Raw genomic sequence first — 225,837 nt, 5'->3', positions numbered from 1 at the left:
CCGTGATGCTCGACATCGTATTTGAGCTGCGGTGTGCGCGGCTCGACAAGCCGTGGCGACGCGGATGCGTCGGCGCGGTCGAGCAGCCAGATTTCGGATGTTTCGTGGTCGCTCGCTTCGATGAGCACGAAGGCGTCGGATTGCGTGACGCCGAGCTTCACGAAGAAGCCGGGATCCTGCTCCTCGTAGATCACTTGGTCCCGGTCGGTGCTCGAGCCGAGGAGATGGCGCTTGACCCGAACGGGACGGTGATTCTCGTCGAGCTCGACATAATAGAAGCCGGAGGAATCGTTGAGCCACACCGCGCCGCCGGATGTCTGCCGGACCTCGTCCGGCAGGTCGGTGCCGTTCTCGAGGTTTCGAACGCGGATCGTGAAGTATTCCGAGCCTTTGATATCGGCGCCCCAGGCTATCAGGCGATGGTCGGGGGAATGATCCGCTCCGCCGAGATCGAAGAAGGGTTGGCCTTCGGCCTCTTTGTCGCCGTCGAGCATGATGGTCTCAGGTCCGCCGTCCCGAGGCTGCCGGCAAACAAGCGGGTGCTGGCCGCCCTCACGGTAGCGGGTAAAATAGGCGAAGGGCCCGTCGGGCTCGGGAACGGTGGAATCGTCTTCCTTGATGCGCCCGCGCATCTCCGCGACGAGGCGGGCCTGAAACTCTTCCGTTCCGGAGAAGGCTGCTTTCGCATAGGCATTCTCCTCCTCAAGGCAGGTGCGGATCTCGGAATCGAGAACCGTCGGATCCTTGAGAACCTCCCTCCAGTTCTCCGCCTTCAGCCATGCGTAATCATCCTGGATCCTGACGCCATGAATATCGAAGACATGGGGTTTGGCGGGAGTCGTGGGGGCAGCAGGCAGCAGATGAAACGGCGGTCGCTCAAGATTCATGAAAGGGTCCGGTTGGATCGTCGGGGAGGGGCGATTATGCACAGTTAACTCTGATTTCCCATCGCCGGTTCACCCGGGCGGATCGATCGCCCGAGGTCAGGGCGAGATCCGGGGCGAGGTCCAGAGTAAGTGCCTTTCTAGTTACTTCTTTAGGTCTCTCTATGATGAAGATCAGGTGATGAAAGCCTTAACCTGTCCCCTGAGCCATTAACTTTTAAATGCAGGTTTATTGCACAGTGGAAGTTGATGCGAAGTTTTCCAAAGTTTTCCTTTTGCACATCTTGCAATGGGGCACGATTTGACATACTTGGACAAACGAGCACGATTTCTGTGCAAGTACGGTGCGGTTCAAGGAAGAGGCAAGCATTGCTTCAGACAAGAATGCTCAAACCTAGGTTGAAATGCATTTTTGAGCCATTCTAAAGAACCGGAAAGGAAGAAAATCAAAATGAGCGACAATATCGCTGCGTCGAACTACATCGAGCTGGCTGCCGACATCGTTTCTGCCTATGTCAGCAATAATTCTGTTCCTACGGGCGACCTTGCGACCCTGATCAGCGATGTGCATTCGGCTCTTCTGCGTGTCGGGGGCGGCACTGTGGAGATCCCCGTGGAGGCGCCCAAGCCGGCGATTCCCGTGAAGAAGTCCGTGACGCCGGATTACATCGTGTGCCTCGAGGATGGCAAGAAGTTCAAGTCGCTGAAGCGCCATCTGCGCACGCAGTACAACATGACGCCCGAGCAGTATCGCGAGAAGTGGGGCCTGCCTGTCGATTACCCGATGGTGGCTCCCAACTACGCGAAGGCCCGCTCCGAGCTCGCCAAGGAAATGGGCCTCGGCCAGCAGCGCCGGAAGCGCCGCTCCTCGCGCAGCAGCAGCTAAGCGTCGTCAGCGTGACCAAGAATCAGCCGCCCCACGGGGGCGGTTTTTTGTTTTTTCGGGCCCAGAGTCGTTTCCGCTGACGTCGAATCGGCTCGCTTTCGAGTTGCCGCATTTTCTGGCCGCGAAGCGGATCCGCGTCGCCGAACAATGCTCTAGCTCGGGCTCGGGGCGCGTCTCTCTTCCTGGGAAAACCGGGTGCGATAGGCTGTGGGGCTCGTGCCGAGCCGCGCCCGGAAATGGTGGCGCAGGGTCGCCGCGGAGCCGAAGCCGGTGGCACCGGCAATGCTCTCGATAGAATGGCGCGTGGTTTCCAGCAATTCGCGGGCGCGGATCAGGCGCTCCGCGAGAAGCCATTCGCCCGGCGGCAGCCCCGTCGCAGCCTTGAACCGGCGCAGGAACGTGCGCACGCTCATGCCTGCCTCGGCGGCGAGTTCGGCGATGGGCTGGTCGTGTGCGAGCCGCTCGCGCATCCGGTCGAAGAGGGGAGCGAATCTCACGGCTTCGCGAGCAGGCGGCACGGGCCGCTCGATGAACTGCGCCTGCCCGCCCTCGCGATGCGGCGGCACGACGAGACGGCGGGCGAGCCTGTTTGCGATCTCGGGCCCGAAATCGGCGCGCACCACATGCAGGCAGAGATCGATTCCCGCAGCGCTGCCCGCCGAGGTCAGCACGCGGCCCTCGTCCACATAGAGCACGTCCGGCTCGACCCTGATGTCGGGGTAGGCGCCCGCCAGCTTCTCGACATGGTGCCAATGCGTCGTCGCGCGACGGCCCGACAGGAGCCCCGTTGCGGCAAGCGCAAAGACGCCGGAGCAGATGGACATCAGCCGTGCGCCGCGGGCATGGGCCTTCCTCAGGGCCTCGATGAGCGCCGTTGGAACCGGTTCGCTGCCGGCCCCGCGCCAGCCCGGGATCACGATCGTGTCCGCCTGATCCAGCAGTTCGAGGCCGCCATCAGCGACGATCTGGAAGCCGCCGATGGCGCGCAGGGGGCCCGGCTCGATGGCGCAGACGGCAAAGCGGTACCAGTCGGGTCCCATCTCGGGACGAGGCAGGCCGAAGATCTCGACCGCGATGCCGAATTCGAATGTGCTCAGACGGTCGTAGGCGAGGGCGACGACGAGACGGTTTGGCATGATGTTTACGAACGTTGGCAGGAGCGCCACTTTTCACCATGCCGCCTTTTCGGAAATCTGGCGACGTCTTTTGCACAAGGAGTTTTCCATGCCAGCCAGTTCCGTCGCCGCCATTGCGGCCGCTCCCTCCGACGCCGCCGCGGCGCATTTCGCGGCCCGCCTCTCATTTGAGACCGATTGCGCCGACGTGCATGAGGCTCTCTCCGGCGGTCCGGTCGACTTCGTGCTCATCGATGCGCGCGACCCCAAGGCCTACGCGAAAAGCCACGTGCCGGGCGCGCTCAACATTCCGCATCGGGAGATGACGGCAGACCGTCTAGCCGGGTGGCCTGACGACAGGCTGTTCGTGGTCTATTGCGCTGGCCCGCATTGCAACGGCGCCGACCGCGGGGCGCTGAAGCTCGCCGAGCTCGGACGTCCGGTCAAATTGATGCTTGGTGGCACGACCGGATGGGCGGACGAGAGCTTTCCCTTCGTCACCGGCTCCGAACCGGGTTCGCTGAAGGTCGCATCCGCTGCGTGAATCGACGATGGTTCCTCGCTCTAAAAGGCGAGGGACCATTGCGGCCTTTGTGCGGAGCGGGCGGCACCGCTCCGACTTATCCTCGCTCTTATCAACAGATTTGAATCCGCGTTGACAACTAGGAATATGGCCCCACTATCGAAGGTGGAAAGGGGTACCTCTTTCTTGTTTTATTTATAGGAACAAAACATGAACATTAAGGACGGCGACGCGGGCCGTGAAAGTATTGCCGCAGCACCGATTTCGTCCGCGAAAGGAGGGTCTTCCAAGCGACGCGCAAAACGGGGAAGTCGTGCGAAAGGGAGAGGCGCGGGACAACCTGTCGGCGATTCCCTCACGAGGGATGCCGGCCGGCTGCTCGCGACGCTAGGGCAGGCGGAAACCTCGGCCTTCGTCGATCCCACAGATCCTGAAAGCGTGCTTATCCACAGGCGCCGGTCGGGGATCTCCGTGGGCGCGGGACGCTTCGCCTTCGCCGCCGCGGAGGCGCTCGTGCGCGGGGATCTCGCATGCTGGAGCGCTGCCGCATCCGGCCGGAGGGATCTGCAGCTGACCGATGCGGGTGAGGCCCACCTGCGCCGGGGGCTCGTACCCGAGGCCGCGATGTCGTTCTTCCACCAGCATCGGGCAACGGAGATGGCCACGATCGAGACCGATGCCGGACCCACGCGGGTGCGCGTCGACGCGGAGGAGAGCCCGCTCGACTGGCTTCGCCGCCGCAAGGACCGTAAGGGCGAGCCGATGATCGACGAGGCGTCCTATCAGGCCGGGGAGCGTCTGAGAACGGACATCATGCTGGCCGGCCTGCTGCCGGGCGTCACCGCACGCTGGGACGGGATGCCGAGCGGCGGCGGCCCCGCATCGCCGGGCGAGGCCACCGACCGCATGGTCGCAGCCCGCCAGCGGCTGCGCCACGCCTTCGATGCCATCGGCGGCGATTTCAGCGACCTGCTCCTCGATCTCTGCGGCTTCCTGAAAGGGCTGGAGCAGATCGAGCGGGAGAGGCAATGGCCGCCGCGCTCTGCCAAGGTCGTCGTGCGCCTCGCCCTGGCGCGGCTCGCTGAGCATTACGGCATCGAGCCCGCTGCCCGCGGTCCAGCCGCCGCGCGCGGCATCCGCGCCTGGCAGGCGGTGGTGATCGAAGGCGGGAGGAGTTAGGAGGACGCCCGCGCTATCTGCGCATCGCGGCGGATGCGCTCGACCATGGATCTGACGCCGTTGGAGCGCTGCGGCGTCAGATGTTCGGACAGGCCGAGTTCCTTGAATAGGCCGAGGGCATCCGTGGACAGCGCCTCCGCTGCGGTCTTGCCGCTGTAGAGGGAGATCAGGAGGGCCACGAGGCCGCGCACGATATGGGCATCGCTGTCGCCGCGAAGATGCAGAACGGGCTCGCCGTTCGCGGAATCGAGGCCGGTCTGGAGCCAGACCTGGCTGGCGCAGCCCTGGACCTTGTTGACGTCGTTATAGGCCGCGTCCGGCAGCGGCTCCATGAGCCGGCCGAGCTCGATGAGGTAGCGATAGCGCTCCTCCCACTCGTCGAGCAGGTCGAAATTGGAAACGATTTCGTCGATCTTCGGCAGCATGGAAAACCTATATGACCTGTCGATCATATAGCCATCGCCTGGCCTTTTGGCGACCGCAGGAGCGGAATTTACGTGCGCGGCTTGGGCGCGGCAGGGTCCCGGTCCTCCGGCCGCAAGGTGTCGGAGGGCTTGGCGGCATTGGCGACGGGAAGCCCGGAGCTCGTGAGGATCTTGTCGACCACCGCCTGCTTGGCGCTGTCGGGGAGAGCCTTCCAGACCGTTTCCAGATGTCCCGGCTCGCCGGTCGCGGGGGCAGGGCGGGATGAGGCCTGCTCGCTCTTCTTGGGCAGGAAGAACGCCTCGATGGCTGCTGCACCGTCGCCCTGCTGGCGGACCGGCGAGTAATAGAAGATCGCGCCGACGATGAGGATGAAACGCAGGATCGAGAACATGGGCCTGAAGCGGAGTGCTTGGACGGGACGACGGTGCAGCACCATAACGTAGACGGACCGTACGGCGTAGGATGAAGCGGAGGAATCTGGAAACAGGATGAACAAATCCTTGCTGCCGGAGGTCTCCGGCAAGGCTTTGTAAAATAAGCATAATTTCATGCGCATGCTGCGTCCGGGCGGCCCGTTCTTCCCGCGATCCGCCTCGTTCCTGTGCGCGGGGCGCGGCAATTAGGCTTCGCTTAAACCCGCTCTGTCACGCTTTGCCTGGAAAATGACAGGAAACCGTGATCGTGCCGCCTTGTCTTGCAGGCTTGGCGGCCCACAACGAGATCATTCTTCGAAGACGGAAACGACCCCCTTGCGTGACGCTCTTGTCGACCAGCCCGATGACGATTTCGACCTGCCGTCCGTGGTGCGGCGGAAGGCTCCGGCGCGGCCGACGCAGCGACGTGCCGCCAAGCCGCCGCGCAAGCCCGGCGCCGGAGAGCGGCTGGTGTCGTTCATCGCCGGTCATCCGCGCCAGATCCTGGCTGCCCTGTTCCTGACCGGATGCGGCGGTGCGATTGCCTGGAACGCCCTCGCGCTGCAGATGAGCCGCCATCCGGCGCCGCTGTTCAACGCCCGGGAGATCGTCTTCGCGCCGGAGCCGGCACCGGGACGAGATGTCGAGACCGCGCAGCCGCTGCCGCCCCTGCGCCCCGGCGCGCAGCCGCACGACGATCTTGCAGGATCGGCTGCTTCGGTCGAAGCCGCCGCTCATGCCGAGACCGTACCGGCCGGATACGCCACCCCTAAGCCGCCCGCCCGCAACCCGATCGGCGAGATGATCCGCAGTGGCGGCCAGCCGGTTGCCGCTGCCCCTCCCGCGCGAGCCCCGCAGGCGGCCGCTGCGCCCGCGGTCCCTCCCGTTGCTCGCACCGCCGCCCGCGATCCGATTGCCGACATGATCCGCATGGGCGGTCCCGTACCTGTGCCGCCCGCCAATGTGGGCCGCGATCCCGGCGATGCCGTGCTCGCCGGCCAGCGCGCGCTCGCGCGCCTGGGCTACGGCGTGAAGGTCGACGGGATGATGGGGGCCGGCACACGGCAGGCCATTGAGCGCTTCGAGCAGGACCGGCGCCTGCCCGTGACGGGAGAGCTCAACGCGCGCACGATCCGTGAACTCTCCGCCGCATCCGGAATCGCGGTCCAGTAGTGTCGCGCCTGCGCTCCGACTTCTGGGTGTCCGCCTATCTGCGCCGCTGCTCGATCGAGGGCGTGGAAGCCGCTCTGCGCAAGCGCGGCGCTGCGGAGGCCGGTGCGATCTTCGTGAAGCTCGATCGTCTCGACGGCACCGCGAGCCTCTACGGTCCTGCGCCGCAGCTTTTTCTCGACGATAGCGGCGAGCGCCTGTTCTCGCCGATTCTCGACGGCGTCATGCCCCTCGACGTGGAAGAGCGTATGGCGCGCGAATCGCGCTTCGATCCCGATCTCTGGCTCGTCGAGGTAGACGACAGGGCAGGGCGGCACTTCCTCGAGCTCGCACGCGAGGATCAAGGCTGATCCCACCGAAATGAGATCAGCCTGATTACGCGTTACGCGACAGGCCGGGCGGGCCGGTCGAGCAGATCGAACTTGCCGCCGGCGCTGCGCTGCCGAGTCCCTTCATCGTCGATCATCGAATAGGGGAAGACCGGCGGCAGGGCGCTGACCGCGTCGAGCCGTGCGATGTGATCGGTGGAGAGTTTGAGTTTCGCTGCGGCGAGGTTGCTTGCGAGCTGTGCGCCGGTGCGCGGTCCGATGATCGGCAGCGAGCCCTTCGATGCGACCCAGGCGATGGCGACCTCGCCCGGCGTCACGCCGAGCTCTTCGGCGATCGCGAGCACCGCATCGAGCACGGCGCTGCGCTGGGCCGAGTTCTCGGCCTGGAACACCTTGCCGCCGAGGCCTTGCGCGCGGCCGGCTTCGCCCTGCCGGTATTTGCCGGTGAGCATGCCGCCGCCCAGCGGCGACCAGGCGACGATGCCGAGGCCGAGCGCTTGGCCGGCGGGGATGAGCTCCTGCTCGGTGGTGCGTTCGACGAGGCTGTGCTCGACCTGCAGGCCGGCGATGGGAACCGCACCGCGCAGCTCGGCGATGGTGGCCGCGCGTGCCACACGCCAGGCGGGGAAATCGGACAGGCCCGCATAGAGAATCTTGCCGGCGCGCGCGAGATCGTCGAAGCCGCGCACGATCTCCTCGACCGGCGTGACGCCGTCGGAGTAATGCACCCAGTAGAGATCGATGTGATCGGTCTTCAGGCGCTTGAGGCTTGCCTCTACCGAGGCCGTCATCGCCTTGCGGCTGTTGCCGGTGACGAGAATGCCGTCCTTCGGATTGGCGCGCTGCGTGAACTTCGTTGCGACGACGAAATCGTCGCGCCGGCCCTGAAGCAGCTCGCCGAGAATCTCCTCGGACTGGCCGAACTGATAGCTGTCGGCCGTGTCGATGAAATTGCCGCCGGCCTCGGCATAAGTCTCGAAGATGCGGCGGGCTTCGTCGGGCTCGGTGCCGTGGCCCCAGCGCGTGCCGAAATTGCCGGTGCCGAGAACGAGTTCCGAGACGCGAAGACCGGTATGTGTGCCGAAAAGCTTGTAGCGCATGACTTATGCCTTTCCATGATGGGTGTCGGCGCGGTGCCGAAGGAAGACGACGAGAGCCAGGATCGAGCCGCCGGTGAGGATGAGGCTCAAGGACAGAACCGGCGGCAATGGGAGAGCCGTCGTGAGCGCGGTCCCGAGCGCCGCGCAGGCCATCTGCAGGAAGCCGAGAAGCGCTGAGGCCAGGCCCGCCTGCCGTCCGAATGGATGCAGCGTGATGGCGGTACCGAGCGGGTTCACGAGGCCCATGCCGAGAAGGAAGATTGCGAGCGCGACCGCAAAGGCGGGGAAGGTCGTGGCATTGCTCATGGCCAGCAGGAGCACGCCGCCGAGCAGGGCCAGGACGATGCCGAGGATGGCGATGGAGCGTGCTCCCCATTTGTGCGCGAGGCGCGGCGCGAGCAAGCCGCTAGCGAAGACAACGAACACCGTTGTCGCGAAGAACAGGCCGAGCTGCAGCGAGGACAGTCCGAGATTCACGATCAGGATCGCTGGCGCTGCCGCAAAGAACGCATAGAGCCCGCCGATAACCAGGCTGACGGCAAGCGCCGGCCGGATGAAGCGCGGGTCGACGAGAAGCCCGCGATAAGCGCCCATGACGGCGCGCAGGGACGTGGCCGAACGGCGGTCCGCAGGATGGGTTTCTCCGGCGCCGAGTGCGTAATAGGCCGCAAGGATCGTACCGAGTGCCGCGACGACGACGAAGGCCGAGCGCCAGCCGAATTGCGTATCGAGCGCACTGCCGAGAAGCGGCGAGAAACCGGGCGCTGCGGCCATCGCCACCATGGTCAGCGAAAGCGCCTTCGCGAGTTCTTCACCATCGAAGAGATCGCGCGCGATGGCGCGGGAGAGAACGGAAGCCGCGCAGACGCCGAGCGCCTGGATGATGCGCCCTGCGATCAGCATCGGGAAGCTTTCCGCCGCACCGCAGACGGCGCTGCCGATGACGAAGACCGCCAGGCCGCCGAGCACGAAATGTCGCCGGCCATAGCGATCCGACAGGGGACCGACGAAGAGCTGCCCGATGGCGAATGCGACGAAGAAGCTGCTCAGCGTCAGGCCGAGATCGCGCGTCGGTACGCCAAGGGCCGAAGCGATCGAGGGAAAGGAGGGAAGGATGATGTTGGTGGAGAGCGCGCCGATGGCGGCGAGCCCTGCCAGCAGAAGCAGAAGGCCGGCCGAGAGCCTGCGCTCGGCGGTCTGGACGATCCGGCCGTTCGGTATGTTTTCGATGATGGACAAGAGCTTTCTCCTGAATGTCCGAAGGCGCTGACGGTGGCGCGGGTTACGAGGTCCTGCCTGCGCCGGCCTCTTGAGATCGGGCCGCGACATCGTCGCGTGCGGCCGAGAGGATTTCGCGTGAGAGGTCGTCGTTCCCGACAGCGCGTGCGAGAACGAGCGCGCCCACCATCGTCGCCAGGGCTGCGATGGATTTGCCGCGCTGCTCCTCGGTCGAGGTGTCGGGCATCGCGCTGCCGATGAGGGCGAGGTAGTCTTCGATGCCGTCCTTGAAGGCCGCCTGCAGCTCGGCGCTGTAGCGGGGGGCGTCGCCGCTCAAGGCCGCCAGCGTGCATCCGTCGCCCCGCCGGCCGATATGGGACTCGGACAGATAAAAGTTTGCCAGTGCGGCCAGCTTTTCCTCCGCCGCATCGGCGACGACTTTCGAGATCTTGTCCTTATTCATGGAAAAGGCGCGCCGGCTCGCCTCGACTTTCAAGTCCTCCTTCGACTTGAACTGACCGTAGAAGCCGCCACGGGTCAGGCCGGCCTCCTTCATCAGGTCGTCGACGCCGATGCCATCGAAGCCGCGCTCGCGGAAGAGGCGGCTGGAGACCTCGACCACATGCTCGCGGTTTCGCTGAGCCTGTTCCCGGCTGACGCGCATCTGAACCTCCTGGGATACTTGCTGCGGTCGGATATATGTCAATAAACATTTAAGAGCAAAATAAATGTCGATCAACATTTATCTGATGTGCGCTTTCGCACCTGAGGCATGCCGTCGCTGGAGATGAAGATTTTCGCTGTGGCGCCACCTCCGGTGCAGGGCTCCGAGAGGCCTAGACTGACGTTCTACCTCTTTGGAGTAGTTGCAAGTTCAGATCCCGCAGTCGAACCTCTTCGGTTCCGCAGCAATGCGGGTCATTAATTCTTCAGAATATTTTCCAAGCAGGGTGGTTCATGTCGGCAATTACTTCCTACAGCATGACAGGAAATGCCTATATCGATGGAGTGCTCGGTAATTTCAAATGGGCGAGTAATAATATAAGCTACAGCTTTCCGGCGAACGGGTCCTATTACGGAACGAACTACGCCAATGCGGAAAATGTCACGAATTTCGGCACCCTCAGTGGCGTGCAGCAGACGATGGCCCGCGAGGCCCTGCGGATCTATTCCACGGTCGCGAATCTCACCTTTACCCAGCTCGACGAGACGATGAGCCAGCACGCAGATCTGCGTTACGGCCAATCCGACAGAACCCCCTCCGCCTGGGCCTATGAACCGAGCACCAGAGGGGAGGGAGGCGACGTCTGGTTCAACCGCTCCATCGGCTATTTTGTCGATCCGGTGAAGGGGGGATATGCCTACCAGGTCTTCCTGCATGAGACCGGCCACGCGCTCGGTCTCGACCACCCGCATCAAGGCAACGTCATGCCGATCGACCGGGACTCGCTGGAATACTCGATCATGAGCTATCGCTCTTACAAGGGTGGCTCCGAGACTTCCGGCTTCACCAACGAGGCCTGGGGCTATGACCAGTCGCTGATGATGTACGACATCGCAGCCGTGCAGCAGATGTACGGCGCGAACTACGCGACGAACAGCGGCAACACGAGCTATAGCTGGAGCCCGACGACCGGCGAGATGTTCGTCAACGGCGCCGGGCAGGGTCGGCCCGGCGACAACAAGATCTTCCTGACGGTCTGGGACGGCGGCGGCACGGACACCTATGACTTCTCGAACTATGCGGGCGGTCTCAAGATCGATCTGCGCCCCGGCGAATGGACCACGACATCGGCGGGCCAGCTCGCGCGGCTGAAATCGGACGGCTCGCAGACCGCGGTCGGCAACATCGCCAATGCGCTGCTTCATCAGGGTGATACACGCGCGCTCATCGAGAACGCAATCGGCGGTTCCGGCAACAATACGATGACCGGCAACGACGGGATCAACCTGCTCAAGGGTGGGGCGGGATCGGACAAGCTCTACGGACTCGCGGGAAACGACATCCTCGACGGCGGCCTGGGAGCGGACACGTTTTACGGAGGAGCAGGGGCGGATATCTTCGATTACAACTCCACGAAGGATTCGCTTTCGTCATCGCGCGACACGATTCAGGACTTCCTGCGCGGCACGGACCGGATCGATCTGCGCAGTATCGATGCCAGCACCAAATCGAGTGGAAATCAGGCCTTCTCCTTTATCGGCTCTAAGTCCTTCGCGGGTCACGCGGGGGAGCTGAACTTCGTCAGCGGCGTTCTGTCGGGCGATGTGAACGGAGACAGGACCGCCGATTTCCGCATCAAGATCGCGGTATCGTCGCTTGCGACAGGGGATTTCTATCTCTGAAGCAGTTGCTGTGATGGAGGTTCGATGAGCGAGTGGATCGATTTCGAACGCTGGCCCGATTGCGTCCGGATGGAGCGGCCGGGATATGTGTTCGAGGTCAGGAACGGTGAGGGGCGAATCCTTCAGACGCCCTGCACCGTTCCGCTCCAACTCCCCTTCGACTGGACGTCGCCGCCCGTGCGGTTCCGGCTGGTCGAGGAGCAGAGTCCACGTCACTCGACGCCCGTTCCGCGACCGCAGAGATGATGCGTGTCACGAAAGGGCGCGGCCGACGGTCATGGCCGAGCGGAAGCTTTCATCGCTATCGATGAAGGCGGGTTCGGTGCCGGCGCCGACCGCGTCGAAGAAGCGGCTGACGAAGCAGCGGAAGGCAGCGCAGAGGGCGATGTCGCAGATCTGCCGGTCGGAGAAGCCAGCGGCGCGTAAGGCATCGATATCGGTCTGGGAAATGCCGGAGGCATCCTGCGCGACCTTCTCGGCATAGGAGAGCATCGCGACATCCTTGTCCGGCAAACCGGCCTTGCGGAAATCGCTCTGGACGGCGAGCACGGCCTCCTTCGATCCGAGATCGTCGATGAGCTGCTTGCCGTAGACATGGGAGCAATAGGTGGAGGGGATCTGCTTGGCGGCAATGAGCGTGATCAGGCGCCATTCACGCAAGCCCAGCGAAAACCCGGCGCGGATCCTGTCGGAGAAGTCGGTGTAGATCGGCAGCAGGTCGGGACGGGCGGTGAAGCATTTCGCGGCTTCCATGACGAAGCCGAGTTGCGCCTTCTGCTTCTCGTAGATCTCCGCGACCCTGCCCGTGGCCTCGTCTTCCTCGATCGTCTGCAGGAACATCCGATCCTCCCTCACATCGATCCGATCGGGAAGTGTAGCAGAAAGCCCTGTCTCCTGCAGGCCGCGCTCAGGCGAGCGCTTCGCCCGAGAGCGTTTTCGCGCCGAGAATGGACTCGACGAGGACGAGGGCCACGGGAGGAGGCACGTCGCGCATTTCCCGCAGAAGCCCCCTAATCGCCGAGAGCGGATAGGAGAGGGCGGGGTGGAGGGTGAGGAAGATCCTGATTGCGTCCTTCCGAGTCATGCCCAGAGCGGTCAGGGCGAGCGCGAGAAGTCGATGACGCCCGATCTCGAGCACCCGCCATTCGGTCGCAGCGGGAAAGCCGAAAAGCGCGGTCAGCCGGCTTTCCAGTTGGCCGGGATCGCCCGTGAGACCTGCCGCCACGAGCCCGCCGATATCCGGTTCGCTCAGCGTGAATGACAGGTTGACGCGCCGATGAGCGAGAAGGGTGCCGAGGCGCTCGCGGATCGAGCGACGGCGCTCGGCATTTGCCATCAGATAGAGCGCGGCTTCGTCCGTGACGGCGAGGTCAGTGCGGTCGAGAAGGATGCGGCCGAGGCCAGGGCGATGATGCGCCCTGCGCAGCAGCTTTCCGAAGGCGGGATGGGTCGAAGGAAAGGCCGGATTGGCGGCAAGTGCATCCTCGGCTGCATCCTCTCCCAGCACCAGCAGATCCTGCAGGATGTCCGGATCGAGATCCGACTGCGATGCGAGATGCAGCCGCCCCGCGGAGGTCGCGAGCAGCCGGCGTCCCGGTGCGGGCGAAGGCTGCTTCGCGTGCTGGCGCGTCGCATCGCGCGCGTCGTGCGAATGCCGGGCGATGTAGTCGAGAATGGAGGCCGGCGTGTCCGGGCAGGGCGCGAGAATCCGCGCGAGCTCGCGACGCGTGCCGACATCGGTCCTCGGCAGGAAGCCAAGGACGAGAGCCTCGAAGGTCTCGATGCTCTCGCGGTCGCGCGCGGGAGCGGCGACGAACATCTGTGCATTCACTTTCAGGAGAGCGGCGCGTGCATCGGCATTGCCGCTGTCCGAGGATGCGAGATTCGACAGGTCCGACCAGGGATCGGGATTCGCGGAGGACGCCATACGAAAACTCGCTTCAACGCAACTCACCGGACGCTAAGCGCTGTTCGTTAGAGTCTCTTTAACGAGTTCGAACCGAACCGCTTTTTGATGCGTCCCGGCGCGGAACATAAGCGTGGCAGCGATTGTTGTTTTCATGTCAGACCAGGGCTTTTTCTGCAGCGCGCCGCCCGACGGAAACGAACTGTTAACCATACCTCTCTTTTTGTGAGTCAGTCATCGAGGCGAGCGGCGGCACGACAGAGGAGGGCACGATGCAAGACTTATGGACCAGATCACCGGCTGTGGTGATCGCCTTTCCGGACAGCGCGGAGCGGCCGCAGCGCCCGCTCCCGTCCGCCGGCGAGCCAAGAGGTGAGATTCTTCTCTTCACCGGCGTGCGGTATGAGAGGCCTTCGCCCAATCCCGGCCCTTCCCGCCCTATGGCCTCGAACGGTCCCGGACGTCGCCGCTCTTAGGCCCTTATCGATTTCAGTGACGACGGGGCGCCGTTAGGCGCCGGCGACCGGCTGTACCATCAGCACCGCATCCGGTCCGTAACTCGAGAGCTTCGCCTCCAGGCCGGGAACGGCCGCAGCGCGAAATCCGACCTTCTCCCAGAACGCCTGCGACCCGTTGACGGCGACGAGCGACAGATTGTCGAAGCCTGCCGCGCGTGCATGCGCGATCAGCATCGCTGCCGCCTGCGCGGCATAACCCTTTCCCCGAGTCGCCGGCAGCAGGGCGACGTCATGGATGTAATAGGTCGTGGCCCGCTCGGGGAGGTTGCCCAGAGGCTCGTTCAGAGGCGGAGGTTCGCCGAAGCGCCAGGGATGCGTGAGCGCGTAGCCGATCGCAGCCCCGTCCTCGACCAGCATGAGGCATCCCTGCGGATAGAGGCGCTGGCGCTCGGCCAGCACCTCGAAATCCTCCGGATGGTCGACATGGATCCGGTCCGCGAGAGCCTGCACCTGCGGCAGGTCCTCGGGCGTCATCGTGCGCCAAGGCATGAATCTATTGGTCCTGCTCGGCGGTGCAGGAGACCGCCGTCGCCGCTTCTTCCGCCTGCGGCCGCAGGCTCGGCATGGGCGCGGCCACGCGCACGATCACAAAGCCCTGCTGCTCGGGCGAAACGATCCGCACATCGCGGGACGGATCGTTCTCGTCTTCCGCCGCGCGCGCCTCGTCGAGCTGGCGCGCGGTCATGGCGACGATCTCGAGCTCTCCGCGCACCGCAGCGCGATCCGTGACGGCGAAGAACACGCCGCCCGATTCCTTATGGAAGGAGAAGGACACGGGCAGCGTTCCGGTGCGTGTGGCGATGCGCATGGGGCCGTTGCGCAGATCGAAGGCGCAGGCGGCCACCGCGACGGCCGGATCGGGCCTGGGCAGCCATGTGTTCTCACCGCCCGGTGCGCTGACGATCTGCGCCTTATCCGCAGTCAGCGTCGGCTGCATCTTGGCGAAGGCATCCTGCTCGGCGAGGTAGGGGCTCGCCAGGATGGCTGCGATATGGACTCCGACGGCGATCACGAGACCACAGAGGGTGGCGATCAGGAAGCGACCGAATCCTCTCATGCGCCGCATCCCAGGCGCTGGATGGCAGGAAAGTCGCTTTCCTCGAGATTGGTGGCGGCTGCTCCCGGCGGATCGTAGAGGCGTAGGGAGATCGTGAACGGGCCATTGGCCGGCAGCTGCAGCCAGTTGCCGGGCTGCAGGCTGCGGGAGAGCGCAATGGTGAAGCGGTCCTGGCTGTCCCGGAGCACTTCGGCCGAGGTGAAGCTCCGGCGTCCAAGCTCCGTCGCAGGCAGGCGGCCTTCCCCGTCATAGAGGGTGACGGTCCAGAGGCGGGCGACGGGTGCGGTCGTGCCGATGGTGTAGGTGCAGGCAGAATCGAGCGGCCTGCCGTCGCTGTCCTGTCCCGCGAGGAAGCCCAACCCTTCGCCGGTGGCGAGCGGGACGTCGCCCCGGTGGGCGAGGATGGCGCGCATATAGGGGTCGGCCTCCGGCGAGCCGAGCTTCGGCCATGACTGCCAGGGGCCGAGGCGCAGGCTGCCGAAGGGCGGGTTGCCGTTGATGGCCCGATAGGCCGTGCCCAGGCCGAGCGCCAGCGCCAGCAATAAGGCATAGACCACGAGAATGGCGGTCGGGACGCGGCGAACGGAAACGGTCGATAGCATGGTCATGGGCGCGCGCATGGGAGCGGCCGCAGGGGCGTTCGTCAAGGGGGCCTCGGTCTGCATTCGGCTAAGGCATCGCGACCTGGCGGCGAACGTCGGCCGCGGCCGAGCCGCCCGGCGTCCCCGGCACTTTGCCCGTGGTGACCGAGCGGTCAACGGACTGGAACAGGGTGCCGATGGTACCCAGCACCTCATAGGACCGGCGGGAGAGCGTGCCGGCGAGATAGCCCTGGGCCGGCGCCTGAGCCGGATCCGCATTCTGACGTCCCGCCGAGGCGACACGGTTGGCATTGGCCGGGCTCGCTCCCGGGATCGGGCGAATCTCGAGGTTCTGGTGGGCGAGGTTCATCACCTCGTGCCAGGTCATCGCGGGAAGCGTGCCGCCGGTCATGTCGTTCATCGGCGTGGAATCGTCGTTGCCGTACCACACGCTGGCGACCAGGTTGCCGGTATAGCCGACGAACCAGGCGTCCTTGTAGCCGTTGGTCGTGCCGGTCTTGCCCGCAACCGGAATGCCTTCGAGCGCCGCGCGCTTGCCGGTGCCTTCCTCGACCACCTTGTTGAGCATGAAGTTCATGTCTTGCACCACACGGGTGTCGAGCACCTGCTTGGGCGGCGTGTCCCTGTCATGGCGATAGATGACGTCGCCGGCGGAGTTGCGGACTTCCCAGGCGGCGTAAGGGTCGGCCCGTTTGCCGCCATTGGCGAAGACAGCATAGGACGCCGCCATGTCGATGGGGGTGACCTCGGCAGCGCCGATGGGGAGCGAGCTCGAATCCGCCAGCGGATGGGTGAGGCCCATGCGCTTCGCCGTATCGACGATCACGGCGCGGCCGGCCTTGGCGTTGCCCTTGCCGATCTCGACGGACATCTGGACGGGGATCGAGTTGATCGAGCGGGCCAGCGCCGAGACCAGCGGCATCGAGCCGGAGAAGGAGCGGCCGTAATTCTGCGGGCACCAGTTGCCGAGGCAGATCGGCCGGTCAACGACGATGGAGTTAGGCCGCAGCTTCGGGTTGGTGGTGAGCGCTGCCGCGTAGACGAAGGGCTTGAACGAGGAGCCCGGCTGGCGCAGGCCGCCCGTGGCACGGTTGAACTGGCTCTGGCCGTAATCGCGCCCGCCGACGATGGTGCGCACGGCGCCGTCCACGTCCATGACGACGATGGCGCCCTGACCGGCTTTATACTGGCGTCCATGCTGGCGCAGCATGTTTTCCAGCGTCTCTTCGGTGTGACGCTGAAGGGCGGTGTCGAGGGGCGTCTTCACGATCAGCACCCGCTCGTTGCCGAACTTCTTCTGCGTGGCGAGACCCTTCACCTGCTCGAAGGCCCAGTCGAGATAAAAGTCCGGAGTCGTCTCGCGTTCGCGGTTGACCGGGGTCGCGGGATTGCGGCGGGCGGTCTGGATCTGGCCGTCGGTGAGGAAACCCGCCTCCACCATGTTGCGCAGAACCTCATTCGCCCGGGCACGGGCGGCCGGCAGGTTCACGTGCGGGGCATATTTGGTCGGCGCCTTGAACAGGCCTGCCAGCATCGCCGATTCCGCGAGCGTCAGATCCTTGGCCGGCTTGCTGAAATAGTAATCCGCCGCCGCCACGACGCCGTGGGCGCCGCCGCCCATGTAGGCGCGGTCGAGATAGAGCTTGAGGATCTCGTCCTTGGTCAGGTGGAATTCGAGCCAGATCGCCAGGAAGGCTTCCTTGATCTTGCGCTCGAGGGAACGCTCGTTGGTCAGGAACAGATTCTTGGCGAGCTGCTGAGTGATCGAGGAGCCGCCCTGGACCACGCCGCCGCCCTGGGCATTGACGAGGAGGGCGCGGAAGGTGCCGATGGGGTCGATGCCCCAATGCTCGTAGAACCGCCGGTCTTCCGTCGCCAGCGCCGCCTTGATCATGTAGTTGGGGAAATCCTCAAGCTTGTAGGAATCGTCGAGATGCAGGCCGCGGCGCCCGACTTCCTGGCCATAGCGGTCGAGGAAGGTGATCGCGAGGTCCTGGGTCTTGAGCCAGTCGTCTTCGGTCTCGCGGAAGGCGGGGAGTGCGAGCGCCAGCATCGCGACCGCGCCGACCGTGCCGAGGGTGGCCGCCTCGCTGGTCAGATCCAGGAGAACGCGGACAGGGCCGCGAAAGCGCAGGCATTTCAGCTTGTCCGAATACCATCCCCATGCCCCCGCCAGGCCGCGACGGCCCTGGAAGAGCGCGGAATTGAGCCACGCGTCAAATCCCAGCGCCGCGCGCTTGATCCGCGTCATAAAAGGGATGGGAGGCTGGTGGCTCACGGCGGTCCTTCGGGGCAGGTCAGGGGCCTGACTACCCTGTTATGATCGTTGAATTCCCTGGCGGCAACGGCTACGCGTGACGAGGTTGATATAATAACTCAGAACCCTGTTTGTAGGTTCACGGAGATTTACCTCTTCCGAGGTATGGGCTGCTCCGATGTGCCGTTTAGCACCTTCCATTAAACCGCCTCAAAGACAGTTCAAAGCGCCCACATGCCAAATGCCGCACTTGCCGATAAGTCCGAGCCGGAAGACCAACCCTTCTGGCGCGTGAAGACCCTCGACGCCATGAGTCTCGCCGAATGGGAGAGCCTGTGCGACGGCTGCGGGCGCTGCTGCCTCGTCAAGCTCGAGGACGAGGATACCGGCGAGGTGATGTACACCGATGTCGGCTGCACCCTCCTCAACGACCAAAGCTGCCGCTGCCGAGACTACCCGAACCGCCAGGCCAAGGTGGCCGATTGCGTACGCCTGACGCCCGATGCCGCGCGCAGCCTCTCCTGGCTGCCTCATACCTGCGCCTATCGCCTGCTGGGCGAGGGGCACGACCTCTACTGGTGGCATCCCCTCGTCTCCGGCGATCCCGAGACGGTCCATGGGGCAGGCATCTCCGTCCGCGACCGGGTTGCCGGACCGGAAGAGGACTTCACGGTAGCGGAACTCCTGAATCGCATCACCGACTGGCCGATGGAGGACCCCGGCGCCTGAGGCTGCCGGTGGAAAGCGCGGGAAAGGCCAGAGCGGCCTCTCCCGCTGCCGGTCAGCGCGACGCCTTGTAGAGCTTGGTGGCGATCTCGAACATTTCCTCCGGGGCATAATCCGGCGTGAAAGCCGAGGGTACGCCGGTGAGCTGCTGGATCTTGCCGCCTTCGGGCATGCCATCAACCACCATCAGCTCGCCCGGAGGATCGTCAGGCAGGGCCACCTCGCCGTTGCCCCAGATGCCGGCCATCTCCTTGTAGTCATCCGGGCTGAACGTGTAGAGGCGCCTGTGGGAGCCTTCATCCAGATACTTCTGGCATTCGGGGATGTTGCCGAGGGGGATATTGGGCGTGGGCAGCATCTTCTCGATCTCGACGCCTGTGATCTTCTTCAGCGCCAGGGCATAGGCGTGGGCATGAACCGAGCCGCGCACGAGAAGATAGCCGCAGACCTCGCGCCCGGTTGGATCGGTCAGGGTCTCATAGACCCGCAGCTTGTGCAGCCTCGCGCCGCATTCGAGATGGAAATTGTGCAGGAGATCGAGCACGACGTTGCCGGTCGTGGTGATGAAGTCGTTGTTCCACGACTGACCGTTGCTGTTCACCGGCATCGCACCGCCACCGCCCGACAGAAAGGCCGCGGCGAGGCGGATGTCCTTCATATCCTCGAAGGGTGCATCGGAAATGTCGCCGCCGTCCTCCTCGTCGCCGTCGTTGTCCGGTCCGTTGTTCAGCATCGCGACCCCGTTGCTGACCAGCTCCACGTGGCCAATCTCCTCGGCCGTGATGGCGGCAACGAGGCTGTAGAAGGGCCGGAGCTTGCTCTTGCTACGGAAATTGAAGCTCTGGAACATGTAGTTCCCGAGCGTGGACATCTCGCCGTACTTGCCACCCAGCAATTCCTGGAGAGCTGCGGCAGCATTCGGATCTTGGCGCTTCGGCGCCGGCAGGTCGATCTGCAGCTTATCGACACGTAGGAACATGAAGTCTCCTCCCTGGGGTCAAGTCCTCCCAACAAGTGGGGAGCCGGCATGTTCCATCGCCCATCGCACCAATCTGATCGTCGTCCGCCTCGTAGCAGGCGAACTTGCTTTCGCCCCAATCAGCAAGCATTCAGCTTGCCTATGCGACGATCGCAATGAGTGACGCGAAGCGATTCGATTTCGTGAACCTGAACCGCATCATCCTTGGCTTTGTGCAGCCTTTCCTCGCGCTCCTGCTGATGACAGGCATAGCGCAGGCGGAGCCATGCCTGTTCGATGACAACGATCGCGCCCGCATCATCGAGCACACGCTCGATACGACCAGCATCCTGACCGACGATGTTGTCCAGGCGGAGAAGATTGCGTCGGATGAGGCCGAGGAAGGCCATGGGTTCGGCTACGCGCTGCTTCCCAGCTGGACCGGGATCGTTCTCGACCAGGCCCGCCTGATCGAGAACGGCCGCGCCTCGTATCCCACCGCACCTCCGTCCCATCGGCCCTGCGCCGCCCCGCCCACCGGTCCTCCACTCGTCTGAAGCGCCTGCTGCGCCCTTCGCGCCGCAGGAATAGGCGCGCGTGTCCACGCGCTTTTGCCCGGGCTTCGCCAAGCGTCGAAGCCTCCCGGCGTCGGAACGATCCGACGCCTCAGCAACAGACGAGAGATCTCCCCATGCCTATCCATGCTCTGCGCGCCGCCGAGCCCAATTCCGGCCACGACGCCCTCTCCGAGGTAGGAAGCATTGAAGCGGCGGGTGCCGCATCCGAGGCCCCCCTCCAGCCGAAAGCCCCTTCGTCCGCGCGGAATTGGCGCGTGCTCCTGCACCGGGCCGCGCCCGCCGGACTCGTGGCGATCATCGCCGCCATGGTTTACCTGCTGGCTAAGTTGCTGGCCGGGCGCGATTTCTCAATGGTAGCTGCGAGCGCGCTCGGCACAAAGCCGCATGTCATCGTGCTGTCGCTGCTCTTCAGCGCCCTCAGCTATTGCGCGCTCACGGGCTACGATGTCTTCGGAGTACGCGCGGCGACAGACAAGTCGGTGCCTTTCAGGACCATCGCCGCCGCGTCCTTCACCAGCTATGCCATCGGGCATACGCTCGGCTTTCCTCTGTTCACGGCCGGCGCCGTGCGGTGGCGCATCTATGGCGCTGCCGGCCTGAACCTGGCCGAGGTGGCCAAACTCACGGCCGTGGCGGCTCTGACCCTGTGGACCGGCATGGCGGCCGTTCTCGGCATCAGCGCCACCCTGGAGCCGCAGGCTCTCGCCGCGCTCGACCGTCTGCCCGTCGGCCTGAACCAGGCTCTGGGCATCGCGCTGTTGCTTGCGCTCGCCGGCTACGTGTTCTGGGGCCGTAGGGGCGAGCGTGCGATCGGCCGTGGCGAGGCGCGGGTTCGACTCCCGGGGGGCAAGGCGGCCGTCGCCCAGATCGTGCTCGGTCTCGTGGACATCTCGGCCGCTGCGGCCGCGCTCTGGGTCTTCCTGCCGCCCGATATCGACATCGGCTTTCCGGCCTTCGCAGCTTTGTTCGCCGGCGGAATCCTGCTCGCCATCGCCAGCCATGTTCCTGCAGGTCTCGGCGCCTTCGAGGCGGCGCTCCTCCTGGCTCTGCCCGATGTGCCCACGGCGGAGCTCGTATCTGCCGTCCTGGTCTGGAGGCTGACCTATACGCTGATCCCGTTCCTGATCGCCGTGACGATCTTCGCTATCCATGAGATGCGCCGCTCGGAGACGCAGTTCTCGCATACAGCGCGCCGCATCCGGAGGTTCATCCTGCCTTTCGTGCCGGCTGCGCTCGCCGCTCTCACGTTCCTCGGCGGCCTCGTCCTGCTCACCTCCGGCGCCTTGCCCAGCGATTATTCGCGCATCCGCGCCCTGCGGCATCTGGTGCCGCTGCCCTTCGCCGAGGTGTCGCATCTCGTCGGCAGCACGGCGGGCGTCGTGCTTCTCATCCTGTCGCGCGGCCTCATGCGCCGTCTGTCGAGCGCCTGGACCCTAGCGGTGCTGGTGATCGGCGCCGGCATGGTTGTGTCGCTCGCCAAGGGCTTCGACTGGGAGGAGGCCCTCGTCCTCGGCGCCGTGCTGGTGCTGCTCCTGACCCACCGCTCTTCCTTCTACCGCAAGGCCGGCATCTTTGCGGAGCCGCTCGAGCCGCGCTGGCTCGTGGCCCTCGGCTTCGTCCTCGGCTGTTCCATCTGGCTCGGTTTCACCGTCTTTCAGGACGTGGATTACAGCCACGATCTCTGGTGGCAGTTCAGCTGGCAGGACGACGCTTCGCGCTTCCTGCGCAGCAGCCTCGTCGCCGTCGTCATCGGCGCGGGCCTGTCGCTCTACGCGATGATCCATCGCTCGCCGGGTCGGCAGCGGGCCGAGCCCTTGCGGCTCGATGCGCTCACGCCTGCGCTCGCCCACGCGGAGCGCGCCGATGCGCATCTCGCGCTGCTCGAAGACAAGCGCTTCCTCTTCCATGAAGCTGGCGATGCGTTCCTGATGTATGCGGTGCGCGGCAAGAGCTGGATCGTCATGGGCGATCCCATCGGCTCACCCGAGCGCGCCGCCGATCTCATGTGGCGCTTCCTCGAGGAGGTCGACCGCCATGCGGGATGGCCAATCTTCTATCAGGTCAGCCCGACGCATCTGCCGCTCTATCTCGACGGTGGCCTGTCACTCGTGAAGCTCGGCGAGGAGGCCCATGTGGATCTCGCCGAGTTCACCACGGAGGGAAAGGCCGGCAAGGATTGGCGCGCGGCGCTCAACCGGGCGAAGCGCGAGAGCTTCGAATTCGCAATCGTTCCCGCTGCCGAGGTGCCTGCGCATCTTGCCGAACTCAAGCGCGTGTCCGATGCGTGGCTGACCGAGCGCGGCGCCGGCGAGAAGGGCTTCTCCATCGGCTTCTGGTCGGCGAGTTATCTCTCGCGCTTCGACGTCGCCATCATCCGCCGCGAGGGACGCATCGTCGCATTCGCCAACATCTGGTACGGCCAGCCCGGCGGCGAGATCACCATCGATCTCATGCGCCACCTGCCCGAGGTTCCCGGCATCATGGACCTCCTGTTCGTCAACCTCATGCAGGAGGGCAAGGCGAGGGGATATCGCTGGTTCAACCTCGGCATGGCGCCGCTCTCCGGCCTCTCCGGCCACCGCCTTGCTCCCAGCTGGCACAAGGTCGCGGCCTTCGTCGCGCGCAACGGCGAACGCTTTTACGGCTTCAAGGGGCTGAGAGCCTACAAGGAGAAGTTCAAACCGGTCTGGGAGCCGCGCTATCTCGCCAGCCCGGGCGGCTGGGCCCTGCCGCAGATCCTGCTCGACGTCACGAACCTGATCTCGGGCAGCCCCGCGAAGACACTCGGCAAGGGAGCAAGGTCATGAGATTCGTTCGACCATTCCGCGCCATGGCGACTCTGCTCGCGCTTATCGCGCTGATGCTGGGGAGCGTCCTTCTGGGGCGTTCGGCCCTCTCGGCTCTCACGCCGCCTGCGATCTCCACGATCTCGATCGATGTAGACGGTTTCGGCCCGGTCGAGGTGGTCCGCTCGGATCGGCCCGCTCGGGGTCTTGTGATCCTGGTGGCTGGCGCGTCCGATACGGATGCGCGCCGGCAAGATGCCCAGGCGCTTGCCGACAACGGCATGATCGCCGTCTCGTTCGACTTCGATGCATTGCGGGCCGACTTCGCCAAGTCGCCTCCGACGGATGAGTGCCACTATGTCTCCGACGACCTGAAGGATCTGGCCCAGGCCGTTCAGCGCAAGCTCGGGCTCGGGCGCTATTTCTTCCCGGTCATCGCCGGGCGCGGCGACGGCGCAGCCTTCGCCTATGCGGCGCTGGCCCAGGCGCCGGTGAACACGCTTGGCGGCGCCATCGGCATCGGCTTCCAGCCGCTCCTGCGCACCGACAGGACCTATTGCTTCGAGCCGGCACTGGAGAGAGCGGGCGACGGGTTCTTCGCCCTGCGCCAGGAACCCAACCTGCCTGCACCCTGGAGGGCGATCGCGCCTGAGGGCGAGCGCCAGCGCATCGAAGCGTTCGAGGGGGACAGCGACGATGTCGATTTCGTGCCCGCGACAGGCGAGGCCGAAACTCGGCAGGCCCTCGTCGACAATGCCCTGGAACTCGGAAAAACGGGCGAGCGCGGTCATTCGGAGCTTCCCGTGTCGATCATCAAGCCCGAGGGAGCGGTGACCAGTCTTGCGATCATCGTCTCGGGCGACGGCGGCTGGCGCGACATCGACAAGTCCATCGGCGAGTGGCTGGCGCAGAAGGGCGTTGCCGTCGTCGGCGTCGACTCGCTGCGCTACTTCTGGTCCAAGAAAAGCCCGCAGGACGTCGCCGCCGATCTCGGCCTGCTGTTCGATCATTACGGCGCCGAATTCGGCACGGATCGCTATGCCATCGTCGGCTTCTCCTTCGGCTCCGACATCATGCCGGATGTCTGGCCTCAGCTGCCGAAAAGCGTCAAGGACCGCGTCAGCCTCGTGTCCCTGCTGGCGCTCGGCACAAACGCGGATTTCGAAGTGACCGTCGAAGGCTTCATCGGCGCCGCATCTCCCGAGAGCCGTCCCCTCGGGCCCCTGCTGCACCAGCTGCCGCTCGAGCGGACGCAATGCATCTACGGCAAGGAAGAGGCGGATGATCACGAGACATTGTGCACGGCCCCGGAACTCGACGCCGCGCAGCGCATCGCGCTCGACGGCGGCCATCATTTCGACGGCGACTATGCGAAGGCGGCCGAGGCGATATGGGAGCGGCTGGAGAGTGCGAAGCCGGTTCCCTGAGTAACTCGATCAGCGTTCTCCGTCGTTGCCGGGTTCTCCCGGCACCTCCGTCCGCTCGCCCAGCGTCTCGCGCACGTAGAGCTTCTTCACCAGCACGTAAGCCACGACGGCGAGTGGGAAGCCGAAGATCAGGCCCAGCGTTCCGAAGAGGACGCTGCCGATCAGGATGGCGAAAAGCGCCAGGGCAGGGGGAATGCTGATGACGCTGCGGGCGACGAGCGGGAAGATGACGTTGCCTTCGAGCTGCTGGATCACGATGACCGCGAGAACGGTCCAGAGCGCGGTCTCGCCGCTGATGCTGAAGGCGATCAGCACGGCCGGGAGTGCGCCGAGGATCGGGCCGAGAAACGGGATGAAATCGGCAAGGCCTGCGATGAGACCGAGCGCGATGGCGGAGGGCAGGCCGATCAGCCAGAAGGCCATGGCCGACAGGACCGCGACGCAGCTCATCGCGATGAGCTGCGACGTCAGCCACAGCCGCAGAGCCTTGCCCGAGGCTTCGAGCGTGCTTTCCACCCTCTCGTGGTGGCGGATGGGAAAGAGCTTGACGAAGCCCTGCTCGTAGAGACGCGGCGCCGCGGCGATGTAGAGGCCCGCGATCACCACGAGGATGAAGTCGGCCAGCCCGTCGAGGATGGCGCCGCCGATGCCGGCAAGGCGCGCCGCCATACCGCCGGCCGGCGCATTGTTCACGATCTCCGACAGGTCGTCGCTGACCGGGCCGATGCCGAGATGTTTTGAGAAGTTGTCGAGGGCGAAGGGAAGCCGTTCGACCACGCTGGAGAACTGCGACCGGACTTGGGTTCCGAACAGCGCCATGATCGCGAGGAACAGCGCAAAGATGACGAGGCTGGCGAGGGTCAGGCTCCAGCGTTCCGGGACGCGAAGAAAGCGGACGAGCGCGTCGGACGCCGCGTGCAGGAGAATGGCGACCAGCACGGCACCGAAGGCGAGGAGGAGGACATCGGCCAGCTTCCAAAGGAGGAGGGCCATAAGCCCGAGACCGAGCACGATCAGGGTCTTGCGCACGAACTCCGCATCCCCCATCAGCCCTCGAAAGGAACGGTCTCGATCGTCCATCGTTTACGCCTCACTCGTTTTGTCCCGACAATCCAATCGAAGCGGGGCGGCGTTGTTCCCTCGATATCGCCCGATGTAGTTATTCAGGTCTTTCAGGCTACATCGTCCTGGCCTGCCCGTAATCTCCCTGATGCGTTTCCAGACGACGGGAACGTATTGTAATGTTCTTTGTTATCGTGCCATGGAGGAAAAGCGTATGACTTCGAATGTCATCTGTTTTGTTCTCGGTGCTGTGTTTCCTCTCGCGATGGTGGGGTGGCTGTTCGTCCACTGATCTATGTTTATACATGGCGCGGCCGAGAGGGGTGTGCCGGAATGATCGTATTGTCGCGTATCGAAAAGCCCGCCTGGGATGTCAGGCGGGCTTTTCGATAAGTGTGGCTCGAAGCTTGACGTTTATTTGTTCGCGGCGGCCGCGCGCTTGCTCAACTCGCGCTGAAGGGCCGATGGCAGCTCGAGGCCGGTTACCCGCCATGTGGTGCCGCTGAGCCGCAATGTAATCCGGAACTGCCTGTCCTTCGGTTCGTCCACAGGAAACGGAATCGTGATCGCGCGGAAGCCCTGCGATTCCGAAAAAATGAAGGTTCGCCACATCCTCCCGAGCGCTTCCGCATCGAGGCCGGTCGGGATAAGCGGACCGCTTCCGGCGGCGCTCTGCTGCAACTCTCCGTCGTCGAGAAGATCGATCAGAGCCTGCGGCGTGACGAGGTTTTCCAGCACGGGATTGAGGGTGGCCGTACCGGCCTGTGTGGCGGCCTGCCGGTCGACCCCGGCGAGATCCTGCGTCTTGAGATATTCGCCGAGGACCTGCCGCGCGAGCGAGACGCGAAGCGCGTTGAAATTCACGCGCTCGGCGATCCGCGCAACATCGCGCGCCTCGACGGCCTTGGAGAGATCGTAGAGCGCGACGAAGGGCGAGACCATGAAGATGGCCCAGGCCAGCAGGATGAGAAAGCTGATACGAAAGGTCCAGCGCATCGTCGGTCGACCGCCTCGCGAAGATCAAGCATCGGACGGCATCATGTGGCCATTGTCCGGCCAATAAAAAAGGGCGATCGGAGGATCGCCCTTTTTCGGATCGGCTTTTCGACCGGCGTCAGCCGCGGGCGCGGGCGCGGATCATGAAGGTGTCGTAGGCGTATTCGGCCACTTGGAACCAGAGGTACTCTTCGTTCCGGAAGCCCTTCACCGCGTCGATGACCTTCTTGAAGTCGGCGTTCTTGGCCGAGACTTCGTCATAGACCTCGTTGGTCGCCTTGTAGGCGGCTTCCAGGATCTCCTGCGAGTACGGACGCAGCTGCGTGCCGGCGCCGAGCAGGCGGCGGAGCGCCGCCGGGTTGCGGGCGTCGTACTTGGCGAGCATGTCGTTGTTCGCGTAGCCCGAAGCGGCGGTCAGGATCGCCTGATACGCCTTCGGCAGCTCTTTCCATTTTCCCTGGTTCACGAACAGATGGATCGCCGGGCCGCCTTCCCAGAAGCCGGGATAGTAGTAGTACGGCGCGACCTTCGAGAAGCCGAGCTTCTCGTCGTCGTAGGGGCCGACCCACTCGGCCGCGTCGATGGTGCCGCGCTCGAGGGCGGGGTAGATGTCGCCGCCCGGGATCTGCTGCGGCACGGCGCCGAGCTTCTGCAGCACCAGGCCGGCGATGCCGGCGATGCGGATCTTGAGGCCCTGCAGGTCCTGAACGGTCTTGATCTCCTTGCGGAACCAGCCGCCCATCTGCACGCCGGTGTTGCCGGCGGGCATGCCGTAGAGGTTGTGCTTGGCGTAGAACTCGTTCAGCAGATCGTTGCCGCCGCCCTGGTAGAGCCAGGCATTCATCTGGCGGGCGTTGAGACCGAAGGGGGCCGCCGTGCCGAGAGAGAAGGTCGGATCCTTGCCGAAATAGTAATAGGAGCAGGTGTGGCCGAGCTCGACAGTGCCGTTGCCGACCGCATCGGCGATCTGGGGCTGGCCGACGATTTCACCGGCGGCGAAGGGCTGGATCTGGAACTTGCCGTCCGTCGCTTCCGAGACGAACTTCGAGATCACTTCGGCGCCGCCATAGATGGTGTCGAGCGATTTCGGGAAGCCGGACTGCAGGCGCCATTTGATCTCGGGCATCGACTGGGCGATGGCCGGAGCGGCAACCGCGGTCGAGGCGGCGCCGATGGCGGTAGCCTGCAAAAACTGGCGACGTTTCATTGTAGATTTCCTCTCTGGATCGTGACTTCTGCCACTTGGGCCCTATTGAACTGAATTGGGTTGCATTCGCAAGAAGCGCGAGGACACTATCGACTAATGATCTATGGCCTTGTGAAAATGGGCCCCGGTCTGCTCAAGAAAGAGGCACGTCGACGGTGCAGACCACCCCGGACGGCTCGTAGATCAGGCGCACCTCGCCGTTGAGCTCCCGCGCCAGCCCTTCCTAGATCAGCCGCGAGCCGAAGCCCTTGCGGGTGGGGGCTACGACGATGGGACCGCCGCGCTCCTCCCAGCGCATGACGAGGCGCAGGCCCGAAGCGGATTTGAGCGTCGACCAGGAGATGTGAACCTCCCCCTCGGCGGCCCCGAGCGCGCCGTATTTGACGGCATTGGTGCACAGCTCGTGCAGGGCCATCGACAGGTTGAGGGCCATCGGCGGCGCGACGCGAATGTCCGGCCCGTCCACCAGAAGCCTGCCGTTCTCGTCGGCAAGGTCGCGATAGGGCGCGAAGGCCTGGGCGACGATTTCGTCGAGGCTGGCGCCTTCCCAGTTCTCGCGGGTGAGGATGTCGTGGCCGCGGGCGAGGGCGAAGAGGCGGGCCTCGAAGCTCGCATAGGCGGAGGGGAGATCCTCCCGATTCCGGTCCTCTTGCCGCGTCCTGATCCCACGGAAGCTCTGTGCGGCGAGCGACTGCACGGTCGCGAGCGTGTTCTTGACCCGGTGATTCAGCTCGTTGAGCAGGAGCCGGAGATGCTCCTCGGAGCGCTTGTGCTCGGTGATGTCGATCTGGATCCCGTCCCAGACCGTGCCGCCGTTCTCGAGCTTTCTGGGGGTCACGATCACGCGATGCCAGCGGGCTTCGCCCGTCTTCGCATGCCACATCTCGAATTCCGTCTCGAATTCCTTGAGCGTGCGATGACCTTCCAGCTCCCGGTCGAGGATCCTCTGCCGGTGCTCCGGCAGGACGAGGTTGTAGAGCAGGCCCGGATTGGCCTGCACATCCTCGGCGGGAATGCCGGTGAGCCGCTCGCAGGTCTTGGAAACGTAGAGCACCCTGCGGTCGTGGAAATCGGAGGAATGGCTCGTCTGGTAGAACATGCAGGTGGGAGCGTTGTTCGCGAGTGCGCTCAGGCGCGCCTCGCTCGCCCGCAGCTCTTCCTCCGCCTGTCGGCGCTCGGTCCAGTCGCGGAAGCTGACGCCGATGCCGCCGTTATACGGAAAGACGTGGAATTCCAGGTAGCGCCCCTGGCGTCCGACCGATTCCGACTCGAAGGACAGCGGCTGGCCGGAGGCGAAGACCTCCTCGTAGCGCCGTCGCAGGGCGGTGCCCGCGGAGGCGGGGAAGACGTCCCAGATCATGCGATGGAGCATGGCCTGGCGCGGAACGCCGAAATAGGTCTCCGCCGCGCGGTTGATGTAGGTGAAGCGCCATTCCGAATCGAGGGAATAGAACGCGTCGCCGATGCCCTCCAGGACCACGGCGAGCTGGGCGCGGACCTTGGCATCGATCGAATGGGCAAGCGCCTGCTGCAGGGCGCCGTCGAGGGTCCCTCTTGGAATGCTGGAGATCGAGGCGACCAGGTCGCCAGTCAGTTGCTCCAAATCGTCAGGCGCGGCCAAGGCGGGGCTGGGCATGCTCATCAGCGATCAGCATACGCACGATTTCGAATGCTAGCAACGTAGTAACATATTTCGTTTTGCCGCTAAACATTAGCATTGACTAATTATTTAGTGAGTACTAATTGATTGATTATGACCGAAGCCACTCCGATCGATGCCGTGATGCGCGCCCTTGCCGATCCGACCCGGCGGGCGGTTTTCGAACGCGTGGCCGGCGCCGCGGAGATCTCGGTGGCCGAGCTGACGCGGGGCAGCGGGGTGACGCAGGGCGCCATCTCGCAGCACCTGAAGGCCTTGAAGCAGGCTGGCCTCGTCGCAGAGCGGCCCGAGGGACGGAAGGTCTATTACCGAGCCAAGCCCGAAGGGCTCGCGCCGCTGGTCGACTGGATGAGCCATTACGGCGTGTTCTGGCGCGAGCGGTTCGCCAGCCTGCGGAGCCTTCTGAAGGAGATCGACCCATGAACGACGTCGCAGTCAAACCGGACACGCAGGAGATCGTCGTCGACGAGGTCTTCCCGCATCGGCCGGAGACGATCTGGAAAACGCTGACGAGCGGCGCCCTGATGGCCCGCTGGATGATGGAGCCGACCGGCTTCGAGCCGGTGGCCGGCAAGGATTTCACCTTCCAGACGAGGCCCGCGGGCGAATGGGACGGCACCATCCGCTGCCGGGTGCTGGAGGCGATCCCGAACGAGCGCCTCGTCTATGCCTGGACGGGCGGCCACGAGGGCAATGACGGATACGGCTCGCGGCTCGACACGGTCGTCACCTGGACCCTGTCCCCGGTCGCCGACGGGACGCGCCTGCGCCTCGTCCATTCCGGCTTCGTCCTGCCGAGGAACGACACGGCTTACCGCAACATGAGCGAGGGCTGGAGGAAGGTCGTGCGAAACCTCGGCGATGCGGTGGAAGGACTGAGCTGACTAAATAGTTTCACCAAATCGTAGTCGTGAGATGCATGCGCATTCCCTCCCCCTTGTGGGGAGGGTTAGGGCGGGGGTGCCGGCGCCAGACCTTCATAGGCTATCGCTCACACCCCCACCTCCAACTCCTCCCCACAAGGGGGAGGAGGGCTTGCCCCGCGCTCTGACGTCTCAACGAGCCAAGCTAATAAAACGCATCGCGCTGGAGCGCATCACGGGAGAAAAGCGATATGAGCAAACCCTATACCGGCGGATGCGCCTGCGGCGCGATCCGCTACGAGATCTCCTGCGAGCCTTTGGTGATGACCGATTGCCAGTGCCGCGACTGCCAGCGCGAAAGCGGCACCGGGCATGGCTCGCACCTGACCTTCCCGCGCTCCGGTGTGACGGTCACGGGCGAGGCGACCCATTGGGACATGGTGGGCGACAGCGGCAAGGCGAAGACGCGGGCCTTCTGCCCGACCTGCGGCTCTCCGGTCTACATGACGGTCGCCATTGCCCCGGATGTCTTCGTCGTGCGCGCGGCGAGCCTTGACGATCCCGGCCGGTACAAGCCGCAGATGGTGTTCTATACCGCGAGCGGTCAGGCCTGGGATCGCATCGATCCGGACCTGCCGACATTCGAGCGCATGCCGCCGATGTGACGCTGGGGGAGAGGACGGCCTTGAGGGGAAAGAACTCGGCGACTCGCTTGCGGTGTACCTCTCCCCGGCGGGGAGAGGTCGAGCGCAGCGAGGGTGAGGGGGTACAGGTTCAACCGGAGAGGGCGTAACCCCTCACCCGCGCCTCCGGCGCGACCTCTCCCTCAAGGAGAGGTGAACCCGAGCCTCGTCTTGAGAAGCGATGTCACTCCCTTACCCGCTTTGATCTCTCGCAGGGATCCCAAAGCGAGCCAACGGCAATTAACGAGCCAGACTCTCAGGACTCGGACTGGGCGTGGTTCTTGTCGATGGACGTGTTCTTGGGAATGCTGAACACTTCCGCCGCGCAGATGAGCGTGAACAGCACGATCACGCCGCCGATTTCGGCAATGTTGACGAGAGTGGAAGAGAAGTCGCCCACATAAGCGAAAGCGCCCATGACGAGCGCGACAACAGTAGCCCAAAAGAACATGGGCTTCCTCCCGGCAAAGCTTTGGATGCGGACGATGAACCTTTTAGGTACCCAAAAGTTCCTAAGGCCAAGCTAAAAGATTCCGGAGACTTGCGTTTCACGCAAGGGGGTGCGGCGCCCTAATTCGCTAAAATCGAGAAATTTTTCTCAGAAAGCCGAACCGCATGCGTGCCATCGTCGACCGGATCGTGCCGCAAATCGAGGGTCCCGACGCTGCCGTGCTGGAGGAGGCGCGCGATAAATCGCGGTTGCCGCAAGGTGACCAGGATCGGTTTCTGCATCGGCTCCCGGCCTTCCACGCCATCGAGTTCATGCCGCCCAACACGCGGCTCCCGTGGCCGGGGCACTTGCGGATCGCGGCGCTGAATGCGGAGCGGCTTACGGACCGCCCGGCGGTGCGCAGGCTCATCGGGCGATCCGGCGCCCATGCGACCCTGCTGAGCGAGGTCGATCTCGGCATGGCGCGCTCCGGCAATGGGCATAACCTGCGCGACCTCGTTGCCGGGTCGGGGGAGGGATATCTCTACGGAGTCGAGTTCGTGGAGCTCGATCTCGGCAGCGAGGACGAGATCCGCCGCCATGCCGGCGCGCGCAATGCGGCGAGCCTCCACGGCAACGCCATCGTGTCGGCGCTTGCCCTCGACGCGCCGCATCTGATTCCGCTCGAAGAGAACGGCCTGTGGTTCCACGGCGTCAAGGGAGCCCAGCACCGGATCGGCGGCCGCATGGCGCTCGCCGCACGCGTTGCCGAGGCGCCGAAGCCGCTCTGGCTCGTGAGCACCCATCTCGAAAGCAAGACCGATCCGGCCGACCGGCAGGCGCAGGTCGCAGCCCTGCTGCGCGCCCTCGACGCCATCGCGCCGAACGACCCTTGCGTCATTGGCGGCGACTTCAACACCAAGGCGCTGCCGCGCGGCGAGAACGAACGCCACCTCTTGCTCGACTCGCCGGAGCGCTACGAGCCCCTCTTCGCCGACCTGCGCGCCGCCGGCTTCGAATGGCAGCATGCGAATCTCGCCCTTCCGACCCAGGCACCGGGCCCGGCGAACAAGCACGAGCCGCCCTTCGGCAAGCTCGATTGGATCGTCGTTCGCGGGCTCGAGGCAAGGACGCCGCAGGTCGTCCCCGCGGTGGACGAGGCGGGCAGGGCAGTCTCGGACCATGAGATGATCGTGGTGGATCTCACCTTCCCGGATGCCCAACCCTAAGCCTCGCAAGGCTTTCCGCCTGGGCCGGGCGCGAAATCGTCGCGTCGGGGAACCAAAGAAAGGTTTCCTGTTTATTGGCCTCCTGTTCTGATTTTGGCCTCTGAAACGCGTCACATTATCCATAATTTCCTGAAGGGAAGAACCTTTGGTGAACAGGTCTGGGCTGCCGATCCGACGACGCGGCATAGCGGTACGGGTGGCGATGAGGGAAATATCGGCTTGACAGCGCGACGCTCTTAGAGTACAAAACGTGAACACTGACGAAGTGTGAATGAAGCCCCCCGCCGCATTTACCCGGTCGGTAACCTCCGCCGCTCAAGCCCCGCTTGGGCGGTTTTTTATTGGCCGGTTGCATGCCTCAGAGAATCGAGATTTCGGACGAGATGAAGCAGAAGGCTTGGGACTGGTACGCCCGCGAGCCCAAGCGCCATCTGCCGGAGATTCGAAAACTTCTCGGGGTCAGTGCGGGCACATTCGTCCGGCTGCGGCAGCGCTGGGGCTGGCCGCCGCGGCAGGCTGCTCTGGCGCAGAATGCGCTGAGCAAGGCCGCGAAGGACAGCGACGGCGTCGCCGGCCTCGCCAAAGCGGCAACGGCCTCTCTGAACGACGCGGCGCGCGCCCTGGCGCAGGCGACGCGGGTGCAGATCGACGCGCTCATGGACGAGCAGCGAACCGGCCGCGCCAAGGATCACGACAAGACAGCCCGGAGGCTCGCCTCCCTTGCCAGGACGCTGGCAGCCGCCCGGGCGCTTCTGGACCGGGAAGGCTCACAGCTCGATGAACACGAGCAATCAAACGACAGACCCCGTCGCAGCATCCACGAACTGCGCGACGAACTTGCTCACTATCTTGACCGGGTTATCGCGGAAGAGGAGGCTCGCGGACGCGACGGTCTCCTGGTCTGAGGACGATTTCGAACGTATCATCCGTCACTGGCCGATCCGCTGCCGGCCCGAACAGCGCCTGCCGGGCCTCGCCCGCGTGCACGAGCCCTGGACCATCTGGCTCATGCTCGGCGGGCGCGGCGCGGGCAAGACCCGCACCGGCGCGGAATGGGTGCGCGGCATCGCGCTCGGCGATCCCGATTTCGCAGGCCTGCCGTCGCGCCGCATTGCCCTCGTCGGCGAGACCTTCGCCGACGCGCGCAACGTGATGATCGAGGGTCCGGCCGGCATTCTGGCCATCCACGACCGCCGCGAGCGCCCGGCCTGGTCGCCGTCACTGCGCAAGCTCGAATGGCCGAACGGCGCGGTGGCGCATGTGTTCTCGGCCGAAGACCCGGATTCCTTACGCGGCCCGCAATTCGAGGCCGCCTGGGCGGACGAACTCGCCAAGTGGAAACATGTGGAGGAGACCTGGGACATGCTGCAATTCGGCCTTCGCCTCGGTTCGCATCCGCGCCAGATGGTGACGACGACGCCGCGGCCGATCCCGCTGCTGAAGCGCTTTCTCGCCGATCCGCAGGTCGCGGTCTCGCGGGTGCGCACCGCCGACAATGCGGTGAACCTGGCGCCGGTCTTCCTCGACACGGTCATGCGCCGCTATGCCGGCACGCGGCTCGGGCGGCAGGAACTCGACGGCGACATCGTCGAGGATCGTCCCGATGCGCTCTGGACGCGCGACATGATCGAGACCAACCGCACCGATGCGGCGCCGCCGCTCATGCGCATCGTCGTCGCCGTCGATCCGCCCGCCTCCTCCTCGAAGCGCGCGGATGCCTGCGGCATCGTAGCAGTTGGCGTGGACGAGGGCGGCATCGCCTATGTGCTGGAGGATGCGAGCGCATCCGGATTGAAGCCGCCCGAATGGGCGCAGAAGGCGGTGGCGCTCTATCGGCGGCTCGAGGCCGATGCGCTTGTCGTCGAGACGAACCAGGGCGGCGAGATGGCGACCGGCGTGATCCGCGAGGTCGATCCCGCCGTGCCGGTGGTGAGCGTGCGCGCGACCCGCGGCAAGTATCTGCGCGCCGAGCCGGTCTCCGTGCTCTATGCGCAAAGCCGCGTTCGGCATGTGGGTGCGTTGCCCGAGCTCGAGGACGAGCTGTGCGATTTCGGCCCGGGCGGCCTGTCCTCCGGCCGCTCGCCCGACCGCATGGACGCGCTCGTCTGGGCGCTCACCGAGCTGATGCTGCGCGAGAAGCGCGAGCCGCGGGTGAGGGTGCTTTAGACGGGCGGTCGACGCTTTGAAGACTTGTCTCACCCTCTGTCCTCATCCTGAGGAGCCGCTGAAAGCGGCGTCTCGAAGGAGGATCCAGTGCTCTCTGGAAACTCCTTCGAGACGCAGACTTACGTCTGCTCCTCAGAATGAGGGGTCATATAGCGGAGGCAGAGTGAAGGTCTGAACATCGCCGAGGCATAAGAACGCCCCAGCCGAAGGATGATGTTCACGCACATCTCCGGCCGGGGCGCCGTGACTCCCGTAGGGGCAAGAAATGGAGTCACGTTCAATGAAGCTATGCCATGGCCGCGGATCCTCAACGCTCCTCATGGGGTGAGCCTTTCGGGCCATCGCGGCGCGAAAGAGGGATGAGGAGGACGGCGCTCGAAGAATGAGGAAGGTGCGGTCTTTTCGCTGCAGGGCTGGGGCGGATGGCAGTCCATCCGTGCCGACCCGCCCCGCCATCTGCCTCATGTCGTCCCCATAGGAAAGGACGACAGAGCCCGAAAAACCGATGGTCGCGCCAGCCGAAGGGGAAACCAGCTCGGCTGGCGCGTGAATGTCGTCGGGTATGCCCCTGCAACATCTAAATATTACCCTAAGGCATGTGACGCCCCAATGACGAAACGGCCGAAACTGCCTCCGTCTTCATCACCCTCTGCGGAAGTTGTCGCCAATCTGAATCGCCGGGAGGCAGCTTTGCCGTTTGCACTTGCAGAACGGGTGTCATTCCGGGACCGCGCAGCGGAGCCCGGAATCCATAGCCGCTGACGATGCAGAAAGAAGCGGAGCGCCACACGCTCTTGCTTGATGCGTCGTGATTATGGATTCCGGGCCCGGCTCTGACGAGCCGCCCCGGAATGACAGTGTTGTGCGCTTCCCACGTCACCACTGGCCTTGTGCCTGAATTTTATCTCCTTAATGCCCCGCCAGGGCAGGAGCCTCCCCATGCTCAACCGATTGACCCGCTGGCTGCAGGCCCCGCCCGAGGCCAAGGCCTCGCGTGCGCAGGGCGCGATCGCGCTCTACGTCGCCGGGCGCGCCGTGTGGACGCCGCGCGATTATGCGGCGCTCTCCCGCGAGGGTTTTCAGAAGAACGCCATCGTGCACCGCGCCGTGCGGCTGGTGAGCGAGGCGGCTGCGGCGCTGCCGCTCGTGCTCAAGGCCGGAGGCCGGGAACTGTCCGAGCACGCGCTTCTTGCCTTGCTCGCCAGGCCCAATGCGCGCGAGGGCGGGCAGCGTTTCCTCGAGAGCCTCTACGGCCATCTCATGGTCTCGGGCAACGCCTATGTGGAGGCGGTGAGCCTCGACGGCGCGCCGCACGAACTCCATGCGCTGCGTCCCGACCGCATGCGCGTGGTGCCCGATGCCGACGGGTGGCCGGCTGCCTATGAATATGCGGTCGGCACGCAGAGCGTGCGCTTCGCGATCCGCGAGGACGACGCGCCGCCGCCGATCCTGCATCTCACCCTGTTCCATCCGGCCGACGATCATTACGGCCTGTCGCCGATGGAAGCGGCGGCGACCGCCCTCGACATCCACAACGCGGCCGGCGCCTGGAACAAGGCGCTGCTCGACAACGCCGCGCGTCCCTCCGGCGCGCTCGTCGTCGGCGGCGCGAGCCTCACCGACGCGCAGTTCGACCGGCTCAAAACCGAGCTCGAAGTGAATTACCAGGGCGCCGGCAATGCCGGCCGTCCGCTGCTGCTCGAAGGCGGCCTCGACTGGAAGCCGCTCTCGCTCTCGCCAAAGGACATGGACTTCGTCGAAGCGAAAGCCGCCGCCGCACGCGAGATCGCGCTCGCCTTCGGCGTGCCGCCGCTGCTGCTCGGCCTTCCCGGCGACAGCACGCATGCGAACTATGCCGAAGCCAACCGCGCCTTCTACCGCCAGACGATCATCCCGCTCGTGAAGCGCACGGCGGAATCGCTGGCCCATTGGCTGGCGCCGGCTTTCGGCGAAACGCTTGCACTCGAGCCGGACCTCGACGCCATCGAGGCGCTCGCCGATGAACGCGAGAGCCTCTGGCGGCGCGTGTCGGCGGCGGCTTTCTTGAGCGACGACGAGAAGCGTGAGGCGGTGGGGTACGGGCGTGCGACGGCTGCGAAGGGGAGGCGGAGATAAAAGCGATAGCTGTCACCGCATCCTCGACGTCATCACCGGCCTCGTGCCGGTGATCTCGATCCAACAAGCGCGTCGCTCCACATGATCGGGATGGCCGGCACGAGGCCGGCCATGACGTGGTGAATGTCATCCCCGGCGAGCGAAGCGCAGATCCGGAATCGCGCGTCGTTCTGCAATGTCATCCCGGGCTCCGCTGCGCGGCCCCGGGATGACATTGCAGAACGACGCGCAACGCCGCTCGCCAGTCCTTGAAACGTTGTGGTTATGGATGCCCGCCTGCGCGGGGATGACAGCGTTGAGCTTCAACGCTTCGTCGGCGGATGATCCCGGAACGGCTCACGCGGTCCGGGATGCCGCCCTGAAACCATGCCGACACGCCGCGTCGGTGCTGCCAAAGCCATTCGCTCCTCACGGATCTCTACCCTCCAACGGAGTTCTTTCGCGAGAACAAATCATGAACATACTCGACCAGATCACCGAGGCCGTCATCCGGCGCGGGGATCTTGCCCATCTTGCCCTGTTCGTCTGGGCAAGCGGAGCGTCCACCTTGCTTGCCATGACCCTGCGCGACTTGTTCGCGGCCAACCGCCGGTTCGATGCGTTCGTGCGCGAGCTTTCGCTCTTCAACCGCCGCCATTCCGGAGATTCCCCATGATCCGTTCCACACCCCGCGTCCCGCGCCGGCCCAGGGCCGCGCGGGAGGGGCAGCACCAGGCGCAGCACCGCGCTGCGCTAAAGCATCGGACCCAAAAGTGCACCGCACTTTTGGGATCTATCCGATGCTCCTTCTCTTTGCCGGCGCATCGTTGGGCGCGGAAAACCGGATCCACTTTTCCGCACGATGCGCTGGTGTTCCGCGATTTCGTGCGCCAGCTCGAAAGGCTGGATGCGGGCGCCAAAAGGCCGTCGCGCGGAGCATTGCGATGAAGCCCGTCCTTGCGACGGTCCGCGAGCGCAAGTTCCTGGCCGAGCCGCCGAGCGCGGTCGATGCCGACGGCGTCTTCGAAGGCTATGCCAGCCTGTTCGGCCTCGCCGATCTCGGCAAGGATGTAGTCATGCCGGGCGCCTTCGCCGACAGCCTGAAAAAGCGCGGCGTGCGCGACGTGCGGCTGCTCTGGCAGCACGATCCGGCACAGCCCATCGGGCGCTGGATCCTCATCCAGGAGGACCGTCGGGGCTTACGCGTACGCGGCAAGCTCAACCTCGCCGTCGAGCGTGCGCGGGAAATCCACGCCCTCATGCGCGACGGCGCCGTCGACGGGCTCTCCATCGGCTTTCGGGTTGAGCGCGCAAGGGCCGAGCGGCCGACCGGGCTGCGGCGCCTCGAGAAGCTCGACCTGTGGGAGATCTCCGTCGTCACCTTCCCGATGCTGCCGGATGCGCGCGTCGAGACCGTGAAAGAGACCCCGCCCCGGCTCGCCGCCAGCATCCGCAAGGCGGCGGTTCGACTATTTTCCTGAACCTAGTCCTTGGGAGCGCGTTACCAGATCGCCCGCAAGAATGCGGAAGGCTGCGGGCCCTGTCCTGAACCGGAAGGTGTCTTGTCTCCGCGCGTCTTGGGAGGTTTTCATGAAGAAGCTTGCTTTCGTTGCGCTCCTTGGTCTTGCGGCGGCTGCCTGCACCACCACGGAGGAGCGGGTCGGCGGCGCTGCGGTCGGCGCAGGCGTCGGAGCTGTGGCGGGACCTGTCGGCGCTGTCGCCGGCGGTGCAGTCGGTGCGGTGACCGGACCGACGGTTGCACGGTCGGCGCGCAACACGGCACGGCGCATGTAAGCGTTCCCCTTAACGGGGAAATAAACGGGCCCGCCCTCCGGCGGGCCTTTTTCGTTGGAGCATCGGACCTGAAAGCAAACCCCGCCGTCAGGGGCCACCCGATGCTTGTTCCAAGCAATATCTTTCAAACCGATTGATTGTGATGATCCCAGTTGTTCAAACCAAATCCGCATCCGACGACGTCGCTTCGGCGTTCGAGGATTTCGCCCGGGCCTTCGAGGCCTTCAAGGACGCCAACGATACGCGTCTGTCCGAGATCTAGACGAGGCTCTCCGGCGACGTGGTGACGGACGAGAAGCTCGCCCGCATCGACACCGCGCTCGACGACGCCAAGCGCCGCCTCGACCGTCTTTCTCTCGACCGCTCGCGTCCGCCGCTCGGACGCGACGCCGACGCCGCGCGCGATCCGGCTAAAGGAGAGCACAAGGCGGCGTTCCATTCCTATATCCGCACCGGCGAGGCCGCCGGCCTGAAGCGGCTCGAGGAGAAGGCGCTCTCCGCCGGCTCCGGCCCTGACGGCGGCTATCTCGTGCCCGGCATTGTCGAGAGCGAGGTCCTGCGCCGTCTCTCCGCCGTCTCCCCGATCCGCGCCATCTCCTCTGTGCGGGTGATTTCCGGAGGCCAGTACAAGCGTGCCTTCTCGACCACGGGTCCGGCGAGCGGCTGGGTCGGCGAGACGGCGGCGCGGCCGCAGACCGCAAGCCCGACCCTGTCCGAGATGAGCTTTCCGGCCATGGAGCTCTATGCCATGCCGGCGGCGACCCAGACCCTGCTCGACGACGCGGTGGTCGATATCGACCGCTGGATCGCCGAGGAGGTCGAGGCCGCCTTCGCCGAGCAGGAAAGCACCGCCTTCGTCAACGGCGACGGCGTCAACAAGCCGAAGGGCTTTCTCGATGTCGACCAGGTCGAGGAGGAGATCTGGGAATGGGGACGGCTCGGCACGGTGAATACCGGCGGGGCGACCTTCCCGGCCGACAATCCGTCCGATGTGCTCGTCGACCTGATCTATACCCTGAAGGCGGGCTATCGCCAGAACGCCTGCTTCGTCATGAACCGCAAGACGCAGAGCGCGATCCGCCGCTTCAAGGACGACAACGGCCAGTATCTCTGGTCGCCGCCCGCGAGCCTCGGCCAGTCAGCGACCCTGATGGGCTTTCCCGTGGTCGAGGCGGAGGACATGCCGGACATCGCGGCGAATGAATGCGCCGTCGCCTTCGGCGATTTCAAGCGCGGGTACCTGATCGTCGACCGCGCCGGCATGCGCGTGCTGCGCGATCCGTATTCCGCCAAGCCCTACGTGCTGTTCTACACCACCAAGCGCGTGGGCGGCGGCGTGCAGGACTACGCGGCGATCAAGCTGTTGAAGTTCGCGGCGTAAGGCTCGGTTGTCATCCCCTGGCCTTAAGGCGGTTGGGAATGACCCCCTCACGCTGTCATTCCGGGGCGCACTTTTAGTGCGAGCCCGGAATCCATAATCGCTAACGATGCAGAAATAGGTGCGACACTGCCCGTCCTTCCTGGGAGGTCGTGTTTATGGATTCCGGGCTCCGCTGCGCGGCCCCGGAATGACAGTGTTGTGCGCTTTCAGGTCTTGGTCAGCGTCGTGCCGGTGATCTCGATGCGAAAGGCGCGGCGTTTTTCCCTATCGGGATGGCCGGCACAAGGCCGGCCATGACGTGGAGATTACGGGACAAAGGTGTTCAATTCCCCGCCCATGACCCGTTGGCCGAGTCGAGACTACGCATGCTCGACGTGATCCAGCGGAGGTGCTCGGCGATCGGGGTGACGGCCGTCAGGCCGCCGCAGGCGCTCGCGCGCTGGCTGCGCAGCGGTCCGCTCGACCAGCTCGTGATGCCGTAGAGCCGGTAGCCCGCGGACGTGGTCGCAAGGATCGGGCCGCCGGAATCGCCGCGGCAGGCACCGGCGCCCGTCGTCTCCGCCAGCCGGCTGCGGTCGACCACGATCAGCACCCGGTTGGCGACCTCGATGGGGCCGAGCGACACCAGGTTGGTCTGGCGCAGCGTGCGGGCCGTGCGCCGTGCGCGCTCGTTCAGCACGCCGAAGCCGGCGATCGTCACGTTGTCGCCGACATCGATCCGGCCCGCCTGGGCCGGATCGAGCGGCATGTATTCCGCTCCGAGCGGCCGATCGAGCTTCAGGATGGCGAGATCGATGCCGGGCTGCGTGCGCGGCGTCGTGCCCGGCACGAAGGTGGGATGGATGGCGAGCGCGGCGACGTTGAAGCGCTGCGGCCGGAATCCCCGGCTGAGGGCGCCGACCCGGTAGGCGGCGCGATCCGTCACGCAATGGGCGGCGGTGAGCACGAGATCCGGCCCGACGATCACGCCCGAGCAGAGCTCGCCGAGGGAATTCTCGATGGAGACGACCGAGCGCCTCAAGCCGTTCGGATCCCTCGAGGCGGAGCCCTGCAGGATCGCCCAGGCCGGCTGCGCGAAAAGGGTGGTGACGGCAAGGGCGAGGACGGGCAGGGCGCGCATGGGGTTCCGATGCCGTGAGGGGGGGACGGGGAACGTAAGGCAAGAACTCGGTCTTCACGATAGTTCCGTTCCCTTATGATTTTCTAACGGCGGCACAAAGGCATGATAGTGACCGGCCTGCTGTCGAAGGAGCTAGTTCCCGGCCCACAAGGCTGCCCGGTTCCAGCCTTTCAGGGTGCGGTCGATCCAATCGCGCTGCGGGCCGACCAGAATGCCCTGCGTCACGCCTCCGCAGCTGCGGCCCCTGGCCGGCGAGGACCAGCTCGTGATCGCCGCGACCGCCGCTCCGGAGGCCATGGGCCCGCCGGAATCGCCCTGGCAGGCGCTCGCCGTGCCGGATCCTTCCGCCCAGAGCAGGATGCGGCTCGGGCCGTAGGGCTCGACCGCGGTCAGGGACGCCGTGCGGAAGGTGCCGGAAGTCTTCGCATCGCCCTCGCGGGACAGCCCGTAGCCGCCGACGACGACGGGCGTATTCTCGGCGACCTTCGCGGCGGTCAGCGTCGCCCGCTCGAAACGGCCGGGCAGGGCCTCCGGGATGCGCACCAGGGCGAGATCGACGGAGCGCTGCCGGGTTTCGATGGCTTTCGCGTTGTAGCCGGGATGCACCGCCTTTGCGGCGGGCACGATCAGCTCCGGTTGGCCGGCCTCATCGCGAAAATGCACCCGGTGCTCGGCGGCGCCCGTGACGCAATGGGCGGCGGTGAGCACCACGTCCTTCGCCAGCACCACGGCGCTGCAGACGCCGCCGTTCGAGCTCAACACCATCACGCTCGCGCGGGCGAGGGGACCGTCGTCCTCTCCGCCGCCGACGATGGCGTTCGCTCCCGGCGCGCCGAGGGCGAAGGCATAGGCAAGCGCAAGACAGAGCGTGACCAGACGTTTCATGACTTCGAAGGATTCCTGTTCAAGATGATTCCCATATTCATCGGAGGCCCCGCCGTCGAGCCCGTAACGCTTGCCGAGATGAAGGCCTATCTACGTGTCGATGAGGACGACGGCACGCAGGACGAGCTGATCGCGGGCCTTGTCAGGGCCGCCCGCCTGACCGTCGAGGCGGCCTCGCGGCGGATCCTGATCGAGCAGCAATGGCGCGTGGTGCTCGAAAGCTGGCCCGCCGGCGGGACGGTTCTGCTGCCGCTCTCGCCGCTGATCGCGGTGGAGCGCATCGCGGTGACGGATGCAGCCGGCACGGCTGTGGACCTGCCGTCCGATGCGTTCGAGGCCGATCTCATGAGCGACCCGCCGCGCATCGTCGTGCTCGATCCGGTGCAGCCGGGCAGAAAGCGCAACGGCATCTCCATCGCCCTGCGCGCGGGCTACGGCGCAACGGCCGAGGCGGTGCCGGCGACGTTGCGGCTCGCGATCCGCATCCTCGTCGCCCATTGGTTCGAGAACCGCGGCGATGTTGCGGGCGAGCAGATCCTCCCGCTCGAAGCGCTAAGCCTTGTCGCGCCGTTTCAACGGGCGCGGTTGTAGTGATTGTTTTTCCGCTGTCATCCCGGGGCCGCGCAGCGGAGCCCGGGATCCATAACCGCTACCATTGCAGAAGGAGGCGCGACGTTGATCGCCCTTTCTTGAGACGTCGCGTTTATGGATTCCGGGCTCTCGCTACGCTCGCCCCGGAATGACAATGGGAATCTGACTTCCATCCCAAAGACATTGCCATGAAAACCAAATCCCTTTCCATCGGCGCGCGGGCGCGCCGGTTCGTGCTCGAATTGCCGCTCGAACAGCCCGACGGGTTCGGCGGCGTGATCCGCACCTATGCGCCGGGCCCGCAGCTCTGGGGCGCTATCGAGATGCGCTCCGGCACGGAGCGCGTGCGCGCCGATCGGCCCGAGCAGAGCCTGACGCATCGCATCACCCTGCGCTATCGCGAGGGCGTGACGGGCGCCATGCGCCTGACTTCGGGCCTGCGCCGCTTCGCCATCCGCGCGGTCGCCGATCCCGACGGATCGAAGCGCGATCTCGTCTGCCTCGTCGAGGAGATGCGGGCATGACGAGCCCGGTCCTGGCCTTGCGCCGCGCGATCCTCGATGCGGCCTCCGCTGACGCGGATCTGCGTGCGCTCATGGGCGGATCCTTACGTCTCTATCACGAACCGCCGCGCGCCGCCGAGCCGGTCTATGCGCTTCTCGGCGACGTGAGCGCGAGCGACTGGTCGACCGATCTCGACCGCGGCCACGAGCAGAGCCTGAGCCTCGTCGTATGGTCCGAGAAGGGCGGGGCGCGGACGGCGCTCGCCGTCGCCGAGCGTTTCGCCGCGCTTCTCGACGATGCGCCGCTTTTCCTCGAGGGCCACCGCCTCGTCAACCTGCGCGTCACCGCGCTTTCCTCCGCCCGCGACAAGGACACGCAACTCACCCGCGTCACCTTGAGCCTGCGGGCAGTGACGGAGGTAGCGTGACGAGATGGTGCCGCTTATTCCCTCCCCCTTGCGGGGAGGGGCAGGGGTGGGGGTGGTATGACTGGGTGAACGAAAGCGAAGCGATGCGCAGGTTCACCTCTCCTTGAGGGACAGGTCGGACCGTAGGTCCGGGTGAGGGGTTACAGCCTTATCCGGAGAGCGCTCTCCGCTCACCCTCGCTGAGCTCGACCTCTCCCCCTGCAAGTCGGGTGTTCCCGACTTGCACGACAAAAACGGATCTCGGAAACATCCGAGATCCGGGGGAGAGGTGGGCTGTAGCTGCGCCGATGCTTGCTGGATCGGATGCAGCTTTCTGACTTTCCAACCCCCACCCTTCGTCCCTCCCCGCAAAGGGGGAGGGAAGAGCACGGCTCAACACACGGACCCTCTTCTTTCCCTCACAACAAAGGACATCCCATGCCTGCTCAGAAGGGCAAGGACCTGCTCATCAAGATCGGTGACGGCGGCACAGGCTTCGTCACCGTGGCGGGCCTGCGCACGCGCCAGATCGTGTTCAATGCCGAGACCGTGGACGTGACCCATGCGGAATCCGCCGGGCGCTGGCGCGAGCTTTTGGCCGGTACCGGCGTGCGCCGCGCGTCGATCGCCGGCTCCGGCGTGTTCAAGGACGAAGCCTCCGACGCGCGCATGCGCCAAGTCTTCTTCGACGGCGATATTCTCACCTATCAGGTCGTCATTCCCGATTTCGGCCGCATCGAAGGCCCGTTCCAGATCACGAGCCTGGAATATCGCGGCGACCATGCGGCCGAGGTGACTTTCGAGATGGCGTTCGAGTCGGCGGGTGCGCTTGCGTTCGTGGCGATGTAGCGGAATGCGTATCGGTGCAGCGGGAATAACACTCCCCACGTCATCACCGGCCTTGTGCCGGTGAGCTCGATCGGAGAAGCGCGGTGCTTTTCAGCATCGGGATGGCCGGGACAGACCCGGCCATGACGATGACAGCTGGGAAAACGAAGGACAATCAATGCCCAACAGACGACGGGGCGAGGTGGCGCTGCAGCTCGGCGACATGCGCTACACCCTCTGCCTCACTTTAGGCGCGCTCGCGGAACTCGAAGATGCGTTCGGCGTGCAGGATCTCATGGCGGTCGCCGAACGCTTCGGTACGGGGCGTCTCAAGACCCGCGACCTGCTCACGCTGCTCGCCATTGCGTTGCGCGGCGGCGGTCATGCAATGAGCGATGCGGAGGTGGCGAACCTGCCGCTGCACGAGGGTATCGAGCCCGTGGCAACGGCGCTTGCCGATCTTCTCGTCACGACCTTCGGCGGAGGCGATGCCGCACCAAACCCTCCGTTATCCCAGGAGGCGAGCGCGAGCCTCACGCCTTCCCCTGGGATGACGCGCTGATCTTGGGCTTGAGCATCCTGCGGTGGAGCCCGGAAACCTTCTGGCGCGCGACGCCGCGCGAATTGCTGGCGGCCTGGGAGGGATGGTGCGGCGGGCGAACGAACGAGCCTGCGTCGAGCGGCGATCTCAGGCGGTTGATGGAGGCTTTTCCGGACTAGTGAAAGCAGCTCCGGGGTGCTTCCTCTCAAGACTCGAAAGCATCACTGATGGAAGACCACGCCTTTCCGCTTGAAGCATGCGACTGCGAGATCCTCCTGCAGATCGTCCCGTTGATGCGAGGCAGGGCGACCGGAAACGTCCGATTTTGCTTCTGCCTTGCAATGCTCGAAAATAGGCTTCCATTTTTCATCGGACATCGTGATGTCGCCAACATACGTGACGCCTTTCAGTTTCAAGCACATGTTGTAAAGCTCGAACTGCCTGTACCCCACGATCGTTTTCGTGCTTGCCGATGCTGTCGCCTTTTTCGCTTCGTAGAGGCATTCGTCGTACATCCGGCTCACTTGAGCGGAGCTAAGGCCGGGTGTCTTGTAGATCGACCTCGTTGGCGGGGCGCTGACACAGGCGCCCTGCGCGCATAGCGCGAGCACGGCTAGGGTCAGCTTAACCTTCGATAAGAAAGATGGAAGTGAGGCCATTATGCCAGATGACCCTTTCAAGCAGAAACTCGACGAGATTCGAGATGACAAGAAGCAGGCTGTACAGCAGCTCAATACGCTCATCGGTCTTTCCGATCGTTTCGGCGAGTCTTTGTCGAATGCATTCGCAAAGAATATCTCGGAGGGCAAGAAATTTGATAACGTTCTAAAAGATGTGCGCAGGACATTCACGGAATTTGCCCTTAAGGCTGCCATGGCTCCACTACAGATGGCGCTCACCCGTGGCATGCAAACACTGATGGCAGGTTTGTTCGGCAATGCATTGCCGATGGGGGCCGATCTGTCCGGGGCGGGGCAAAGTCTGAGCGGTGGTTTGTCGTCTCTTCTCGGCTCCCTGTTCGGCTCCGGCGGCCCTGCTCTGGCCAAGGGCGGCGTGGTCTCGCGCGGCATGCTGATGCCGTTCGCGAAAGGCGGGGTGATCGGCGCGCCGACTTATTTTCCGCTCGAGCGCGGGCTCGGCCTCATGGGCGAGCAGGGCGCGGAGGCGGTGATGCCGCTGGCGCGCGGGCCGGATGGGCGGCTCGGCGTTCGCACGGGCGGAGGCGGGCGGCCGGTCTCGGTGATCGTGAACGTCACCACGCCGGATGCGGACAGCTTCCGCCGCTCCGAGGCGCAGGTCTCCGCCGCCCTGGCCCGGGCCGTGGCGCGGGGCCAGCGCGGGATGTAAGACCTGCGCCTATTACAAACCACAACCTCCTGAGGATGAGGTGCATGGATAATTAACGGCCGTTTCGCTCAGCCGCCCGGGCGGTCGAGCATCGCCATGATCTCGTCCTTGATCTGCAGGCGACGACGCTTGAGCTCCTCCTCGGCCTCGTCGGTCTGGGGCTCCACCCGGGTTTCGACCCGGTGGATGGTCCGGTTCAGCTCGTTGTACTCGTCGTAGAGCCGCGCGAAGCGGTTGTCGCTGGTCTTGAGCTGGTGAATCCGGTCGCGCTTGTCGGGAAAGTCTGCCGCGAGGTCGTTGGGAGCGTTGCTCATCGCCTGCCGTCTCCTTGATGGGGGGCTTTCCGGGGTCAACGCCACCCCCATTCTTTCGTTTCAGGAACATTGACTTATCATGGCCTCCGATTTCCACGAGGTCCGCTTTCCGCTCGATGTCAGCCTCGGCAGCCGAGGCGGGCCGGTGCGGCGGACCGATATCGTCACGCTCGCCTCCGGCCGCGAGCATCGCAACAGCCGCTGGTCCGGCTCGCGCCGCCGCTACGATGCGGGGCTCGGGATCCGCACGCTCGATGCGCTGCACAGCGTCATCGCCTTCTTCGAGGAGCGGCGCGGCCGACTCTACGGTTTCCGCTTCCGCGACCGCACCGACTGGCGCTCCGGCCCGCCTTCGCGCGAGCCGACGCCGCTCGACCAGCGCATCGGCACCGGCGACGGGCAGAGCCGGAGCTTCCCGCTCGTGAAAGCCTACGGCTCGTCCTTCGCGCCCTACAGCAGGGCCATCGTCAAGCCCGTGGGCGGCACGGTGCGGGTCGCCGTCAACGGCATCGAGCAGGCTGTGGGCGCGCAGGTCAACTGCGATCCCGCGACCGGCCTCGTGACCTTCGTCGCCGCACCGCCTGGCGGCGCCGTCATCACCGCGGGCTTCGCCTTCGACGTCCCGGTGCGCTTCGACACGGACGAGCTCGACATCGACCTCTCCACCTTCGACGCCGGCGGCATCCCGCAGATCCCGCTGATCGAGATCGTTCCATGAGCCCTCTCCACGTCATCACCGGCCTCGTGCCGGTGATCTCGATCCGTGAAGCGCCACGCTTTTTCTAGTCGGGATGGCCGGGCCAGTCCCGGCCATGACGTGAGGCTGACACAGGACTGTCATCCCGGGGCCGCGTAAGCGGAGCCCGGGATCCATAAACGCTGACGATGCAGAGCCACACGCGCTCGTATTGTCTTGAGCCGTCGCGGCTATGGATCCCGGCCGGCGCGGGGATGACAGCGCCGGGCTTCCCAGTTCGAAATCCAACCTCTGAAACAAGCGATCATGCGCAATATCCCCCCAAACCTCGCCGCCCATCTGACCGACGGCGCGACGACGCTCTGTCATTGCTGGAGGCTCGTCCGGCGCGACGGCACCGCCTTCGGCTTCACCGATCACGACCGCGATCTCGTCATCGGTGGCACGACCTATGCGGCGCGTTCCGGCCTCGAAGCGGCGGAGGCAAGTGTCGAACTCGGCTTCGCCGTCGGCGGCGGCGAGGTCGCGGGCGCGCTCGTCTCCGCCGGCATCACCGAGGACGACATCGCATCGGGCCTCTACGACGATGCGAGCGTGGAAACCTGGCTCGTGAACTGGAGCAACGTGGAGGAGCGCGTACTGCTCGATATCGGCTCCATCGGCGAGATCAAGCGCACGGATGGCAGCTTCGTCGCGGAGGTGCGCGGGCTCATGCACCGCTTCGACGAGGAGCGCGGGCGGCTCTTTCGCGCCACCTGCTCGGCCGATCTCGGCGACGAGCGCTGCGGCATCAATCTCTCCTCGTCGAGCTATTCCGACACGGGAACGGTCACGGGCACCGACGGCGCCCTGACCATCGCCGCCTCCGGCATCGGCTTTGCGGACGGGTGGTGCAAGGCCGGCAAACTCACCTGGGTCAGTGGCGACAATGCCGGCATCTCCGTCGAGATCAAGGTTCACCGGGCCGCCTCGGGCACGGACGAGTTCGACCTGTGGCAGCGCGCGCCGCAGGCGATCAAGGTCGGCGATACGTTCCGCGTCACGGCGGGCTGCGACAAGGCTCATGCTACGTGCCGGAAGAAGTTCGCGAACGCCGTCAACTTCCGCGGCTTCCCGCACATGCCCGGCAACGACTTCATCATCCGCATGCCGCAGCAGGGCGAGCCAGGATTGGATGGCGGGAGCTTCTTCAGGTGATGACCACGGATAACCCCAACCTCTCCACAGCCTCATCCTGAGGAGGACCGTCAGGTCCGTCTCGAAGGACGAGGCGTCTCCAGTATTCTCTGGATCCTCCTTCGAGACGCCGCTTCGCGGCTCCTCAGGATGAGGGTTGTTTGTTTGCAAGCGACCTTTGAATCATGCCCCAGCCCCATCTCATCGTCGCCGAAGCCCGCTCGTGGATCGGCACGCCCTACCGTCATCAGGCCTCGCTCAAAGGCGTCGGCTGCGATTGCCTCGGACTGCTGCGTGGGATCTGGCGAGAGGTCATGGGCACGAAGCCCGAGCTGCCGCCGCCATACTCGCCCGATTGGGCGGAAGCCGGAGCCGACACGCTCGTCGCGGCGGCGCGAAAGCATCTCGTCGAGATCGAGTGCGCGCAAGTCCAGGCCGGCGACGTGCTGCTCTTCCGCTGGCGCGAGACCATGCCCGCCAAGCACTGCGCCGTCGCAACGTCGCCCGATACCATGATCCACGCCCATGACGGCGCGTCGGTCGCCGAGGTCGCGTTCCGTCCCTGGTGGCGGCGCCACCTTTCCCATGCATTCCGCTTTCCGGATACAGTCTGATGGCCACCATCGTTCTGCAAACAGTCGGTTCCGTCGTCGGCGGCATGATCGGCGGGCCAGTGGGGGCGATGGCCGGGCGGGCGCTCGGCGCGCTCGCGGGCGCGGCCATCGACAACGCGCTTCTCGGCGGCGATGCCACGAGGCATGTGGAGGGGCCGCGCCTGAAGGACATCGACGGGCTCACCTCCACCGAGGGCGCGCCGATCCCGCGGGTCTACGGGCGTGCGCGCATCGGCGGCCAACTCATCTGGGCGACGCGCCTGGAGGAGGCGGTGAACACGGATGTCGACCGCTCCAGCCAGGGCGGCAAGGGCATGGGCGGCGGGCCGAAGACCGTCACCACCACCTATTCCTATTTCGCCAATCTCGCGGTCGGCCTGTGCGAGGGCCGCATCGCCTTCATCCGCCGCGTCTGGGCCGATGGGCGCGAGCTCGATCTCAGCACCATCGCCATGCGCGTGCATGCGGGCAGCGAGACTCAAGATGCCGATCCGCTGATCGTGGCGAAGGAGGGCGTGCAATATGCGCCGGCCTATCGCGGGCTCGCCTACGTGGTGTTCGAGCGCCTGCCGCTCGCCGATTTCGGCAACCGCGTGCCGCAATTCTCCTTCGAGGTGATCCGCCCCGTCGACGGGCTCAACCGCATGGTGCGCGCGGTCTGCCTCATTCCGGGCGCGAGCGAGTTCGGGTATGACGTGAAACCGGTGATGCAGGTGCTCGATCTCGGCAAGACGAGACCCGAGAACCGCCATCAATGGCAGCGCGCGAGCGATGTGACGGCCTCCCTCGATGCGCTGCAGGCCCTGTGCCCCAACCTCAAACGCGTATCGCTCGTGGTGAGCTGGTTCGGCGACGACCTGCGCGCCGGTTCATGCCTCGTCGAGCCGCGGGTGGACGTGAAGACCAAGAATACCGACGGCGCCACCTGGTCCGTGGCCGGGTTGACGCGCGAGGACGCGAAGGCGGTGTCCCTCACCGACGGCTCGCCTGCCTATGGCGGCACGCCCTCCGACGAATCCGTCAAACGCCTGATCAAGGATCTGAAGGAGCGCGATCTCGACGTCGTGCTCTATCCCTTCGTGATGATGGACGTGCCCGCCGGCAACTCCCTGCCGGATCCCCACGGCGGAACCGGCCAGCCGCCCTATCCCTGGCGCGGGCGCATCACCTGCGATCCCGCGCCGGGCAGGGCCGGCACACCCGACGGCACCAGTGCAGCGGCGACGCAGGTCGAACGCTGGTTCACGCGGGCTGCGGGCTTCAACCGCATGGTGCTGCATTATGCGGATCTTGCGGAGGAGGCGGGAGGCGTCCGGGGCTTCATCCTGGGCAGCGAGCTCGTCGGCCTCACGCGCGTGCGCTCGGCCTCCGGCGTCTATCCGGCGGTCGCGCGGCTGCGGGCCTTGGCGGCGGAGGTGCGTGCGATCCTGCGCGCGTCGACGAAGATCGTCTATGCCGCCGACTGGACGGAATACGGCGCGCATGTTCTCGACGGCGGCGGCGAGGTGCGCTTCCCCCTCGATCCGCTTTTCGCCGACGACGACATCGATGCGGTCGGGATCGATTATTATCCGCCGATCTCCGACTGGCGCGATGCGCCGAACCATGCCGATCTGGCATCGGCGCGCAGCGTCAACGACGTCGATTACCTGCGCGGGCGGCTGGGCAGCGGCGAAGCGTTCGACTGGTACTATGCCACTTCATCCGAGCGCAATGCGCAGACGCGCCGGCCGATCACGGACGGAGCCTACGGCAAGCCGTGGGTCTTCCGGCAGAAGGATCTCGTCTCCTGGTGGTCGAACCGGCATACGGAGCGCGTAAACGGCGTCGAGATCGGCGCGACCGCATGGCAGCCGCAATCGAAGCCGATCTGGCTCACCGAGATCGGCATTCCCGCCGTCGACAAGGGGCCGAACGGACCGAACGTCTTTCCCGACCCGAAATCCTCGGAATCGGCCTATCCGCCGTTCTCCCGCGGCGTGCGCGACGATCTCGTGCAGGCGCGCGGGCTGGAGGCGATCCTCTCCCGCTTCGACCCGGCCCAGCGCGGCTTTGCGGCCGAGTACAATCCGGCCTCGACATCCTATAACGGGCGCATGGTGGACCCGGACAACATCTTCGTCTGGGCCTGGGATGCACGGCCGTTTCCCGCCTTCCCCGATTTCGACATCGTGTGGTCGGACGGCGCCAACTGGGAGACCGGCCACTGGATCACGGGCCGGATCGAAGGCGCGACGCTCGACCGGCTGATCGTGCGCATCCTGCGCGATTTCGGCTTTGCCGATCCAGGTCCCATTCCCGTCGACGGTTTCGTCGACGGCTATGTGATCGACAGGCCGATGTCCGTGCGCGGCGCGTTGGAGCCGCTGCTGCGCCTGTTCGGCGTCGATGCGGTGGCGCGTGGCGGCGCCGTCGCGTGGCAGGGCCGCGGCGGTCGCGCGGTCGCGCACCTGACGAAGGATAATCTCGTGCTCGGCGACAAGGAGCCGTCGCTCAAGCTTACCCGCGCGCAGGAGACCGAGCTGCCGCAGCAGGTGGAGGTGGGCTTCACCGAAGGCGATACGGATTACCGTCGCGCCGCGGTGGCCTCGCGCCGCCTGTCCGGCGCGAGCCGGCGGGAGGCGAGGGCGGACAGCGCCGTCGTCACCCGCCGCGCCGAGGCGCAGCGCCTCGCCGATACCTGGCTGCAGGATCAGTGGGCGGGGCGCGAAAGCGCCGAGTTCGAGCTGTCGCCCCGGCGCATCGAGCTCGAGCCGGGCGACGTGATCGCCGTGCCGACCGATGCGGGCGAGAAGCTGCATCGCATCGTGCGCATCGCCGACGGGGCGACGCGCAAGCTCAGCACGCGCGCGGTGGAGCCCGCCGTGTTCGAGCGGCCGGGCTCCTTCATCCCGCGTCCGGTGAAGCGTCCGCCGCCGGTGCCCGGCAAGCCGCTCGCGGTCGTGCTCGATCTGCCGGTGGCGCTGGGCGATCCCGCCGCCCTGCAATATGTGGCGGTCGCGGCGAATCCGTGGCCGGGTGCCATGACGATCTGGCGTTCCGGCAACGGCGCGAGCTATGCGCCCTATCACATCCTGGATCTTCCCGCATTGGTCGGGCGGACGACGACGACGTTCATGCCAGGGCCACTCTGGCGCTGGGATCCGCGGGCGGTGCTCGACGTCACCTTGTCCTCCGGCGCGCTGAGCTCCATCGATGACGAGGCGGCGCTTTCAGGGCGAAATCTGTTCGCGCTGCAGGGCGCCGACGGCCGCTGGGAAATGTTTTCCGCCGCGCGGGCCGAGCTGATCGGCGAGCGCAGCTATCGCCTCTCGCGATGCCTGCGCGGCCTTGCGGGCTCGGAGCCTCAGGCCGCACGCACGGTGCCCGCAGGGGCGTTGCTGGTCAAGCTCGACGAGGCCGTCGCACCTCTGACAACGAACCTGCAGGATCTCGGCCAGACCTGGCGCTACCGGATCGGTCCCTCCGGTCGCGACCACGCGGATGCGTCCGTCACGGAGATCGTCGCGACGGTGCCGCGCGAGGCGCTGCGGCCGTTTGCTCCCGTGCAGGTCGCGGCAAAGCGCGAGGCGGCGGGCATCCGCCTCGCATGGACCCGCCGCACGCGCCTTAACGGCGACGGATGGGACGCCATCGACGTTCCGCTTGCCGAAGATGCGGAAAGCTACGAGATCGACATTCTCAGGGCCGGCGTGGTCGTGCGGACGCTCACGAGCGCGCAAGCCTCGCTTCTCTTTGGCGCTGCCGAGGAGATCGCCGATTTCGGCGCGCCGCAATCCGCGCTCAGCTTTCGCGTCGTGCAGATGAGCGCCGTTGCCGGACGCGGCTTCGAACGGCTCGTCACGTTTCCCGTGCGCTGACATCCGCCACGTCATGGCCGGGCTCGTCCCGGCCATCCCGATCCGAAAAGCGCTGCGCTCTTCCAATCGAGATCACCGGCACGAGGTCGGCGATGACATGGGAGGGTGTTGTCACCACCGATTTTTCCATGCCCTTCTCGGAGCCCATCCCGATGTCATCGACACCCCATCTCGCCCTGCCGCTCATCGCCGCGGCGCAGGCGCAAAAGCATGTCACCCACAACGAGGCGCTCGCCGCTCTCGATGCGCTGGTGCAGCTTGCCGTCAAGGAGCGCGGCCGCAATGCGCCGCCGGCCTCGCCCACGGAAGGCGACCGCTACCTCGTCGGCACCGAGGCCACCGGCGCCTTCGCCGGCCAGGCCGGCCATATCGCGCTGTTCGATCTCGGCGCCTGGCGGTTCTTCACACCGCATTCCGGATGGCTCGTCTACGTGGAGGCGGAGGATTTGCTCGTCCTCTTCGACGGCGCGGATTGGAAGGCTGTGGGTGCCATCCCGGAGGAGATCCACAACCTGCAGCGGCTCGGCCTCGGCACGGTCGCCGACGGCCTGAACCGTCTTTCCGCGAAACTCAATGCGGCTCTGTTCGCGGCTTTGTCGGAGGCGGAGGGCGGCACCGGCGATCTGCGCTTCGTGCTCAACAAGAGCGCCGAGACGGACGTGCTCTCGCAGCTCTACCAGCGCGGCTTCAGCGGCCGTGCGGAAACCGGGTTGATCGGCAGCGACGACTTCCGCATCCGCGTCTCGCCGGATGGAAGCGAATGGCGCGACGCGCTCCTGATCGAGCGCGCGAGCGGCGTCGCATCGTTTCCCTCCGGCGTTGCCGCCGTGCCGCGGCCGAACCTTCTCGTCAATGCCGGGTTTCTCGTGAACCAGCGCCGGTTCGCAGGCGGGTCGCTCGCTGCGGGCAGCTACGGCTTCGACCGCTGGCGGGCAGGGCCTTCGGGCTGCACGCTCAGCCGCGCGGCCGATGGCACGATCACCCTGTCCGGAGCCGTCGAGCAGGTCGTCGATGTCGCCCAGGCCATAGCGGAGATCGGAATAGCGAACTTCGCGGGCGCCGCGCTGACCCTGTCGATGGAAGATCCGTCCGCGCCGCTGCCGGTTCTCATCGGCACGAAGGCCGCGACGATCCCGGCAGGCCCCGGCCGCCGCTCGGCGAGCGTGACGCTCGAAGCGGGGGAAACCGGCAACGTCCTCGTGCGCCTGCAGCCCGCCGGCACCTGCACGTTCAAGCGCATGAAGCTGGAGGTGGGATCCCATGCGACCGCCTGGGCGGGGACCACGCTCGAACTCGAGGAGTTCCGCTGCCGGCGCACCTTCCAGCGGCTGCCGGTCAGCACCGGGACGACGTCGGTCCTCCTGGCGGTCGGACAACGCATAGGGGGTACCATGATCGACCTTCCGGTCGCCCTTCCGGTTTCCCTGAGGGCCGATCCGGTTATCGTGACGAGCGGCTTTGCCTGGTCGAACGGTTCGCCGACCGGCAATCAGGTCTCCTTCTTCAACAACAGTGCCGCGAACTGGGCTTCACTGACCGGAGCGCTGACACTGACGAGCGTGACCTTGCCCAGTGCCTCGGGCATGGTCTTGAGATTTCAGGCCGGAACGTCCTTCAGCGGGGTGGCCGGCGCCGTGGGGCATCTGCATTTCGGCAGCCAGGCCTTCATCGCGCTTCAGGCGGAACCATGAGGATCGCCCGTGACCGGTTTCCCATCGCAATTCGAGAATGCCGTCGGTCTCGTGCTGCAGCATGAAGGCGGCTTCGTGCAGCATCCGAGCGACCCGGGCGGAGCGACCAATTTCGGCATCACGCATGCGACGTTGGCACGGGCGAGGGGGCATCCCGTCTCCGTCGACGACGTTCGCAACCTGACGCGGGAGGGGGCCATCGCGATCTACCGGCGCCTCTATTGGGATGCCGTGCGTGCGGAGGAATTGCCGCCCGGTCTCGATCTCGCCGTCTTCGATCTTGCGGTTCATTCGGGTCCGCTGCGGGCCGTACGGCTGCTGCAGGCCGTCCTCGGCGTCGAAGCCGATGGGATCGTCGGACCGGTGACGCTCGCAGCCGCCCGGCGGGCCGATGTCCCGCAGGCGATCGGCCGCCTGACATCCATGCGCCTTCGCTTTCTTCGCCGCCTCGCCACCTGGCCCGTCTTCGGTCGCGGCTGGCAGAGGCGGGTTCTGGGCACCGAGCGGGAGGCTCTCCGGCTCGCGTCCCCTTCATCCACCGACTGAAAGGATATTCTCCATGCTGGATACCAAGACAATTTTCGCCAGCCGCACCGTCTGGGCGAACCTGATCGGGCTTGCCGCTCTGGTGCTCGGCCTCTTCGGCTTCGACGGCTCGGCGCTGACCATGGGCGCCGTCGAGGAAGCGCTCGTTCAGTTCCTCGCGGCGGGCAGCTTCATCGCCTCGACGGTGTTCAGAATCCTGGCTACGAAACAGATTCTGAATTAGAAGCATTTTCAGGGGGTTGGAGCCGGCTCCCGTCCGGGGCGGCATTCAGAATTTGTTCATTGCGGCAAAGGCATGGTTTTTTCATGCGTCTGGTTTGGCTGGTCATAGGGCTCTGGGGGATCACGGGGGCGGCGCAGGCGCAAAGCGCGTCGGCAGCCCTCGAGAATTGCCTGCCGCCCCGCGAAATGCAGGAAGCTGTGGCCGCCAAAGGCGTCGTCGCACCGGCCTCCGCCGTCATTACGGCGCGGCGCCAGGTTCCCGGCGCCGACGTGGTCAGGGCGAGCCTGTGCCGCAAAAGCGACGCCCTTGTCTATGTGATCATGGTCTTGCAGAAGGACGGTCGCATCGTGCAAGTGATGATCGACGGCTCCTCCGGGCGTGTGAAGTCCGTTCATTAAAGAAAGCTCGAACCGTGCGCCTACTCGTTGTCGAGGATGACAGAACCCTCAATAAGCAGATCGTGACGGCCCTCGAACAGGCGGGCTACGCGGTCGATACCGCCATGGACGGCGAGGAAGGGCAGTTCCTCGGCGAGACGGAGCCCTACGACGCCATCATCCTCGATCTCGGCCTGCCGAAGGTGGACGGCGTCTCGGTCCTGACCGCCTGGCGCCGCGAGGGGCACAAGACCCCCGTCATCATCCTCACCGCCCGCGACCGCTGGAGCGACAAGGTTCAGGGCTTCGATGCGGGCGCCGACGATTACGTAACGAAGCCCTTCCATATGGAGGAGCTTCTCGCCCGCGTGCGCGCCCTGCTGCGCCGCTCCACCGGCCACGCCACGAGCGAGATCGCCTGCGGCCCGGTGAAGCTCGACACCCGGTCCGGCCGCGTCGCGGTGGACGGCAACCCGGTGAAGCTCACCTCGCACGAGTACCGGCTCCTGTCCTATCTCATGCACCATACCGGCCGCATCGTCTCGCGGGGCGAGCTGACCGAGCATCTCTACGATCAGGATTTCGATCGGGATTCGAACACCATCGAAGTCTTCATCGGCAGGCTCCGCAAAAAGCTCGGCGTCGACATCATCCAGACCGTGCGGGGATTGGGCTATCTCCTCGACGCGGGCCAGACCAAGACGTGAGCGGCTTAGCCTCGTTCGCGCGCCGTTTCGCGAGCCGGCCCATTGCGGTCCGCCTCGCGGTCTCTTCCGTCTTCTGGAGCTTCGCGATCCTGCTGATCGCGGGGCTGATCCTGTCGACGCTCTATCGCGACAACACCGAGCGCGCCTTCGATCAGCGGCTCCTGGTCTACGCCAACACGCTCGCCTCCAATCTCGTCGGCCCCGGCGACCCGGACCGGGACCTCGGCCCCATCGGCGATCCCCGGTTCGAGCTGCCGCTGTCGGGCTGGTACTGGCAGGTGGCGCGGCCCAATGCGGCGCTCGGCGAGATCCGCTCCTCCAAGTCTCTCTTCGGCGGACAGCTGCCGAACCTCACCTCCGGCGACAATCGCTTCGGCCAGATCCGCCGCGGCTACGGCAAGGCGCCCGACGACCGCTCCTTACGCATCATCGAGCGCGACATCGACCTCGGCGAGGACGGACGTTACATCATCCGCGTCGCCGGCCCCGCCGACGAGATCGACGCGGCGGTGCGGGACTTCATCTTCGCGCTCACCGTCACCTTCGCGCTTCTCGGCATGGCGCTGGGATTCACGACGCTGCTGCAGATCCGTTTCGGTCTGCGCCCGCTCGCCAATCTGCGCAGCGCATTGGGCGCCATCCGCCGCGGCGAGGCGGAGCGTATCGCCGGCGAATATCCGCGCGACATCTCGCCTCTCGCAAGCGAGTTGAATCTCCTGCTCGACACCAACCGGGAGATCCTGGAGCGCGCCCGCACGCAGGTGGGCAATCTCGCCCACGCGCTCAAGACGCCGCTCAGCATCATCATGAACGAGGCCGAGAATGCGCCCGAGGAGGTCGCCGCCCGGGTTCGCGAGCAGGCGACGACCATGCGCGATCAGGTCAACTACTATCTCGACCGCGCGCGCGCCGCGGCGCTTGCCGGAACGCTCGGAACGCTGACCGAGGCGGAGCCCGTCATCGCCGGGCTCGCGCGTACGTTCGCGAAGATCTATCGCGACAAGGATCTCGCGGTCGAGCTCGCGATTCCGCCGGATCTGCGCTTCCGCGGCGAGAGGCAGGACCTCGAGGAGATGGCCGGCAACCTCATCGACAACGCCGCCAAATGGGCCGCCCGCAAGGTGGTGGTTGCAGCCGAGATCGTGCGTGAGGACGACCGGTCGCGTTTCCTCCTGCTCATCGACGACGACGGCCCGGGCCTGCCGGAAGCGGCGCGGGAAGAAGTCCTCAAGCGCGGCCGCCGCCTCGACGAGACGAAGCCCGGTTCGGGCCTCGGCCTGTCCATCGTCAGCGATCTCGCAGCCCTCTATCGCGGTTCCCTGCGGCTCGACGCCTCACCGATGGGCGGCCTGCGGGCGATCCTCGAACTCCCCGGGGACAGGGGCGCACCCTAGCGCATCGTGCGGACCCAGAGGGCCGCGTCAGCGACCCGAAGGGCCACGCCAGTGAAAAGTGGATCCGGTTTTCACTGGCGTGGCCCGCTGGGTCCGCACGATGCGCCAGCCAAAAAGAGGAGCATCGGACCCAAAAGTGGAATCCACTTTTGGGTCCGATGCTCTAAGGACTTTTACGCGTGACACCGTGCCACCGTCGTGCTTCACGGTGGGACGCGATATTTAGGATTTTATGGTGATCTGGATCATCCTTCTGGCGATGACGGCGGCAGCCGTGATGGCGGTGCTTTGGCCGCTGTCGCGTCATCGTGCCGTGTCGGCACAGGTGGATCCGGACACACAGTTCTACCGCGAGCAGATCGCCGAGATCGAGCGGGACCGGGCGCGCGGCGTGCTGATGCCGAGCGAGGCGGAGGCCGCCAAGGCCGAAGCCGGCAGACGCCTCCTGCGGGCGACGGGCGGCCGCGGCAACGGATTTGCCGCCGTCGGCGAGCCGGCCCTGCGCCGCCGCCGCGCCGCTTCGACCCTCGCCCTGTCGATCATCCCGATCCTCGCGCTCGCCACCTACGAGATCTATGGCTCGCCGCAATTGCCGAGCCCGTCGGCGCCGGCGCAGCGGGCGGACAACGTCGATCTCATGACGGCCGTCGCGCAGATCGAGACGCATCTCGCCAAGAACCCCCAGGACGGGCGCGGCTGGGAGGTCATCGCTCCGGTCTATGTCCGCATGGGTCGGATGGACGATGCCCTGAAGGCCTATGAGGCGGCGATCCGCTATCAGGCGCCGGATGCCGACCGCTTCGCGAATTACGGCGAAGTGCTGGTCATGGCCAAGGATGGGCTCGTTTCGGCGGAGGCTCAGGGAGCGTTCGAGCAGGCCGTCAAGCTCGATGCCGGCTCGCCCAAGGCGCGCTTTTATCTCGCCCGCGCCGCCGCCCAGGACGGGCAGGTCGAGAAGGCAAAGGCTGCCTATACGGAACTCCTGTCGGCATCTCCGGCCGATGCCCCCTGGGTCGATGCGGTGAAGCAGGAACTGGTCGCCCTCGGCGCGCCGCCTGCGGAAGCCGGGCAGGGCGCGACGTCCGGGATCGGGCCGGAGGCGATCGCCGGCATGGTGGCAGGCCTCGCGAGCCGCCTGGAAGCCCAGGGGGGCACGCCCGACGAATGGGCGCGACTGATGCGCTCCTATGCGGTTCTCGGCCAGCGTGATAAAGCGGTCGCCGCAGCCCATCGCGCCAGGGAGGCCCTGGCGCAGGACGCTGCCGGCTTGAAGACCATCGACACGATGGCCGAGGAACTGAAACTGACCGACGCACGGCCATGACGAGAAAGCAACGCCGCCTGAGCCTGATCGGTGTCGCAGGATGTGTCCTCGCGCTTGCGCTCGGGCTCGTGCTCTACGCCATGAACGACACCATCGTGTTCTTCAACTCGCCGGCGGACATCCAGGCCAAGAACGTGCAGCCTGGCACGCGCATCCGTCTCGGCGGGCTCGTCAGGCAAGGCTCCGTGCAGCGCGGCTCCGATCAGCAGATCACCTTCGAGGTGATGGATACGCAGGCGGCGATCCAGGTGAGCTACAAGGGCCTGCTGCCCGACCTGTTCCGGGAAGGGCAGGGGATCGTGGCCGAGGGCGTGCTCGAGAGTTCGCGCGTCTTCCGCGCCGATTCCGTCCTCGCCAAGCACGACGAGAACTACATGCCCCGCGAGGTGGCGGACAGCCTGAAGAAGCAGGGCCACTGGATGGGCGAGGCGAACGCCGCGCCCAAGACGCAATAACGAGACGCAGGTAGCAAGGGAGAGACCTCGTGTTGGTCGAGGCCGGACATTTCGCACTCGCGCTGGCGCTGGGGTTGTCGCTGATCCAGTTCGTCGTGCCGCTCTGGGGCGCGCGCGCCAACGATCCCGTGCTGATGGCCGTGGCGCCTGCAAGCGCGCTCGCCGTGCTCGCCTGCATCGCCTTCTCGTTCCTGGCGCTGACCTCAGCCTATCTGAATTCCGACTTCTCGGTTCTCAACGTCGTCCAGAACTCGCATTCAGCGAAACCGCTGATCTACAAGATCTCCGGCGTCTGGGGGAACCACGAGGGTTCCATGCTGCTCTGGGTGCTGATCCTCGCCTTGTTCGGCGGCGTGGTGGCGCTTTCCCGCAACAGCGTTCCCATGCGGCTCCAGGCGAACACGCTCGCGGTTCAGGCCGCCATCACCATCGCCTTCCTGCTCTTCATCCTCACGACCTCGAACCCCTTCACACGGGTCGTTCCGGCGCCGATGGACGGGCAGGACCTCAATCCGCTGCTGCAGGATCCCGGCCTCGCGATCCATCCGCCGCTTCTCTACATCGGCTATGTCGGTTTCTCGATCTCCTTCGCCTTCGCCTGCGCGGCGCTCATCGACGGACGCATCGACGCGGTCTGGGCGCGGATCGTGCGGCCCTGGACCCTCGGCGCCTGGGCCTTCCTGACGCTGGGCATCGCCATGGGCTCCTACTGGGCCTATTACGAGCTCGGCTGGGGCGGCTGGTGGTTCTGGGATCCGGTGGAGAACGCCTCGCTCATGCCGTGGCTCGCCGGCACCGCGCTCGTGCACTCGACGGTGGTGATGGAGAAACGCGATGCGTTGAAGGTCTGGACGATCCTTCTCGCCATTCTGACCTTCTCGCTCTCGCTGCTCGGCACCTTCCTCGTCCGTTCCGGTGTGCTCACCTCGGTGCATTCCTTCGCGGTCGACCCCGAACGCGGCACCTTCATCCTCGGCATCCTCATCCTCTTCATCGGCGGCTCGCTCGCGCTCTTCGCCTGGCGCGCGCCGATGCTCAAGCAGGGCGGCCTGTTCGCGCCGGTCTCCCGCGAGGGCGCGCTCGTCCTCAACAACCTCTTTCTCGCCACCGCCTGCGCGACGGTGTTCATCGGCACGCTCTATCCGCTGGCCCTCGAGGTTCTGACCGGCGAAAAGATCTCCGTCGGCGCGCCCTTCTTCAACTTCACCTTCCTGCCGCTGATCGTTCCGCTGCTGCTGCTGCTGCCGCTCGGGCAGACGCTCGCCTGGAAGCGCGGCAACTTCCTCGGCACTGCGCAACGCCTCTACGCCGTGTTCGGGGTCGCGCTGCTGGCAACCCTTGCCATGCTCGCGTTCCAGCATGGCGGGCCCGTGGCGGCGCCGCTCGGCATCGGTCTCGGGATCTATATCGTCCTTGGCTCACTCAACGAGATCGTCACGCGCTCCTGGTCCAGAGGCACGCCCCTGTCGGTCGCGTGGCGTAAAGCGCGAGGCCTGCCGCGCTCGGCCTGGGGCACGACGATCGCCCATGCGGGCGTCGGCCTCACGGTCATCGGAATCGCCGCCACCGCCTGGGGCGTGGAGACCATCGGCAGCGTGAGGCCCGGCGAGCGCCTCAAGGCCGGCGATTATGAGGTCCGGCTCGAGCGGGTCATCCCGCGCGTCGAGGCCAATTACCGCGACGATGTGGCCATCCTGACGGTCTTCGGCTCCGGCCGCGAGCTCGGCACCATCGAGACGATCAAGCGGCTCTACGTGACCCGCGGCATGCCGACGACGGAGGCGGGGATCCTGACCACCGGGCTCGGACAGGTCTATGCCAGCATCGGCGAGGTGCAGGCGGATGGATCCATCGGCATGCGGCTCTACCACAAGCCGCTGGTTCTGCTGATCTGGATCGGCTCCCTCGTCATGGCGGCGGGCGGCACGCTGTCCCTGATGGACCGGCGCCTGCGCATCGGTACTCCGGCGCGCGCGAAGGCCGCGCCGCCAAACGCGGTTCCGGCGGAGTAGGGCGATGCGCTTCGTGCTCGCGCTCATCGCGGCGCTGGTCTTCGGCAGCGCTGCCTTCGCCGTTCAGCTGGACGAGGTGCTGAAGGATTCCGCGCTCGAAAAGCGCGCCCGCGAGATCTCTGCGGGCCTGCGCTGCCTTGTGTGCCAGAACCAGTCCATCGACGATTCCGATGCGCAGCTCGCCAAGGACCTGCGGCTCCTGGTGCGCGAGCGTCTGGTGGCCGGCGATACGGACGAGCAGGTGCACGATTTCCTGGTCCAGCGCTACGGCGAGTTCGTGCTGCTCAAGCCCGCCTTCGGCACGCATACCCTGCTGCTCTGGCTGACGCCCGCCCTCGTCCTGATCCTCGGCGGCATCGGCGCCTATGCCGCCCTGCGCCGCCGTCCGCAAAGCGCCACCGCGGCGCTCGATGCGGACGAGGAGAGAAAGCTCGAAGAGCTGCTCAAGCGCGATCAGGTTTGAGCCCAGAATCTTCAGGAAAAAACGGCGGTCGCAGGTTAAAATTCCTCGCGATTAACCGTCACATTTTCTTTGTGGGGATCATACCATTTTGTTGTGGTGCCAAGCTTAAAATGGGCTGATATCGGGCCTTCTGCATCTCCCGAATTCCCCGCGCGAAAGGCACGGTCGTGAAACCTGCGGCCTATGGATTTTGCCTGATTCTCCTGACCCTCCCTGTCGCCGCGCAATCGAGCGAGACTCTCGTCGCGAAGCGCGAGGCCTGTCGCATCGAGGCGAGGAGCCGCATCGTCTCGAAAGGAAAGATCGAGGTCGACGATTACCGGCGCATCGTCGAACGTCGGGCGGCCTATGTGAGCCAATGTCTCGAGCGTTCCGTCGTGGCGCATAACGGTCAGCCGCTGCCGCCGAAGAGGGTGCTTGACGATGCGATGGATGCCGCGCCGGCACAGGCGGCAGTCTCGCCAAGCAAGGAGCGGAGAAAAACGAAGGTTTCGTCGCTCAGGACCGTCAAGGCGAAGACCCTCAAGGGCAAGAAGACCCGGATCTCCTCGCGCAGGAGGGGATGAGGCCACCTCTTTCGAAACCTTACCAACAATTCATCTTCGGGTGAGCGTGCCGTAAGGCGCCACACCCCATCTTGCTCCCATGACGAACCGGGAACGGTTCTTCCAAAGGTTCTTCAGGAGAGACAAGACATGTTGGACAAGGTTTCCACTTCCCCCCGCAAGCGCACCGCCAAATGGCTCGGCGCAGCGGCCGTTGCCGCCCTCATCGCGGGCGGCGCCGTCGAGAGCGGTCTGGTTGCCCCCAGCCCGGCCCATGCCGAGCTGCGCTCCATGTCGCAGCCGGTGCAGAACGTTCCCTCCTTCGCCGATGTGATCGACCAGGTGAAGCCCGCGGTCGTCGCCGTGAAGGTCAAGGTGCAGAACGTTGCCGATCGGGACGATGACGGCGACGGCCAGCAGTTCTCGATGCCCGATCTGCCCCCGGGCCATCCGATGGAGCGCTTCTTCCGCCAGTTCCGCGACCAGATGCCCGGCCGTGGCGACCGCGGCCCGCGCCAGGAGCGTCCGCGCCAGTTCGGCCAATCCCTCGGCTCCGGCTTCTTCATTTCGGCCGACGGCTATGTGGTGACCAACAACCACGTGGTCGACAACGGTTCCGAGGTGCAGATCACCATGGATGACGGCAAGACGCTCGACGCCAAGGTCATCGGAACCGACGAGAAGACCGATCTCGCGCTGCTGAAGGTCGAGGGCAAGGACTTTCCTTACGTCCGCCTCGCCGGCCAGAAGGCCCGGATCGGCGACTGGGTTGTTGCCATCGGCAACCCGTTCGGTCTCGGCGGCACCGTGACGGCCGGCATCGTCTCGGCCCAGCACCGCGACATCGGCGCCGGCCCCTACGACGACTTCATCCAGATCGACGCCTCGGTGAACAAGGGCAATTCGGGCGGCCCGACCTTCAACCTCGCCGGTGAGGTCGTGGGCGTGAACACCGCGATCTTCTCGCCGTCGGGCGGCAATGTGGGTATTGCGTTTGCCATCCCCTCGAGCACGGTCGAGAGCGTGGTCGCTTCCCTGAAGGACAAGGGATCCGTGACCCGCGGCTTCATCGGCGTGCAGATGCAGCCGGTGACCAAGGAGATCGCCGAGGCCATCGGCCTGAAGGAGCCCAAGGGCGCCCTCGTCGCCGAGGCCATCAAGGACAGCCCCGCCGCGAAGGCCGGAATCCGCACCGGCGACACGATCATCGCCGTCGACGGGCAGACGATCAACGAGGCCAAGGACCTTTCCCGCAAGGTGGCCACCGTCGCTCCGGGCAAGTCCCTCTCGCTCACCCTGTGGCGCGAAGGCAAGGAGCGGACCGTGACCCTCGAGGTCGGGAGCCAGCCCAAGGGCGTCTAGTCGGGCGTCTAATCCGACCCGATAACTGCATCGACACCAGGCTTTCCAGTTGATTGCCCCCAAGTCCTGGTGTCTTCTGCCCACGGCAGTCCGGCCTCTCCCCTCCAGGGCCGGACTGCCGGCGGGCTTTTTTCTTGCGTGCGGGCTCATGCGGATTCTCATCATCGAGGACGACCGGGAGGCGGCCTCCTATCTCGTCAAGGCGTTTCGCGAAGCGGGCCACGTGGCGGACCATGCCGCCGATGGCCTCGACGGCTATGCCATGGCCGAGGCAAGCGACTACGACGTGCTCGTGGTCGACCGCATGCTGCCCAAGCTCGATGGCCTGTCCCTGATCCGTTCCCTGCGCGAGCAGAAGGTCGAGACGCCGGTTCTCATCCTCTCCGCCCTCGGCCAGGTCGACGACCGGGTGAAGGGCCTGCGCGCCGGCGGCGACGATTATCTCCCCAAGCCCTATGCCTTCTCCGAGCTTCTGGCCCGCGTGGAAGTTCTCTCGCGCCGCCGTGCCTCCACGCCGAACACCGAGCCTACGCTCTACCGCATCGCCGATCTCGAGCTCGACCGCCTGTCCCACCGGGTCACCCGCTCCGGCCACGAGATCGTGCTGCAGCCGCGTGAGTTCCGCCTGCTCGAATACCTGATGAAGAACGCCAACCAGGTCGTCACCCGCACCATGCTGCTCGAGCATGTGTGGGACTACCATTTCGATCCCCAGACCAACGTGATCGACGTTCACGTCTCGCGCCTGCGCGCCAAGATCGACAAGGGCTTCGACAAGCCGCTCATCCACACCATCCGCGGCGCGGGCTACATGGTGCGCGTCGGGGCGGAAGGGGACGAGGAGTGAAACTGCCGGTGCTCCCCCGCCGTGGCCCAAACCTCTCCTTGAGGGAGAGGTCGACGCGCGCCAGCGCGGCGGGTGAGGGGTTACAGGTCTTTCCGGAGAGCGCTCTCCCCCTCACCCTCGCTGCGCTCGAACTCTCCCTACTGGGGAGAGGTGACGGAAGCGGATCGTGACCGCGCTCGGCAAGCTCTTCCGGACGACAGCCTTCAAGCTGTCCTTCGCCTATCTGCTGATCTTCACCATCTTCGCCTTCGTGGGCTTAGGCTACGTGGCCTGGAACGCCCAGCGCCTTCTGACCGATCAGTTCGTGTCCACCATCGAGACCGAGATCAACAGCCTGTCCGAGCAGTACAGGTTCGGAGGATTGCGGCGCCTCGTGAACATCGTCGAGCGGCGCTCGCGCGCGCCAGGCGCCATGCTCTATCTCGTCACCACCGAAGCGGGGGAGCGGGTTGCGGGCAATATCGGCGCGTTGCCGCCGGGCGTGATCGGCCGGACCGGTCAGTTCGAAACGCTCTACAACCGCACGGATGAAACGGAGGCGAAGCCCGACGTGGCCATCGTGCGCGTCTATCTTCTTCCCGGCGGGTTCAGGCTGCTCGTCGGGCGCGATATCGAGGATCGCCGACGGCTGCAGGAGGTCATCTACAGAGCTTTCGGCTATTCGCTGCTCTTCATCGGCGTTCTCGGCTGCGTCGGCGGCTGGTTCATCACGCGCCGCGTGCTGAAGCGCGTGGACGACATGACAGAGATCACGCGCCACATCATGGCCGGCGATCTCGGCGGCCGGCTGAAGGTGGCCGGAACCGGCGACGAGCTCGATCGTCTCGCCCAGAACCTCAACGACATGCTCGACCGCATCGGCGAATTGATGCGCGGCATGCAGGAGGTGTCCGACAACATCGCCCACGATCTCAAGACGCCCCTGACGCGCCTGCGCAACAAGGCCGACGCGGCCCTGCGCACGGCGAGCACGCCCGACGAGCTCAAATCCGCGCTCGAGGCCACCATCGAGGAAAGCGACAATCTCATCCGCATCTTCAACGCGCTGCTCATGATCGCGCGGCTGGAGGCCGGGAACGCCCGCGAGGGGCTCGCCGATTTCGACGCGGCCGAGGCCGTGCGCGACGTGGCGGAGCTGTACGAGGCGCTCGCCGAGGAGGCCGGCGTGTCTCTGGACATCTCCGTAGAGGACGGCCTGCCCATTCATGGCAGCCGAGAGCTTCTGGGACAGGCGGTGGCGAACCTTCTCGACAACGCCCTGAAATACGGCGCGACGCCGGGGATATCCGAGAAAACGATCAGCGTATCCGCCCATCGTCAGGATGGCGAGGTCAGGATTGCGGTGGCCGATCGCGGCCCCGGCATTCCGGAATCCGAGCGGGGCCATGTGCTGGAGCGCTTCGTACGCCTGGAAACGGCGCGCTCCCGACCCGGCTTCGGCTTAGGATTGAGCCTCGCGGCTGCCGTGGCCCGGCTCCACGGCGGAACACTGCGGCTGGAGGACAACGCGCCGGGACTGCGCGTCGTTCTCTGCCTGCCTCTGACGGCCATGGAACTGCCGCAGCCGCCGCTGCAATCGGCCGCCTGAGGCTGCATGGAAGCATAACGGCATTTTTCGGTTGCCTCCGGCGCCGCACCGTGAACACTCGGGCCTTCGCAGGAAGACGAAGAGACGCCCCGTGCCGGATTCGAAGACCTCCCTCCTCAACCGCCTGACGAAGGCGCCGCTCGTGGCCGACCAGAAGCGCGCGAAGGCGCAGCTGAAGGATTTCATCGGTCGCGTGCGCGACGAGCCGGAGGCGGCTTCCCTCCTGCAGCATCTCGACGAAGGACTCTTTCGCGACCTTCTTCTTGGGATCGCCGATCATTCGCCCTTTCTCTGGCAGCTTGCCGTCAACGACCCGGCCCGTGTCGCGAGGCTTGCGTTCACCGCGCCCGAGGAGACGCACCGCGCCATCGTCAAGAACCAGACCGATCTCTTTCGCGTGCTGCGTTCCGGCGCGATGACGCGCGACCAGGCGGTGCGGGCGTTCCGGCGGAACCGCAACGCTCATGCGCTGCTCGTGGCAGCCGCCGATATCGGCGGCCTCTGGAGCACGGAGCAGGTCACGCAGGCTCTCTCCGACTTCGCCGATGCCTCCGTCGCCGGTGGCGTCAACCTCGTTCTCACCGAGATGGCCGATCTCGGGCGCGTCAATCTGCAGGATCCGGAATCGCCCGGCGAGGGCTCGGGCTTCACCGTGCTCGCGCTCGGTAAGCACGGGGCAGGGGAGCTCAACTACTCGAGCGACATAGACCTCGTGATCTTCTTCGATCCGGAAACGAAGGCGCTGCGCGATCCTTCCGAGGCGGCGACGATCTATACCCGCATCGCGCAGCAGCTCGCCAAGCTTCTGCAGGAGCGTACCGCCGACGGCTATGTGCATCGCGTCGACTACCGCCTGCGCCCCGATCCCGGATCGACGCCGACCGCCGTGTCGCTCGCCTCCGCTTATGTCTATTACGAGACCGTCGGCCAGAACTGGGAGCGTGCGGCGCTCATCAAGGCAAGGCCCGTTGCAGGCGATCTTGCGCTCGGCGAGACCTTTCTGAACGAGCTGCGCCCTTTCATCTGGCGCAAGTATTTCGACTTCGCCTCCATTGCCGACGTGCATGCCATGAAGCGGCAGATCCACGCGGTGCGCGGGCACGACGAGATCGCGGTGGCAGGCCACGACATCAAGCTCGGACGCGGCGGCATCCGCGAGATCGAGTTCTTCGTGCAGACGCAGCAGCTCGTCTTCGGCGGACGTCGCCCGGGCTTGCGCGGCCGGCGCACGCTCGACATGCTGAAAGCGCTCCACGACGAAGGCTGGATCACCGCGAGGGCCCGCGACGAGCTCTCCGAGGCCTACCGTTTCCTGCGCACCATCGAGCACCGGCTGCAGATGGTGGCCGATGAACAGACGCAGCGCCTGCCGTCGGACGAGGAGCAGCTGAAGCGCTTCGCCAAGTTCTGCGGCTATCCGACCGTGAAAGCCTTCTCGAAGGCCCTGACCGATCAGGCGAAGATCGTGCAAGGGCATTACGCGCTTCTCTTCGAGGAGGGGCCGGAACTCGCCACCGATGTGGGCAGCCTCGTCTTCACAGGTTCGGACAACGATCCCGATACGCTCGCGACCTTGCAGCGCCTCGGCTTCCGCGAGCCCGAGCGCGTGGCGGAAACCGTGCGTGGCTGGCATTTCGGCCGCCGTCCCGCGATTCAGAGCGCGCGCGCACGGGAGGTGCTGACCGAGCTCACACCCGCATTGCTTTCCGCGCTCGGCGGCACCGCCGATCCCGACGGCGCGCTCGCAGCGCTCGACCGTGCGTTCGGCCGCATGCCGGCAGCGGTCGAACTCCTCACCATCCTGCAATCGCACGATCGCCTGCGACTTCTCTTCGCCGATCTTCTCGGCACCGCGCCGCGCCTTGCCGACACGGTGGCGCAATCGCCGCATGTGCTCGATGCGCTCATCGATCCCGCCTTCGGCACGCCCACCGCCGACGACGAGGCCATCGAAGCCCAAGTGCGCCAGCTCATCGGCCCGCCGCGCGACTTCGAGGACTTTTTGGACCGCGTCCGCGATGCGGCGCGGCAGATGCGCTTCGTCACCGGTGCGCGGTTGCTCTCGGGCGTTCTCTCGCCGACGCAGACGGGCGAGGCCTATGCCGCCATCGCGCGCGCCGTCATCCGCACGTCGTTCGAGGAAGTGCGCCGCGCGTTTGAGGCCGAGCACGGCGCGGTGCCCGGTGCGAAGATCGCGATCCTCGGGCTCGGGCGTCTTGGCAGCCGCGAGCTGACGGCCGGCTCCGATCTCGACCTCGTGGTTATCTACGATTTCGACGAAGAGCGCCGCGAGAGCAATGGACCGAAGAAGCTCGACGCGGTGGTCTATTACACACGCCTGACGCAGCGCCTCGTCTCCGCGCTCACGGTGCCGACGCGCCGCGGCCTGCTCTACGAGGTCGACCTGCGCCTGCGCCCGCAGGGCGGCAAGGGGCCTGTCGCGTCGCAGTTCAAGGGCTTCGTCAATTACCAGAAGACCGAGGCCGAGCTCTGGGAGCACATGGCGCTCACCCGCGCCCGCGTGCTCGCCGGCGACGAAGTTTTTGGGACGGACGTCACACGTTCCGTGAAGGACATTCTCACCGCCAAACGCGATCCGAGGGCCGTGTTCAAGGACGTGCGCGCCATGCGCGAGCTGATCGCGCAGGAGAAGGGTGACGACGATCCGTGGGACATGAAGCTCGTCCGCGGCGGCCTCACCGATCTCGACTTTTTGGCGCAGGGACTGGTGCTCGCGCATGCGCAGAAGCACCCGAAGCTTGCCGGCCTTTCGACGGAAGCCACCTTCGCGGAAGCTCAGTCTTTCGGGTTGCTCTCACAAGATGACGCAAGGACGCTCGTCGACGCGCACCGTCTCTTCAACGACATCTTCCAATGGCAGCGCCTGACCATCGAAGGCAAGTTCGATGCCGAAAAGGTCCCGCCGGTGATCCTCAAGCGTTTGGCGACGGTGGCGGGGCTGCCGAGCGCGAAGGTGCTGCTGGAGCAGCTCCGGGAGATGTATCGCAAGGTCAGCGCGATTTTTGGTGCAACGGCATCGTGACGTTTAACGCCGGACGCCCATAGCCAGATGACGTTTCGGCAATGATTATTATGAGTTGCGATTCGTATGGGAAGATAAAACTTTTCGTATATTTATGAAGTGCTTATGTATTAAATAATCCTAAAAACCCCTCCGTCCCCAGAGTTATCGGTCCCCGGAAAATTTGCTTGGAATGCCCTGAACCTCGGTCGTATGCCAGGCTCGAGACCAGTTGGGGTAAGTAGATGTTTACAATCCAGCAAGCGCTCGAAGCATATTTCTCTACAAGTATCGGCACCTACGGCGGTTCGCAGCCTGGCTCTGGTATGTACGGCATTGACGGCGCTGGTGTGATCTCGAGATATGCTGACGGTAGGGTCTTCTCGGAGAATGGCACTGTTACCCAAACTCTCCCCGATGGCACACAGATTACCAGGGTGATCGAGGACGGGGAAAGGAATGAGCTTATCAAGTCTCCTGATGGCTCCGTGACGCTCATTCAGGGAGACAGTACCAGAATACAATACCAAACACGCTGGGCTGACGGAAGAGTAACGGAGCGTATGTACGTCGACACGAGCTCTGTGCATTCCGAAACAGTAGTCGAGCACTTTCCAGGTGGGCTCACAACCAGGGAATACCGCAGTTATACGAATGGCGTCTACAGAAAGGAAGAGATTAACGCAGAAGGTGAAACATTTCACGTAATCTACGACAACCCAGCAGAATATAGAAGAGAATATAGACTGAATGACGACGGGTCGTGGAGCCAAAAATATCCATACTATAACTCTGACGGAAAAGTAGACGGTACTTATTATCAGTATAACAAGAAAAACGATGCCGATACTGTCCTAGCTGGGGATTATCTGAACTACAGGTACGAGATACGCCAACATGATGGCGGGCCGAAGGAGATTACGGAAACGACGTCATATTATACTGTTGCTATGAAGATACCGGATTGGGGAACTACATACATCGGAGTAACGATTGCTCGCTCGGTGCGGACGGAGTTTCCCGACGGACGTGAAGTATCAGGTGAAACTGATGTGTGGGACGCAAGGTACGAATGGCGTGAACACCAAAATGTGTATGTACCGCGTGAACCACCTCCTCCAGACAATGATCACCTTTATGGCCCTAGCCGCTCTTATTCATGATGCGGCTGATGAGGGCTGGCGAGCGTAGCTTAAGCACTTGAAGCAGCGTAGGATTTGGTTGCTGAAGCCGATCCTGCACCCTCTTCAAAGGCTGCCACACCCGCCATGCCGGACGATACATCCGCCACCTTCCCGTTTCCAGCCGTTGGCCGCAAGAAGATCACCGCCGCTTTCGATGGCGGGCGCCTGTCGTCCGACGGCGGCGTCATGCTCCTGGCCCAGGCCGAGCGCCGGCTCGGGATCGCCGGGCGGCTGGCGCGCGTCATCCCGGATCGGCGCGCTCCAGGCCGCGTGACGCACGCGATCACCGACATGATCCGCGCCCGCATCTTCGCCATCGCGTGCGGCTATGAGGACTGCAACGACTTCGGTCCGCTGCGCGCCGATCCGGCGTTCAAGCTCGCCTGCGGGCACTTGCCGGAGACGGGCACTGATCTGGCGTCCCAGCCGACCCTCTCGCGCCTGGAGAACGCCCCGAGCCTGCGCGATGCCATCCGTCTGACCTATGCTCTGGTGGATCAGTGGATGGAAAGCTACGCCACTCCGCCCGACGGCGTGGTGCTGGACATCGACGACACCTGCAACGTCGTGCATGGCCATCAGCAACTGTCCTTGTTCAACGCGCACTATGATGAGCGCTGCTTTCTCCCCATTCATGTCTACGACAGCGCCACCGGCCGTCCGGTTGCCATCGTGCTGCGGCCCGGCAAGACGCCCTCGGGCCTGGAGGTGCGGGCGCATCTACGACGCCTCGTGCGCCGCATTCGCACGCGCTGGCCTCTCACCCACATCACGATCCGCGGCGACAGTCACTATGCCCGTCCCGAAGCTATGGACTTCTGCGAGCAGAACGGCGTCAGCTATATCTTCGGTCTGGCCGGCACGAGGCCGCTGACAACCAAGGTGCAGGATGTCGCCGATACGGTGCGCACCCAACGGGCGCTGGAAGATCGTGACGTCGTCCGTGGCTTTGCCGAGACGACGCACCGGGCCAAAAGCTGGTCGTGCGAGCGTCGCGCCGTTGCCCGCATCGAGGCCACGCGCCTGGGGCTCGACATCCGCTTTGTCGTCACCAACCTGACCGGCACCAGCCCGCGCGTCGTCTACGAGAGCCTGTACTGCGCGCGAGGCCAGGCGGAGAACTGGATCAAGTTCCACAAGGCGCAGCTTGCCTCCGACCGGACCTCGTGCCGGCGGGCCGTGGCCAACCAGGTTCGGCTCGTGCTGCACACGGCAGCCTACTGGCTGATGCTGTCATTGCGCGAGGCCATTCCGGCGATGCGTGATCTCGCCCGGGCCGAGTTCGCGACGCTGCGGCTTCGCCTGCTCAAGATCGCCGTGCGGGTGCAGGAAACCACCAGCCGCGTCCGGCTGGCCTTTGCCTCATGCTGCCCGGACGCGGATCTCGTCCGCCGCCTTGCGGGCGCTCTTGCACCCCAGCCCCGGGCAGCCTCGCCATAAGCGACGGGGCCGCCATCGCCCCGATCAACTCATCTCGTCTCTGCAACGCGTTCCCCATGTTCCAAACCTCGCCGCGGTGGAAGAAACGCAGCGGATCCGCACGCCGGGGCTGCAGATCAAATCATCCCGACCAACTCTGGTGAATACGATGGGCTAGTCTTGAAGTCCTCGGTAACGCTGTCATCGAGCGCTTGAGGGATCTGTCCGGCTCAAGGAAAAGTGGCGTCATAACTCTGGAAAATGGCACCGTAAGCTTCTCTATCGAGGCCCATTTTGGCACGAGCGGCAATGACCAGATTCAGGGGACGGGTTTCCTCTACGGGGCCGACGGCAACGATACCCTGGCTGGAGGTGCGGAACGAGACACTTTGCTGGGTGGCGATGGTAACGACACTTTGGCCGGAGGAGGTGGCAATGATCGCCTCGGAGGCGGCAAAGACGATGACACCGTCGATGGTGGCTCTGGCGATGATACTCTGAACGGCGACGACGGCAACGATGTCCTAGTTGGCAATCTTGGCTCTGATACACTGGATGGGGGCGAGGGGCTGGATGTTGCTTCTTACGAACAGGCAACCAGCGGTGTTGTTGCGAACCTCGCCGATGCCACGCAGAACACCGGCCAGGCAGCAGGCGATACCTACACCTCCATCGAAGGGATTGCTGGTTCGGCCTATGACGACAGGCTCGCAGGCACTGCTGCAAACAACATCCTTTTCGGTTACAATGGCAACGACCGCCTTATCGGCCTTGCGGGCAATGACATTCTTATCGGTGGATCCGGCGCCGACACGCTGGAGGGCGGCGAGGGCTTCGACATCGTCAGCTATGCGGAGGCCGCGGCAGGTGTCGTCGTCACCCTGCTCAAGGATGTGGTGAACACGGGCGAGGCAGCAGGCGACGTCTTCTTCTCCATCGAAGGCCTGGTGGGCTCGAAGTTTGCCGATGTGCTCACCGGCAACAGCCTGAGCAACATTCTCGGTGGCGGCGCCGGCGACGACGTGCTTGTGGGTGGCGGTGGAGGCGACTCCCTCTCCGGCGACGCTGGCAACGACCGCCTGTTCAGCAGGATCGACGCCGACCTGCTCGATGGCGGCGAGGGCTGGGACACGGTGAGCTACTACAAGGCTCTAAGCGGCGTTCAGGTGTACCTGTGGAAACCCATTCGCAACCGCGGAGAAGCGGGCGGCGATACCTACACCGGCATTGAGGTGTTTGACGGATCCCGCTACGGCGACGTTCTAGAGTGTGACTACAATAAGAACACATTCTGGGGCGATGACGGCAACGACAGCCTGAAGGGCAGGGCCGGGGACGACGTGCTATCAGGAGGCAACGGCGACGACGTGCTCGACGGCGGCCTGGGAGTCGACACGCTGAACGGCGGCTCGGGCTTCGACACCGCTTCTTACGCCGACGCCAAGAGCAACGTGCGGGTGGATTTGGGCAACGCCGACCGCAACCTGGGCGAGGCGTACGGGGACGTGTTCGTCTCCATCGAGAAGGTGGTGGGCTCGTCCTACAACGACACCCTGGAGGCAAGCTCCACGGACACTAGCTTCAACCGCTTCGAGGGCGGCGAGGGCCAGGACCTGCTCAAGGGCTATGGCGGCGTCGACACGCTTCAGGGCGGGGCGGGCGACGATCAGCTGGTGGGCGGCACCCGCGGCGACGTGCTCGACGGCGGCTTGGGCTACGACTTTGCCGTCTACACCGATGCGCTGGAGCGGGTGGTGGTGGATCTGGCCGACGCGGCCCGCAACCAGGGCTTCGAGGCGGCCGGCGACGTGTTCGTGTCGATCGAAGGTGTTAAGGGCTCCGCCTTTGCCGATCATCTCTATGGCGATGGGGGCGGCAACACCCTAGTGGGCAATGCAGGCGACGACCGGCTGGAAGGCCGGGCCGGCGGCGATTGGCTCGACGGCGGAGACGGCCGTGACCACGCGGTCTATTGGGGTGCGGCTGGGGCCGTGCGGGCGAGCCTGCTATTGGGTTATGGCAGTGCAGGCGAGGCTGGCGGCGACACCTACCGCTCCATTGAGGGCCTTGAGGGCTCAGGCTTCGGCGACTGGCTGCAGGGCGATGGGGCAGGCAACACGCTCTACGGCTATGGCGGCAACGACGAGCTTCTGGGCGAGGGCGGCAACGACTACATCGAGGGCGGCGACGGAGCCGACACCATCTCGGGCGGCGAGGGCCTGGACTGGCTCTTGGGCAATGCGGGAGCGGACGTGTTCCGGATGGACACGCGCCTGAGCGCGGGCAACGTCGATACGCTGGCGGACTTCAGCGTGGCGCAAGGGGACCGGATCGGGCTGGCTGGCAGCGTGTTCGGGTCTCTTCCGTCGACCACTGTGATCGAGATGCTCAACGGCGTGGCGGTGGGGCGCCAGATGCTGAAGAGCAGCGCGTTCACTATCGGCATGGCGGCCACGGCTTGGGAGCAACGGATCGTCTACGATCAGGCGAGCGGTGCGATCTACTTCGATGCTGACGGCTTTGGCGGCAAGGCGCAGGTGCAGTTCGCCAAGGTGGCGGCCGGCACGGCGCTCACCGCCGCCCACTTCCAGCTCTTCACCCTCTGAGACTCGCGCCCGCGAGAGGAGGCTGGTGCAAACCTGCACCGGTCTTCTCATTTGCGCTCCCCGCAATAGGAGGCGGCCGGCGGCGTGTCGATCTGCATCCAGGAGTTACATTCTTTCCTAACGGACTCACAATAGGTAGAAAAAGGGCAGAGATTTCATAACGTTAGCTCTCTCTCCAGAGAGTATCCGGAAGCCCCGAATTGTGACCTGATTGCGGCAGGGGGCCGCGTCCGACGCAAGAGCGCGGATCAAAGCGGCCGTCGAACCGACATCAACGGGAGAGAACCATGGCAGAGAACAACCAGGAAAATGAAAATCCGGGCGGCATTGGGGGCGGCGGAGCGCCCTCCGTCCCTGGTGGTTTGCGCTCCGTCTACGGCGACAACACGGCCAATGTCTATTATGGCACCGCGGGGGTGGAGCATTTCTACGGCTATGGCGGCAACGATAAATTCTACGGCGGGGGAGGCGGCGACACCTATTACGGCGGCTACGGCCAGGATACGGTGAGCTATTGGATCGCGACCGCAGGCGTCAAGGTCTATCTCAGCCATATGTGGGATAACACCGGCGCCGCGGCGGGTGACGTCTACTACGAGATGGAGGTCGTCGACGGCTCGACCTTCGAAGACACGCTCGAAGGTGACAGCTTTTCGAACATCTTCTGGGCGGATCGGGGCAATGACATTCTGGTCGGACTGGGCGGGCATGACACGCTCATGGGTGCCGATGGCGACGACTACCTGAATGGCGGCATCGGCAGCGATGTCCTCGACGGCGGCAACGGGCGCGACACCGCGAGCTACTGGGATGCTTGGAGCGGCGTCCAGGTCTATCTCAATGGGTCGAAGGCGAATGGCGGCGCCGCCGCCGGCGACACCATCATCGACGTGGAGGCGGTCGACGGCAGCCGCTTCGGCGACGTGCTGGTCGGCAATACGGGGAACAACACCTTCTGGGGCGATGCTGGCGACGACCAAATAGACGGTGGAGCAGGCGCAGACGTTCTCAACGGCGGCTCTGGTTTCGACTCCTTCTATTTCACCACGGCGCTCGGCGGGTCGAATGTCGACCAGATCACCGAATTCAACCCTTGGGATGACGGGATCCAGCTGTCTACGAAGGTCTTCGCGGGCATTCTGAGCCAGTCGGAAGGGAATCACCTCGTATCGTGGCAATTCACAAATGGCGCGAAAGCGACGAGCAGCAATCATCGTATCATCTATGATAAGGTCACCGGTGATCTGTATTTCGACAAGGACGGCTCCGGTGCGGCGGCGCAGGTCAAGTTCGCGACGCTTCAAAAGGGCCTTGACCTGAGCTCCTCGAATTTCTTCACGTACAACCCCGAGCTGTATTCGATCTGACGATCAGCTGCACTCTCAAAGAGGCCGGCATCCCTGGGATGCCGGCTTTTTTGACAGCCTCAATGCCAACGGCAGGGCAAATCTCGCGATCAAGGGACTGCATCCGTCCGGGTGCGCAGCATCAAACCTTTGGCGGGCGTTACGGATCGCATCGGTATCCGGGTTTTTCGAACGGCAAAGCGCCATGATTCCGTTACAAAGGTAACCTTGGGCGGTTTCCGTTCGTTGTCGCGTGCAGTGGCTACGGTGGAGCGACTTACGCCGCCGCGTTGGCCAGCGCGATATCCGCATTCGTCGCTTCGGTGAGCGGCAGGTGGACCAGAACGACGGTGTCAAAGCCTTCCTGGCTCTTGAGCTTAGGGGAACTGGCTTCCTGGCATTAATCTCCGAGACATCTGCGTTCTTATTTATGGTTGAGCCGTTGATCCTTGCCGTCTTCCAAACTGCAAGTTGGCAAACCTCAAAGTATATCAACTTAGGCGGAATTAGTGGTGTAGAATAGCCTCAATGATTTTCTGCGCTATATGTAATTATAGTTGTAGTAATAACAACTTCCAGGAGTATAAGGCTAAAAATAAGTAATATTACGGACATAATAAAAACAATATTGCCAATTTCCTCTCTGAACGAAGAGTAGGCTTGGCCATTCCCTGATCCAAAACCCCGCTCAGAGCAGGCCCGAGACAACAAGAGGCAGCTCGACGGGGGTGAACGACGCTCCGAGCACATCAAAGCGAGCGTCGGTGAGGGAGAAACAAATGGCTCTAACTATTCTTGAGCGTGAATATCTAGATTTCATGCATAGGTACTCAGGCGCTGGAAATGCGGCCCCTATCACCTATGGTGGCGCAGCGCCCGGGACTACCGTAATCGGAACCGATGGAACCTGGGACGTCGATGAGGGCGACGTGGGAACTGGACCAAACGACGGGCAGGGGCCGTTCAAAGCACGCTTTACCGAGGATCTCTACGGCGCCCCTCCGAGTCTCCTCCCCGCCGATTTCAACGGCGACTACCACAACGAGTTTCTCTACGATGACATTGATGAACTGCAGAGCGGAAAACATTACGAAGGCGGGCTTGAATTCACGATCGTCAGTTATTGGGGCGCACCGGAGGGTCTGACAGCCAGTCTCAGCAATCCCGAGATCAACACGGGTTGTGCGGCAGGAGATACGTATGGTCCTTCGGTCGAAGGGCTCGGAGGAACCGCGTTCGACGACATTCTTATCGGAAATGACCGTGGCAACTTCCTGCTCGGTGGAGTTGGGCAGGATGTGTTGCATGGACTGGCAGGCGATGACCGTCTGTTCGGCCATGACGGCGACGACAAATTGTACGGCGGGGACGGTGCCGACTGCCTCATCGGCGGGGAGGGCCGGGACACTGCCAGTTACTGGGGTGCCACGGCAGGCGTTGAAGTTTACCTAGCGCACACCATAGACAACAAGGGTGAGGCAGCCGGAGACTGGTACGACAGTATCGAGGTGATCGACGGCTCACGTTTCAACGACATCATTGAGGGCGGCAAGTTTGCCAATACGTTCTGGGGCGATGATGGGAACGACCTGCTCAAAGGCAAAGTGGGAAACGACACCCTGTCGGGCGGCAATGGAGACGACAAGCTCTATGGCGGCGCCGATGCCGATCATCTGAACGGTGGAGCGGGCCGGGATACGGCCAGCTACTGGGACGCGGCCAGCGGTGTCGAGGTCCATCTGGGCAACACCTCGGCCAACAAGGGCGAGGCAGCCGGCGATAGCTATGTCAGCATCGAGGTTGTCGACGGCAGCCGCTACAATGATATCCTCGTCGGCGATGCAGGCTCAAACATCTTCTGGGGTGATGCCGGAAACGATGCCCTGAACGGCGGTGCCGGTGCCGACATCCTTGGCGGAGGAGCCGGCTCGGATACGTTCATCTTCGATACGGCTCTCGGCTCTTCCAACGTCGACACGATCAATGACTTCAGTGTCGCCGGTGGCGATTTCATTCAGCTCAGCACAAGCGTGTTCTCAATCGATATGTTTGGCGATACGCTTGCATCGCACCAGTTCACCAAAGGCTCCGCCGCGACGAGCAGCGCACACCGGATCGTCTACAACACCACCACGGGTGAGCTGTTCTATGATGCGGACGGCGCCGGCGGCATGGCGCAGATCAAGTTCGCCAACATCGGCAAGGATCTTGCCCTGAGAGCGGACATGTTCCTCGTCGTCTAGGCTAGTTTTTTCAACGATAAGACAAGCCGGCCCTTACAAGGGCCGGCTTACTGTCGATTAAGATCGTTCGGCAATTAGAGCCTCGGACCGGAAATGAGACTCCTGGCTTCTGTGCGAGGCCGAGCTGTGATTCACTGCCTGGACTGGGAGGTGGATTATGGGTCATTGCTATTCCCTGGATCTGCGGGTGCGCGTCGCCGACTTTGTCGATGCAGGTCATTCCTGCCGGGCGGCAGCCCAGCACTTTGACGTCAGCGAGAGTTTCGCCATCAAGCTGGTGCAGCGGAAGCGGCGGTTCGGCTCGCCGGCACCGGCCCGGCAAGGCCGTCCGCCCGGACGCGGCAAGCTGGTGCCCTATGAGAGCTTCTTGATCCAGACGGTCGAGGCCGAGCCGGCCATCACCATGCCCGAGCTGGCCGCAAGGCTGCTGACTGAGCATGGGATCGTTGCGGCTCCCGCGATGCTCTCGCGCTTCCTGTGCCGGCACGGCTTCTCATATAAAAAAATGCCTGATGGCGGCGGAGTGCGCACGCGCCGATGTGCGGGATGAGCGCCGGGTCTGGCATGCCCAGCGCCAGCCGCGCATGCGCCAGGAGACGCACCGGCTGGTGTTCCTGGACGAGACGTATGTCAACACCAAGATGACGCGCCTGCGCGGGCGGAGCCGCAGGGGCCAGCGCCTACGCATGAAAGCTCCCTTTGGACACTGGAAAACCCATACCTTTCTGGCTGGGCTACGGTGCAACGAGTTGTGCGCGCCGTGGATCATCGATGGCCCGATCACCCGGTTGGCGTTCGAGGCTTACATTGAGACGCAGCTCGCGCCGACGCTGCGCAAAGGCGATGTGGTGATCCTCGACAACCTGGCTGTCCACAAGAGCGAGAAGGCCGCTCAGTGTCTGAAGCAACGCGGAGCCTGGTTCCTGTTTTTACCTGCTTATTCGCCTGATCTTAATCCAATTGAACAGGCCTTTGCCAAGATCAAAGCGCACTTGCGCAAGGCCGAGGCCCGAACGTTCGACGCGCTCTGGCGAGCGCTCGGTGAGATCTGCAACCTGTTCGAACCACAAGAGTGCTGGAACTACCTTAAGGCTGCCGGATATGCGTCCGTTTAACCGTCCGATGCTCTAGGCCGCCGCGTCCGCCAACGCGATGTCCGCGTGCGTGGCCTCCGTCAGCGGCAGGTGGACCAGCACGATGGTGCCGACGCCTTCCTGGCTCTTGATGCGCAGGCTGCCGCCGTGGAGCTCGGTGAGCGAGCGGGCGATGGCGAGGCCCAGCCCCGAGCCCTTGTAGCTCTTCGAGAACTCGGTCTCGACCTGCTCGAAGGGCTGGCCCAGCTTGTGCAGGGCGTGATCGGGGATGCCGATGCCGTTGTCCTCGACATAGATGTTGACCGCGTTGCCGGCTTGGCGGGTGCGCACCGTGATGCAGCCGTCCTCGCTTGTGAACTTCGTGGCGTTCTGGAGCAGGTTGACGAGGATCTGGTGCAGGGCGCGTTCGTCGGCGGGCACCACGATGTCCTCGGGGCTCACGTCGACGGTGATGGAGAGGTTCTTGGCCTTGGTCTGCTCGCCCACCAGCTTGAGGGCGCGCTGGATCGAGGCATGAACCTCGAGCGGCTGCTTGGTGAGAGTCGTACGGCCGGCCTCGATGCGTGACATGTCGAGGATGTCGTTGATCACCGACAGGAGATATTCGCCGCTCGAGCGGATGTCGGAGCAATATTCCTCGTACTTGTCGGAGCCGAGCGAGCCGAAGATGCCGCTCTGCATCACTTCCGCAAAGCCGATGATGGCGTTGAGCGGCGTGCGCAGCTCGTGGCTCATATTGGCGAGGAATTCGGACTTGGCGCGGTTGGCGCTCTCGGCCTGCGCCTTCTGGTCGAGATAGCGCTCGGCGAGGTCCGCGAGCTGATGCGTCTGCGCTTCGAGCTTCTGGCGCGACTGCTTGAGGTCGAGAACGGTGGCGATGAGTTCCTTCTCGGACTCGACGAGGCGGTGCTCGTGACGCTTGAGGGCGGTGATGTCCGTGCCGACGGAGACGTAGCCGCCGTCCTTGGTGCGGCGCTCGTTGATCTGGAGCCAGCGGCCGTCCTGCAGGCGGGCCTCGAAGGTGCGCGCGCCCACATCCTGCTGCTCGCGGCGCAGGAACTGATGCTGCACTTCCGGCGGGCGGCCGAGCGCCATCACGTCCGCATAGGACTTGCCCTGCAGCTGCGCATCGGCGGGAAGCTCGTGCAGCTTCTGGAATTTCGAATTGCACAGCACGAGGTTGTTGTTGGCATCCCAGAGCACGAAAGCCTCAGAGATCGCCTCGATGGCGTCGTGCAGGCGCGCGTCGGCCTTGGCGGTCTTCTCCTCCAGCCCGCGCTGCTCGGTCACGTCCACCGCGATGCCGACGAGATGGCTCGCCGCATCGTCGGGATCGTTCATCAGCTCGGCGCGGGCGCGCAGCCACACCCAATCGCCCGTGATGCTGCGGATGCGGAATTCGTAATCGACGAGAGAGGTGCTGGCAGAGGCCAGCTGCTCGGCCAGCGTGAAGAGATCCTGATCCTCGGGATGGATCATCGTGTTCACTTCGCCGAAGGAGAGGAACTCGTCCTGGCGCTCGTAGCCGAGAAGCTCGTACATGGAATCGGACCAGTAGATCCGCCCGCGGCCGATATCCCAGTCCCACAGGCCGCAGCGTCCGCGGTTGAGGGCGGAATCGATCCTGTCGCGCACCTTCTCGCAGACTTCGTCTGCGGCGCGCGCGCGGTTCGCCTGCATCACGTAGGCGATGCCGATGCCGAGCAGCACGACGATGGTCGCGCCGAGAAGCGAGACATGGCCGATGGTGCGCGTCCACCAGCCCGACAGAATATGCGGCATCGGCTGCACGAGCGCGATCTGGCCGGAGGATGCATGAAGCGAACGGACGGTCGCCATGCCCTCGCCGCCGCCGGGAAACTTGATCGTCATGACGCCGGCGCGGTCCGCGAACAGCATCAGGGGCTGGGCCTCGCCCAGGATGTCGGTGAGCTTCGCCGGCGCGTTATCGAGCGGCGGATAGACCGCGAGGATCGACCCGGCCTCACTGACGAGCATCAGGCTGCGCCGCTGAGTCAGTGCGCTTGGCGGCATGTCCTTCGCCAGACCCTCGAGCAGGGACACGGCGTGGGCGCGATCGGCGGGAGCCGGCGCTGGGCCGAGCTTTGCAGCTGAAAGAGAAGCGATGATGTCGATGTCGTTGATGGCGTCGAACAGCGTGTCCTTGCGTCCGTCGCGGATCTGGACCCACGCGCTGCCCGCCAGGGTGATGAGGAAGAGGATCAGGAGAGCCGGAACCGCCAACCGCAGCAGGGGCTCATATTGCTCGAGCCGCCGATATGTAGGGTTCGCGTCAGACCGCGTCACCCCTAGAATCGTACCCGCGCGTGCGGGTACGCATGCGGTCACCGCCCCCGCCATGCGATGCTTCCTCCGGAACCATATACGTCCTGTTTCGGAGGACGTGCCGCATCTCTCCGAATCACTAACAATAGAATCTTGAGCGGGTGATTTGTCTAGTTAGTAGAACCCGAAGGTTAATAAAAAATTTCCCGTCGCATCTTCCCTTGGGGAAATCTGGGATATCTGCGTAACCCCTTCCAAACAGGAGGTTATTTCGACTGGTCCATTTCGAGGGAACGGCTCACGATATCGCCTACATCCCGGGAAAGATTGGGCTTTTGCGCGATGGATTGCAGGGCCTGTTCGGCATGCTCCCGGCGGGTTGAATCCATCATGCGCCAGGTGCTGAAAGCGGTCAGAAGCCGTGCCGCAAGCTGGGGATTCAGCTCGTCCGCGCGCAGCACGATGGAGGCGAGGAGGCGATAGCCGGCGCCGTCGGCGCGGTTGAACTGAACCTGGTTCAGCATGGCGAAGCTGCCGATCAGCGCGCGCACGCGGTTGGGATTGGCGATGGAGAAGGCGGGATGCTCCATGAGCGCCTTAACCCGTTCGAGGGTGCCGTCCTCGGGGATTGCGGCCTGCAGCGTGAACCATTTGTCGAGCACGAGCGGCTCGTTGCGGTAGCGGTCCCCGAAGGCGGCGATGGCCGCTTCGCGTGATGCGCCGGGCAGGGTGGTGAGAACGCTCAGCGACGCCAGGCGATCGGTCATGTTGCTGGCGGAATCGAGCTGCGCCATGGCGAGCGCCTCTCCGGTGCCCGGGTCGGCCGCCGCGAGAAGATCGAGGCACGCATTGCGCTGGGCCCGCCGCCCGGCACTGGTCGCGTCGGGGCTGTAGCCTCCCGATGCGGTCAGCGATTCATAGAAGCGGTGCAGGTGCTCGATGCAGGCGCTGCCGATGCGGCGTCGCATTTCGGTTCTCGCGCGGTGGATCGAATCCGGGTCCACGTCCTGCCCGATCTCCTGCGCGATGTCGGCCTCGCTCGGGAGCGTGACGGCGAGAGCGGCAAAGGCGGGGTCGTCGAGGGCATCCCGGTCCATGAAGGAGCGAAGCGCCGAGGAGAAAGCGGCGACTTCGGAATCCACGACCGGCTTCCCGGTCGAGTGAGCCGCCAGCAGGCGCATCGCGACGGTCTGCGCCGCCTGCCAGCGGTTGAACGCATCCGTGTCGTGCCGCAGCAGGACGAGCAATTCCTCGCTGGGAAGATCGAGCGAAACCTTCACCGGGGCGGAGAAGCCCCGGAACAGGGACGGCACCGGCAGGGATGTCACGCCGGTGAAGGTGATGCTGTCGGCCGCCGTGTCGAAGAGGAAGACGCCGCGCGGGTCGACCCGGTCGCAGGCCGCAGCGACGGGCGAGCCGTCGCGCGAGACCAGGGCGAGCAGCACGGGGATGGCCATGGGCTCCTTCTTCGCCTGGCCGGGTGTCGGCGGCGTGCTCTGCGCGAAATCGAGGCGGTATGTCTGCGCGTCCGGATCGTAATGGCCCTTCACCTTGACCCGCGGCGTGCCGGATTGCTCGTACCAGCGGGTGAAGTGGGACAGGTCGCGGCCCGTCACCTCGGCGAAGGCGCCCAGGAAATCCTCGACCGTGGCGGCGGTGCCGTCGCAGCGCTCGAAGTAGAGGTCCATGCCGCGTCGGAAATCCTCGTCGCCGATGATCGTCTTGAGCATGCGGACGATCTCCGCGCCCTTCTCGTAGACGGTCGCGGTGTAGAAGTTGTTGATCTCGCGATATTGCGTCGGACGCACCGGATGGGAGAGGGGGCTCGCGTCCTCGAGGAACTGCCGCGCGCGCAGGGTCTTGACCTCTGCGATGCGGTGCACCGGGCGGGAGCGCTCGTCGGACGAGAATTCCTGGTCGCGGAAGACCGTCAGGCCCTCCTTCAGGCAGAGCTGGAACCAGTCGCGGCAGGTTACCCGGTTGCCGGACCAGTTATGGAAATACTCGTGAGCGATGATCGCCTCGATATGGGCATAGTCCATATCGGTCGCGGTCTCGGGAGAAGCCAAGACGTATTTGTCGTTGAAGATGTTGAGCCCCTTGTTCTCCATCGCGCCCATGTTGAAGTCGGACACGGCGACGATGTTGAATACGTCGAGATCGTATTCGCAGCCGAAGACCTCCTCGTCCCAGCGCATGGAGCGCTCGAGCGCATCGAGCGCGTAATCCGCGCGGTCTTCCTTGCCGGGCTCGACATAGATGGCGAGATCGACCTGGCGCCCGCTCGCGGTCGTGAAGGTCTTGGCGACGCGGCCGAGGCGGCCTCCCACGAGGGCGAAGAGGTAGGAGGGCTTGGGGTGCGGGTCGTGCCAGACGGCGTAATGACGGTCCGAGCCTTGGATGGCCCCGCTCTCGACCAAGTTGCCGTTGCCGAGAAGGACCGGGACCTCGTTGCGGTCGGCCTCGATGCGGGTGGTGTAGACGCTGAGCACGTCGGGACGGTCGAGGAAATAGGTGATGCGGCGAAAGCCCTCGGCCTCGCATTGGGTGCAGTAATTGCCGCTCGAGCGGTAGAGGCCCATGAGCTTGGTGTTGGCGGTCGGGTTGATCTCGGTCTCGATCGTCAGGCTGAAGGGCTGGCGGGGCGCCTGGGGGATCGTCAGCGATTGCGGAGTGGCTTCGAACTCTTCCGGGGCCAGCGGGATCTCGTTGAGCGCCACGGATTTAAGGTTCAGCTCGTCGCCGTCGAGAACGAGAGGCGCGTCCGAGCGCCCCTCCGGGTTGGGCCTCATGAAGAGCGTCGCGGTGACACGAGTCCCTGTCGGATGCAGTTTGACGTCAAGCTCGACGCGATCGATCAAAAAGTCGCTGGGCCGGTAATCCTCAAGGCGGACGAGCGGAGTTGTGTCGGTGCGCATCGGTGACCCGTTTGAAACTAAGTTGCGGTCGAAGCTGCGGCCTGGAACGGGGCCGCCCGTCTGAATGAGGCATCAACTGTTAACAGGCATCCCATCTTGGCCAAATCCAAGGCTTTTTCCCTGCAACAAAAAGGTACCTCTTGATCTCTCTGGGAAATACGCCATCACCTAGGCCCAGCCCATGGGAGACGATGATGGAATACCTACATACGATGGTTCGCGTTTCGAACCTCGAACAATCCCTCGATTTCTACTGCAACAAGTTCGGGCTGGTCGAAGTCCGGCGGACGGACAACGAGAAGGGCCGCTACACCCTCGTCTTCCTGGCCGCCCCCGGGGATGTGGAGAAGTCCAAGGACACGAAAGCACCGCTGCTGGAACTCACCTTCAACTGGGACGAGAACGAATATGCCGGCGGCCGCAATTTCGGCCATCTCGCCTACCGGGTCGACGACATCTACGAGACCTGTCGCAGGCTGATGGAGGCCGGCGTCACGATCAACCGCCCGCCCCGCGACGGCTACATGGCCTTCGTGAAGTCCCCCGACAACGTCTCCATCGAGCTGCTGCAGCGCGGCGAGCCGAAACCTGTGCAGGAACCCTGGGCCTCCATGCCCAATACCGGCACCTGGTAGGGTCAAGCCTCCCGGCCGGCATGGCCCGATCCGTCGGCCGGCCCCTTGGCGAAAAGATCTTGCTCCGCCATTCTACCCGGCCCACCATAAGACAGCCGGGTACAACCGGCGGAGGATCATCGTGGTACGAGAGACAATCCGCTTCTGGCGGCAGGGCAGGGCCCTCGAGGTTTCAGGTTTTCATCCGCGCACCACGCTTCTGGACTATTTAAGGCTTCAGGAGCGTCGCGTCGGCACCAAGGAAGGTTGCGCCGAGGGCGATTGCGGCGCCTGCACCGTGGCTTTGGGCCGGGTGCGCGGCGGCCGGGTGCATTACGAGCCCATCAATGCCTGCATCCTGCTGCTCGGCCAGATCGACGGAGCCGAGCTCGTCACGGTCGAGGATCTCGCGGCGAACGGGGAGCTGCACCCGGTTCAAGCCGCCATGGTGAACACTCACGGTTCCCAATGCGGCTTCTGCACGCCCGGTATCGTGATGAGCCTGTTCACTCTCTACCACGAGGGCGGGCAGCCCCTGAGCCGCGGCGCGGCGAACGACGCGCTCGCCGGCAATCTCTGCCGCTGCACCGGCTATCGGCCCATCGTCGATGCCGCGCTGCAGGCCTGCGCTCAGCCTGCGGACGACGCGTTTTCCGCAAACGGCACGAAGACCGCGCAGGGCCTCATGACCTTTGCCGACGGACAGGATGTCTTCATCGGCGACGAGACCCGCTTCTTCGCCGCCCCGGCAACAGAAGCCTCGCTGGCGGCACTCTATGCAAAGCACCCCGATGCCACGCTCGTTGCCGGCTGCACCGATGTGGGATTGTTGATCACCAAGGGCATGGCCGAGATCGAGAAGATCGTCTGGCTCGGGCGCGTGGCCGGCCTCGACCTCATCGAGGATTCCTCCGAAGCGCTCGGCATCGGCGCGACCGTGACGCATGCGCAAGTCTATCCGTCGCTGGCGCGGATCGATCCCGATCTCGGCGAGCTCATGCGTCGGTTCGGCTCGGCGCAGGTGCGCGCCACCGGCACGGTCGGCGGCAACATCGCCAACGGTTCGCCCATCGGCGATCTCGCTCCGGCATTGATCGCGCTCGGATCCGAGCTTGAACTGCGGCAGGGCGATCATGTGCGCACCATGCCGCTCGAGCATTTCTTCATCGCCTATCGACAGCAGGACCGGCTGCCCGGCGAGTTCGTGCGGCGGGTCACAGTGCCGAAGCTTAAAGGCAACGAGGTCTTTCGCGCCTACAAGATCTCGAAGCGTTTCGACGAGGACATCTCCGCCGCGATGGGGGCGTTCAAGTTCACCCTCGACGGGCGGCGCATCGTGGAAGCCCGCGTCGCCTATGGCGGCATGGCGGCGACGCCGAAGCGCGCCACCGAGACAGAGAACGCACTGACCGGCCTTTCCCTCGACGAACCCGCAAGCTGGGGCGAGGCGATGGCTGCCATCGCGCGCGACTACCAGCCCCTCGACGATCATCGCTCGTCGGCCGTCTACCGCGCCACGGTCGCACGCAATCTCGTGTTCAAGGCTTTAAGCGAAACTGCATCGGGCGAGACGCGGGCGACGCGCATCGTCGGCCAGCGCGAAGCGCTGGAGGCGGCGGAGTAGGACCATGAACGCACCTACGAGACCCCTCCCGGATTCCGAGTCGCTCCGCCACGTCCGCCAGTCCCTGCCGCACGATTCCGGCATCAAGCACGTCCAGGGCGCCGCGCAATATATCGACGACATCCGCGAGCCCGAGGGCACGCTGCATGTGGCCGTCGGTCAATCGCCGAAGGCGCGCGGGCGACTGATCTCGCTCGATGTCTCGGCCGTGCGTGCCGTGCCCGGCGTGGTAGCCGTGCTCGCCGCCGCCGACATCCCCGGCAAGAACGACGTGTCGCCGGCCTTCGGCGACGATCCGCTCTTCGTCGACACCGACATCAGCTTTCTGGGTCAGGCGCTCTTCGCGGTCGTCGCGACGGATCGGGATATCGCGCGCCGCGCGGTCAAGAAGGCGGTGATGGAGATCGAATCCGAGGCGCCGAGCATCACGGTCGAGGACGCGCTGGAGCGCGGTGAAACCGTTCTGCCCGATTACGCTTACGGCCGCGGCGATCCGGATGCGGCGATCGCGCAGTCTCCCCTGCAGCTGGACGGCCGGTTCCGCGTCGGCGGGCAGGAGCATTTCTATCTCGAAGGCCAGATCGCGCTGGCGATCCCGGGTGAGGACGGCGACGTCCATGTCTATTCCTCGACCCAGCATCCCACGGAAGTGCAGCATGTGGTGGCCCGCGTGCTCAGCATTCCCGATGCCTATGTGACCTGCGAGACGCGGCGCATGGGGGGCGGCTTCGGCGGTAAGGAGAGCCAGGCGACGCAATGGGCCGTGACCGCAGCGCTTGCGGCGCGCGTCACGGGACGCCCATGCAAGCTGCGTCTCGACCGCGACGACGATTTCATCCTCACCGGAAAGCGTCACGACTTCCGCTGTGATTGGAAGGTCGGCTTCGACGAGGAGGGGCGCATCCAGGGCTATGCGGTCGATCTTCTCGCCCGCTGCGGCTATTCGGCGGATCTCTCTGCCGGCGTCGTGGATCGCGCGATGTTCCACGCCGACAACGCCTATTGGATGCCCGCCGCCCGCATCGCCTCGAAACGGCTGAAGACCAACACGGTTTCGAACACCGCCTTCCGCGGTTTCGGCGGCCCGCAGGGCATGCTCGCCGTCGAGCACGTGATGGACCGGATCGCCTGGGCGACCGGGCGCGATCCGCTCGATGTGCGCTATGCCAATTTCTACCGGCTGGGTGAGAACCTCACGCCCTATGGCATGGAGGTGGAGGAGACCGATACGCTCCTCAACCTCGTGCGCACGCTCGAGGAGACGTCGAACTATCGCATGCGCCGCGCGGAGATCGCGGCGTTCAACGCGTCCTCGCCGATCATGAAGCGGGGGCTGGCGCTCACCCCCGTGAAGTTCGGCATCAGCTTCACGCTCACCCACATGAACCAGGCCGGCGCGCTCGTGCACGTGTACCAGGACGGCTCCGTGCACCTGAACCACGGCGGCACCGAAATGGGGCAGGGGCTCTACATCAAGGTGGCGCAGGTGGTGGCGGAGGAGTTCGGCATCGCCATGGAGCGCGTGCGCATCACCGCAACGACCACGGCGAAGGTGCCGAACACGTCGCCGACGGCAGCCTCCTCCGGCTCCGATCTCAACGGCATGGCGGCGAAGATCGCCGCGGGCGCGATCAAGAAGCGCATGATCGCTTATGCCTCCGAGGCCTATGACGTGCCCGAGGAGCAGATCGAGTTCCGCGACGACCGGGTCTTCATCGGCAACCAGAGTCTCGCCTTCGACGAACTCACCAAGAAGTGCATCGCGGCCCGCGTGCAGCTCTCGGAGGCGGGCCATTACAAGACGCCGAAGATCACCTGGGATCGCGCGGAGGGGACGGGGCGTCCGTTCTACTACTTCGCCTATGGCGCAGCGTGTTCGGAGGTAATCGTCGATACGCTCACCGGCGAGAACCGACTCCTGCGCGCCGATATTCTGCACGATGTCGGCCGCTCGCTGAATCCCGCCATCGATATCGGCCAGATCGAAGGCGGCTTCGTGCAGGGCATGGGCTGGCTCACGACCGAGGAGCTGGTCTTCAGCAAGGAGGGGCATCTGCTCACGCATGCGCCCTCGACCTACAAGATCCCGGTCGCCTCCGATGTGCCGGCCGATTTCAACGTGGCGCTCTATCCCAACGCCAACCGCGAGGAGACGGTCTACCGCTCCAAGGCCGTGGGCGAGCCGCCGCTGATGCTGGCGAACAGCGTGTTCTGCGCGCTTGCCGATGCGGTTCATGCGCTCGCTTCCGAAAAGCCCGTGCCGCTCGATGCCCCCGCGACGCCGGAGGCGATCCTGCGGGCGTGCGAGAGCCTGCGTGGGAGGCCGATGGGGTGAGGGTCTGGCGCCAGCTCACCGATTTCGTGGCGCGGCACGGCGCCGCCGCCCTCGTCACCGTGCATGACGTGAAAGGCTCCGCCCCTCGGAAGGCGGGGGCGCATATGGTCGTGCGCCCCGACGGCGCCTTTCACGGCACCATCGGCGGCGGGCAGCTCGAGTTCCGCATGCTCGACATCGCCCGCGAAATGCTGGCCGCCGGGCGCGGGCCGGCGCGGATCGTCGATCAGGCGCTCGGGCCCGATCTCGGCCAGTGCTGCGGGGGGCGTGTAAAAATCCTGATCGAGACCTTCGACAACCGGGATCTGGAGGATATCGCGCCGCTCGTGGAGGCCGAGGCCGCAGGCGGGTTGTTCGAGGTCGAGTGCCGCATGGAGGAGGGGCGGGTGAAGCGGGATCTCGCCTCCGCCGTGGGCGACGACCGCTGGACCGGCTGGCGCGAGACCCATGGCGAGGTCCGCACGCCCGTTCTGATCTTCGGTGCGGGGCATGTGGGTCGTGCCCTCGTTCTGTCGCTTGCGCCCCTGCCGTTTTCGGTGCGCTGGCTCGATGACCGGGAGGATGCTTTTCCCTCCCACATCCCGCCGAACGCGAAGGCGGTGCGCATGCGCGATCCGGAGGCCGAGATCGCCGAGGCCGGCCCCACCTCCCTCATCCTCGTCATGACCCACGACCACCCGCTCGACATGGCGATCGTGGCGGCGGCGCTGCGGCGGGGCTTTCCCTATGTGGGCCTCATCGGCAGCGCCACCAAGCGGGCGCGGTTCGAGAAGCGCTTCCGGGAGATCGGGATTCCGGAAGACACGATCCGCTCCCTCGTCTGCCCCATCGGGCTCCCGGGCATTGAAGACAAGGACCCGCCGATCATCGCCGCCTCCGTGACCGCGCAGCTGCTGCAGGTACGGGAGAGAGTGGGGCAGGATGTCATCCCCGGCGGTCCGCCGGACCGGGAAGGGGATCCATAGCATCGCGCCTGATCGTGGATTCCCTTCCCCTCCGCTACGCTCCGGCCGGGAATGACACAAAGGAAACCTCTCGCCTCCCACTGCGTCAAACGATACATAAGCCCCATGAGCAACAAGATCGAAGATCAGCGCCATCTCGCGCGCGCCATCGAGCTGTCCCGCGAGCACATGGACGAGGGAGCCGGCGGTCCGTTCGGCGCCGTGGTCGTGCGCGAGGGAAAAGTTCTGGCCGAGGGTTGGAACCAGGTCACCTCCGCCAACGATCCGACCGCCCATGCGGAGGTCACCGCGATCCGCCGCGCCTGCGAGGCGGTCAGTGACTTTTCTCTGGAGGGCGCGACGCTTTATACCAGCTGCGAGCCGTGCCCCATGTGCCTGGCCTCGGCCTATTGGGCGCGGGTCGCCCGCATCGTCTATGCCAATACCCGCCAGGATGCGGCCGAGATCGGGTTCGACGACAGCCTGATCTATGACGAGATCCCCAAGCCGGTCTCCGAGCGCCTGATCCCCATGGACCATCAGCCGAGCCTTGAGGCCAGGGCGGTGTTCGATGCCTGGGCGGACAAGCCGGACAAGATCACCTATTAATATCCGGCCGCGCTTCCTATCTCAGCTTCACCCGATCACAGACCGAGACTGTCCCATGCCCCGCGTCACCACCATCGTCCGCAAGCCCGCCGTAAAGGCCGACCGCGTCGTCGACATCATCACGCTCGACCATGAGGCCCGCAACCGCCGCCACGGCAGGCTGCAGGCCGAGGGCGGCACCGAGATTCATCTCGATCTCGACATGGAGACCACGATCAACGACGGCGATGCCCTGCGGCTCGAGGACGGCCGGCTCGTCCAGGTGAAGGCGGCGGCCGAATCCCTGCTCGAGGTGAGGGCGGAGAACCCCTTGCGCCTCACCCGTCTCGCCTGGCATCTCGGCAGCAGCCACGGCCTCGTCGAGGTCACGGGCGATGCCCTCTATGTGGAGAACAGCCCGGCCGTGGCCGAGCTGGTGCGAGGGCAGGGCTGCACCGCAACCCCGGTCGAGCGCCCCTTCAAGCCGGAGCGCAGCGCCCATGTCTGCGATCACGACCACGGGCATCACCACCACCATCATGACCATGGCCACAGCCATAGCGAAAGCCACTCCCACAGCCACGCTCACTCCCACAGCGATGAGCACGGCCATGCGCACCACGACCATGAGCATCATGACCATGGCCATAAGCACGACCATCATCACGAGCACGGCCATGATTGCGGCTGCGGCCATCACCACGGGCACAAGCACGACCACTGATCGTTCCTAGACGCCGATGTCTAAAACAACCCGCGCGACGCAGGCGCTGCAGCAGGCCGGCGTGCCCTTCACGGTCCATGCTTACGACTACGACCCCAACGCGGAGCCCATCGGCCTGCAGGCGGCCGAGGCCATGGGGGCAGATCCCGCCGGCGTGCTCAAGACCCTGATGGTGCTGGTGGACAACAAGCCTGCCTGCGTGATCCTGCCCTCGGATCATGAGGTCAACCTGAAGAAGCTCGCCGCCGCTCTCGGCGGCAAGGCCGCCCAGATGATGAAGCCGGCCGACGCCGAGCGCATCACCGGCTACCACGTCGGCGGCATCAGCCCCTTCGGCCAGAAGAAGCGTGTCCCGACCGTGCTGGAGCAATCGGCCTTCGAGCACGCCGAAGTCTTCATGAACGGCGGCCAGCGCGGCCTGCAGGTGAAGCTCGACCCGAGGAAGGCGGCGGCGGTGCTGGAGGCGAAGGTGGTGGGGATAATCTGAGAAAGGTTTTGAATTAGAAATCAAGAGTCGATGCGGAGAGGCTTTACGCCCCTCCGCATGGAACGGCCTATTTGCGCAGCGTCGCACCATTAGGCGCGTCTGTCGGCAGCTTCTTCTGCTGGCCGGGGGAGTAGCTCGAAGCACCCTGGCCTCTCACCGATCCGGTGATGTCGTTCTGCATCTTCTGACCGGGGGCATAGCCCGAGGCGCCGGGACTGGTTGTCGGACCCGTGGTGTCATTTTGCATCTTTTGCCCCGGAGCATATTGTGAGGCGCTGTTTGAATTCATGTTAGTGTTCGAAGACTGCGCGTAACTTGACAGCGGCATGGCGAACAGCAGGGCGGCGGCGCATGAAAGTCCAAGTGTCTTCTTCATGTTTATACTCCTTATCAGAGTGAACGTCTTGGACGGAAAGAACGAATATTTAGACAAGTTGTTCCTGATGAGAAAATTGATTAATTTTTACATATATGAATGAACGTTCATCTAGTTGGATACATTGTGAAACCCGGCCATTCGGAAGATGAGACGTCCGCTATTTGCCTTACACCCGCCATCCCCATATGAAAGGGCGCTACTTTCCGGCGCCCAGCCAACCGTTTTTCCTGAGATGACCCAGAAATTCCTCACCGTGGCCCCCATGATGGACTGGACCGATCGGCATTGCCGGGCGTTCCATCGCGTTCTGTCGCGCCGGGCGCGGCTCTATACGGAGATGGTCACGACGGGGGCGGTCATCCATGGGCCGCGGGAACGGCTTCTGGGCTTCAGCGGGTCTGAGCATCCGGTGGCTGTGCAGCTTGGCGGGTCGGATCCGAAGGATCTGGCCGAGGCTGCCAGGATCGGCGCCGATTTCGGCTATGACGAGATCAACCTCAACGTGGGCTGCCCTTCCGACCGGGTGCAGAACGGCCGCTTCGGCGCCTGCCTCATGCAGGAGCCGGTGCTGGTGGGCGAATGCGTGGCGGCCATGAAGGCGGCCGTCTCCCTGCCGGTGACGGTGAAGTGCCGCATCGGCGTGGACGATCAGGATACGGAAGAGGCCTTGAACCGCCTCACCGATTGCGTGGCGGCGGCGGGCTGCGACGAGCTGACGGTCCACGCCCGCAAGGCCTGGCTGAAGGGCCTGTCGCCGAAGGAGAACCGGGACATCCCGCCACTCGATTACGACCGGGTCTATCGCCTGAAGCAGGCGCGTCCCGACCTGACCGTCGCCATCAACGGCGGCATCAAGACGATGCCTGAGGTGCACGAGCACCTGAAGCACGTGGACGGCGTGATGCTCGGCCGCGTCGCCTATCACGAGCCCGAGATTCTGCTCGCGGTCGATCCGGAGCTTTACGGCGAGGCCGCTCCGGTCGCGGACGGCTTTGAGGCAATCGAGGCCTACGAGCCTTACATCGCGGAGCAGCTCGCGAAGGGCGAGCGCCTTCATAACATCACCCGCCACATGCTCGGCCTCTTCACCGGCCGCCCCGGAGCGCGCGCCTATCGCCGGCATCTGGCGACGGAGGCGGTGAAGCCGGGAGCGAATTTGCAGACGCTGCGGGACGCGGTGGCGCATGTGGCGCGAGTCGAGGCCGTGCCTGCTCTGAAGGCTGCTGAATAAACTGACAGTCATCCCGGACGGAGCGCAGCGCAGATCCGGGATCGTTGGACGAATAGAGCACTGTCATCCCGGGGCCGCGCAGCGGAGCCCGGGATCCATAACCACGACGTTGGTCAAGCAAGGCACTGTCAGCAGTTATAGATTTCCACGCCTGCGGCGCGGCCCTTCGGGTCCGCGCTCGCGGGAATGACAGCGTCGAGGTTCACGCGCTACACTCATCAGACGATCCCGGACCGCCTTCGGCGTCCGGGATGACGGCGTGTGTCAGCCATCGCTCTCTCGGCCGCGCAAGATCAGCCGATTGCCCCGTACCTCATACGACCCGAGCCGCTCCAGAAATGACATGCCCAGCAGGTTCGCGTGCAGCACGCCCGAGCGGGCGATGAGCGCGCGCACGTTGCGCTCCGTGATCGCGCCGATTGTCAGGCGGTCGATCACGACGGGTGCTGCCATCGCGGCGCCGTTGGCGGTGGAGACGGGGATCGAATAATCGAGGCTGTCGGGCGTGAAGCCGAGCGCCGCGGCGTTCTCCGCGCGCAGGACCACGGTGCTCGCGCCGGTGTCGAAGATGAAGCGGGTCTCGTGGCCGTTGACCTCGCCCCGCACCATGAAGCTGCCGTCCGTGCGCCGCGCTGCCACCGTTTCGCCCTCCGGGGTCAGGATCGTGCGGCCGACGGCGATGTCGCCGATGGCGCGGTCGAGCACGGTCTGCAATTCGTCGCGGGAGGCATAGGTGACGATGAGCGCGACGAGAACGCCGCCGCTGACCGCGATCGCCTGCACGCCGTAGGTCCAATGGCGCACGAAGCCTTCGACGATGGACGCGGCCATGAGCAGGGCGAGCCCGCCCAGCGCCAAGAGGCCCGATGCTTCGAGGGCCGAAAAATCGCCGATGGGATCGTCGGCGAAAAGCCCCATCACGAGGGAGGCGATCAGAAGAAGAAAACCGGCGCCGCGAATGCCTGGCATCACTCCGCCTTGTCGGGTTCGGGCGCGAAGGGCGATTCGAGGGCGAAGGCCTGGCGCATGCGCTCCGGCAGCTCCGCCATGATGAGCTGGCGCTCCTCTTCCGGGATGCGATACCAGCGGGTGATCTCCTCGCGCGTGCGGCCGCAGCCCTCGCAGAGCCCCGTCTCGGGATCGAGCGTGCAGACGCGGATGCAGGGGCTGGAGACGCGGGTCATCTCACCTTCATGTCGTCACGGTGCGAGAACGGTCAAGAGGCCGATCAGCGCAGCGATTTCCGCGACCTGCTGCGCGGCGCCGACGATGTCGCCCGTCTGCCCGCCGAGATGACGGGCCGCAAAGCCGGTGAGGGCGAGACCCGCAAGGCCCGAGAGGACGATCGTCAGGGCGATGCCGAAAGGCGGCAGGCCGGCGAGCGCGCCCAGGGCGACGGCGATGGCGCCCGCGATTCCGGCCGCGAGCCAGAACGTCTCCCGCGGCGGCTGCCCGACCGCGTGAGACAGGCCGTCCCGCCGGGCCGGCGGGAGAAAGACCAGGGGCATCAGGCCGGCCGTGCGGGACAGGGAGGCGGTGATCAGGATTGCCGCGACGGCGGCGAGTGCATCCGCCCGCGAGACGATTTCCGCCAAGGCGCCGATCCTGAGCGCCAGAGCGAGGAACAGGGCTGCGGCGCCGAAGGAGCCGATGCGGCTGTCGCGCATGATCTCGAGGCGCTTGTCGCGGGTGGTGCCGCCGAAGCTGTCGGCGACATCGGCAAGCCCGTCCTCGTGCAGGGCTCCGGTCGCCAGCACCATGGTAGCGACGGCGAGTATCGCGGAAAGCCAGGGGCCGAGATCGAGGATGAGAGCCACAATCAGCGCGGCTGCCGGCACGAGCCCGAGCAGGAGGCCTGCCAGGGGGATCACGCGCACCAGGCGCGGAAAGCTCGGCAGCGCATGGGCGTCCTGCTCCCAAGGCAGGGCTGGCACCGGAAGGCGGGAATAGAAGCGCATGCAATGGGCTAGGTCGCATGCGACCGCCTGCCAGCCGCCGGCCGGCGCTGCCTCGCCCCTCTCAAATTGCTCCGACATGCTTCACCCCGCGTGCGTGGGTCGTTATAGGTCACGCCTCTTCGCGTTCTGCAATGCCCCCTGGGCCGGAGCCCTTCATGTCCGATGCCGTTTCCTCACCTTTCGACGATATCCGCCGCCTGATCACGACCGTGCCCGGCCCGGACGAGGCCGCCGTCGAGGCCGTGCGGATGCGCGATCGGCAGCTCACCAAGCCCGCCGGAAGCCTCGGCCGCCTCGAGTGGATCGCCGAATGGCTCGCCGCCTGGCAGGCCAAGCCCAATCTCAGCGTCGACCGCCCGCTGGTCTGCGTCTTCGCGGCAAGCCACGGCGTCACCGCCAAGGGCGTCTCGGCCTTTCCGTCGGACGTGAACCGCCAGATGCTGGAGAACTTCGCGGCGGGCGGGGCGGCCATCAACCAGATCTGCGCGGCCTATGGCCTAGGGTTCAAGGTCTTCGATCTGGCCATCGATATGCCGACCGGCGACATCACCGAGACCGATGCCATGGACGAGAAGGCCTGCGTCGCCACCATGGCCTTCGGCATGGAGGCGATCGCCGGCGGCACGGACCTCCTCGCCATCGGCGAGATGGGCATCGGCAACACCACCGTCGCGGCGGCGATCTATACGGCCCTTTACGGCGGGCCGGCCGAGCATTGGGTCGGGCGCGGCACGGGCATCGACGACGAAGGGCTCCGGCGCAAGGTCGCGGCGGTCGAGGCGGCCATCGCCCATCACGGTGACCACCTGAAGGATCCGCTCGAAGTGCTGCGCCGCGTCGGCGGGCGCGAGATCGCCGCCATGGCCGGCGCGATCCTCGCCGCGCGCCTGCAGCGCATCCCGGTGGTGCTCGACGGCTACGTGGCGACCGCCGCCGCCGCCATCCTCCACGCCATCCACCCATCCACCATCGATCACTGCATCGCCGGTCATCTCAGCGCCGAAGGGGCGCATCAGGACGTGCTCGGGCGCCTCGGCAAGATTCCGCTTCTCGCCCTCGGCATGCGGCTCGGCGAAGGATCGGGCGCGGCGTTGGCCGCCGGCTTGGTGAAGGCCGCGGCCGCCGTCCATCGGGATATGGCGACCTTCGGCCAGGCGGGAGTGTCCGAGCGCCTGTCGTGAGACGGTTCGGCCGCCGCTCCCGGTCGAGCGGCATCACATCCCTCGTCGTCGCACTCGGCCTCGCCGGTGGGGCCGCTCTCATGCTGAAGCCCTCCGCCCGGTCGCTCGAGGGCCGGGCCCAGGTCACGGACGGCGACACGATCCGCATCGGCGAGGCGCGAATCCGCATCAAGGGCATCGATGCGCCCGAGATGGAGCAGAGATGCTCCCGCGCCGGCCGCTCCTATGCCTGCGGCGACACGGCTCGCCGCGCGCTGATCGACCTCGTCTCCGGCGAGACTGTCCGCTGCCGCGCCGCCGGCCGCGACCGCTATCAGCGTATCCTCGCCCGCTGCACAGTGAACGGCAGAGACATCGGCGCCCGCATGGTCGAGGACGGCTGGGCCGTCTCATACGGGCGCGATTATGACCCGGAGGAAACCCGCGCCCGCAGCCGCTCGGTCGGCCTGTGGCAAGGCGCCTTCGAGCGCCCGCAGGATTGGCGCCGGGAGCATTCGCACCGGGGCTGAAATCAGTCCGCAGGGAGGAAGGCGGGATTCCAGACGACCTCCCAGACATGCCCGTCCGGGTCCCGGAAATAGCCGGCATAGCCGCCATAGAACGTGTCCTGGGCCTCCTTGAAAACGGTTGCGCCGGCTTTTCGCGCTTTCTCCATCGCGTCGTCGACCTCGTCCTTGCTCGCGACGTTATGGCCGATCGTAAACCCGGTCGGACAGCGCGGGGTTTTCGGAAGGCCCGTATCGTAAGCAATGTCCTCCTGCGCCCAGAGTGCCAGCTTCAATCCCGATTGCAGGTCGAAGAAGGCGACGGCGCCATGCTCGAACTCCTTGCCGACGATGCCTTCGGTCGCAAGCCCGAGTCCGTCGCGGTAGAAGGCGACGGCCTTTTCGAGATCGTCGACGCCGAGCGTCAGCACGGAAATGCGCGGTTTCATGGATCCTCGTCCTGTTGGCAGTGCCTGTTCGCGTCGGATGATGAACGTCCGGACGGCGACAGGCTGCCACTCCGCGAGGTCGGCCGCAATCCTCGATAAATCCCTCTCCGATCCCCATCTGTCGGGGATGGATTCCCCACAGGATTTCGAAGACCTCGCCTCGCGATTGAGAGCCTGCCGGATCTGCCGCGATGCCCCGCGTTATGGCGCGGCCCTGCCGCATGAGCCGCGTCCCATCGTCCAGGGCAGCGTCACGGCGCGCCTCTGCATCGCGAGCCAGGCGCCGGGAACGCGGGCTCATGCCAGCGGCATCCCGTTCGACGACCGCTCCGGCACCCGGCTGCGCGAGTGGCTCGGGCTCGACAAGGCCATATTCTACGACCCCTCCAAGGTCGCCATCGTGCCCATGAGCTCCTGCTTTCCCGGGCAGGATTCCAAGGGGGGCGATCTCGGACCGCGCCGGGAATGCGCCGAGGCGTGGCGGCGGCCGCTCTTCGAGGCGCTTCCCAATCTCGATCTCGTCCTGCTGATCGGCCAATACGCCCAGGCCTGGCATTTGCGCGACGGTTTCGAGGGAGGGTTGACGGAGACCGTCCGACGCTGGCGGGACATTCTCGGCAATCCGCAGAAGCCGCGCATCCTGCCGCTGCCGCATCCGTCTTGGCGCAACAACGGCTGGCTTAAGAAAAATCCTTGGTTCGAAGCCGAGCTGCTGCCCGTGCTTCAGGGCGAAATTGGTGCGCTCCTCTCTCAGGCAAGGCATTTTTAACTGAAAGGGCCTCCAAAATTACTGATTTAAAAAAGTAAAAATAATGGCTTTAACTTGAATAACTTGGAACGATGTATGATTTCCTCCGTTGATATAGCGGAGAATGAATACATTTCATGATAAATATTAAAAGTGGCGACGATAATATCTTTGCCGGACGGCACATGCGTGATGCCCAGGCCAAGTGGGATCGTCTCTCCATGTCGGATCTCGCTCAAATCAAGACCAAGGCGCAACTCATCGCCCGTGTGGAAGAACGATATGTGCTGCCTCATGAAGTGGCAGCCCAGGACGTCGAGATCTGGGGTCTGGCCCGACGATTCTGAGCAATTCGGCTCGGTGGCCGCAGGGGGAGAATCCCCGTTCGTGCATTGCGGCCTGCACGGACATCATGAAGGAACGGCCCCCATGAAAGCACACCACTTTGCCGTCGGAGATCATGTTCTTTATACGGAGCAGCGTTTTCCTCATCTCGTGTGCAAACAGCCCTACACGATCGTCGGCTGCCTGGATTCGAGGCGTCCCGAGCCGCAGTACCAGATACGATCCGTCACCCGGCCTTATGATTGTGTTGCCGGTCAAGACGAGTTGCGCCAGGACGCGTCGCCGATGAGCGCCTTTCAGGACGTGGACATCCTGGAACTTCTAGACGGCGCCGGCATGAACGAGTCCGCCAATCTCAACCTCGTTCCGTGGTCGAGCCTGCCGCGCAGAGCCCAGCATAAGAACGAGCAGGCTTATTCGGTTAGGCACCCGCAGCCGTGACGGTGAAGGATCCGTTCTGACGGAGACCGCGCGAACGTCGCCAATCCTCGCCGTCACTTTCTGCTTCGGCATCTTCTTCATGATCGTTCTCTGATCGTCGGAACGGTCCAACAGAAGGCCTCGTTCAATCTCGACGTTCGTCCTCGAAAGGAATTTCCGTGTCCGAGTATCTTTACGCGCGTGGGCAGCATGTGACATTCACGGCCAAGCGGTTTATCGGCCCTGCCTGGACGGGAGCTTTCGTCATCACCAAGCTCTTGCCCTCGGGCGGCGAGGAGCCCCGCTACGAGATCAGAAGCACGGGGGAGGTCTATAGCCGGGCAGCCCTGGAGAGCGACCTGAGCGCTCGTTTCGAGGTGTTCAAGCCTACCGATCTCTGACGTGACAGGGCCGCCTCGCCGGTTGAAGTTCCGGGAGACCGGTCGTCGGCTCCGATATTCTTCCTTAGTCTGAAACGGGCTTTTCCGGGTTCTCGGCTCCTGGTTCCGTACTATGTTCAAGCTCCACGATGAGGAGCTTGAGGCATGAGTCCGACCACCCTGCGCTGCACCGTCGACGGTCCGGTCGCGACGATCACGCTGGCGCGGCCCGACAAGATGAATGCATTCAACGCCACCATGCATGCGGAGCTCCGCGAGGCGCTCGACAACTGCGAACGCGTGGAAGCCGTAAGCGTGGTGGTGCTCACCGGCGAGGGGCGGGCCTTCTCCTCGGGGCAGGACCTGACGGTGGACCTCAAGCGCGACGAGCAAGGCCGTCTCGACCTCGGCCCCGCGCTCACCCGCGACTACAATCCGCTGGTGCTCAAGCTATCCAACTATCCCAAGCCCACCATCGCCGCCCTGAACGGGCCGGCGGTCGGCGCTTCCATGAACATTGCGCTTGCCTGCGACATCGTCGTGGCGGCCCGTTCGGCCTATCTGCAGGAGGCGTTCGCCAATATCGGCCTGATCCCCGATGCCGGCGGCACCTGGATTCTGCCGCGCCTTATAGGCCCCAAGCTGGCCTTGGCGCTCATGCTCAGCGCGGAGCCGGCCTCTGCCGAGGATGCCCATCGCATGGGGCTCGTCTACAAGGTGTTCGACGATGACTCGTTTGCGGTCGATGTGGCGGCTTTCGCCGCAAGGCTCGCGGCCGGTCCGGGGCTCGCTTATCGCCTGACCAAGCAGGCGGTGGCGCAGAGCCTGTCCAACGATCTGGAAAAGCAACTCGACCTCGAGGCCCGTCTCCAGGGCGAGGCGGGCTCGAGCCACGATTTCATGGAGGGCGTCGCGGCCTTCCGCGAGAAGCGTCCGCCCCGGTTCGAGGGTCGATAAGGAGACGACCGATGCGCCCCACCTACTGGATCCTCGGCCTCGCCACCTTGAGCATCGTGATCGGGCTCTTCATGTCGCGTGATCCCGAGCGCGCCGAGCGCCTTCGGGATGCAGCCCTGACGGGCGAAGCCCGCCAGATGGCGCTCATGGGCCTCGCCCTCGCGATCGGCGCCTTCATTGTTTACCTCACGATGACGCGGCGGTGAGATTTGTCCCCGTTACTACCCTCTATATCTTCCTCTGCCCTCATCCTGAGGAGGTCGCGAAGCGACCGTCTCGAAGGAGGATCCAGTGCCCTCTAGAACCTCCTTCGAGACGCCGCTTTCAGCGGCTCCTCAGGATGAGGGCGAGTGTGAGTCCCTGTCTCTACGGCCTGCTGGATACTTGAGCTTCCCTATCGTCCCGTTTTGTTCACGGGCCATTCAACCGTCCTGACCTTTTCTATCGCCGTCATCCCGCAAAGCGGGGCAAATCCGGGGGGCACCGTGTCGTTCCTGAAACGTGTTATCGTTTTTTCCGCCTTCGTCCTGACGGCCGTTCTCGGTGAGGCGTCCGTCGCCGCGGCGCAAGACCGGCTCGCTCTCGTGATCGGGCAGGGCGCCTATCGGGTGCGCGCGCTTCCGACCGCCGTGAACGACGCGGGCCTCATCGCGCAGTCCCTGACGAGCGCCGGTTTCGAGGTCGTCCAGGGCCGCGATCTTAGCGCCAGCGACCTGCGCAGCCTCGTGCGCGACTTCCTCGACAAGGTTCAGGATCTCGAGCCTGGCTCGACGGTGGCGGTCTATCTGGCCGGCCATGGCGTGCAGCTCGAAGGCGAGAACTACCTGCTCCCCGTCGTTGCCCGGATCGAGCGCGACGTGGACGTGCCGATCGAAGGTTTCCGCGTCTCCGACCTCATTCGCTCCCTCGAGCGCAGCCCGGCTCAGGCGCGGGTGATCGTCGCCGACATGGCGCGTGACTATCCCCTCGGCTCCTCCGGCGAGCCGGTGGCCAAGGGCCTTGCACTCATGGAATCGCCTGCCGGCTTCCTGGTGGCCTTCTCCTCGGCTCCCAACATCGTCGCTGCCGACGGGCAGGGGCCGTATGGCGCCTATGCGACCGCGTTGGCAGAAATGATCCGTCAGCCCGGCCTGCCGCTCGACGAGGTCTTCGCCCGCACGCGCCTGCGCACGCACGAGGCCACGAACGGCGAGCAGATTCCCTGGCATACGGCCAATCTCGGCAATGCCTCCTTCGCGTTCTTCGAGCAGGCGGAGGGCGCGGACAGGCCGCTGGTGCGCGAGGTGCGCCGGATCGAGGATGTCCCGGCCGAGGAAGCCTATGCCATCGCCGTCGAGCGCGACACGATCCAGGGCTACCAGGACTTCCTGCGCCGCTATCCCGATCACCGTCTCGCCCGCCGCGTGACGGCACTCCTGGCGGCGCGGCGCGAGGCCGTTGTCTGGCGCCGCACGCTGGCGCGCAACACGCGGGAGGCCTACTGGACCTATCTGCGCCATTACCCGAACGGCCCGCACGCCCCCGACAGCCGCCGCAGGCTCGCGCGGCTCTCGGCGCCCTATGCGCCGCCAGCCGTCTTCGACGAGGTGGTCTACGAGGACCTGCCGCCGCCGCTGCCCGGGATCGAGCGCGTCGAGGTGGTCGAGGTCGTGACCGTCATCCGTGATGTGCCGCCGCCCCGGATGCCGGCCTATCTTCTGCCGCGGTGGGATGAGGACGAGGAGTTCGTCACCATCATCCGCAAACCACCGCCGCTACCCATCATGGCGGGCGTGCTTCCGATTCCGATGCCGATCCCGGTTCCGGTGCGCGCCCGGCCTCCGCGCTACTTCTATCAGCCCATTGCGCCGCGGACCCCGCGCGGGCCAGTGGCCATACCCGTCGCTGCGCCGCCGGTCTTCGGGGCGCTCATGGGCGACGAAGGCCCCCGCCCGCGCCGCGGCCTGCGTCCGGAACAGCCCCGCGTGCCCCGGCAGCCGGGCCTTGCGGCTCCCGTCGAGGCGATTCCGATCATGGTCAATCCACGGGCGCTGCGCGATGACAGAGGCATCCGCCCCGGCGAGCCGCCTCGGTCTCGCGCGTCCCTGCCGTCGCGTCCGATTCCGTTCCCGCAAGCCGGCCAGCCTGCGAATGTCCGGCCGGGCGAGCGGCCCGACAGGGATCGCGGCCCACGGCCCGACAGGCCCGATCCCGGGCCGCGTGAGGTGCGCCCGACTGCGCCGGTGCGCGATGCGGGTCGCTCCCCGGATCCGAGGCTCGATGCCGGCGAGAGCCTGATGCGGCAGCCGCGCCCTCAAAGCCCACGGATCGAGATCGAGCGCGAGCGTCCAGGTCGCGGCGATGTCGGTCGCGATCTACGCATCAGGCCCGAGCCGCAGGCTCCCTTCGCCGTCCGGCCTCCCAATACAATGCCGCAGCCGGAGGAGCGCCATCCGCGCCGGGAAGCGGACCTGCCTCGGCCGCGCATGGAGCCTCGTATGGAGCGGCGCGACGCGCCCGCTTTCCAGCCGCGCCCGATGCCGCGCATGCAGGAGGCCCCTCGCCAGGAGCGTGCCTTCCGCGAGCCGCCGCGACCGATGCCGCAGCCTCGCATGCAGCTGCAACAGGTCCGTCCCGTGCCGGGTCCCTCCGGAGGAGGGCGTCAGGGCGGCGGCAATGCCGTGCGCTGCCGGCCAGGGTGGCCCTGCGGTACAGAAGAGGTTCGCTGATACATCCACCGACACGAAAAGCGCCGGAGCCTCTCAGCTCCGGCGCTTTGCTTTCGAGAAACCCCCGAAAATCTTACTTGTCGAGCCGTGCGATCAGGCTCGACGTGTCCCAGCGCCTGCCGCCCATCTTCTGGACGTCGGCGTAGAACTGGTCGACCAGCGCTGTGACCGGCAGGCTGGCGCCGTTCTTGCGCGCCTCGCCGAGCACGATGGACAGGTCCTTGCGCATCCAGTCGACGGCGAAGCCGAAATCGAACTTGCCCTGGTTCATGGTCTTGCCGCGGTTCTCCATCTGCCAGGAACCGGCGGCGCCCTTGGAGATCACGTCGAGCACCGCCTCGATGTCGAGACCGGCCTTCTTGCCGAAATGAACGCCCTCGGCGAGCCCCTGCACGAGCCCGGCGATGCAGATCTGGTTGATCATCTTGGTGAGCTGGCCGGATCCTGTAGGCCCCAGGAGCCGGGAGGCGCGGGCGAAGCTCATGATCGCAGGCTCGGCCTTGGCGTAGACATCGGCGTCGCCGCCGCACATCACCGTCAGCACGCCGTTCTCCGCGCCCGCCTGGCCCCCGGAGACGGGAGCGTCGATGAAGGAGAAGCCCTTGTCCTTGGCGGCTGCGTACAGTTCGCGGGCGACTTCCGCCGAGGCGGTGGTGTGGTCGACGAAGATGGTGCCTTTGCCCATGCCCTGGAAGGCGCCGTCCGGGCCTAGGGTGACCTGGCGCAGGTCGTCGTCGTTGCCGACGCAGGCGAAGACGATCTCCTGGCCCTCGGCGGCCTCGCGCGGAGTCGCGGCAGCGCGTCCGCCGTTCTCGGACACCCATTTCTCGGCCTTGGCCGCGGTGCGGTTGTAAACCGTCACCTCGTGGCCCTTCGCCGCGAGATGCCGCGCCATGGGATAGCCCATCACGCCAAGTCCGAGAAATGCAACCTTCGCCATAATCTGCTCCCTGAATTGCCGTTCGGTTCTAGCGCATCGCGCGGAAAAGTGGACCCGGTTTTTCAGCCGATGCGGCTCTTCGGTTTGCGCGGAGCCATGCTCGGGTCTTCACGGAAGGCGCGGCGATTCATGCAATCGAGATGGCCGGCACAGGGCCGGCCAAGACGTGGCAGTGCGTGAATCGAACGCCTTTTACTTGATATCGAACGGAAAGTACTTGGCGCGGATGCGGTCGTAGGTTCCGTCCGCCTTCACCTGCGCGATGGCGCGGTTGAAACGCTCGCGCAGTTCCTCGTCCTCCTTGCGCAGCCCGATGCCGTAGGATTCGCGCTTATAGGCGGGCTCCGCCGGCGCATCGCCGACGATGTGGCAGCAGGCGCCCTCGCGGGTGCCGAGGAATTTCGACAGCAGCAATTCGTCCGCGAAGACCGCGTCGATGCGTCCGACCAGCAGATCGAGATTGGCCTCCTCCGCCTTGGCGTAGAGCACGATCTCGGAGTTCTTGTAGAAGGTCTTGAGATAGGCCTCGTGGTCGGTGCGCTCGATGGTGCCGATCTTCTTGCCCGCCATCGCCGCCGGCGTGACGGCGCCGGGCGCCGTCTCCTTGGAGCCGATGAAGACCGCGGGGATTCGATAATACGGATCGGAGAATGCGATCCGTTTCTGGCGCCGTTCCGTGATCTCCAGCGAGGACATGACCGCATCGTATTCCCGGTTCACGAGCGCCCGGATGATGCCGTCCCATTCGTGCTGCACAAGCTCGCATTCCGTGTCCATCGCCTCGCAGAGGCTCTTGAGGAGTTCGACCTCGAAGCCCTGCAGCTCGTTGTTGGCGTCGATGAAGTTGAACGGCGGATAGGCGCCTTCGACGGCGATCCGGACCACCGACTTCGGCCGCGAGGCCGCTTCCTGGGCTTGAGCGGCAAACGCGCTTAACCCGAGCATCGCCGCTGCGAGGATGGCCAGCTTTCGACCGAAGGAGAGAACTCTTGTACGCATGGACCGGCCTAACCGCCTGTAACGCTCATATGACGGCTCAGCGCGGGGCGGGCGTGGCGTCTATCGATGATGAAGTCGTGCCCCTTGGGCTTGCGGGAAATCGCGTCGACGATGGCCTGCCGGAGAGGTTCGTCGCATTCCGAGGCACGCACGGGAGCGCGCAGATCCGCAGCGTCCTCCTGGCCCAGGCACATGAAGAGCTGGCCCGTGCAGGTGAGCCGCACGCGGTTGCAGCTTTCGCAGAAATTGTGGGTCATCGGCGTGATGAAGCCGAGGCGGCCGCCTGTCTCCTTCACACGCATGTAGCGGGCGGGTCCGCCGGTGCGGTCGTCGAGGTCCGAGAGCGTATAGCGCGACGCCAGGCGGGCCCGCACGAGAGAGAGCGGCAGGAACTGGTCGATGCGCAGCCCGTCGATCTCGCCGAGCGGCATGACCTCGATCAGGGTCAGGTCCATGCCGCGGCCATGGGCCCATTCCAGCAGCGTCTCGATCTCTTCCTCGTTCACGCCCTTGAGCGCGACCGTGTTGATCTTGACCCGAAGTCCAGCCTCCTGCGCCGCATCGATCCCCTGCAGCACCTTGGTGAGATCCCCCCAGCGGGTGATGCGGCGGAACTTGTCCGCGTCCAGGGTATCGAGGGAGACATTGATCCGCCTCACGCCGCAGGCGGCGAGGTCCCTCGCGTGGCGGGCGAGCTGCGAGCCATTGGTGGTGACGGTGAGCTCGTCGAGGTCACCCGCATCGAGATGGCGCGAGAGGGAGCGGAACAGGGTCAAGATATCCCGCCGCACGAGGGGCTCGCCGCCGGTGATGCGCAGCTTGCGCACGCCCTGCGCGATGAAGGTCGAGCAGATACGGTCGAGCTCCTCGAGGGTGAGAAGATCGCGCTTGGGCAGGAAGGCCATGTCCTCGGACATGCAATAGACGCAGCGGAAGTCGCAGCGGTCCGTCACCGAGACGCGCAGATAGGTGATCGCCCGGCCAAACGGGTCCAACAGGGCCCGGCCGGTATCGGAATTCTCGGGATGAGCCGGAAGGGCTCTCATGAGGGAGAAATCCTTGTTCGCGCGACAGCTTGCCTTCAATGTGATCATCAAGCAGTTAGCGTGGAATCGTGAAGCAGGGAAGGGGTTTGAGCCTATGACATCTGAGCGCTGGCCGACGGAGCTGCGCCTGGCCAAGGACAAGCGCAGCCTGCAGGTGACCTTCGACGACGGCACAACCTTCGATCTGCCCGCCGAATATCTGCGGGTGACCAGCCCCTCGGCCGAGGTTCAGGGGCACAGCCCCGCCGAGCGCAAGACGGTGCCGGGCAAGCGCAATGTGGAGATCGTCGGGGTGCAGCCGGTGGGCAATTATGCCGTGAAGCTCGTCTTCGACGACATGCACGACAGCGGGATCTATGGCTGGGATTATCTCTACCGGCTCGGAGCAGAACAGGGGGGGAGGTGGCAGGCCTATCTCGACGAGCTGGCCGCGAAGGGGCTGACTCGGGACCGGGTGCGGTGACGACTTGTCCAGAACTGTCATTCCGGGGCCGCGCAGCGGAGCCCGGGATCCATAATCGCTGAGGGTGCGGAAGAAACGTAACGCTGCTCGGTCCTCCTTGAGATGTTGTGTTTATGGATTCCGGGCGCGCCAGAGACGCGCCCGGAATGACAGTGAAGTGCCTTTCGAAAACAAAAATGGCCGGGACATGCCCGGCCATGACGTGTCAGGACGGTGAATTCACCTCAGCGCTGGACGACGACCCTCGCGCCCACCTTGGCGCGGCTGTAGAGGTCCATCACGTCTTCATTGGTCATGCGGATGCAGCCGGACGAGACTGCCTCGCCGATGGTCTCCGGCTCGTTGGAGCCGTGGATGCGGTAGATCGTGCCGCCGATATAGAGGGCGCGGGCACCGAGCGGGTTGTCAGGGCCGCCCTTCATGTAGCGCGGCAGGTCGGGACGGCGCTTCAGCATGGAGGACGGCGGACGCCAATCCGGCCATTCGCGCTTCATGGTGACGGAATGGCTGCCGGCCCAGGTGAAGCCCGGACGGCCGACGCCGACGCCGTACTGGACGGCCTGGCCGTTGCCGAGCACGTACCACAGGCGGCGTTCGCTCGTGGAGACGACGATGGTGCCGGGCGCATGGCGGCCGGTATAGGTGACCACCTGACGCGGAATCGCCGCGGCCTGGGCCCGGTATGTTTCTTCAGCGCTGTAGAGCGGCTGGCGGGTGAGTGGATCGATTGCCGTGAATGCCGCAGCCGGCGTCGCGAGAGCGACGGAGGCGCAGGCTAGCCCGAAAAGGGCAGCGCGTGTGCGTCCCATAATTGCCTCAGATAAGACATTGTTGATGGCAGGTCCTACAATTGCTTAACGCAACAGCCCCGCTTCGGATCCAAGGTCTATCAGGGTTTCGCTATAAAATCCTAGTACGGGAGTGCCTCAATCCAGCCACATCGTAAGCGAGCGGTTAAAGCCACGGCGCCACAATTTCCGGTTCGCAAAATACTTCGGGCCTGCGGCGCTTCTTTGGCTTGACGCAAGGGGTTAAGCGCCTTTAGAAGGCCCTTGTCAGGGCGCGTAGCTCAGCGGGAGAGCATTCGCTTCACACGCGAAGGGTCACAGGTTCAATCCCTGTCGCGCCCACCATTCCTTCCTGACAGTAAGCTTCACTTTTTCGTGTGCGAGGGATCTTTCGCGCGCCGGCGTCGTCGCGTCAGGCCGCGAGCGGCCTCATCAGGGTTTTCACGGCAGGGAACAGCTCGTCGAAATGACCGACAACCAGGTCGGGCCCAAGTTCGCGCACCGGCACGTCCGTATAGCCGAAGAGAACCGCGATCGCCGGAATACCGGCATTCTGGGCCGTCACGATATCCGTCCGGGAATCGCCGATCATCACAGCCCGCGCCGGGCTTCCGCCGGCCCGTTCGATCGTCAGGGTCAGATGGCGCGGATCCGGCTTGAAGTAGGGGAAGGTGTCGCGGCCGCAATTGGCGGCGAAGCGATGGCCGATTCCGAGCTCGTGCAGAAGCTTGACCGAGTGCTCCTCGACCTTGTTGGTGCACACGGCGAGGATGAAGCCGGCCTGCTCCAGCCTGTCGAGAGCCTCGGCCGCCCCCGGATAGAGCCGCGTCTCAACACAGATGTTCTCTCCGTAATGAATCATGAACTGCCGGAACAGCTCGTCGAGATAGGCAGGCGTCAGCTCCTTGCCGGCGGCCTCGAACCCACGCTGGATCAGGGCGCGGGCGCCCGCGCCGATCATGTCGCGCGCCTTCGAAACGGGCAGGGGAGCCAGTCCCTCCTGTTTGAGGATCACGTTGAGGGTCCCGACGAGGTCGCCGGCCGTATCGGCCAGGGTTCCATCGAGGTCGAAAACGGCGATGGGCGAGACGTTGTGCGGGGTATCAATGGCCATGAAGGTCGGCTACCTGCTGGAGGCAAGGGAATCAAGCTTTGGGATGATATGGTCTTAAGGTTGATTCGTTCTTACCGAATGGAGTGATGGATGCGGCCTTTCGCGCATCGTGCGAAAAAGTGGACCCGGTTCTGCGCATCGAACGATGCGCCGTTTAAGGGATTGAGCATCGGATCGATCCCAAAAGTGGTCCCCACTTTTGGGTCCGGTGCTCGAGGTTCCGCGGCGTTGATTTCGGCGGCCTTGGCGCTGGGAGGCCTTGTCGGTCCCGCGCTGGCTGCTCCTTATGATTTTGTCCCCGCGCCTCAGACCGATCTGAACCGGATTTACCGGATCGACCGGATCACGGGCGAGGTGAGCTCCTGCCAGTATGGACTACAGGAAGGCACAATTGGGGTGACGCTGTGCTTCAGCGCGGGCGACGGCGCCGGACCCCAGACACCGGGGGAATATGGTCTGGTCGCGTCCCGCCACGAGCGGGAGGGCGGCATCTTCCGGGTCAATTACCGGACCGGCCAGATGAGCATCTGCTACGTCTTCGACGAGCGCGTGGTGTGCACGCCCCAGACGACCCCTTCGGCCGCCACATCCTCAGCGGCGGCGCCGGTCGCTACGCCGAGCGTCAATCCCGGTACGGGGGCCTCGCCGCAGCGTCCCTGATCGTCGATATCATGGCATCAGGCACCGGCCGGGCATGAAACGTTCTTTCTTCCAGCCGCCTCGACATGCTAGAGGCGAGGAAAACCGGTCTCGGCAGGCCGAGGCGAATGCATTCTAGAGGATTTCAGTGAGCGACAATCTCAAGCGTGCTGCGGCCGAAAGGGCTGCCGGGCTCGTCACCGACGGCATGAGGCTGGGCCTGGGCACCGGCTCTACGGCGGCGCATTTCGTCGCCGCCATCGGCGAGCGCGTGCGGGGCGGCCTCAAGGTGGTGGGCGTTCCCACCTCCGAGGCGACCCGCGACCAGGCGCAGCGCGAGGGCATTTCCCTGTCGACCCTCGACGAGACGCCCGACCTCGACCTGACGGTCGACGGCGCCGACGAGCTCGACGACGACCTGCGCCTAATCAAGGGCGGCGGCGGGGCTCTCCTGCGGGAAAAGATCGTGGCCTCCGCCAGCCAGCGCATGATCATCATTGCCGACGGCTCGAAGCATGTGGCGAAGCTCGGCCGGTTCCCGCTGCCCATCGAGGTGGTGCCCTTCGGCCTCACGGCCACCGAGCGGGCCATCGTCAGGCTCCTGGACAGCCTCGGGATGAGCGGCGAGCTGCGTCTTCGCCATGCCCCCGACGGCGCGGCCTATGTGACAGACGGAGGCCATTTCATTCTCGATGCGCATCTCGAGCGCATCGACAAGCCGAACGTGCTTGCCTCGACGCTGAACAATATTCCCGGCGTCGTCGAGCATGGTCTTTTCCTGGGCCTTGCCACCGGTGCGATCCTCGCAACGGCGGATGGGCTCATCGAACTCGGTCAGCTCTGACCCTACGCTATGACGATGGAGCCACTTCTATGATCCGCATCTCCCGCCTGGCTGCGACCTCGGTCGCGCTGTTCATGCTCGCCGGCCCCGCCTTCGCCCAGACCCAGCCGAGCCCGAGCCACCTTGCTCTCGCCCGCGACGTCGCCATCAGTTCCGGTATGAGCCGCTCGTTCGACGCGATGTCCGAACCCTTCCTCCAGCAGCTGCAGCAGATGAACGTGACCCGCCCGGAGATCCGGACGGACCTGGACCAGGTCGTGGCCATGCTCCGGCCGGAGCTCGAGCAGCAGAAGCAGAAGATGATCGACAACGCTGCCCGCGCTTTCGCGAGCCGCCTGACCGAGGCCGAGCTGAAGGACGTCGCGACGTTCTACAAGTCGCCGGCCGGCGTGAAATACGTGCAGATCCAGCCGGGCGTGCTCGACGACATCGTGCGCGACCTCGCCACTTGGAGTCAGCAGACCGCCCAGTTCGTCATGACCCGCGCCCGCGAGGAAATGAGCAAGCGCGGCCATCAGCTGAACTGATATTGCTCGGCTTCCACGCGAAAAGCCCGGGGCGCCGGGCTTTTCGTTTTACGGGCGCCATCCTTGCCGCTGCCAAGCTCGGCACTACCCTTTCCGCACAGGGCTTCTCATCGCGATGGTCAGGCCCTCGGCCCGACCGACGGATGAAGCCTTTCGCCCCTGCGCCCAGATTCAGGGCGCCACGGAGGAGTGAAGCATGGCTGAAGATTGGGCTGCCGACGTCAAGAAATATGCCCCGAATGCGGACGATAAGGCGATCGCCGGACTCGTGCGGTATCTCGGAATCGCGCTGCAGAATCGCGATTCCGCCCTCGTCTCGTTCTCGGACAAGGAAGAGGTGGTCCGGGTCCGCGATAACTTCCTGAAGAAGAAGCTCGGGCTGACCGCATCGGATGCCGAGCTGGACAAGGCCGTTCTCGCGGTCGGAGAAAAGCTGAAGGCCGACCGCAGCAAGAACCGCGTGACGGTCTATTACCTGCTCGCCGATCAGTTCGGAAAGCTTTCGGCCTTCTCGGCGTAGGAAATGTCGGCGAAGCGGCGAGGCCGCTTCGCCTGATGTCTTTAGTCCTCGACCGCCTTGAACCGCCCGAGACCCTTCAGGAAGAAGGGCAGGATCAGCGCGATCAGGGCGATGGTGAGGAGCGTTGCCGAGATCGGGCTCTGCAGCAGCACCATCGGATCGCCCAGGCTGATCGAGAGCGCCCGCCGAAGCTGGCTTTCTGCAATCGGGCCGAGGATCAGGCCGACCACCACCGGCGCGATCGGGAAGTCGAAGCGGCGCATCAGGAAGCCGAGCACGCCGAAGATCGTCAGCATGATGAGCTCGACCGGCGACGGATTGGCCGCGATGGTGCCCATGGTGGCGAAGACCAGGATGCCGGCATAGAGCCAGGGCTGCGGGATCGCTAGGAGCCTGACCCAGAGGCCGACCAGGGGCAGGTTCAGCACCAGCAGCATGGCGTTGGCGATGAACAGGCTGGCGATCAGGCCCCAGACCAGATTCGGCTGGTCCGCGAAGAGCAGGGGGCCGGGATTGAGGCCGTATTGCTGGAAGCCGGCCAGCATCATGGCGGCGGTGGCGGAGGTGGGAAGGCCGAGCGTCAGCAGCGGCACGAGGGTGCCGGCGGCGGCCGCGTTGTTGGCGGCTTCGGGACCGGCGACGCCTTCGATGGCGCCCTTGCCGAATTCCTCCGGGTACTTCGTCAGCCGCTTCTCGGTCGAGTAGGACAGGAAGGTCGGGATCTCCGCGCCGCCGGCGGGAAGCGCGCCGATGGGGAAACCGAAGGCCGTTCCGCGCAGCCATGGCTTCCACGAGCGCTTCCAGTCCTCCTTGGTCATCCAGAGAGAGCCGCGGACGGCCTCGAGCTTCTCCTCATGCACGTGCCGGCGCGAGGCGACGTAGAGCGCTTCGCCGACCGCGAAGAGTCCGACTGCGAGCGTCGTCACCTCGATGTTGTCGTAGAGCTCCGGCACGCCGAAGCTCAGTCGGGATTGGCCGGAGAGGATGTCGATGCCCACCAGTCCGAGCAGAAGGCCGATGAACAGGCTCGTGAGACCGCGCACGGGGGAATCGCCGAAGGTGGCCGAAACGGTCACGAAGGCCACAACCATCAGCGCGAAATAATCCTCCGGCCCAAAGCTTACGGCGATGTCGACGAGGTAGGGGGCCAGGAAGGTCAGGCCCAGCGTCGCGATGGTGCCCGCCACGAAGGAGCCGATGGCAGCGGTTGCCAGCGCCGGGCCGCCGCGGCCGGCCTTCGCCATCTTGTTGCCTTCGAGCGCCGTCGCCATGGAGGCGCTCTCTCCGGGGGTGTTGATCAGGATCGCAGTGGTCGAGCCGCCATACATGCCGCCGTAATAGATGCCGGCGAACATGATGATCGAGCCTGCCGGATCGAGCTTGAAGGTGATCGGCAGGAGCAGGGCCACGGTCAGGGCCGGGCCGATACCGGGCAGAACGCCGACGGCGGTGCCGAGCAGGACGCCGATGAGGGCGAAGAGCAGGTTCATCGGCTGGATCGCGACGGACAGGCCGTTGGCGAGAGAGACGAAGGCTTCCATGGCGGGCCTCAGAAAAGCCGCTCGAGCGGCCCTGCCGGGAGCGACAGGGTCAGGAGCTTGGCGAAGAGCACATATATGAAGACGGCCATCACCGCGCCGATGATGAAATCGGTCACGAAGGCCCGGCGTCCGAAGGCTGTGGAGGTCGTCGCGAACAGCAGGGCCGTGCCGATCATGAAGCCGCCGCCGACTGCGATCAGGATGATCAGGGCCGCGAGGCCGCCGAGGATCAGGACGATCGGGGTCCAGTCGAGGCTGTCGCGGGCGGGCAGATCGCCGCGCCAGGCGCCGATGGCGTTGCCGATGGCAAGCAGCACCAAGCATGCCGAGACCACGATGGGCATGACCTTGGGGCCGAGGTCGTATGGCGACAGGATCTGAAGCTTGCTCATGTCCCACCAGACGATTGCGGCCAGGACGAGAAGAATGAGGGCGATGACGAGACCCGCCACGTCGGGGCGCCGTTGGGGAGATGTGCTCATGGAATATCCCAAAAAAGAAGCGCCGCGCTCGAGGACGCGGCGCTTCCAACCGGCTTTATCGTGAAATTTAGGACTTCACCAGCCCCACCGCAGTGAGCACTTCTTTCGTGCGCGACTGCTCATCCGCAAGGACCTTGGCGAAGGCGTCGCCGGAGACATAGGCATCTTCCCAGCCCTTGGCCTTCAGGATCTCCTGCCACTCCTTCGACTTCACTAGCTTGTCCACCGCCTCCGTCAGGGCCTTCTTCTGGTCGGCGGAGATGCCGGGAGGGGCCACGACGGCACGCCAGTTGGCGATTTCGAGGTCGATGCCCTGCTCCTTGATGGAGGGCACGTCCACATTGGCCGTCTTGGTGGCCGAGGTCAGGCCGATGAGGCGCAGCTTGCCCGCCTTCACCTGGCTCTCGAACTCGCCATAGCCCGAAATACCCGCCGTCACCTTGCCGCCGAGGATAGCCGCCAGGGCCTCGCCGCCGCCGGAGAACGGGATGTAGTTGATCTTGGTCGGGTCGGCGCCCGCAGCCTTGGCGAAGAGGGCAGCCGCGATGTGGTCGACGCCGCCGGCGGAGCCGCCGGCCCAGGTCACCTTGGCCGGATCGGCCTTGATGGCCGCGGCGAGATCCTTGGCGTTCTTGATCGGCGAGTTGGCCGGCACCACGATCGCCTCGTATTCCGTCGTCAGGCGCGCGATCGGCGTCGTCTGAGCGAGGGTGACCGGCGAGTTGTTGGTGAGAAGAGCGCCGACCATCACGTAGCCCATGACCATGAGTTGGTTGCCGTCGCCCTTGGAATTGTTCACGAGCTGGGCGATGCCGATGGAGCCGCCGGCGCCGGGAACGTTCGTGACCTGCACGCTCTTGGCGGTGCCGGACTGGGTGAAGGCCTGCTGCATCGAGCGGGCCGTCTGGTCCCAGCCGCCGCCGGGCGCTGCAGGAGCCATGATCTTCAGCTCCATCTGCGCTGCTGCCGATGTCACGAATCCTGCGACGGTCGCTGCAACGATCGCGCTGCGCCAAAGACTCTTGCGAAACTGACTCATTCTGTTTCCTCCCTTGACGCCAACTCTACGTCAAAGCGTCTGCGGCAGAACCTAAAGAGGGAACGGGAGAGCGGCAAGCGCCTTGCTTCTTTATCGCCGTTGAACCTTCGCGTAAGAGCTTCTCCTTACGGCGGGCAGCCATGTGCCCGAAGCAGGGCCGGCGGGCGACTTCGTCCGAAACCGTCCTTATATGAATGGTTGTAAGACAAGAATTGAGCGGAGACCGCACCATGTCGTCATTCGATGTTGACCTCTTTGTGATCGGAGGCGGCTCCGGCGGCGTGCGTGCGGCGCGGATCGCGGCGGGATACGGCGCGAAGGTCATGCTGGCGGAAGAGTATCGGGTCGGCGGCACCTGCGTGATCCGCGGCTGCGTGCCGAAGAAGCTGCTGGTTTATGCCAGCCGCTTCGCCGACGATTTCCACGATGCGGAAGGCTTCGGCTGGAGCCTCGGCGAGACCCGCTTCGACTGGGCGACCTTGATCCGCAACAAGGACAAGGAGATCGACCGGCTCGAGGGCATCTACCGGGCCAATCTCGAGAAGGCAGGCGTCGAGGTCGTCGACAGCCGTGCCGTGATCGAGGACGCGCATACGATCCACCTCCTCAAGTCGGGAGCCCGCATCCGTGCCCGCACCATCCTGGTGGCAGTGGGTGCCCATCCGACCCTGGAGCCGGTCATTCCCGGCGGCGAGCTCGGCATCACCTCGAACGAGGTCTTCCATCTCGAAACCCTGCCGAAGCGCATTCTGGTGGTCGGCGGCGGCTATATCGCCGTCGAGTTCGCCGGCGTGTTCGCCGGGCTCGGCAGCGAGGTCACGCTTCTGCACCGCGGCGAGAAGCTCCTGCGCGGCTTCGACGAGGATGTGCGCGATGCTCTCGGCGAAGCCTATGCCCAGCGCGGCATCAAGCTCGCCCTCGGCAGGACGCTCACGAGCCTGGAGAAGACCGCCGACGGCATCGCGGCGAGCCTGTCGGACGGTTCGGTTCTCACGGTGGACCAGGTTCTCGTCGCCACCGGACGACGGCCCAACACCAAGGGACTAGGACTTGAGAATGCAGGCATCACCGTCGACGAGGTCGGCGCCATTCCCGTGGACGGCTATTCCCAGACCCTCACCCCCTCGATCTATGCCGTGGGCGACGTCACCAACCGGGCCAACCTGACCCCCATCGCCATCCGCGAGGGTCACGCCTTCGCGGATACGGTCTTCGGCGGCAAGCCGACGATCGTCGACCATGACCTCATCCCCACCGCCGTTTTCTCGACGCCGGAGATCGGCGTGATCGGGTGCGGCGAGGCTGCGGCGCGGGCGATCTATGGCGAGATCGACGTCTATAAGACCGCCTTCCGGCCCATGAAGGCGACGCTTTCGGGCGGCAAGGACCGGGTCTTCATGAAGCTCATCGTCGAGAAGGCCACCGACAAGGTGCGCGGCGTGCACGTCATGGGCCACGACGCAGGCGAGATGATCCAGCTCGCAGGCATCTCCGTTACCATGGGCGCCACCAAGGCCGATTTCGACCGCACCGTCGCAGTTCACCCAACGGCAGCGGAAGAGCTGGTGACCATGCGCATGCCCGTGGTGGTCAAGAAGCCGGTGGCGGTGGGATAAGCCATGACGCTCCTGGAAGCCTATGCCTACTTCGGTATCCCGGTCATCGCCGTGGCGATGGGGTTTGGTGCCCTTTGGATGTCCAGGCGCGCAAGCCGTAAGCGTCCCGCGCGTTGAGTTCTCCTCCAGATTCGAGTTTCCCGTTTCAACACCTTGCTCAATTTCTCAGGAAAATGTTGAAACTCGGCCTTGAGCCGCCTGAAGGGATCGTCTCCAGGTCGCGGCCTTTCGACACTCGCCTTTTTGAATATGTCGTGTATAGGTGCCGGTTCATGCCGCTTGTTGCGGCGCACGATGAGCATTGAAGAAAGGACGCGGGGGTTAGTGTCATGAGCGAGCGGTGGACGCCCGACAGCTGGAGAAACAGGCCGATCCAGCAGGTTCCGGCCTTTCCGGACCTTGAGGCGCTTGAGAGCGTCGAGCAGCAGCTCGCCGGCTTTCCCCCGCTGGTGTTTGCGGGCGAAGCCCGCAAGCTGAAGCGCACCCTGGCCAAGGTCGCCAAGGGCGAGGCCTTCCTGCTCCAGGGCGGCGACTGCGCCGAGAGCTTCGCCGAGCATTCGGCGGACAACATCCGCGATTTCTTCCGTCTCTTCCTCCAGATGGCGGTGGTGCTCACCTATGCCGGCGGTTCGCCGGTGGTGAAGGTCGGCCGCGTCGCCGGCCAGTTCGCCAAGCCGCGCTCGGCTCCGACCGAGACCATCGACGGCGTCGAACTGCCGAGCTACCGCGGCGACATTATCAGCGACATCGCCTTCACGCCCGAGGCCCGCACGCCCGATCCGCGCCGCCAGCTCATGGCCTACCGCCAGTCGGCGGCGACGCTCAACCTGATCCGCGCCTTCGCCACCGGCGGCTACGCCAATCTCGAGAATGCGCATCGCTGGATGCTCGGCTTCGTGAAAGATTCGCCGCAATCCTCGCGCTACACCGAGCTCGCCGAGCGGATCACCGAGAGCCTGAACTTCATGCGGGCCATCGGCATCGATCCAGAGACGCATCCCGAGATGCGCTCGACCGATTTCTACACCAGCCACGAGGCGCTGCTGCTCGGCTACGAGGAGGCCATGACCCGGGTCGATTCCACGACCGGCGACTGGTACGCCACCTCCGGCCACATGCTCTGGATCGGCGACCGCACCCGTCAGCCCGACCATGCCCACGTGGAATACATGCGCGGCATCAAGAATCCGATCGGGCTCAAATGCGGTCCGTCGATGTCGCCCGATGGGCTCCTCAAGCTCATCGATGCCCTCAACCCCGAGGACGAGGCCGGACGCCTCACCCTGATCTGCCGCTTCGGCGCCGACAAGGTGGGCGATCACCTGCCGGGCCTCATCCGGGCGGTTCAGAAGGAGGGGCGCACGGTGGTCTGGTCCTGCGATCCGATGCACGGCAACACCATCAAGGCGGCCTCGGGCTACAAGACCCGGCCGTTCGAGCGGGTCATGGGCGAGGTGCAGGACTTCTTCGCGATCCACCAGGCGGAAGGCACGCATGCGGGCGGCATCCATCTGGAGATGACCGGCAAGAACGTAACGGAATGCACCGGCGGCGCCCGTGCGCTCACCGATGCGGATCTGCGCGACCGCTACCACACCTATTGCGATCCGCGCCTCAACGCGGAGCAGGCGCTGGAAATCGCCTTCCTGACCTCGGAGCTGATCAAGCGCGAGCGCCAGTCAAGGGAACAACCGGCCGCCCTCGCGGCGGAGTAAACGACTGGGCAGACTAAGCAAAAGGGGCGCCGATGGCGCCCCTTTTGTTTTACGCATACGCTACTCTACTGAATTTAGTCGTCAGCTCAGATAGCCCATGAAGAAAAGAATAAGAATGATCGGCAGCGGAATGCCGATGAGCCAGAGCAGGCCACCTTTCATCATGTCAGTCTCCCATGTAATTTGTGCAGGAACAACGAACTGAACTGTTGCGGGTTCCCACAAAGCTTGAGCTTTGAAAAATTCCTTGTCGCGACCCTGGAAAGGTCTCGGGGAAAGGTCGCAGGCCTCATTGCTGAGCAGGGATCTGCGCGCTAAATCCCGATACATGGCTCAGAACATTCTCAAGATCGCTCTCGCTCAGCTCAATCCCATCGTCGGCGACGTAGCCGGCAACGAGCAGAAGGCTCGCGAGGCCCGCGCGGAGGCGGCCCGGCTCGGCGCCGACATCGTGATGTTCGCCGAGCAGTTCCTCGCGGGCTATCCGGCCGAGGACCTCGTGCTGAAACCGGCCTTCCAGGATGCCTGCCGCGCCTCGCTCGAGCGCCTCGCTCGCGAGACGGCCGATGGTGGACCTGGCATGCTCATCGGGCTGCCCTGGCGGGAGGAGGGCGAGCTCTACAACGCCTACGCGCTTCTCGACGGCGGCTCCGTTTCGGTGCGCTTCAAGGTCGACCTGCCCAATTACGGCGTCTTCGACGAGAAGCGCAATTTCGCGGCCGGACCTTTGCCCGGGCCGGTGAATTTCCGCGGCATCCGCTTAGGCCTTCCGATCTGCGAGGACATCTGGACCGGCGATGTGGTCGAGTGCCTTGCCGAGACGGGCGCCGAGATGCTGCTCGTGCCCAACGGCTCGCCCTATTGGCGCGGCAAGACCGAGGAGCGGTTCAACATCGCGGCGGCGCGCGTGACGGAGAGCGGGCTTCCGCTGGTCTATCTCAACCAGATCGGCGGCCAGGACGAGCTGGTCTTCGACGGCGCCTCCTTCGTGCTCAACGCCGATTGCTCGCTCGCCTGCCAGCTGCCCGCCAACGAGGAGGTCGTCGCGCTCACAACCTGGGAGAAGGGCGAGGACGGCTGGGCCTGCCGCGAGGCGCCCATCGACACGGTGGAGGAGGGCGAGGAGGCCGATTATGCCGCCTGCGTCCTCGGCCTGCGCGACTACGTGGACAAGAACCGCTTCCCGGGCGTGGTGCTCGGCCTCTCCGGCGGCATCGATTCCGCCATCTGCGCCGCCATGGCGGTGGATGCGCTGGGCGCCGAGCGTGTCCATTGCGTGATGCTGCCCTTCCGCTACACCTCCGGCGAGTCGCTCAAGGATGCCGAGGAATGCGCCAAGGCGCTCGGCGTGCGCTACGACATCCTGCCGATCGTGGAGCCCGTGGAGGGCTTCGAGGCGGCGCTGCAGCCGCTCTTCCAGGGGCGGGAGCGAGACATCACGGAGGAGAACCTCCAAAGCCGCGCCCGCGGCACGATCCTCATGGCGATCTCGAACAAGTTCGGCGCCATGGTGGTGACCACCGGCAACAAGTCGGAAATGTCCGTGGGCTATGCCACCATCTACGGCGACATGAACGGCGGCTTTAACCCGATCAAGGACCTCTACAAGATGGAGGTCTACCGCATTTCGGCCCTGCGCAACCGCTGGAAGCCGAAGGGCGCCTTGGGCCCGGACGGCATCGTCATCCCCGAGAACATCCTCACCAAGGCACCCACCGCCGAGCTGCGCGAAAACCAGAAGGACCAGGATTCCCTGCCTCCTTACGAGGATCTCGACGAGATCCTGCGCGGCCTCGTGGAGCAGGAGCTGCGCGTCTCCGAGATCGTCGCGAAGGGCTATGACCTTGAGGTGGTGAAGAAGGTGGAGCGCCTGCTCTCCATCGCCGAATACAAGCGCCGCCAGGCGGCGCCCGGCGTGAAGGTCACGCGCAAGAATTTCGGCCGCGACCGCCGCTACCCTATCGTCAACCGCTACCGTGATCAGGGCCTGGAGACGCACCGGAAGGACGAGGCACTGGAGCGCGCGATCGGCAAGCCGCGCACCGGGGCGGTGGACGTGTGAGGCGTGCCCGAACTCTCCTCCCCCTTGTGGGGAGGAGTTGGAGGTGGGGGTGTAAGCGTCACGCTGGTCCAGTTCCGCGCCAACACCCCCACCCTAGCCCTCCCCGCAAGTGGGAGAGGATAAGGTTCGAGCACTGTCAAACGCTCGTCACCCCTTGCGCGGCCGGGCTCCCTTCGCCATAGCATCTGCATGTCCAAGCCCATCGTCCGCTTCGCCCCGTCCCCGACCGGGCATATCCATATCGGCAACACTCGCGTCGCCCTGCTGAACGCACTCTATGCGCGCCGGGAGGGCGGCACCTTCATCCTGCGCTTCGACGATACGGATCTGGCGCGGTCGAAGAAGGAATTTGCGGATTCGATTGAGGCCGATCTGGAATGGCTCGGCATCCCGCCCGGTGTGACCCTGCGCCAGTCGGACCGGTTCGAGCTCTACGATGCCGCTGCCGAGCGGCTGAAGGCGGTCGGCCGGCTCTATCCCTGCTACGAGACGCCCGAGGAGCTGGAATTCCGCCGCAAGCGCCAGCTCGCCCGCGGCCTGCCGCCGATCTACGACCGGGCGGCCCTCAAGCTCACCGACGAGGAGCGCAAGGCGCTCGAGAAGGACGGGCGCAGGCCCCATTGGCGCTTCCGTCTCGACCCGACGAACGTCGCCTGGGAAGACCTCGTGCGCGGTCATTGCCACGTGGACTGCAGCTCGCTTTCCGATCCGGTGCTGGTGCGCGAGGACGCGACTTATCTCTACACGCTGCCGTCCGTGGTGGACGATATCGAGCTCAACATCACCCATGTGATCCGCGGCGAGGATCATGTCACCAACACGGCGGTGCAGATCCAGATCTTCGAGGCGCTCGGTGCGGATGCCCCAACCTTCGCGCATCACAGCCTGCTGATCACCGCAAGCGGCGAGGGCCTGTCGAAGCGCCTCGGCCATCTCTCGATCAAAGGTCTGCGCGAGGCCGGGCTCGAGCCGCAGGCGGTCGCCTCATTGGCGGTGCTCGTCGGCTCGGCGGAGGCCGTGCGGCCGGTGGCGGACCTCGACGAACTCGCCCGCCTGATCGATTTCTCCCACATCTCCCGCGCTCCGGCGAAGTTCGACGAGAGCGAGCTCGATCATCTCAATGCCCGCCTCATCCATGAGATGCCCTATGACGCCGCCCGCGAGCGGCTCGCCCAGCTCGATGCGGATGAGGGCGAAGCGTTCTGGAATTCGGTGCGCGGCAATCTGACCAAGCTTCGTGACGCGGCCGAATGGGCCAAGGTCGTGCGCGGTCCGGTGACGCCCGTGATCGAGGACAAGGCCTTCATCGAGGCCGCGACAGGCGCTCTGCCGGCGGCCCCCTGGGACGGCACCACCTGGAAAGCCTGGACCGAGACGGTGAAGGCCGCCACCGGCGTCAAGGGCAAGGCCCTGTTCATGCCCCTGCGTCTCGCGCTCACCGGGCTCGACCACGGTCCGGAGCTGGGCGCGCTGCTGCCGCTGATCGGCCCCGAGCGGGCGAGGGCGCGGCTGGCGGGGCAGGCGGCTTAATATCTCGCGCTTTTCCCTCCCCCTTGCGGGGAGGGGTAGGGGTGGGGGTGGTCTGACTGGGTGAGCGATCGAACCGGTCAGATGCTGTACTTGCCTTCAGGCACGCTGAACCTTCCTCCGAGTTCTGACTTTGCGACCCCCACCCTCGATCCCTCCCCGCAAGGGGGAGGGAGGAGACGCTACGCCTTGATCTTGTAGCCCGTCCTAAAAACCCACCAGACGGCGATGAGGCAGGCCAGCATGAAGACGAGCGTCATGGCGAGGCTCAAGCCCACGCCCACATCGGCGACGCCGAAAAAGCTCCAGCGGAAGCCGCTCACCAGATAGACCACCGGGTTGAACAGGGCCACATTCTGCCAGAAGGGCGGCAGCATGTTGATCGAGTAGAAGCTGCCTCCGAGGAAGGCCAGCGGCGTCACGATCATCAAGGGCACGACCTGCAGCTTCTGGAAGCTGTCGGCCCAGATGCCGATGATGAAGCCGAAGAGGCTGAAGGTGATGGATGTCAGCACCAGGAACGCGAGCATCCAGAGCGGATGCTCGATGGAAAAGTTCACGAACAGCCGCGCGGTGATCAGGATGATGAGGCCGATGATCACCGACTTCGTCGCGGCCGCGCCCACGTAGCCGATCACCGTCTCCAAAGCAGAGATCGGCGCGGAGAGAAGCTCGTAAATGGTGCCGGAGAATTTCGGCATGTAGATGCCGAACGAGGCGTTCGAGATGCTCTCCGTCAGAATGGAGAGCATGATCAGACCCGGCACGATGAAGGCGCCGTAGCTGACGCCGTCGATGCTCGCCATGCGCGAGCCGATGGCGGAGCCGAAGACGATGAAATAGAGCGAGGTCGAGAGCACCGGCGAGGCGATGCTCTGCATCAGCGTGCGCCAGGTGCGCGCCATCTCGAAGAGATAGATGGCCTTGATGGCATAAAAATTCACGAGCGCCCCCTGACCAGGCTGACGAAGATCTCTTCGAGCGAGCTCTCGGAGGTCTGCAGATCCTTGAAATCGATGCCGTGCTCGTTCAGGCGCCGCAGCAGGCCGGCGATGCCCGTCTCATGGCTTTGCGTGTCGAAGGTGTAGACCAGTTCCGTGCCGTCGGCGGAGAGGTGAAGGCTTTCGGATTGCAGCTCGCTCGGAAGGGCGGAGAGGGGGTTCTGCAGGTGCAGCGTCAGCTGCTTCTTTCCGAGCTTCTGCATCAGGACGTTCTTGTCCTCGACAAGGATGATCTCGCCCTTGCTCATCACCCCGATCCGGTCGGCCATCTCCTCGGCCTCCTCGATGTAATGGGTGGTCAGGATGATGGTGACGCCGTTCTCGCGCAACGCGCGCACCATGTTCCACATGTCCCGCCGCAGCTCCACATCGACACCGGCGGTGGGCTCATCGAGGAAGAGGATATTGGGCTCGTGCGACAGGGCCTTGGCGATCATCACGCGGCGCTTCATGCCGCCGGAGAGAGTCATGATCTTGCTGTCGCGCTTTTCCCACAGCGAGAGGTCCTTCAAGATCTTCTCGAGATAGGCGGGGTTCGGCGGCTTGCCGAAGAGGCCCCGACTGAAGGTCACGGTCGCCCATACGCTCTCGAAGGCGTCGGTGGTCAGCTCCTGCGGCACGAGACCGATCTTGGTGCGCGCGGCGCGGTAGTCGCGCACGATGTCGTGGCCGTCGGCGGTGACCTGCCCCGTGCTCGGATTGACGATCCCGCACACGATGCTGATGAGCGTCGTCTTGCCGGCGCCGTTGGGTCCGAGCAGGGCGAAGATCTCGCCGCGCCGGATCGTCAGGTCGACCGTCTTCAGCGCCTGGAAGCCGGACGCGTAGGTCTTGCTGAGACCCGAGATGGCAATGATATGATCCGATGCGCCAGCGGGCCGGGGCATGTGGGGGGATTCGAGCGGTTTCATGCGGGGGGTGATAGCATGACGGGACGCGGTGCGGAATGCGGACCGTCCTGTACAAATCCGCCGCCATCACCGGCCTTGTGCCGGTGATCTCGATTGGCAAGAGGCACGGCGCTTCACCTTATCGGGATGGCCGGCACAAGGCCGGCCATGACGTGATCCTTAAAAGGGCTTCAATTCTGCGCGTGCGGAACCGGGATCAGGTTGGGGGCGATCACCCGCACCGTCTTCTTCTGTCCGTCGCCGGCCACGACCTCCTGCTTCGAGCCCTCGCCCTGGCCGACCACCGCGTCGTTCTCGATCGATTGCGGGCCGATGCCGGCGGATTCCTTGCTGGCGGTGGGGGCGGCGGCGGCGATCTCGGCGGCCTCCTTGGTCTCCTCGTCGGCCTTCTTGTCGGCCGCCTTGCGGGCCTGGACCACCTTCGGACGCGACATCTCCTCCGCCTTCTCGGCGGTGACGATCAGGTCGCCTTTGCGCTGCTGGAGCATGCTCTCGGCCTTGCGCAGGACCGCGGCCCAGCTCTCGTCGGACTTCTTGCAGGCGCAGCTCTCGTCGAAGGACTTGCGGAACTTGAAGGCGTTCGCCAGCGACGTGTAGGGCTGGTTGCTCGACAGCGAGGCAGCCCGGTTGAGGCCGCTGTCGCCGCCCGGATAGGCATAGGCGAGGGTCTCGGTGCCGGGGCAGAGGGACTGGCACATCTCGTTGGCGCTCTGGCCCCCGCCGGGCGGGGTGACGAGCGGGAAGAAGGAGCCGTCGCAGGTTTTCACGCAGATCAGGCGTCCGCCGCCGAGGGAGGGCGGTCCGTCATCTGCGATGATCGGCTGGCCCTCGGGCATGATCTGCTGCTGCGGCTGCTGCTGGCGCGGCGCGCCGAAGAGCGATTCGAAGAAGCCGCGCGGCTGATCGGTGGAGCAGGTCTGCTGGACCGCGACCTGAAGTTGACGGCGGCGGGCGTCGATCTGGCCCTGGTCGAGGTTCTGCGAGGCGAGGCGGGCATAGCCGCCCTCGAGCTGGCGGATCTGCTGGGCGATCGAGCCGCATTCGGCGGGCGCCGGCCCGGCGAGGAAGCCGAGGGGGCCGCGCTCGCAGCCGATGTTGCGGTAATAGCCGACGAGACGGTTGATCTCCGCCCGTTGGGCCTGCATCTGCCCGGTTGGCGCGCCGCCGACGTTGCCGCCGCGTTCCAGGGCGGCCAGTTCAGCCTGGAAGCGCTGGCACTGCGGCGACTGGGCAAGGGCCGCCTGACCGGCGACCAGAAAGGCCGTCACGGCGATGAGAGAGCGGAGAAATGATGTCTTTGTCATAAAGCTGATCGCAGAACCGGTCCGTTGCGGCGTCATGGGCTTGAGCGAGCTCCTCATGTGCCGGTGGAATTTGACCCTATTGTGATTAACGCCTTGCCCGCTTCGAGGGAAGCTGTCTAGCTTTTCCGTGATTGCTTCCCCGAAGGACATTCCGCATGTACTCCCATACGACCGTCGGAGCAAACGACCTCGCCCGGGCGAAGGACTTCTACGATGCGGTGCTCGAGCCTCTCGGCCTCGAGGTGCGCTATTCCGGGGGTGGCATCATCGGCTGGGGCCCGCCCGGCGGGCGGCCGCAATTCCTGGTGGTGCGACCTTTCGACGGTGGGGATCCGAGCGTCGGCAACGGCTCCATGATCGCGCTGCTCGCCTCGACGCGAAGCGTGGTCGATGCCTGCTACGAGGCCGCCATGGCGCAGGGCGGTTTGAACGAGGGCCGGCCGGCCCTGCGCCCGCAATACCATCGCAACTACTATGGCGCCTATTTTCGCGACCTCGACGGCAACAAGATCTGCATCGTTTGCCACGAACCTGAATAGGCCCTCGTCAAACGCGCAAGCCATACCCACATGACAGCGTAACCGTGGGAGTTGATCGAAACGATGCTTGCTCGAATAGCCTTGGCCCTGACCCTGACGATCGGTGCCGTGACGGGGGCCGCCGCCCAGGACCCGGACCTGATCTTCAAGAAGTCGACGGTCTGGCGGGCGCTTACGCCCGACGACAAGCTCGCCGTCTACGGCATCGACGATCCCCTGGTGGAGGGCGTGGCCTGCCACTACACGACCCCGGAGCGCGGCGGCATTTCCGGCACCTTCGGCGTGGCCGAGGAGGTCTCCGACATCTCGCTTTCGTGCCGGCAGGTCGGCCCGGTGAAGTTCAAGCAGAAATTCGGCCAGGGCGACGTGGTGTTCAGCGAGCGCCGGTCGCTGATCTTCAAGAAGATGCAGATCGTCCGCGGCTGCGACGCGAAGCGCAACACCCTGGTCTATATGGTCTATTCCGACCGGCCCATCGAGGGCTCGCCCAAGAACTCGACCTCGACCGTGCCGCTGATGCCCTGGGGCACCGAGGTCCCGCCGAAATGCGGCGAGTGGCTGAATAAGTAGGACGGTCAATAAGGGCTCGGCTTCGGAAAAATTATCACTCTGCCCTCATCCTGAGGAGCAGCCCTGAGGCTGCGTCTCGAAGGAGGCTGCAGTGCTCTCTAGATCCTCCTTCGAGACGGTCGCTCCGCGACCTCCTCAGGATGAGGTGGGAGATAGAGATTGGCCCTTAAACAGAACCTTCGTTCAGCAGCAGCCGCGCCGCCGTCGCCCACATGATGAGCCCGATGGCGATATCGAGGATGCGCCAGGTGACCGGCCGGGCGAAGAGCGGCTTCAGGAGCCGGGCGCCGAAGCCGAGGGAGAAGAAGAACGCGAAGGAGGCCAGCATGGCCCCTGCCGCGAACCATTCCTTGCCCTCGGCGAACTGGGTCGAGATCGAGCCGATCAGGACAACCGTGTCGAGATAGACATGCGGATTGAGCCAAGTCAGGGCGAGGCAGGTGAGAACGGCCCGCCTAAGGCTCGAGGGTGAGGCCTCCGCCGGCCGCAAGGCTTCCGCTCCGAACGCCGCCGTGAAGCTGCGCGCGCCATAGGCAACAAGGAAGGCGGCGCCTCCATAGAGCAGAACCGTCTCTGCCCAGGGCACGGCCGCACTGAGCTGCGTGAACCCCGACACCCCTGCCAGAATCAGCACCGCATCCGAGACCGCACAGGTCAGGCACACGGCGAGGGCGTGCTCGCCGCGCAGGCCGATCCGCAGCACGAAGGCGTTCTGCGCCCCGATGGGGAGGATGAGGCTGAGGCCGAGGAGGAACCCGGCGAGGAGGGGCGCAGTCAATTCTGGTCACCATCGATTGGGGTCGACGCTTGCTAGGCCCGGTATTAGGATTAGGAAAGATAAATTCCCTGATCTTGATTTAGAGAAATTAATTCGATGCTGGATTATGCGCTTCTGTCAGCCTTGGCGGCCGTGGTCCGGACCGGTAGTTTCGAACAGGCGGCCCAGCATTTGAACGTGACGCCCTCGGCCGTGTCCCAGCGGATCAAGCTCCTGGAGGAGCGGATCGGCGCCGTCCTCATCGTGCGCGGCCAGCCCTGTCTCGCAACCGAAATCGGCGAGCGCCTGTGCCGGCACGTCGATCAGGTCGCGCTCCTCGAAGCCTCGCTCAGGCAGAGCCTTCCCGGTCTGCAGCATGATGAGCGGCCGGTAACCCTTCGGATCGCGGTGAATGCGGACAGCCTCGCCACCTGGTTCATTCCGGCCATGGCACAGACGGACGGCCTGCTGTTCGATCTCGTCCTCGATGATCAGGATCACAGCGCCGATTGGCTGCGGCGCGGGGAGGTGGTGGCGGCGGTGACGTCGCACGGCGAGCCGGTCCAGGGCTGCAACTGCCATTCCCTCGGGTCCCTGCGCTACATTGCGACCGCGAGCCCCGGTTTCGTCGAACGGTGGTTCCCCGATGGGTTCGACGAGGCGGCGGCGCGGCGGGCGCCATGCCTGATCTTCAACCGGAAGGATCGGCTGCAGACGATCTGGCTGAAGGAGGCGCTCGGTACGGAGATCAGGCCGCCGCTGCATTGGCTGCCGTCGTCGCAAGCCTTCGTAGACGCTGCCCTAGCCGGTCTGGGCTGGGGAATGAATCCGGAAATGCTGGTGCGGGAGGATCTTCGGGAGAGGAGGCTGGTGGCCTTGACGCCGTCGCTGCCCCTCGATGTGCCGCTCTTCTGGCAGCAGAGCCGGATCGTCGGTCCCCTGCTGGCGGATCTGAACCGGGCCGTCCTGAACGCGGCCCGGACCTTGCTGACACCGTCTCCGGCCGAAGCCTAACGGTGTCGTTTTCGGAGAATTGGGCTCAGTTCGAGCAGGTGACCGCGACCGGCGGATCCTTCGGGCCGAGGGAGGCCTTCTGAATGTTGCCGGTAAACTCTTCCGGAGAAACCTGGCGGAAGGAAAGCGCCTTGGCATAACCGTGGGCCTCGCACCAGGAATCGGCCACAACTTGGCCACAAGCCTGGTTTGAGATCAGGCATTCCGCGGCGCCGTAGCCGTCCGCAGCGGGGACCATGAAGGTGGATTGGGTCGAAGAGGCCTGGGTGCCGTTGGGGAGCAGCGTCAGGGACGCAGCGGCGAAAAACACGACAGTACCCATTCCGAGCATGGTGAATGCGCGGCGCATCGAAGACCTCATTGGTTGAACTCGTGCGATTATGACACGAGTGTGCGTGAACAAAGCTCTAACGCGCTTGGCCGGAACGCGTTTCATGCGCCCGTGCAAATAAAACATGCTTACCAAATCGGAAACCTTGACGTCTAAGGGGCGAAAAGGCATTGATGGCTTCATGAACACGGCAGCGATCCTCATTTCCAGGATTATTTGGGGCTAGCGCACTTCGCTGGCTGGAGCCGTCTCGTTCTCGTTCCAAGATCGAAACCACCCTCCGGCCTGCGGCCTGACAGGGATTTGGTTTCATGGCGGTCCAGCTTCGGCTCTACAACACGCTGACCCGGTCGAAGGAGGTTTTTCACCCGATCGACCCTGAGAACGTGCGCCTCTACGTCTGCGGACCCACCGTTTACGACTACGCCCACATCGGCAACGCCCGCCCGATCATCGTCTTCGACCTTCTCTTCCGTCTGTTTAGACATGTCTACGGCAACGCTGCCGTAACGTATGTGCGCAATATCACGGATGTAGACGACAAGATTAACGCCCGCGCCGCCCGGGATTACCCCGGCCTGGCCCATAACGAGGCGATCCGCGAAGTCACCCGCAAGACAGAGGAGCAGTTCCACGCCGACATCCGGGCGCTGGGCGTGCTCATGCCGGAGGACGTGAACGAGGCGGGCAAGGCCCCGCGCTTCGTCGAGCCCCGGGCGACCGAGCATATCGACGAGATGCGCATGATCATCGAGCGGTTGATCGCGCGCGGGACGGCCTATGTGGCCGAGGAGCACGTGCTCTTCTCAGTTGCGGCCATGCAGAACCTGCCGAACGTCCCGAAATATGGCGCCTTCTCGAAGCGCTCCCTCGACGAGCTGCTCTCAGGCGCTCGCGTGGACGTGGCGCCCTACAAGCGCGACCCGATGGACTTCGTGCTCTGGAAACCCTCGGGACCGACGGATCCAGCCTGGGCCTCGCCCGCCGGCATCGTGACCCCGGGCCGCCCCGGCTGGCACATCGAGTGCTCGGCCATGGCGTGGCGGCACCTGGTCCAGGCCTTCGAGACGCGGCTTTCCTGCAGCGATCCGACGGAGCGCGAGATCTTCGACATCCATGGCGGCGGCATCGACCTCGTCTTCCCGCACCACGAGAACGAAATCGCGCAGTCCTGCTGCGCCTTCGACACGCCGCGCATGGCCAATGTGTGGATGCACAACGGCTTCCTGCAGGTGGAAGGCGAGAAGATGTCGAAGTCGCTCGGCAACTTCTTCACCATCAACGAGCTGCTTCAGGATTGGCCCGGCGAGGTTTTGCGCTTCAACATGCTGCGCACCCATTACCGCCAGCCCATCGACTGGACGGTGAAGGGGCTGGAGGAAAGCGAGAAGAATCTCGACCGCTGGTATGAACTGGCGGGCAAGGGAGAAACGGCTTTCCTCTCGGACCAGATCGTCGATGCGCTCGCGGACGATCTCAACACGCCGAAGATGCTCGCGGAGCTCCATGCCCTCGACGGGCAGGGCGCTTATGAGGAGCTCGGCGCGAACCTTCGTTCGCTCGGCTTCCTGCTCGAAGGTGCGGAGGGCTGGACGGCGCGTAAGCAGGCGGCATTGAGCGTCGATCCCGCGCAGGTCGAAGCCCTGATCGCCGCCCGCAAGGAAGCGCGCGCCGCCAAGAACTGGCCTGAGTCCGACCGCATCCGCGACGAGCTCGCGGCATTGAATGTCGTGGTGAAGGACAACAAGGACGGCACCACCACCTGGGAGGTGGCGCGATGATTGATGCTACCTTCCGAGACTCCAGCTTCGTCTCCCTCTGTCCTCATCCTGAGGAGGCGCGCAGCGCCATCTCGAAGGAGGTTCCAGAGAGCACCGGATCCTCCTTCGAGACGCAGACTGCGTCCGCTCGTCAGGATGAGGTAAGTGGCAATTGCAGCTGTGAAGGGGCGCGCTGATGGGACAGGCCATGCCGAAGCCGGGGCTTCGTCCCTTCCTGCCGGCGGACCTGCCGGTCCTCGTCGACATCTACGATGAGAGCATCGCGGAACTGACCGGCGAGGATTACAGCGCGAGCCAGCGGGAAGCCTGGATGGCTCTCGCTGAGGACGATTCCTTTGCCGAGAAGCTGACGAAGGGCCTGACCCTGATCGCGACCGTCGAAGGCTCTCCCGTCGGCTTCATTGCGCTGAAGGACAACGAGGTCATCGAACTTTTCCATGTGCATCCGGCCGTGGCGGGCCAGGGGATCGGCACGCTGCTCTACGACGCCGTCGAGAAGCTTGCCGGCGCGCGCGGTGCTGCGCGCCTCGTGGCGGAGGTCAGCGACAATGCGCTGCCCTTCTTCCAGAAGCAGGATTTCCAGCCGCAGCGCCGCAACACCATGCCGCTCGGCGACGAATGGCTCGGCACCACCACCATGGAAAAGCGACTGGTGCCGCAGGAAGACAGGAAGTTGTCGTCATGAGCCGTGAACGCGTCTATCTCTTTGACACCACCCTGCGCGACGGCGCGCAGACGACCGGCGTGGATTTCTCGCTCGATGACAAGAAGGCGATCGCCACGCTCCTCGACAGGCTCGGCATCGATTACGTGGAGGGCGGCTATCCGGGCGCGAACCCGCTCGACACCACGTTCTTTGCCGAGAAGCGCACGAAGAACGCCAAGTTCACCGCCTTCGGCATGACAAAGCGGGCCGGGCGCTCGGTCTCGAACGATCCCGGTATCGCAGCTCTGCTCGAAGCGGACGCCGATGCCATCTGTTTCGTCGCCAAGGCGTGGGACTACCATGTGCGCGTGGCGCTGGAGACGACGCCGGAGGAAAACCTCGCCGGCATCCAGGACAGCGTCGAGGCCGCACGCGCAAAGGGCCGCGAGGTGCTCGTCGATTGCGAGCATTTCTTCGACGGTTACAAGGCCAAGCCCGATTATGCGCTCTCCTGCGTGAAGACGGCCTATGAGGCCGGTGCGCGCTGGGTCGTGCTCTGCGACACCAATGGCGGAACGCTGCCGCATGAGGTCACCGAAATCGTCACCGCCGTGACCAAGGTCGTTCCGGGTGTGCATATCGGCATCCATGCCCATGACGATTGCGGCTGTGCGGTCGCCAACTCTCTTGCTGCTGTGGAAGCAGGCGCGCGTCACATCCAGGGCACGCTCAACGGTCTCGGTGAGCGCTGCGGCAACGCCAATCTCATCACGCTCATCGGTGCGCTGAAGCTGAAGGACGGCTACGCCGCCCGCTTCGATCTCGGCGTCACGGATGATTCATTGAGCCAGCTCACCCATGTCTCGCGGCAGGTGGACGAGATCCTCAACCGCCAGCCGAACCGGCATGCGCCCTTCGTCGGCGCCAGCGCCTTTGCGACGAAGGCCGGCATCCATGCCTCCGCTGTGCTCAAGGATCCGCGCACCTACGAGCATGTGGAGCCGGAAATCATCGGCAACGCGCGAAAAGTTCTCGTCTCCGATCAGGGTGGCCAGTCGAATGTTCTTGCTGAGCTGAAGCGCTGCGGCTTCGAGCTGGAGAAGGGCGATCCGCGCATCGCGCGCGTGCTCGACGAGGTGAAGCGCAAGGAGTCCGAGGGCTTCGCATTCGAAGGCGCGGATGCGTCTTTCTACGTGCTCGTCAAGCGCATGCTCGGCGAAGTGCCAGCCTTCTTCGACGTGGAGCGTTTCTCCGTCAACGTGGAGCGCCGCTTCAACGCGGTCGGGGAGTTGGTGACGGCGTCGGAAGCCATCGTGAAGGTACGCGTGGGCGATGAGGTGCTGATCTCCGCCGCCGAAGGCAACGGCCCGGTCAACGCGCTCGACGTCGCGTTGCGCAAGGATCTCGGCAAGTACCAGAACCTGATCCAGGATCTCGAACTCGTCGACTATAAGGTCCGCATCTATCAGGGCGGCTCGGACGCCGTGACGCGCGTGCTGATCGAGTTCATGGACGCCTCCGGCGAACGCTGGACCACGATCGGCGTGTCGCCGAACATCATCGACGCGTCCTTCCAGGCACTGACGGATTCGATGGTCTACAAGCTGTTGAAGGGCGGCGCGAGGCTTTAAGATAGCGAAGCTTATGAACATCTGCCTTCATCCTGAGATCGCGAGCGACCGTCTCGAAGGACGCTCCAGTGCTCTCTGGAATGTGGCTTCGCTGAAATTATTGACACTGGGCCGCCCATGACCGTCTCGATCCTGCTGCCCCTCTTGGGAATCCTTCTGGGCGGCGTATTTCTTTCCACGCAAGCACCCATCAACGCCGCCCTGGCGCGATCTCTCGGCGATCCGGTGCTGGCCGCCTGCATCTCGTTCGGAATCGGCTTCATCGTCCTCGCCGCGATCAGCGTCGTTCGCAGCGCATGGCCGCCCGGTGGCGCCATTGCCGCGGCGCCCTGGTGGTCCTGGTTCGGCGGCTTCCTCGGTGCCTTCTACGTCGCCATCGTGATTTGGGGCGTGCCGCAGCTCGGCGTCGTCAGCACAGTGGCCGCCCTCGTCTTCGGGCAGGTGGCGGCAGCCCTGATCCTGGATGCGATCGGCGCCTTCGGCCTTCCCGTCCAGGCCATTACCTGGCAACGGCTCCTCGCGGCCGGGATGATTCTTGGCGGGCTGGTGCTGTCGCGGGCGGGGTGAGAACAGCCATCCGCCTAAAACTTCGTCTCGATCATGTCCGCATTCTCGACGATTCCCACCCGCCGCGCGGAGGCTTCCAGCATCGGGATGACCTCCTCGACACGTTCGGCGACGAGATAGTTGAGCTCCAGTCCGGGGCGGATGAAACCCTGTTCGCGCATATGGGCGATGAGGGTGAGGAGCGGCTTCCAGAAGCCCTTGGTGCTGAGCATCAGGATCGGCTTGGTGTGCCGTCCGAGCTGCGACCAGGTCATCTGCTCGACGAGTTCCTCCAGGGTCCCGATTCCCCCGGGCATGGCGACGAAGGCGTCGGCCTTCTCGAACATCAGACGCTTGCGGGTGTGCATGTCGGGCACGACGATGGTTTCCTGCACGTCCTCGAGGAGCTTTTCCCGGGATTTCAGGAAATCCGGAATGATTCCCGTCACATGGCCGCCGCTGTCGAGAACGGATTGCGCCACGGTGCCCATGAGGCCCACATTGCCGCCGCCATAGACAAGGTTGATGCCGCGCTCGGCCATGGCGCGGCCCAATGCCGCCGCATTCTCGGCGAAAACCGGGTCGTCCCCGAAGCCGGAGCCGCAGTAAACACAAATGGATCTAACAGGTTTGGTGGATTGCATCGGTATCTCGCGGAGACTGGGAGCCTCCCGCGCTGAGTCGTAGAGGATTAATTTGTCCTTTATGGCCGTAGCCTTTTGAAAGATAAACGGTTTAAATGCACGAAAGTGCCGCGTTCGAGAAAAAGCCCCATGGCGTATCCGAAGGAAATCAAAGGAACTCTTGCGCTGCTCGGCGCCGCCGCTGCAGCCGTTGTCGCAGTTCTCCTGGGAGTGCTTTACTGGTCGTGGTCCGGCAGGACTGAAGCGCCGCAGAACGCGGTTCCGGCGCAGACGGCACAGAACCCCGCTGAGCCTCAGCCGGCGCCGGGCCAGCCGAATCCGAGCCAGCAGGCTGCGGCCAAGCCGGGCGCCCCGAGCGAGGCTCCTGCAGCCCCCGCCAAGGATGCGCCCATCGTTCCGTCCTTCGACCTCGTGCGGGTGGAGCCCGACGGGGAGAGCGTGATCGCGGGGCGTGCAGCGCCCGGGGCCACCATCGAGCTCCTGAGGGGCGACCAGGTCCATGCCCGCGCCGCCGCGGATGCCTCGGGCCTGTTCGCCATCGTTCCGCCGCCCCTGCCGCCGGGCTCGCATCAGGTCGCGTTGCAATCCATCGCCCCCGACGGCACCCGCCAGCGGTCCGAGCAGATCGTGACGGTCGTCATAGCCGACGCCAAGACGCGGCCCCTCGTGACGCTGACGACGCCGGACAAGCCCACGGTCGTGCTGTCGAACCCGATGCCGCCGGAGAAGGTGGCGGAGACCAAGCCCGCCGAGCCCAAGGCCGAGTCCAAGGCCGAGCCGAAGGCGGCCGAGGCGAACCCAGCCACGTCACAGCCCGCTCCGCAGCAGCAGGCCGCCGCTTCGCCGAACTCCCCGCCGGCGCCTCCCGCTCAGCCTGCGGCGCCGACGCCGCGTCCCGAGATCAAGATCGTCACGGTCGATGCGGAGGAGGGGAAGCTCTTCGTCTCCGGCCTTTCTGCGCCGGGAGCCACCATTCGCCTCTACCTCAACGAGAGCTTCATCGCGCCGGGCGGGTCCGGCGGCGACGGCAAAGTGTCGTTCTCCATCGGCGGCGGCGTGAAGCCGGGCGATTACCGGATCCGCCTCGACGATGTCGATCCGGTCTCGGGCAACGTCAGGTCCCGCGCCGAAGTGGGCTTCAACGTGCCGGTCCAGGTGGCCTCCGCCCAGCCTGGGGTTCCCGCTTCGTCGGCGACCCCGGCACAGGCGGCTTCCGGCGGCGCTCAGCCTCAGGCACAGCGCGACGTGGCCTCGAGCATGCCCCAGGGGCAGGTGGCTGGTGCCGGAACGGTCGTAATCCCGAACATCAACACGGCCATCGTCTCCCGGGGCGACAATCTCTGGCGGATCAGCCAGCGGGTTTACGGCAAGGGCCTGCGCTATACCGTGATCTACGGTGCGAACCAGGAGCAGATCCGCAACCCGGACCTGATCTATCCCGGCCAGGTCTTCGTCCTGCCGGGCGATCAGGAGGCCAAGAGCAACTGAGCGGGCCGCCGGCTCCGGCGCGACCCGCGCGCCGCTCACGACAGGCTGGAACAATTACAGACTCGGGGTGAATTCATCTCCGCAATCGCCTATATCGAGGTCCGATATTTCGATTGGATTCTCCCCGATGCCTCCCTCCACCGCCGTCCCCCCGACGAGCGCTGCTGAGCCCGAGCCCAACGGCCTGGCTGCTACCTGGAAAAAACTCTGGCCCTACCTGTGGCCGCACGGCAGGCTTGATCTCCAGCGCCGGGTCTTCCTAGCGTTCGGGCTCCTGCTCGTGGCGAAGGGGGTGACCATGGTGACGCCGTTCGCCTTCAAATGGGCGACGGATGCGCTGGTGGCCGCCACCGGTGGCGCCAGTGGGGGACCGGAAGCCGCGGCCACGGCCGGTTCATGGCTCTGGAAAGCGCCGATCCTGCTGACGGTCATCTACGGCGTCACCCGCATTCTCATGGCGGTGCTGACCCAGGTGCGCGACGGCATCTTCGCCAAGGTCGCCATGCATGCGGTGAGACAGCTCGCCCTGCAAACCTTCGAGCACATGCACCGCCTGTCCCTGCGCTTTCACCTGGAGCGCAAGACCGGCGGCCTGACCCGGGTGCTCGAGCGCGGGCGCGAGGGCATCGAGGAGCTGTCGCGCCTCGTGGTGCTCACGCTTCTCCCGACGATCCTCGAGTTCCTGCTCGTGCTCGGCCTGCTCGCCTGGGAGTTTAACTGGCTCTATTCCGCTGTCGTCTTCGTGATGGTGGTGATCTATCTCGCCTATACCTACAAGGCGACCCAGTGGCGGATCGAGATCCGCCGGCAGATGAACGATTCCGACACGGATGCCAACACCAAGGCGGTGGATTCGCTCCTCAACTACGAGACCGTCAAATATTTCGGAGCCGAGCAGCGGGAAGCCGCGCGCTACGACCGCTCCATGGCGGGCTTCGAGAAGGCCTCGACGCAGACCTATACCTCGCTCGCCGTGCTCAATGCCGGACAGGCGGTGATCTTCTCCATCGGCATGGCCGTCGTGATGGTGCTGGCGGCGCAGGACATCATCGCCGGTCGCGCGTCCATCGGCAGCTTCGTGCTCGTCAACGCCATGCTGGTGCAGCTCTATATCCCGCTGAACTTCATGGGCATGCTCTATCGCGAGATCAAACAGGCCCTGATCGATATCGACGACATGTTCGCAATCATCGAGCGCAACCCCGAGATCCAGGACAGGCCTGGCGCCAGGCCGCTCCAGGTGGCGGAAGGTGTCGTACGCTTCGAGGACGTGCATTTCGCCTATATCCCGGAACGCCCGATCCTCAAGGGCGTGAGCTTCGAGGTGCCGGCCGGGCATACGGTCGCCATCGTCGGCCCCTCGGGTGCAGGCAAATCCACCATCTCCCGCCTGCTGTTCCGCTTCTACGAGCCCACCAGCGGCCGCATCCTCATTGACGGCCAGGACATCGCCGAGGTGCAGCAGGCTTCGCTTCGCAAGGTCATCGGCATGGTCCCGCAGGACACGGTGCTGTTCAACGACACCATCGGCTACAATGTCCAGTACGGCCGTTGGGATGCGACGCCGGAGGAGGTGAGGGAGGCCGCACGCCTTGCCCAGATCGACCGTTTCATCGGCCTGCTGCCGGAAGGCTACGACACGCCGGTGGGCGAGCGCGGCCTGAAGCTCTCAGGGGGCGAGAAACAGCGCGTGGCCATCGCCCGCACCATTCTCAAAAGCCCGCCGATCCTGGTGCTCGACGAGGCGACCTCGGCGCTCGATACCTTCACGGAGAAGGAGATCCAGGACGCGCTGGACAGGGTCAGCCGCGGCCGCACCACCCTCGTGATCGCCCATCGGTTGTCCACAGTCATCGGAGCAGACGAGATCATCGTTCTGGACCAGGGGCGGGTGGTCGAGCGCGGCAATCACGCGAGCCTGCTGGCCCACGGTGGCGTCTATGCCGCCATGTGGAACCGCCAGCGCGAGGCGGATCTGGCCCGCGAAACCCTCAAGCGGACGGAGGCGGAAGAGCGCAGCCCCGAGAGCGTGGCAGGTTGACGGAAGCGCGTTCCCCTGCCATCCCCGATCAAACGCTCCTAGGGCTTGAGAAAATATGACCGATATCCTGGAATCGATGCGCCGCATCTTCGTGCCGATCCACAAGGAGGGCTATCCCTTCATCCTGATCGCGCTGTTTGCGACGATCGTTTTGGCGTGGCTGTGGTCGCCGCTGGGCTGGATCGGTGCGATCCTGACCGTATGGGTCTGCTACTTCTTCCGCGATCCCCCGCGGGTCACGCCTCTCCGGGAAGGCCTCGTGGTTTCCCCCGCCGACGGGCGGGTGAACCTCATCACCACCGCCGTGCCCCCGGCCGAGCTCAATCTCCCGCCGGAGCCGATGACCCGCATCTCGGTCTTCATGAACGTGTTCGACTGCCACGTGAACCGCTCGCCGGTCACCGGGCGGATCGCCCAGATCCTCTATACGCCGGGCCTCTTTCTCAATGCCGAGCTCGACAAGGCGAGCGAGGACAACGAGCGCAACGCCCTCGTCATCGAGACGGCCGGTACCAAGATCGGCGTGGTCCAGATCGCGGGCCTCGTGGCGCGCCGCATCGTGTCCTTCGTCAAGATCGGCGACCACTTAAGCACCGGCGAGCGCTTCGGACTGATCCGGTTCGGCTCGCGCCTCGACATCTTCGTGCCGCTCAACGCCCAGGTTCTCGTCGGGCTCGGCCAGACGGCTGTCGCGGGCGAGACGGTGCTGGCGGATCTGACTGCCAACGAGCCGGCCCGGCAGTATCGGGTGGGCTGAGATCACTCGCCTGCAGGGAAGGAAACCTTCCCTGCAGGCCTTCCGGACGGAACCGTCCACAGCAGTTTGCGCTTCTCCCATAGCCCGCAAACTGCCCAGCTCTGCTTGCCCGTCGGGCTGGTGCCTCCTAGGTTGTTGCCATGAGTGACCTTTTCCCGCCCTTCGCCCCGGATCCGAACGAACCGCGCAAGCGGCTCTTCAAGCCGGTTCCGTTCCGGATGATCGCCCCGAACATCATCACCTTGATCGCCCTCTGTCTCGGGCTCTGGGCGATCCGGCTGGCCTTCGACGGGCAATACGAGAGGGCCGTCGTTGCGGTGATCGTCGCCGCCTTCCTCGACGGCGTCGACGGGCGGATCGCCCGCCTCCTGAAGGGAACCTCCCGCTTCGGCGCGGAACTCGACTCCCTGGCCGACTTCCTGAATTTCGGTGTGACCCCGGCGCTGATCATCTACAGCTTCGTCCTGCACGAGCTGGGGCGGGTCGGATGGATCGGCTCCATCGTGCTCGCCATCGCGGCGGCTCTGCGCCTCGCCCGGTTCAACGTCATGATCGACGATCCCAACCGGCCGGAATGGAAGAAGAACTTCTTCGTCGGCATGGCCGCCCCCATGGGCGCCATGTGTGCCCTGCTGCCGCTCTACCTGTCCTTCCTCGGCACGCCGATCCAGGATTCCTCGGTAGCGCCGGTCATCCTCGTCTATGTGGTCGGCATCGCCTTTCTCATGGTCTCGACGATCCCGACCTATTCCGGAAAGACCATGGGCAAGTACGTGCCGCGCCAGTGGGTTCTGCCGATCTTCGTCCTGTCCGTCGCGGCCTTCGGCCTGCTCATCAGCTTCCCCTGGGAAATGCTGAGCCTGATCACAGTCGTCTTCCTGCTGACGATCCCGGTCAGCGTGATGCGCTACCGCAAGCTGGGACAGCAGGACAGCTTGCGCGAAGCCGAGGCCAAGCCGTCCCCGTCCGGCGTCGAGCCGCCGCCGGTCGCCTGACCGGCTTGATTCAATTATCCCCGGTGCCATGCTGTCGCCGGGGTCGAGGGGTCCGGCCGGATCCCGCAGCGTGGAGAGAGAAGTGACGTCGTCTTTCGAGGTTTCGAATCCCAGCGGGCGTCCGAAGCTCATTCTCGCATCGGCCTCGCCGCGCAGGCTTGCCCTGCTGCAGCAGGGCGGCATCGAGCCCGACGCGCTTCTGCCTGCCGATGTGGACGAGACGCCGCTGAAGAACGAAGGCGCGAAGGAACTCGCCAAACGGCTCTCGCGCTCGAAGGCGGAAGTGGCGCGCAGGGTCGCCCGAACCCGCGAGGACCTGAAGGATTCCTACATTCTCTCGGCCGATACGGTGGTGGTGGTCGGCAAGCGCGTGCTGCCGAAGGCCGAGGTGGTCGACGAGGCCGCCGCCTGCCTGCGCCTGCTCTCGGGCCGGCAGCACCGGGTCTACACCTCGATCTGCCTGATCACGCCGAAGGACACGATCCGCGAACGCTTCGTGGAGACGCGGGTGCGCTTCAAGCGCCTGTCGCGGGATGAGTTCGAGCGCTATCTTGCCTCGGGCGAATGGCGCGGCAAGGCCGGCGGCTATGCCATCCAGGGGCTTGCCGGCACCTTCGTGGTCAAGCTCGTCGGCTCCTATTCGAACGTGGTCGGGCTGCCGCTCTACGAGGCGGCCGCGCTCCTCGACGGGGAGGGCTATCCCGTCCGCTCGACCTGGCTCGACGCGGCCTGAGGCCCTTTGTCCCTCGCCGTGAACCGGTCTTGCGCGGGACGAGCGCGGCAACCACGTTGCCGGTTCAGGAAAGGAGGCGCGGAATGAACGCTGCCAACGAGAACAAGCCCCTGACGTCGTCCGGCAAATGCCCGATCTGCGGCAAGCCGGCGGAGCAGGCCTATCGGCCCTTCTGCTCCAAGCGCTGCGCCGATGTCGACCTGAACCGCTGGCTCTCCGGAACCTATGCGATTCCCGCCGTCGAGAGCGAGGAAACCGACCAGGACGAGGACGACCGGGAAGCCTGAGCCGAAAATTCCCCGAACTTTTGTCGGCCGGGGTGCTGGACATGGAGCGCAGGTCTGACTATACACCCCTCCACGACGCGCACGGCTCCGCCGCGCATCGGATGCCCAGGTAGCTCAGTTGGTAGAGCATGCGACTGAAAATCGCAGTGTCGGTGGTTCGATTCCGCCCCTGGGCACCACTCCTTCATATTAATCCTTATAACTCAAAGGTTTGATGCCGCCGCTGCCGAGCATCTGCGGAGGTGCGAAACACAAGGTGCGAAAGATCGCACACGATCTGTTCACCCTTGGGATACGAAAAAGCCGCCCAACGGGGCGGCATTTTCGTACCGGCTTCAATGGTTACGCAACCTGTCGAGCATTATAGTCGTCCAGCATCTGCTCCATAGCATGCTGCCGCATGTAGGAACGAGCGTAGTGGTCAAACTGCTTCTCGGTAGTGTGGCCGCTGATCGCCATGATCTGCCGCTTAGGATAGTTCTGCCGAATGAGTTCAACGATCCCCGCCTTGCGGAGGCCATGAGCCGAGCACTGCGGTAGTCCCGCATGGTCGCATACATCCCGGAACCAGTTCGTGAAGCTCTCCTTCACCCATGGGGTGCCCCGTTCAGATACCAAGAACACCATCTCGCCTGCGCTTGAGGTTGCCTCAACGATCTGTTGTAAGTCATCGAAGAACGGGACGTAGGCCGTAACGGCTTTAGCGGTACCTCCATTCTTTTCCTGCCGAAATTTGAAGATTGAACGACCTTGGCTATCCTTCGTGAGCCACTGGCGACCCAATCGGACGATATCTCCCCTGCGTTGGAGGGTCCGGATGAGCAACTCCATAGCAAGACGTTCCTTTGTACCAATAGGATACGTGTTGCGGAATTTTTCCACATCTTCTGGCGACCAGCAGTAAAATCCATCAGAATTTCCCGGATACGCAGAGATGCCCAGCGTAGGATTAACATGAATGTCCAACCCGGAGTGGTTCACGGCCCACTTGAACAGCGCTCGCAATACCTTCAGCCACGAGTTCGCACTCTCGGTGTTCGACATCACCTCAACTTCCTCGCCCTCTTCAATAGTGACCTCCCAGCGGATGCGACTGTCGCGAAGATATTTCACCCACTTCGGAGAAAACTTATCGAGCGGCCAGTCGGCAAATGTGTAGCCGTCGATAGATGGGTGCGACTGGGCTCGAATGAGATTTAGGATATTGTTACGCGATTTCTTCGTGCTCTCCTTAAGCTTCCGCCATTGTGGGTTGGTTGAGTGCGTATACTGGTTTATGAGCCACCCAAGAGTAGGCTTTTCTGCAATTGATTTCCGTGCAGGCTGCGGCGCAATAATTGTTGTTAAAGCAGATTCTGGAAGAGGCCGGTTCTCGTGGATAGCCCAGTAGACCTCCGAGAATCCCTTCGTGCCGATCTCATCTCTAATTCGAACCCGTTTGGTGCCTTTCCCCCGCCAGTAGAACACCGTGAGTTTCCCATGGCGGGACAGTTCCGGATAACAGTACATGAAGCTCGATAGCGCTTTCTTGGCTGTATCGAGCGTTTTCTGTTGGGCCTTGGTTTTTGCTCTCGGCATGGTCAGTCCCACATGTTGTCGTGAGTGACTGTCGTCGTGGAGATGGAGATGAGGCCATTCGTTTCTTCACGATAGGGGAGGCGGTCGTAATAGTCGTCGAGGTCGCGAATATCCCAACTATTGCGGCCACGAGCTTTGCGAGGCTGAGGCATCTCACCATCGCAGATCATCTTACGAAACGTCTCAATAGATTTCACGCCGATGTAATATGCAGCTTGTTCCTCGGACAGGCCGCGCGGCAGGCATCCGGGCGGGAGCGGGTGTTTGGGGGAATGAGCAGTCGTAATCACTTCAACAATACCTTTCAGTGGCCGGGAAAATTCCGGCATGAAGTGAAGGTACGGGTTCACCCTCCGAAAAAGCAAAATTGAAATTTTGATGCGACATCCTGTCAAACCCGACATGTTGGAGATGTTGCCGAGCAAGCAAAAGTCGGTTTGAACGGACGATCCGGGAGGTGGGGCAGGGACTTCAACATTGCCCCTCCAGCGGAGGGCAGCAGAACCGCGAGCGAGATATTTCAGCAAGAGCTACCGGGATGATGGATACCCGTCTGGACAATTTTCGCCGGTCGCCCACGCTTCCTTATGATCCCGGCTTCACGCTCTTCTTTTCGGATAGCTTCTCGGGCCTTCCTCTTGCTCAATCTGCTGCGGATCGTGGCTTTGGCGACTTGAGCCTGCTTCTCCGCTACCGTCTTCACGTCTTTGGGCCGACCGACAGGCTTCGGCTTGTGCTCATCGACACCGCCTCGGCGACATGCTCCAAAATAATTTTGAAGGAATGTCCGGTGGCTTCGATGAACTCCTCAGGAAGAGCGCCTGGGCAAGATCGTAGACGCGAAATTCTACATCGCGGGTGTCATCCGGTACGCGAAGAGACGAACGCGAGAGCGGACAGAGGTTCTCTCAATGTGGCTGCGGACAGGGTTTCGTCCTATGGCCCAACCTGCACTTCGACTGTGGCAAGCGGTGAGAACGGCGGTGCAAAATTTGACCACGGTAGCGGCGGGATAGACCCGCTGCGGGCGGCGCAAAAGTCGTCCACCTATTCCCTTTCTGCCGGTTGCAGGGAGGGCTGGGGGATTTTCACCGTGGAACTTTACCGGAAGGTTCGGCTGGCGTGCTCTGAAGGCATGAGCCAGCGCGAGGCGGCGAAGCATTTCAACATATCGCGCGACAGCGTTCGCAAGATGATGGCCTATGCGGAGCCGCCCGGCTATCGGCGTCATGCTCCTGTCCGGCGCCCGAAGCTGGAAACGTTCGTCCCGATCATCGATGCCTGGCTGGAGGGCGATCGGTCGGTTCACCGCAAGCAACGCCATACGGCGAAGCGGGTGTTTGACCGGCTCCGGGAGGAGCATGGGTTCACCGGCGGCTATACGACGATCAAAGACTACATCCGCGAGCGCGAGCGGCGATGCCAGGAGATGTTTGTGCCGCTGTCGCACCCACCCGGCCATGCGCAGGCCGACTTCGGGGAGGCGGTGGTCGTGATCGGCGGGGTGGAGCAGAAAGCGCATTTCTTCGTGCTTGATCTTCCGCACAGCGATGCGTGTTTCGTCCGGGCCTATCCCGCGGCTGTGTCTGAGGCCTGGGTGGACGGCCACATCCAGGCCTTTGCCTTCTTCGGTGCGGTGCCGCAGTCGGTGCTCTATGACAATGACCGCTGCCTGGTGGCAAAGATCCTGCCGGACGGGACGCGCAAGCGGGCGGCGTTGTTCAGTGGTTTCCTGTCGCACTACGTGATCCGGGATCGCTACGGTCGTCCGGGCAAGGGGAACGACAAAGGGAATGTGGAGGGCCTCGTCGGTTATTCCCGTCGCAACTTCATGGTGCCAATCCCGAACTTCCCGAGCTGGGAGACCTTCAACACCTGGCTGGAGGGGCAATGCCGCAAGCGGCAGGATGACAAGCTGCGGGGGCCGGCCGAGACGATCGGCCAGCGCCTGCAGCGGGATACCGCGGCCATGCGTCCCCTGCCGGCCTCGCCATTTGAGGCCTGCGATCAGGCCAGCGGGCGCGTCTCATCGCAGTCGCTCGTGCGCTACAAGACCAACGACTACTCGGTGCCCGTGGCCTGGGGCCATCAGGATGTCTGGATCCGGGGCTATGTCGACGAGGTGGTGATCGGCTGCCGCAGCGAGGTCATTGCGCGCCATCCCCGCAGCTACGAGCGGGAAGAGGTGATCTTTAATCCGCTACATTACCTCCCGTTGATCGAGAACAAGATCAACGCACTCGATCAGGCCGCTCCTTTGCAGGGATGGGACCTGCCCGAGGAGTTCGCGACCTTGCGCGGCTTGATGGAAGTCCGCATGAACAAGCAGGGCCGGCGCGAATATGTGCAGGTGCTGCGGCTGCTGGAACTCTTCAATCTCCCGGATCTCCATGCTGCGGTGAAGCAGGCCCTGCAGATGGGGGCGATCGGCTTCGATGCGGTCAAGCATCTGGTCCTGTGCCGGGTGGAGCGCAGACCGCCGCGGCTGGACCTCGATGTTTACCCCTATCTGCCGAAAGCCAGGGTCGAGAAGACATCGGCGGCGGCCTATATGTGCCTGATCTCGGAGGATGCCGCATGAGCGCTGAAGCTCCCGAGATTTTGCTCGCCCACCACCTCAAGGCGCTCAAACTGCCCACATTCCTGCGCGAGCACCAGAAGCTGGCCCGCCAATGCGCCACCGAGGGGCTTGACCATGTCCGCTTCTTGGCCCGGCTCGTGGAGATGGAGCTGATCGACCGCGAGCGGCGGATGGTCGAGCGGCGCATCAAGACCGCGAAGTTCCCGGCCGTCAAAAGCCTCGACAGCTTCGACTTCGCCGCCATCCCGAGACTGAACAAGATGCAGGTCCTAGAGCTGGCGCGTGGCGAGTGGATCGAGCGGCGCGAGAATGTCATTGCCCTCGGCCCCTCCGGCACCGGCAAGACCCATATCGCCCTGGGGCTCGGGCTGGCCGCCTGCCAAAGGGGACTGTCCGTCGGCTTCACCACAGCCTCTGCCCTGGTCAGCGAGATGATGGAGGCCCGTGACGAGCGCCGCCTGCTTCGTCTCCAGAGGCAGATGGCCGGATACAAGCTGCTGATCATCGACGAACTGGGCTTCGTGCCCCTCTCGAAGACCGGGGCGGAGCTGCTGTTCGAGCTGATCTCGCGACGCTACGAACGCGGCGCCACCCTCATAACCAGCAATCTGCCCTTTGACGAATGGACCGAGACCCTTGGCTCAGAACGCCTTACGGGCGCACTTCTCGACCGACTGACCCACCATGTCAGCATCCTCGAGATGAACGGCGAGAGCTACCGTCTTGCTCATAGCCGATCGCGCAAACGGCAAACATCGTCCTGAAATCAACCCGATGACAATTGGCCCAGGGGGCCAATGCGCCATGGCACGCGCCAGCTATGTGGTCAGCGCGCCCGCCACTGGCCCAGTTTTGCGCCGCCCCGTGGTCGACTTTTGAACCGCCGTTGACAGCCATATCAGGTGGTCAAGGAATGGGTACCTTTTTGGCGCATTTAGCACAAACTGTCAGAGGATATCCCGCGAAGTTGCCTCTATGGCTATGCCTCTGAGACGTAAGGCTCAGCCATGAGGCCGCAACTCGGCTCGCCTCAGAGGCTTGGTAGCGTCCCCGCACGAGGATATGTGGTGGCGTGTGGCTGATCATGCTGTGGTGCGATGCAAGGCAATCTGGTGTTCGTGATACTGCGCTTGGTGTAAAATGCTCCCAAGAACAAGAATGAGGGAGGCTTACCATGTCACGAGCCCCGATCTACGAACCAGCCGCCCTGTCCCAGCCTGATCGTAGTGTTCTGACCGTAGAGATACAGCGGGTGCTGGCTGTGCTGTCCGAAGTCGAAGCCTGCTACGAGAGTAACCGAGAGTGCCTCAAGGGCTGGTCTGGCCCTGACGCGATCAGAGCGCGCTTCGTCGAGCAGCTTGACGCTTACCATGCCGAGGCGCGGGGGCCGCTCGTCCAGCGTCTGGCTGATCTGCATCAGCAGATCACCATGGCGTCAATCATCCAGAGCCTGGGCGGTTCTCGGCACTGAGATGTCGGGATCGGAGCAGTTCTGAATGAGGCGAGACCGTCTCGTGGTTAGTGCCTGCGTTGCTCATCCCGTTGGGGAGCATAGCCCCGGTTGGTTCGGCCATAATCCGGGACGTGTTCGTCTGGTCCGCGCCGCTGACCATGGATCAACCACGCCAGCGCGTACCCAATGGCTCCTGCCACAAATAGCGCGAGCAACGGGCTCTCTGTCACCCGGTGGGTTACGGCTTGCTGGCCCTCGCGAATGTACCGCTCTGCCTCCGGGTACTGTTCTCGTGCCTGTCGGGCGTAGCGCTCGCCCTGGCTGTACACATTTCCGGCTGCTTCGGTGGCATTCCCGGCGACATCGTTGAGCGCCTCCCGCACCTGATCCAGAACGTGCTCGATTGAGCCCTGTTCTGCTCGGCTCTGCTGGTCATCCGCCAATGAGGAATTGGCTTCCTGATGAGGCTCAGGGCCTTTGGTGATGGTGACAGAGATCGGATCGCTCGTCGGGAAGGTCTCCTCGATGGCATGGTCGAGCCGTGCATCGAGGTTCTCCTGCGAGTTCTCAGGCAGCTTGTTATCGGGAGGACACTCCGCAGACTTATGCTCCTCTCGGTCAGGAGTGGATTGGCTGCTGACACCGGATGCGTTCACCATCTGAGCCCTCCCGAACATTCAAAGCAGGTGTGTCGGCAACCTGCACCCCTTGTAACGCCAAGGCTGCGAGCGCCGTTCCAGGATGCCTTAACCTATGCAAAGACCTTGGCTGCAACCCGATCAGGGAGGATTGAGGCAGCATGACTGTGACGGACTGGGCTGGCTTCCCGATGAGGGGCTGCAATCGACGGGTGAGCATCCGTTCAGTGGTCCGGTAGCGACCGATCATATCCAGACCCTGCCTGAGCGGACCGTCGAAAGCAGCAGCGAACAAGGGAACATTGCCTGCCACTCTCCCGATTGTCTGAGCGCGCTCAGTTTCGACCGCTCTAAAGCGTTCGATGGACCATTTCACAATGGTTTCGTCCCAGTCCAGGCGACAAACGGCACTCGATTTCCGCATGGGTGAGCAACCGATATCAATACCAGGAACGGAACCACGAATCGGGAGCATGGTAGTCTGACCTATCAGAGTTTCGGTGTGACCGATTGCTCGGCAGCAGCAGCGGCTCGGTCGAACTCAGCCTCCAGGCGGTCGTTCACGCCTCTTAGCCCCACCACAACCTCACGCGCCCAGGCCACATATTCGAGTCTGCGCTTCACCGACCATTCGGGCGACGGACTGGTGCTGATCGTCCTAAGATTGCTGGTCTTGTCGGCGAGCTTGATGACCCTTGCCCGATTAGACTTCTTGGACGCATGTGCGACCTGTAAGCGCTTCCGCTCCTGCTTCTCCAGAGATTTGTCGTCAGTGACCTCCTCGATCAGGGAAGCCACATCCTCTCCAAAAGCCTCCGCAATCATCTCACGTGGCACCTCCTGATCCTCGATGGCGTCGTGGAGAAGCGCAGCAACAACGAGGTTCGTGTCTTTGCCGTCAGTCGCATCGCCAACCAGCATCGCTACTTCCAGTAGGTGGTTGATGTAGGGCTCCTGAGCCACTCCTTTGCGTTTCTGATGCACGTGCCAACGGGCGGCAGCATCAGCAGCCTTCAGGACGGTGATCCATTCTTTCATATCGATATTCCTTGTGTCTGGGGATGTGGGTGAAGAAGGGTGGAATTGCTTTTCCTGTCGGCAGGCGGATGGTTGAACACAGGGATATATCCTGCCCTCCAGACTACAAGTTGGGTTCGGGTTTAACTTTTCGCCTCAATGTGTCCCACGTGCTCGGTCCTCAAACAGGTATGGTTCACAGGCGATCCCGTCACCGTCCCGGTCCAGGCTCGCCCTGTACCCTGGAAAACCCTTGTACAGAGGTGCTATGCCCATCCGACGAGCCGAAGTGCAGTCGGTGATGTAGGCAGCTTGGAGCCGCACTTGCTCGGATGGCCAAAGGTTAGACCTCCAGGCCCACGTGTAGAGGATATAAGTCGCGACGGCGGCTAACCCGGCTATGACGATGATACGATCCCATGAGCGGCGTTTGAATTTGCGAGCACCTCGGCGGCTGAAGCTCCGATCCGAGACAGCCTGGAAGCGACGCTTGAGCTTCTGCACTTCTATCGCGGGAGCGCGACCAGTGTAAACGTGCCACCCCTTTGGCTTAGACTTCATCTGCCTTCCACGGATCGAGTGCAGCGATAGGCAGCAGGACGTACAAGCAACAGCTACGTGAGAGCTTCATCCATCTTCCTGTGCCAAAATAGAGTTATAATCGACCGGAAGCCGGAAGCGCTCGACGATGGCTGCTGCGTGCGAGATAAGCCGCTCGTCTCCGGAGCGGCTCCAAGCCTTTAGCACATCAGAATAGCTGCACCAGACAAAGGCAACTTCATCACCCGCCACCCGATCTGCGAAGTGGCGAACCTCATCTCGGTGTGCGTTGATTTGGGTCCGCGAGACGGCACGGCCACTTGGCCAAGTGTCAGGCTCGGCAAAAAGAGAGAGCAGGACTGGCCTTTTGTCCGTGTACTCGGGAGCGCGATGCCCAGCGGTGCGTAAGCCAAAGGCATGTTTTACGAGTTGCGCGGCATCCAAGTGACGGAAGCTCAGGGAGCCATCCCGCAGGCTATCCCGAATACCTTCGTAGCCCTTCATGGAGTCGCCCCATACCGGACGCCAATACGCCTCTGATAGCGCAGTAGGGGTCTTCGGGCGGTATGGTTCGTAACGTTTCGACTCGACGCCTATCAAGGTGTCGCTGGTCTCTACCAGGAGGTCGAGGCAGGGATGGCGTCCGCCGCTCCAGGGGAAGCGCAAAACAACCTCCGGACGCATCCGTGTTGCAGGCCAGTGATGATTCTCTGTACCTGGGAGGGGAGGGAGGTCGCCGGGTCTATGAAGGAATGGACCGAAGGCATTAGCCACAAGTGCGGACGATGATTCTTCACTGAAGAACTTGCCGCTCTCGATCTCATTGCCAGGAGCCGCTCCATAAGCTGCCCAGATCACATCAAGAGGAAGGCCCGGAAGGATGGTGGCTTCGAGGCGGCTACGCACACCTGAAGCAGAACTGAGTTCGGGGTCTGACATGTAGAAAGGCTTTTACCGGAAGCATGGTTATGACTTCTAGGATCAACAGACCCCAGCTAAGTCTAGCTACCATAATAATGAGGTCGCATACAAACGAGGCCCGCCGTTTCTCGGCTCGGCTATTCAGGGAAGGCAGAGTTCCCGTTCGAAGAGACGGACTTGACCGACGATTGGATTCTGCTTTGCTCTGCCTATGAGGGGAGCACGAGCGATGGCTGAGATACCTGACAACTATAAGAGAATTACGGAAGATCGGGTTGACGCAATCCTTCAACGCCATTTGTCATCTCCGACCACCCTGGCGCATTGGTTCTTCGGTAGGGCCTTCCCAAAATGCACACTCCTTTCAATCGAAAGCGTCTCTCTGCATCAGTATAGAGATCACAGTGTGGCTTCGGGTGACCCACTCGCATTCGGCGAGACTGATGTCGAAGTGATCGCCACCGTAAGGTTCCGAGATCGCGGCGAGGTTCGCGTCGGTCTTCTCCTTGAGGACAAGGTGGACGCTCCGCAGGCCGATAATCAAGGGCCGCGATATCAGGCCCGCGCTAGATACCGGCGGGAAATCGGGTCCTGGCAGGAGTTCAAGTGTATTCTGGTCGCCCCGCAATACTACCTGAATAATGCCTATCCACTGAATGACTTCCGGGATGGCGGATGGGATGCGATTATTACCTTCGAGGAAATTGCAGGAGCGCTCCAGAGGGACGGTGGTTCCTCGGAGGACGCGAGAACTCTCTTTGAGGCCGCAGAGCGCGAGAATGCGTGGAATAAACCGGAGCCGACAGCGGTTCAGTTCTGGAAGGATTTAACTGTTTTTCAGCGATTTTTCCATCCAGATGTGCCGATCTTTGCCAATCCGCAGCAAGGTGCTCGTATCAACGTCTGGCCTGCTTTTTATGAGAACCAACTGCGGAACAACAAGCGGGAGATCAGACGTAAGTACGTGCAAATCGCACATTCGGGCTCAACTCACGTGTCCCTTTTCATAAAGAACGTGAGGTACAGCGACTTCGTCCCAGTCGTATCCACGATCATTGAGCCTGAAATGAGGATCGGTTATGAGGGTAAGTCCTGGCAGGGCATCCAGGTTCGAGTTCCGCCAGTTGATCCTCTTCTGGGAGTTGAAAGGCAAATAGAGCATCTTGATAAGGTGTTTGGAGCCGCCCGCCGTCTGTACGAATTTTTCATCAAGAATGAACCGGCCTTGCTCGCTATCCCAAGGTTCAAGTGATCGACCTGTTATCTTCGCTACTGTGAACATTCCCACGCGTGAGGCTTAGTCACCTGAACCTCCTTCGGCCCCAGAGTGGGGCGGACAAAGTCAAGGCTTATTCCGTCAGATGAGGTCATTAGTATGCGGGAGAAGGAGGCGGTAAGGGTCTCGACAAAGTACGACTCGATAACGGCTCACGTTTTCCGGGAAATGAGCGCATAATAGAAGCGCAGAGGGCATAACCATGACGAGGTTTCATGCCGCTCTCGTGCAGGTCGTTCTGTCGTCCGGTTCCATCCTGGTGATGAACGGCGCAGCGCTGGCGGGAAAGATCATCGGCAATGGCTTACCGAATACCGGGCGGCGCGCTTTCGAGCGGGCCGTCCGTCACTTCAAGAAGTGCCGCTGCGCCAACCATCCCGGTTAGATCAAAAGCCTCGCTGAGGATGGTCATTTCACACCATCCTACGCTGAATGACCGTGAGCTTTAGCATCATCGACGGGAGGTCTGAGGTGGACGGCTGGCAGTCTCCAAGTTAGTGATCCGAGCCCCTTGGAATCGTATTGGTTCTGGGAGTGCTCAAGATCGGCGATATGGGTTTTGAGGCTCCGTATCCCGTGCTCACGACGGCATGCGTCACGTCGTGAGCACCTGCTCGACCCAAGTCGGGACGGTCGCGCTTGCCGGTCCGTACCTAGCGTCATCGAACTGTCGGGCGTTATCCGAGGGGTCCAGATTGATCTCGCAGGTGCGGATGCCATGCCCTTGGGCCTCCGTGACGAATCCCGCAGCCGGGTAGACCGAGCCTGACGTGCCGATGGCAACGAACAGGTCGGCGGCAAGCAACGCATCATAAAGCGCGTCCATCTCCAGCGGCATCTCGCCGAACCAGACCACGTGAGGTCTCAATCCTCCAGAACGACGGCAGGACGGGCAGGGGACCTCGACGCTTAAGTCCTTCAGCCACGGCATCGTTTCGCCGCAGGCCGTGCATCGGGCTTTAAGCAGTTCGCCGTGCATGTGGGCGACCCGCTGTGATCCGGCCCGCTCGTGCAGATCATCAATGTTCTGCGTACACAGAAAGAGACTGCCACCACGCTCTGCTAAAGCGGTCTCCATGTGTGCAAGCGCTCGGTGAGCGGCATTGGGCTCTGCCGCAAGGAGGTTCTGACGACGCATGTTGTAGAAGGCATGCACTTCATCTGGATTTTGGGCGAATGCCTCCGGTGTGGCGAGCTTCATCGGATCAAAGCGGGTCCAGAGGCCGTCCTTATCCCGGAAAGTCCCCAAGCCGCTCTCGGCGGATACGCCCGCCCCGGTGAGTACAAAGATGTTCATCAGCGGATTAGTTGCCTGATTCCGATCCAATCTCAAGCTGGCCGTGGCGATTTAGCGGGGGCTAACCGGGACAGAGGGGCAAGCGCCTCCGCTCCAAGCTGCCGTGTTAGGTCGCCAGCGGGAATCTCTCGGCCAAGGGCCGCAGCCTGTCCCGACCACAAGGGGGAGAAGTCTCCTGATCCTGCGGCTTCCGCTTTGGCCCGCAGCGGGACTAACGCTCCAGCCGCAAGGGGAAACTCTGGTGCGAGGTCTGACATGGGACCAACCTCTCGAACAATTCGGTTGACGATCCCACGTGCGGGCCGACCGGTGAATACGTTCGTGAGAACCATGTCGTTGTCCTTCGCTCTCTTGAGGGCGTCACGATGGAGCAAGCTGACCATGGCTTCAGGGCAGAACAGGTAAGCCGTTCCAATCTGGACCGCAGAGGCTCCAAGGGCGAAAGCCGCAACAATGCCGCGCGCATCGGCAATGCCACCAGCGGCGATCACGGGCACCTTCACGGCATCCACGACCTGCGGCACCAACGCCATAGTGCCTGCCTGGGTAGAAATTTCGTCGGTCAGGAAAACTCCACGGTGCCCACCCGCTTCGTAACCTTGAGCAATGATCGCATCGCACCCCTGATCCTCCAGCCACCGCGCCTCATGCACTGTGGTGGCCGACGAGATGATCTTAGCGCCGGTCGCTCTTACTCGGTCGAGGAGAGATCGCTCGGGCAAGCCGAAATGGAAGCTGACGACCTGAGGCTTGAACTCCTCCACGAGGTCACACATGGTGCTGTCGAAGGGAGAACGGGCCGCAGCAGGAACGGGAGCTTGTGGATCAAGTCCGAGTTCGAGGTAGTCGCTCTCCAGTCGCTGCTTCCAGGCATTCTCTCGCGTTGGGTCAGCTTGTGGTGGCTGGTGGCAGAAGAAGTTGAGGTTGATGGGTTGAGAAGTCCTTTGGCGAATAATCCCGATTTCGGCTCGCATCTGCTCCGGATTGAGCATCGCGCAGGGCAGGGAGCCCAATCCTCCTGCCTCGGCAACGGCGATCACCATCTCGGACCCGACCGAACCGGCCATGGGAGCCTGGATGATCGGCAACTCAATCTGGAAGAGGTCCTGAATGCGATGATCCAGCCACATGATTTGTTCCTCGTTGTTAAAACTGTTCCCATCCTTATAGCGCCGTGGCTCTCAGGTGGAGAGGGGCCACTCGCTTTCAGTGAACCGCTCCCGTCCGCACTGGCACTTTGACCTTGAATCCGACCACCGTACCGAAGACGGCGGTCTTCCGGAATACGGCGGGCCGCATCCAGTCGGTTTGGGCCTCATCATCTCGGCGCGTCATCTCCATCAGCCCTAGCCACGTGAGCGGGCGGAGCACGCGGCTCCTCATGGCGTGCCCGGAAAAGTCCCTGACGGTACGGTCGAGACGCTCGTCGCGTACCGTGCAGACCTGGGCGTGCATGTCGGCATCTGCCCAGTTGTTGTCCGCCACGGACAAACACCAGAGCACAATGCCGATATGATCCTGCGGCCAGTGCTCGACCGGAGCCCGATCAAAGTAGCTAAGGCTGACCCGCCACAGGGTCGTCTCGAACCAGAGCGCAAAGAGATTGGCGGATGCGTTTGGGTCCAGAAGGGCTTGAGCCTTTTTGGTGGCGATCAGCAGCTTTCCACGACGGCGCAGCAGGCCCGCCACTTGGAGCACGATGCGGGTGACGTGAACTGGCAGGGCATCGGCTTCGTTCAGCACCCGATTGACGGCAAGGACCTCATTCTTGGGATAGTCTGGCCAGTCGATCAGATCAAAGAGTGCTCGCGTCTCGGCCCGTGACAGGGCACCGGCGGCCGTCAAAGGCAAGCCGCCTTGTGCGATAGCCCGTTCAATCACCTGATGGGCGGCCATGACTAACGGGACAGCGCTGATCTCGTGCAGCGCTCGATTCGGAGTCAGGAGGATGCCCTCGGGTAGGCCGCGCCTTGGTGTCTTCACGAGCGCATGAAGACCCTCTCGATCCAGAAGCCGCCAAGCGGGAACGAGGCGGGTTTCCGCTGTCATGGTGACGCTCGCAATTATTCCAATTGTGTCGATCCCACAGTGACCCAGCGGCTCCTTATTTCTGCGCCGCTGCGGTCACTCAGCCCGGTCTATCCCCTTACTGTATCCACCTGTGACTGGGAAAGAAAAGGGGCGGCGCTGGAGCCGCCCGGTTGCGCAGAAATCAAGCCGCCTGAGGGCGCTCGGTGATGTGAGCGCGGGAGGCTGTGGCTGATGTCATTGGAATGGTACCCGCGTCGGTGAACTTCTTTCTTGGACTTGGCCCGTCGTGCGCCCTTTTGGCAAGTGGCAATGCCTCTCAGCCGATGATGCGGGCGAGAAGGACGACGATCATCGCCCCTATGGTTGCAGTGGCAATGCGGCTGGCGGTCTGATTGCGAAAACCGAGATCAATGCCGAAGCGCTCTAAGAGAAAGCCGCCGATGAGCGATCCTGCAAGCCCGGTGACCACGTACTGAAGAAGACCCGATCCACCCACGAGCCAGCTTGCCAGCCAGCCCGCTACAATACCAATGCCGACCTGAACAGCGATGGCTCGCTTATCCAGCGCATGAAGTGCCTCCCGATCCACGCTGATGCGGAACGGCAGCCGAGTGCCGGTGGGCTCAGGTGCTTTGCGCGGGCCGCGCGGCTTGCCTTGGTTGCGCTTTGATGTTTTCGCCATGCCTTCGATATGGATGGCCGTTCAGAAACTATCCAGGAGCGAGACTGCGATGCGATAGACCCGCCTGCTTCTTCGATTATCAGGACAGCAAGGGCTGGAGTAATCTCCGGAGGTCTGCCCCCGCCGTCATTCCGTTCGGCCTCCGGACCTTTGCGTCAGCCTTTAACCTCGCGTTCTCGGCCAAGAGCGCCTCAAGTTTCTCGACCTGCTCCCGGTTGGCACGGATCAATTCCCTGATTTCACCTTTCAGGTCTGCAATCTCGAACTTCAGGTCCTCACGCTCGGCAGCGAGATTTTCTTCGTGCTTGGCCTGGGCCTGGGATACGCGAATCTGCTGCTTTTGATCCGCGATCTTCTCTTGGAGTCGTCTGATCTGCTGCTCAGCTTTCGCGAGCAACCGCTTCATGTCCTTCACCAATTGCTCGGTCTCATCCGGCTCGATGAGCTTCTGGGTCGATCCCGTGCGAATCATAGTCTGGCTGGTCTCCCTCGTTCGGCGTCGCAAAAAGAACAAACATAGAACATAGGGTTTGGTCAAGGTATGGCATGGCCTTCCGCCGCCTGCTTCGAACTTCCTGGTACCGGCCACGAGGCCGGTGCAGGTAGCTTCGGACGGGTTGCACAGGGGCAGAGGAGGCTCACCTCGTCAGCGGTGCCATCCAACGATAAACTCGAAAAGGCGGGGAATCCTCCCGGCAGGCACCATGAACCAGATGTTCCGACCCGCACAGGCTGATCAACGACCTGCCTTGGAGACCCTCGCGGGCTCCGTTGAGCGCGTCACCTTCCACAATGCCGAGAACGGCTTCGCTGTCCTGAAGGTCCATGCCCGTGGCAAGCGTGACCTTGTGACAGTTGTTGGTCATACGCCTGCGGTCTCTGCCGGGGAATGGATTACCGCCAGCGGACTGTGGATCAGCGACCGTACCCATGGTCTCCAGTTCAAGGCTGAAGTGCTGAAGACCACACCTCCGACTGGCGTGGAGGGCATCGAGAAGTACCTCGCCTCAGGCCAGATGCGCGGCATCGGGCCAGCCATGGCCAAGCGGATTGTGGCAGCCTTCGGCGTGGACACCTTCGAGATCATCGAGGCCAGTCCCGAGCGCCTGACCGAGGTGTCTGGCATTGGACCTATGCGGGCTGCCCGCATCATATCCGGCTGGGCCGAGCAGAAGGCGGTGCGGGAGATCATGATCTTCCTTCATGCGCATGGCGTCGGCACGGCCAGAGCGGTGCGCATCTTCAAGACCTACGGCTATGAGTCCATCCAGGTCATGACCGAAGACCCGTACCGTCTCGCGAAGGATGTGCGCGGCATCGGCTTCAAGACCGCCGATGCCATCGCGGCCAAGCTTGGCATGGAGAAAGCTGCACCTCAGCGCATCAGAGCAGGTATCTCGTTTGCGCTTCAGACCGCGACCGACGAGGGGCATTGCGCCTTGCCGGTTGAGGCGCTGACCCGATTGGCCGAGCAATTGCTCGAAGTCGATGGAGCCCTGATCCGCACGGCCATCGCCGAGGAACTTGCGAAAGGAGAAGTCGTCTCGGACAGCATCGGCGACGAGACCTGCTTGTTTCTCAAGGGGCTCTATCTGTCTGAGCAGGCAATTGCCTCAAGGCTGATCGAGCGGGCATCTGGCCCAGCGCCCTGGCCCGAAATCGACATCGAGCGAGCTATCCCATGGGTGGAGGGCCGCACGGGCAAGACCCTGGCTGCCTCGCAACGGGAGGCTCTCAAGCTGGTGCTCGGCTCCAAAGTCGCAGTGGTGACAGGCGGTCCTGGCGTTGGCAAGACGACCCTCCTCGACACGATCTTGCGCCTGCTCGTCGCCAAGGGCGTTCGGGTGGCCCTGGCGGCTCCCACAGGACGGGCGGCCAAGCGCATGACGGAGCAGACCGGGATCGAAGCCAAGACGATTCATCGGCTCCTGGAGATCGACCCGAAGCACGGTGGCTTCTCACGCACTGAGGAAAACCCGCTCGACTGCGATTTGCTGGTGATAGACGAGACCTCGATGGTCGATGTACCGCTGATGAATGCGCTCACAAAGGCCATTCCCTCTCATGCGGGTCTGCTGCTGGTCGGCGATGTGGATCAGTTGCCCTCAGTCGGGTCGGGGCAGGTGTTGGCCGACACCATCGCTTCGGGCCGCATCCCCGTGGCTCGTCTGACCGAGGTCTTTCGTCAGGCGGCGGAAAGCCGGATCGTGGTAAACGCCCACCGGATCAACAAAGGCCAGATGCCTGAGGTGCCGAAAGCAGGTGAGGAGAGCGACTTCTTCTTTGTCGAGATCAACGACCCTGAGGAAGGAGTGCCCAAGATCATCCAGATGATCAAGGAGCGGATGCCACGCCGGTTCGGACTCGATCCGATGAAGGACATCCAAGTGCTCTGCCCGATGAACCGGGGTGTGCTGGGAGCCCGCAACCTCAATATTCAGCTTCAGGAGGTCCTCAACCCCAATCCTCCCGCGAAGGTGGAGCGGTTCGGCTGGCGCTTCTCGCCGGGAGACCGGGTGATGGAAACCCAGAACGACTACGACCGCGAGGTCTTCAACGGCGATCTCGGCACGGTGGTGCGGATCGACGATGAGGAAGGGGCACTAATTGCCTCGTTCGATGGGCGGGAGGTGTCCTATCCCTTTGGCGAACTCGACACCCTCGTCCCTGCCTATGCAACGACCATTCATAAGTCACAGGGGTCTGAGTATCCCGCCGTCATCATTCCGGTGGTGACGCAACACTTCACGATGCTGGCTCGCAACCTGCTCTACACGGGTGTCACCCGTGGCAAGCGGCTGGTCGTGCTGGTGGGCCAGAAGAAGGCTGTCGGAATAGCAGTGAGGGGCGGGCAGATGAAGAGACGCTGGACGAAGCTGCGGGAGTGGTTGTCGGCAACTTGAGAGAGGACCGGGGTAACAGCAAACCTCGTGAAAGAAGCGTCTCCGCTGTCCTACCGAACTGAACCGAACCAGCGATGCTATAATCGCAGTGTGAGAATGGCGCTGCCTCGGTCTCGGAAGCCAAGGCGTCGATAAAAGACCTCGGCACGATTTCCTGCCATGACCTCAAGATGAACGGCAGCGAACCCCGCCTCCCGTGCGAAGGCGATGAGCGCATCCATGACGGAGTGCCCGAGACCGTGGCCCCGTTCGGAGGGAATGATGTAGAAGTCGTCCAGAAACACGTCACGCCAGCCTAGTTCGACCGAGTAGCCAAAACACAGCACGGCATAGCCGATCACACCGGAAGGAGCCTCGATCTTGAACACGAGGCCGTGGGTCTGGTCTGTTAAAAGGTGCCCGAGGGCACGCTCGCCTTGGTCGCTGAGGGGATGACCATCTTCTGCATGGAAAGCACGCGCCAAGCTGAGAATGGCAGCCTCGTCCGCTCGATCAGCGATGGTGAGGCGACGACCGGAGGCATCCAGCACTGGTGGATGTGACGTGCTCATGACGCCATCATCCCACTAATGGGCTGGCATTGGAATGCCCAGGTTGAACTTGGGATAGGAGGCCCAGTATAGGACTCTCGGTGCAGGTCAGAAAGTGCTGCGAGCCGGGTGACGTATCCGGCCTCGATCCCGCGAACTTCAGTTGCAGATTATGCCCTTCATCACCTAGTCGGGCAGCCCGCACAGCCAAAGCTCGTTCGCCGCTCGCACGGCTGTTCTATCGCTGGAGAAGCCTGCGACCATAGCGGCGATTTGTGAGGGCGAGCCGATGACGACTGCGGTGAAAGGAAAAGTGGCTGCCGAATGTTTAACAGGAACAAGCAAGGCCCTATCGCATGACGGATGTGATCCGCCTGATCCGTGAGTGCGCGGCAGATCAATCTCACCAGGGTAAATTATGGCTGGGCCATTGCCTTACCGGGCTCTATCCTGGTTGCATGCGGAAGCTACCGGATCAGTGTTCTCTAACCATCGGCACATGATCATGTGCGTGTAGACGGCGAGACCGCCTGCCCGCAGGATCGCGCAATCAGCCCGTGGGGAGCATCACATGAACCCCAGCAGCACCGCCCCGCAGAACACGAATGCCAGGGCGGCAACCGGGCTCACTTCATTCTCATACGAAATATAGGACTTGAGACGCTTCATCATGGCGGCCTCCCACCTTGACCATAGTATGGCGCATGGTCGGCGAGCGGGCGACGCCGAATTGGTGGCAACGGTTAGCACATCGGCCCGACCGCTTCCGAGAAGGGCGCGATGAACACGGTCTGGCCGGTGTGATCGGTCACCTCAATAGCCATGTTGTTCAAGTCGTCGAGCGGCAGGTCGCCCCAAGTCTTCCGCAGTTCCTGGGCCATCTCGCGGGCTTCGGCCTGCGCGTCCTCAAGAGCAGGCAGGTCTAATCCATACTGGTCCTCGTCGAGGCTACCGGCATCGCGGAAATGGAAATAATAGCGGGTCATTGTTGTTTGGATTCTAGGCCGCGAAGCGCCTTCCACAATGCCTCATTTGGAGTCCTTTGGCGTGCTTGCCAACCGGTTCACCTAAACCTGGAGCCTGAATCTGGAGAAGGTGTGGGCGTCCTGGCAGAGGTCGCAACCAGCTACGTGAGCGACTGGCAATGCCAGGAAAGGTTGTCTGGGCCAGAACCGGCTCGAAAGTGTCCTCTTGATACCCTCTTGAGACCCGCCATGCCCACGGGCGCGAGCCTCTCATGCAGCGCTTACCGAGCGTCACCAGTGTATAGCCATGGCTGCGATGTGCCGGGACCTGAGTCCTGTGCATTGTTGTCCAGCCTCCGTCAGACCCTGGCATGGCCCAGACATCGGGTTCGCCCGCGCCCTCTCGCAGCTTCTTCACCTCAGCGTATTCCGACAAAGCGTCACAAACGCTGGCGAGCTTCGACAAGGAGGGCGTTCACTGAGTGTGAAGTCGTGCCTTCCATTCACTGGAGGAACGATCCCAGAAAAACCGGTCACGACAGCCCAAACCTTCCTCGCCTCCAGGCATTGCCATGCACTTTTGCGTTTCCGATGCGTTAACGAAAATTGGTGCGGTGCAGCAGACGCCGGGGGTCTGCGGGCTATCATGCCGATGGTGCATGGAACCCGGCGAAGAACACAACTCAGCCCCTGAAACGGTGCTTTAGTGGGCAGAAAGCGTCTAACAAAATGGCATTTTAGCGAATGTGTCGCATGTGAGGATTTATTGCCACAACGCCTCCCTGGAACATCATGCTGCACCGCACAGTTCAAATGTGATGAAGCTTTCACTCCATGACGTTTTTACCGGCTCTCATCCGGATCAATCGATTGAGGCCCATTCACTGGCCCCGATCCACACCCACACTATCAAGTCCAAGACCACCAAAAGGCGACTTTCCTTAGCCCTTCAAGGAGGAGGTTCATTCGGTGCCTTTACGTGGGGCGTTCTCGACCGTCTGCTGGACGACGATGATCTCGCGCTTGACGCTGTGAGCGGTGCAAGTGCTGGCGCTGTTAACGCCGTTCTTCTCGCCTCAGGTCTCACTGAGGGAGGTCGAAGCGGTGCAAGGAACCGGTTAGAACAGTTCTGGAAGCGGGCCAGCGAGGCTGCCCCACGAGCCCAATCTGGTACGGCACTTGCAGTGGCGACCCGTGTCCTGTCCCCTTACCAATTCAACCCTTTCAACGTGAACCCACTTAAAAGGTTATTGGCCGACGAGATTGACTTTGATGCCCTGCGAGCGAAACCCAGTCTGCGCCTGCTGATTGGCGCAACTCGTGTGCGGGATGGAACGCTACACGTCTTCCGAGAGAAGGATGTTACGCTCGACACAGTTCTGGCATCGGCATGTCTCCCAGTCATTCATCATGCGGTCACCGTTGACGGGGAGGTGTACTGGGATGGCGGTTATTCGGCCAATCCACCACTGATCCCGCTCGTCTCCGCGTCACGAGCATCAGAGACCCTGATCGTGCAAATCATGCCCACGGCTGGAGCAGAGATGCCGACATCGTCATCTGAGATCGTGAAGCGAATGGAGCAGATCACCTTCAATAGCTCGCTCATGCGGGATATGGACGCCCTTGCGGCTATGACGAAGCTGTCCTCCGCTGAATCGGGAGCATCGGGTCTGTCCCGGAAGCTCCAGAAGCTTCGTCTTCATCACATCGCGGCTGAGACCGAGTACCCATTGCTAAGTCAATCAAGTGCTCTGAACTTGGACTGGGAATTTCTGCTCACGTTGCGAGAGGCGGGGCGTGTGGCGGCGGACCGATGGTTATCCGGTGATATGCCGGGTCGGGTAAACTAACCCCGCCCTTATTTGCTGGGTGTTGCGCGTCATCGAAATGTGATCGGAAGGCTCAACGGCGTGGGTCATCCGAAGGTAGGCAGCCCACGCTGCCATCATGGTCAGGGATAACGTCGGGGTCGCTGCACAGAACGTCAACAAGACCGGCGTGTAGATTAGAAGCGCCCAGTGTGTGGTAAGATGTCTCTGCGGGGCTTAGCCTTGCCGTGAGCATGTTCTTGTTCGCGTAGAGATCGCCTGCCAACACTTGGTGGAGGCTGTCATGAGAATTCTCCTTCCCACCGTAGCCGTGATCGCCGCCCTTAGCCCAGCAACGGCTCAGACGGGACAACCACACAGCACCGCTTCTGATCATGCGATTTACCTGAACTTTCAGGACATGAAGTGGGACAAGATCGTCCCTGAGCTTGGGGCTGGTTCCCCGGAGATCACGATCTTGCATGTCGATCAGATAACCGGCGCAACCAAGCTCATGATTAAGGTGCCGCGGAACTTTCACGTCCCAAAGCACTGGCACACGGCCAACGAGACGCACACCGTCGTGTCTGGCACGTTCATCATGGACCACGACGGAAAGCGGGAGGAGTTAGGACCTGGGTCCTTCAACTACGTCCCGAGCAAGATGGTCCATGAAGCATGGACAAAGCCAGACGAGGGAACTCTACTCTTCATCACTGTCGATAGCCCGTGGGATGTGAACTGGGTCGAGGGACCTCCGAGGGGGCCAAACAATTAGGGTGACAGGCCAGAACCGGTTGATGCGCCAGTAACCCACCTTTCGACCGGATGGCGGACGCCTGATAAGGAGCGCTGTCCTGCTGAGCTTGTACTCGCTATCCAGGAGATGCTGTGATGACCGACACGACCGTCACGAAAGTCAGCAGCGCCCATTCGCCGACCGGCGACCAGGGTCAGGTCTATCTCGCTTCGGGCAAGCGGATGTCGATGCGGCTCTGGCGTGACGAGGAGCCGACCCAGGACAAGCCCTTGGCTAAGCATGAGTACGAGGTGGTTGGCTATGTCCTCTCCGGACGAGCCGAACTGGAAATCGCGGGACAGACAGTGCGGCTGGAGCCGGGAGATTCGTGGGTGGTCCCCGCAGGGGCCGAGCACACCTACCGCATTCTGGAGAAGTTTACGGCAGTCGAAGCGACGGCACCTCCCGCCGAGGTGCATGGGCGTGAGCAGTCTTAGGGCTGTTTGCAGTGACAGAGCCTACATTGGCTGCCTCTGCGAGGGCTAAGCATGGAAGACCTAATTCGCGTTCTCAAAGCCGCTCATGCGGCGGCTTCCTGGCATGTTCATCAGAAGAAGAAAGGGGTGGCGCAGGAACCCTACATCAATCACCTCTTGGAGGTTGCGGCACTCGTTGCCGACGCCACTGAGGGGCGGGACCCGGACCTCGTGATTGCCGCGCTGCTGCATGATGCTATCGAGGACCAGGAAGTGCCACGTCAAATGATTGCCGAGGGGTTCGGAGAGGACGTGGCGAGGCTCGTTGAAGAAGTCACCGATGACATGAGCCTTTCGGGTGAGGAGCGCAAACGTTTGCAGGTCGAGCAAGCGGCCAAGAAATCGGATCGGGCAAAGATCATCAAACTCGCCGACAAGATCAGCAACGTGAGGGCGATCAGCGCAGGTCTCGGACCAGATTGGTCGGTGAAGCGCAGGCTGAACCACGTCTCATGGGCACGTGATGTCATTGTAGGCTTGCGAGGGATCAATGCCCAGTTGGAGCAGGAATTCGACCGGGTTGCTGACGATGCCGAACAATCAGTGAAGCCGAAGTCCTAACCGAGAAATTCATTCGACAGTTCCAGCGAGGTCCAACCTGGAGCCTGTTTCCGCGACAGTGCTCCCGGCTACAATCACTCGATCTTTGCAGCCTCCACCTGTTTGAACTCTCAATCCCGGCTTTTAGGGCTCCTGATAGCCATGTGTATACTCCGGTGGGGCCGTCAAAGGACGGTGATCGGATTGTAGATTTCCGGGGAATCGTAGGGGTTCACGATCATGAGACGCCCATTCGCAGTGCTGGGATTGGTTGTTGCACTGCTGCTGCCAGGGGATGGTCGGGCAAATCATGACCGCTTGCCTGATCCGCCGCCGCCGACAACCAACCAGAAGCTCCCGTCACTCCCCAATCTTGGTCGCGCAACCGTCACAGTCTCAGGTCTGTCCTCTGGTGCGTTCTTCGCCCACCAGTTCCACGTCGCCTTCTCCAGCCTTGTGAAAGGCGCGGGCATCCTCGCAGGTGGTACTTATGGCTGTGTCGAGACCATTCCGAACCCGTGGCTGCCCTTCTGGTCCGTCGCTCTGGACCGGGTCTCGGCGGCAGCGGTGGCCTGCACCCACTACTATGGCGACCGCTACTACGGCCTTCGTCCCTCAGCACCACAGGCTGAGGATTCCCTCAGGATCATCAGAAAGGCGGCAGACCAGGGTCTGATCGACAATCCTTCCAATCTCGCGGACAGCCGAGTCTGGCTGTTCCACGGCAAGAGCGATGCCCTTGTCCCGCTCCAAGTGATGGAAACCCTTGAACGGCTGTATGATCGTCTCGAAGTTCACGAGCCGAACCTCCAGTTCGACCAAAATCAGACCGGTTCTGCGGCCAATCACGGCATGCCGGTCAGCCGATTTGCAGGGGAGAGCAAGTTCCCGGTCCGGGATTGCGGCCAACACGAGCCGCCGTTCGTCATCCAATGCGATTATGAGGCGGCTGTGATGCTTCTGCGCCACCTGTACCCAGGGGACTTCAAGCCAGCCTCGGATGATCCCCATCGAGACGGAACGCTGGTCGCCTTCGATCAATCGGAGTTCTTTCGTTCAACCGATGAGAGCGTCAGCCTCCACGGCGTTGGTTACCTGTATGTCCCAACCTCATGTGCTGCCGAGCAGTGCCGCCTTCATGTCGCCTTTCATGGCTGCAATCAGAATGTGGACAGTGTCTACGACGACTTCATCCGGGATGCGGGTTACAATCGGTGGGCAGCCAACAACAACATTGTTGTGCTGTACCCGCAGACAAAGACTTCAGCAGCGAACCCGAACCGCTGCTGGGACTTTTGGGGCTACAGCGGATCGAACTACTACACTCGAACCGGACCACAGATGCGGGCAGTCAAGGCCATGGTAGATCGTCTGATCGGCCAGTCCCCGTAATCATGAGATCGTGCGCTTAGGCAGTCTGACGCTCAGAAGCGATCAGGTCGGCGCGAACGGTTGCGGGAGGGCGGACGATCATTTTTCAACGAGGTGCTGGGCTGTCTCGGATGTTCGCCGAGGTTGTTCGGAAACATCCGGCTGATCATTCAGGTGCATGGTGCCAATCAGACGAAGGGCTCCCGCGATCAACACAATGGCAGTCGGCTTCACGAGCATCTCCCAGGTAATGCGGGTCTCAGCCTCCACAACGTCGGTAACAAAATCCACCACCAAGTAGACCAAGACCACCTGGATCAAGGTGATCTTGATTTCTCCGAGACCCTCAACGTGCATCCACAGCGGTGCCTTGGCTCGAACGCTATTGGGGAGGGTGAAGGCAAAGCCGAAGGTGATGGCATAGGCGAACACAATTAGGACAAGGCCAAACAGGAACGCATCCGTGGCCTGCATCACTGTGGCGATGACCGACGTTTCGATGTCGGCGCTCGGCTGAAGCACCATCTCCAGGGCATATGCCAGTTTCAGGCAACCCTCGAAAAACATCAGCAGGGCCCCGAGTGCAGCCCCAAGAGCGGCAACGAGGGTGACCCAGCGCAGGGAGAGGATGGAGTGGAGCATCTGATCAGAGAGCCTCAGCCGGTATCGTGGTCTTGGTACAGTTTAACATATTCACCAGGAAACACGCGCTACCTGAGCCGAGACAATTGCCGCCGTCGCTCGACCTTACGATCCTGCCGATCCATGGGACCCTCGGTGCAGTTCCAGATCGGATTGTGCTGCTGGCCGGATGGGGTATCCAGCCTCCATACATGAAACGCGGTGCCCGAAAAGCCAAGCTTCGCCGGGGGCACCATGCGAGCAGGACGTGAACACACGACAATGCCCTTATCCTTCACGTTGACGGCAACCCAGCGTTCATCCATGACCAGGGGTTCGGGGATCAGGCTCCCAGCCGCCATTACTGGGTTGCCGGTGCTGCGTAGGCAATCCATGCTCGAAGGCCGTCACGCGGGGAATTTCGCCGCTCACGTAGAACATATCATCCAGGAGGCTCTGCGGTTCTGTCGTGTTGATCACCTGTGCCCTGTACGCTTTCAGGGCCTCAACACTGGGGATATCCACAATGAGGCGCATGCTGCCATCCGGCTGCTTCATGGCACGGGTCGCGTACATGCCGGGGTGAGCATAAAAAGGAACCTCCCGTCCGCCGTTGCGCTCGCGGATCGTTCTTCGAGCATTGGCCTCGTGTCTGGTCAAGGTGATCAGATTGATCATGAGGGTCATCCTGAATGTCTGTGCAATCCTCATCGGCTTTGTGATCGGCTTCCTCGTTGTGCTGCGGCTCCGTCGATAGTTGTCAAGGGCTCAAGGGTACGACAGTTCAGGCAGCACTAACGAGAGCGGTTCTTGGCACCCCGTGATTGCCGCGACATCCTCCATGGTCACCCTTGCCACCACCGCCATGGGAGCAGCTTACCCACGTACAAAGACCACTGGATCACCCCAACAGGGCCTAGCCATTGCCGAGGGGGCTCGGCATAGTTGGCCTGTCGCTGATTTGGGGACCGGACATGAGCACGACGCGAACGATCATCTTGCTCGGTGGAATCACCGTGGTCCTGCCGCTATTCCTGTTCATGGTCGCAGTGGCACACAACCCGAGCGTCAGCGGAAACGTCATTTCGTACATCTTCGGTGCCATCATCTTTGCGATCTTCCTGATCGGGGCGATCTTCGAGATCAAGCGGCTCGTTGATAGGCCCTGACCGGCGTTTTTATTCCGCGAAACCCACTTGGGGACGTTCGGCTTGTTGTCATGTTTGTTCTTGAGGTTCAAGGGTGGTCGAAGCCGTTCGCAAAGTGCATGAATGCGGTCCAAGGAAGCGAAATCACCGCCTAAGTGCAGCAGTCTGTGAAGCCAACCAAGACTAAGGCTTCGTCGGTGCGGTCAGCCTAGCCCGATCAGGTCAGACATAACTGCCGGGAAGCAGCTTCTCAACGCGGGAGCGGATTTTGCCGTAGCACTCGCACGTGGCCTGTTCGAGACCGGCGCGGTGGGTCACGGCGACGGCGCCTCGGCGCTGTATGATCAGGCCGGTGGTTTGGAGAGCGCGCAACCCCAGCGCCGAGATCGGGCTGTAGAGCCGGGAGAGCTACCGTCGCAGGAGGTCCCCGAACCCCTTTGCAAGGTCTTCCAGATGGAACGGCTTCATCCACCGAGGCACATGCTTGTATTTGTCAGGAATGGCTGTTTCCCCATCGCTTGTCGCGAACACATAGGGGATGCCACGCGCTTCCAGCACGTCGATCACACGATACACCGCTTCATCGCGAAGATTGATGTCGAGCACGGCTCCATCGACCCGGTCCATCACTTCGAGAAGACTCAGGGCACCATCTAAGGTACCGACTGGACCGAGAACATCGGCCCCTGCCTTCTCCAAAGCCTGCGTCAGATCATCTGTAATGAAGTATTCTTTTTCTGCCACGAGAATAATTCGACCATATAATTCATTCATGATCGCGGCTCCTCGTGTTTTTGAGCTACCTGTCACATACTATTGCATGAAATTGCTTCACTGAAAACGACATGACTTTATACGGCACGTCGTTGGGGCAGCCGAAGTCAACGGAACTGGGTAAGGCCACGAGGGTGAGACATCAAAAGCGACATGTCTCATTGTGGCTGGTCGGTTGCACAGGTCTGAGGGATAGCTCCTGCTCCCCTATTGGCTTCACAGAACCTACTCGCGGCAAGCGCTCGCAGGCTCTGTCGAGCAGGATCGGAAGTAGATCAACCGAATGCTTATCGGAGTGCCAAATTGGACCTGACCGAGGCTCAACTGACCAGTGGCGGTCAGGGCGGTTCTGTTAAGTCTGTACCGGCTCCGCATCGTCAATCACTCCTTGGACTGCTAGAGCATCGGACGGTTAAACGGACGCATATCCGGCAGCCTTAAGGTAGTTCCAGCACTCTTGTGGTTCGAACAGGTTGCAGATCTCACCGAGCGCTCGCCAGAGCGCGTCGAACGTTCGGGCCTCGGCCTTGCGCAAGTGCGCTTTGATCTTGGCAAAGGCCTGTTCAATTGGATTAAGATCAGGCGAATAAGCAGGTAAAAACAGGAACCAGGCTCCGCGTTGCTTCAGACACTGAGCGGCCTTCTCGCTCTTGTGGACAGCCAGGTTGTCGAGGATCACCACATCGCCTTTGCGCAGCGTCGGCGCGAGCTGCGTCTCAATGTAAGCCTCGAACGCCAACCGGGTGATCGGGCCATCGATGATCCACGGCGCGCACAACTCGTTGCACCGTAGCCCAGCCAGAAAGGTATGGGTTTTCCAGTGTCCAAAGGGAGCTTTCATGCGTAGGCGCTGGCCCCTGCGGCTCCGCCCGCGCAGGCGCGTCATCTTGGTGTTGACATACGTCTCGTCCAGGAACACCAGCCGGTGCGTCTCCTGGCGCATGCGCGGCTGGCGCTGGGCATGCCAGACCCGGCGCTCATCCCGCACATCGGCGCGTGCGCACTCCGCCGCCATCAGGCATTTTTTTATATGAGAAGCCGTGCCGGCACAGGAAGCGCGAGAGCATCGCGGGAGCCGCAACGATCCCATGCTCAGTCAGCAGCCTTGCGGCCAGCTCGGGCATGGTGATGGCCGGCTCGGCCTCGACCGTCTGGATCAAGAAGCTCTCATAGGGCACCAGCTTGCCGCGTCCGGGCGGACGGCCTTGCCGGGCCGGTGCCGGCGAGCCGAACCGCCGCTTCCGCTGCACCAGCTTGATGGCGAAACTCTCGCTGACGTCAAAGTGCTGGGCTGCCGCCCGGCAGGAATGACCTGCATCGACAAAGTCGGCGACGCGCACCCGCAGATCCAGGGAATAGCAATGACCCATAATCCACCTCCCAGTCCAGGCAGTGAATCACAGCTCGGCCTCGCACAGAAGCCAGGAGTCTCATTTCCGGTCCGAGGCTCTAGTCGCTGCGCTGAGACAAAGGTTTGGACAATTAACCTGAGAATTTCGGCTGCGCATAGTCATTCCACTGCTCAAGCTGACACGGTCGAGCCATATTGCTCCGTTGTGCTGCCTCAGTAGTGCACGTGATATTTTTCATGAGAGGGCATGATGGCTTACATCAACTGGGAGAGAACGTTTCCTGTAGACCCCTCGACGGGCGAGATCTTGCCGATAGGCACAGAGGGAGCCTTAGAACTGCCAACCTATGGGAACTACGGAGGCGGCGGTTATTCAGCCGGCGACTATGGGGGGCAGCCGCTCACTACGTCTTCGGGCAATCCTCTCAGTCAAGCACGTCTGATTGCGTTAGGGCCTGTGTCGGACGATCCGGTAGATCGTCTAGACTACCTCTTCTATAGGCACGATGTAGCCTCCAACAATGTCGGGGAGCCCTACACCCGAGGACAGGCAAGAGCGGACGCGTCCTTGGTCAAATCACTGATCAAGCTCGATGCGAGCTATGATCCTGAAGCCAGTCTCTATGCTGGCAGTGCAAACTTCGCCATGATCGGACGGCTTGCTATCAATGATGAGCTTCATTTCCTTCCGCCCAAGGTGCTGATCACTGCCGTTGAGGATGCCGTTGGCGACATCCAGTATGGGCTTGAGAACCTTCCCGAGGAGGAGCTCGTAGCAGCGCTCGGGTCCCTATTTGAGCCGACGTCCGAAGGAGTATTCACGTTCGAATTTGACGTCACAACTACGTCACTTAGGGAAGAATTTGTTGAATACATAGCACTGAACGCTTTGAATGACGCGATTGACTTCGGCGAGGCGGATGATGCTCCCCTTGATACAGGGTTCCCAGTGGCTGGCGTAAGCGAGTATCAACTCACCTTCAACCTAGTATCTCGTGACCTAGACTTTGTATCGGTCTAACGAGTTGGTTTGAGGCTATCGGTCCCTCCTGGTTACTGTTGTCGTCCCCGGGAGGGCATCATGAAATCTATCCCACTTATCGTCCACTCGGTGTATGGCACATCCTCCGGTTGATCACGTACTGGCTGTCGCTGTGGATCACGATGGGGAGATCCAGAGGGACAGCCTCAAGCTCCTTAATGGCGGCTGTCATCGCCATCTTATTGTCCATCGTGGTCCGCTCTCGTCCGAGGAGAATCCCTTCTTCACCTGCACGAGCAATGACAGCAGCGTATCCACCGGGAATGGGATTCCCGAGGCAAGCGCCGTCCGTGCAGACAATGGCCTGATCAGTCATAGGGTTCTCAATTGATTGGCGGGTGCACTGGCTTGGCTCGGGGCCTGGAGAGGGCTTAGAGCAGAAGAGAGAGCTTAAGATCGTCTCGCCATGACCCCCTGTTAAATGGCTGCATTCCAGTCGAGCAGTGGAACCGCACAGGGAACACAGCGTTACAAGCGATTGTCAGAAAGTGTATGTACATGAGAAAATTTGCTTTTCTAGCTGTGGTGACATTCGGCTCAAGTCTCTTTATTGCGGCACCTTCTTTCGCTCAGCCCCAGCTTCAATTCGGCATCGGCCCTGATGGTCGCCCCCAGGTTGGCGTTGGTGATCCTCAGCAGGAGGAGCGTGAGCGTCGTGAGCGGTGGCGCGAGCGTCGTGATGCGGAACGCGCATATGAGGCGGGAAGGCGCGATGCTCGGCGTGATGAACGCCGTTACCGTGTGGACGAAGAACGCTGCCGGAACGTCACCATTGAGGAAAGGGACCGTTGGGGCCGCACTGAGGTTCGACGGGTTCGCCGCTGCGACTGATTAGAAACTGAACCCCATTCAAAGCGAGGTCGCAATAAGGCCTACCTGGCTATGCGGGCGCGTTCTGGTCCAGGTTTCGGCCATTGTGCGGCAGGAGAACTACAGCACGTTTCAGCGCGCTTGCCGCGACTGCGAGCATCGGCTGTGCTTAGCCGTCGCATGTGGGAGTAGCTTGCCGAACAAAGCAGAACTCCCCGGGACGGGAGGTGGGTTAATTGGAGTTCGCCGACAGTGTGACCGAGCACGCGTCACCCTGATCCAACGGGATCGACCTCAGCATGGGTGCTCCAGGGTTCCAAGAGATGGCTGCGTATTCCGAATTGGTCGTGCGAGATGAGGCAGGAGGTATCTGCTCGCGTAATCGAGACGCGGGCCGGTAGAAAGAAGTGCTCCGGCCCCTGTTGCGGGCTTCAACCTCACCGGTGGTACGCAGCCGTATCGAAGCGTTCGTCTCACTCTAACCCTACTGTTTTCGGCGTGCTGGCCTCGACCTCCAGAACCGTCGGTTGGTCGGCCTCCAGCTTCATGAGGGCCAGTTCTCGCCAATAGCGGAGTTCGGCTAGATCCTTACCAACCTGCTCCTTGTCCATGAGCGCTTCCCAGCCAGGGCCCTGCTCGTCGGCAAGCTGCCGAGCCCGGGCAGTGATCTCCTCTTCTGTGAACCGCGGCGTGGCCATCGGGGATCTCCCTAGCGCGAGCAGGAGGTGATGATGGTCGAGTGTGACGGGATGGTGATGGCCTATTGTCACGAAAGAGGCTGCACCCGGACTGAGCAGTTGCGCGCAGTCCTAACTAAGTAGGCCGCCATAAGTCTTGCAACGCGAGCGCTGCGGGTGTTTTCTGGGGAGCATGCAACGACATGATCACTCTCCCGAGACGTGGCTCGACGAGGCGGATCGCAAGCGGCTGGCCGCCGCGCTTGCTGGCGCCCGTGAGGCCCGTGTGTATCGCCGCCTCGAAGCGCTGCTGCTGGTGGCCGAGGGGCATTCTATGGCGGAGGCGGCCCGCCGCTGCCGCGTCAACCGCACCAGCGTGCACCGCTGGCTGGCCCAGTACAGGGCCGAGCATGAGGCCACGGCACTGATCGACCGGCCGCGCAGCGGGCGTCCGCGCCTTCACCACACCCTCACGCCGCGGCGGCTGGCGGCGGCCCTGGCGCGCGACCCGCGCCGCTGCGGCTATCAGGCCACGAGCTGGACGGTGCCGCTGCTGGCGCACGACCTGGCCACGAAGGGCCTCGCGGTCAGCCCCCGGACCCTGCGGCGCCGGCTGCACGAGGCAGGCTATCGCTGGAAGCGCCCGCGCTACGTCTATGTCGAGCGCGCGCCTCATCTGGCGCAGAAAAAAGATCTCATGGGCCAGGGACCGCCAGATTGGTGAAGTAAGGCGGTCACCTCACCTCTGGAGGTCGCTCATGTTCCACTCTCCATCAGCCGACGCTTCATTCTCGGACAGCACCCACACGATCTTTCTGGCTCTCGAACTCAGCCGCCGCTCCTGGCTTGTGGCGCTACATGCGCCCGATGCCGCCAAGATCGAGTTGCATCGGCTCCCCGCCGGTGACGGACAGGCGGTGCTCGACCTGCTCGCCCGCATCCAAACCCGTGTGGAACGACGCACCAGCGCAAGCCCGCACGTGTCATGCTGCTACGAGGCCGGCCGCGACGGGTTCTGGCTGCACCGCCTTCTCGAGGCGCACGGCGTCAGCAGCCATGTCATGGACCCAAGTTCTCTGCAGGTTGACCGCCGTGCGCGGCGGGCGAAGACAGACCGCCTGGATGCCCAGGCTCTGCTGCGGGCGCTGATGGCCTGGTCCCGCGGCGAGCCGAAGGTCTGCTCCATGGTCCGCCCGCCGTCGCCGGATGAGGAGGATGCGCGTCGTCCGAGCCGCGAGCGCGCCACGCTGCTGCAGGAGCGCATCCGCCTCGTCAACCGGATCCAGGGGCTGTGCGCCACGCAGGGGATCGCCGACTACGAGCCGCTGCGGCCGGATCGCCGTCGGCGCCTGCCGCAGCTAATCACGGGGGATGGTCGGCCCCTGCCACCGCGACTGTCGGAGGAGATCGCCCATCAGCTCGACTGGCTCGAACTCGTGCTGCGGCAGCTGGCAGAGGTCGAGACGAGGCGCGATGCCGAAGCGGCGGCGGCGAAAGCAGCGACCTCATCCAAGCTCGGGGCCTTGCTGCACGTGAAGAGCATTGGGCCTGAGCTTGCAACTGTCCTCGCCAAGGAGGTGTTCTACCGATGCTTTGCCAGCCGGCGCCACGTGGCCTCCTATGTAGGGCTGACCCCCAGTCCGTTTGCGAGCGGCCGCAGGTCACGCGAGCAGGGCATCACCAAGGCCGGGAATGCCCGCGCCCGCAAGGCGCTGATCGAACTCGCCTGGCTGTGGGTGCGCAACCAACCTGACAGTGCGCTCGCGGGCTGGTTCCGCAGCCGTGTGGGTTCAGCCACCGGTCGGGTCCGACGCATTGCGATTGTGGCGCTCGCCCGCAAGCTGCTGATCCTGCTGTGGCGCTATGTCGAAACAGGCGCCCTTCCGGCCGATGTTGTCGTGAAGCCCTGAACCTCGTTGCGCGCTGGCGCTGGATTGTCAGCGCGTGATGTCTGAGGGGAGCGCGACCGCTTTCGCCCCCTGGCTGGAAGAATGCCGCAAAAAAGAATGGTCGCGCTCACCTTGGAGCCCGTGCCCGTCGCATGCGGGATCATGGTCAGGGCTATGGCCCAACCGGATATAAGGTGATGCGGACGACCGGTTCGCATGAGCGCCATCGGGCTCAACCTCGGAGATCACGGCAACATCTGCGACCAGCACTTGACTGACGTATCGGCCCATATAAGGGGCATCACCCGGCGTCTGAAGGCGGGCTGGCACAGAGGCGATCGGCTGCTGTGCCTCGACTGGACGCTGTTGCGGCTGTTTCCGCCGCTGCGGGCGACCTGGGCGCTCAAGGGCACTCAGGCCACCGTGCCGATCACCGGCCGCAACGCGAAGCGGGTGCTGTTTGGGGCGATCGACCTGCGAAGCGCGCGCCGGGTGGTGCTGATCCGTTCCCACGCCGGTCAGGCCGATGCCCAGGCGTTCCTGCGCGCATTGCGGCGCCGCTACCGCGGCGCCGGCTGGCTCTGGCTGCTGAGCGACCGGGCCAGCGCCCACACCGCCCCGCAGACCCAGGCGCTGGCAGACCGGTTGCGGATCCGCTTCGTGTGGCTGCCCCGGCAGGCACCCGAACTGAGCCCGATGGATCAGCTCTGGCGCGAACTCAAGAGGTTGGTAGCGGCCAACCGGCAGGCCGCATCCATCGATGCCCTGGCCGCCGATGCCGCAGCCTGGGTTCTGGCGCTGACGCCACAACAAGCGTGTCGCAAGGCGGGCATGGCATCCAAACACTTCTGGCTCAGAAAGCTGTTGCAGAACTTTTGGCGACCTACTTAGTGGATTCTCAATACAAAAAGTGGATCGACGTAGTCGGCGACGCCAAGGAGCACGACGAATGTTGTGAAGGTGACGCCAACGAAAAGAGCAACGATCGAAAGAGCCTGCATAATACTACCCCAGCGTGTGGTTCAGATCATGATCTTTCCCATGCCTCGCAGCAATGCTTTCGCCGGTATTAATCCTTCAGGGCGAGCTCATCCGTAACGTTCCGACGCTTGCCCCAGCGCTCAAACTAGCCATGCGCTTTGTAGGGTTTTGGTGGACGTTGCTCAAGTGTCCTGAGCTTCAGCTGGGGCGATCAGCCAAGCTGATAGGATCGTCAGGCCCGCTCTTCTCTCACTCAAGGATGGCGTCGCCGGTGCTCGCGACCGGCTGGGCAAAGATGCAAAGCCAACGAGCAAGTATGTGATGAGGAAGCCGAGAGAGTGCGCTGGATCTCAGCAAGGTTCATGATCTCCTCGTGATGTGAGTGTGACAAAGCTGCCCATCGGGCGGCGTTGGCGATTATCTGTGAATGGCTAGTCTGATGGGCGGAGCCGTGACAACTCGGCACGTGCCCTTGCCACGGAACTGGAAACCGTTGGCTGGGGCACATTTCCTCGCTACCGCATTGGACCTTTGTGAGCTCGTTCCCGTTCAAGCCTCGCGGCCTGACTCCTATGGGACCGCAGACGCCATGGTCGGAGTGGACGTGGTGTTCGGCTCCAGGCCGGGGCGTTTTATTTCAGCGCTAACCCGAATGCTGAGCGTGGCACTTCTGGGATGGCGTGCCCGACCTTCTGAGACGTTGTGAGCCTGCAAGAGCAGCGTATCCTTTAGAGAGTGGCTCTTCTTTTGTTTTGCAAAGGCAAGTCCACTGGCGCCCCGGCGGTAGAGCCGGAAAAAACATGGCCAGGGCGTCCAACCAAACACCAGTTGTTTACCTTGTCGCGTCAGAGTTCTTTCACCGGGCGCGCTGCGTATCAGCTCGACCAAATGCGGGTTGCCCTCTCCCGCAGGAACGCCCTGGCTGAGGCCCAAGACCATACTCGGCCGGGGCGTTTTCTTTTTCGACTCGTATCCTGGAAGCACGCTGGCGCCACGGCTAAGATCAAAGCCTCGGAACCAGGAGTTTGGCTATGCACCAGTGACTGAGATGAAAAGTTTAGGACGGACACTGACAATACTCGTGATAATGGGCGTTGCGGCGCGAGCCACGCGATTACCGAAAGCGAGAAGGCTGCAGTCTTTCAGCTCATGCTAAGCCAGATCCATCGCTGCTTCGTCCCGCCGACTGATCTCCAGCAGACTCCGGTGACAGTTGAAATCTACCTGAAGCCTGATGGGGCGTTGTCCAAGCCTCGGCAGAGTGTCGGGCCACAGGCGGGATCTCAGCGGGGGCAAGTTGCATTTCGAGCGATCCGCCGCTGCGCACCGTTTTATAGCCCTTCGCAATTTGACTCTTCCCATAAGCAATGGAAGCACTTGCAGCTCCGGTTCCTGGTACCCCATGCCGCCTAGAGCCTCACCCAGCAGCCCCAGCATTCTAGCGGCCTTCTCATACTGCTCCGCCATGCGCGGATGCGACGACAGGATCCCCGGTCAGGAGTAGAATAGCCGGAGTAGCGTTTCCTGACACTCTGACGAGCGCCGCCTGCCCATCATTGAGGGAGAGCGGCCTATGTCTCTCAAGCTTGAGTTTCTTGCCGCGATCTGCCTGATCAGTTTCGAGCCATCCACCCAAGCCCATGATCTCTACTCGCCCCTGAAGGACCGATGGGGCAACAGTTGCTGTAACGACCAGGATTGTCGCCCTGTCCCTTACCGGGTGAGGGCGGCCGGGGTGCAAATGCTCGTTCACGGCAATTGGATCGCCGTGCCGGACCACGCGATCCAGTATCGGGCGCTGCCTGGGGATGGGGGTGAAACAGCCGGCGGGCATTGGTGCGGAACATCCGCCTATTGCAGGATGAGACAGTGCGATATTCAACTCTCTGCGCAGTCCTGCCGCCCAACGCGGCAACGCTCACTCGGCTACCTGTTGTTCCTAGTGAAAGTGGCGTCCAACCCGTTCCACAAACCGCTTCAGCGAAATTCGCAGCCGACAATGGAACGCCCCGGCCAAGGGAACTGTAGACACTCAGCCAGGGCGTCCTCCACGCTTGGAGGCAATGGAGCGCTGACTGAGACGCTCGCTGATGCGGAGTTCTGGTACAAGAGCTTTCAGAACTGGCAGAGCGAGGTCCTGCCGATTGCCATGCTCCTCGTGCTCGGCAACTACCTGCGCGAACACGGCTCGCCGGAGTCCAAGCCAGTGGCGTCTCCCCATGCTGCACCTGGGCACTGACGAGCCCAGAGCATGCGGCGATCTGCTAAGTCATGAATAAGCCATGACCCGACATGTGCGCAATAGGCAGCAAGGGCAAGTAAAACTCATGCATGTGACAACACCCTGGACCTCGGCGCTGCCCCGCGCATGGTATGATGGCGCAACTGCTGTTCAGATCCAGTCCAGATCGGGACTACGTCGCTGGCACCGCGGCCTTCATAATGCGGTCTGCTCCGATGTCCTCCGCATCGGCTATGCTTAGCCGTTCGGCCAGAGCATGACGGGCCCGATTGACACGGCTCTTGATCGTGCCGATCGCCACGCCACAGATCTGCGCCGCCTCCTGGTAGTTGATCCCGCCCGCCGCCAGCAGAACGGCCTCACGCTGCTCGACAGGGATCTGCAGGAGAGCTGCCCCGAGATCCTTTAGGTTGACGTACGCGTCTTGCGTTGGAGCCACCGCGAGCCTTGCGGCGTATTGCCCGTCAGGATCTTCCACCTCGCGCCGCCGCTTGCGGTACGCGGTATGGAACTGGTTGCGCAGGATCGTGAACAGCCATGCCTGCATGCTCGTGCCGGGCTGGAACTTGTCCAGGTTGCCGAGGCCCCGCACGAGCGCTTCCTGAACCAGATCGTCCGCCCGATCCACGTCGCCGGTCAGCGAGATCGCGAAGGCGCGCAGGTGTGGAATAGCCTTGAGGATGCCTGCCCTCACATCAAACGAACCAGTCATGAGCTCTCGTCCGACCGTGACTTGTCCAGTTGCTTAAGCAGGTCGAGGAGGTGATCGGGAACCGGCTCGTCTTTGAAGTCATCGTACATGACCCGCAGCCGCTCGCCGATGAGATCCTGGACGACGCGGCTCACCGTTCCACCACCGTGGCCGTTTCCAGTTGGCCCATCGCTGTGGGAGGAGGGCATTTCGCGTCTCCTTTCGTTTGCGGCTCCCCAGTGGAACGCCCAGAACATTAATTTTCCATGAATTGGGAAGTTGCCATCAGCGGGACAAGTTCGGCTCGTCTGGAGGAGAGAGGAATACTTGTCACCAAGTCTGGAGTGTTCCTTGACCTCGACAGTTTCTCGTTCGGTGCCGACAGTTGCCCTAACCATCGAGAGCTGACAGGCGACCAGCCGCTGGCGTGGGGAACCATCCACCGTGGGACCTCATTGCTCTGAGCAGGACATGGAGATCGCAATGCCTGACGAGAAGATCGACCAGAAGCGCCCGGCGCATGCCGAGAGTGAATCCAAGCCAATCCAGCAGCGGCACGTGGATAATGCGGTCGACGACAGCTTCCCCGCCAGTGATCCGCATGCTTGGACCACATCAGCTTCGAAAAGTGTGGCACCCGCATGCGAGCCTGAGGCTTTGAACGCGGTTCCTGTGTCGCCTGGGGAGGGAACTGGCAGCACCACGCAACAGGCGGGCCAAGCCTCCGGTCTCGCTCGTGACATCGACCGGCGTGGCCAGACATCCATGGAGCAGGGACGGCGTTATGTGCCAGAGGCCGAGCGCTTCTATCGCGAGTGCACTCAGGCCATCAGCCGATCTGTGCAAGAGCATCCGCTTACAGCTCTGGTTGTCATCGGTGGTCTCGGTTGCGCGTCGGGCTGGATGCTGGGTCATCGGGTATCGACCTCTGCCGCGACGCGGCAATGGCATCCCGGGTTCAACCGGCGTCCGAGCGAGCCGCACCCCTGGCATCCGTCCCTCCGAGCCGCGCGCCATGCAAAACATTTTCATGCCACCAACGAGGCCGAGGCTGCAAGCCACACAAACAACAGCTTCTGATCCTGTCAGCGCGACTGAGGCCGACCTGAAACCGCTTTGATCCTGGTGGTTCAGTCTCACTGCAGGACGCTGCCTGCTTCCTGTCGCCCAAGCATGGTTTTGCCAGGGAGCTATTGCCTAGTACGCCAGCACTTTTTGTAGGAGAGCGATCAATGCGGTATCTCACACTCGGCGCAGTCCTCGCCTTTACGATGATAGCTCTTCCGGCTCAGGCCCAGGTGCCGGAGGAGGTGGAGTCCTGCCGGCTGGCCGGCCTGGTGGCGCTGAAGGAGCGGTCGTCAGCGATCAAGGACCTGACCTTCGACATCGATGGTCTGGCGATCTCGAAGGCGAACACGAAGGTCGAAGACACCCCGGTCCGGATGGTGATCATGGGCGACGCCTATCTGCAGCGCGAGAAGACCGACAAGCCCAACCGCTTCGTCTGCCTGATCGGCGAGAAGGGCAAGGTCCTGCTGACCTTTTTCACCGAGCAATAGGCATAGCAGGGTTGGTCTGAGCCGGTACCAAACTCAGCCAGCCGTCGTGCAATGCACCTCCAGTACTGACGTGGTACCGGCCCAAGCCTCAGAAACCGTTCCGCTTCGGTAAGCTCCCGTCGCGAAGCATCCCTCATAGTAAATGCTGCGACAGGTCCGACCACCATCCATAATGGTGCGCTCTCCAGATTGACAGAAATGACACCCGGAGCGCACCATTCCTGTCTCGGGTGCATAAGGATGGTCATCATGGACAGTTTCGACCACATCCTGAACTGGAAGCTGAAACGGGGCTCGCACACCTTTCCTGGACAAGATGGCGGAACGTGTATCAATGAAGCGGCCATTGTGGCTGCTGGGTTCCCCTATCAAGCCGTGCGTTCCGTTCACGACATGCCGAAGTGTTTCTCCCGGCCGATCTGCGCACTGGCGATGCAGCTGAACGATGAGGCCTCGGACGACGAGCGGCAGCAACTGCTGCCCTTCGTCACCCGTCTGGCCTGTGCCGACACGCGGGAGGTGGAGTGGGAGCGGGAGGCTTACATCACCGCGCGCCTGCGCTGGCGGCTGCCGTTCCAAGAGGGCATGAGAGTTCTTGAGGAAGCGCTGGCGATTGGGCGGCAAGCGGACCTGTCTATACCAGACGAAGTGCGGACCAGGATGGAGGCTGTCCAGGCTAGAGCGACCATTCTCACGTCCGTTCCCGATACACCTCTCTTTGTGAAGATCAAGAAATGGTTCGGCACGAAAGAGCCGGCGTCTGCGGGCTGACTCCTCAACGAGTGAGTTCTAAAGGCGGGGAGGTTCAGGAGGCGGCATGACGGTGCCCTGGGACGAACAGGGCAAAGAGGTGCTGACGCGCCTTTGGCTTGCCGGAGAGACGGCCCGCATGATTGCGGAGAAGCTTGGTCGGGGCGTCACGCGCAATGCCGTGATCGGAAAGGCTCACCGCCTCGGGCTCACGGGCAAGCATGGCAGTAAGAGTCTCAAGTGGGCTCGGGCATTCCGCCCGAAAGGGAGTGATCAGCAACGCTGGCGCAAGCCCAAGACCCGTGCACGCTGATCATTAGGAGCAAAATGGTTCGAAGCGAGCCATCAGGCCGCCGCGCCGAGTGACGTTGGGCGCCGTGTTGCCGCCTGTATGAGCGGACGCTTAGGTTCTACGGCATGTTCTGACGCGTTGCTCATGGCAAGCTATAAAATGTCCCAGCAAGCGTGATCCGGGCCGACGCTGTTTCTAACGGGAAAGCACACAGAGGCGAACAGATTAAGGCACCACTTGGCGCGTAAAATCTTCACCCTAAACTTCACATGCGCATCCCAGGCAATCCCGAGCGCAACAAGCGAGGCCCATGCCAAGAAGGTGGCGGCGGTCGACAACAGTTGTCCGTAATCCCCAACCGCCACGCCCTTTCTCCAGATGCAAAGGAGCCGGGAGCCCCCTCTCGGGGTTAATGCCGAAAGGCCTAGAAACGTCGCGTTCACACGGCAATAACCTGTCTAACCGATATCTCCTGCTGGACTTCAACGGTGCTCCCATGAACGAACATGGCGAAGACTGGCGCTCGAAACTCGAAGAGGAGGCCAGCCCCGCCGGCGTGCTGCCGGACGATCTCGCCCATGCCCGGGAACCCGGCCGGGGACGGGAGGCGAATACCCCGGGGGAAATCCCGGCCCGCGGGTGGAAGGACATCCTCTGGCGTGTGCTCTGGGGGATCTCGGAAGATCGTATCCTATCGACCTCAGGTGGGGTCGCCTTCTTTGCCTTGCTGGCTGTCTTTCCGGCGATTGCCACAATCGTGTCGCTCTACGGGCTCTTTGCCGACACCAGCACGATCAGAGGCCACCTGTCCCTCCTCGCCGGCATTCTGCCTGGCGGTGTTCTGGAACTCATCGGTGAGCAGATATCGCTGATCGCCACCCAGGACAGCGACACCCTAAGCGTCGCCTTTGTTGTCGGTTTTTTGGTGGCGCTCTCGAGCGCAAACTCGGGGGTTGCCGCCCTCTTCGACGCCCTGAATGTCGTCTACGGCGAGAAGGAAAAGCGCAGCCTACTGCGCTTCTACGCCACAACGTTCCTGCTCACCCTGGGCATGATCGGCTTCGTTATCTTGGCCATCAGCGCGGTGGTGGTTGCCCCCGTGGTGCTCACCTTCATAGGTTTCGGGACCCCAGCCGAACGGCTCCTGGCCATCCTGCGCTGGCCAGTTCTTCTCGTAATTGTGGGCGTGTGGCTTGCGGTCATCTACCGCTACGGCCCAAGCCGCCGCGACCCGAAGTGGCGCTGGGTGACCTGGGGCAGCGTTACGGCTGCTGTGCTCTGGCTTGCCGCTTCGATGTTGTTCTCTTGGTACGTGGCCAACTTCGACAGCTACAACAAAACCTATGGTTCACTCGGAGCTGGCGTCGGCTTCATGGTGTGGATTTGGCTGTCGGTGGTGATTGTTCTGCTTGGAGCCGACCTCAATGCCGAGATGGAGCATCAGACGGCCAAGGACACCACCGAAGGGGCGCCGAAGCCGCTGGGCGCTCGCGGCGCCAACATGGCGGATCATGTGGGTGCGTCGCACGCGTGACGCACGCGGGAACGTAAACTGTGGCATGTTCAAATGGGTGGAGTGGGGTGCCTGCTTGAAGCGAATGAGAGCAGGGGGCGGGTCATGCAAGTAAAACTAATTTATGCTTTGGGCCGTCCTCGCTCCCAATTGACACTCGCGCTGATGGTGCTCCTGTCTGGTCCGGCGCATGCGCAGGGAAGTTCCGCATCGAGTCCATTCGAATGGTTTGCCAGGGTATGGTCAGGCAGTGGCACAATCGCGCTGTCAAATGGCAGAACCGAGCGTCTGCGCTGCGAGGCAGCCTATGCGGTGGCGTCCGCCGGCAGCAGCCTGCGGCAGAATTTGAGCTGCAGGAGCGACAACTATGTCTTTGAGTTCCGGACAGAGGTGGATTACGAGGGTGGTAGGATTGCAGGCTGGTACTGTCAAGTTGACATGAGACGACGACGTTGCCGCTGGAACTTCCATCAAACCAGTCCGCATCAGCCTACCAAGGTAGCGCCGGGGTGATGTCACGGTAACCTTTAAGCAGAAACTGGTGGCCTAAGACCAGCGGCGTGACCAAGCCCGTCAGCTACAAGCGCCATCGGTTCCCGTCCCAGATCATCGCCCATGCGGTTTGGTTGTACGTACGCTTCCCTCTGAGCCTGCGACTGGTCGAGGAGATGCTGCTCGAGTGGGGAATCGTTGTTTCGTTTGAGACGATCCGGCGATGGGGAAAGAAGTTCGGCCCCGGCGACATGCCCTTGGTGACCCTAGAGCAGGCACCGGTGGCAGAAGCGGCATAAAAGACAAAAGGGCGGTCATGTCGACCGCCCTTTTACTCTGCCTGGTAGCTTACAAGATTATTACCAGCCGCCGTAATAGCCCGGCCCATAGTAGGGTCGGTCATAGCCGTAATCATAGGTTCTGACGACCCGACGCGGACGATAAACAGGGCGCGGCTCTTCATAATAGCGCACAACACGCCGCTCCCGGTAAACCGGTCTGGCGTAGTATCCGTCGTCATAGCCATAGCGGTACGCCGTGACCGGTGCGGCATAGCCATAAGCGCCTGGAGCCGCATAGGCTTGAGACGCAGCCCCAGCGACGATGGCTCCAGCGGCCAGACCCACGACACCGGCCGCGACTGCAGTTCCGGCTCCACGTCTGGAACGAGCCTCGGCATCGGATGCCGAGAAGCTGCCGAGGGCCAGGACGCCTGCTGCGGCAAGAATTGCGACCTTACGCATCTGAAGTCTCCAGAACAGTTCAAAGCCTGATAACGCAAAACTCCAATTGAGGATGATTACATCACCCTCACGCTGAATGTTGTCTGAACCAAAGTTCCCTGTTCTGTTCAGTAACAGATCGGCGCAGCGCCAAGGGAAGGGTGGTGGGGGCGCTGCGCCCGGTCCGGTATTTCTTATCGTGAAGCATTAATCGTAAGGTGCAGTCCATGTCGGGCATTGGGTGAACCCGACAGCCCGTTGAATGGCATTGTCACGGAGAATTCCACCTGATCAGGAGGCTCCTTCCCGCTTGGCTCATGGCTCCCAATCCCTTGTCGCCCATATCATCACACTGGATTCAAGATCTCTGTTCCGGACTAGTACTGCTCCCGGTGCTTTGCCAAGGGTTACAAAAGCAATGCTGGTGAAGATGAACTGAAGGATTATTTTGGACACGCAGGCCACCGTTGGTACGCAACCGAAGGGGTGCGTTTTGGCCTCAAGCGGTGAATCAAACCTTTCTGGAACAAGGAAAATATCGCCTTCGCCGGCCGGAACCTTTTTGGGCTTGTCCTACCGCCTTGCGCAGATAGATGAACTTGGACGTCGCCCACATTTAGAACGGGGATCGATCCTCACCGGATTAAATGCCCCACTGATGGTTCACGGCAGCCCGCGATGTGGACAGCCGAATTACTTAAGGATCTGCCGCGGGGACGAGACATGCTCCGTTTGACCAGATCGAGCACGCTTCTTCTCAATTGGAAGGGCATAGCGCCCGCCCTAGAAATTCTCAGGTCAAGACCAGCCTGCGGAAAAGTGAGGTCCTCCGGGGGCAGTTTTTTGCCGCACAGCTCCTCTGAAACCTCATTCCTTCACCATGAGTTCGGTCTGCGGCAAGTGACAGAAGAGCCGGTGAACGGCGATGGAGAATAGTCGATGAGCGCGAACAAAAGCCGACGGCAGAGCCGAGCGGGGAAGCCAAGCGCGCCAAACCTACCACGTCATGTCATCGAGCATATCGGACAGGTGCTGCGAAATCGCTATCGAGAGGACCTTCTCGTCCCTGTCCCCCGTGAGATGCTTACGGTGCTGGAGCCGACAAGTCGGAGCAGTTCTCGAATGTCATCAGAACAGAACGAGTGAGATCTCCATGAGGTCCGACGAGGAGCCCGGGATCGGAGTACCGCTTTGCCCGTCCCGGGGCTCGCCGACAGCCGTCGGTGCAAGGCAGCTGAGATGAGACTGTGCCGATCGTCCAAGGAGCACGAGCGGCGCGAATGGGGCGTGGCAGGGTGGCGCACTCGCCTCATCTCCTGAGCAATTTAAGAAAGCATTAACCATGGTGGCAGAATATCGGCACGCCCTCCACCCATTGCGTGATGCCCCGGAAATGCTTGCCTCAGCTACTGTTCTTGTCGTCGAGAATGATCCTGTTACCCGTGAGCTGCTGGAGACCATTCTCCAAACCGCCGGCTGTCAGGTCTTAGCCGTTCCCAATGGGAACGCAGGGCTCCTGTCGCTCTGTCAGCAGCAGGCTCAGATTGATTGGCTTGTGACGAGAGTCAGGCTTCCCGGACTGGTGGATGGATGGCTTCTCGCTGACGAGTATCACCGGCACAACCCAGACCGGCCGGTGATCCTGCTGTCCGAGACCATCTCAGATGCTGAGTGTCCCTCGGTAGACGCCGTTTTCGTGCCGCCGCATGCTCCAATGAGGGTGCTCGAGGTGTTGAAAGGTTTGGCTGGTGCTAAACTGATCCCGGTAGTCTCGCACGAGCTGCAGCGCGCGGCCTAGACCCGAACCGGCCGCCATAACCAAAACGCCCTAACCGGTAAGTCCCCGGCACGCTCCTGAACAAGAAGGTCGAAGGCTCGTCCCAGTGTACCTCCAGCAGACGCTCATCCGACACCTGACTAATGATGAGAGAGAGCATCAAGCGGAATTGCATGCACCGCTCGACCTTCAGCATCGACAATCTCCAGCCTCCAACCCTGCCACTCATCCGAGTTCAAAGGATTTTGGGCGCGTAGCTCCTCGACGGCTTCCATGGCCGAAATGACGGCTGCCTGGAGACTGGATGCCTCGATGCCCTCTTCGTCGCGGATCATGTCGTCGCCATTGGTGAGGTTGAAGTAGTAGCGTGCCGGCACCGACAGACTTGGCGCGGAAATATCCGGAGAACTGGCCGACGGGTCGGTTTTGCTGAGGCCTTCAGCTAGCGCCTGCTTGCCATTGGTAAGAGGGGTCATGGCTTAAATGCCTCATTGAATTGCCGGAAATGAAAGGCTTTTGAGATCCACCCAGCCTGTGCAGGTTGGGATCTCAGGGACAAGGTACGCGCGGTCCCCATCGACCTGCTCAACTCGACATGGCTGCGTTGCACGGATCGGCTGGTGAACGGACTGAGCCCATCTGGATCTTTGGTTAAGTGGTGCGGATAGACTTCGGGCGTCCAAGCTCGAGCATGCGGTTCAAGGCACGGACAGCGATCGCAATCTCAGTCGCACGACGCCGGTCCGTCCGCGAGCGCAGCGTATCCCCGATCACTCGTTTGAAGCGGCTTATGAACGACTCCACCAGAGCCCGACGAGTGTACCCGGAGCGCTTCTGCCAGCCCATGCGTCCATGCTCGGCGATGCTTTGGAGATGTCGGTCGCGCTGGGTTGGAGCGGTCTCCCCATCCTCGCTCAGCACTGCCGTTGATCGGGGTGGAACGATGACTTCAGCATCAGGGTAGTGCTTGCCGACGGTGCCGTAGACACCCGCTTGATCGTAGCTCCATCACCGGTGAAGGACGCAAGTGGACCTGCGATCTGGTCGAGCAAGGGCTCAACCTGCGAGCCATCATCTACATCGTTGCTCGTCAGCTCTGAGGCGAGGATCTGCCCGGTCTCAGCATTGACGCCGATATGCAGCTTGCGCCAGGACCGGCGTCTTTTGGTGCCGTGTTTCTCGATCAACCACTCGCCGGGTCCACAGAGCTGCAGGCCTGTGCTGTCCACCAGCAGGTGAACCGGCCCTCTGGAGGGCCGACATGGTATTGGCACCTCCAACGTCTCGGCGCGGCGGCTCAAGGTCGAATGATCCGGGATAGCGAGACCAATGCCGAGGAGCTTCAGAATCGAGCCGATCAGGCCTTCGGTCTGACGCAGTGCCAGCCGGAATACCGCCCGCAGCGTCAGGGCCGTCTTGATGGCCAGAACCGAATAGCGGGATTGACCGCCTCGGGTCGTACGGGGCTCGGCATTCCAGGCTGCGATCGCTTCTTCGGTAAACCACACCGTCAGGCTTCCGCGCTGGCGCAGGGCAGCATCGTACTCCGCCCAGTTCGTCACCCGGTACCGCTGCTTGGGGATGTGATGACGGCGGGCGGCATTGGCCTTGAAGGGCATAAAAGGGATCTTTGCTCGGACACCAGACAGGCCTCTATGCTACCCCGCCCCGGTTACCAAACCCCATCCATGCAACAAGGCGCTGGGTTTCCCTATCCCCGGAAGTGAAAACCCTTGAAAGTGTTTTCAAGTAATTGCCGACCGGCTGAGGCTCTTATCGAAATTGGCCGAATGTCGGCTCACCCAGAGAACACCAGACGTTCATGAAAGGCAGGGGTTCCTAGCTTAACCCACAGCGGACCTTGTGGGTGGAATGTTACGGGTCGCGCCGGAAAATAGGCTTTGGCTTTTCATCTGTACTAAGAGTTTGACGGTCGTTGCTACATCAGGCAAGTGGAGGCCTATTCATGCTATGAGATGATTATCGTCAGCCGTTAACCTGCATCATCCGGTGCAATCTCGAGAGGGAGTACAGGCACGAGAACTGGCTGATGTGAAGACGGTCAGTTATTCGCCGCTTCAGAAATAGTAAGGCCCCAACAAGGCCCCACCCACAAGCGAAAGCATGATGAATAGGAATATCGCAAGGATCACGAAGCGCATCAGGCAGCCGCCCAGCGCCGCTCCCACCGGTGGGGCTTCCGGAGTGGTGTAAGTTGTTCCTCTGGACATACGGCCAGCCCGCGAAGCCGCCCTCAGGATCTCCAGCATTCTTGCCGTACGGAAGTCGCGCACTGAGGCGCGTTCATCTTCTGCTTCAACCTCCTCCGGGGCAGGAGATGTGTCCCGCTCTCTGCGGCCCCACGGCGTGGCACTTGTCTTCGGCGGTGAAGGTGGAGAACCAGAGCGCGTAGGCGAAGGAGCGGTAGTTGTTGTTCTCGGCCGAGAAGGAGTAGGAGGCGAAACTGGCCTTGCTGGCAGACGGACCGGATCGCCGAATATTGAGCCGCAGTGTGGACATGCGGATGCATCCAGCCAGAGACCGGGCTTGTGGTTCGTGCAGTAGTACCGAACTTGCGCCTCGTGACATGCATCGCATTCACCAGGCGTCACCGTCGAGGTGCCGCAGTTCGGGCAACGCAAAATTACGCCAGTCATCGATGCGGTTCCTGAGTCGTTTTACTATCGAGGCTGCCGAGATCAGGCTCCGGATACACCTCACGGATCATCTCGGCCGGGATGTGCAGCCGATACACTCGGGGAAGGGCACCTTCGACGAATTGCGCTATGGTGGGAGCGCGCTCGTAGAAGCCGAAGTTCTCGCGGCTGAGGCGACGGGAGAGCGCCACGATCGTCAGTACCGGATGAGACCCATAAGCCGGATAGGTGGCGTATCTCTCTTCGACATGATCATGGCCGCGCACCATGTGAGTGACCGGGCGCCCCAAACCGGCACTCACGGAGCAGAAAGCGGCAAAGTCCTCATACCCGAACTGGCTCCCACGCGAGAAGCGGTTCGGAAGCTTCTTGCGGGCTTTCGGATGGGCCCTGGTCCATACGAAATCAGACAAGCACAACGGGTCGTTCCATTCGCCTGTTTCGGCAAGCCTCGGATGCAGATCGACAAGCGGGAAGCCCCCATGGGCGATGAGCAGACCGTCGGGGAAGAAGAGCGCGCGCGGAGCACGCGCGAACAGCCGTACAGCAAGTTTTCCGGCCCGTTCGATCCATTCATGCGCGAGGTTGGCGTTGAGGAAATCCGCAAAGTCGGATGGCGCCACGCTCGAAGCAAACCGCACGCCATCATAGGTCAACGCCTCGTCGTGGTTACCCGCTATGACACACACGCGATCCGGCGCATCCGTGATCAACTCGAACACACGCAGAAGGACTTCGAGTCCAAACCCTTCATCGTCGAAGAGATCGCCCAGAAATACGATCCGAGGCTTTTCGTCGCCGGTTTGCGAAGCCAGATCGCGCATCGCCGCCAAGGCGGCCTCAAGCGCCAGAAGATCGCCATGCAAGTCGCCGACGATCCACAGCGGGGTCGCGGCATCCATGGCTAAAATCCGGATCACCCTGTCGGCAGGATCGACGCGGTCGTTGTCGAACAGCATGCCCGGTCCGTCGGCTCTGTCGAGCAGCGCCTCCATCCGCTCCACCATTGACCGTATGTTGGCGCGAATGAATGCCGGATCGACCGCATTGCGGACGGCCTGCCAATCCAGGTCATCCACCTCCACGACCTGCAAGGCATTTTGCACCATGGGAGCGGCTGGAGCCGCGTCCGAAGGTGGGCTGCCCGCGTCAGGCGGAGGATCGCCCGTCGATGGCGGGGTAGCCTCCGATGTACTCGCAACGCCTGCGGCCGGAGCATCCTCGGTCAATGGTTCAGAGGCACGAGCATCCGAGACAAGCGAATCAGCGGGTTGTGCAGGATCCTGCGGGTCAAGTTCATCCTTTTTAAGATCCGCTGCGGTTGAAGTTGCCTCTGGCTTGTCCGGCTCCTCGCGCGGCGGGTCGGGCTCGGGCTTTTCAGATCCGCTGGGCAGGTTCATTTCAGCGCACGCACCGTGAGGGGCATCTTAATGATGCCTTTGGCCTGGCGTCCGACCGCGATCCGATCACCCTGCCTGAGCAGACGGGGAGCCGTGAGTGCCGTGCCATTCACGAGAGTTTCGTTGGTCGTCCCCGCAACAGGCGATAGCACCCATTGCTGTCCGGAGTGACGTTCCAGAACACATTGACGGTTGTCCCAGAACTCGCTGTCCGGTCCAAATTGCCGCACCAGAGTTTTCCCGAGTTCTGTCCTTACGCCGATCTGCAGCGTGCGGCCGTCCGGGCCCAGCAACTCAATCCTGTCGGACAGGATCAACTCGGCGGCAGCGCGAGGAGCACTACCGGCCGAAGCCGGCGCCGATGTCCTCGCAGAGCCCGCTTCGGAGGTGGACGGCTTCGCGCCACGCCCGCTCAGAACGGCCCGTAGTTCCGCAGCTGTCGGTCTGGAGGCGGGATTCGGTGAGAGGCAGCGGTGCAGGAAAGAGCTGACCTCGGCATTGCCCGCCGGTGACGGCATCAACCCGGCGAGTGCTGGTGGCTTGGCTGCATAGCTCTGCACGAGCTTCGCGTACTCGGCCTGATCATCAGTCCAATAGGGATGGTAACCTGCGAGAAGTTCGTAAAGCATCAACCCACAGGTAAAGACGTCGGATGCAAGTCCCGGCACGGCCCCTCGGGTCATGTGGTCGGGAGAACGGTAGTTATCGGTACCGACATACCCCTGATGCCCATGCCAGGGAGCACGGCTGTCCGCCAGGAGCGAGAAGTCCATGTCGATCAATTTAAGCTGGTAACCGGAGCTGATCGTCGGGTCCTGGATCAGATACGCATTCGCCGGCTTCAGATCGGCATGGACGATCTTGGACTCGTGGAGCGCTGCCATTCCGGTCATGAAGACCTTGGCCCAGGTGACGTGACGCGCCCAGACTGCAGAGTCGCGGGTGGCGGGCGTCTTCGTTCGGCGATGCTGCTCGCGCTCCTCATCGAGCATCTGCTGCAGGTCTGCTCCGTTCTCCACGAACTCGAAGGCCTGGAAGTAGCAAGGCCCACCCCAGACGTCCTCGAAGGCATCCACTTGGCGCACCGCGAACTGAGCCGCCCGCCCGTTCCGGACGCGGGCTCCGAGCTCGTTCTGGTAGGCGACGAACGCTTTGTACCAAACGACGGTCGGCGCGGGGGACTTGTACTGCTTCAGAAAGATCTTCTCTCCTGTCGGCCCTTCCGCTCCATAGGAAATCGCCATCATGCCCGGCCCGAAGACCTTCGTAACGCGGTATTGCCGGATCTGATCGCCGACTTTCAGCTTCTTGGCCATGGCTTGCGCTCAGCGTGCCAGAGGCGGAGCGTCTACAGCGCCACGGTCGCTGCCGACCGCGACACGCTGGCGGCCAGCTGCTTCAGGGTATTGCGGAAATTGACCAGGTCCGATGTAAATTTCTGCAGCGCTTCCTGCGGGTTCAATCCTTCGTATTCCACGACCTCCCATTCCGACTTGTCGATTTGGCTCAGTCGGTCATAGCCCTCGAAGTTGGGGGCGAAGAGGCTGAGGATGATGCGATTGGCCATGACAAGGTTTGCGACATCCTGGAGCGAGCCACCCTTCGCCTCGGGAAGGCTCATGGTTTCCTTGAACGACGCATCAGTGAAGACGATGACAACACGGGCCGCATCGCTCCTGTAGCGCCATTTTGATGGGTCCTCGGTCTGCGAGCCCTTTGGGACCGCCTCCATGGAGGCGACCATGTAGAGAGCGTCGAGGAGCGATTCCGGCTCGTCGCCGCCACCGTTTGCCTGCAAGGTGCCGAGTTGCACCTTGAGGGCGCCGGCGTCACGCACAAAAGAGTTGTCGACGATCCAGGGCAGGCCCTCGGCCTGAGCAGCCTCAATGTCGCGATATCCGACAACCTTGCCGCGCCAATCCCTGACAGGAGCGGCGTTGTTGGCATCGCCCTGGCTCAGGGAATCGATGAAGGCCTCGATGTTTCTGCGGAGCGCGTCAATGCAGGGAGACATGCTGCCGCTGACATCGACGAGGAACACGATATCGGCCACGCCTTTGGTCTTCGGACGCTCCTGCACGTTTGACGGAGCGGCCACATCAGCAGGCGCGCTTTCTGCAGGAGTTGCCGCCGCTGATGCATCCGGGGTGAATGCCGACGGATCGGTCGGCGTTCCGAGCGCCGTTCCCGTCGGGCTTGTCGCATCCGCCGAAGATGGGCTCCCAGGTGTTTCCGGAGTAGGCTGGTCGGAATGCTCCATATCGCTCATGCGTCCGCTCCACTTGGTGCAATTCTATTCCGGGCCGGGTGACCCGAGCTATCCGACAACAGGGTGGCCAGATCGAAGTTCCTTAATTACGCTTCAGGTGCTCTAGCTGAGGTTAAGCGGCGTGTAGCCGAGCAACTCATCCTGATCAAGCGGATGAGGCAGCAAGTCTGGGACACCACCCTTGCCGAGGGTTCCTTCGAAGCCTGGAGCAGGCCTTTGAGCAGCGGCATGTCCATCGGCGGCTCATTCTGGATGCCCTCGCTCGAGGCTGAACCGCTTGTCAAAACGGAGCTTCTGTGAATTACGCGCGATTGGGCTTGAGGCGTTCAGCTCGTGGGCTTGCGTAGGATCGGTTCGTTCTCAACAGGTCGGGCCGTGCTTGTGTCAACCTCGAGCACCTCGGCGCCCCGCTGCTTGCCGCGATCATCCTCAATCCTAACCCGCAGTGTGGTACCACGCGGGATCCAGAGATAGCCGGCCCCTTGAATACCGACATGTGCAAGAACGCGCCTCCACCGCGCCACGAAGCCAAATTGTTTGACCACGTCAAACCAAGCGACCGTTCCAGTCACAGTTATTCCGCCGCTTCCGGGAGCGGCATCGCCAGGAATGCTCATGCTCGCCAAAGCAACTTCATAGTGCCTGCCCCATAAAGCGTTTTCTCGGAATTCGCAGTATCGGTCCTATACGTTGTCGGCTGGTTGCGTTTCGGCAACCGTCACACGGGCGAGTTCTTCCCGGATCACATAGGCCATCTTCGAGCCGATCCCGACAAAGCGTTCAAGCCGATCGGCAACAGCCTTGAGTTGGTCGAGTGAGGTGATGCCTTCATCATGCAGGCTGTTCCATGCAGCAAGCGGTAACTGGAGACCTCTGATGTGACCTTCCCAGCGCTTACGGTAATAGTTTGGCATGAGGTGCTCCTCGGCCAACAGGCGAGATGACACGGATCTCTCGATCACCGACGCCTGAACCATCCATGCCGGCGATCAACGTCAACCGCTTCAAGACCCTTTTCTGTTCAGAGCTGCTTTCGCAGAGCGATCCCTTCCAGAAAGGGCAACTCTGCGAACTTCGCGGGTTGGTTCTCGCCCTTTCGCGTGCGAGCCACCAGCCGGGAGACCATAGCGCGGATATGAGCCCTCACCCGAGCGGCCTGAGCCTCTTTGACCAGGACCATAGTGTTCCTTGAATCGGCCATCGAAGCTTTCTTGCTCTGAGTCAGTGTCATAACGTTCCTGTAAAGTTTAAGTTCCACTTAGTGAAAATATTTTGTGGCATCTTAAAATAATGTCATTGTCTAAGCGTTATAAAACCGCAGATTAGTAATTACATATGTTAATGACATTTGAGATTTAACTCAGTAATACATCTTCCCGGTTCCATCTGCCCCTACGGAGCCGTTCCTAGAGCGCCCTCTTTACAGACGGGCGCTCTTTTTTGCGGCGAGGCTGCTTCCGTATTCCATACACGGCCATCGGAAGTTCGCTTCCGGTTTCCGCCCCTCGCACTCCTCAATCTCCGCATAACGGGGCCTCGCCGCTCAGCTCCTCCAAGGAAAAGCGAAGCCGGAGCAAACCCTGTCCGGCGGCATCGGTGACCTCCATGCGCCAATCTGAGCCCGTCCTGGATTTGATGCCGTTTCCCCGAATGATCTCACCTGCAGTCTGGACGGCTTCCTGGCGGGCTTCCTCAAGCCCTGAAAGCTCGATTCCCTCGGTGTCGGGATGGGCATGCCCGTTGAAGGCATGAAAGAAATACCCGAGGCATGGGGTGCTCCTCTGCCAACAGGCGGGAGCACACGGATCTCTCAAGCGTCGGTGCCTGGATCAGTCATACCGACGATATTGAATCAACGCCCTGAAACTGGCTTCGTTCAGATCGCCCTGAGGATCAGCAGCGTCGAGGCTGACGACCTCACAGCCCTCGCCATCGGGAGGGAGGCACGCTCCCTCGCGAACGTCGAAAGATAGCAGGCCATGCGGCTCAACTGGACCGTTTCCTTATGGTCCCATGCCTTGCGCAAGGCGCGTTCAGGCCTAATACTTTGGGCATCGCCGGCATGGAGGCCTCGGGCGCTGGCGGCTGAGAGACCCGCGCTCCCGCCTGATCATCAGGGAGGCTGTCTTGGACGCCATTCATCCACAGACCACCGCGCTGATCCGCAAGCTGGAGAGCATCGCCCCGCTCGCGCCGGAGGAGAAGGCCGCCCTGCTGCGCCTGCCACTGCGGCTGAAAACCGTCGCGGCGGATCAGGACATCGTCCGGGAGGGCGATACCCCCTCCGAGTGCTGCCTTGTGGTCGAGGGTTTCGCCTGCCGCTACAACACGACCGCCGAGGGCAAACGGCAGATCCTGTCGTTTCACATCAGCGGCGACATCCCCGACCTGCAAAGCCTGCACCTGAGCGTGATGGATCACAACCTCGGCACGCTGGTGCCGTCCAAGCTCGCTTTCATTCAGCATGACGACCTGCGCAGCCTGATGCGCAACTACCCTCGTCTCGGCGACCTGTTCTGGCGCGACACCCTCATCGATGCGGCGATCTTCCGCCAATGGATCGTGGGGCTCGGGCGGCGCGAGGCGCATGGTCGGATCGCCCATCTCCTGTGCGAAGTGCTGGTGCGGTTGAGAGCGGTCGAGCTGGCCGAGGACCACGCCTTTACCCTGCCGGTGACCCAAGCAGAGCTGGCCGGTGCGCTCGGGATCTCGACGGTGCACGTCAACCGGGTGCTGCAGGAACTCCGCGCTGAAAACCTGATTGCTTGGCGTGGGAACACTCTGAAGGTGCTGGACTGGGAGGGCTTGCAGAAGGCGGGCGAGTTCGATCCGACCTACCTGCATCTGGTCAAGCACGAGGCCCTCTGATCGGGATCAAGGGGTTCACCGGAAACACGCGGGTCATCTCGACGACGCTTGGCCAGGCCGCATTGCGACCCGTCCATGAAGGCCTTCCGCGACCATGGCGCTGTGTGGTCATCCATGGCCCCGCTCGCAATTAGGGATGAAGAGCCTACATAAAGGTCATCGGCAGCCAAGCGTTCAGGCTGTTGCCGACTGAGAGATGCGAGTGCTCCCGCCTTTAGGCAAAGGAGCACCCCATGCCTCGCTGCTTCTTTGACTCGCATGACAGCGAGACGCCCTCGGAGGATCACACGGGATCGAATGCGATGGGGGTCGAGGCGGCCCGCGTCGAGGCCCAGAGCACCTTGGCGGCCTAGGCTGCACCAAGAGCGGCCTGCGTGCCACGGAGCCGGTTTTCCAGCATCCCTGCGCGGCGGCAGCGGGTGACCTTCTGACTTGTAGCCCGCGGGCCTCTCGCGGTTGGAGGACGAACCCATGAAGAAACCAAACGATGCCGCTCAGGCTATCCTTGATGGGATTGCCGCCAGAGCGGCGGCTCACAAGGTGAGACCTGCCGAAGCCCGAGCTGAACTCAAAGAGTGCCGCTTCTGCGGCAAACTCTACCTTGAGCCTTGTGACAACCGCGAAAAATCCCTGGCATGTGGCAACACCAAACTCTGACTGAGTGCGGCCCGGTCCAGTAGAATCCTGCCCTTGTGCAATGTAAGATGACTTTCAACCTGGTGCCACAAACAGGTCTGCACCTGAAGGTGCTGGACAGCAGCGTCAGTACCCTCACCCAATGCCGGGTGGGGTTCATTACCCATGAGGACCTGCACGACCTCTGCGAGCGCCATCCACGCCTCGCCGCAGCCTTCTGGCGCGAGACCCTCATCGATGGATGCATCGATCTTTCCGGAACGAGTGATGAATATCGGACGCCGCGAAGCCTACCAGCGCATAGCGCATGTGCTGTGCGGGGTGCTGGTGCGCCTCAGAGCCGTTGGTCTGGCAGAGGACTATAGCTGTGCCCTGCCCATCATCCAAGGCGAGTTCGCGGATGCAATGGGTATCACGCCGGTGCACGTCAACCGGGTTCTCCAGCAGATGCGGGCTGACGGTCTGATCGAGTTGAGCGGCGACCGGCTGACCGTTCCTGAATCGGACAAGTCGAAGGAAGTGGGCGCGTTCACCCCGCGCTACCTGCACCTTGAGAGCAATCAGACTGCCGCATGACCTTCACCCTTCAGCCCATGCGTGTTGCCACTGGCAGCGATGAAGAGGGCATGCTGGTCCTCGATGGCAAGCAACGGCTGGTGGCGGTACTGACCCACCTTGGCCAGCGGCATGACAGCATATTAGGTCACTTGTATCTGAAAGCAGGCTATGGTCGGCTGGATGGTCCCAACCACCCCACCTTTTGCCACGCTGGACGCAGCCCAGGACTGGATCGGCCAGCGCCTCGCCCATTGAGCCTGATCGCGCTAATCTTCACTTTCCTGTTCGGGAATCCGCACCGACAAAGGTTTATTCTTCCGGCCCGGGGAGGGGCTGTGCGAGGCCGCCCACAGCACCAATGCCGCTGTGCATCCGTCTGATCTTTATGGCCGTCGGGAGAACCGGAGAACCTTGCTCAACCGTGACCGTATCGAGCGGGACCATGGCAGGCTTTGCCGTCTCGCCTAGCATCTCCTGCACCATGGTGATCAGAGCAGAAGGCGCATAGGGCTTGGGCAGGAATCGCTTGCCCTTCGGGAGGTCTCCCACACCGGGCCGGGCCAGTCCTGATGTGACAATGACCTTGATCCCCGGGAACCGCATGTCCACGATGCGAGCCAGCGCAAAGCCGTTCAGCGACCCCGGCATGTTGACATCCGTGAAGACCAGGCGCACGTCGTGCCGGCTTTCGAGCATGATCAGGGCCTCGTCCGCGTTGACAGCTTCAATGACCCTGTAGCCCGCGTCGTCGGTCAGGATGTCCCCTGCAAGCATTCGTAGCAATGTTTCATCCTCAACGACGAGGATGACGGGAGGCCTGTTCTCGGTGGTGTTCATGAAATGCGCCCATTTTCTCTCTGCACTCAGTCAAGAGTGCTGGGGCGCTCGGGCTGTGTGGCGTCATGCCAAAGCCTGCCGGGAGAATCCGGCGACTGAAAACACTGTATAGCCTCAAACTCAGAAAGGATACAGCGCCAGGACACCATTATCTGCGCCGTGTTCCCACTCGGGTTGAAAGGCTTGTAGCAATGAGAGCGGGATAAAACGCCAGTCTTCTGGTCTGATTACATCCTGGCTTAACGCAGGTCCTCGGAACATACCTCTATACGGCAAAGTTAAATCGCAGGTCTTAGTCAAGAAGGGCACCATGCCAGATCGCGAACAGATAATTAAGCGGCAGAAGGTGCTCGCCGACTTCGGTGAGTTCGCCCTGCGCAACGAGGATCTCGACGAGATTTTGACGGAAGCCTGCCGCCTTGTTGGCGATGCCCTTGGGACGGATCTCGCGAAAGTTCTGGAAATCGAGCAGAATGGAAGGTCCGTGTTCATGCGGGCAGGGGTCGGCTGGAAGCCGGGATATGTCGGAAAAGTGCACTTGCCCATGAACGAGCGGTCCTCCGAGACCTACTCGATCAAGGTTGCCAAGCCGGTCGTCACGAACGACATCGACAAGGAAGACCGCTTCGAGTTGCCGGCCTTCCTGAAGGAACACGGGGCCGTTGCCATCGTCAACGTGCCGATCTTCCTGCCCGGCGGAAAGCCCTACGGACTGCTCCAGGTGGACAGCCGCGAACCGCGCGAGTTCGGGGAGGAGGACATCGCGTTCCTGCGAACCTACGCCACGATCCTGGGGCCGGTGATTGACCGATTGCACAAGGCCTATAGCCTGAAGGAAGCCCTTGAAGCCAACCAGCATCTGCTCAAGGAGCTGCAACATCGGGTCAAGAACCATATCAGCATCGTCACCAGCCTCGTGAGAATGCGTGCCAGGGACGTCACTTCGGAAGAGGCACGTCGGGAATTGACCACGGTCGGCGAACGGATCGAGGTGCTTCGCCTGGTCAACGAGCTGCTTTATGTCGCCGGCACGACCGATCTTCTCCGACTGCGTCCGTATGTGATGCAGCTTGTCGAGAGCCTGTGCCATCTGGACGAAGGCCAGTTCGGCAAGGTGCGGCTGGAGTTTGCCATCGAGGAGGTGGACCTCGCCCCTGAGATTGCGGTGCCGCTCGGTCTCATCCTGAACGAGTTCGTCACCAACAGCCTGAAATATGCCTTCGATGGCCAGAGCGGGCAGGGAGGTGTCATTTCCGTGAGGGTCGAGGTGCTGGAGGACAACGGAATCCGCGTTCGCATGTCCGACAATGGCAAGGGGCTGCCCGCCGGACCACGTCCGGCACGGCCCGGCTCCGGCACTGGAATGAAGCTGATCGAGGCGTTCGCACGCCAGCTCGACGCCAGGCTGGACTGGTCGTCATCGCAAGGAACAGCCCTCTGCCTCGAATTCAGCCGCCGCTGACATTTGGATCTGCTAATTCCATAAAGGGGCTTCTGCGAATCACAACGGGCGTGACATCTCTATCGGTGAGAATTTGTGACTTCTCTAAATCGCACCGACATAGAGATCCCGGTATCTCCAACGCCGCTTCGCCTGTGCCACCACCTCGAGCGCTTGCCCTGCTGCGATCTCGGCGGCCCTCCACTCCAAGGGGAAGCCCAGCGGACTGTCCGCTGGGCTTGTTCGCAGACGCCTCAGTTCGAGTTTAGCCAATCAAGCGGCGTGGCAGAGTGCGTAAACTAAGCATCGCTGAAGCGCCCGTGAGGGTTTTGGCGTTTTGTGCCGATACCGGGATGTGAGTAAACCCGTTTCACGCCAGATCTGCTGCCGCACGGCCGCGAGAGTATCCGCAAACGTCGGATGAGACTTGCGGTACCAACTGTCGATCGAAACAGCCGTGCGGGCGCGTTGCCCGAGTTGGCCTGCCAGCAGGGTCACGATCGAGAACAGCCCGAACAGGCAGGGCGTGGTGCGAGCCACAGCATGATCCGACCATTGCCGCTGGGTCTCCACACCCAGATGCGCGCGCGCCTCCTGGAAGGTGACCTCGACCTGCCACCGCAAAATGAACCAGCGGATAATCTGCACGGGATCGCGCGTGGGATCGGTGCACAGCAGGGCCTGCGGCGAGAAGCGGCCGAGGGGATCGCGCAGCAGCACCCAGCGGATGGGAACGATGGGTTTTCCGCTATGGCGCCACACGGCCGTGGCCGAGCAGAACTCAACCATGCGGTCTCCTTCACCATACCAGCCCGGCATGGTGACGCGGCGCCAGCGTGTGCTTGTCCGGATCAACACATCAGACAGGGTCGGGTCCGGTCGGTAAGTCTCCTGCCTGAGCGCCAGCGCCAGTTCACCCAGCCACCGCTCGACCCCATACGCCTCGATGTCCGCAAAGTCCTGACCGTCGCCACCCGGTGCGCCCTTATTGGAGCGGCACTGGGCATAGGCATGCGCCAGAATGTCCTCGCGGCTGATCTTGTCGTACAGGGCGTAGAAGCGATAACCGGCTTCTGCCTTCGCTTTCGCGTGCAACGCCATCTGCAGTTTCTGAACACTCTTCGGAGTTGATAGGTTGCCCAATCTCCAGATCCCTCACCACGTCGTGCGTCTGTCTTGAACTGAGGCCCCTTTCCTCCACCGGCATTACCCGGCTTCCAAGGTCCTACGAGCCTCTCCGCCACCCCAGGGCGCCCGGTCTGTCCCTCGCGGGCCTCCGGTTGGTCATCCCTGACCACGTCCTGGGGCTTCCCGTGTTGCGTGCGCTTTCCTTGTGTCCATGCTGCCGCCACTACCCCGGTGCAGCGCCTGGGCGTACTCTTTGCTCATTCACCCAGCCGTATCAGCCTTCCCCGAAAGGGTTGTCGGGTCGGCCTGCACATCGTCCTTTTCGAGGCTTGCTCAGCGTTCACTCACGTTACGGCCTGCACACTCGCGCGGTCACCAATGCGTGACCCGCTATCCGAAGGCTTCAGCCATTTCGTTACTCCATGACTGCTCCGGTTGCTTCCGGCTGGAGCGGTGGCCGGGTGGGACTTGCACCCACTGGAAAACGCCGCCTTGTCACGGCGCACACCCGTTTCAGACCTTCGATGCTGGTTCTACTGCAAGGTCGATCAACGATCCGCGCACGGGGTAAATTCGTAAGTGCGGCGACGATGACGAAGCTCGCCTTGAAGATTACGGGGATTGAGCCCCGATCGCGTTACCTTTGACAGAGCTCAAACAGTTTGGGACCATAGGACTGCAACGTGGCAGGGATGGTTTCGTGAACCTGGCGTGGGACGGCGCAATCCTTTTTGGTGGCTTGTCCGTCGTTGCCGCGATGATCGCCCGGCGCTCGTGGCGCGATTTCAAGGACGCCCTGAAGCAGCCACTCACGCCGGAGACGGGTGACATGCCCTACCTGAGACACTGGGACTTCAGGTACTGGCATCGGATCGGACTGGCGGCCGCCGCCCTCTCGTTCCTATGCTTGATTCTCTCGCTCATGCTCTGGTGACGGGCGGCTCGCCGTGTGCGTCTCAGATGGTGATCCGTTCCCCGACCTCGACCGCCCGATCCTCCGGGATGCAGAAGTGATCCGAAGCGTCGCTTGCGGACCGAGCCAGCGGAATGAAGATGTTGTCCTGCCACAGTGGCAAGCCCGACTGACGCGATGGCTGCAAGGCCCGTCGCGACAGGAAGAACGACACATTCTCCAAGTCGAAGCCGGCCTCCCGCAGCGCCCTGGGTAGGTTCGGGCTCTCCATGAAGCCGAATCTTACGATCACCCGCGAGAATCGATTCGAAAGCTTCTCCGTAGTGACGCGACCCTCTTCTGGGAGGTGTGGCACCTCCTCGGTCACGACCGTCAGGATGACGTTCTGGTCGTGCAGCACCTTGTTGTGCTTCAGATTGTGCAGCAGGGCGGCCGGCACATCCTGGGCGTTCCCCGTCAGGAACATGGCCGTGCCCGGTACGCGCGGCACCGGGCTGCTCTCAGCAGTCCGGATGAACTCGGGCAGCGGCGGGCGGCCCTGATGCGAGATCTCGGCCAGCAGACGCGAGCCCTTGCGCCATACCCACATCAGGGTGAAAAGGACCGCGCCGGTCATCAAGGGGAACCAGCCGCCTTGCGGGATCTTGAGCGCGTTCGCCCCCAGGAAGATGAGCTCAATGACGAAGAACGGTGCCAGCACCAGCGCCGTGACCACTGGCGACCAGCGCCAGAACTTCCACGCCACGACGAACAGCAGGCAGGTGGTGATTACCATGTCGCCGGTCACGGCGATGCCGTAGGCAGCCGCCAAGGCGCTCGATGTTTCAAACATCACGACGAGCACGATGACGGCCACGAGCAGGAGCCAGTTAATGTAGGGGATGTAGATCTGGCCCTTCTCGGTCTCGGAGGTACGCAAGACGCGGAAGCGGGGCAAGACACCCAACTGCATCGCCTGCTGTGAGATCGAGAACGCGCCGGTGATCACCGCCTGGCTGGCGATGATGGTCGCCACGGTTGCCAGGATCACCATCGGCAGCAGCGCCCACGAGGGATAGAGCAGGAAGAACGGGTTCTCCAGGTGCTCGGGGTGGGCCAGCAGCATGGCGCCTTGGCCGAGATAGTTGAGGGCCAGCGCCGGCAGGACGAAACCGAGCCAGGCGGTCCGGATCGGCGAGCGGCCGAAGTGGCCGAGATCGGCATAGAGCGCCTCGGCTCCGGTCACGGACAGGAACACCGCGCCGAGCGCGAACAGTCCAGCCGTGCCATGGCTGACCAGGAAGCTGAGGCCATGGACTGGATTGATGGCGCTGATGATCCCGGGATCATCCAGGATGTGCATGAGGCCGCCAAGCCCCATAATGGCGAACCAGAACGCGGTGATCGGCCCGAAGAACATGGCCACGCTCGCTGTCCCATGGCGTTGCACGGCAAACAGGCCGATCAGGATGGCAAGGCTGAGCGGTATGACGTAAGGATCGAAGGCGGGCGTTACCAGCTTGAGACCCTCGACCGCAGAGAGGACCGAGATCGCCGGCGTGATGATCGCGTCGCCGTAGAACAGGGAGGCGCCCACCATGCCCAGGACGATGGTGGCGCCGGTGCTGTGGCCGAGGGCGCGCTGGGCGAGTGTCACGAGCGAGAGGGTGCCGCCCTCGCCGTTGTTGTCGGCCCGCAGGACGATGGCGACGTACTTGAGGGTGACGATGATGATCAGGGCCCACAGGATGAGGGAGACCACTCCGATCACCATCTCGCGCGTCAGGGAACCGGCGCCGGCATGGCCGGTAGCAGCCGCGAGGCTTTCCTTGAGGGCATAAAGCGGGCTGGTGCCGATGTCACCGTACACCACGCCGATGGAGCCGAGGGTCAGGGCCCAGAAGGAGGTCGGGGCCGCGTGCCCGTGCTCGGCAGGGCCGACGCCCATCCGCTCGCTGATACCTGTCGCGGCCATGAACCCTCCCACCTCTTCAGCAGGGAATAGGCTCCCCCCGGCTCAACGTAGCGGCATGGCGGAGGGTTTCAGTTCCGACAGATCGGGGCGCGGCCGGTGCGTCGATGATGGCTCGTCCGTGGCGGCGACAGGGAGCTGATTACCCTGCGCCTGGCGGATCGGCGGGGACCGGAAGCCAATGGGACGGATCCAGCACAACGCTGGTATCGATGTAGGCCAGCCATTTGCCCCGGAACCAGATGCCGGAGTGCCAGCCGCCCTGATCGGGGCAGAAGAGGAGGAGGGGTTGGTCGTCCTCCTGCGGAGCGGTGGCGATGGGTTGCGGCGTCATGAGGGCACCCTACTGCGGCTGGCTTCTGTGCCGAAGGCAGACCTGTCGAACAAGGCCGGAGCCTGTGACATGAGGAATTGTCCCCAGGCAATGTCTGCCCTTTGGGCGCCCCCATGGCTGCATCATAGCTCAGGAGCCGGAACCTAAAAATTCCCATTCCGGGTTTCTGCTCTGTAAGGTTCAACAAACGCGAGGCCAGGCGGATGCGACAGTTCCTGCGGAATAATGGGCTGTCGATCACGTTGTTTGCCCTGTTCCTGATCTCCTTCCTCGGCCAGGCGCTCACAGGCTGGAGGGCCCACGTGGAGGAGCTCCGCCTTCATCAGCTTCCCGAGATCGGTCTTATCGACTACCTGACGGCCGGCCACTTCATCTCGGCGACCTTTGAGAACTGGGAGAGCGAGTTCCTCCAGATGGCGGCTTACGTGCTGCTGACCGTGTTCCTGTTCCAGAAGGGCTCGCCCGAGTCCAAGAAGCCCGACGAGCCCAATCCCGAGGACGAACCACCCCGTCATCGGCGTGGGGAACCGGATGTACCGGGGCCGTCCACAGGGGTGGTCTGTTGTTGAGGCTCTATTCGCACTCGCTCAGCCTGGCCCTCGTGACGCTGTTCGCCTTGTCTTTCTGGTTCCATCTGGCGGGCAGTACCCGACGTTCGAACGAGGAGGCGCTCCAGCATCATCAGCCGGTGAAAACCATGGCCGAGATGCTGGCGGAGCCGGAGTTTTGGTATGAGAGTTTTCAGAACTGGCAGAGCGAGTTCCTGTCTACCGCCGTGCTGCTGGTGTTGGGCATCTACCTGCGGGAACGCGGCTCACCTGAGTCGAAGCCCGTGGCCGCCCCGCATGCCATGACCGGACACTGAGCCAGAGCCGATCGGATCAGGCCGCCCCTAGACTCCGCCCGGCGCACCAGCCCGTATGATCGAAGGGGATACGGCCCTATATCAGCGACATCACGTCGTGAAGGGATGGGCGGCCTGGGCTGGGAAACATGCTGACGATCTACCGTGATGAGGCCGGGTCTGTGCGCGAGAGCGCCTCGCTGGAGCTACCCAGCGAGGTGATCTGGATCGACCTCTTCGATCCGACAGACGAAGAGAAGGTCTTCGTCGAGAGCCGGACCCACATCCAGGTGCCCACCATAGAAGCCCTGAGTGAGATCGAAGCCTCAAGCCGCTTGCAGGTGAACCGTGGCGTGATCTATCTCAGCACGCCTATCCTTGGCCGCAGCGACACACCTGAGGCTTTCCTGTCGCCAGTCGGATTCATTCTGTCGCCGACCGTGCTGGTGACGGTTCGGTTCGTCAAACTCTCCACGTTCGACCAGGTTGCGGAGCAGATCCATCATGATCCATCCCTGGCCACGAACGTTGGGGTGTTCACCGCGTTGCTCGAGGCCATCGTCGACCGAGGAGCGGACGTGCTGGAAGGCCTGCGCGGCGAACTCGACCAGATCTCCCGCAAGGTGTTTCGCGGCAACCCCTCCCACCGGAGCCATACGGTCCGCTCGACCGATGCTCTGCGGATGACCTTGAGCGCCGTCGGGGCGATTGGCGAGAGGGTCTCGCAGGCACGGGATGTGCTGCTCGGAGTGGGCCGGATCGCGTCGTTTGCTCGCGATATCGGTGAGGGTTGGATCACGCCGGAGTTCCGGGTGCGGCTCAGGGCGGTGTTGAAGGATGTGACCTCGCTGAACGAGTACGAGGCGCATCTCTCGGGCAAGGTGCAATTCCTGCTTGATGCCGTGCTGGGCTACATCACGATCGAGCAGAATAATCTGTTCAAGGTGCTGACCATTGCCTCGGTGGTGGGGATCCCGCCGACGCTGATTGCCGGCCTCTATGGCATGAACTTCAAGTTCATGCCGGAACTCGACTGGGCTTGGGGCTATCCGTTCGGGTTGGCCCTGATCCTTGTCAGTGCCATCATTCCCCTGATCTGGTTCAAATGGCGAGGTTGGTTCTAGTCCCCAATTCCTCCTCGTTCGCCCGCGTGCATCTCACATCCGCAGCGCCTCCAAACCATCAGTTCGTGACCAACAGCACGATTTCCCCCGGTCTCGATCCAAGACGCGCAACACACTGTTTGGCCGGCTGAGGTCCCGTCTGCGATGAACCCCGAGTGTTACGTAATGGCACATTCGGGAGGGATGCCGACGGTCTGCTTATAGAGGAAACAAGAGATAGTCCTGACGGAAGGGCAATTCCCGGTTTGCCGTAACCCGAGCCTTGGGCCACTGAACGTTTGGCTCGTCCTTTATGCCGCCCTTATATTCTCGGTTCGACTTCCCAATCGAAACTTGATGCGCTTCGGGCGTAGCTTCCGGCACTCACTGTAGGGTGCTGTCATGTACGACTTTGTCTATCTCCTCCTCGGCCTCGGGTTCTTTGCGCTGATGGCGCTGTATGCCCGCGTGGCCGAGCGGCTTTGAGGGAGGCCTCTCAATGTCCCTCGATCTCATCCTGGGCGGCACCGTCGCCTTTGGCCTTGCCGCTTACCTGGTCCTGGCGCTGGTCAGGCCGGAACGCTTCTAGGAGTCCGTCATGACACTCAATGGCTGGCTTCAAATCGCCGTCATTCTCGCAACCGTCCTGCTGACAGCAATCCCCTTGGGAGCCTTCATGGCGCGGGTCTATGCCGGCAAGCACACGTTCCTGTCGCCGGTGCTCGGTCCCATCGAGCGAGGCTTCTATGCCCTGGGAGGCGTCGATCCTGCCCGCGAGCAGGACTGGCGCGGATACGCACTCGCGATGCTGCTGTTTAACGGAGCAGGGTTCCTGTTGCTCTACGCCATCCTGAGAATGCAGGGTTTGCTGCCGTTCAACTCTCAAGGCTTCGGGGGCCTCTCGCCGGATCTTGCCTTCAACACCGCCGTCTCATTCGTCACGAACACCAACTGGCAATCGTATGGTGGTGAGACGACCATGAGCCACTTCTCGCAGATGGCCGGGCTGACGGTGCAGAACTTCCTGTCCGCGGCCACAGGCCTTGCCCTGGCGATGGCCCTGGTCCGCGGGTTTGCTAGCTCCAACACGAACACAGTCGGCAACTTCTGGGCCGACATGACCCGCTCGACACTCTATGTCCTCCTCCCGCTTGCTTTCGCGACCGCGCTTTTGCTCGTGGCACTGGGGCTCCCACAGACCCTGCTGGCCTCCGTCGATGCCACGACGCTCGAAGGTGCGAAGCAGACCATCGCCATAGGACCCGTTGCGAGCCAGATCGCGATCAAGCAGCTCGGCACCAATGGTGGTGGCTTCTTCAACGTGAACGCAGCGCATCCCTTCGAGAATCCGACAGCGCTGACGAACTTCGTACAGATCTGGCAGATGCTGGTGATCTCAGTCGCCGTTGTGTGCGCCTTCGGGTGCCTCGTCGGGGACAGCCGGCAGGCGCGGGCCCTGCTCTGGGTCATGGGTATCCTGCTCGTGGCCGGCATTGCCATCACCTATTCGGCCGAGGCGCTTGGAACACCGATGCTGCACGCGGCAGGCGTCAATCCGGCCGATGGCAACATGGAGGGCAAGGAGGTTCGCTTCGGGCTTGCACTCTCCTCCTTGTGGGCGGCCGTCACCACTGGATTGTCGACGGGTGCGGTCAATTCCATGCATGCGAGCTTCACACCCATCGGCGGACTGGTTCCCATGTTCCTGATCCAGCTCGGCGAGATCCTGCCGGGCGGCGTCGGATCCGGGCTCTACGGCATCCTGATCATGGCGATCATCGCCGTGTTCGTGGCCGGTCTCATGGTGGGCCGCACGCCGGAATATCTCGGCAAGAAGATCGAGGCGAAGGAGGTCAAGATGGCCATGCTCGCCGTCCTGATCCTGCCGACCGCGATCCTTGGATTCTCGGCGGTCGCAGCCATCATTCCCCAGGGCCTCGCAGGTCTGCTCAATACTGGACCGCACGGCCTTTCCGAGATCCTGTACGCCTACTCGTCGGCAGCAGGAAACAACGGCTCAGCCTTCGCGGGACTGACCGCCAACTCGGCCTGGTACAACACGACCCTTGCGCTTGCGATGCTGCTCGGTCGCTTCGCCTACATCGTGCCGATGCTGGCGATTGCAGGTTCGCTCGCGGCGAAGACGAGGCTTGAATCCTCGACGGGCACATTTCCGACCCATGGGCCGCTGTTCATCGGCCTGTTGATCGGCGTGATCCTGATCCTCGGTGGTCTTCAGTTCTTCCCGGCGCTCGCTCTCGGCCCCATCGCCGAGCAGATGCTGATGCTGGCCGGCAAAACATTCTGACAGGTGCTCCATGAGCAAACATATTCAACCGACCGTATCGATGTTCGACGGAGCGATCCTGCGTCAGGCTATCCTCGATTCGTTCAAGAAGCTCAATCCTGAAAAGCTCATTCGTAATCCGGTGATCTTCGTCACGGAGGTGGTGGCCCTTCTCGTCACGATCCTCTTCGCCCGCGATCTTATGACAGGTGCATCTGCCTTCTTTACGGGGCAGATCGCAGCTTGGCTCTGGTTCACGGTGATCTTCGCCAACTTCGCCGAAGCCGTCGCCGAGGGTCGCGGCCGGGCCCAAGCCGACACGCTGCGCCAGGCCCGTACGCAAACCGTTGCCAAGCGGCTTTATGATCAGGAGCGCAAGGAACTCCATGCCATGGTGCCCGCTCTCGATCTCGAGATCGGGGATTTCGTGCTGGTCGAGGCCGGGGACCTGATCCCGGGTGACGGTGAAGTCGTGGAAGGCATCGCCTCGGTGAACGAAGCGGCCATCACGGGCGAGTCCGCTCCCGTCATTCGCGAATCCGGCGGTGATCGCTCCGCCGTCACCGGTGGCACAACCGTCATCTCCGATTGGCTCGTCGTGAAGATCACGGCGGCACCCGGTTCCTCGTTCCTGGATCGGATGATCGCCCTCGTGGAAGGGGCCGAGCGGCAGAAGACGCCGAACGAGATTGCCCTCAATGTCCTGCTGGCGGGCATGACCATCGTCTTCCTGATTGCCGTGGTGACGCTCGCAGGGTTCGGGCGCTACTCCGGAGCGGACGTTCCGGTTCCCGTTCTGGTGGCTCTGCTTGTCACCCTGATCCCGACAACGATCGGAGGCCTGCTCTCGGCCATCGGCATTGCCGGCATGGACCGCCTCATCCGCTTCAATGTGCTCGCCATGTCCGGCCGCGCCGTGGAGGCGGCCGGCGACGTCGATACGCTGCTCCTTGACAAGACGGGCACCATCACCTTCGGCAACCGCATGGCGGCGGAGATCATCCCGGTCTCCGGCGTCACGGAGCGTGAAGCAGCGGAAGCCGCGCTGCTGGCCAGCCTCGCGGACGAGACGGCGGAAGGCCGCTCCATCGTGGCACTGGCGCAAGAGAAGCACGGGCTGCAAGCACCGGAACAACCCCCGGAGGATGCCCGCTTCATGGAGTTCTCCGCGACGACCCGTCTTTCCGGCGTCGACCTCGCGAGCAGGAGGCTGCGCAAGGGAGCGGTCGACGCCGTGCTTCGCTTCGTGCGCGATGCCGGTGGGCGCAGTGTGGCGGATCAAGGCTTCGCGGCCGCCGTGGACCGGATCGCCCGCTCGGGCGGCACGCCGCTTGGGCTTGCCGACGGAAGTCGTCTGTTGGGCGTCATCCATCTCAAGGACGTGGTCAAGCCCGACATCAAGGAGCGGTTCTCGGAATTGCGCCGCATGGGCATCCGCACCGTCATGGTGACCGGCGACAACCCGGTGACTGCGGCGGCGATTGCCTCGGAGGCAGGCGTCGACGACTTCATCGCCGAGGCGACGCCACAGGACAAGCTCAACTATATCCGTCGGGCTCAAACGGAGGGCCGTCTGGTCGCCATGTGCGGCGATGGCACGAACGATGCTCCGGCCCTGGCGCAAGCGGACGTCGGCGTCGCGATGCAGTCCGGCACGCAGGCGGCCCGCGAGGCAGGCAACATGGTGGATCTCGATTCCAACCCGACGAAGCTCATCGAAATCGTCGGCATCGGCAAGCAACTCCTGATGACCCGCGGTTCGCTGACCACGTTCTCCATCGCCAACGATGTCGCCAAGTACTTCGCCATCATCCCGGCGCTGTTCGTGGCCGCGATTCCGCAGCTTGGGGCGCTTAACGTCATGGGGCTGTCGACGCCGCAGAGCGCCATCCTGTCGGCGGTGATCTTCAATGCCCTCATCATCGTCGCGCTGATCCCTTTGGCCTTGCGCGGCATTCCGTACCGTCCGCTCGGGGCTGCAACCCTGCTGCGGCGCAATCTCCTAATCTACGGCCTTGGCGGGCTTCTCGTGCCCTTCGTCGGTATCAAGATCATCGACCTCGCCGTCACGGCGATCGGCTGGGCTTAAATTAGGAACCGAACATGTCTCATCTTCGTCCCGCGCTCACTCTGCTCCTGCTGTTCGCGGCCCTGACGGGGCTTGCCTATCCCTTCGCCGTTGCTGGCATTGGTCAGGCTCTCTTCCCCGCGCAGGCCAATGGCAGCCTGGTTGTCAAGGATGGCCATGTCATCGGCTCCACGCTGATCGGGCAGTCTTTCAGGTCCGACCGTTATCTCTGGCCGCGTCCCTCGGCCACGAGTGCACCCGATCCGACCGATCCGTCCAAGATTGTGGATGCGCCCTATAACGCGGCGGCCTCGACAGGATCCAATCTGGGGCCAACCTCCTCGAGGCTGGCAGAGCGCTTGGCGGCCTCCTCCGAGGTCTGGCGTGGGGCCGGATTGACGGCGCCCATTCCCGGCGATGCCGTCACCACGTCCGGCAGCGGCCTCGACCCGCACATCTCTCCTGCCTACGCGCAGGCGCAAGCGGCCCGGATTGCCGCCGCTCGAAACCTTCCTGAGGCTCAGGTCAGGCAACTGATCGAGGCCTCGACCGAGGGACGGACCTTCGGGGTTCTCGGAGAGCGTCGGGTCAATGTTTTGCGGGTCAACCAGGCACTCGACTGGCAGGGTTCTTGAGAGGATGACGATGATCTACCATAAGGCAACGGAGGCCCCATCCTGATGGCCCTGACCGAGACGCCCCGCGCATCGCCGGATGCGCTGCTCACGCTGGCCAACCGAGAAGGGCGGGGCCGTCTCAAGATCTTTCTTGGGGCAGCCCCCGGCGTCGGGAAGACCTATGCCATGCTCCAGGCCGGCCGCGCGGCTTTGGAGGGCGGCGTTGACGTCGTCATCGGTCTTGTCGAGACCCATGGGCGTCAGGAAACGGAAGACCTGTTGCACGGCTTCGAGATCCTGCCCCGTCTGTCCGTACCGTACCGGGGACGGATGGTGCAGGAGTTCGATCTCGACACTGCCCTGAAACGCTGTCCACGGCTCCTCCTTGTTGATGAATACGCCCACACGAACGCCCCTGGCAGCCGCCATCCGAAGCGATGGCAGGACATTGCGGAACTTCTGTCAGCGGGGATCGACGTCTGGACAACGCTCAACGTCCAGCATCTCGAAAGCCTCAATGACGTCATCCAACGGATCACCCGGGTCCGCGTGCGCGAGACGGTGCCCGATGCCGTGTTCGACGAGGCGGACGAGCTTATCCTGATCGACCTGCCACCGGATGAGCTCCTCAAGCGGCTGGCGGAGGGAAGGGTCTATGTGCAGGACACAGCGGTGCGCGCCGTCGACAACTTCTTCCGTCCCAACAACCTCGTGGCGCTGCGGGAATTGGCATTGCGGCGGGCCGCCGAGCGCATCGACAGCGACCTGCTCGAACGCATGCAGGGCGGCGGGGTCGAGGGCCCGTGGGCGGCAGGGGAACGCATCCTCGTCTGTGTCGGCGCCGATGACATCTCCCCGGCGGTCGTGCGCCATGCGAAGCGTCTGGCGGACGCCATCGGTGCGCCCTGGCTGGTCGTGACCGTCGAACGTCCTGGCGAGAGCCTGGGCAGTGAAAGGCGGCATCGCCTTGACCAGACGCTTCAGCTTGCAACCCAACTGGGTGCCGACGAGGCGAAGACGCTGGTTGCCGCCGACATCGTCCAGGAGCTTCTGCGCCTCGCCCGGTTTGAGAACGTCACTCAGATCGTGGTAGGACGGTCCCGGGGCGGCTGGTGGTCCGAACTCCTCGGGCGCTCGCTGCCGCACCAACTGGTTCATCACTCCGAGGACATCGCCATTCACGTCGTGACTGCCAAAGCGGGGCAACCCCGGGGCGCCTGGTGGCGGGACTGGATGCCACGAATGAAGCCGGATCAGCCCTGGGCGCCTTTCCTGTGGTCGGCGCTCGCCGTTGCTGGGGCGATTGCGGTCGGGCTGGCGATGACGTCCATCGTCTCGCTGCCGAACATCTCCATGGTGTTTCTGGTGGCCGTGCTGTTCGCGGCCGTGCGGTTCGGGATCTGGCCTGCCGTCGTCAGCTCGATCCTGTCATTCTTGGGCTACAATTTCTTCTTCATCGATCCGGTCTACACCTTCACGGTCGCCCGCCCACACGAACTGCTGGCCCTGTTCATCTTTCTCGGTGCGGCCGTTCTGACCTCGGCCCTGGCCGGACGGGCCCGGGAGCAGGCAGCAGCCGCGGTCAGCCGGGCCCGAGCCACGCGGCGCCTATACGAATTCACCCGCCGGCTTTCGAGTTTCCCTGATGCGAGCGCCGTGGCTGAGGGCGCGGTCATCGAACTGAACGGCTATCTCAATCGTCCCGTTGCGATCCTCCTTCCCCAGGACGATAACCTTGAGCTTGCAGCCTCCTGGCCGCCGGAGGACCAGCTCGACACGGCCTCCGTCTCGGCGGCGCGCTGGGCCTACGAGAAGGACGAGGCCGCCGGCGCCGGAACGGGAACGCTGCCATCGGCGCGCTGGCTCTTCCTTCCCTTGCGGTCGTCCCATGGCCGCGTCGGAGTACTGGGCATCGCCGTGGACGGGGCTGCGCCTGACGGGGACATCCGCACCTTGGCGGAGACCGTGGCGGAATTGACAGCCGCGGCCCTGGAGCGGGCTCGGCTGGCGCGGGAGATCACGGCCGCGAATACGGCCACCGAGACCGAACGGGTCCGCAATACGCTGCTGGCCTCGATCAGCCATGACTTCCGGACGCCGCTCGCTTCCATTCTCGGGGCGGCGACCAGCCTGATCGACTACGGGCCGAAACTGCCGGAGCTCGCGCGCCAGGACCTGTTGGAGCAGGTGAAGGACGAAGCCGAGCATCTCGACCGAATGGTCCGCAACCTCCTGTCAATGACCCGCGTCGAGGCTGGAGCCCTGGAGCTTCGCCGCGATTGGGTCGATATCCGGGAGGCTTTCGACCGGGTGGTCGCTCTCGTCAAGCGGCGAGGGGCAACCCAAACCTTCCACGTCAAGATCAGTCCGGAACTTCCCTTCGTTCTCGCTGATCCATCCCTGATCGATCAGGCCATGGCCAACATCGTCGGTAATGCGGTTCGCTATGCGGGCTCTGATGCGCGAGTGGACCTTGAGGCACATCGCGAGAATGATGAAATCGTGTTGTCGGTGACTGATAACGGGCCAGGAATCTCTCAAAGCCTTCTCTCCAAGGTCTTCGAGAAATTTGCCCGCGGCCGTGAGCAGGTCGGTGACGGGGGCGAAGGCACGGGGCTGGGATTGGCCATCGCCAAAGGCATCGTCGACGCGCATGGCGGATCGATTGCGGCGGAGAGCCCGGTGGCGAACGGGCACGGCACGTGCATCTCGATCCGATTGCCGCTTGAGGGAAAGACACCATGACTGTGCCGATACGTGTGCTCGTCATCGACGATGAGCCGGCGATCTATCGTTTCCTCAAGCCGGCTCTTGAAGCGAATGACTACCAGACGATCAGCGCCGGAACAGCGGCTGACGGGTTGAAGCGCATCGCTGCCGATGCGCCTGACGTCGTTGTGCTCGATCTCGGGCTGCCGGACATGGACGGCAAGGACGTCATCGTCCGTGTCCGCGAGTGGTCCGATGTGCCCATCATCGTGCTCTCGGCCCGTGACAGGGAAGCCGAGAAGATCGCCGCCCTCGATCTCGGTGCGGATGACTTCGTCAACAAGCCGTTCGGGATGGGGGAACTCATGGCGCGCCTGCGGACGGCCCTGCGCCACCGCATGCAGCGCAAGGGCGAGACGCCCGTCGTCAGCGTGGGAGGACTGGAAATCGACGTTCCTCGGCGTCGGGTCGCCTGGCAGGGGACGGAGGTGAACTTGAGCCCGAAGGAGTTCGACCTTCTCGCCTTCCTGGCGAGCCATGCGGGCAAGGTGGTGACGCACAAGCAGATTCTCACTGCCGTCTGGGGCGCCGCCCACCAGAACGATACCCAGTATCTGCGGGTCTATGTCGGCCAACTCCGGCAGAAGATCGAACCAAACCCATCCGATCCCCACTTCATCCTGACCGAACCGGGCATCGGCTATCGTCTGCTGGATGCGGAATAGGCTGCGCCTGAGGCGACGTCTTTATACGGTCTTTATATCGGACCTCTCACTTCCCAATCGATTTTTTATGCGGCCTTGGCCATGTCTGGTCGAAGGGGTGGGACGGCTTATTGGCATTGGTGCACGGATTGCCGGCCATGGTCCCGACCCGTCTGGACAGTCGAGATGTGGCCCAAGCAAAATCTGGAACGGGAGCTCCGCTCCCTCATGTCGCGGATCGAGGCGGCTTCCCAGCCGACGGGCAGCCTCGTGTCAGACGTGCTGGAATACGCGTGTCCGCGGCTCACATCGGCGATCAGGCTCAACGATCTCGTGCAGCGGCTGGTCGCGGCAGAGGCCTGGGTCGACCTGGGGTTCTGGCTGATCGGTTGGGAACTGCCCGACTGGGCAATTCATCGCCTGTCCTGCGATGACAGCCGCTGGAACTGTGCGATCTGCGTTCGCGACCTGGCCATCAACTGGATTGAGGACGTGGCCGAGTTCCAGCACGACAACCCGGCGCTCGCAATCCTCGGCGCCCTTGTTCAGGCCCAGCTCCGAAAGACCCAAGGTCTCGCTCCCAGCAATGTCACCCCTTTTAGGAGGATCGGACATACGCTGGCCAACCGCATGAGCCGTGATGCAGAACGATAACATGATCGTGACGGCTCCAAGCCAATCCCATTCGGTGGAACCTGGAGCCCAGCTCCAACCGCATCGATCCAGTTTCTGGATGCTGACGCTCGGCACGCTCGGCGTCGTCTACGGCGACATCGGCACGAGCCCTCTTTATGCCCTCAAGGAATCGCTCGCCGCCGCGGCTGCCGGAGGCACCGTCACGCGCGAGATGGTGTTCGGGATCGTATCGCTCATTCTGTGGGCTTTGATCTTCATCGTGACGATCAAGTACGTGCTCTTTATCCTGCGCGCCGACAATAACGGCGAGGGTGGTACGCTCACCCTCATGGCGCTGGCGCAGCGGGCCATGGGCCACAATATCCTCGTCATCGCACTCCTCGGCATGGTCGGCGCGGCGCTGTTCTATGGCGATGCCATCATCACCCCGGCCATCTCGGTGCTTTCGGCCGTCGAAGGGCTCAAGCTCGCGAGCCCAGCCTTCGAGCACTATGTTCTGCCGCTCAGCCTCGTGATTATGATCGGTCTCTTCGCGGTGCAGAGCCACGGGACCGCTCGGGTCGCGGCCTGGTTCGGACCGATCACCGCCATGTGGTTCGCCTTGATGGCTCTTGGCGGAATCCTTCATCTCGCCGACGACCCCAGCATCCTGGCTGCGATCAGTCCCACGTACGGCATCGCGTTCCTGGCCACCCACGGCACGCCCGGGCTTCTCGCCCTTGGGGCCGTGTTCCTGGCGGTCACCGGCGCCGAGGCGCTGTACGCCGATATGGGCCATTTCGGCCGGCGGCCCATCCAGACCGCTTGGCTCGGCTTCGTGCTGCCCTGCCTTGCCCTGAACTATCTCGGTCAGGGCGCGCTGCTGCTCGCGGATCCGGGAAAGATCGAGAACCCCTTCTTCCTGCTCTATCCGGATTGGGCGCTGCTTCCCATGGTGGCGATGGCGACCGTCGCCACGATCATCGCCAGTCAGGCGGTCATCACAGGCGCCTTCTCCTTGACTCAACAGGCGATCCAGCTCGGCCTCTTGCCGCGGATGGAGATTCGCTGGACCTCCGAGACCGAGAAGGGCCAGATCTATGTGCCGAAGGTGAACTTCCTTCTCCTGCTGGCGGTCCTGTTCCTGGTCATCATGTTCAGGAGTTCAAGCGCCTTGGCACACGCCTACGGCATCGCCGTGACGGGCACCATGGTGGTGACGGCCATCATGGCCTTCTTCGTGGTTTGGCGGTTCTGGAAATGGCCGCTCTGGGCATCTGTCGCCGTGATCGTGCCCTTCCTCCTTGTCGACATGATCTTCCTGGCGGCCAATGCCCTCAAGATCCCGCAGGGGGGCTGGATGCCACTCCTCGTCGGTGCGCTGCTCGTCACGCTCATGATGACGTGGCGGCGTGGGACGCGCATCCTGTTCGAGAAGACCCGGAAGGTTGACGTGCCACTGCTTGAGCTCATCGGCATGCTGGAGAAGAGCCAGCCACATCGGGTGAGAGGCACCGCTGTGTTCATGACGAGCGATCCCGACACCGCCCCCGCTGCCCTGCTGCACAATCTCAAGCACAACAAGATCCTGCATGAGCAGAACGTGGTCTTGACAGTGAAGACCGAGGATGCGCCGCGCGTCGCGGATAACGAGCGAGTTCGGATCGAGCATCTCGGGGGCTCATTCTGGCGAGCGACCATGAGCTTCGGCTACATGGAGGCCCCCAACATTCCACGGGGTCTTGCCCTCCTGCGCAAGCAGGGGTTTAAGTTCGACATCATGACGACGTCATTCTTCGTCTCGCGGCGCTCCATCAGGCCGTCGGTGCACGGCGGGATGCCATTCTGGCAGGACAAGCTGTTCATCAGCCTCGCCAAGTCAGCGAGCGACGCCACCGACTTCTTTCAAATCCCGACAGGTCGCGTGGTCGAGGTCGGAACCCAGGTGACGGTATGAGCTCAGATCGACCTGGGAAACCTCACGGAGCAAGGCACGGCCTCGCACTCGTGGAGGTCCGGAACTGGCACGAGGCAGACGAAAGCCGAACTTCCGCAGTTACCGGGTAAGCTGACCTTCACGAGACCACGCCTAAAGGCTCAGTTTGACTATCAAGGATCCCGTAAAGGCGACGCATCTCAAGACGTTTGCTCTCCACGTCAAAGGCAGAGAAGTGTATCCGCAGGAGGAAGCTGGTACCCTCGAGGCTGATTTAGAGCCGTTGGTGGATGGCGCCCGGATCACGCGGTTGTCGCGTCACGACACAAACCCTGCCAGTAATCCCCAAATTCCAGAACGGTTTCACAAGTCCTAAGAGTAGCTGGTTCCCGCCGACAGGAGAGTTCGGGTTGATCAGGGGGCGTAGGGCGGCCAGCGCGGTCGCATCGAATGGTAAGGGCGGCTAACAGCCGATCGACCGAGTGATGATCAGAGCAGCCTTATGGCTCTTGCAACTCACATGATGTACAACGCGCATGAGTTTGAGGAGTTGACACGTGGCCCACCATCGGTTCGTTCCGGCAGGCTATCACAACGTTTTGGGTGCTCGAGATCCGGTCCTGCGGATCACTGATGGCGACACGGTCATCACCACTACGATTGATGCCGCTGGACGTGACCACGAACATGTGGAACGCGCTCCCAGGCCTAATCCCATGACAGGGCCCTTTTTCGTGGAAGGGGCAGAGCCCGGCGACGCGCTGATCGTGCAGATCCAACGCATGACGCCAACGCGGGACACGGGCTGGACCTATTCCCTACTCGCCCCAAACGTGGTTGATCCGGAGATCCTGCCCCGACTGCCTGAACGGCACCGGGTTGAGTGGGCCATTGATCGGGACGCTCACACTGTGCGCTTGATGGAGCCGCCCACCGCGGTGGCGGATCTTGTTTTGCCTTTGGCCCCCATGATCGGGTGCTTCGGAGTGGCCCCTGGCATGGGGCAGGCGATCTCCACGGCCACGAGCGGTCGGCATGGCGGTAACATGGACTTCAGAGGCTTTGCGCCAGGAGCAATTGCCTGCTTCCCGGTGTTCGAGTCCGGTGCCCTGTTCTTCTTGGGCGATGGGCATGCATGCCAGGGGGATGGCGAAATTGTCGGCACCGGGATCGAGACCTCGTTCGAGATCGAATTCACCGTGCGGCTGAAGAAGAATGCCAATCACGGCTGGCCCCGTGGCGAGACAGCTTCGGATATCTTCACGGTCGGCAATGCCCGTCCGCTGGACCAGGCGCTCCAGCACGCAACGACAGAGATGTTGAACTGGCTTGGGAAGAGTTTCGGCCTGGATCCCACTTCTGCCAGCCATCTTCTGGGACAAGTGGTGCGCTATGAGATCGGCAACGTGTTCAACCCGGCTTACACCGTCGTTTGCCGCGTCGCTAAAACCTGGCTCCGGAAGCCGGATTCAACTCTGGACTGGCTTGGCTGACAGGTGCACGGTTCAGGCACAATCGGCTCTTGAGTACCAAACACAGATAATTCCAAGCAGGATGGGCCAGTCCGCTGATGGAGGTCGCCGACCAGCTGTGGAAGGTGGCTAGGGGGTGTAAACCCGGCTTTGGCCGCGAGTGGGGTGCGTGTGCAAACCAGCTCGGCACAAAAGTACTTTCCACATTCAAGCCCATGATCCGCCGCCAGTATAAGTTGATGGAAGTCGCACTGGTCTCAGAAAATCGCGCTTTGTACCACCCACAAGTTGAGGCGGTCAGCTCAGTCATGTGTCCAAAAGCTACGCCATAAACAGCCTATAGTAAGAGGCCGGCAAGAGACTCGGTAGAGCATCAACGTCTGTTACCCGACAGCTTCGCTGCAGTTGATCATGGCCGCATCGATCCTCCGGGCTCGAGGACTGACAAGTCATCTCCTGCCGTTGGCCGCTGGGTTCAAGCAATCGAAATTCCGGCCGCAGGGCAGGGAAGGGACCCTCGAAAAGCTGCAGGGTTTCTGCCAGGTGCTCGAAGAGGCCGTTGAGATCGCGAACAAGGATCTGGAGAGGCTGATCCTCGCTCAACAGCTCATGAACCGTGTGGCCGATAAATGCCGCAGCAATTCCAGTCTGCCTGGGCTCGTGAACCTATTCCTGTCGCGCCCTCTGGTGACGGTGCCGCTGGGCGCGAAACTGCTCAAAGTGACACCCAAGGCTGTGGACCTGATGCTCCTGCAGTTGGGCGGTGCGTTGCCAAGAGAGTTGACCGGCCGACGCCGCTATCGGGCTTGGGGAATCGTCTAGCTCCTGCATGTCAGCCAAATTATCCAATCCTGACTTACCTGATCCGACTGCAGCAAATGCTGTCACCTCGTGCGATCTGAGTTCAAGTGCAGCTTTCCTCGGAGAACCGGACATTCCGGAAAGTCCGCAAATTTCGCCACCTGACCCTAAGCGGCCATTCGGTCTGCCGCGGCCGTGTACGCTTTCGAACTCCAGGGAAGACGTTAGTTCGTTACCATTGAGCGAGGTGCTTCACAGGCAGGCAGAAGCCGTTGATCATGTCCGCCCCGTGAATTTACACAACGTGGTTGTGGGAGCATAGGTTTGTGCCTGCGCCTCGATGACGGCGCGTTGCGTGGTCGGATCAGTGACCTCAATGATCTTGATAGCCGCCGAGCGGCCCACGGGTCGATTAATGACGTGATGAACCTCGCCGAAACGGCCGTAGCCAAGAGGGCGGATCACCTCGAATTTGTTAAGCAGCACCTCGTTAGTGCCTTGAACCGGATGCTCAAGCTTGGACGTCCGAAGTCCGTCCGCACCGCTTAAATTCGGGCAAGATGCGACTGAATGCGTGCTCCGGCCAATCCATGCAACATGGCCTCAGTGACTTCCCATCATTTTCGGGTTCACCACTCACATCCATTTCACAACTGGACTTCGAGCGCTGTCACCGATGCTTTTGGGAAGCGCCAAACAATCGTTCCATTCTCGACAGGCACCGAACATTTCTTAACGTCAAACACATTCAGAGCAGTGGTATCGATTGTAGTCGACAGATCATCAGGCGCTATTTGATGAGCCGAAACAGAGCCGGGCTGGATCCCGGTCACAGTAATCTCGGCATTTGCTGCACTTTGCAAGTCAGTGTTGACTACATGCAAATAAAGAGTCTGACCGCGTCGGCTCGCTGTGACATCCAGTGTTGATCCCACACTTGTCACATTGACTGCAGTGTCGCCGCCGTACTTTCTGAAAAGTCGCATTACGTGTCCGACCGGGAGCAAGTAGGGGGACTCTCGGGGGGAGCCAAGCATCACCGCATTGACCAACCAAGATGTCCCCTCGAAATCAGCCAACGTCGCGATATCAACGAAGTCTGCGTTGCGTTCATAAAGGTTCATAACTCTAGCGTGGTAGAGAGCTGAAATCCATTCGCGAAGAATCTCACATTTATTATGTGGCTGGAGGGAGAGGTGCCCCTCCGTGATTGCCACTCGTTTCGAAGCGTCTATTGATTGGATCACGCTCCGAGCTTCGGTGAGTTTACGGTCAACCTTATCATACATCGTACAAAGCTCAGCCCAGCTTGCATGATAATCTTTCCGATACTCACGTCCTCTTAAAACCGTATTTGGATTGTCTGGCTTCTGGTGCATCATGTGAAGCGCCACCAAGTCAACAAGGTCTCCAGATTCGCGCAGAAGATCCTCGGCCCACCACTTGTCCGTGTCGCGCTCCTGATCTCCCCACCCGATAAGCTGGATTGAACTGTCAGCGGCCCGCATGGCCTCAGCAAACGCTCTGTATTCACGAACATTTTCCGCACTGCTGAATCGATGGCCTTCTTTTGGATAGGACGTTTCGTTGCCGATCTGCCAGAACTTGACACGCCATGGTTCAGCCCGGCCGTTTGTCCGGCGTTCGCGATGATCTGGATCGTTGCAGTAGCGGACAAGATCCGCTGCGTCTTGAGCAGTTCCCGCCCTCCTTTCCTTCCGCACCGTGTTGATGTATTCGGGCCGACCATCACCTGCAAAATTGACAGCAAGAATAGGCTCAGCTCCTACCTCCTCACACAGACCAAGAATTTCGTGGACTCCAACCTGGTTCGGCTCCACGCCTCCCCAAAGGTAGTTGACCATCGGCTTACGGTTCTCGCGGGGACCAACACCCTCTTGCCATCTCCAATAACTGGTCAGGATCCCACCCCACCGTATGGCACCTGGAGCCAAGTCGCGGACTATTGCGACGAAGTCCTTGCGCCATTCGTCACTGTCATAGTCCCATGCGGCCTCGACCGAGGCATCGGTTGAACCAAGCGGCTCCATAAACTGCATGTATAGGCGTGGTGAGATAGAAAATGTTGGGATAGGATCAATCGTAATGCGAGGCATGGCACACTCCAGGAATTATTTGATTCCAGATGTCGGGCGCATGCCGCTGATGATCCAGCGTTGCGCTACGAGAAAGAGAATTATCATTGGGAGGCAGGTCAGGAACGAAGCCGCAAGAACGGTTGTATATCCCTGAACGGCCCGCACGTCGGTGTTCAGATAAGCGATCGCAACAGGGACAGGCATACTCCCAGGTGAGTTAGTAATCACCAGGGGCCAGAGGAAGTTGTTCCAGCTGTACAGAGCTGTGATGATAGTAAGCGTCGTTATTGCTGGGGCTGCTAAAGGCACCATCACTCGTTGGAATATCTGAAAGTCTGATGCGCCGTCAATTCGTGCAGCCTCTTCGAGCTCCTTTGGCAGGCCACGGAAGAACTGGCGCAAGAGGAATATCCCGATTACCCTCGGCAGACCTGGGAGGATCACCCCAGCGAGCGTGTCCACGAGTCCGATGTTCGCCATTAGATCATATAGAGAAATCAGTTCTAGGATCCCTGGCATCATCATGCTGATGAGGATGGTATAAAAAAGCAGGTCCTGTCCAGGAAACCGCACTCGCGCAAAGGCATACGCGGCAGGGATGTCTAGAAGAAGGATGCCTACTACTTGTATGACCATGATGATGGCGCTGTTGATGATAGCACCCGAAATACTTACGCCGCGGACATCCTGGGTTAGAACCGCCGCATAGTTCTCCAAGGTCAATGTTGAAGGTAGAAGCCTTCCGAGAACGATATCCGTATTGGGAGCAAATGAATATAATATCACCGCTGCCAGTGGAAGGATCCAGAATGCCGCGATGACGAAGAGGATCAGCCAACGCAACGACCAGACCGACTTCATATTGAGTGGTTCACTGCTCACGGAAAACCCGAAACTGAATGAAGGATAGCGCCGCAATGATCAGGGTAATGACGGTTCCGATGGCGGCTGCACGGCCAAGAGCGAATTTCTTGAAGCCCTCTTCGTATAGGAGGAGAGTTAAGACTGTCGTGCTACCGTACGGCCCACCTTCCGTCATGATCAATACCTCACCAAACACCTGAAATGCGTGGATGAGACTCAGCACTGTCACCAGAAGAGTAATAGGCTTTAAAAGCGGAACGGTGATGTAGAGCAGGTCCTGCAGCGAGGTGCTCCCGTCGAGACGCGCCGCCTCGTAGAGTTCATCTGGAATGTTTTCCAATCCGGTAAGGAAGATGACAATCATGAACCCGGAGTTGATCCACATCGTAACTAAGCTAATGGCGAAGAGTGCCCAACCCGGTTGCGACAGCCAAGCCTGCCCGGGAAGACCTATCGAGGTTAGGATGCGGTTGAGAATGCCGATCTCGGGATCAATCGTCCACTGAATGGCGATTGCCGCAACAGCCACATTGATGACGATAGGAAGAACGAATGCGGTGCGGAAGATTTCAATGCCAGGTAGCTTCCGATGCAGCAAAACGGCGATGAGAAGTGACACGCAGACAATGAGAGGAACATAGATCAGAGCAAAGCTAAATGTAGCTCTCATCGCTCGCCAGAAGCGATCGTCGCCGACGAGGGATCGGTAGTTGTCCATCCCGACAAATTCGTTTGGTCCGAAGATGCCCCAGTCAAAAAGGCTCATGTAGAATGCTCGCCCGATTGGGTAAGCGAGAAAGAGTCCGAACATGATCAGGTACGGAGTCAGGAGCGCAATAGGGAACCAACGAATGCGCACTGTCTTTCACCTTGGTGAGAGCAACCAGTTAAAGAAATGGGGAGCTTCTGCCCCCCTAGAAGTTACTGCTTAGCCAGTTCTTTGCGGATAGCAGCTGCCATGGCGCTCGCCGCGTCCTTGGGTGTGAGGCGGTTCCCGTAGAGAGCCTCAAGATTTTCTTGAACAACCCGATCGATGTCAGGCTGAGCAACAATTGAGGGCGGGAACTGCATCATCTCGGGAATCGCAACAGCACTCTGAGCAGTAAGTTTCTGGAAGTCCGGGCTCTTGATCACGGAAATCTTGGCAGGAACCTTACCGGTTTTTGCCCAAGCAATTGCATTCTCGCTTACCCACTTTGTAAATACGAAGCCAGCTTTTCGCTGTTCGCTGTTAGTCCCCCTCGGCACGACGAAGTTATGGCCAAGAGCGAAGGTGACTTGGCGCGTCCCAAACTTAGGCATTGGAACGACCCCGAACTCCAGGCCAGGCGTAGCCTCAAACTGGGCAAGATCAGTGATCTGGGACATCACGATCCCAATCTTGTTCTGTGCGAACAGACGGTCGTATTGCTGGACATCGTTGCTGGACGCGAGCTTCTCGTCGAGGAAGCCTTTCATAATGTTCATGGCTTTGGTCGCGGCCGCATCGAAGCCAGGATCCACGTCTTTGCCATCTGCAGAGAGAAGCTTATCGTCGAACTGCCAGTAAATACTGTAAAAGTCGCGCGCTGTGGGAGCTCCTGACAAACGAAAGAAGATGCCGTATGTATCCTCCCCCAGAGCGCGAACCTTACGGGCTGCTGCCATAACATCGTCTAGCGTACCCAAAGGAGCGTTGGGATCGATGCCAGCTTGTTTGAACAGGGCCTTATTGTAGTAAAGGTTCCGGGGAAAGGCGTCGATTGGAACGCCGTAACGCTTGCCATTGACCATGCCGGCGCTGAACACCGCTGGAATGTAATCAGCCTCCTCAAGGCCTGCCTCTTTCACCTCAGCTGGCGTCAGTGCCTCAAGCGCACCTTGCTTGGCCAAACCAGCAATCCGGTGTGCATGGACGACGGCCAGCGCAGGAGCTTTTCGAGCCGCCATCGCGACCGAGAGCTTCGTGTAATATTGCTCCCACGGAATGATCAAGAGTTTGATCTCAACGTCAGCCTTTTTGCCATCAGTTTCGTTAAATTGCTTTACCAGTTGGTCGATCGCAGTGCCGTCCGGGCCGGTGAACGGGCTCCAGAAGTCGACGGTGGTTGCCGTAGCGGCAGTCGCCGACACGAGTGAAAGAAATGTGGCGGCCCAAGCACAACGGTTTCCTAAGCGAACAGCCGGTCGCTTCAGCTGGCGTGAAATCCAATCTTTCATAGCGTTTCCTCCTAAAGCCGCAGCCTCTTTGTGCTGTTAAGCAGCTTCCCTTATATACAAGACCTCTGTTGACGCCGTGTCAAGGCATTATGACGAAGTGATTTTTTGACATTTTCTTGCAATTATTCTGCAAATTCAGTATGATAGGCAAGCGTGAGTTGTTATTGCGACTTCACATTAGGTAATATACAAGAATATTTGCCCCAGGATTATGGCAGATTCGGATTGATAGGAAGGCCTGCGCGATGCGCCGAAGTGCACAGGAACGAATCCCCATCAATGCAGGAGCAGGCCGGACTGAGGAGGCTCGCTTGTCTCGTGGGGAGAGTGCTTGGCGCGGTATCTACGAGCCACTGCGCCATGCTATTCTGATGATGAAATTACGTCCTAATGAGGCTTTGAACGAGAAGGATATAGCTGCAAGCCACGGCGTGAGCCGGACCCCGGTACGTGAGGCTCTGCTTCGCCTCGCAGATGAGGGGCTGGTTGAAATCGTTCCTAAGCTTGGGACGTTCGTTGCACGAATTCCCGTCACGGCTCTACCCGACGCTATGTTGATCCGAAAAGCGATTGAATCAATGACAGTGCGCTTGGCAGCCGAGAAAGCTACGCGTAGCCAAAGTCTAAGCTTGGCTGTTATCGTTGAAAAGCAACGTGAAGCTGCGGAGGCGGGAGACTATCGGTCGTTTCATGCTGCTGACGAGGAATTCCATTCTCGTATTGCTGATATTGCCGGCTATCCCGCCCTTTGGGTCCACGTTACGCAAATCAAGATACAAGTTGACCGCTACCGGCAGTTAACCCTACCCCTGCCGGGGCGAATGCCCGCGGTTATCGCTGAGCATGAAGCAGTCCTGCAAGCGATTATTGCAGGTGATGCGATGAAATCAGCGGCTCTGATGGAAAGACATCTAGACGCGGTACTGCCTGCACTGTTTGAGGCAGGCGATGTGAACTCAGAATACTTCGTCAATAAACAGTTGTGCTCGCCGCTGCGGTCTGCTCAGGTCCAAAATCATTCCTGATGATAAGGCAGTTCACGCGACTCACGCGGTTGTAGGATCAGTACAAGTTCGCAATGACACGCCGCCAGTATCAATCAAAGACAGCTACTTTCGAGGCTCTTCTCTATTCGGCGGTTTGAGGTCAAGCGCTTTCAGGCCTTCCTCATTCCCGATGTTTGACGTCACTCGCGGGAGTTGCGTCGCAAATTTGGAGCAGAGTCGCGGAAAGAACAAGCTCTCAGTAGCGCTCAGGCGACAAGCAACTCGAACTGCTCCGCGAGTGATGTCTTCCGATTGCGGGCATACTTCGCCTGTCCTTTGCGCATCATGTGGACCATCTCGATGCCGCTCAGGATCATACGGACGCTGCTCATCGACTTGAAGCCGAGCATGGGTCGAACCCGCCGCTTGATTGCCCGATGATCCTGCTCAATCCGGTTGTTGAGGTAAGCACTTTGTCGGATGCAAATGGGCTTCAGATCGCGCCGTGTTCGGTCCTGCAGACGGCTCTCGGCATCACAGGACAGGATGGCTTCCCGATTGGTCTGGCTGCCGTCGATCACAATCCGCTTGGGCCGGCCGTGCCGCTTGAGCGCCTTGCGCAGGAACCGCTTGGCAGCAGTGAGGTTGCGCCGCTCGCTGAACCAGAACTCGACCGTGTCGCCATTACTGTCGATGGCCCGGTAGAGATACGTCCAACGCCCGCGCACCTTGATATATGTCTCGTCGACGTGCCACTTGCCGGTGACGGCTCGCTTGCGCCGATTGAACCGCTCCAGCAATTCGGGCGAATAGCGCACAATCCATCGAATGGTCGCGTGATCGACGGAGATCCCTCGCTCGGCCATCATCTCCTCCAGATTGCGCAGGCTGAGGTTATAGGCGAGATACCACCTGACGCAGAGCAGGTTCACCGACCGATCAAAATGCCTGCCTTTGAACATCCGTGTCTCCGCTCCTGTGACTATGGCCACCGTAGCTGAAACTCTGAAACAAAATATTGCGACAGATGGGGTAATCGGCTTCGCGCCACACCCCGCCGGACTGTCGGGAGGTGCTGCGCTTCAGGCTGATGGTACAACGTGGTCTGGGTAGGACCAGCCACAAGCATCGGTGGGAGAAGCGCAGCATGAAGCATTATGCCGGCCTCGACGTCTCGGTCAAAGAGACTTCTTTGTGCATTCTGGACGAGACGGGCAAGGTCTGTCGCGAACTGAAGGTGACCAGCCATCCAGACGACCTGGCGCAGGTGCTCCGGGATCCAGCCTGGCGGCTCGAGCGGGTCGGGCTCGAAGCCGGTCCGCTGTCGCAGTGGCTCTACAGCGGGCTGGCCATGGCCGGGCTGCCGGTCATCTGCATTGAGACGCGTCACACCAAGGCGTTCCTGAAGGCGCAGGTGAACAAGACCGACCGCAACGATGCGCGCGGCATCGCTCAGATGATGCGCGTCAACCTGTTCCGGCCCGTTCATGTGACGACGCTCACCAGCCAGAACAGACGCGCCCTGCTGACAGCTCGCAAGTTATTGCAGGAAAAAGCCATTGCCATCGAGAACGACATCCGCGGTCTGCTGCGCAACTTTGGGCTCAAGGTCGGGATCATTGGCAAGGTCAGGTTCGAGGACCGGATCCGGGAGCTCGTGGCGGGACTACCGGAGCTGGCCGAGATCATGGCTTGCCTCCTCGAAGCCCGTCAGAGCCTGCGGGAGCGCTTCGCCATCCTGCATCGCAAAGTGTTGGTGACCGTCCGGGACGATGACGTCTGCCGGCGCCTGATGACCATCCCCGGTGTCGGTCCTGTGGTATCGCTGGCCTTCAGCGCCACGATCGACATTCCGGCGCGGTTCAAGACTTCCAAGGCAGTCGGCCCCGCTCTGGGGCTCACGCCGGTTCTCAATCAGTCCGGCGAGAGCAATCGGATCGGGCGCGTCTCGCTGTGCGGCGACGCCATGATGCGCACTCTGCTCTATGAGGCAGCTCAGGTGCTGCTGACCCGGGTGCAGAAATGGTCCTGGCTGAAGGCCTGGGCCATGGCCGTGGCCCGACGGCGCGGCCTGCCAAAGGCCATCGTGGCTCTGGCGCGTCGCTTGGCCGTCATCATGCACCGCCTCTGGAGCGATGGCACCGAGTTCCGCTGGACCAGGGAGAGTGCCGTGGCGACCGCCTGACCGGCCTGTTGGAACAGCCTGTCACACGAACAGAAAGGTAGACGAGTTTCCGCCAGCCGGTGGAGAGACGTCCCTTGCGGGACGATGGATGAGGTGAGTTCGCTAGGGTTCTTGTGTCGGTCGCGCCTGGCGCGATCAGAACGCGCGACAGATTGGGCTGCCTCATTCTTCTGATCCCATACTGGGAGAGCCCGAGAGCTGATCCCGAAGAGAAGCGAGGACCCGCGAGTGACGTCAAACATCGGGAATGTCGAAGGCCTGAAAGCGCTTGACCTCAAACCGCCGAATAGAGAAGAACCTACCTGCGGACCTACTGCTCGGCTATGATCAAGTTCAACCCCGTTCGCTTTGCCCAAGCCGAGCGACGAGCCGTCGAGATGGGCGCAGCACAGGCTCTTGAGGAACTGGTCAGGGCTGCCGCTGAGGGTGGGCTTGCGCGGTATGCCAACTTCCCGGACGGCATCAAAATCCGCTACCACCTTGAACTGGCAGACAACGGTCGCACCTGGGTGGTGGTCGTGTTAGGCGACTTGGGTGCAGATCACATCTGCGCACTTCCAGACCGCCGCCGCTACCTGGAGGATGGCAGGCTGTGTTCATCACCCGGGGAGCAGCTGCAATGGCGCTGGTCCGGCCGATGTGGGTCCGCCAACGTCCGGCCGCTGATGGGGCTTTCCTGCGGTATTGTCAACTTAACTGAGTGAAGGCCGTTTTCCGCTGTTCTCAGCTGTTCCGCGACGGGTCTAAGCTATTGAAAATACGCGGCACGCTCCTGACCTAAGCACCAGGAAGAGCAAGTAAAAGCGTTAAGTTGACGGTGCCATCGCGAGTCCTCCCGGATAAGATACCAGCAAGAAAGCATGGCCTAATCTCGGCTGGAGCGATCGCTCCTATGCGAAGATTTACATTGAAATGTGAGAACGTTAGATTCGAAGCTTGTGAGCCGTCGATGGGGCGGATGCTAGCCAGCGTGGCGCCTTACTCCCGATAAAAAGTAGTTATCGGGAGTGAGAACCGACATGTGCTGGTATGCTACGTGGACGTAGACATAGTGCTATTAACTATCCTCGAGCCATTCGCTTCTCATGAAAACAAGGGGTTAGTAGCCTAAGTCGATCGAATGTTGCAAGTGAGCGGGGCAGTTTGGGGGGCCAAGCCTCAGGCTGACTGGACGACGAGGTCGGCCAGCGGCGGGATCTTCGGCTGACCCGTGTCCAGCCCGAGCCGGTAATCTAATGCCCTATTGGGGTGAACTGCCCTTCGGGATGATCTTCGCCGACGGAGCCGAGCGTTTAGCCTCAGGGCTAGAGTGGGAGGACCGTTGGTCCCAGACCAAGCGGCGCCGTCGAGCCGCCGTCCAAGCGTAACGGGGATCGCCTTCCAAGTGGTGGAGGTGATCACTGAGCCGGTTGCGCTCCAACCAGGTCAAAGCTGCCTCGAGTTCAGGCAGGGTCATCTGACCTCGGCCCTTGTTGCCGAACACCCGCTTCAGCACCGCATTGTAGCGGTGGTAGAGCCCCTCACCAACATGCGGTATCTGCAGGCCGGCTTCGTCCTCCACTGCCTGAGCGGCAACGGCCTCACCGATGCGCGCCCGCAGCCGCCGTTCCGTCGCGGAAGGCGGCTCGATCAGATGTGCTTGGTCGGCCTTTCGTTCTCGGCGCGTCTCTTCGAACACCGGGCCGGGCTTCAGCGTTGCAAAGCGCAGACCCAGCGCATTACTCTCCAAGGGCGTAATTCCACGCCCCTCGCCCTCATCCCGGTGTGCCGCGAGATGCTCGGCGAGCCAAGATGGTGTCTCCGCCTCAGCATTGCGCCGACGCTGACGGGCCAGCATCCCCTGCTCAGCCTCGATGCTGCGGCGGAAGCGGACAAACAGCGGATCGTCCGGGTGGAAGACGAGGGCGCGCTGACTCTCGTAGGGACCCGCATGAGGATCCACTCGCGTGGCTCGGGCGATCATCTGTTCAAGCCAGGGGCGGCTGCGGATGTGGGTCAGGGCAGCCACCACCGCGACCTCCGGCGCATCCAGCCCTTCGTAGGCCATGGCCACCGTGACCAGGATCGCCGGCTCTGCTGTCAGCCGAAAGGCGGCCAGCGCCTCGGGTGCACCACGCTCATTCGAGATCGCCAATCGTACCTCCCTCTCGGCCTGCCGGGGTGGCATCCAGCTTCGCAGCATCTCACAGTAGCGCCGGGCACTACGCTGATCAGGCGCGACCACGAGCAGCTTGCCGAGACCCCGGACGACTTCATCGGCAGCCAGCCCCCGCTCGGCCCGCCGGCGTGATCTGAGATTGCGTGTGGCCCTAAAAGCCTCCTGGAGCAACTCCCGGGCAAATCCTGTCCGCAGAGCGGTGAACAGGGCAGGGCGGGTGGTCTCGGTCGGGTAGGGGCCTGACAGGCGATGGGGGCCCAGCCGGACGTCGTCCGTCGCGGTTCGTCCTGCTTGCAACCAACTGGCTTCACCATCGAGGGCACCAAAGGTGATGGGGAGCACCGCGCGCTCCGCTACCGCTTGAGTTCGTGAGTAGCCGGTGATCGCCCAGCTGGGAGCCTCCAGATCAACCTCCTGCGTGCCAGCGTCGGGTCCAGTGCGATAAGGCAGCCACAGGATGCGCCGGCCATCCGCACGCTCCAGGGTCCCCGAGAGAAGCAAGCGCAGAGCTGCAGATTCCAGAAGCGGCAGCAGCGCCCGGCTCCACGCTGAGGCATCTTCGTTCAGGGGAGGAGCTTGACCGGAACTTGCAGATGCGGCTGGCTCGTACTCGCTGAGAGTGGGCAGGTGATGCACCTCATCAACCACGAGCAGGGTGCGATGGCGGCGGAGTTCGGCAAGATGCAGGTCCGGTGCCGCCGCGATCGCCTGGTACGTGGTGATGTACCCAGCCAAGCCCCGGCTCGGGTCTGGTTCGTTGTCGGCTGCACGAACTGAGAGCGCATGGCCAAGCGCGGCTCGCCAGACCGGATCGGCAAAGGCCTCTTCGGCTTGGAGGCGGAGGCTGTCGCGGGGCACAACCCAGCAAATCCGCTCGACGTAGCCGGCCTCGAGCAGGCGAGCCGCAGCAATCACGGGGAGGAGGGACTTGCCGCCGCCAGGCGTCACGGCCGCCAGGATGTCGGTAACCCCTGTCGCTTCGCCGCGTGTCATTGCATCAACAAGGCCTGCAAGAGCCTGCTGATGCGCCCGCAGGGGCCTCAGAGGAGACGTGGACATATGGATCGGTCCGAAGGCAAATCACCAGCATCCAGCATGGGGCGTTTCCGGCGATCTGTGAATCCCTCCGCTAGTGCGGTACGCTCTTGGGATCTTTCAGCGGCCGGAAGACGCTCTGACTTTTAATCAGAGGGTCCTGGGTTCGAGTCCCAGCGCGCTCACCAAGCATTATCAGGCACTTAGATGCCGATCAGGTTTGGTCTTGCTTCCCAGAAAACCGGATTGGGAAGCGTATGGGAAGCAAGCTCAACTGAGCGAGCGATTTCCTCCACTGTGGCATCGGTTCAATCGCAGGTCGAACCTTACTGGCAGAATCTACGAACGTCAGGAATCAGCCAGAGAGCCGACCTTGTCACGGCCAAGCTGAATGACTCAGATTGACCCCAACCAGACCTTCGCGGTTCGGATTGCCAATGCCGTGACGCCGAACCGAAGGTCACGGAGCGCTTCGACCCGTCGTCCCGGATCTGCTTCCCGATGGCGTCGTTGCCGAAGGCTGC

Annotated in this window: 221 protein-coding genes, 3 tRNA genes and 6 pseudogenes (1 of these 230 running past the window's edge); 142 read left to right on the top strand and 88 right to left on the bottom strand. The window is 63.0% G+C overall.

The window, feature by feature from the left end:
* On the bottom strand, positions 1–887 hold the 5' portion of the coding sequence (locus tag BB934_RS04790; protein ID WP_099508608.1) for a S9 family peptidase. The gene continues 1,225 nt to the left of window position 1, outside the view; the window shows 887 of its 2,112 coding nt (coding positions 1–887); the start codon lies at positions 885–887; its stop codon lies beyond the left edge, outside the window.
* A 448-nt stretch (positions 888–1,335) separates the two neighbouring features.
* Here BB934_RS04790 and BB934_RS04785 point away from each other — a divergent pair, with 448 nt between their 5' ends.
* On the top strand, positions 1,336–1,770 hold the full coding sequence (locus BB934_RS04785) for a Ros/MucR family transcriptional regulator (RefSeq protein WP_173909422.1): 435 nt from the start codon (positions 1,336–1,338) through the stop codon (positions 1,768–1,770).
* 152 nt (positions 1,771–1,922) lie between these two features.
* Here BB934_RS04785 and ftrA read toward each other — a convergent pair whose 3' ends face one another.
* The gene (gene ftrA / locus BB934_RS04780; protein WP_099508607.1) at positions 1,923–2,906 is read right to left on the bottom strand and encodes a transcriptional regulator FtrA; all 984 of its coding nucleotides are present in this window, start codon (positions 2,904–2,906) and stop codon (positions 1,923–1,925) included.
* Positions 2,907–2,994: 88 nt separating this feature from the next.
* Between ftrA and BB934_RS04775 the strand changes: the two genes are divergently transcribed.
* Together BB934_RS04775 and BB934_RS04770 are read left to right on the top strand one after the other, a co-directional pair.
* Complete coding sequence (locus tag BB934_RS04775) at positions 2,995–3,429, top strand: rhodanese-like domain-containing protein (RefSeq protein ID WP_099512628.1); 435 nt, start codon at positions 2,995–2,997, stop codon at positions 3,427–3,429.
* Positions 3,430–3,618: 189 nt separating this feature from the next.
* A complete protein-coding gene (locus tag BB934_RS04770; protein WP_237050186.1) occupies positions 3,619–4,587 on the top strand; it encodes a DUF6456 domain-containing protein in 969 nt (322 codons plus the stop codon).
* On the opposite strand, the gene BB934_RS04765 is transcribed toward BB934_RS04770, so the two are convergent.
* Together BB934_RS04765 and BB934_RS04760 are read right to left on the bottom strand one after the other, a co-directional pair.
* The gene (locus tag BB934_RS04765) at positions 4,584–5,039 is read right to left on the bottom strand and encodes a SufE family protein (protein WP_237050185.1); all 456 of its coding nucleotides are present in this window, start codon (positions 5,037–5,039) and stop codon (positions 4,584–4,586) included. The genes BB934_RS04770 and BB934_RS04765 overlap by 4 nt on opposite strands.
* 41 nt (positions 5,040–5,080) lie before the next feature.
* Positions 5,081–5,563, bottom strand: a complete 483-nt coding sequence (locus BB934_RS04760) for a hypothetical protein (RefSeq protein WP_157934037.1) — start codon at positions 5,561–5,563, stop codon at positions 5,081–5,083.
* 199 nt (positions 5,564–5,762) lie between these two features.
* Here BB934_RS04760 and BB934_RS04755 point away from each other — a divergent pair, with 199 nt between their 5' ends.
* Complete coding sequence (locus tag BB934_RS04755) at positions 5,763–6,599, top strand: peptidoglycan-binding domain-containing protein (RefSeq protein ID WP_099508604.1); 837 nt, start codon at positions 5,763–5,765, stop codon at positions 6,597–6,599.
* Complete coding sequence (locus BB934_RS04750; protein WP_099508603.1) at positions 6,599–6,946, top strand: DUF1491 family protein; 348 nt, start codon at positions 6,599–6,601, stop codon at positions 6,944–6,946. Before BB934_RS04755 ends, BB934_RS04750 begins: the two co-directional genes overlap by 1 nt.
* Before the next feature lie 32 nt (positions 6,947–6,978).
* Here the strand turns inward: BB934_RS04750 and BB934_RS04745 are convergent, their stop codons facing one another.
* From BB934_RS04745 to BB934_RS04735, 3 genes are read right to left on the bottom strand one after another with little or no spacing between them, the layout of a single operon-like run.
* Positions 6,979–8,025, bottom strand: a complete 1,047-nt coding sequence (locus BB934_RS04745; protein WP_099508602.1) for an aldo/keto reductase — start codon at positions 8,023–8,025, stop codon at positions 6,979–6,981.
* Positions 8,026–8,028: 3 nt separating this feature from the next.
* Complete coding sequence (locus tag BB934_RS04740) at positions 8,029–9,264, bottom strand: multidrug effflux MFS transporter (RefSeq protein ID WP_237050184.1); 1,236 nt, start codon at positions 9,262–9,264, stop codon at positions 8,029–8,031.
* 43 nt (positions 9,265–9,307) lie between these two features.
* Positions 9,308–9,907 (bottom strand): TetR/AcrR family transcriptional regulator, encoded by a 600-nt coding sequence (locus BB934_RS04735; RefSeq protein WP_099508600.1) that lies wholly within the window; start codon positions 9,905–9,907, stop codon positions 9,308–9,310.
* A 293-nt stretch (positions 9,908–10,200) separates the two neighbouring features.
* On the opposite strand from BB934_RS04735, the gene BB934_RS04730 reads away from it, so the two are divergent.
* Positions 10,201–11,589 (top strand): M10 family metallopeptidase, encoded by a 1,389-nt coding sequence (locus tag BB934_RS04730; RefSeq protein ID WP_099508599.1) that lies wholly within the window; start codon positions 10,201–10,203, stop codon positions 11,587–11,589.
* 24 nt (positions 11,590–11,613) lie between these two features.
* Positions 11,614–11,835: a hypothetical protein gene (locus tag BB934_RS04725; protein ID WP_099508598.1), complete on the top strand. Its 222-nt coding sequence runs from the start codon at positions 11,614–11,616 to the stop codon at positions 11,833–11,835.
* A 6-nt stretch (positions 11,836–11,841) separates the two neighbouring features.
* Here the strand turns inward: BB934_RS04725 and BB934_RS04720 are convergent, their stop codons facing one another.
* The 6 genes from BB934_RS04720 to BB934_RS04690 all read right to left on the bottom strand — a co-directional run bounded on the left by BB934_RS04720 (position 11,842) and on the right by BB934_RS04690 (position 17,923).
* Entirely contained in the window at positions 11,842–12,429 is a 588-nt protein-coding gene (locus BB934_RS04720; protein WP_099508597.1) for a carboxymuconolactone decarboxylase family protein, read from the bottom strand.
* Between the two features lie 67 nt (positions 12,430–12,496).
* Positions 12,497–13,516: a hypothetical protein gene (locus BB934_RS04715; RefSeq protein ID WP_099508596.1), complete on the bottom strand. Its 1,020-nt coding sequence runs from the start codon at positions 13,514–13,516 to the stop codon at positions 12,497–12,499.
* A 488-nt stretch (positions 13,517–14,004) separates the two neighbouring features.
* On the bottom strand, positions 14,005–14,502 hold the full coding sequence (locus BB934_RS04705) for a GNAT family N-acetyltransferase (RefSeq protein WP_099508594.1): 498 nt from the start codon (positions 14,500–14,502) through the stop codon (positions 14,005–14,007).
* 4 nt (positions 14,503–14,506) lie between these two features.
* Entirely contained in the window at positions 14,507–15,070 is a 564-nt protein-coding gene (locus BB934_RS04700) for a DUF1254 domain-containing protein (RefSeq protein ID WP_099512626.1), read from the bottom strand.
* Positions 15,067–15,717: a DUF1214 domain-containing protein gene (locus BB934_RS04695; RefSeq protein WP_157934036.1), complete on the bottom strand. Its 651-nt coding sequence runs from the start codon at positions 15,715–15,717 to the stop codon at positions 15,067–15,069. Before BB934_RS04695 ends, BB934_RS04700 begins: the two co-directional genes overlap by 4 nt.
* Before the next feature lie 22 nt (positions 15,718–15,739).
* Entirely contained in the window at positions 15,740–17,923 is a 2,184-nt protein-coding gene (locus BB934_RS04690) for a transglycosylase domain-containing protein (protein WP_237050293.1), read from the bottom strand.
* Positions 17,924–18,163: 240 nt separating this feature from the next.
* Here BB934_RS04690 and BB934_RS04685 point away from each other — a divergent pair, with 240 nt between their 5' ends.
* Entirely contained in the window at positions 18,164–18,658 is a 495-nt protein-coding gene (locus tag BB934_RS04685) for a YcgN family cysteine cluster protein (protein ID WP_099508591.1), read from the top strand.
* A gap of 52 nt (positions 18,659–18,710) precedes the next feature.
* On the opposite strand, the gene BB934_RS04680 is transcribed toward BB934_RS04685, so the two are convergent.
* On the bottom strand, positions 18,711–19,634 hold the full coding sequence (locus BB934_RS04680) for a manganese catalase family protein (RefSeq protein ID WP_099508590.1): 924 nt from the start codon (positions 19,632–19,634) through the stop codon (positions 18,711–18,713).
* A gap of 155 nt (positions 19,635–19,789) precedes the next feature.
* On the opposite strand from BB934_RS04680, the gene BB934_RS04675 reads away from it, so the two are divergent.
* The 3 genes from BB934_RS04675 (at position 19,790) to BB934_RS04665 (ending at position 24,404) form a co-directional block, all read left to right on the top strand.
* On the top strand, positions 19,790–20,170 hold the full coding sequence (locus BB934_RS04675) for a hypothetical protein (RefSeq protein ID WP_157934035.1): 381 nt from the start codon (positions 19,790–19,792) through the stop codon (positions 20,168–20,170).
* Positions 20,171–20,304: 134 nt separating this feature from the next.
* A complete protein-coding gene (mprF, locus tag BB934_RS04670; RefSeq protein ID WP_099508588.1) occupies positions 20,305–22,998 on the top strand; it encodes a bifunctional lysylphosphatidylglycerol flippase/synthetase MprF in 2,694 nt (897 codons plus the stop codon).
* On the top strand, positions 22,995–24,404 hold the full coding sequence (locus BB934_RS04665; RefSeq protein ID WP_099508587.1) for a virulence factor family protein: 1,410 nt from the start codon (positions 22,995–22,997) through the stop codon (positions 24,402–24,404). Before mprF ends, BB934_RS04665 begins: the two co-directional genes overlap by 4 nt.
* Positions 24,405–24,413: 9 nt before the next feature.
* On the opposite strand, the gene BB934_RS04660 is transcribed toward BB934_RS04665, so the two are convergent.
* The 4 genes from BB934_RS04660 to BB934_RS48675 form a co-directional block, all read right to left on the bottom strand.
* Positions 24,414–25,484: an AI-2E family transporter gene (locus BB934_RS04660; RefSeq protein ID WP_099508586.1), complete on the bottom strand. Its 1,071-nt coding sequence runs from the start codon at positions 25,482–25,484 to the stop codon at positions 24,414–24,416.
* Between the two features lie 396 nt (positions 25,485–25,880).
* Positions 25,881–26,462 (bottom strand): DUF2939 domain-containing protein, encoded by a 582-nt coding sequence (locus tag BB934_RS04655; RefSeq protein ID WP_099508585.1) that lies wholly within the window; start codon positions 26,460–26,462, stop codon positions 25,881–25,883.
* Positions 26,463–26,580: 118 nt separating this feature from the next.
* A complete protein-coding gene (locus tag BB934_RS04650; RefSeq protein WP_099508584.1) occupies positions 26,581–27,669 on the bottom strand; it encodes a TRAP transporter substrate-binding protein in 1,089 nt (362 codons plus the stop codon).
* Between the two features lie 223 nt (positions 27,670–27,892).
* Positions 27,893–29,311, bottom strand: coding sequence for a sensor histidine kinase (locus BB934_RS48675; protein ID WP_175608876.1), 1,419 nt, complete (start codon positions 29,309–29,311; stop codon positions 27,893–27,895).
* Between the two features lie 111 nt (positions 29,312–29,422).
* Between BB934_RS48675 and BB934_RS04635 the strand changes: the two genes are divergently transcribed.
* The 3 genes from BB934_RS04635 to BB934_RS04625 all read left to right on the top strand — a co-directional run bounded on the left by BB934_RS04635 (position 29,423) and on the right by BB934_RS04625 (position 30,857).
* A complete protein-coding gene (locus BB934_RS04635) occupies positions 29,423–29,752 on the top strand; it encodes an ArsR/SmtB family transcription factor (RefSeq protein WP_099508583.1) in 330 nt (109 codons plus the stop codon).
* Positions 29,749–30,213 carry an SRPBCC family protein gene (locus BB934_RS04630; RefSeq protein ID WP_099508582.1) on the top strand — a complete coding sequence of 155 codons (465 nt, stop codon included), beginning with the start codon at positions 29,749–29,751 and terminating at the stop codon, positions 30,211–30,213. Before BB934_RS04635 ends, BB934_RS04630 begins: the two co-directional genes overlap by 4 nt.
* Before the next feature lie 230 nt (positions 30,214–30,443).
* On the top strand, positions 30,444–30,857 hold the full coding sequence (locus BB934_RS04625) for a GFA family protein (RefSeq protein ID WP_099508581.1): 414 nt from the start codon (positions 30,444–30,446) through the stop codon (positions 30,855–30,857).
* A gap of 274 nt (positions 30,858–31,131) precedes the next feature.
* Here the strand turns inward: BB934_RS04625 and BB934_RS04620 are convergent, their stop codons facing one another.
* Entirely contained in the window at positions 31,132–31,326 is a 195-nt protein-coding gene (locus BB934_RS04620; RefSeq protein ID WP_099508580.1) for a hypothetical protein, read from the bottom strand.
* 164 nt (positions 31,327–31,490) lie between these two features.
* Here BB934_RS04620 and BB934_RS04615 point away from each other — a divergent pair, with 164 nt between their 5' ends.
* The 4 genes from BB934_RS04615 to BB934_RS04600 all read left to right on the top strand — a co-directional run bounded on the left by BB934_RS04615 (position 31,491) and on the right by BB934_RS04600 (position 36,815).
* Positions 31,491–32,534 (top strand): endonuclease/exonuclease/phosphatase family protein, encoded by a 1,044-nt coding sequence (locus BB934_RS04615; RefSeq protein ID WP_099508579.1) that lies wholly within the window; start codon positions 31,491–31,493, stop codon positions 32,532–32,534.
* A 353-nt stretch (positions 32,535–32,887) separates the two neighbouring features.
* A complete protein-coding gene (locus tag BB934_RS04610; protein WP_099508578.1) occupies positions 32,888–33,439 on the top strand; it encodes a hypothetical protein in 552 nt (183 codons plus the stop codon).
* Complete coding sequence (locus tag BB934_RS04605; RefSeq protein WP_418294729.1) at positions 33,384–34,700, top strand: DNA-packaging protein; 1,317 nt, start codon at positions 33,384–33,386, stop codon at positions 34,698–34,700. Before BB934_RS04610 ends, BB934_RS04605 begins: the two co-directional genes overlap by 56 nt.
* A gap of 939 nt (positions 34,701–35,639) precedes the next feature.
* The gene (locus BB934_RS04600; RefSeq protein WP_099508577.1) at positions 35,640–36,815 is read left to right on the top strand and encodes a phage portal protein; all 1,176 of its coding nucleotides are present in this window, start codon (positions 35,640–35,642) and stop codon (positions 36,813–36,815) included.
* Between the two features lie 32 nt (positions 36,816–36,847).
* Here the strand turns inward: BB934_RS04600 and BB934_RS46885 are convergent, their stop codons facing one another.
* Positions 36,848–36,997, bottom strand: coding sequence for a hypothetical protein (locus BB934_RS46885; RefSeq protein ID WP_157934034.1), 150 nt, complete (start codon positions 36,995–36,997; stop codon positions 36,848–36,850).
* A 272-nt stretch (positions 36,998–37,269) separates the two neighbouring features.
* Between BB934_RS46885 and BB934_RS04595 the strand changes: the two genes are divergently transcribed.
* The 4 genes and pseudogenes from BB934_RS04595 to BB934_RS04580 all read left to right on the top strand — a co-directional run bounded on the left by BB934_RS04595 (position 37,270) and on the right by BB934_RS04580 (position 39,969).
* Positions 37,270–37,470 carry a hypothetical protein gene (locus BB934_RS04595; protein ID WP_099508576.1) on the top strand — a complete coding sequence of 67 codons (201 nt, stop codon included), beginning with the start codon at positions 37,270–37,272 and terminating at the stop codon, positions 37,468–37,470.
* 268 nt (positions 37,471–37,738) lie between these two features.
* Complete coding sequence (locus tag BB934_RS04590; RefSeq protein ID WP_099508575.1) at positions 37,739–38,275, top strand: HK97 family phage prohead protease; 537 nt, start codon at positions 37,739–37,741, stop codon at positions 38,273–38,275.
* Positions 38,276–38,384: 109 nt separating this feature from the next.
* The gene (locus tag BB934_RS04585) at positions 38,385–38,588 is read left to right on the top strand and encodes a hypothetical protein (RefSeq protein ID WP_099508574.1); all 204 of its coding nucleotides are present in this window, start codon (positions 38,385–38,387) and stop codon (positions 38,586–38,588) included.
* Between the two features lie 142 nt (positions 38,589–38,730).
* Positions 38,731–39,969, top strand: a pseudogene (locus tag BB934_RS04580) (phage major capsid protein).
* Between the two features lie 322 nt (positions 39,970–40,291).
* Here BB934_RS04580 and BB934_RS04575 read toward each other — a convergent pair.
* Both BB934_RS04575 and BB934_RS04570 read right to left on the bottom strand, forming a co-directional pair.
* The gene (locus tag BB934_RS04575) at positions 40,292–41,089 is read right to left on the bottom strand and encodes a S1 family peptidase (protein ID WP_099508573.1); all 798 of its coding nucleotides are present in this window, start codon (positions 41,087–41,089) and stop codon (positions 40,292–40,294) included.
* Between the two features lie 132 nt (positions 41,090–41,221).
* Positions 41,222–41,974, bottom strand: coding sequence for a S1 family peptidase (locus BB934_RS04570; RefSeq protein WP_099508572.1), 753 nt, complete (start codon positions 41,972–41,974; stop codon positions 41,222–41,224).
* A 24-nt stretch (positions 41,975–41,998) separates the two neighbouring features.
* Here BB934_RS04570 and BB934_RS04565 point away from each other — a divergent pair, with 24 nt between their 5' ends.
* The 6 genes from BB934_RS04565 (at position 41,999) to BB934_RS04540 (ending at position 45,023) form a co-directional block, all read left to right on the top strand.
* On the top strand, positions 41,999–42,565 hold the full coding sequence (locus BB934_RS04565; RefSeq protein WP_099508571.1) for a head-tail connector protein: 567 nt from the start codon (positions 41,999–42,001) through the stop codon (positions 42,563–42,565).
* 188 nt (positions 42,566–42,753) lie between these two features.
* Positions 42,754–43,089, top strand: a complete 336-nt coding sequence (locus BB934_RS04560) for a phage head closure protein (RefSeq protein WP_099508570.1) — start codon at positions 42,754–42,756, stop codon at positions 43,087–43,089.
* Positions 43,086–43,496: a DUF3168 domain-containing protein gene (locus BB934_RS04555; RefSeq protein ID WP_099508569.1), complete on the top strand. Its 411-nt coding sequence runs from the start codon at positions 43,086–43,088 to the stop codon at positions 43,494–43,496. Before BB934_RS04560 ends, BB934_RS04555 begins: the two co-directional genes overlap by 4 nt.
* Before the next feature lie 417 nt (positions 43,497–43,913).
* Positions 43,914–44,324: a phage major tail protein, TP901-1 family gene (locus BB934_RS04550; protein WP_099508568.1), complete on the top strand. Its 411-nt coding sequence runs from the start codon at positions 43,914–43,916 to the stop codon at positions 44,322–44,324.
* Between the two features lie 157 nt (positions 44,325–44,481).
* The gene (locus BB934_RS04545) at positions 44,482–44,865 is read left to right on the top strand and encodes a gene transfer agent family protein (RefSeq protein WP_099508567.1); all 384 of its coding nucleotides are present in this window, start codon (positions 44,482–44,484) and stop codon (positions 44,863–44,865) included.
* 2 nt (positions 44,866–44,867) lie between these two features.
* The gene (locus BB934_RS04540; protein WP_335645604.1) at positions 44,868–45,023 is read left to right on the top strand and encodes a phage tail assembly chaperone; all 156 of its coding nucleotides are present in this window, start codon (positions 44,868–44,870) and stop codon (positions 45,021–45,023) included.
* A 42-nt stretch (positions 45,024–45,065) separates the two neighbouring features.
* Here the strand turns inward: BB934_RS04540 and BB934_RS04535 are convergent, their stop codons facing one another.
* Entirely contained in the window at positions 45,066–45,359 is a 294-nt protein-coding gene (locus BB934_RS04535; protein ID WP_099508565.1) for a hypothetical protein, read from the bottom strand.
* Between the two features lie 145 nt (positions 45,360–45,504).
* Here BB934_RS04535 and BB934_RS04530 point away from each other — a divergent pair, with 145 nt between their 5' ends.
* On the top strand, positions 45,505–46,191 hold the full coding sequence (locus BB934_RS04530) for a phage tail tape measure protein (protein WP_099508564.1): 687 nt from the start codon (positions 45,505–45,507) through the stop codon (positions 46,189–46,191).
* A 68-nt stretch (positions 46,192–46,259) separates the two neighbouring features.
* Here the strand turns inward: BB934_RS04530 and BB934_RS04525 are convergent, their stop codons facing one another.
* On the bottom strand, positions 46,260–46,505 hold the full coding sequence (locus BB934_RS04525; protein WP_099508563.1) for a YdcH family protein: 246 nt from the start codon (positions 46,503–46,505) through the stop codon (positions 46,260–46,262).
* A 79-nt stretch (positions 46,506–46,584) separates the two neighbouring features.
* On the opposite strand from BB934_RS04525, the gene BB934_RS04520 reads away from it, so the two are divergent.
* From BB934_RS04520 to BB934_RS04505, 4 genes are all read left to right on the top strand, one after another.
* Positions 46,585–47,223 (top strand): DUF2460 domain-containing protein, encoded by a 639-nt coding sequence (locus tag BB934_RS04520; RefSeq protein ID WP_099508562.1) that lies wholly within the window; start codon positions 46,585–46,587, stop codon positions 47,221–47,223.
* Between the two features lie 285 nt (positions 47,224–47,508).
* Positions 47,509–48,399 (top strand): DUF2163 domain-containing protein, encoded by an 891-nt coding sequence (locus BB934_RS04515; protein ID WP_099508561.1) that lies wholly within the window; start codon positions 47,509–47,511, stop codon positions 48,397–48,399.
* A gap of 164 nt (positions 48,400–48,563) precedes the next feature.
* Entirely contained in the window at positions 48,564–48,992 is a 429-nt protein-coding gene (locus tag BB934_RS04510) for an NlpC/P60 family protein (RefSeq protein WP_099508560.1), read from the top strand.
* Positions 48,992–52,852: a baseplate multidomain protein megatron gene (locus BB934_RS04505; RefSeq protein ID WP_099508559.1), complete on the top strand. Its 3,861-nt coding sequence runs from the start codon at positions 48,992–48,994 to the stop codon at positions 52,850–52,852. The genes BB934_RS04510 and BB934_RS04505 overlap by 1 nt, the downstream gene beginning before the upstream one ends.
* Here the strand turns inward: BB934_RS04505 and BB934_RS46880 are convergent.
* Positions 52,833–53,000, bottom strand: a complete 168-nt coding sequence (locus BB934_RS46880) for a hypothetical protein (RefSeq protein ID WP_157934033.1) — start codon at positions 52,998–53,000, stop codon at positions 52,833–52,835. The two genes, BB934_RS04505 and BB934_RS46880, sit on opposite strands and share 20 nt — an antisense overlap.
* Positions 53,001–53,004: 4 nt before the next feature.
* On the opposite strand from BB934_RS46880, the gene BB934_RS04500 reads away from it, so the two are divergent.
* The 22 genes and pseudogenes from BB934_RS04500 (at position 53,005) to BB934_RS04385 (ending at position 79,321) form a co-directional block, all read left to right on the top strand.
* Positions 53,005–54,543: a DUF2793 domain-containing protein gene (locus tag BB934_RS04500; protein ID WP_157934032.1), complete on the top strand. Its 1,539-nt coding sequence runs from the start codon at positions 53,005–53,007 to the stop codon at positions 54,541–54,543.
* A gap of 9 nt (positions 54,544–54,552) precedes the next feature.
* Positions 54,553–55,089: a glycoside hydrolase family 108 protein gene (locus tag BB934_RS04495; RefSeq protein ID WP_099508557.1), complete on the top strand. Its 537-nt coding sequence runs from the start codon at positions 54,553–54,555 to the stop codon at positions 55,087–55,089.
* A 13-nt stretch (positions 55,090–55,102) separates the two neighbouring features.
* Complete coding sequence (locus tag BB934_RS04490; protein WP_099508556.1) at positions 55,103–55,312, top strand: hypothetical protein; 210 nt, start codon at positions 55,103–55,105, stop codon at positions 55,310–55,312.
* 83 nt (positions 55,313–55,395) lie between these two features.
* Positions 55,396–55,710: a PepSY domain-containing protein gene (locus BB934_RS04485; RefSeq protein ID WP_099508555.1), complete on the top strand. Its 315-nt coding sequence runs from the start codon at positions 55,396–55,398 to the stop codon at positions 55,708–55,710.
* Between the two features lie 14 nt (positions 55,711–55,724).
* Positions 55,725–56,396, top strand: a complete 672-nt coding sequence (locus tag BB934_RS04480; RefSeq protein WP_099508554.1) for a response regulator transcription factor — start codon at positions 55,725–55,727, stop codon at positions 56,394–56,396.
* Positions 56,393–57,790 carry a sensor histidine kinase gene (locus BB934_RS04475; protein ID WP_099508553.1) on the top strand — a complete coding sequence of 466 codons (1,398 nt, stop codon included), beginning with the start codon at positions 56,393–56,395 and terminating at the stop codon, positions 57,788–57,790. Before BB934_RS04480 ends, BB934_RS04475 begins: the two co-directional genes overlap by 4 nt.
* 232 nt (positions 57,791–58,022) lie before the next feature.
* Positions 58,023–59,114 carry a c-type cytochrome biogenesis protein CcmI gene (ccmI, locus tag BB934_RS04470; protein WP_099508552.1) on the top strand — a complete coding sequence of 364 codons (1,092 nt, stop codon included), beginning with the start codon at positions 58,023–58,025 and terminating at the stop codon, positions 59,112–59,114.
* On the top strand, positions 59,111–59,569 hold the full coding sequence (gene ccmE, locus BB934_RS04465; protein ID WP_099508551.1) for a cytochrome c maturation protein CcmE: 459 nt from the start codon (positions 59,111–59,113) through the stop codon (positions 59,567–59,569). The genes ccmI and ccmE overlap by 4 nt, the downstream gene beginning before the upstream one ends.
* Positions 59,570–59,598: 29 nt before the next feature.
* On the top strand, positions 59,599–61,581 hold the full coding sequence (locus tag BB934_RS04460; protein WP_099508550.1) for a heme lyase CcmF/NrfE family subunit: 1,983 nt from the start codon (positions 59,599–59,601) through the stop codon (positions 61,579–61,581).
* 4 nt (positions 61,582–61,585) lie between these two features.
* Positions 61,586–62,044 carry a cytochrome c-type biogenesis protein gene (locus tag BB934_RS04455; RefSeq protein WP_099508549.1) on the top strand — a complete coding sequence of 153 codons (459 nt, stop codon included), beginning with the start codon at positions 61,586–61,588 and terminating at the stop codon, positions 62,042–62,044.
* Positions 62,045–62,211: 167 nt separating this feature from the next.
* Positions 62,212–62,610 (top strand): hypothetical protein, encoded by a 399-nt coding sequence (locus BB934_RS04450; RefSeq protein WP_099508548.1) that lies wholly within the window; start codon positions 62,212–62,214, stop codon positions 62,608–62,610.
* A 129-nt stretch (positions 62,611–62,739) separates the two neighbouring features.
* Positions 62,740–63,951 carry a S1C family serine protease gene (locus BB934_RS04445; RefSeq protein WP_099508547.1) on the top strand — a complete coding sequence of 404 codons (1,212 nt, stop codon included), beginning with the start codon at positions 62,740–62,742 and terminating at the stop codon, positions 63,949–63,951.
* Positions 63,952–64,099: 148 nt separating this feature from the next.
* Positions 64,100–64,798, top strand: coding sequence for a winged helix-turn-helix domain-containing protein (locus BB934_RS04440; protein ID WP_099508546.1), 699 nt, complete (start codon positions 64,100–64,102; stop codon positions 64,796–64,798).
* A 166-nt stretch (positions 64,799–64,964) separates the two neighbouring features.
* A complete protein-coding gene (locus BB934_RS04435; protein ID WP_173909420.1) occupies positions 64,965–66,386 on the top strand; it encodes a HAMP domain-containing sensor histidine kinase in 1,422 nt (473 codons plus the stop codon).
* Between the two features lie 91 nt (positions 66,387–66,477).
* Positions 66,478–69,429, top strand: a complete 2,952-nt coding sequence (locus BB934_RS04430; protein ID WP_099508544.1) for a bifunctional [glutamine synthetase] adenylyltransferase/[glutamine synthetase]-adenylyl-L-tyrosine phosphorylase — start codon at positions 66,478–66,480, stop codon at positions 69,427–69,429.
* A gap of 224 nt (positions 69,430–69,653) precedes the next feature.
* The gene (locus tag BB934_RS46875; RefSeq protein ID WP_157934031.1) at positions 69,654–70,571 is read left to right on the top strand and encodes a hypothetical protein; all 918 of its coding nucleotides are present in this window, start codon (positions 69,654–69,656) and stop codon (positions 70,569–70,571) included.
* A gap of 105 nt (positions 70,572–70,676) precedes the next feature.
* On the top strand, positions 70,677–72,032 hold the full coding sequence (locus BB934_RS04420) for an IS1380 family transposase (protein WP_099508542.1): 1,356 nt from the start codon (positions 70,677–70,679) through the stop codon (positions 72,030–72,032).
* Positions 72,033–72,223: 191 nt separating this feature from the next.
* A complete protein-coding gene (locus tag BB934_RS04415; protein WP_157934030.1) occupies positions 72,224–74,617 on the top strand; it encodes a calcium-binding protein in 2,394 nt (797 codons plus the stop codon).
* A 287-nt stretch (positions 74,618–74,904) separates the two neighbouring features.
* On the top strand, positions 74,905–75,984 hold the full coding sequence (locus BB934_RS04410) for a calcium-binding protein (RefSeq protein WP_099508540.1): 1,080 nt from the start codon (positions 74,905–74,907) through the stop codon (positions 75,982–75,984).
* Positions 75,985–76,297: 313 nt separating this feature from the next.
* Entirely contained in the window at positions 76,298–76,486 is a 189-nt protein-coding gene (locus tag BB934_RS04405) for a hypothetical protein (protein ID WP_099508539.1), read from the top strand.
* Positions 76,487–76,727: 241 nt separating this feature from the next.
* Positions 76,728–78,206, top strand: coding sequence for a calcium-binding protein (locus BB934_RS46870; RefSeq protein WP_157934029.1), 1,479 nt, complete (start codon positions 76,728–76,730; stop codon positions 78,204–78,206).
* A 157-nt stretch (positions 78,207–78,363) separates the two neighbouring features.
* Positions 78,364–79,321 (top strand): annotated as a pseudogene (locus BB934_RS04385) (IS630 family transposase).
* Between the two features lie 12 nt (positions 79,322–79,333).
* On the opposite strand, the gene BB934_RS04380 reads toward BB934_RS04385, so the two are convergent.
* Positions 79,334–81,607, bottom strand: coding sequence for a sensor histidine kinase (locus tag BB934_RS04380; protein WP_237050183.1), 2,274 nt, complete (start codon positions 81,605–81,607; stop codon positions 79,334–79,336).
* 245 nt (positions 81,608–81,852) lie between these two features.
* A complete protein-coding gene (pepN, locus tag BB934_RS04375; RefSeq protein WP_099508534.1) occupies positions 81,853–84,504 on the bottom strand; it encodes an aminopeptidase N in 2,652 nt (883 codons plus the stop codon).
* Positions 84,505–84,698: 194 nt separating this feature from the next.
* Here pepN and BB934_RS04370 point away from each other — a divergent pair, with 194 nt between their 5' ends.
* From BB934_RS04370 to ybaK, 7 genes are all read left to right on the top strand, one after another.
* Complete coding sequence (locus tag BB934_RS04370; protein WP_099508533.1) at positions 84,699–85,139, top strand: VOC family protein; 441 nt, start codon at positions 84,699–84,701, stop codon at positions 85,137–85,139.
* 121 nt (positions 85,140–85,260) lie between these two features.
* A complete protein-coding gene (xdhA, locus tag BB934_RS04365) occupies positions 85,261–86,742 on the top strand; it encodes a xanthine dehydrogenase small subunit (protein ID WP_099508532.1) in 1,482 nt (493 codons plus the stop codon).
* A gap of 4 nt (positions 86,743–86,746) precedes the next feature.
* Entirely contained in the window at positions 86,747–89,077 is a 2,331-nt protein-coding gene (gene xdhB / locus BB934_RS04360) for a xanthine dehydrogenase molybdopterin binding subunit (RefSeq protein WP_099508531.1), read from the top strand.
* Positions 89,074–90,042: a xanthine dehydrogenase accessory protein XdhC gene (gene xdhC / locus BB934_RS04355; protein WP_099508530.1), complete on the top strand. Its 969-nt coding sequence runs from the start codon at positions 89,074–89,076 to the stop codon at positions 90,040–90,042. Before xdhB ends, xdhC begins: the two co-directional genes overlap by 4 nt.
* A 105-nt stretch (positions 90,043–90,147) precedes the next feature.
* Positions 90,148–90,630: a nucleoside deaminase gene (locus BB934_RS04350; protein WP_099508529.1), complete on the top strand. Its 483-nt coding sequence runs from the start codon at positions 90,148–90,150 to the stop codon at positions 90,628–90,630.
* A gap of 55 nt (positions 90,631–90,685) precedes the next feature.
* Positions 90,686–91,333: an urease accessory protein UreE gene (locus BB934_RS04345; protein WP_099508528.1), complete on the top strand. Its 648-nt coding sequence runs from the start codon at positions 90,686–90,688 to the stop codon at positions 91,331–91,333.
* A 16-nt stretch (positions 91,334–91,349) separates the two neighbouring features.
* On the top strand, positions 91,350–91,820 hold the full coding sequence (gene ybaK, locus BB934_RS04340) for a Cys-tRNA(Pro) deacylase (RefSeq protein WP_099508527.1): 471 nt from the start codon (positions 91,350–91,352) through the stop codon (positions 91,818–91,820).
* A 67-nt stretch (positions 91,821–91,887) separates the two neighbouring features.
* Here the strand turns inward: ybaK and BB934_RS04335 are convergent, their stop codons facing one another.
* A complete protein-coding gene (locus BB934_RS04335) occupies positions 91,888–92,196 on the bottom strand; it encodes a hypothetical protein (protein WP_099508526.1) in 309 nt (102 codons plus the stop codon).
* A 235-nt stretch (positions 92,197–92,431) separates the two neighbouring features.
* On the opposite strand from BB934_RS04335, the gene dusA reads away from it, so the two are divergent.
* Positions 92,432–93,430 (top strand): tRNA dihydrouridine(20/20a) synthase DusA, encoded by a 999-nt coding sequence (gene dusA / locus BB934_RS04330; protein WP_099508525.1) that lies wholly within the window; start codon positions 92,432–92,434, stop codon positions 93,428–93,430.
* A gap of 264 nt (positions 93,431–93,694) precedes the next feature.
* On the opposite strand, the gene BB934_RS04325 is transcribed toward dusA, so the two are convergent.
* The 3 genes from BB934_RS04325 to cobS are packed head-to-tail and all read right to left on the bottom strand — an operon-like array spanning position 93,695 to position 95,466.
* Positions 93,695–94,399, bottom strand: a complete 705-nt coding sequence (locus BB934_RS04325; protein ID WP_099508524.1) for a retropepsin-like aspartic protease family protein — start codon at positions 94,397–94,399, stop codon at positions 93,695–93,697.
* Positions 94,399–94,614, bottom strand: a complete 216-nt coding sequence (locus tag BB934_RS04320) for a DUF1289 domain-containing protein (RefSeq protein WP_099508523.1) — start codon at positions 94,612–94,614, stop codon at positions 94,399–94,401. Before BB934_RS04320 ends, BB934_RS04325 begins: the two co-directional genes overlap by 1 nt.
* Before the next feature lie 15 nt (positions 94,615–94,629).
* Positions 94,630–95,466: an adenosylcobinamide-GDP ribazoletransferase gene (gene cobS / locus BB934_RS04315; protein ID WP_099508522.1), complete on the bottom strand. Its 837-nt coding sequence runs from the start codon at positions 95,464–95,466 to the stop codon at positions 94,630–94,632.
* 77 nt (positions 95,467–95,543) lie between these two features.
* Here cobS and cobT point away from each other — a divergent pair, with 77 nt between their 5' ends.
* Both cobT and BB934_RS04305 read left to right on the top strand, forming a co-directional pair.
* Positions 95,544–96,569, top strand: a complete 1,026-nt coding sequence (gene cobT, locus BB934_RS04310) for a nicotinate-nucleotide--dimethylbenzimidazole phosphoribosyltransferase (RefSeq protein WP_099508521.1) — start codon at positions 95,544–95,546, stop codon at positions 96,567–96,569.
* The gene (locus BB934_RS04305) at positions 96,566–97,078 is read left to right on the top strand and encodes a thermonuclease family protein (protein WP_099508520.1); all 513 of its coding nucleotides are present in this window, start codon (positions 96,566–96,568) and stop codon (positions 97,076–97,078) included. Before cobT ends, BB934_RS04305 begins: the two co-directional genes overlap by 4 nt.
* A gap of 2 nt (positions 97,079–97,080) precedes the next feature.
* On the opposite strand, the gene BB934_RS04300 is transcribed toward BB934_RS04305, so the two are convergent.
* Positions 97,081–97,503: a VOC family protein gene (locus BB934_RS04300; protein WP_099508519.1), complete on the bottom strand. Its 423-nt coding sequence runs from the start codon at positions 97,501–97,503 to the stop codon at positions 97,081–97,083.
* 127 nt (positions 97,504–97,630) lie between these two features.
* Between BB934_RS04300 and BB934_RS04295 the strand changes: the two genes are divergently transcribed.
* The 7 genes from BB934_RS04295 to BB934_RS48380 all read left to right on the top strand — a co-directional run bounded on the left by BB934_RS04295 (position 97,631) and on the right by BB934_RS48380 (position 103,061).
* Positions 97,631–98,272, top strand: a complete 642-nt coding sequence (locus BB934_RS04295; RefSeq protein ID WP_099512624.1) for a uracil-DNA glycosylase family protein — start codon at positions 97,631–97,633, stop codon at positions 98,270–98,272.
* A 164-nt stretch (positions 98,273–98,436) separates the two neighbouring features.
* Positions 98,437–98,598: a hypothetical protein gene (locus BB934_RS46865; protein ID WP_210422135.1), complete on the top strand. Its 162-nt coding sequence runs from the start codon at positions 98,437–98,439 to the stop codon at positions 98,596–98,598.
* 82 nt (positions 98,599–98,680) lie between these two features.
* Entirely contained in the window at positions 98,681–99,037 is a 357-nt protein-coding gene (locus BB934_RS04290; protein WP_099508518.1) for a hypothetical protein, read from the top strand.
* Between the two features lie 158 nt (positions 99,038–99,195).
* Positions 99,196–99,417 (top strand): hypothetical protein, encoded by a 222-nt coding sequence (locus BB934_RS04285; protein ID WP_099508517.1) that lies wholly within the window; start codon positions 99,196–99,198, stop codon positions 99,415–99,417.
* 144 nt (positions 99,418–99,561) lie between these two features.
* On the top strand, positions 99,562–100,353 hold the full coding sequence (locus BB934_RS04280; RefSeq protein ID WP_099508516.1) for an enoyl-CoA hydratase-related protein: 792 nt from the start codon (positions 99,562–99,564) through the stop codon (positions 100,351–100,353).
* A gap of 11 nt (positions 100,354–100,364) precedes the next feature.
* Positions 100,365–100,559 carry a hypothetical protein gene (locus BB934_RS04275; RefSeq protein WP_099508515.1) on the top strand — a complete coding sequence of 65 codons (195 nt, stop codon included), beginning with the start codon at positions 100,365–100,367 and terminating at the stop codon, positions 100,557–100,559.
* Between the two features lie 279 nt (positions 100,560–100,838).
* Positions 100,839–103,061: a caspase family protein gene (locus BB934_RS48380; RefSeq protein WP_162299139.1), complete on the top strand. Its 2,223-nt coding sequence runs from the start codon at positions 100,839–100,841 to the stop codon at positions 103,059–103,061.
* A gap of 73 nt (positions 103,062–103,134) precedes the next feature.
* Here the strand turns inward: BB934_RS48380 and BB934_RS04265 are convergent, their stop codons facing one another.
* From BB934_RS04265 to moaA, 3 genes are all read right to left on the bottom strand, one after another.
* Positions 103,135–104,001 carry an NAD(P)-dependent oxidoreductase gene (locus BB934_RS04265; protein WP_237050182.1) on the bottom strand — a complete coding sequence of 289 codons (867 nt, stop codon included), beginning with the start codon at positions 103,999–104,001 and terminating at the stop codon, positions 103,135–103,137.
* Between the two features lie 192 nt (positions 104,002–104,193).
* Positions 104,194–105,000, bottom strand: a complete 807-nt coding sequence (locus tag BB934_RS04260) for a transporter substrate-binding domain-containing protein (protein WP_099508512.1) — start codon at positions 104,998–105,000, stop codon at positions 104,194–104,196.
* Positions 105,001–105,008: 8 nt separating this feature from the next.
* Entirely contained in the window at positions 105,009–106,046 is a 1,038-nt protein-coding gene (moaA, locus tag BB934_RS04255; protein WP_099508511.1) for a GTP 3',8-cyclase MoaA, read from the bottom strand.
* A gap of 94 nt (positions 106,047–106,140) precedes the next feature.
* Here moaA and BB934_RS04250 point away from each other — a divergent pair, with 94 nt between their 5' ends.
* Complete coding sequence (locus BB934_RS04250) at positions 106,141–106,509, top strand: gamma-butyrobetaine hydroxylase family protein (RefSeq protein WP_099512623.1); 369 nt, start codon at positions 106,141–106,143, stop codon at positions 106,507–106,509.
* A gap of 224 nt (positions 106,510–106,733) precedes the next feature.
* On the opposite strand, the gene BB934_RS04245 is transcribed toward BB934_RS04250, so the two are convergent.
* Positions 106,734–107,318, bottom strand: coding sequence for a L,D-transpeptidase (locus BB934_RS04245; protein ID WP_099508510.1), 585 nt, complete (start codon positions 107,316–107,318; stop codon positions 106,734–106,736).
* Between the two features lie 249 nt (positions 107,319–107,567).
* Here BB934_RS04245 and BB934_RS04240 point away from each other — a divergent pair.
* Positions 107,568–107,642, top strand: a tRNA-Val gene (locus BB934_RS04240).
* 67 nt (positions 107,643–107,709) lie between these two features.
* On the opposite strand, the gene BB934_RS04235 is transcribed toward BB934_RS04240, so the two are convergent.
* On the bottom strand, positions 107,710–108,411 hold the full coding sequence (locus BB934_RS04235) for an HAD family hydrolase (RefSeq protein ID WP_173909419.1): 702 nt from the start codon (positions 108,409–108,411) through the stop codon (positions 107,710–107,712).
* A gap of 228 nt (positions 108,412–108,639) precedes the next feature.
* Between BB934_RS04235 and BB934_RS04230 the strand changes: the two genes are divergently transcribed.
* The 4 genes from BB934_RS04230 (at position 108,640) to BB934_RS04215 (ending at position 110,941) form a co-directional block, all read left to right on the top strand.
* On the top strand, positions 108,640–109,071 hold the full coding sequence (locus BB934_RS04230; RefSeq protein WP_099508509.1) for a hypothetical protein: 432 nt from the start codon (positions 108,640–108,642) through the stop codon (positions 109,069–109,071).
* A gap of 187 nt (positions 109,072–109,258) precedes the next feature.
* Positions 109,259–109,894 (top strand): ribose-5-phosphate isomerase RpiA, encoded by a 636-nt coding sequence (gene rpiA, locus BB934_RS04225; protein WP_237050290.1) that lies wholly within the window; start codon positions 109,259–109,261, stop codon positions 109,892–109,894.
* A gap of 29 nt (positions 109,895–109,923) precedes the next feature.
* A complete protein-coding gene (locus BB934_RS04220) occupies positions 109,924–110,421 on the top strand; it encodes a DUF2059 domain-containing protein (RefSeq protein ID WP_099508507.1) in 498 nt (165 codons plus the stop codon).
* Positions 110,422–110,617: 196 nt separating this feature from the next.
* Positions 110,618–110,941 carry a DUF2853 family protein gene (locus BB934_RS04215; RefSeq protein ID WP_099508506.1) on the top strand — a complete coding sequence of 108 codons (324 nt, stop codon included), beginning with the start codon at positions 110,618–110,620 and terminating at the stop codon, positions 110,939–110,941.
* 41 nt (positions 110,942–110,982) lie between these two features.
* Here the strand turns inward: BB934_RS04215 and BB934_RS04210 are convergent, their stop codons facing one another.
* From BB934_RS04210 to BB934_RS04200, 3 genes are all read right to left on the bottom strand, one after another.
* Positions 110,983–112,482, bottom strand: coding sequence for a tripartite tricarboxylate transporter permease (locus BB934_RS04210; RefSeq protein ID WP_099508505.1), 1,500 nt, complete (start codon positions 112,480–112,482; stop codon positions 110,983–110,985).
* A gap of 8 nt (positions 112,483–112,490) precedes the next feature.
* The gene (locus tag BB934_RS04205; protein WP_099508504.1) at positions 112,491–112,964 is read right to left on the bottom strand and encodes a tripartite tricarboxylate transporter TctB family protein; all 474 of its coding nucleotides are present in this window, start codon (positions 112,962–112,964) and stop codon (positions 112,491–112,493) included.
* Positions 112,965–113,031: 67 nt separating this feature from the next.
* Positions 113,032–114,003 (bottom strand): Bug family tripartite tricarboxylate transporter substrate binding protein, encoded by a 972-nt coding sequence (locus BB934_RS04200; RefSeq protein ID WP_099508503.1) that lies wholly within the window; start codon positions 114,001–114,003, stop codon positions 113,032–113,034.
* 230 nt (positions 114,004–114,233) lie between these two features.
* On the opposite strand from BB934_RS04200, the gene gor reads away from it, so the two are divergent.
* Positions 114,234–115,619, top strand: a complete 1,386-nt coding sequence (gor, locus tag BB934_RS04195) for a glutathione-disulfide reductase (protein WP_099508502.1) — start codon at positions 114,234–114,236, stop codon at positions 115,617–115,619.
* 329 nt (positions 115,620–115,948) lie between these two features.
* Entirely contained in the window at positions 115,949–117,334 is a 1,386-nt protein-coding gene (locus tag BB934_RS04190) for a class II 3-deoxy-7-phosphoheptulonate synthase (RefSeq protein ID WP_099508501.1), read from the top strand.
* Between the two features lie 81 nt (positions 117,335–117,415).
* Here the strand turns inward: BB934_RS04190 and BB934_RS46855 are convergent, their stop codons facing one another.
* Positions 117,416–117,664, bottom strand: coding sequence for a hypothetical protein (locus BB934_RS46855; RefSeq protein ID WP_157934027.1), 249 nt, complete (start codon positions 117,662–117,664; stop codon positions 117,416–117,418).
* Here BB934_RS46855 and BB934_RS04185 point away from each other — a divergent pair.
* Both BB934_RS04185 and gltX read left to right on the top strand, forming a co-directional pair.
* Positions 117,663–119,396, top strand: a complete 1,734-nt coding sequence (locus BB934_RS04185) for an NAD+ synthase (RefSeq protein ID WP_099508500.1) — start codon at positions 117,663–117,665, stop codon at positions 119,394–119,396. The genes BB934_RS46855 and BB934_RS04185 overlap by 2 nt on opposite strands.
* A 189-nt stretch (positions 119,397–119,585) precedes the next feature.
* On the top strand, positions 119,586–120,926 hold the full coding sequence (gene gltX, locus BB934_RS04180) for a glutamate--tRNA ligase (RefSeq protein WP_099508499.1): 1,341 nt from the start codon (positions 119,586–119,588) through the stop codon (positions 120,924–120,926).
* 179 nt (positions 120,927–121,105) lie between these two features.
* On the opposite strand, the gene BB934_RS04175 is transcribed toward gltX, so the two are convergent.
* The 3 genes from BB934_RS04175 to BB934_RS04165 all read right to left on the bottom strand — a co-directional run bounded on the left by BB934_RS04175 (position 121,106) and on the right by BB934_RS04165 (position 124,139).
* The gene (locus BB934_RS04175) at positions 121,106–121,867 is read right to left on the bottom strand and encodes an ABC transporter permease (protein ID WP_099508498.1); all 762 of its coding nucleotides are present in this window, start codon (positions 121,865–121,867) and stop codon (positions 121,106–121,108) included.
* Positions 121,864–122,811 carry an ABC transporter ATP-binding protein gene (locus BB934_RS04170; protein WP_099508497.1) on the bottom strand — a complete coding sequence of 316 codons (948 nt, stop codon included), beginning with the start codon at positions 122,809–122,811 and terminating at the stop codon, positions 121,864–121,866. The genes BB934_RS04175 and BB934_RS04170 overlap by 4 nt, the downstream gene beginning before the upstream one ends.
* 194 nt (positions 122,812–123,005) lie before the next feature.
* Positions 123,006–124,139, bottom strand: coding sequence for a DUF2865 domain-containing protein (locus BB934_RS04165; protein WP_157934026.1), 1,134 nt, complete (start codon positions 124,137–124,139; stop codon positions 123,006–123,008).
* Positions 124,140–124,294: 155 nt separating this feature from the next.
* On the opposite strand from BB934_RS04165, the gene BB934_RS04160 reads away from it, so the two are divergent.
* Both BB934_RS04160 and BB934_RS04155 read left to right on the top strand, forming a co-directional pair.
* Entirely contained in the window at positions 124,295–124,678 is a 384-nt protein-coding gene (locus tag BB934_RS04160) for a VOC family protein (RefSeq protein WP_099508495.1), read from the top strand.
* Positions 124,679–124,741: 63 nt separating this feature from the next.
* Positions 124,742–125,248: a CreA family protein gene (locus BB934_RS04155; protein WP_099508494.1), complete on the top strand. Its 507-nt coding sequence runs from the start codon at positions 124,742–124,744 to the stop codon at positions 125,246–125,248.
* 166 nt (positions 125,249–125,414) lie between these two features.
* On the opposite strand, the gene BB934_RS04150 is transcribed toward BB934_RS04155, so the two are convergent.
* The gene (locus BB934_RS04150) at positions 125,415–126,026 is read right to left on the bottom strand and encodes a LysE/ArgO family amino acid transporter (protein ID WP_099508493.1); all 612 of its coding nucleotides are present in this window, start codon (positions 126,024–126,026) and stop codon (positions 125,415–125,417) included.
* A gap of 96 nt (positions 126,027–126,122) precedes the next feature.
* Between BB934_RS04150 and BB934_RS04145 the strand changes: the two genes are divergently transcribed.
* The gene (locus BB934_RS04145) at positions 126,123–127,019 is read left to right on the top strand and encodes a LysR family transcriptional regulator ArgP (RefSeq protein ID WP_099508492.1); all 897 of its coding nucleotides are present in this window, start codon (positions 126,123–126,125) and stop codon (positions 127,017–127,019) included.
* Between the two features lie 25 nt (positions 127,020–127,044).
* Here the strand turns inward: BB934_RS04145 and BB934_RS04140 are convergent, their stop codons facing one another.
* Entirely contained in the window at positions 127,045–127,368 is a 324-nt protein-coding gene (locus tag BB934_RS04140; RefSeq protein ID WP_099508491.1) for a hypothetical protein, read from the bottom strand.
* A 293-nt stretch (positions 127,369–127,661) separates the two neighbouring features.
* On the opposite strand from BB934_RS04140, the gene cysS reads away from it, so the two are divergent.
* From cysS to BB934_RS04120, 4 genes are all read left to right on the top strand, one after another.
* Positions 127,662–129,131, top strand: coding sequence for a cysteine--tRNA ligase (gene cysS / locus BB934_RS04135; RefSeq protein WP_099508490.1), 1,470 nt, complete (start codon positions 127,662–127,664; stop codon positions 129,129–129,131).
* Positions 129,132–129,306: 175 nt separating this feature from the next.
* Positions 129,307–129,816 carry a GNAT family N-acetyltransferase gene (locus BB934_RS04130; RefSeq protein WP_099508489.1) on the top strand — a complete coding sequence of 170 codons (510 nt, stop codon included), beginning with the start codon at positions 129,307–129,309 and terminating at the stop codon, positions 129,814–129,816.
* On the top strand, positions 129,813–131,408 hold the full coding sequence (gene cimA, locus BB934_RS04125) for a citramalate synthase (protein ID WP_099508488.1): 1,596 nt from the start codon (positions 129,813–129,815) through the stop codon (positions 131,406–131,408). Before BB934_RS04130 ends, cimA begins: the two co-directional genes overlap by 4 nt.
* Before the next feature lie 117 nt (positions 131,409–131,525).
* Positions 131,526–131,975: a DMT family transporter gene (locus BB934_RS04120; RefSeq protein ID WP_099508487.1), complete on the top strand. Its 450-nt coding sequence runs from the start codon at positions 131,526–131,528 to the stop codon at positions 131,973–131,975.
* A gap of 14 nt (positions 131,976–131,989) precedes the next feature.
* On the opposite strand, the gene BB934_RS04115 is transcribed toward BB934_RS04120, so the two are convergent.
* Complete coding sequence (locus BB934_RS04115) at positions 131,990–132,598, bottom strand: LOG family protein (protein ID WP_099508486.1); 609 nt, start codon at positions 132,596–132,598, stop codon at positions 131,990–131,992.
* 129 nt (positions 132,599–132,727) lie between these two features.
* Between BB934_RS04115 and BB934_RS04110 the strand changes: the two genes are divergently transcribed.
* From BB934_RS04110 to BB934_RS04080, 7 genes are all read left to right on the top strand, one after another.
* A complete protein-coding gene (locus BB934_RS04110; protein WP_099508485.1) occupies positions 132,728–134,086 on the top strand; it encodes a LysM peptidoglycan-binding domain-containing protein in 1,359 nt (452 codons plus the stop codon).
* A 127-nt stretch (positions 134,087–134,213) separates the two neighbouring features.
* Entirely contained in the window at positions 134,214–136,127 is a 1,914-nt protein-coding gene (locus tag BB934_RS04105) for an ABCB family ABC transporter ATP-binding protein/permease (protein WP_173909418.1), read from the top strand.
* 55 nt (positions 136,128–136,182) lie between these two features.
* Positions 136,183–136,884, top strand: a complete 702-nt coding sequence (locus BB934_RS04100; protein ID WP_099508484.1) for a phosphatidylserine decarboxylase — start codon at positions 136,183–136,185, stop codon at positions 136,882–136,884.
* A gap of 140 nt (positions 136,885–137,024) precedes the next feature.
* On the top strand, positions 137,025–137,879 hold the full coding sequence (locus BB934_RS04095; RefSeq protein ID WP_099508483.1) for a CDP-alcohol phosphatidyltransferase family protein: 855 nt from the start codon (positions 137,025–137,027) through the stop codon (positions 137,877–137,879).
* Positions 137,880–137,961: 82 nt separating this feature from the next.
* Entirely contained in the window at positions 137,962–138,612 is a 651-nt protein-coding gene (locus tag BB934_RS04090; RefSeq protein ID WP_237050181.1) for a Maf-like protein, read from the top strand.
* A gap of 83 nt (positions 138,613–138,695) precedes the next feature.
* On the top strand, positions 138,696–138,899 hold the full coding sequence (yacG, locus tag BB934_RS04085; RefSeq protein WP_099508481.1) for a DNA gyrase inhibitor YacG: 204 nt from the start codon (positions 138,696–138,698) through the stop codon (positions 138,897–138,899).
* A 103-nt stretch (positions 138,900–139,002) separates the two neighbouring features.
* Positions 139,003–139,078: transfer RNA gene (locus BB934_RS04080), tRNA-Phe, on the top strand.
* Positions 139,079–139,241: 163 nt separating this feature from the next.
* Here BB934_RS04080 and BB934_RS04075 read toward each other — a convergent pair.
* Complete coding sequence (locus BB934_RS04075) at positions 139,242–140,477, bottom strand: tyrosine-type recombinase/integrase (RefSeq protein ID WP_099508480.1); 1,236 nt, start codon at positions 140,475–140,477, stop codon at positions 139,242–139,244.
* Between the two features lie 2 nt (positions 140,478–140,479).
* On the bottom strand, positions 140,480–140,902 hold the full coding sequence (locus BB934_RS04070) for a hypothetical protein (protein ID WP_237050180.1): 423 nt from the start codon (positions 140,900–140,902) through the stop codon (positions 140,480–140,482).
* A 668-nt stretch (positions 140,903–141,570) separates the two neighbouring features.
* Here BB934_RS04070 and istA point away from each other — a divergent pair.
* The 3 genes from istA to BB934_RS04055 all read left to right on the top strand — a co-directional run bounded on the left by istA (position 141,571) and on the right by BB934_RS04055 (position 144,529).
* Entirely contained in the window at positions 141,571–143,058 is a 1,488-nt protein-coding gene (istA, locus tag BB934_RS04065; protein WP_157933989.1) for an IS21 family transposase, read from the top strand.
* Positions 143,055–143,822 carry an IS21-like element helper ATPase IstB gene (gene istB / locus BB934_RS04060; protein ID WP_099508287.1) on the top strand — a complete coding sequence of 256 codons (768 nt, stop codon included), beginning with the start codon at positions 143,055–143,057 and terminating at the stop codon, positions 143,820–143,822. The genes istA and istB overlap by 4 nt, the downstream gene beginning before the upstream one ends.
* Before the next feature lie 410 nt (positions 143,823–144,232).
* Positions 144,233–144,529, top strand: a complete 297-nt coding sequence (locus tag BB934_RS04055) for a hypothetical protein (protein ID WP_099508479.1) — start codon at positions 144,233–144,235, stop codon at positions 144,527–144,529.
* A 47-nt stretch (positions 144,530–144,576) separates the two neighbouring features.
* Here BB934_RS04055 and BB934_RS04050 read toward each other — a convergent pair whose 3' ends face one another.
* The 4 genes from BB934_RS04050 to BB934_RS04035 all read right to left on the bottom strand — a co-directional run bounded on the left by BB934_RS04050 (position 144,577) and on the right by BB934_RS04035 (position 147,645).
* Positions 144,577–145,170 (bottom strand): hypothetical protein, encoded by a 594-nt coding sequence (locus BB934_RS04050; protein ID WP_099508478.1) that lies wholly within the window; start codon positions 145,168–145,170, stop codon positions 144,577–144,579.
* Between the two features lie 468 nt (positions 145,171–145,638).
* Positions 145,639–146,187, bottom strand: a complete 549-nt coding sequence (locus BB934_RS04045; protein ID WP_099508477.1) for an HD domain-containing protein — start codon at positions 146,185–146,187, stop codon at positions 145,639–145,641.
* Between the two features lie 135 nt (positions 146,188–146,322).
* Positions 146,323–146,442, bottom strand: coding sequence for an excalibur calcium-binding domain-containing protein (locus BB934_RS48960; RefSeq protein ID WP_237050179.1), 120 nt, complete (start codon positions 146,440–146,442; stop codon positions 146,323–146,325).
* Positions 146,443–146,793: 351 nt separating this feature from the next.
* Entirely contained in the window at positions 146,794–147,645 is an 852-nt protein-coding gene (locus BB934_RS04035; RefSeq protein WP_157934024.1) for a hypothetical protein, read from the bottom strand.
* A 211-nt stretch (positions 147,646–147,856) separates the two neighbouring features.
* On the opposite strand from BB934_RS04035, the gene BB934_RS04030 reads away from it, so the two are divergent.
* Together BB934_RS04030 and BB934_RS04025 are read left to right on the top strand one after the other, a co-directional pair.
* The gene (locus BB934_RS04030) at positions 147,857–148,879 is read left to right on the top strand and encodes a hypothetical protein (RefSeq protein ID WP_099508474.1); all 1,023 of its coding nucleotides are present in this window, start codon (positions 147,857–147,859) and stop codon (positions 148,877–148,879) included.
* Positions 148,880–149,105: 226 nt separating this feature from the next.
* Positions 149,106–149,288 (top strand): hypothetical protein, encoded by a 183-nt coding sequence (locus tag BB934_RS04025; RefSeq protein WP_099508473.1) that lies wholly within the window; start codon positions 149,106–149,108, stop codon positions 149,286–149,288.
* Positions 149,289–149,498: 210 nt separating this feature from the next.
* Here the strand turns inward: BB934_RS04025 and BB934_RS04020 are convergent, their stop codons facing one another.
* The 5 genes from BB934_RS04020 to BB934_RS04000 form a co-directional block, all read right to left on the bottom strand.
* A complete protein-coding gene (locus BB934_RS04020; protein ID WP_099508472.1) occupies positions 149,499–150,200 on the bottom strand; it encodes an NAD-dependent deacylase in 702 nt (233 codons plus the stop codon).
* Positions 150,201–150,232: 32 nt separating this feature from the next.
* Entirely contained in the window at positions 150,233–151,330 is a 1,098-nt protein-coding gene (locus tag BB934_RS04015) for an NAD(P)H-dependent flavin oxidoreductase (RefSeq protein WP_099508471.1), read from the bottom strand.
* 76 nt (positions 151,331–151,406) lie between these two features.
* Entirely contained in the window at positions 151,407–152,249 is an 843-nt protein-coding gene (locus BB934_RS04010) for a hypothetical protein (protein WP_099508470.1), read from the bottom strand.
* 298 nt (positions 152,250–152,547) lie between these two features.
* Positions 152,548–152,913 (bottom strand): GlsB/YeaQ/YmgE family stress response membrane protein, encoded by a 366-nt coding sequence (locus tag BB934_RS04005; RefSeq protein WP_173909417.1) that lies wholly within the window; start codon positions 152,911–152,913, stop codon positions 152,548–152,550.
* Positions 152,914–152,992: 79 nt separating this feature from the next.
* The gene (locus tag BB934_RS04000; protein WP_157934023.1) at positions 152,993–153,451 is read right to left on the bottom strand and encodes a hypothetical protein; all 459 of its coding nucleotides are present in this window, start codon (positions 153,449–153,451) and stop codon (positions 152,993–152,995) included.
* A 166-nt stretch (positions 153,452–153,617) separates the two neighbouring features.
* On the opposite strand from BB934_RS04000, the gene recD2 reads away from it, so the two are divergent.
* The gene (recD2, locus tag BB934_RS03995) at positions 153,618–155,816 is read left to right on the top strand and encodes an SF1B family DNA helicase RecD2 (protein ID WP_099508468.1); all 2,199 of its coding nucleotides are present in this window, start codon (positions 153,618–153,620) and stop codon (positions 155,814–155,816) included.
* A 77-nt stretch (positions 155,817–155,893) separates the two neighbouring features.
* Here recD2 and BB934_RS03990 read toward each other — a convergent pair whose 3' ends face one another.
* Together BB934_RS03990 and BB934_RS03985 are read right to left on the bottom strand one after the other, a co-directional pair.
* Positions 155,894–156,367, bottom strand: coding sequence for a GNAT family N-acetyltransferase (locus BB934_RS03990; protein ID WP_099508467.1), 474 nt, complete (start codon positions 156,365–156,367; stop codon positions 155,894–155,896).
* A gap of 722 nt (positions 156,368–157,089) precedes the next feature.
* Positions 157,090–157,332: a DUF6894 family protein gene (locus BB934_RS03985; protein WP_099508466.1), complete on the bottom strand. Its 243-nt coding sequence runs from the start codon at positions 157,330–157,332 to the stop codon at positions 157,090–157,092.
* Between the two features lie 734 nt (positions 157,333–158,066).
* Between BB934_RS03985 and BB934_RS03980 the strand changes: the two genes are divergently transcribed.
* The 5 genes from BB934_RS03980 to BB934_RS03960 all read left to right on the top strand — a co-directional run bounded on the left by BB934_RS03980 (position 158,067) and on the right by BB934_RS03960 (position 162,329).
* The gene (locus BB934_RS03980; protein ID WP_157934022.1) at positions 158,067–159,164 is read left to right on the top strand and encodes a patatin-like phospholipase family protein; all 1,098 of its coding nucleotides are present in this window, start codon (positions 158,067–158,069) and stop codon (positions 159,162–159,164) included.
* 262 nt (positions 159,165–159,426) lie between these two features.
* Positions 159,427–159,900, top strand: a complete 474-nt coding sequence (locus BB934_RS03975; protein WP_099508464.1) for a cupin domain-containing protein — start codon at positions 159,427–159,429, stop codon at positions 159,898–159,900.
* A 116-nt stretch (positions 159,901–160,016) separates the two neighbouring features.
* A complete protein-coding gene (locus BB934_RS03970) occupies positions 160,017–160,358 on the top strand; it encodes a cupin domain-containing protein (protein ID WP_099508463.1) in 342 nt (113 codons plus the stop codon).
* A 126-nt stretch (positions 160,359–160,484) separates the two neighbouring features.
* Positions 160,485–160,958 carry an HD domain-containing protein gene (locus tag BB934_RS03965; RefSeq protein WP_237050178.1) on the top strand — a complete coding sequence of 158 codons (474 nt, stop codon included), beginning with the start codon at positions 160,485–160,487 and terminating at the stop codon, positions 160,956–160,958.
* 246 nt (positions 160,959–161,204) lie between these two features.
* Positions 161,205–162,329 carry an extracellular catalytic domain type 2 short-chain-length polyhydroxyalkanoate depolymerase gene (locus BB934_RS03960; protein WP_157934021.1) on the top strand — a complete coding sequence of 375 codons (1,125 nt, stop codon included), beginning with the start codon at positions 161,205–161,207 and terminating at the stop codon, positions 162,327–162,329.
* 78 nt (positions 162,330–162,407) lie between these two features.
* Here the strand turns inward: BB934_RS03960 and BB934_RS03955 are convergent, their stop codons facing one another.
* Complete coding sequence (locus BB934_RS03955) at positions 162,408–162,950, bottom strand: YqhA family protein (protein ID WP_099508460.1); 543 nt, start codon at positions 162,948–162,950, stop codon at positions 162,408–162,410.
* A gap of 297 nt (positions 162,951–163,247) precedes the next feature.
* Positions 163,248–163,607: an MBL fold metallo-hydrolase gene (locus BB934_RS03950; protein ID WP_099508459.1), complete on the bottom strand. Its 360-nt coding sequence runs from the start codon at positions 163,605–163,607 to the stop codon at positions 163,248–163,250.
* Positions 163,608–163,903: 296 nt separating this feature from the next.
* Between BB934_RS03950 and BB934_RS03945 the strand changes: the two genes are divergently transcribed.
* Positions 163,904–164,098, top strand: coding sequence for a hypothetical protein (locus BB934_RS03945; RefSeq protein WP_099508458.1), 195 nt, complete (start codon positions 163,904–163,906; stop codon positions 164,096–164,098).
* Positions 164,099–164,485: 387 nt separating this feature from the next.
* Here BB934_RS03945 and BB934_RS03940 read toward each other — a convergent pair whose 3' ends face one another.
* Both BB934_RS03940 and BB934_RS03935 read right to left on the bottom strand, forming a co-directional pair.
* Entirely contained in the window at positions 164,486–164,851 is a 366-nt protein-coding gene (locus tag BB934_RS03940; protein ID WP_099508457.1) for a response regulator, read from the bottom strand.
* A gap of 412 nt (positions 164,852–165,263) precedes the next feature.
* Positions 165,264–166,221: pseudogene (locus BB934_RS03935) on the bottom strand (IS630 family transposase).
* 228 nt (positions 166,222–166,449) lie between these two features.
* On the opposite strand from BB934_RS03935, the gene BB934_RS03930 reads away from it, so the two are divergent.
* Entirely contained in the window at positions 166,450–167,223 is a 774-nt protein-coding gene (locus BB934_RS03930) for a hypothetical protein (protein WP_099508456.1), read from the top strand.
* A 76-nt stretch (positions 167,224–167,299) separates the two neighbouring features.
* On the opposite strand, the gene BB934_RS03925 is transcribed toward BB934_RS03930, so the two are convergent.
* Both BB934_RS03925 and BB934_RS03915 read right to left on the bottom strand, forming a co-directional pair.
* On the bottom strand, positions 167,300–167,560 hold the full coding sequence (locus BB934_RS03925) for an RNase H family protein (protein WP_099508455.1): 261 nt from the start codon (positions 167,558–167,560) through the stop codon (positions 167,300–167,302).
* A gap of 967 nt (positions 167,561–168,527) precedes the next feature.
* Complete coding sequence (locus tag BB934_RS03915; RefSeq protein ID WP_099508453.1) at positions 168,528–168,752, bottom strand: hypothetical protein; 225 nt, start codon at positions 168,750–168,752, stop codon at positions 168,528–168,530.
* Between the two features lie 172 nt (positions 168,753–168,924).
* Between BB934_RS03915 and BB934_RS03910 the strand changes: the two genes are divergently transcribed.
* The 4 genes from BB934_RS03910 to BB934_RS50845 all read left to right on the top strand — a co-directional run bounded on the left by BB934_RS03910 (position 168,925) and on the right by BB934_RS50845 (position 173,840).
* Complete coding sequence (locus BB934_RS03910) at positions 168,925–169,455, top strand: helix-turn-helix domain-containing protein (protein ID WP_237050177.1); 531 nt, start codon at positions 168,925–168,927, stop codon at positions 169,453–169,455.
* A 34-nt stretch (positions 169,456–169,489) separates the two neighbouring features.
* Complete coding sequence (locus BB934_RS03905; RefSeq protein WP_099508187.1) at positions 169,490–170,641, top strand: IS110 family RNA-guided transposase; 1,152 nt, start codon at positions 169,490–169,492, stop codon at positions 170,639–170,641.
* A 195-nt stretch (positions 170,642–170,836) separates the two neighbouring features.
* On the top strand, positions 170,837–171,511 hold the full coding sequence (locus BB934_RS03900; protein WP_237050176.1) for a transposase: 675 nt from the start codon (positions 170,837–170,839) through the stop codon (positions 171,509–171,511).
* 2,089 nt (positions 171,512–173,600) lie between these two features.
* Positions 173,601–173,840, top strand: coding sequence for a DUF6766 family protein (locus BB934_RS50845; RefSeq protein ID WP_157934020.1), 240 nt, complete (start codon positions 173,601–173,603; stop codon positions 173,838–173,840).
* Between the two features lie 175 nt (positions 173,841–174,015).
* On the opposite strand, the gene BB934_RS03885 is transcribed toward BB934_RS50845, so the two are convergent.
* Both BB934_RS03885 and BB934_RS03880 read right to left on the bottom strand, forming a co-directional pair.
* Positions 174,016–174,555, bottom strand: coding sequence for a sigma-70 family RNA polymerase sigma factor (locus tag BB934_RS03885; protein WP_173909416.1), 540 nt, complete (start codon positions 174,553–174,555; stop codon positions 174,016–174,018).
* The gene (locus tag BB934_RS03880; RefSeq protein WP_099508451.1) at positions 174,552–174,743 is read right to left on the bottom strand and encodes a NepR family anti-sigma factor; all 192 of its coding nucleotides are present in this window, start codon (positions 174,741–174,743) and stop codon (positions 174,552–174,554) included. The genes BB934_RS03885 and BB934_RS03880 overlap by 4 nt, the downstream gene beginning before the upstream one ends.
* A 274-nt stretch (positions 174,744–175,017) precedes the next feature.
* Here BB934_RS03880 and BB934_RS03875 point away from each other — a divergent pair, with 274 nt between their 5' ends.
* From BB934_RS03875 to BB934_RS03845, 6 genes and pseudogenes are all read left to right on the top strand, one after another.
* On the top strand, positions 175,018–175,614 hold the full coding sequence (locus tag BB934_RS03875; RefSeq protein ID WP_157934019.1) for a hypothetical protein: 597 nt from the start codon (positions 175,018–175,020) through the stop codon (positions 175,612–175,614).
* 152 nt (positions 175,615–175,766) lie between these two features.
* Positions 175,767–176,093 carry a hypothetical protein gene (locus tag BB934_RS03870; RefSeq protein WP_099508449.1) on the top strand — a complete coding sequence of 109 codons (327 nt, stop codon included), beginning with the start codon at positions 175,767–175,769 and terminating at the stop codon, positions 176,091–176,093.
* A 249-nt stretch (positions 176,094–176,342) separates the two neighbouring features.
* Entirely contained in the window at positions 176,343–176,864 is a 522-nt protein-coding gene (locus tag BB934_RS03865) for a hypothetical protein (protein WP_099512615.1), read from the top strand.
* Positions 176,865–176,910: 46 nt separating this feature from the next.
* The gene (locus BB934_RS50440; RefSeq protein ID WP_099508448.1) at positions 176,911–177,156 is read left to right on the top strand and encodes a GcrA family cell cycle regulator; all 246 of its coding nucleotides are present in this window, start codon (positions 176,911–176,913) and stop codon (positions 177,154–177,156) included.
* 475 nt (positions 177,157–177,631) lie between these two features.
* Positions 177,632–178,669, top strand: coding sequence for a YihY/virulence factor BrkB family protein (locus BB934_RS03850; protein ID WP_099512614.1), 1,038 nt, complete (start codon positions 177,632–177,634; stop codon positions 178,667–178,669).
* A gap of 539 nt (positions 178,670–179,208) precedes the next feature.
* Positions 179,209–179,382, top strand: a pseudogene (locus BB934_RS03845) (IS6 family transposase); the annotation flags it as partial.
* Positions 179,383–179,499: 117 nt separating this feature from the next.
* Here BB934_RS03845 and BB934_RS03840 read toward each other — a convergent pair.
* Positions 179,500–179,883, bottom strand: coding sequence for a hypothetical protein (locus BB934_RS03840; protein WP_099508446.1), 384 nt, complete (start codon positions 179,881–179,883; stop codon positions 179,500–179,502).
* 1,321 nt (positions 179,884–181,204) lie between these two features.
* On the opposite strand from BB934_RS03840, the gene BB934_RS03835 reads away from it, so the two are divergent.
* On the top strand, positions 181,205–181,660 hold the full coding sequence (locus tag BB934_RS03835) for a response regulator (RefSeq protein WP_237050175.1): 456 nt from the start codon (positions 181,205–181,207) through the stop codon (positions 181,658–181,660).
* 119 nt (positions 181,661–181,779) lie between these two features.
* Here the strand turns inward: BB934_RS03835 and BB934_RS03830 are convergent, their stop codons facing one another.
* The 7 genes and pseudogenes from BB934_RS03830 to BB934_RS03790 all read right to left on the bottom strand — a co-directional run bounded on the left by BB934_RS03830 (position 181,780) and on the right by BB934_RS03790 (position 188,879).
* Positions 181,780–182,115, bottom strand: coding sequence for a DUF6894 family protein (locus BB934_RS03830; RefSeq protein WP_099508444.1), 336 nt, complete (start codon positions 182,113–182,115; stop codon positions 181,780–181,782).
* A gap of 175 nt (positions 182,116–182,290) precedes the next feature.
* Positions 182,291–183,258: pseudogene (locus BB934_RS03825) on the bottom strand (IS5 family transposase).
* 697 nt (positions 183,259–183,955) lie between these two features.
* A complete protein-coding gene (locus BB934_RS03815; RefSeq protein ID WP_099508442.1) occupies positions 183,956–184,159 on the bottom strand; it encodes a hypothetical protein in 204 nt (67 codons plus the stop codon).
* Between the two features lie 133 nt (positions 184,160–184,292).
* Positions 184,293–185,405 carry a metallophosphoesterase gene (locus BB934_RS03810; protein ID WP_157934018.1) on the bottom strand — a complete coding sequence of 371 codons (1,113 nt, stop codon included), beginning with the start codon at positions 185,403–185,405 and terminating at the stop codon, positions 184,293–184,295.
* Positions 185,406–185,692: 287 nt separating this feature from the next.
* Positions 185,693–187,012, bottom strand: coding sequence for a protein kinase domain-containing protein (locus BB934_RS03805; protein WP_099508440.1), 1,320 nt, complete (start codon positions 187,010–187,012; stop codon positions 185,693–185,695).
* Positions 187,013–187,044: 32 nt separating this feature from the next.
* Positions 187,045–187,965 carry a vWA domain-containing protein gene (locus BB934_RS03800; RefSeq protein WP_099508439.1) on the bottom strand — a complete coding sequence of 307 codons (921 nt, stop codon included), beginning with the start codon at positions 187,963–187,965 and terminating at the stop codon, positions 187,045–187,047.
* Between the two features lie 683 nt (positions 187,966–188,648).
* Entirely contained in the window at positions 188,649–188,879 is a 231-nt protein-coding gene (locus BB934_RS03790; RefSeq protein WP_157934017.1) for a hypothetical protein, read from the bottom strand.
* A gap of 65 nt (positions 188,880–188,944) precedes the next feature.
* On the opposite strand from BB934_RS03790, the gene BB934_RS48805 reads away from it, so the two are divergent.
* On the top strand, positions 188,945–189,157 hold the full coding sequence (locus BB934_RS48805) for a hypothetical protein (RefSeq protein ID WP_157934016.1): 213 nt from the start codon (positions 188,945–188,947) through the stop codon (positions 189,155–189,157).
* A 322-nt stretch (positions 189,158–189,479) separates the two neighbouring features.
* Here the strand turns inward: BB934_RS48805 and BB934_RS50840 are convergent, their stop codons facing one another.
* Positions 189,480–189,779, bottom strand: coding sequence for a DUF6894 family protein (locus tag BB934_RS50840; protein WP_099508435.1), 300 nt, complete (start codon positions 189,777–189,779; stop codon positions 189,480–189,482).
* 313 nt (positions 189,780–190,092) lie between these two features.
* Here BB934_RS50840 and BB934_RS03775 point away from each other — a divergent pair, with 313 nt between their 5' ends.
* The 3 genes from BB934_RS03775 to BB934_RS03770 all read left to right on the top strand — a co-directional run bounded on the left by BB934_RS03775 (position 190,093) and on the right by BB934_RS03770 (position 192,045).
* Positions 190,093–190,833, top strand: coding sequence for a Crp/Fnr family transcriptional regulator (locus tag BB934_RS03775; protein WP_099508434.1), 741 nt, complete (start codon positions 190,093–190,095; stop codon positions 190,831–190,833).
* Positions 190,834–191,304: 471 nt separating this feature from the next.
* Positions 191,305–191,490, top strand: coding sequence for a hypothetical protein (locus BB934_RS46845; protein WP_157934015.1), 186 nt, complete (start codon positions 191,305–191,307; stop codon positions 191,488–191,490).
* A 216-nt stretch (positions 191,491–191,706) separates the two neighbouring features.
* The gene (locus tag BB934_RS03770) at positions 191,707–192,045 is read left to right on the top strand and encodes a Crp/Fnr family transcriptional regulator (RefSeq protein ID WP_210422133.1); all 339 of its coding nucleotides are present in this window, start codon (positions 191,707–191,709) and stop codon (positions 192,043–192,045) included.
* A gap of 291 nt (positions 192,046–192,336) precedes the next feature.
* On the opposite strand, the gene BB934_RS03760 is transcribed toward BB934_RS03770, so the two are convergent.
* Positions 192,337–192,864 carry a response regulator gene (locus BB934_RS03760; protein WP_099508433.1) on the bottom strand — a complete coding sequence of 176 codons (528 nt, stop codon included), beginning with the start codon at positions 192,862–192,864 and terminating at the stop codon, positions 192,337–192,339.
* A 310-nt stretch (positions 192,865–193,174) separates the two neighbouring features.
* Between BB934_RS03760 and BB934_RS03755 the strand changes: the two genes are divergently transcribed.
* Positions 193,175–194,326: a sensor histidine kinase gene (locus tag BB934_RS03755; protein ID WP_099508432.1), complete on the top strand. Its 1,152-nt coding sequence runs from the start codon at positions 193,175–193,177 to the stop codon at positions 194,324–194,326.
* A gap of 252 nt (positions 194,327–194,578) precedes the next feature.
* Here BB934_RS03755 and BB934_RS48800 read toward each other — a convergent pair whose 3' ends face one another.
* A complete protein-coding gene (locus BB934_RS48800; protein ID WP_210422132.1) occupies positions 194,579–195,406 on the bottom strand; it encodes a hypothetical protein in 828 nt (275 codons plus the stop codon).
* 727 nt (positions 195,407–196,133) lie between these two features.
* Here BB934_RS48800 and BB934_RS03740 point away from each other — a divergent pair.
* Positions 196,134–196,367 carry a hypothetical protein gene (locus tag BB934_RS03740; protein WP_157934014.1) on the top strand — a complete coding sequence of 78 codons (234 nt, stop codon included), beginning with the start codon at positions 196,134–196,136 and terminating at the stop codon, positions 196,365–196,367.
* Between the two features lie 22 nt (positions 196,368–196,389).
* Here BB934_RS03740 and BB934_RS03735 read toward each other — a convergent pair whose 3' ends face one another.
* A complete protein-coding gene (locus BB934_RS03735) occupies positions 196,390–198,300 on the bottom strand; it encodes a potassium transporter Kup (protein ID WP_099508430.1) in 1,911 nt (636 codons plus the stop codon).
* A gap of 139 nt (positions 198,301–198,439) precedes the next feature.
* Complete coding sequence (locus BB934_RS03730) at positions 198,440–198,631, bottom strand: hypothetical protein (RefSeq protein ID WP_099508429.1); 192 nt, start codon at positions 198,629–198,631, stop codon at positions 198,440–198,442.
* A 203-nt stretch (positions 198,632–198,834) separates the two neighbouring features.
* Between BB934_RS03730 and BB934_RS50835 the strand changes: the two are divergent.
* The 12 genes and pseudogenes from BB934_RS50835 (at position 198,835) to BB934_RS03670 (ending at position 213,808) form a co-directional block, all read left to right on the top strand.
* Positions 198,835–199,496 (top strand): annotated as a pseudogene (locus BB934_RS50835) (DUF6766 family protein).
* Between the two features lie 128 nt (positions 199,497–199,624).
* Positions 199,625–200,599, top strand: a complete 975-nt coding sequence (locus BB934_RS03720; RefSeq protein WP_099508428.1) for a magnesium transporter CorA family protein — start codon at positions 199,625–199,627, stop codon at positions 200,597–200,599.
* A gap of 478 nt (positions 200,600–201,077) precedes the next feature.
* A complete protein-coding gene (kdpF, locus tag BB934_RS03715; RefSeq protein WP_099508427.1) occupies positions 201,078–201,167 on the top strand; it encodes a K(+)-transporting ATPase subunit F in 90 nt (29 codons plus the stop codon).
* Between the two features lie 9 nt (positions 201,168–201,176).
* Positions 201,177–202,886, top strand: coding sequence for a potassium-transporting ATPase subunit KdpA (gene kdpA / locus BB934_RS03710; RefSeq protein WP_099508426.1), 1,710 nt, complete (start codon positions 201,177–201,179; stop codon positions 202,884–202,886).
* A 10-nt stretch (positions 202,887–202,896) separates the two neighbouring features.
* The gene (gene kdpB / locus BB934_RS03705; protein WP_099508425.1) at positions 202,897–204,954 is read left to right on the top strand and encodes a potassium-transporting ATPase subunit KdpB; all 2,058 of its coding nucleotides are present in this window, start codon (positions 202,897–202,899) and stop codon (positions 204,952–204,954) included.
* A gap of 14 nt (positions 204,955–204,968) precedes the next feature.
* On the top strand, positions 204,969–205,568 hold the full coding sequence (kdpC, locus tag BB934_RS03700; protein WP_099508424.1) for a potassium-transporting ATPase subunit KdpC: 600 nt from the start codon (positions 204,969–204,971) through the stop codon (positions 205,566–205,568).
* A gap of 45 nt (positions 205,569–205,613) precedes the next feature.
* The gene (locus tag BB934_RS03695) at positions 205,614–208,295 is read left to right on the top strand and encodes a sensor histidine kinase (protein ID WP_099508423.1); all 2,682 of its coding nucleotides are present in this window, start codon (positions 205,614–205,616) and stop codon (positions 208,293–208,295) included.
* The gene (locus tag BB934_RS03690) at positions 208,292–208,984 is read left to right on the top strand and encodes a response regulator (protein WP_099508422.1); all 693 of its coding nucleotides are present in this window, start codon (positions 208,292–208,294) and stop codon (positions 208,982–208,984) included. The genes BB934_RS03695 and BB934_RS03690 overlap by 4 nt, the downstream gene beginning before the upstream one ends.
* 165 nt (positions 208,985–209,149) lie before the next feature.
* Positions 209,150–209,617: a hypothetical protein gene (locus BB934_RS03685; RefSeq protein ID WP_099508421.1), complete on the top strand. Its 468-nt coding sequence runs from the start codon at positions 209,150–209,152 to the stop codon at positions 209,615–209,617.
* Positions 209,604–211,535, top strand: coding sequence for a potassium transporter Kup (locus tag BB934_RS03680; RefSeq protein WP_418294728.1), 1,932 nt, complete (start codon positions 209,604–209,606; stop codon positions 211,533–211,535). The genes BB934_RS03685 and BB934_RS03680 overlap by 14 nt, the downstream gene beginning before the upstream one ends.
* 536 nt (positions 211,536–212,071) lie before the next feature.
* Complete coding sequence (locus BB934_RS03675; protein ID WP_099508420.1) at positions 212,072–213,007, top strand: acetamidase/formamidase family protein; 936 nt, start codon at positions 212,072–212,074, stop codon at positions 213,005–213,007.
* 390 nt (positions 213,008–213,397) lie between these two features.
* Entirely contained in the window at positions 213,398–213,808 is a 411-nt protein-coding gene (locus BB934_RS03670; protein ID WP_237050174.1) for a helix-turn-helix domain-containing protein, read from the top strand.
* A gap of 255 nt (positions 213,809–214,063) precedes the next feature.
* On the opposite strand, the gene BB934_RS46840 is transcribed toward BB934_RS03670, so the two are convergent.
* The 5 genes from BB934_RS46840 to BB934_RS03645 all read right to left on the bottom strand — a co-directional run bounded on the left by BB934_RS46840 (position 214,064) and on the right by BB934_RS03645 (position 218,949).
* Complete coding sequence (locus BB934_RS46840) at positions 214,064–214,273, bottom strand: protein kinase family protein (protein ID WP_157934013.1); 210 nt, start codon at positions 214,271–214,273, stop codon at positions 214,064–214,066.
* A 161-nt stretch (positions 214,274–214,434) separates the two neighbouring features.
* Positions 214,435–215,904, bottom strand: a complete 1,470-nt coding sequence (locus BB934_RS03660) for an alpha-L-arabinofuranosidase C-terminal domain-containing protein (RefSeq protein ID WP_099508418.1) — start codon at positions 215,902–215,904, stop codon at positions 214,435–214,437.
* 15 nt (positions 215,905–215,919) lie between these two features.
* On the bottom strand, positions 215,920–216,747 hold the full coding sequence (locus tag BB934_RS03655) for a carbohydrate ABC transporter permease (RefSeq protein ID WP_099508417.1): 828 nt from the start codon (positions 216,745–216,747) through the stop codon (positions 215,920–215,922).
* A 10-nt stretch (positions 216,748–216,757) separates the two neighbouring features.
* A complete protein-coding gene (locus tag BB934_RS03650) occupies positions 216,758–217,516 on the bottom strand; it encodes a carbohydrate ABC transporter permease (RefSeq protein ID WP_157934012.1) in 759 nt (252 codons plus the stop codon).
* A 155-nt stretch (positions 217,517–217,671) separates the two neighbouring features.
* Positions 217,672–218,949 carry an ABC transporter substrate-binding protein gene (locus tag BB934_RS03645; RefSeq protein ID WP_099508415.1) on the bottom strand — a complete coding sequence of 426 codons (1,278 nt, stop codon included), beginning with the start codon at positions 218,947–218,949 and terminating at the stop codon, positions 217,672–217,674.
* 311 nt (positions 218,950–219,260) lie between these two features.
* Between BB934_RS03645 and BB934_RS03640 the strand changes: the two genes are divergently transcribed.
* On the top strand, positions 219,261–219,974 hold the full coding sequence (locus tag BB934_RS03640) for a GntR family transcriptional regulator (RefSeq protein ID WP_237050173.1): 714 nt from the start codon (positions 219,261–219,263) through the stop codon (positions 219,972–219,974).
* 227 nt (positions 219,975–220,201) lie between these two features.
* Here BB934_RS03640 and BB934_RS03635 read toward each other — a convergent pair whose 3' ends face one another.
* A complete protein-coding gene (locus BB934_RS03635; protein ID WP_099508413.1) occupies positions 220,202–220,897 on the bottom strand; it encodes an IS6 family transposase in 696 nt (231 codons plus the stop codon).
* Positions 220,898–221,082: 185 nt separating this feature from the next.
* On the opposite strand from BB934_RS03635, the gene BB934_RS03630 reads away from it, so the two are divergent.
* Complete coding sequence (locus BB934_RS03630) at positions 221,083–222,120, top strand: IS110 family RNA-guided transposase (protein ID WP_099508412.1); 1,038 nt, start codon at positions 221,083–221,085, stop codon at positions 222,118–222,120.
* 323 nt (positions 222,121–222,443) lie between these two features.
* On the top strand, positions 222,444–222,824 hold the full coding sequence (locus BB934_RS03625; RefSeq protein ID WP_099508411.1) for a hypothetical protein: 381 nt from the start codon (positions 222,444–222,446) through the stop codon (positions 222,822–222,824).
* 536 nt (positions 222,825–223,360) lie between these two features.
* Here BB934_RS03625 and BB934_RS03620 read toward each other — a convergent pair.
* Positions 223,361–225,337 (bottom strand): DEAD/DEAH box helicase, encoded by a 1,977-nt coding sequence (locus tag BB934_RS03620; RefSeq protein ID WP_099508410.1) that lies wholly within the window; start codon positions 225,335–225,337, stop codon positions 223,361–223,363.
* An 88-nt stretch (positions 225,338–225,425) separates the two neighbouring features.
* On the opposite strand from BB934_RS03620, the gene BB934_RS03615 reads away from it, so the two are divergent.
* A tRNA-Lys gene (locus BB934_RS03615) sits at positions 225,426–225,501 on the top strand.
* The last annotated feature ends 336 nt before the right edge of the window (positions 225,502–225,837 follow it).

Source organism: Microvirga ossetica (assembly GCF_002741015.1).
In the GTDB taxonomy this organism is placed as follows: Bacteria; Pseudomonadota; Alphaproteobacteria; order Rhizobiales; family Beijerinckiaceae; genus Microvirga; species Microvirga ossetica.
This window is presented reverse-complemented; position numbering and strand designations above follow the sequence as displayed.

Excerpts from the sequence above, each read along its gene's own strand:
- BB934_RS04565 (WP_099508571.1), top strand. The coding sequence starts at position 41,999 with ATGATTCCCATATTCATCGGAGGCCCCGCCGTCGAGCCCGTAACGCTT.
- BB934_RS04100 (WP_099508484.1), top strand. The coding sequence starts at position 136,183 with ATGACCGATATCCTGGAATCGATGCGCCGCATCTTCGTGCCGATCCAC.
- BB934_RS04155 (WP_099508494.1), top strand. The coding sequence starts at position 124,742 with ATGCTTGCTCGAATAGCCTTGGCCCTGACCCTGACGATCGGTGCCGTG.
- BB934_RS03840 (WP_099508446.1), bottom strand. The coding sequence starts at position 179,883 with ATGCGTAAGGTCGCAATTCTTGCCGCAGCAGGCGTCCTGGCCCTCGGC.
- BB934_RS03985 (WP_099508466.1), bottom strand. The coding sequence starts at position 157,332 with ATGACCCGCTATTATTTCCATTTCCGCGATGCCGGTAGCCTCGACGAG.
- BB934_RS03695 (WP_099508423.1), top strand. The coding sequence starts at position 205,614 with ATGGCCCTGACCGAGACGCCCCGCGCATCGCCGGATGCGCTGCTCACG.
- gor (WP_099508502.1), top strand. The coding sequence starts at position 114,234 with ATGTCGTCATTCGATGTTGACCTCTTTGTGATCGGAGGCGGCTCCGGC.
- BB934_RS50440 (WP_099508448.1), top strand. The coding sequence starts at position 176,911 with ATGACGGTGCCCTGGGACGAACAGGGCAAAGAGGTGCTGACGCGCCTT.
- BB934_RS04350 (WP_099508529.1), top strand. The coding sequence starts at position 90,148 with ATGAGCAACAAGATCGAAGATCAGCGCCATCTCGCGCGCGCCATCGAG.
- dusA (WP_099508525.1), top strand. The coding sequence starts at position 92,432 with ATGACCCAGAAATTCCTCACCGTGGCCCCCATGATGGACTGGACCGAT.
- BB934_RS03940 (WP_099508457.1), bottom strand. The coding sequence starts at position 164,851 with ATGAATGAATTATATGGTCGAATTATTCTCGTGGCAGAAAAAGAATAC.
- BB934_RS04570 (WP_099508572.1), bottom strand. The coding sequence starts at position 41,974 with ATGAAACGTCTGGTCACGCTCTGTCTTGCGCTTGCCTATGCCTTCGCC.
- BB934_RS04410 (WP_099508540.1), top strand. The coding sequence starts at position 74,905 with ATGGCAGAGAACAACCAGGAAAATGAAAATCCGGGCGGCATTGGGGGC.
- BB934_RS04325 (WP_099508524.1), bottom strand. The coding sequence starts at position 94,399 with ATGCCAGGCATTCGCGGCGCCGGTTTTCTTCTTCTGATCGCCTCCCTC.
- BB934_RS03930 (WP_099508456.1), top strand. The coding sequence starts at position 166,450 with ATGATGGCTTACATCAACTGGGAGAGAACGTTTCCTGTAGACCCCTCG.
- BB934_RS03800 (WP_099508439.1), bottom strand. The coding sequence starts at position 187,965 with ATGAGCGATATGGAGCATTCCGACCAGCCTACTCCGGAAACACCTGGG.
- BB934_RS04575 (WP_099508573.1), bottom strand. The coding sequence starts at position 41,089 with ATGCGCGCCCTGCCCGTCCTCGCCCTTGCCGTCACCACCCTTTTCGCG.
- BB934_RS04535 (WP_099508565.1), bottom strand. The coding sequence starts at position 45,359 with ATGTACGACGAATGCCTCTACGAAGCGAAAAAGGCGACAGCATCGGCA.
- BB934_RS50845 (WP_157934020.1), top strand. The coding sequence starts at position 173,601 with ATGGAACGCCCCGGCCAAGGGAACTGTAGACACTCAGCCAGGGCGTCC.
- BB934_RS04735 (WP_099508600.1), bottom strand. The coding sequence starts at position 9,907 with ATGCGCGTCAGCCGGGAACAGGCTCAGCGAAACCGCGAGCATGTGGTC.
- BB934_RS04020 (WP_099508472.1), bottom strand. The coding sequence starts at position 150,200 with ATGAACATCTTTGTACTCACCGGGGCGGGCGTATCCGCCGAGAGCGGC.
- BB934_RS04650 (WP_099508584.1), bottom strand. The coding sequence starts at position 27,669 with ATGAAACGTCGCCAGTTTTTGCAGGCTACCGCCATCGGCGCCGCCTCG.
- BB934_RS04665 (WP_099508587.1), top strand. The coding sequence starts at position 22,995 with ATGAGATTCGTTCGACCATTCCGCGCCATGGCGACTCTGCTCGCGCTT.
- BB934_RS03805 (WP_099508440.1), bottom strand. The coding sequence starts at position 187,012 with ATGGCCAAGAAGCTGAAAGTCGGCGATCAGATCCGGCAATACCGCGTT.
- BB934_RS03735 (WP_099508430.1), bottom strand. The coding sequence starts at position 198,300 with ATGGCCGCGACAGGTATCAGCGAGCGGATGGGCGTCGGCCCTGCCGAG.
- BB934_RS04545 (WP_099508567.1), top strand. The coding sequence starts at position 44,482 with ATGCCCAACAGACGACGGGGCGAGGTGGCGCTGCAGCTCGGCGACATG.
- BB934_RS46875 (WP_157934031.1), top strand. The coding sequence starts at position 69,654 with ATGTTTACAATCCAGCAAGCGCTCGAAGCATATTTCTCTACAAGTATC.
- yacG (WP_099508481.1), top strand. The coding sequence starts at position 138,696 with ATGAACGCTGCCAACGAGAACAAGCCCCTGACGTCGTCCGGCAAATGC.
- BB934_RS04690 (WP_237050293.1), bottom strand. The coding sequence starts at position 17,923 with ATGACGCGGATCAAGCGCGCGGCGCTGGGATTTGACGCGTGGCTCAAT.
- BB934_RS03685 (WP_099508421.1), top strand. The coding sequence starts at position 209,150 with ATGTGGCCCAAGCAAAATCTGGAACGGGAGCTCCGCTCCCTCATGTCG.
- BB934_RS03655 (WP_099508417.1), bottom strand. The coding sequence starts at position 216,747 with ATGAAGTCGGTCTGGTCGTTGCGTTGGCTGATCCTCTTCGTCATCGCG.
- BB934_RS04110 (WP_099508485.1), top strand. The coding sequence starts at position 132,728 with ATGGCGTATCCGAAGGAAATCAAAGGAACTCTTGCGCTGCTCGGCGCC.
- BB934_RS04525 (WP_099508563.1), bottom strand. The coding sequence starts at position 46,505 with ATGAGCAACGCTCCCAACGACCTCGCGGCAGACTTTCCCGACAAGCGC.
- gltX (WP_099508499.1), top strand. The coding sequence starts at position 119,586 with ATGTCCAAGCCCATCGTCCGCTTCGCCCCGTCCCCGACCGGGCATATC.
- BB934_RS04505 (WP_099508559.1), top strand. The coding sequence starts at position 48,992 with ATGGCCACCATCGTTCTGCAAACAGTCGGTTCCGTCGTCGGCGGCATG.
- BB934_RS03915 (WP_099508453.1), bottom strand. The coding sequence starts at position 168,752 with ATGGCCACGCCGCGGTTCACAGAAGAGGAGATCACTGCCCGGGCTCGG.
- BB934_RS46880 (WP_157934033.1), bottom strand. The coding sequence starts at position 53,000 with ATGGGCTCCGAGAAGGGCATGGAAAAATCGGTGGTGACAACACCCTCC.
- BB934_RS03670 (WP_237050174.1), top strand. The coding sequence starts at position 213,398 with ATGGCCGCATCGATCCTCCGGGCTCGAGGACTGACAAGTCATCTCCTG.
- BB934_RS03815 (WP_099508442.1), bottom strand. The coding sequence starts at position 184,159 with ATGTCCACACTGCGGCTCAATATTCGGCGATCCGGTCCGTCTGCCAGC.
- BB934_RS04765 (WP_237050185.1), bottom strand. The coding sequence starts at position 5,039 with ATGATCGACAGGTCATATAGGTTTTCCATGCTGCCGAAGATCGACGAA.
- BB934_RS04320 (WP_099508523.1), bottom strand. The coding sequence starts at position 94,614 with ATGACCCGCGTCTCCAGCCCCTGCATCCGCGTCTGCACGCTCGATCCC.
- BB934_RS04280 (WP_099508516.1), top strand. The coding sequence starts at position 99,562 with ATGAGTCCGACCACCCTGCGCTGCACCGTCGACGGTCCGGTCGCGACG.
- BB934_RS04300 (WP_099508519.1), bottom strand. The coding sequence starts at position 97,503 with ATGAAACCGCGCATTTCCGTGCTGACGCTCGGCGTCGACGATCTCGAA.
- BB934_RS03755 (WP_099508432.1), top strand. The coding sequence starts at position 193,175 with ATGCCAGATCGCGAACAGATAATTAAGCGGCAGAAGGTGCTCGCCGAC.
- BB934_RS03770 (WP_210422133.1), top strand. The coding sequence starts at position 191,707 with ATGGATGCATCGATCTTTCCGGAACGAGTGATGAATATCGGACGCCGC.
- BB934_RS04440 (WP_099508546.1), top strand. The coding sequence starts at position 64,100 with ATGCGGATTCTCATCATCGAGGACGACCGGGAGGCGGCCTCCTATCTC.
- BB934_RS04035 (WP_157934024.1), bottom strand. The coding sequence starts at position 147,645 with ATGTCAGACCCCGAACTCAGTTCTGCTTCAGGTGTGCGTAGCCGCCTC.
- BB934_RS04145 (WP_099508492.1), top strand. The coding sequence starts at position 126,123 with ATGCTGGATTATGCGCTTCTGTCAGCCTTGGCGGCCGTGGTCCGGACC.
- BB934_RS03830 (WP_099508444.1), bottom strand. The coding sequence starts at position 182,115 with ATGACCCCTCTTACCAATGGCAAGCAGGCGCTAGCTGAAGGCCTCAGC.
- BB934_RS04345 (WP_099508528.1), top strand. The coding sequence starts at position 90,686 with ATGCCCCGCGTCACCACCATCGTCCGCAAGCCCGCCGTAAAGGCCGAC.
- cobT (WP_099508521.1), top strand. The coding sequence starts at position 95,544 with ATGTCCGATGCCGTTTCCTCACCTTTCGACGATATCCGCCGCCTGATC.
- cimA (WP_099508488.1), top strand. The coding sequence starts at position 129,813 with ATGAGCCGTGAACGCGTCTATCTCTTTGACACCACCCTGCGCGACGGC.
- BB934_RS48805 (WP_157934016.1), top strand. The coding sequence starts at position 188,945 with ATGCCGGCGATCAACGTCAACCGCTTCAAGACCCTTTTCTGTTCAGAG.
- BB934_RS04660 (WP_099508586.1), bottom strand. The coding sequence starts at position 25,484 with ATGGACGATCGAGACCGTTCCTTTCGAGGGCTGATGGGGGATGCGGAG.
- BB934_RS03720 (WP_099508428.1), top strand. The coding sequence starts at position 199,625 with ATGCTGACGATCTACCGTGATGAGGCCGGGTCTGTGCGCGAGAGCGCC.
- ccmI (WP_099508552.1), top strand. The coding sequence starts at position 58,023 with ATGGTGATCTGGATCATCCTTCTGGCGATGACGGCGGCAGCCGTGATG.
- BB934_RS04620 (WP_099508580.1), bottom strand. The coding sequence starts at position 31,326 with ATGTTCTTTTGGGCTACTGTTGTCGCGCTCGTCATGGGCGCTTTCGCT.
- BB934_RS04700 (WP_099512626.1), bottom strand. The coding sequence starts at position 15,070 with ATGAGAGGATTCGGTCGCTTCCTGATCGCCACCCTCTGTGGTCTCGTG.
- BB934_RS04705 (WP_099508594.1), bottom strand. The coding sequence starts at position 14,502 with ATGCCTTGGCGCACGATGACGCCCGAGGACCTGCCGCAGGTGCAGGCT.
- BB934_RS04115 (WP_099508486.1), bottom strand. The coding sequence starts at position 132,598 with ATGCAATCCACCAAACCTGTTAGATCCATTTGTGTTTACTGCGGCTCC.
- istB (WP_099508287.1), top strand. The coding sequence starts at position 143,055 with ATGAGCGCTGAAGCTCCCGAGATTTTGCTCGCCCACCACCTCAAGGCG.
- BB934_RS03990 (WP_099508467.1), bottom strand. The coding sequence starts at position 156,367 with ATGAGCACGTCACATCCACCAGTGCTGGATGCCTCCGGTCGTCGCCTC.
- BB934_RS04615 (WP_099508579.1), top strand. The coding sequence starts at position 31,491 with ATGCGTGCCATCGTCGACCGGATCGTGCCGCAAATCGAGGGTCCCGAC.
- BB934_RS04595 (WP_099508576.1), top strand. The coding sequence starts at position 37,270 with ATGAACATACTCGACCAGATCACCGAGGCCGTCATCCGGCGCGGGGAT.
- kdpF (WP_099508427.1), top strand. The coding sequence starts at position 201,078 with ATGTCCCTCGATCTCATCCTGGGCGGCACCGTCGCCTTTGGCCTTGCC.
- BB934_RS04275 (WP_099508515.1), top strand. The coding sequence starts at position 100,365 with ATGCGCCCCACCTACTGGATCCTCGGCCTCGCCACCTTGAGCATCGTG.
- BB934_RS04625 (WP_099508581.1), top strand. The coding sequence starts at position 30,444 with ATGAGCAAACCCTATACCGGCGGATGCGCCTGCGGCGCGATCCGCTAC.
- BB934_RS04055 (WP_099508479.1), top strand. The coding sequence starts at position 144,233 with ATGTCACGAGCCCCGATCTACGAACCAGCCGCCCTGTCCCAGCCTGAT.
- rpiA (WP_237050290.1), top strand. The coding sequence starts at position 109,259 with ATGAGGCTGGGCCTGGGCACCGGCTCTACGGCGGCGCATTTCGTCGCC.
- BB934_RS04775 (WP_099512628.1), top strand. The coding sequence starts at position 2,995 with ATGCCAGCCAGTTCCGTCGCCGCCATTGCGGCCGCTCCCTCCGACGCC.
- BB934_RS04455 (WP_099508549.1), top strand. The coding sequence starts at position 61,586 with ATGCGCTTCGTGCTCGCGCTCATCGCGGCGCTGGTCTTCGGCAGCGCT.
- BB934_RS04160 (WP_099508495.1), top strand. The coding sequence starts at position 124,295 with ATGTACTCCCATACGACCGTCGGAGCAAACGACCTCGCCCGGGCGAAG.
- BB934_RS04370 (WP_099508533.1), top strand. The coding sequence starts at position 84,699 with ATGGAATACCTACATACGATGGTTCGCGTTTCGAACCTCGAACAATCC.
- BB934_RS04050 (WP_099508478.1), bottom strand. The coding sequence starts at position 145,170 with ATGGTGAACGCATCCGGTGTCAGCAGCCAATCCACTCCTGACCGAGAG.
- BB934_RS04500 (WP_157934032.1), top strand. The coding sequence starts at position 53,005 with ATGTCATCGACACCCCATCTCGCCCTGCCGCTCATCGCCGCGGCGCAG.
- BB934_RS03975 (WP_099508464.1), top strand. The coding sequence starts at position 159,427 with ATGAGAATTCTCCTTCCCACCGTAGCCGTGATCGCCGCCCTTAGCCCA.
- ybaK (WP_099508527.1), top strand. The coding sequence starts at position 91,350 with ATGTCTAAAACAACCCGCGCGACGCAGGCGCTGCAGCAGGCCGGCGTG.
- BB934_RS03620 (WP_099508410.1), bottom strand. The coding sequence starts at position 225,337 with ATGTCCACGTCTCCTCTGAGGCCCCTGCGGGCGCATCAGCAGGCTCTT.
- BB934_RS04585 (WP_099508574.1), top strand. The coding sequence starts at position 38,385 with ATGAAGAAGCTTGCTTTCGTTGCGCTCCTTGGTCTTGCGGCGGCTGCC.
- cobS (WP_099508522.1), bottom strand. The coding sequence starts at position 95,466 with ATGTCGGAGCAATTTGAGAGGGGCGAGGCAGCGCCGGCCGGCGGCTGG.
- BB934_RS46865 (WP_210422135.1), top strand. The coding sequence starts at position 98,437 with ATGCGTGATGCCCAGGCCAAGTGGGATCGTCTCTCCATGTCGGATCTC.
- BB934_RS04025 (WP_099508473.1), top strand. The coding sequence starts at position 149,106 with ATGACGAGGTTTCATGCCGCTCTCGTGCAGGTCGTTCTGTCGTCCGGT.
- BB934_RS04095 (WP_099508483.1), top strand. The coding sequence starts at position 137,025 with ATGAGTGACCTTTTCCCGCCCTTCGCCCCGGATCCGAACGAACCGCGC.
- BB934_RS04010 (WP_099508470.1), bottom strand. The coding sequence starts at position 152,249 with ATGACAGCGGAAACCCGCCTCGTTCCCGCTTGGCGGCTTCTGGATCGA.
- BB934_RS04140 (WP_099508491.1), bottom strand. The coding sequence starts at position 127,368 with ATGCGCCGCGCATTCACCATGCTCGGAATGGGTACTGTCGTGTTTTTC.
- BB934_RS04045 (WP_099508477.1), bottom strand. The coding sequence starts at position 146,187 with ATGAAAGAATGGATCACCGTCCTGAAGGCTGCTGATGCTGCCGCCCGT.
- BB934_RS46885 (WP_157934034.1), bottom strand. The coding sequence starts at position 36,997 with ATGACATTGCAGAACGACGCGCGATTCCGGATCTGCGCTTCGCTCGCC.
- BB934_RS03730 (WP_099508429.1), bottom strand. The coding sequence starts at position 198,631 with ATGACGCCGCAACCCATCGCCACCGCTCCGCAGGAGGACGACCAACCC.
- BB934_RS04235 (WP_173909419.1), bottom strand. The coding sequence starts at position 108,411 with ATGGCCATTGATACCCCGCACAACGTCTCGCCCATCGCCGTTTTCGAC.
- cysS (WP_099508490.1), top strand. The coding sequence starts at position 127,662 with ATGGCGGTCCAGCTTCGGCTCTACAACACGCTGACCCGGTCGAAGGAG.
- BB934_RS04265 (WP_237050182.1), bottom strand. The coding sequence starts at position 104,001 with ATGGCGAAGGTTGCATTTCTCGGACTTGGCGTGATGGGCTATCCCATG.
- BB934_RS04715 (WP_099508596.1), bottom strand. The coding sequence starts at position 13,516 with ATGGCGTCCTCCGCGAATCCCGATCCCTGGTCGGACCTGTCGAATCTC.
- BB934_RS48960 (WP_237050179.1), bottom strand. The coding sequence starts at position 146,442 with ATGGGCATAGCACCTCTGTACAAGGGTTTTCCAGGGTACAGGGCGAGC.
- BB934_RS04260 (WP_099508512.1), bottom strand. The coding sequence starts at position 105,000 with ATGCGTACAAGAGTTCTCTCCTTCGGTCGAAAGCTGGCCATCCTCGCA.
- BB934_RS03660 (WP_099508418.1), bottom strand. The coding sequence starts at position 215,904 with ATGCCTCGCATTACGATTGATCCTATCCCAACATTTTCTATCTCACCA.
- BB934_RS03905 (WP_099508187.1), top strand. The coding sequence starts at position 169,490 with ATGTTCCACTCTCCATCAGCCGACGCTTCATTCTCGGACAGCACCCAC.
- BB934_RS03630 (WP_099508412.1), top strand. The coding sequence starts at position 221,083 with ATGAAGCATTATGCCGGCCTCGACGTCTCGGTCAAAGAGACTTCTTTG.
- BB934_RS04170 (WP_099508497.1), bottom strand. The coding sequence starts at position 122,811 with ATGCCCCGGCCCGCTGGCGCATCGGATCATATCATTGCCATCTCGGGT.
- BB934_RS04520 (WP_099508562.1), top strand. The coding sequence starts at position 46,585 with ATGGCCTCCGATTTCCACGAGGTCCGCTTTCCGCTCGATGTCAGCCTC.
- BB934_RS03645 (WP_099508415.1), bottom strand. The coding sequence starts at position 218,949 with ATGAAAGATTGGATTTCACGCCAGCTGAAGCGACCGGCTGTTCGCTTA.
- pepN (WP_099508534.1), bottom strand. The coding sequence starts at position 84,504 with ATGCGCACCGACACAACTCCGCTCGTCCGCCTTGAGGATTACCGGCCC.
- BB934_RS03875 (WP_157934019.1), top strand. The coding sequence starts at position 175,018 with ATGCCTGACGAGAAGATCGACCAGAAGCGCCCGGCGCATGCCGAGAGT.
- BB934_RS04185 (WP_099508500.1), top strand. The coding sequence starts at position 117,663 with ATGGCTCAGAACATTCTCAAGATCGCTCTCGCTCAGCTCAATCCCATC.
- BB934_RS04015 (WP_099508471.1), bottom strand. The coding sequence starts at position 151,330 with ATGTGGCTGGATCATCGCATTCAGGACCTCTTCCAGATTGAGTTGCCG.
- BB934_RS04290 (WP_099508518.1), top strand. The coding sequence starts at position 98,681 with ATGAAAGCACACCACTTTGCCGTCGGAGATCATGTTCTTTATACGGAG.
- BB934_RS04005 (WP_173909417.1), bottom strand. The coding sequence starts at position 152,913 with ATGGCGAAAACATCAAAGCGCAACCAAGGCAAGCCGCGCGGCCCGCGC.
- BB934_RS04600 (WP_099508577.1), top strand. The coding sequence starts at position 35,640 with ATGCTCAACCGATTGACCCGCTGGCTGCAGGCCCCGCCCGAGGCCAAG.
- BB934_RS04610 (WP_099508578.1), top strand. The coding sequence starts at position 32,888 with ATGCCTCAGAGAATCGAGATTTCGGACGAGATGAAGCAGAAGGCTTGG.
- kdpA (WP_099508426.1), top strand. The coding sequence starts at position 201,177 with ATGACACTCAATGGCTGGCTTCAAATCGCCGTCATTCTCGCAACCGTC.
- BB934_RS04770 (WP_237050186.1), top strand. The coding sequence starts at position 3,619 with ATGAACATTAAGGACGGCGACGCGGGCCGTGAAAGTATTGCCGCAGCA.
- BB934_RS03650 (WP_157934012.1), bottom strand. The coding sequence starts at position 217,516 with ATGAGCCTTTTTGACTGGGGCATCTTCGGACCAAACGAATTTGTCGGG.
- BB934_RS03680 (WP_418294728.1), top strand. The coding sequence starts at position 209,604 with ATGCAGAACGATAACATGATCGTGACGGCTCCAAGCCAATCCCATTCG.
- BB934_RS03885 (WP_173909416.1), bottom strand. The coding sequence starts at position 174,555 with ATGACTGGTTCGTTTGATGTGAGGGCAGGCATCCTCAAGGCTATTCCA.
- BB934_RS03690 (WP_099508422.1), top strand. The coding sequence starts at position 208,292 with ATGACTGTGCCGATACGTGTGCTCGTCATCGACGATGAGCCGGCGATC.
- BB934_RS03945 (WP_099508458.1), top strand. The coding sequence starts at position 163,904 with ATGAGCACGACGCGAACGATCATCTTGCTCGGTGGAATCACCGTGGTC.
- BB934_RS04190 (WP_099508501.1), top strand. The coding sequence starts at position 115,949 with ATGAGCGAGCGGTGGACGCCCGACAGCTGGAGAAACAGGCCGATCCAG.
- moaA (WP_099508511.1), bottom strand. The coding sequence starts at position 106,046 with ATGAGAGCCCTTCCGGCTCATCCCGAGAATTCCGATACCGGCCGGGCC.
- BB934_RS04205 (WP_099508504.1), bottom strand. The coding sequence starts at position 112,964 with ATGAGCACATCTCCCCAACGGCGCCCCGACGTGGCGGGTCTCGTCATC.
- BB934_RS04630 (WP_099508582.1), top strand. The coding sequence starts at position 29,749 with ATGAACGACGTCGCAGTCAAACCGGACACGCAGGAGATCGTCGTCGAC.
- BB934_RS03870 (WP_099508449.1), top strand. The coding sequence starts at position 175,767 with ATGCGGTATCTCACACTCGGCGCAGTCCTCGCCTTTACGATGATAGCT.
- BB934_RS03955 (WP_099508460.1), bottom strand. The coding sequence starts at position 162,950 with ATGCTCCACTCCATCCTCTCCCTGCGCTGGGTCACCCTCGTTGCCGCT.
- BB934_RS04530 (WP_099508564.1), top strand. The coding sequence starts at position 45,505 with ATGCCAGATGACCCTTTCAAGCAGAAACTCGACGAGATTCGAGATGAC.
- BB934_RS04490 (WP_099508556.1), top strand. The coding sequence starts at position 55,103 with ATGCTGGATACCAAGACAATTTTCGCCAGCCGCACCGTCTGGGCGAAC.
- BB934_RS04590 (WP_099508575.1), top strand. The coding sequence starts at position 37,739 with ATGAAGCCCGTCCTTGCGACGGTCCGCGAGCGCAAGTTCCTGGCCGAG.
- BB934_RS03835 (WP_237050175.1), top strand. The coding sequence starts at position 181,205 with ATGGTGGCAGAATATCGGCACGCCCTCCACCCATTGCGTGATGCCCCG.
- BB934_RS04725 (WP_099508598.1), top strand. The coding sequence starts at position 11,614 with ATGAGCGAGTGGATCGATTTCGAACGCTGGCCCGATTGCGTCCGGATG.
- kdpB (WP_099508425.1), top strand. The coding sequence starts at position 202,897 with ATGAGCAAACATATTCAACCGACCGTATCGATGTTCGACGGAGCGATC.
- BB934_RS04130 (WP_099508489.1), top strand. The coding sequence starts at position 129,307 with ATGGGACAGGCCATGCCGAAGCCGGGGCTTCGTCCCTTCCTGCCGGCG.
- BB934_RS04785 (WP_173909422.1), top strand. The coding sequence starts at position 1,336 with ATGAGCGACAATATCGCTGCGTCGAACTACATCGAGCTGGCTGCCGAC.
- BB934_RS04675 (WP_157934035.1), top strand. The coding sequence starts at position 19,790 with ATGAGTGACGCGAAGCGATTCGATTTCGTGAACCTGAACCGCATCATC.
- BB934_RS04745 (WP_099508602.1), bottom strand. The coding sequence starts at position 8,025 with ATGCGCTACAAGCTTTTCGGCACACATACCGGTCTTCGCGTCTCGGAA.
- BB934_RS04555 (WP_099508569.1), top strand. The coding sequence starts at position 43,086 with ATGACGAGCCCGGTCCTGGCCTTGCGCCGCGCGATCCTCGATGCGGCC.
- BB934_RS04075 (WP_099508480.1), bottom strand. The coding sequence starts at position 140,477 with ATGCCGAGAGCAAAAACCAAGGCCCAACAGAAAACGCTCGATACAGCC.
- BB934_RS03850 (WP_099512614.1), top strand. The coding sequence starts at position 177,632 with ATGAACGAACATGGCGAAGACTGGCGCTCGAAACTCGAAGAGGAGGCC.
- BB934_RS03760 (WP_099508433.1), bottom strand. The coding sequence starts at position 192,864 with ATGAACACCACCGAGAACAGGCCTCCCGTCATCCTCGTCGTTGAGGAT.
- BB934_RS04335 (WP_099508526.1), bottom strand. The coding sequence starts at position 92,196 with ATGAAGAAGACACTTGGACTTTCATGCGCCGCCGCCCTGCTGTTCGCC.
- BB934_RS03625 (WP_099508411.1), top strand. The coding sequence starts at position 222,444 with ATGATCAAGTTCAACCCCGTTCGCTTTGCCCAAGCCGAGCGACGAGCC.
- BB934_RS04760 (WP_157934037.1), bottom strand. The coding sequence starts at position 5,563 with ATGAAATTATGCTTATTTTACAAAGCCTTGCCGGAGACCTCCGGCAGC.
- BB934_RS04200 (WP_099508503.1), bottom strand. The coding sequence starts at position 114,003 with ATGAGTCAGTTTCGCAAGAGTCTTTGGCGCAGCGCGATCGTTGCAGCG.
- BB934_RS04550 (WP_099508568.1), top strand. The coding sequence starts at position 43,914 with ATGCCTGCTCAGAAGGGCAAGGACCTGCTCATCAAGATCGGTGACGGC.
- BB934_RS03900 (WP_237050176.1), top strand. The coding sequence starts at position 170,837 with ATGAGCGCCATCGGGCTCAACCTCGGAGATCACGGCAACATCTGCGAC.
- BB934_RS04560 (WP_099508570.1), top strand. The coding sequence starts at position 42,754 with ATGAAAACCAAATCCCTTTCCATCGGCGCGCGGGCGCGCCGGTTCGTG.
- BB934_RS04030 (WP_099508474.1), top strand. The coding sequence starts at position 147,857 with ATGGCTGAGATACCTGACAACTATAAGAGAATTACGGAAGATCGGGTT.
- BB934_RS04655 (WP_099508585.1), bottom strand. The coding sequence starts at position 26,462 with ATGCGCTGGACCTTTCGTATCAGCTTTCTCATCCTGCTGGCCTGGGCC.
- BB934_RS03925 (WP_099508455.1), bottom strand. The coding sequence starts at position 167,560 with ATGACTGATCAGGCCATTGTCTGCACGGACGGCGCTTGCCTCGGGAAT.
- recD2 (WP_099508468.1), top strand. The coding sequence starts at position 153,618 with ATGAACCAGATGTTCCGACCCGCACAGGCTGATCAACGACCTGCCTTG.
- BB934_RS04165 (WP_157934026.1), bottom strand. The coding sequence starts at position 124,139 with ATGACAAAGACATCATTTCTCCGCTCTCTCATCGCCGTGACGGCCTTT.
- BB934_RS04515 (WP_099508561.1), top strand. The coding sequence starts at position 47,509 with ATGCGCAATATCCCCCCAAACCTCGCCGCCCATCTGACCGACGGCGCG.
- BB934_RS04730 (WP_099508599.1), top strand. The coding sequence starts at position 10,201 with ATGTCGGCAATTACTTCCTACAGCATGACAGGAAATGCCTATATCGAT.
- mprF (WP_099508588.1), top strand. The coding sequence starts at position 20,305 with ATGCCTATCCATGCTCTGCGCGCCGCCGAGCCCAATTCCGGCCACGAC.
- BB934_RS04295 (WP_099512624.1), top strand. The coding sequence starts at position 97,631 with ATGGATTCCCCACAGGATTTCGAAGACCTCGCCTCGCGATTGAGAGCC.
- BB934_RS04720 (WP_099508597.1), bottom strand. The coding sequence starts at position 12,429 with ATGTTCCTGCAGACGATCGAGGAAGACGAGGCCACGGGCAGGGTCGCG.
- BB934_RS04680 (WP_099508590.1), bottom strand. The coding sequence starts at position 19,634 with ATGTTCCTACGTGTCGATAAGCTGCAGATCGACCTGCCGGCGCCGAAG.
- BB934_RS04635 (WP_099508583.1), top strand. The coding sequence starts at position 29,423 with ATGACCGAAGCCACTCCGATCGATGCCGTGATGCGCGCCCTTGCCGAT.
- BB934_RS04685 (WP_099508591.1), top strand. The coding sequence starts at position 18,164 with ATGCCAAATGCCGCACTTGCCGATAAGTCCGAGCCGGAAGACCAACCC.
- BB934_RS04250 (WP_099512623.1), top strand. The coding sequence starts at position 106,141 with ATGACATCTGAGCGCTGGCCGACGGAGCTGCGCCTGGCCAAGGACAAG.
- BB934_RS48675 (WP_175608876.1), bottom strand. The coding sequence starts at position 29,311 with ATGAGCATGCCCAGCCCCGCCTTGGCCGCGCCTGACGATTTGGAGCAA.
- BB934_RS04510 (WP_099508560.1), top strand. The coding sequence starts at position 48,564 with ATGCCCCAGCCCCATCTCATCGTCGCCGAAGCCCGCTCGTGGATCGGC.
- BB934_RS03635 (WP_099508413.1), bottom strand. The coding sequence starts at position 220,897 with ATGTTCAAAGGCAGGCATTTTGATCGGTCGGTGAACCTGCTCTGCGTC.
- BB934_RS03865 (WP_099512615.1), top strand. The coding sequence starts at position 176,343 with ATGGACAGTTTCGACCACATCCTGAACTGGAAGCTGAAACGGGGCTCG.
- BB934_RS04105 (WP_173909418.1), top strand. The coding sequence starts at position 134,214 with ATGCCTCCCTCCACCGCCGTCCCCCCGACGAGCGCTGCTGAGCCCGAG.
- BB934_RS48800 (WP_210422132.1), bottom strand. The coding sequence starts at position 195,406 with ATGGCGTTGCACGCGAAAGCGAAGGCAGAAGCCGGTTATCGCTTCTAC.
- BB934_RS04245 (WP_099508510.1), bottom strand. The coding sequence starts at position 107,318 with ATGGGACGCACACGCGCTGCCCTTTTCGGGCTAGCCTGCGCCTCCGTC.
- ftrA (WP_099508607.1), bottom strand. The coding sequence starts at position 2,906 with ATGCCAAACCGTCTCGTCGTCGCCCTCGCCTACGACCGTCTGAGCACA.
- BB934_RS03880 (WP_099508451.1), bottom strand. The coding sequence starts at position 174,743 with ATGCCCTCCTCCCACAGCGATGGGCCAACTGGAAACGGCCACGGTGGT.
- BB934_RS04215 (WP_099508506.1), top strand. The coding sequence starts at position 110,618 with ATGGCTGAAGATTGGGCTGCCGACGTCAAGAAATATGCCCCGAATGCG.
- BB934_RS46855 (WP_157934027.1), bottom strand. The coding sequence starts at position 117,664 with ATGTATCGGGATTTAGCGCGCAGATCCCTGCTCAGCAATGAGGCCTGC.
- BB934_RS04485 (WP_099508555.1), top strand. The coding sequence starts at position 55,396 with ATGCGTCTGGTTTGGCTGGTCATAGGGCTCTGGGGGATCACGGGGGCG.
- BB934_RS04120 (WP_099508487.1), top strand. The coding sequence starts at position 131,526 with ATGACCGTCTCGATCCTGCTGCCCCTCTTGGGAATCCTTCTGGGCGGC.
- BB934_RS03970 (WP_099508463.1), top strand. The coding sequence starts at position 160,017 with ATGACCGACACGACCGTCACGAAAGTCAGCAGCGCCCATTCGCCGACC.
- BB934_RS03950 (WP_099508459.1), bottom strand. The coding sequence starts at position 163,607 with ATGATCAATCTGATCACCTTGACCAGACACGAGGCCAATGCTCGAAGA.
- ccmE (WP_099508551.1), top strand. The coding sequence starts at position 59,111 with ATGACGAGAAAGCAACGCCGCCTGAGCCTGATCGGTGTCGCAGGATGT.
- BB934_RS04445 (WP_099508547.1), top strand. The coding sequence starts at position 62,740 with ATGTTGGACAAGGTTTCCACTTCCCCCCGCAAGCGCACCGCCAAATGG.
- xdhB (WP_099508531.1), top strand. The coding sequence starts at position 86,747 with ATGAACGCACCTACGAGACCCCTCCCGGATTCCGAGTCGCTCCGCCAC.
- BB934_RS03910 (WP_237050177.1), top strand. The coding sequence starts at position 168,925 with ATGCAACGACATGATCACTCTCCCGAGACGTGGCTCGACGAGGCGGAT.
- BB934_RS04210 (WP_099508505.1), bottom strand. The coding sequence starts at position 112,482 with ATGGAAGCCTTCGTCTCTCTCGCCAACGGCCTGTCCGTCGCGATCCAG.
- kdpC (WP_099508424.1), top strand. The coding sequence starts at position 204,969 with ATGTCTCATCTTCGTCCCGCGCTCACTCTGCTCCTGCTGTTCGCGGCC.
- BB934_RS03810 (WP_157934018.1), bottom strand. The coding sequence starts at position 185,405 with ATGGTGCAAAATGCCTTGCAGGTCGTGGAGGTGGATGACCTGGATTGG.
- BB934_RS04420 (WP_099508542.1), top strand. The coding sequence starts at position 70,677 with ATGCCGGACGATACATCCGCCACCTTCCCGTTTCCAGCCGTTGGCCGC.
- BB934_RS46845 (WP_157934015.1), top strand. The coding sequence starts at position 191,305 with ATGAAGAAACCAAACGATGCCGCTCAGGCTATCCTTGATGGGATTGCC.
- BB934_RS03790 (WP_157934017.1), bottom strand. The coding sequence starts at position 188,879 with ATGCCAAACTATTACCGTAAGCGCTGGGAAGGTCACATCAGAGGTCTC.
- BB934_RS04220 (WP_099508507.1), top strand. The coding sequence starts at position 109,924 with ATGATCCGCATCTCCCGCCTGGCTGCGACCTCGGTCGCGCTGTTCATG.